At 44.1% G+C, this 230686-nt stretch carries 194 protein-coding genes, 3 tRNA genes, 1 pseudogene, 1 riboswitch and 1 other annotated feature (2 of these 200 only partly in view); of the genes and pseudogenes, 59 read left to right on the top strand and 139 right to left on the bottom strand.

Annotated features, from left to right (window positions below):
- From MKZ09_RS10975 to MKZ09_RS10940, 8 genes are all read right to left on the bottom strand, one after another.
- A protein-coding gene (locus MKZ09_RS10975) for a PAS domain S-box protein (protein ID WP_076203195.1) crosses the window boundary here: on the bottom strand, positions 1–1103 show its start. The gene continues 2002 nt to the left of window position 1, outside the view; the window shows 1103 of its 3105 coding nt (coding positions 1–1103); the start codon lies at positions 1101–1103; the stop codon falls past the left edge of the window.
- A gap of 205 nt (positions 1104–1308) precedes the next feature.
- Positions 1309–1866, bottom strand: a complete 558-nt coding sequence (locus MKZ09_RS10970; RefSeq protein WP_076203190.1) for a DUF2812 domain-containing protein — start codon at positions 1864–1866, stop codon at positions 1309–1311.
- Entirely contained in the window at positions 1863–2192 is a 330-nt protein-coding gene (locus MKZ09_RS10965; RefSeq protein ID WP_076133666.1) for a PadR family transcriptional regulator, read from the bottom strand. The genes MKZ09_RS10970 and MKZ09_RS10965 overlap by 4 nt, the downstream gene beginning before the upstream one ends.
- An 816-nt stretch (positions 2193–3008) precedes the next feature.
- Positions 3009–3422 (bottom strand): MarR family winged helix-turn-helix transcriptional regulator, encoded by a 414-nt coding sequence (locus MKZ09_RS10960; protein ID WP_248549275.1) that lies wholly within the window; start codon positions 3420–3422, stop codon positions 3009–3011.
- A 188-nt stretch (positions 3423–3610) separates the two neighbouring features.
- Positions 3611–5299 (bottom strand): dihydrolipoyl dehydrogenase, encoded by a 1689-nt coding sequence (lpdA, locus tag MKZ09_RS10955; RefSeq protein WP_076203187.1) that lies wholly within the window; start codon positions 5297–5299, stop codon positions 3611–3613.
- A 57-nt stretch (positions 5300–5356) separates the two neighbouring features.
- Entirely contained in the window at positions 5357–5797 is a 441-nt protein-coding gene (locus MKZ09_RS10950; RefSeq protein ID WP_076133669.1) for an OsmC family protein, read from the bottom strand.
- A 171-nt stretch (positions 5798–5968) separates the two neighbouring features.
- Positions 5969–6052: transfer RNA gene (locus MKZ09_RS10945), tRNA-Leu, on the bottom strand.
- Between the two features lie 123 nt (positions 6053–6175).
- Positions 6176–6991 (bottom strand): AraC family transcriptional regulator, encoded by an 816-nt coding sequence (locus MKZ09_RS10940; RefSeq protein WP_076203183.1) that lies wholly within the window; start codon positions 6989–6991, stop codon positions 6176–6178.
- A 121-nt stretch (positions 6992–7112) separates the two neighbouring features.
- On the opposite strand from MKZ09_RS10940, the gene MKZ09_RS10935 reads away from it, so the two are divergent.
- Together MKZ09_RS10935 and MKZ09_RS10930 are read left to right on the top strand one after the other, a co-directional pair.
- Entirely contained in the window at positions 7113–8327 is a 1215-nt protein-coding gene (locus MKZ09_RS10935) for an MFS transporter (protein WP_076203179.1), read from the top strand.
- A gap of 171 nt (positions 8328–8498) precedes the next feature.
- Positions 8499–9260, top strand: a complete 762-nt coding sequence (locus tag MKZ09_RS10930; RefSeq protein ID WP_076203176.1) for a methyltransferase domain-containing protein — start codon at positions 8499–8501, stop codon at positions 9258–9260.
- 91 nt (positions 9261–9351) lie between these two features.
- Here MKZ09_RS10930 and MKZ09_RS10925 read toward each other — a convergent pair whose 3' ends face one another.
- Positions 9352–10530, bottom strand: a complete 1179-nt coding sequence (locus tag MKZ09_RS10925) for a CynX/NimT family MFS transporter (RefSeq protein ID WP_232061515.1) — start codon at positions 10528–10530, stop codon at positions 9352–9354.
- Positions 10531–10816: 286 nt separating this feature from the next.
- On the opposite strand from MKZ09_RS10925, the gene MKZ09_RS10920 reads away from it, so the two are divergent.
- Positions 10817–12532: an ABC transporter ATP-binding protein gene (locus tag MKZ09_RS10920; protein ID WP_076203173.1), complete on the top strand. Its 1716-nt coding sequence runs from the start codon at positions 10817–10819 to the stop codon at positions 12530–12532.
- 342 nt (positions 12533–12874) lie between these two features.
- Here MKZ09_RS10920 and MKZ09_RS10915 read toward each other — a convergent pair whose 3' ends face one another.
- Positions 12875–15190 (bottom strand): endo-1,4-beta-xylanase, encoded by a 2316-nt coding sequence (locus MKZ09_RS10915; RefSeq protein WP_076203170.1) that lies wholly within the window; start codon positions 15188–15190, stop codon positions 12875–12877.
- Between the two features lie 333 nt (positions 15191–15523).
- Between MKZ09_RS10915 and MKZ09_RS10910 the strand changes: the two genes are divergently transcribed.
- Positions 15524–15820, top strand: a complete 297-nt coding sequence (locus tag MKZ09_RS10910) for a hypothetical protein (RefSeq protein ID WP_143767310.1) — start codon at positions 15524–15526, stop codon at positions 15818–15820.
- Positions 15821–15892: 72 nt separating this feature from the next.
- Here MKZ09_RS10910 and MKZ09_RS10905 read toward each other — a convergent pair whose 3' ends face one another.
- The 4 genes from MKZ09_RS10905 to MKZ09_RS10890 all read right to left on the bottom strand — a co-directional run bounded on the left by MKZ09_RS10905 (position 15893) and on the right by MKZ09_RS10890 (position 18968).
- On the bottom strand, positions 15893–16108 hold the full coding sequence (locus tag MKZ09_RS10905) for a hypothetical protein (protein WP_143767309.1): 216 nt from the start codon (positions 16106–16108) through the stop codon (positions 15893–15895).
- A gap of 33 nt (positions 16109–16141) precedes the next feature.
- Positions 16142–16600 (bottom strand): hypothetical protein, encoded by a 459-nt coding sequence (locus tag MKZ09_RS10900; RefSeq protein ID WP_076203164.1) that lies wholly within the window; start codon positions 16598–16600, stop codon positions 16142–16144.
- Between the two features lie 182 nt (positions 16601–16782).
- Positions 16783–18228, bottom strand: a complete 1446-nt coding sequence (locus tag MKZ09_RS10895) for a DEAD/DEAH box helicase (RefSeq protein ID WP_076203160.1) — start codon at positions 18226–18228, stop codon at positions 16783–16785.
- Positions 18229–18317: 89 nt separating this feature from the next.
- The gene (locus MKZ09_RS10890) at positions 18318–18968 is read right to left on the bottom strand and encodes an HD domain-containing protein (protein WP_076203156.1); all 651 of its coding nucleotides are present in this window, start codon (positions 18966–18968) and stop codon (positions 18318–18320) included.
- A gap of 352 nt (positions 18969–19320) precedes the next feature.
- Here MKZ09_RS10890 and MKZ09_RS10885 point away from each other — a divergent pair, with 352 nt between their 5' ends.
- Positions 19321–20601 carry a histidine--tRNA ligase gene (locus MKZ09_RS10885; RefSeq protein ID WP_305953763.1) on the top strand — a complete coding sequence of 427 codons (1281 nt, stop codon included), beginning with the start codon at positions 19321–19323 and terminating at the stop codon, positions 20599–20601.
- Positions 20602–20766: 165 nt separating this feature from the next.
- On the opposite strand, the gene MKZ09_RS10880 is transcribed toward MKZ09_RS10885, so the two are convergent.
- The 16 genes from MKZ09_RS10880 to MKZ09_RS10805 form a co-directional block, all read right to left on the bottom strand.
- On the bottom strand, positions 20767–22800 hold the full coding sequence (locus MKZ09_RS10880; protein ID WP_076134027.1) for a methyl-accepting chemotaxis protein: 2034 nt from the start codon (positions 22798–22800) through the stop codon (positions 20767–20769).
- Between the two features lie 196 nt (positions 22801–22996).
- The gene (locus MKZ09_RS10875) at positions 22997–24043 is read right to left on the bottom strand and encodes a bile acid:sodium symporter family protein (protein ID WP_232061252.1); all 1047 of its coding nucleotides are present in this window, start codon (positions 24041–24043) and stop codon (positions 22997–22999) included.
- Between the two features lie 120 nt (positions 24044–24163).
- Positions 24164–25117, bottom strand: coding sequence for a radical SAM protein (locus MKZ09_RS10870; RefSeq protein WP_076203150.1), 954 nt, complete (start codon positions 25115–25117; stop codon positions 24164–24166).
- A gap of 402 nt (positions 25118–25519) precedes the next feature.
- Positions 25520–26461 (bottom strand): AraC family transcriptional regulator, encoded by a 942-nt coding sequence (locus tag MKZ09_RS10865; protein ID WP_076134026.1) that lies wholly within the window; start codon positions 26459–26461, stop codon positions 25520–25522.
- Positions 26462–26501: 40 nt separating this feature from the next.
- Positions 26502–27308, bottom strand: coding sequence for a class I SAM-dependent methyltransferase (locus MKZ09_RS10860; protein ID WP_076134025.1), 807 nt, complete (start codon positions 27306–27308; stop codon positions 26502–26504).
- Between the two features lie 61 nt (positions 27309–27369).
- Positions 27370–27602, bottom strand: a binding site (T-box leader).
- 62 nt (positions 27603–27664) lie between these two features.
- A complete protein-coding gene (locus tag MKZ09_RS10855) occupies positions 27665–28918 on the bottom strand; it encodes a stalk domain-containing protein (RefSeq protein WP_076203147.1) in 1254 nt (417 codons plus the stop codon).
- Between the two features lie 156 nt (positions 28919–29074).
- On the bottom strand, positions 29075–30025 hold the full coding sequence (locus tag MKZ09_RS10850; RefSeq protein WP_076203145.1) for a nucleoside hydrolase: 951 nt from the start codon (positions 30023–30025) through the stop codon (positions 29075–29077).
- 62 nt (positions 30026–30087) lie between these two features.
- Entirely contained in the window at positions 30088–30378 is a 291-nt protein-coding gene (locus tag MKZ09_RS10845) for a hypothetical protein (protein WP_036679330.1), read from the bottom strand.
- Between the two features lie 117 nt (positions 30379–30495).
- Complete coding sequence (locus MKZ09_RS10840; protein WP_076203142.1) at positions 30496–31677, bottom strand: MalY/PatB family protein; 1182 nt, start codon at positions 31675–31677, stop codon at positions 30496–30498.
- Between the two features lie 221 nt (positions 31678–31898).
- Positions 31899–33056, bottom strand: coding sequence for a collagen-like protein (locus MKZ09_RS10835; RefSeq protein WP_305953764.1), 1158 nt, complete (start codon positions 33054–33056; stop codon positions 31899–31901).
- A 282-nt stretch (positions 33057–33338) separates the two neighbouring features.
- A complete protein-coding gene (locus MKZ09_RS10830) occupies positions 33339–33992 on the bottom strand; it encodes a deoxynucleoside kinase (RefSeq protein ID WP_076134022.1) in 654 nt (217 codons plus the stop codon).
- Positions 33989–34612 carry a deoxynucleoside kinase gene (locus tag MKZ09_RS10825; RefSeq protein WP_076134021.1) on the bottom strand — a complete coding sequence of 208 codons (624 nt, stop codon included), beginning with the start codon at positions 34610–34612 and terminating at the stop codon, positions 33989–33991. Before MKZ09_RS10825 ends, MKZ09_RS10830 begins: the two co-directional genes overlap by 4 nt.
- A gap of 495 nt (positions 34613–35107) precedes the next feature.
- Complete coding sequence (gene nspC, locus MKZ09_RS10820) at positions 35108–36244, bottom strand: carboxynorspermidine decarboxylase (protein ID WP_076125019.1); 1137 nt, start codon at positions 36242–36244, stop codon at positions 35108–35110.
- Positions 36245–36254: 10 nt separating this feature from the next.
- Positions 36255–37454 carry a saccharopine dehydrogenase family protein gene (locus MKZ09_RS10815; RefSeq protein WP_036679313.1) on the bottom strand — a complete coding sequence of 400 codons (1200 nt, stop codon included), beginning with the start codon at positions 37452–37454 and terminating at the stop codon, positions 36255–36257.
- Positions 37455–38074: 620 nt separating this feature from the next.
- Positions 38075–39565, bottom strand: coding sequence for a stalk domain-containing protein (locus MKZ09_RS10810; protein WP_076134020.1), 1491 nt, complete (start codon positions 39563–39565; stop codon positions 38075–38077).
- A gap of 44 nt (positions 39566–39609) precedes the next feature.
- Positions 39610–40611 (bottom strand): DUF4830 domain-containing protein, encoded by a 1002-nt coding sequence (locus MKZ09_RS10805; RefSeq protein ID WP_076203139.1) that lies wholly within the window; start codon positions 40609–40611, stop codon positions 39610–39612.
- A gap of 304 nt (positions 40612–40915) precedes the next feature.
- On the opposite strand from MKZ09_RS10805, the gene MKZ09_RS10800 reads away from it, so the two are divergent.
- Positions 40916–42793, top strand: a complete 1878-nt coding sequence (locus MKZ09_RS10800; protein ID WP_076203136.1) for an LTA synthase family protein — start codon at positions 40916–40918, stop codon at positions 42791–42793.
- Between the two features lie 69 nt (positions 42794–42862).
- Here MKZ09_RS10800 and MKZ09_RS10795 read toward each other — a convergent pair whose 3' ends face one another.
- Together MKZ09_RS10795 and MKZ09_RS10790 are read right to left on the bottom strand one after the other, a co-directional pair.
- Positions 42863–46459, bottom strand: coding sequence for an S-layer homology domain-containing protein (locus MKZ09_RS10795; protein ID WP_076134017.1), 3597 nt, complete (start codon positions 46457–46459; stop codon positions 42863–42865).
- A 240-nt stretch (positions 46460–46699) separates the two neighbouring features.
- The gene (locus MKZ09_RS10790) at positions 46700–48448 is read right to left on the bottom strand and encodes a glycoside hydrolase family 13 protein (protein WP_081394222.1); all 1749 of its coding nucleotides are present in this window, start codon (positions 48446–48448) and stop codon (positions 46700–46702) included.
- A gap of 274 nt (positions 48449–48722) precedes the next feature.
- On the opposite strand from MKZ09_RS10790, the gene MKZ09_RS10785 reads away from it, so the two are divergent.
- The gene (locus tag MKZ09_RS10785) at positions 48723–49718 is read left to right on the top strand and encodes a LacI family DNA-binding transcriptional regulator (RefSeq protein ID WP_256717039.1); all 996 of its coding nucleotides are present in this window, start codon (positions 48723–48725) and stop codon (positions 49716–49718) included.
- Positions 49719–49766: 48 nt separating this feature from the next.
- On the opposite strand, the gene MKZ09_RS10780 is transcribed toward MKZ09_RS10785, so the two are convergent.
- Positions 49767–49973 carry a hypothetical protein gene (locus tag MKZ09_RS10780; RefSeq protein WP_036679303.1) on the bottom strand — a complete coding sequence of 69 codons (207 nt, stop codon included), beginning with the start codon at positions 49971–49973 and terminating at the stop codon, positions 49767–49769.
- Positions 49974–49994: 21 nt separating this feature from the next.
- Positions 49995–50576: an ATP-dependent Clp endopeptidase proteolytic subunit ClpP gene (clpP, locus tag MKZ09_RS10775; protein WP_036679301.1), complete on the bottom strand. Its 582-nt coding sequence runs from the start codon at positions 50574–50576 to the stop codon at positions 49995–49997.
- Positions 50577–50820: 244 nt separating this feature from the next.
- On the opposite strand from clpP, the pseudogene MKZ09_RS34410 reads away from it, so the two are divergent.
- The 3 genes and pseudogenes from MKZ09_RS34410 to MKZ09_RS10765 form a co-directional block, all read left to right on the top strand.
- Positions 50821–50916: pseudogene (locus MKZ09_RS34410) on the top strand (sigma factor); the annotation flags it as partial.
- Positions 50917–50919: 3 nt separating this feature from the next.
- Positions 50920–51786, top strand: a complete 867-nt coding sequence (locus MKZ09_RS10770) for a sigma factor-like helix-turn-helix DNA-binding protein (protein ID WP_370511166.1) — start codon at positions 50920–50922, stop codon at positions 51784–51786.
- A 361-nt stretch (positions 51787–52147) separates the two neighbouring features.
- The gene (locus tag MKZ09_RS10765; protein ID WP_076203127.1) at positions 52148–53035 is read left to right on the top strand and encodes an NAD-dependent epimerase/dehydratase family protein; all 888 of its coding nucleotides are present in this window, start codon (positions 52148–52150) and stop codon (positions 53033–53035) included.
- A gap of 480 nt (positions 53036–53515) precedes the next feature.
- Here MKZ09_RS10765 and MKZ09_RS10760 read toward each other — a convergent pair whose 3' ends face one another.
- Positions 53516–55294: a methyl-accepting chemotaxis protein gene (locus MKZ09_RS10760; RefSeq protein WP_179089533.1), complete on the bottom strand. Its 1779-nt coding sequence runs from the start codon at positions 55292–55294 to the stop codon at positions 53516–53518.
- Between the two features lie 345 nt (positions 55295–55639).
- Here MKZ09_RS10760 and MKZ09_RS10755 point away from each other — a divergent pair, with 345 nt between their 5' ends.
- On the top strand, positions 55640–56581 hold the full coding sequence (locus MKZ09_RS10755; protein WP_076203119.1) for a MerR family transcriptional regulator: 942 nt from the start codon (positions 55640–55642) through the stop codon (positions 56579–56581).
- A 99-nt stretch (positions 56582–56680) separates the two neighbouring features.
- Here MKZ09_RS10755 and MKZ09_RS10750 read toward each other — a convergent pair whose 3' ends face one another.
- Positions 56681–57157 carry a DUF2798 domain-containing protein gene (locus tag MKZ09_RS10750; RefSeq protein WP_036679295.1) on the bottom strand — a complete coding sequence of 159 codons (477 nt, stop codon included), beginning with the start codon at positions 57155–57157 and terminating at the stop codon, positions 56681–56683.
- Positions 57158–57292: 135 nt separating this feature from the next.
- On the opposite strand from MKZ09_RS10750, the gene MKZ09_RS10745 reads away from it, so the two are divergent.
- Complete coding sequence (locus MKZ09_RS10745) at positions 57293–57709, top strand: MarR family winged helix-turn-helix transcriptional regulator (RefSeq protein ID WP_076203117.1); 417 nt, start codon at positions 57293–57295, stop codon at positions 57707–57709.
- 75 nt (positions 57710–57784) lie between these two features.
- Here MKZ09_RS10745 and MKZ09_RS10740 read toward each other — a convergent pair whose 3' ends face one another.
- The 5 genes from MKZ09_RS10740 to MKZ09_RS10720 all read right to left on the bottom strand — a co-directional run bounded on the left by MKZ09_RS10740 (position 57785) and on the right by MKZ09_RS10720 (position 65033).
- Positions 57785–59722, bottom strand: a complete 1938-nt coding sequence (locus MKZ09_RS10740; protein ID WP_076134008.1) for an FAD-dependent oxidoreductase — start codon at positions 59720–59722, stop codon at positions 57785–57787.
- Positions 59723–59921: 199 nt separating this feature from the next.
- Positions 59922–60731, bottom strand: a complete 810-nt coding sequence (locus tag MKZ09_RS10735; protein ID WP_076203115.1) for a MerR family transcriptional regulator — start codon at positions 60729–60731, stop codon at positions 59922–59924.
- Between the two features lie 110 nt (positions 60732–60841).
- Positions 60842–61885 carry a YeiH family protein gene (locus tag MKZ09_RS10730; RefSeq protein WP_076203113.1) on the bottom strand — a complete coding sequence of 348 codons (1044 nt, stop codon included), beginning with the start codon at positions 61883–61885 and terminating at the stop codon, positions 60842–60844.
- Between the two features lie 219 nt (positions 61886–62104).
- Complete coding sequence (locus MKZ09_RS10725; RefSeq protein WP_370511165.1) at positions 62105–64009, bottom strand: ATP-dependent DNA helicase; 1905 nt, start codon at positions 64007–64009, stop codon at positions 62105–62107.
- A 172-nt stretch (positions 64010–64181) separates the two neighbouring features.
- Positions 64182–65033 (bottom strand): SDR family NAD(P)-dependent oxidoreductase, encoded by an 852-nt coding sequence (locus MKZ09_RS10720; RefSeq protein ID WP_076203110.1) that lies wholly within the window; start codon positions 65031–65033, stop codon positions 64182–64184.
- A gap of 176 nt (positions 65034–65209) precedes the next feature.
- Here MKZ09_RS10720 and MKZ09_RS10715 point away from each other — a divergent pair, with 176 nt between their 5' ends.
- Together MKZ09_RS10715 and MKZ09_RS10710 are read left to right on the top strand one after the other, a co-directional pair.
- Positions 65210–65674 carry a MerR family transcriptional regulator gene (locus MKZ09_RS10715; protein WP_076134004.1) on the top strand — a complete coding sequence of 155 codons (465 nt, stop codon included), beginning with the start codon at positions 65210–65212 and terminating at the stop codon, positions 65672–65674.
- An 18-nt stretch (positions 65675–65692) separates the two neighbouring features.
- Positions 65693–66691 (top strand): NADP-dependent oxidoreductase, encoded by a 999-nt coding sequence (locus MKZ09_RS10710; RefSeq protein ID WP_076203107.1) that lies wholly within the window; start codon positions 65693–65695, stop codon positions 66689–66691.
- 89 nt (positions 66692–66780) lie between these two features.
- Here the strand turns inward: MKZ09_RS10710 and MKZ09_RS10705 are convergent, their stop codons facing one another.
- From MKZ09_RS10705 to MKZ09_RS10670, 8 genes are all read right to left on the bottom strand, one after another.
- The gene (locus MKZ09_RS10705) at positions 66781–67737 is read right to left on the bottom strand and encodes a pectinesterase family protein (RefSeq protein ID WP_076203103.1); all 957 of its coding nucleotides are present in this window, start codon (positions 67735–67737) and stop codon (positions 66781–66783) included.
- A 39-nt stretch (positions 67738–67776) separates the two neighbouring features.
- Positions 67777–69138 carry a glycoside hydrolase family 28 protein gene (locus MKZ09_RS10700; RefSeq protein ID WP_076134002.1) on the bottom strand — a complete coding sequence of 454 codons (1362 nt, stop codon included), beginning with the start codon at positions 69136–69138 and terminating at the stop codon, positions 67777–67779.
- Between the two features lie 22 nt (positions 69139–69160).
- Positions 69161–70282, bottom strand: a complete 1122-nt coding sequence (locus tag MKZ09_RS10695; protein WP_076098492.1) for a glycoside hydrolase family 88/105 protein — start codon at positions 70280–70282, stop codon at positions 69161–69163.
- 151 nt (positions 70283–70433) lie between these two features.
- Positions 70434–71537: a glycoside hydrolase family 88/105 protein gene (locus MKZ09_RS10690; protein ID WP_076124980.1), complete on the bottom strand. Its 1104-nt coding sequence runs from the start codon at positions 71535–71537 to the stop codon at positions 70434–70436.
- Between the two features lie 40 nt (positions 71538–71577).
- A complete protein-coding gene (locus MKZ09_RS10685) occupies positions 71578–72453 on the bottom strand; it encodes a carbohydrate ABC transporter permease (RefSeq protein ID WP_076133999.1) in 876 nt (291 codons plus the stop codon).
- Between the two features lie 21 nt (positions 72454–72474).
- Positions 72475–73434: an ABC transporter permease gene (locus tag MKZ09_RS10680; protein ID WP_076133998.1), complete on the bottom strand. Its 960-nt coding sequence runs from the start codon at positions 73432–73434 to the stop codon at positions 72475–72477.
- Positions 73435–73568: 134 nt separating this feature from the next.
- Positions 73569–75125 (bottom strand): extracellular solute-binding protein, encoded by a 1557-nt coding sequence (locus MKZ09_RS10675; protein WP_076203099.1) that lies wholly within the window; start codon positions 75123–75125, stop codon positions 73569–73571.
- 188 nt (positions 75126–75313) lie between these two features.
- Positions 75314–76831, bottom strand: coding sequence for an extracellular solute-binding protein (locus MKZ09_RS10670; RefSeq protein WP_081388889.1), 1518 nt, complete (start codon positions 76829–76831; stop codon positions 75314–75316).
- A 180-nt stretch (positions 76832–77011) separates the two neighbouring features.
- Here MKZ09_RS10670 and MKZ09_RS10665 point away from each other — a divergent pair, with 180 nt between their 5' ends.
- The 5 genes from MKZ09_RS10665 (at position 77012) to MKZ09_RS10645 (ending at position 84213) form a co-directional block, all read left to right on the top strand.
- Positions 77012–79357 carry a helix-turn-helix domain-containing protein gene (locus tag MKZ09_RS10665; protein WP_076203094.1) on the top strand — a complete coding sequence of 782 codons (2346 nt, stop codon included), beginning with the start codon at positions 77012–77014 and terminating at the stop codon, positions 79355–79357.
- A 111-nt stretch (positions 79358–79468) separates the two neighbouring features.
- Complete coding sequence (locus MKZ09_RS10660; protein WP_076203090.1) at positions 79469–80923, top strand: GDSL-type esterase/lipase family protein; 1455 nt, start codon at positions 79469–79471, stop codon at positions 80921–80923.
- Between the two features lie 13 nt (positions 80924–80936).
- On the top strand, positions 80937–82037 hold the full coding sequence (locus MKZ09_RS10655) for a mandelate racemase/muconate lactonizing enzyme family protein (protein WP_076124972.1): 1101 nt from the start codon (positions 80937–80939) through the stop codon (positions 82035–82037).
- A gap of 17 nt (positions 82038–82054) precedes the next feature.
- Positions 82055–82897 carry a sugar phosphate isomerase/epimerase family protein gene (locus MKZ09_RS10650; protein WP_076203086.1) on the top strand — a complete coding sequence of 281 codons (843 nt, stop codon included), beginning with the start codon at positions 82055–82057 and terminating at the stop codon, positions 82895–82897.
- A gap of 155 nt (positions 82898–83052) precedes the next feature.
- A complete protein-coding gene (locus tag MKZ09_RS10645) occupies positions 83053–84213 on the top strand; it encodes a glycosyltransferase family 4 protein (protein WP_076203083.1) in 1161 nt (386 codons plus the stop codon).
- Here the strand turns inward: MKZ09_RS10645 and MKZ09_RS10640 are convergent.
- The 6 genes from MKZ09_RS10640 to MKZ09_RS10615 form a co-directional block, all read right to left on the bottom strand.
- Positions 84185–84649, bottom strand: a complete 465-nt coding sequence (locus tag MKZ09_RS10640; protein WP_232061246.1) for a DUF2269 family protein — start codon at positions 84647–84649, stop codon at positions 84185–84187. The two genes, MKZ09_RS10645 and MKZ09_RS10640, sit on opposite strands and share 29 nt — an antisense overlap.
- Positions 84650–84798: 149 nt before the next feature.
- Positions 84799–90987: a rhamnogalacturonan lyase family protein gene (locus MKZ09_RS10635; RefSeq protein ID WP_269473487.1), complete on the bottom strand. Its 6189-nt coding sequence runs from the start codon at positions 90985–90987 to the stop codon at positions 84799–84801.
- A 360-nt stretch (positions 90988–91347) separates the two neighbouring features.
- Entirely contained in the window at positions 91348–91896 is a 549-nt protein-coding gene (locus MKZ09_RS10630; RefSeq protein WP_172628798.1) for a GNAT family N-acetyltransferase, read from the bottom strand.
- A gap of 148 nt (positions 91897–92044) precedes the next feature.
- Positions 92045–93880, bottom strand: a complete 1836-nt coding sequence (locus MKZ09_RS10625; protein ID WP_076203080.1) for a UbiD family decarboxylase — start codon at positions 93878–93880, stop codon at positions 92045–92047.
- Positions 93881–93995: 115 nt separating this feature from the next.
- Positions 93996–94517, bottom strand: a complete 522-nt coding sequence (locus MKZ09_RS10620; RefSeq protein WP_036679239.1) for a serine O-acetyltransferase — start codon at positions 94515–94517, stop codon at positions 93996–93998.
- 262 nt (positions 94518–94779) lie between these two features.
- Positions 94780–98538 carry an alpha-L-arabinofuranosidase C-terminal domain-containing protein gene (locus MKZ09_RS10615; protein WP_076203077.1) on the bottom strand — a complete coding sequence of 1253 codons (3759 nt, stop codon included), beginning with the start codon at positions 98536–98538 and terminating at the stop codon, positions 94780–94782.
- Positions 98539–98722: 184 nt separating this feature from the next.
- Between MKZ09_RS10615 and MKZ09_RS10610 the strand changes: the two genes are divergently transcribed.
- Complete coding sequence (locus MKZ09_RS10610) at positions 98723–99349, top strand: GNAT family N-acetyltransferase (protein ID WP_076203074.1); 627 nt, start codon at positions 98723–98725, stop codon at positions 99347–99349.
- Between the two features lie 100 nt (positions 99350–99449).
- Here MKZ09_RS10610 and MKZ09_RS10605 read toward each other — a convergent pair whose 3' ends face one another.
- A complete protein-coding gene (locus MKZ09_RS10605) occupies positions 99450–99887 on the bottom strand; it encodes a MarR family winged helix-turn-helix transcriptional regulator (RefSeq protein WP_081388887.1) in 438 nt (145 codons plus the stop codon).
- Positions 99888–100095: 208 nt separating this feature from the next.
- On the bottom strand, positions 100096–101133 hold the full coding sequence (locus tag MKZ09_RS10600; RefSeq protein ID WP_076133988.1) for an NADH:flavin oxidoreductase/NADH oxidase: 1038 nt from the start codon (positions 101131–101133) through the stop codon (positions 100096–100098).
- A 242-nt stretch (positions 101134–101375) separates the two neighbouring features.
- On the opposite strand from MKZ09_RS10600, the gene MKZ09_RS10595 reads away from it, so the two are divergent.
- Positions 101376–101756, top strand: a complete 381-nt coding sequence (locus MKZ09_RS10595) for a VOC family protein (protein WP_076203071.1) — start codon at positions 101376–101378, stop codon at positions 101754–101756.
- 31 nt (positions 101757–101787) lie between these two features.
- Here MKZ09_RS10595 and MKZ09_RS10590 read toward each other — a convergent pair whose 3' ends face one another.
- Complete coding sequence (locus MKZ09_RS10590; protein WP_076203068.1) at positions 101788–102438, bottom strand: suppressor of fused domain protein; 651 nt, start codon at positions 102436–102438, stop codon at positions 101788–101790.
- A 60-nt stretch (positions 102439–102498) separates the two neighbouring features.
- Positions 102499–103590, bottom strand: coding sequence for an alpha/beta hydrolase (locus tag MKZ09_RS10585; protein ID WP_076133987.1), 1092 nt, complete (start codon positions 103588–103590; stop codon positions 102499–102501).
- A gap of 180 nt (positions 103591–103770) precedes the next feature.
- On the opposite strand from MKZ09_RS10585, the gene coaA reads away from it, so the two are divergent.
- Positions 103771–104706 carry a type I pantothenate kinase gene (gene coaA / locus MKZ09_RS10580; RefSeq protein ID WP_076133986.1) on the top strand — a complete coding sequence of 312 codons (936 nt, stop codon included), beginning with the start codon at positions 103771–103773 and terminating at the stop codon, positions 104704–104706.
- A gap of 165 nt (positions 104707–104871) precedes the next feature.
- On the top strand, positions 104872–105825 hold the full coding sequence (locus MKZ09_RS10575) for a glycosyltransferase family 8 protein (RefSeq protein ID WP_076203065.1): 954 nt from the start codon (positions 104872–104874) through the stop codon (positions 105823–105825).
- A gap of 17 nt (positions 105826–105842) precedes the next feature.
- Here the strand turns inward: MKZ09_RS10575 and MKZ09_RS10570 are convergent, their stop codons facing one another.
- The 13 genes from MKZ09_RS10570 to MKZ09_RS10510 all read right to left on the bottom strand — a co-directional run bounded on the left by MKZ09_RS10570 (position 105843) and on the right by MKZ09_RS10510 (position 121858).
- Positions 105843–107081, bottom strand: coding sequence for an RICIN domain-containing protein (locus MKZ09_RS10570; RefSeq protein ID WP_076133984.1), 1239 nt, complete (start codon positions 107079–107081; stop codon positions 105843–105845).
- 177 nt (positions 107082–107258) lie between these two features.
- Positions 107259–108005, bottom strand: coding sequence for a WD40/YVTN/BNR-like repeat-containing protein (locus MKZ09_RS10565; RefSeq protein ID WP_076203062.1), 747 nt, complete (start codon positions 108003–108005; stop codon positions 107259–107261).
- Between the two features lie 506 nt (positions 108006–108511).
- Complete coding sequence (locus MKZ09_RS10560) at positions 108512–109156, bottom strand: hypothetical protein (RefSeq protein WP_076107537.1); 645 nt, start codon at positions 109154–109156, stop codon at positions 108512–108514.
- A gap of 121 nt (positions 109157–109277) precedes the next feature.
- Positions 109278–109799, bottom strand: a complete 522-nt coding sequence (locus MKZ09_RS10555; protein WP_076203058.1) for a flavodoxin family protein — start codon at positions 109797–109799, stop codon at positions 109278–109280.
- A 21-nt stretch (positions 109800–109820) separates the two neighbouring features.
- Positions 109821–110282: an FMN-binding protein gene (locus tag MKZ09_RS10550; protein WP_218643111.1), complete on the bottom strand. Its 462-nt coding sequence runs from the start codon at positions 110280–110282 to the stop codon at positions 109821–109823.
- 90 nt (positions 110283–110372) lie between these two features.
- Complete coding sequence (locus MKZ09_RS10545) at positions 110373–110951, bottom strand: TetR/AcrR family transcriptional regulator (RefSeq protein WP_076203055.1); 579 nt, start codon at positions 110949–110951, stop codon at positions 110373–110375.
- Between the two features lie 66 nt (positions 110952–111017).
- Positions 111018–113099 carry an alpha/beta hydrolase fold domain-containing protein gene (locus tag MKZ09_RS10540; protein ID WP_076203051.1) on the bottom strand — a complete coding sequence of 694 codons (2082 nt, stop codon included), beginning with the start codon at positions 113097–113099 and terminating at the stop codon, positions 111018–111020.
- Positions 113100–113306: 207 nt separating this feature from the next.
- Entirely contained in the window at positions 113307–114863 is a 1557-nt protein-coding gene (locus MKZ09_RS10535) for a glycoside hydrolase family 32 protein (RefSeq protein ID WP_370511163.1), read from the bottom strand.
- A gap of 89 nt (positions 114864–114952) precedes the next feature.
- Positions 114953–116437, bottom strand: coding sequence for a glycoside hydrolase family 68 protein (locus tag MKZ09_RS10530; RefSeq protein WP_076203290.1), 1485 nt, complete (start codon positions 116435–116437; stop codon positions 114953–114955).
- A gap of 138 nt (positions 116438–116575) precedes the next feature.
- Positions 116576–117853 carry an ABC transporter substrate-binding protein gene (locus MKZ09_RS10525; protein ID WP_076203048.1) on the bottom strand — a complete coding sequence of 426 codons (1278 nt, stop codon included), beginning with the start codon at positions 117851–117853 and terminating at the stop codon, positions 116576–116578.
- Positions 117854–117882: 29 nt separating this feature from the next.
- Positions 117883–119079: a response regulator transcription factor gene (locus MKZ09_RS10520; RefSeq protein WP_076133977.1), complete on the bottom strand. Its 1197-nt coding sequence runs from the start codon at positions 119077–119079 to the stop codon at positions 117883–117885.
- Between the two features lie 5 nt (positions 119080–119084).
- Positions 119085–120866: a cache domain-containing sensor histidine kinase gene (locus MKZ09_RS10515; protein ID WP_076203045.1), complete on the bottom strand. Its 1782-nt coding sequence runs from the start codon at positions 120864–120866 to the stop codon at positions 119085–119087.
- 209 nt (positions 120867–121075) lie between these two features.
- Positions 121076–121858, bottom strand: a complete 783-nt coding sequence (locus MKZ09_RS10510; RefSeq protein WP_036679206.1) for a helix-turn-helix domain-containing protein — start codon at positions 121856–121858, stop codon at positions 121076–121078.
- A gap of 209 nt (positions 121859–122067) precedes the next feature.
- Here MKZ09_RS10510 and MKZ09_RS10505 point away from each other — a divergent pair, with 209 nt between their 5' ends.
- Positions 122068–122433, top strand: a complete 366-nt coding sequence (locus MKZ09_RS10505) for a VOC family protein (RefSeq protein ID WP_081394216.1) — start codon at positions 122068–122070, stop codon at positions 122431–122433.
- A 106-nt stretch (positions 122434–122539) separates the two neighbouring features.
- On the opposite strand, the gene MKZ09_RS10500 is transcribed toward MKZ09_RS10505, so the two are convergent.
- On the bottom strand, positions 122540–123745 hold the full coding sequence (locus tag MKZ09_RS10500) for an MFS transporter (protein ID WP_076098505.1): 1206 nt from the start codon (positions 123743–123745) through the stop codon (positions 122540–122542).
- 192 nt (positions 123746–123937) lie between these two features.
- On the opposite strand from MKZ09_RS10500, the gene MKZ09_RS10495 reads away from it, so the two are divergent.
- Entirely contained in the window at positions 123938–124510 is a 573-nt protein-coding gene (locus tag MKZ09_RS10495; protein ID WP_076203042.1) for a TetR/AcrR family transcriptional regulator, read from the top strand.
- Positions 124511–124842: 332 nt separating this feature from the next.
- On the opposite strand, the gene MKZ09_RS10490 is transcribed toward MKZ09_RS10495, so the two are convergent.
- Positions 124843–125718 (bottom strand): SDR family NAD(P)-dependent oxidoreductase, encoded by an 876-nt coding sequence (locus MKZ09_RS10490; RefSeq protein ID WP_076203039.1) that lies wholly within the window; start codon positions 125716–125718, stop codon positions 124843–124845.
- 174 nt (positions 125719–125892) lie between these two features.
- Between MKZ09_RS10490 and MKZ09_RS10485 the strand changes: the two genes are divergently transcribed.
- On the top strand, positions 125893–126351 hold the full coding sequence (locus tag MKZ09_RS10485) for a MarR family winged helix-turn-helix transcriptional regulator (RefSeq protein ID WP_076203036.1): 459 nt from the start codon (positions 125893–125895) through the stop codon (positions 126349–126351).
- Positions 126352–126425: 74 nt separating this feature from the next.
- Entirely contained in the window at positions 126426–126491 is a 66-nt protein-coding gene (locus MKZ09_RS34405; protein WP_370511164.1) for a putative holin-like toxin, read from the top strand.
- Positions 126492–126641: 150 nt separating this feature from the next.
- Here the strand turns inward: MKZ09_RS34405 and MKZ09_RS10480 are convergent.
- From MKZ09_RS10480 to nrdR, 3 genes are all read right to left on the bottom strand, one after another.
- Positions 126642–126714 (bottom strand) — tRNA-Lys (locus MKZ09_RS10480).
- Between the two features lie 10 nt (positions 126715–126724).
- A tRNA-Ala gene (locus tag MKZ09_RS10475) sits at positions 126725–126800 on the bottom strand.
- Between the two features lie 251 nt (positions 126801–127051).
- Positions 127052–127528 carry a transcriptional regulator NrdR gene (nrdR, locus tag MKZ09_RS10470; protein WP_036678976.1) on the bottom strand — a complete coding sequence of 159 codons (477 nt, stop codon included), beginning with the start codon at positions 127526–127528 and terminating at the stop codon, positions 127052–127054.
- Between the two features lie 163 nt (positions 127529–127691).
- Between nrdR and MKZ09_RS10465 the strand changes: the two genes are divergently transcribed.
- Entirely contained in the window at positions 127692–127910 is a 219-nt protein-coding gene (locus MKZ09_RS10465; protein WP_036678974.1) for an alpha/beta-type small acid-soluble spore protein, read from the top strand.
- A gap of 84 nt (positions 127911–127994) precedes the next feature.
- On the opposite strand, the gene MKZ09_RS10460 is transcribed toward MKZ09_RS10465, so the two are convergent.
- The 11 genes from MKZ09_RS10460 to MKZ09_RS10410 form a co-directional block, all read right to left on the bottom strand.
- Complete coding sequence (locus tag MKZ09_RS10460; RefSeq protein ID WP_036678971.1) at positions 127995–128558, bottom strand: lytic transglycosylase domain-containing protein; 564 nt, start codon at positions 128556–128558, stop codon at positions 127995–127997.
- Positions 128555–129151, bottom strand: coding sequence for a dephospho-CoA kinase (gene coaE / locus MKZ09_RS10455; RefSeq protein WP_076133971.1), 597 nt, complete (start codon positions 129149–129151; stop codon positions 128555–128557). Before coaE ends, MKZ09_RS10460 begins: the two co-directional genes overlap by 4 nt.
- Positions 129152–129160: 9 nt before the next feature.
- Positions 129161–129907, bottom strand: coding sequence for a manganese efflux pump (locus MKZ09_RS10450; RefSeq protein WP_076133970.1), 747 nt, complete (start codon positions 129905–129907; stop codon positions 129161–129163).
- A 131-nt stretch (positions 129908–130038) separates the two neighbouring features.
- On the bottom strand, positions 130039–130875 hold the full coding sequence (gene mutM, locus MKZ09_RS10445; RefSeq protein WP_076133969.1) for a DNA-formamidopyrimidine glycosylase: 837 nt from the start codon (positions 130873–130875) through the stop codon (positions 130039–130041).
- Positions 130876–130927: 52 nt separating this feature from the next.
- Positions 130928–133597 carry a DNA polymerase I gene (polA, locus tag MKZ09_RS10440; protein WP_076133968.1) on the bottom strand — a complete coding sequence of 890 codons (2670 nt, stop codon included), beginning with the start codon at positions 133595–133597 and terminating at the stop codon, positions 130928–130930.
- 189 nt (positions 133598–133786) lie between these two features.
- Positions 133787–134446 (bottom strand): phosphate signaling complex protein PhoU, encoded by a 660-nt coding sequence (gene phoU, locus MKZ09_RS10435; protein ID WP_036678957.1) that lies wholly within the window; start codon positions 134444–134446, stop codon positions 133787–133789.
- A 73-nt stretch (positions 134447–134519) separates the two neighbouring features.
- The gene (pstB, locus tag MKZ09_RS10430; protein WP_036678954.1) at positions 134520–135275 is read right to left on the bottom strand and encodes a phosphate ABC transporter ATP-binding protein PstB; all 756 of its coding nucleotides are present in this window, start codon (positions 135273–135275) and stop codon (positions 134520–134522) included.
- Positions 135276–135473: 198 nt separating this feature from the next.
- Positions 135474–136202, bottom strand: a complete 729-nt coding sequence (locus MKZ09_RS10425; RefSeq protein ID WP_036678951.1) for a response regulator transcription factor — start codon at positions 136200–136202, stop codon at positions 135474–135476.
- 109 nt (positions 136203–136311) lie between these two features.
- A complete protein-coding gene (gene pnpS, locus MKZ09_RS10420; protein ID WP_076124920.1) occupies positions 136312–138108 on the bottom strand; it encodes a two-component system histidine kinase PnpS in 1797 nt (598 codons plus the stop codon).
- A gap of 178 nt (positions 138109–138286) precedes the next feature.
- Positions 138287–138673 (bottom strand): VOC family protein, encoded by a 387-nt coding sequence (locus MKZ09_RS10415; RefSeq protein WP_076124919.1) that lies wholly within the window; start codon positions 138671–138673, stop codon positions 138287–138289.
- 159 nt (positions 138674–138832) lie between these two features.
- Complete coding sequence (locus tag MKZ09_RS10410) at positions 138833–140392, bottom strand: fumarate hydratase (protein ID WP_076125145.1); 1560 nt, start codon at positions 140390–140392, stop codon at positions 138833–138835.
- 102 nt (positions 140393–140494) lie between these two features.
- Here MKZ09_RS10410 and yfbR point away from each other — a divergent pair, with 102 nt between their 5' ends.
- Positions 140495–141100, top strand: a complete 606-nt coding sequence (yfbR, locus tag MKZ09_RS10405) for a 5'-deoxynucleotidase (protein ID WP_111503265.1) — start codon at positions 140495–140497, stop codon at positions 141098–141100.
- 82 nt (positions 141101–141182) lie between these two features.
- On the opposite strand, the gene thiH is transcribed toward yfbR, so the two are convergent.
- The 6 genes from thiH to MKZ09_RS10375 form a co-directional block, all read right to left on the bottom strand.
- Positions 141183–142298, bottom strand: a complete 1116-nt coding sequence (gene thiH / locus MKZ09_RS10400; protein WP_076203032.1) for a 2-iminoacetate synthase ThiH — start codon at positions 142296–142298, stop codon at positions 141183–141185.
- Positions 142299–142332: 34 nt separating this feature from the next.
- A complete protein-coding gene (locus MKZ09_RS10395) occupies positions 142333–143100 on the bottom strand; it encodes a thiazole synthase (RefSeq protein WP_076203027.1) in 768 nt (255 codons plus the stop codon).
- Positions 143101–143155: 55 nt separating this feature from the next.
- Positions 143156–143359, bottom strand: coding sequence for a sulfur carrier protein ThiS (thiS, locus tag MKZ09_RS10390; protein WP_038569682.1), 204 nt, complete (start codon positions 143357–143359; stop codon positions 143156–143158).
- A 38-nt stretch (positions 143360–143397) separates the two neighbouring features.
- Entirely contained in the window at positions 143398–144000 is a 603-nt protein-coding gene (locus MKZ09_RS10385; protein ID WP_076134083.1) for a thiamine phosphate synthase, read from the bottom strand.
- 118 nt (positions 144001–144118) lie between these two features.
- A riboswitch (TPP riboswitch) is annotated at positions 144119–144220 on the bottom strand.
- An 87-nt stretch (positions 144221–144307) separates the two neighbouring features.
- Positions 144308–145180 carry an SDR family oxidoreductase gene (locus MKZ09_RS10380; RefSeq protein WP_076203022.1) on the bottom strand — a complete coding sequence of 291 codons (873 nt, stop codon included), beginning with the start codon at positions 145178–145180 and terminating at the stop codon, positions 144308–144310.
- A 236-nt stretch (positions 145181–145416) separates the two neighbouring features.
- Positions 145417–147531 carry a GDSL-type esterase/lipase family protein gene (locus MKZ09_RS10375; protein ID WP_076203017.1) on the bottom strand — a complete coding sequence of 705 codons (2115 nt, stop codon included), beginning with the start codon at positions 147529–147531 and terminating at the stop codon, positions 145417–145419.
- Positions 147532–147779: 248 nt separating this feature from the next.
- Here MKZ09_RS10375 and MKZ09_RS10370 point away from each other — a divergent pair, with 248 nt between their 5' ends.
- Positions 147780–148664 (top strand): AraC family transcriptional regulator, encoded by an 885-nt coding sequence (locus tag MKZ09_RS10370; RefSeq protein ID WP_143767307.1) that lies wholly within the window; start codon positions 147780–147782, stop codon positions 148662–148664.
- 77 nt (positions 148665–148741) lie between these two features.
- Here MKZ09_RS10370 and MKZ09_RS10365 read toward each other — a convergent pair whose 3' ends face one another.
- The 4 genes from MKZ09_RS10365 to citZ form a co-directional block, all read right to left on the bottom strand.
- Complete coding sequence (locus MKZ09_RS10365) at positions 148742–149170, bottom strand: hypothetical protein (RefSeq protein WP_076133961.1); 429 nt, start codon at positions 149168–149170, stop codon at positions 148742–148744.
- A gap of 127 nt (positions 149171–149297) precedes the next feature.
- On the bottom strand, positions 149298–150239 hold the full coding sequence (gene mdh, locus MKZ09_RS10360; protein WP_076100099.1) for a malate dehydrogenase: 942 nt from the start codon (positions 150237–150239) through the stop codon (positions 149298–149300).
- Positions 150240–150319: 80 nt separating this feature from the next.
- The gene (gene icd / locus MKZ09_RS10355; protein ID WP_036678918.1) at positions 150320–151615 is read right to left on the bottom strand and encodes an NADP-dependent isocitrate dehydrogenase; all 1296 of its coding nucleotides are present in this window, start codon (positions 151613–151615) and stop codon (positions 150320–150322) included.
- Positions 151616–151762: 147 nt separating this feature from the next.
- On the bottom strand, positions 151763–152875 hold the full coding sequence (citZ, locus tag MKZ09_RS10350) for a citrate synthase (RefSeq protein WP_036678915.1): 1113 nt from the start codon (positions 152873–152875) through the stop codon (positions 151763–151765).
- Between the two features lie 397 nt (positions 152876–153272).
- Here citZ and ytvI point away from each other — a divergent pair, with 397 nt between their 5' ends.
- Positions 153273–154388, top strand: a complete 1116-nt coding sequence (gene ytvI, locus MKZ09_RS10345) for a sporulation integral membrane protein YtvI (protein ID WP_076133960.1) — start codon at positions 153273–153275, stop codon at positions 154386–154388.
- A gap of 89 nt (positions 154389–154477) precedes the next feature.
- Here the strand turns inward: ytvI and MKZ09_RS10340 are convergent, their stop codons facing one another.
- The 3 genes from MKZ09_RS10340 to MKZ09_RS10330 are packed head-to-tail and all read right to left on the bottom strand — an operon-like array spanning position 154478 to position 156624.
- Entirely contained in the window at positions 154478–154876 is a 399-nt protein-coding gene (locus MKZ09_RS10340; RefSeq protein WP_076203011.1) for an FxsA family protein, read from the bottom strand.
- Positions 154873–155400 (bottom strand): acyl-CoA thioesterase, encoded by a 528-nt coding sequence (locus MKZ09_RS10335; protein ID WP_076203006.1) that lies wholly within the window; start codon positions 155398–155400, stop codon positions 154873–154875. The genes MKZ09_RS10340 and MKZ09_RS10335 overlap by 4 nt, the downstream gene beginning before the upstream one ends.
- Before the next feature lie 39 nt (positions 155401–155439).
- Positions 155440–156624: an MFS transporter gene (locus MKZ09_RS10330; protein ID WP_036678905.1), complete on the bottom strand. Its 1185-nt coding sequence runs from the start codon at positions 156622–156624 to the stop codon at positions 155440–155442.
- Positions 156625–156752: 128 nt separating this feature from the next.
- Here MKZ09_RS10330 and MKZ09_RS10325 point away from each other — a divergent pair, with 128 nt between their 5' ends.
- On the top strand, positions 156753–157454 hold the full coding sequence (locus tag MKZ09_RS10325) for a G1 family glutamic endopeptidase (protein WP_256719171.1): 702 nt from the start codon (positions 156753–156755) through the stop codon (positions 157452–157454).
- Positions 157455–157639: 185 nt separating this feature from the next.
- On the opposite strand, the gene pyk is transcribed toward MKZ09_RS10325, so the two are convergent.
- The 6 genes from pyk to MKZ09_RS10295 all read right to left on the bottom strand — a co-directional run bounded on the left by pyk (position 157640) and on the right by MKZ09_RS10295 (position 165909).
- A complete protein-coding gene (gene pyk, locus MKZ09_RS10320; RefSeq protein WP_038569666.1) occupies positions 157640–159058 on the bottom strand; it encodes a pyruvate kinase in 1419 nt (472 codons plus the stop codon).
- Positions 159059–159388: 330 nt separating this feature from the next.
- Positions 159389–160390, bottom strand: coding sequence for an acetyl-CoA carboxylase carboxyltransferase subunit alpha (locus MKZ09_RS10315; protein WP_036678900.1), 1002 nt, complete (start codon positions 160388–160390; stop codon positions 159389–159391).
- A 1-nt stretch (position 160391) separates the two neighbouring features.
- Positions 160392–161285 (bottom strand): acetyl-CoA carboxylase, carboxyltransferase subunit beta, encoded by an 894-nt coding sequence (accD, locus tag MKZ09_RS10310; RefSeq protein WP_076124903.1) that lies wholly within the window; start codon positions 161283–161285, stop codon positions 160392–160394.
- Between the two features lie 72 nt (positions 161286–161357).
- Positions 161358–161546 (bottom strand): hypothetical protein, encoded by a 189-nt coding sequence (locus tag MKZ09_RS10305; protein ID WP_036678895.1) that lies wholly within the window; start codon positions 161544–161546, stop codon positions 161358–161360.
- Positions 161547–161692: 146 nt separating this feature from the next.
- Entirely contained in the window at positions 161693–162193 is a 501-nt protein-coding gene (locus MKZ09_RS10300) for a phosphatidylglycerophosphatase A family protein (RefSeq protein ID WP_036678892.1), read from the bottom strand.
- Between the two features lie 74 nt (positions 162194–162267).
- A complete protein-coding gene (locus tag MKZ09_RS10295; protein ID WP_076203003.1) occupies positions 162268–165909 on the bottom strand; it encodes a DNA polymerase III subunit alpha in 3642 nt (1213 codons plus the stop codon).
- A gap of 141 nt (positions 165910–166050) precedes the next feature.
- On the opposite strand from MKZ09_RS10295, the gene MKZ09_RS10290 reads away from it, so the two are divergent.
- From MKZ09_RS10290 to MKZ09_RS10280, 3 genes are all read left to right on the top strand, one after another.
- Positions 166051–166374, top strand: a complete 324-nt coding sequence (locus tag MKZ09_RS10290; protein WP_036678886.1) for a YtrH family sporulation protein — start codon at positions 166051–166053, stop codon at positions 166372–166374.
- Between the two features lie 5 nt (positions 166375–166379).
- Positions 166380–166880: a DUF4044 domain-containing protein gene (locus MKZ09_RS10285; RefSeq protein ID WP_038569663.1), complete on the top strand. Its 501-nt coding sequence runs from the start codon at positions 166380–166382 to the stop codon at positions 166878–166880.
- Positions 166881–166963: 83 nt separating this feature from the next.
- Complete coding sequence (locus tag MKZ09_RS10280; protein ID WP_076203000.1) at positions 166964–167272, top strand: YtpI family protein; 309 nt, start codon at positions 166964–166966, stop codon at positions 167270–167272.
- Between the two features lie 134 nt (positions 167273–167406).
- Here MKZ09_RS10280 and MKZ09_RS10275 read toward each other — a convergent pair whose 3' ends face one another.
- Positions 167407–168741 carry a DRTGG domain-containing protein gene (locus tag MKZ09_RS10275; protein ID WP_076124897.1) on the bottom strand — a complete coding sequence of 445 codons (1335 nt, stop codon included), beginning with the start codon at positions 168739–168741 and terminating at the stop codon, positions 167407–167409.
- Between the two features lie 299 nt (positions 168742–169040).
- Between MKZ09_RS10275 and MKZ09_RS10270 the strand changes: the two genes are divergently transcribed.
- The 3 genes from MKZ09_RS10270 (at position 169041) to MKZ09_RS10260 (ending at position 170056) form a co-directional block, all read left to right on the top strand.
- Entirely contained in the window at positions 169041–169370 is a 330-nt protein-coding gene (locus tag MKZ09_RS10270; protein ID WP_076202997.1) for a hypothetical protein, read from the top strand.
- Complete coding sequence (locus tag MKZ09_RS10265; protein ID WP_076202993.1) at positions 169333–169752, top strand: hypothetical protein; 420 nt, start codon at positions 169333–169335, stop codon at positions 169750–169752. Before MKZ09_RS10270 ends, MKZ09_RS10265 begins: the two co-directional genes overlap by 38 nt.
- Before the next feature lie 163 nt (positions 169753–169915).
- Positions 169916–170056, top strand: coding sequence for a hypothetical protein (locus MKZ09_RS10260; RefSeq protein ID WP_179089532.1), 141 nt, complete (start codon positions 169916–169918; stop codon positions 170054–170056).
- 425 nt (positions 170057–170481) lie between these two features.
- On the opposite strand, the gene MKZ09_RS10255 is transcribed toward MKZ09_RS10260, so the two are convergent.
- Positions 170482–170763: a hypothetical protein gene (locus MKZ09_RS10255; protein ID WP_076202990.1), complete on the bottom strand. Its 282-nt coding sequence runs from the start codon at positions 170761–170763 to the stop codon at positions 170482–170484.
- 196 nt (positions 170764–170959) lie between these two features.
- On the opposite strand from MKZ09_RS10255, the gene MKZ09_RS10250 reads away from it, so the two are divergent.
- Entirely contained in the window at positions 170960–171535 is a 576-nt protein-coding gene (locus MKZ09_RS10250) for a hypothetical protein (RefSeq protein WP_197740342.1), read from the top strand.
- 113 nt (positions 171536–171648) lie between these two features.
- On the opposite strand, the gene MKZ09_RS10245 is transcribed toward MKZ09_RS10250, so the two are convergent.
- Entirely contained in the window at positions 171649–171987 is a 339-nt protein-coding gene (locus tag MKZ09_RS10245) for a YlbF family regulator (RefSeq protein WP_036683973.1), read from the bottom strand.
- A gap of 305 nt (positions 171988–172292) precedes the next feature.
- On the opposite strand from MKZ09_RS10245, the gene MKZ09_RS10240 reads away from it, so the two are divergent.
- From MKZ09_RS10240 to MKZ09_RS10215, 6 genes are read left to right on the top strand one after another with little or no spacing between them, the layout of a single operon-like run.
- Positions 172293–173660, top strand: coding sequence for a YheC/YheD family endospore coat-associated protein (locus MKZ09_RS10240; protein WP_036683975.1), 1368 nt, complete (start codon positions 172293–172295; stop codon positions 173658–173660).
- 10 nt (positions 173661–173670) lie between these two features.
- The gene (locus MKZ09_RS10235) at positions 173671–174837 is read left to right on the top strand and encodes a YheC/YheD family endospore coat-associated protein (RefSeq protein ID WP_076202987.1); all 1167 of its coding nucleotides are present in this window, start codon (positions 173671–173673) and stop codon (positions 174835–174837) included.
- Positions 174838–176211 carry a YheC/YheD family endospore coat-associated protein gene (locus MKZ09_RS10230; RefSeq protein WP_076133949.1) on the top strand — a complete coding sequence of 458 codons (1374 nt, stop codon included), beginning with the start codon at positions 174838–174840 and terminating at the stop codon, positions 176209–176211.
- Positions 176208–177320: a YheC/YheD family endospore coat-associated protein gene (locus tag MKZ09_RS10225; RefSeq protein WP_076133948.1), complete on the top strand. Its 1113-nt coding sequence runs from the start codon at positions 176208–176210 to the stop codon at positions 177318–177320. The genes MKZ09_RS10230 and MKZ09_RS10225 overlap by 4 nt, the downstream gene beginning before the upstream one ends.
- Positions 177321–177346: 26 nt before the next feature.
- Positions 177347–177865, top strand: a complete 519-nt coding sequence (locus MKZ09_RS10220; protein ID WP_076124882.1) for a GNAT family N-acetyltransferase — start codon at positions 177347–177349, stop codon at positions 177863–177865.
- Entirely contained in the window at positions 177847–178977 is a 1131-nt protein-coding gene (locus MKZ09_RS10215) for a YheC/YheD family endospore coat-associated protein (RefSeq protein WP_076133947.1), read from the top strand. Before MKZ09_RS10220 ends, MKZ09_RS10215 begins: the two co-directional genes overlap by 19 nt.
- 77 nt (positions 178978–179054) lie before the next feature.
- On the opposite strand, the gene MKZ09_RS10210 is transcribed toward MKZ09_RS10215, so the two are convergent.
- The 5 genes from MKZ09_RS10210 to MKZ09_RS10190 all read right to left on the bottom strand — a co-directional run bounded on the left by MKZ09_RS10210 (position 179055) and on the right by MKZ09_RS10190 (position 185778).
- Positions 179055–180440 (bottom strand): ABC transporter substrate-binding protein, encoded by a 1386-nt coding sequence (locus MKZ09_RS10210; protein ID WP_076133946.1) that lies wholly within the window; start codon positions 180438–180440, stop codon positions 179055–179057.
- A gap of 93 nt (positions 180441–180533) precedes the next feature.
- A complete protein-coding gene (locus MKZ09_RS10205; protein ID WP_256715070.1) occupies positions 180534–182150 on the bottom strand; it encodes a response regulator in 1617 nt (538 codons plus the stop codon).
- Positions 182151–182157: 7 nt separating this feature from the next.
- Entirely contained in the window at positions 182158–183927 is a 1770-nt protein-coding gene (locus tag MKZ09_RS10200; RefSeq protein ID WP_076202984.1) for a cache domain-containing sensor histidine kinase, read from the bottom strand.
- Positions 183928–183972: 45 nt separating this feature from the next.
- Positions 183973–184791, bottom strand: coding sequence for a carbohydrate ABC transporter permease (locus MKZ09_RS10195; RefSeq protein ID WP_036684144.1), 819 nt, complete (start codon positions 184789–184791; stop codon positions 183973–183975).
- Positions 184792–184881: 90 nt separating this feature from the next.
- Positions 184882–185778: a carbohydrate ABC transporter permease gene (locus MKZ09_RS10190; RefSeq protein WP_038569654.1), complete on the bottom strand. Its 897-nt coding sequence runs from the start codon at positions 185776–185778 to the stop codon at positions 184882–184884.
- Positions 185779–186015: 237 nt separating this feature from the next.
- Here MKZ09_RS10190 and MKZ09_RS10185 point away from each other — a divergent pair, with 237 nt between their 5' ends.
- Positions 186016–188556: a heparinase II/III domain-containing protein gene (locus tag MKZ09_RS10185; RefSeq protein WP_076202982.1), complete on the top strand. Its 2541-nt coding sequence runs from the start codon at positions 186016–186018 to the stop codon at positions 188554–188556.
- A 26-nt stretch (positions 188557–188582) separates the two neighbouring features.
- Entirely contained in the window at positions 188583–188903 is a 321-nt protein-coding gene (locus tag MKZ09_RS10180) for a cupin domain-containing protein (protein ID WP_076133942.1), read from the top strand.
- A 67-nt stretch (positions 188904–188970) separates the two neighbouring features.
- On the opposite strand, the gene MKZ09_RS10175 is transcribed toward MKZ09_RS10180, so the two are convergent.
- The 3 genes from MKZ09_RS10175 to MKZ09_RS10165 are packed head-to-tail and all read right to left on the bottom strand — an operon-like array spanning position 188971 to position 192076.
- Positions 188971–190098 (bottom strand): glycoside hydrolase family 88/105 protein, encoded by a 1128-nt coding sequence (locus MKZ09_RS10175; protein ID WP_076133941.1) that lies wholly within the window; start codon positions 190096–190098, stop codon positions 188971–188973.
- Between the two features lie 47 nt (positions 190099–190145).
- Positions 190146–191168 carry an alpha/beta hydrolase family protein gene (locus MKZ09_RS10170; RefSeq protein WP_076133940.1) on the bottom strand — a complete coding sequence of 341 codons (1023 nt, stop codon included), beginning with the start codon at positions 191166–191168 and terminating at the stop codon, positions 190146–190148.
- Between the two features lie 17 nt (positions 191169–191185).
- Positions 191186–192076 carry a pectinesterase family protein gene (locus tag MKZ09_RS10165; RefSeq protein WP_076202979.1) on the bottom strand — a complete coding sequence of 297 codons (891 nt, stop codon included), beginning with the start codon at positions 192074–192076 and terminating at the stop codon, positions 191186–191188.
- Between the two features lie 73 nt (positions 192077–192149).
- On the opposite strand from MKZ09_RS10165, the gene MKZ09_RS10160 reads away from it, so the two are divergent.
- The gene (locus MKZ09_RS10160; RefSeq protein WP_076202975.1) at positions 192150–193031 is read left to right on the top strand and encodes a helix-turn-helix transcriptional regulator; all 882 of its coding nucleotides are present in this window, start codon (positions 192150–192152) and stop codon (positions 193029–193031) included.
- Positions 193032–193038: 7 nt separating this feature from the next.
- Here the strand turns inward: MKZ09_RS10160 and MKZ09_RS10155 are convergent, their stop codons facing one another.
- Together MKZ09_RS10155 and MKZ09_RS10150 are read right to left on the bottom strand one after the other, a co-directional pair.
- Entirely contained in the window at positions 193039–194493 is a 1455-nt protein-coding gene (locus MKZ09_RS10155; RefSeq protein WP_076202972.1) for a glycoside hydrolase family 28 protein, read from the bottom strand.
- 19 nt (positions 194494–194512) lie between these two features.
- On the bottom strand, positions 194513–196078 hold the full coding sequence (locus MKZ09_RS10150) for a glycoside hydrolase family 43 protein (RefSeq protein ID WP_076133936.1): 1566 nt from the start codon (positions 196076–196078) through the stop codon (positions 194513–194515).
- A gap of 202 nt (positions 196079–196280) precedes the next feature.
- Here MKZ09_RS10150 and MKZ09_RS10145 point away from each other — a divergent pair, with 202 nt between their 5' ends.
- From MKZ09_RS10145 to MKZ09_RS10125, 5 genes are all read left to right on the top strand, one after another.
- A complete protein-coding gene (locus MKZ09_RS10145) occupies positions 196281–198524 on the top strand; it encodes an AraC family transcriptional regulator (RefSeq protein ID WP_076133935.1) in 2244 nt (747 codons plus the stop codon).
- 321 nt (positions 198525–198845) lie between these two features.
- Positions 198846–199826 (top strand): ABC transporter permease, encoded by a 981-nt coding sequence (locus MKZ09_RS10140; protein ID WP_051491306.1) that lies wholly within the window; start codon positions 198846–198848, stop codon positions 199824–199826.
- 12 nt (positions 199827–199838) lie between these two features.
- On the top strand, positions 199839–200723 hold the full coding sequence (locus MKZ09_RS10135) for a carbohydrate ABC transporter permease (RefSeq protein ID WP_076133934.1): 885 nt from the start codon (positions 199839–199841) through the stop codon (positions 200721–200723).
- A gap of 141 nt (positions 200724–200864) precedes the next feature.
- Positions 200865–202397, top strand: a complete 1533-nt coding sequence (locus tag MKZ09_RS10130) for a DUF3502 domain-containing protein (RefSeq protein ID WP_076202969.1) — start codon at positions 200865–200867, stop codon at positions 202395–202397.
- Positions 202398–202793: 396 nt separating this feature from the next.
- Positions 202794–202937 (top strand): hypothetical protein, encoded by a 144-nt coding sequence (locus MKZ09_RS10125; protein ID WP_179088868.1) that lies wholly within the window; start codon positions 202794–202796, stop codon positions 202935–202937.
- A gap of 724 nt (positions 202938–203661) precedes the next feature.
- Here the strand turns inward: MKZ09_RS10125 and MKZ09_RS10120 are convergent.
- Entirely contained in the window at positions 203662–204387 is a 726-nt protein-coding gene (locus MKZ09_RS10120; RefSeq protein WP_076133931.1) for an HAD family hydrolase, read from the bottom strand.
- 193 nt (positions 204388–204580) lie between these two features.
- Here MKZ09_RS10120 and MKZ09_RS10115 point away from each other — a divergent pair, with 193 nt between their 5' ends.
- Positions 204581–205744: a YhgE/Pip domain-containing protein gene (locus MKZ09_RS10115; protein ID WP_076202966.1), complete on the top strand. Its 1164-nt coding sequence runs from the start codon at positions 204581–204583 to the stop codon at positions 205742–205744.
- A gap of 96 nt (positions 205745–205840) precedes the next feature.
- Entirely contained in the window at positions 205841–206350 is a 510-nt protein-coding gene (locus MKZ09_RS10110; RefSeq protein ID WP_076133929.1) for a PadR family transcriptional regulator, read from the top strand.
- Positions 206351–206454: 104 nt separating this feature from the next.
- Here the strand turns inward: MKZ09_RS10110 and MKZ09_RS10105 are convergent, their stop codons facing one another.
- From MKZ09_RS10105 to MKZ09_RS10070, 8 genes are all read right to left on the bottom strand, one after another.
- Entirely contained in the window at positions 206455–206712 is a 258-nt protein-coding gene (locus MKZ09_RS10105; protein ID WP_036684015.1) for an AbrB/MazE/SpoVT family DNA-binding domain-containing protein, read from the bottom strand.
- A 600-nt stretch (positions 206713–207312) separates the two neighbouring features.
- On the bottom strand, positions 207313–208833 hold the full coding sequence (locus tag MKZ09_RS10100; RefSeq protein WP_081394215.1) for a S8 family serine peptidase: 1521 nt from the start codon (positions 208831–208833) through the stop codon (positions 207313–207315).
- A 93-nt stretch (positions 208834–208926) separates the two neighbouring features.
- Positions 208927–209562, bottom strand: a complete 636-nt coding sequence (locus MKZ09_RS10095; protein WP_076202960.1) for a DUF6033 family protein — start codon at positions 209560–209562, stop codon at positions 208927–208929.
- A gap of 1 nt (position 209563) precedes the next feature.
- On the bottom strand, positions 209564–209848 hold the full coding sequence (locus MKZ09_RS10090) for a hypothetical protein (protein WP_036684022.1): 285 nt from the start codon (positions 209846–209848) through the stop codon (positions 209564–209566).
- 16 nt (positions 209849–209864) lie between these two features.
- Entirely contained in the window at positions 209865–210974 is a 1110-nt protein-coding gene (locus MKZ09_RS10085) for a TIGR04066 family peptide maturation system protein (protein WP_076202957.1), read from the bottom strand.
- Positions 210975–210985: 11 nt separating this feature from the next.
- Entirely contained in the window at positions 210986–212389 is a 1404-nt protein-coding gene (ccpM, locus tag MKZ09_RS10080) for a Cys-rich peptide radical SAM maturase CcpM (protein ID WP_076202954.1), read from the bottom strand.
- Positions 212390–212484: 95 nt separating this feature from the next.
- Complete coding sequence (locus MKZ09_RS10075; protein ID WP_036684027.1) at positions 212485–212664, bottom strand: CLI_3235 family bacteriocin precursor; 180 nt, start codon at positions 212662–212664, stop codon at positions 212485–212487.
- A gap of 76 nt (positions 212665–212740) precedes the next feature.
- A complete protein-coding gene (locus MKZ09_RS10070) occupies positions 212741–214468 on the bottom strand; it encodes an ABC transporter ATP-binding protein (protein ID WP_076202951.1) in 1728 nt (575 codons plus the stop codon).
- Between the two features lie 182 nt (positions 214469–214650).
- Between MKZ09_RS10070 and MKZ09_RS10065 the strand changes: the two genes are divergently transcribed.
- Positions 214651–215400 (top strand): LytTR family transcriptional regulator DNA-binding domain-containing protein, encoded by a 750-nt coding sequence (locus tag MKZ09_RS10065; RefSeq protein ID WP_179089531.1) that lies wholly within the window; start codon positions 214651–214653, stop codon positions 215398–215400.
- The gene (locus MKZ09_RS10060) at positions 215397–216191 is read left to right on the top strand and encodes a sensor histidine kinase (RefSeq protein WP_081388880.1); all 795 of its coding nucleotides are present in this window, start codon (positions 215397–215399) and stop codon (positions 216189–216191) included. The genes MKZ09_RS10065 and MKZ09_RS10060 overlap by 4 nt, the downstream gene beginning before the upstream one ends.
- Before the next feature lie 78 nt (positions 216192–216269).
- Here the strand turns inward: MKZ09_RS10060 and MKZ09_RS10055 are convergent, their stop codons facing one another.
- From MKZ09_RS10055 to MKZ09_RS10040, 4 genes are all read right to left on the bottom strand, one after another.
- Entirely contained in the window at positions 216270–218363 is a 2094-nt protein-coding gene (locus tag MKZ09_RS10055) for a glycoside hydrolase family 36 protein (RefSeq protein ID WP_076202946.1), read from the bottom strand.
- Between the two features lie 119 nt (positions 218364–218482).
- A complete protein-coding gene (locus MKZ09_RS10050) occupies positions 218483–219793 on the bottom strand; it encodes an ABC transporter substrate-binding protein (protein ID WP_076179646.1) in 1311 nt (436 codons plus the stop codon).
- A gap of 124 nt (positions 219794–219917) precedes the next feature.
- Positions 219918–221561, bottom strand: a complete 1644-nt coding sequence (locus tag MKZ09_RS10045) for a response regulator (protein ID WP_076202943.1) — start codon at positions 221559–221561, stop codon at positions 219918–219920.
- Positions 221554–223416 carry a sensor histidine kinase gene (locus tag MKZ09_RS10040; RefSeq protein WP_076203277.1) on the bottom strand — a complete coding sequence of 621 codons (1863 nt, stop codon included), beginning with the start codon at positions 223414–223416 and terminating at the stop codon, positions 221554–221556. The genes MKZ09_RS10045 and MKZ09_RS10040 overlap by 8 nt, the downstream gene beginning before the upstream one ends.
- Positions 223417–223613: 197 nt before the next feature.
- Here MKZ09_RS10040 and MKZ09_RS10035 point away from each other — a divergent pair, with 197 nt between their 5' ends.
- Both MKZ09_RS10035 and MKZ09_RS10030 read left to right on the top strand, forming a co-directional pair.
- Complete coding sequence (locus MKZ09_RS10035; RefSeq protein WP_036684044.1) at positions 223614–224504, top strand: carbohydrate ABC transporter permease; 891 nt, start codon at positions 223614–223616, stop codon at positions 224502–224504.
- Positions 224504–225337, top strand: a complete 834-nt coding sequence (locus MKZ09_RS10030) for a carbohydrate ABC transporter permease (RefSeq protein ID WP_036684045.1) — start codon at positions 224504–224506, stop codon at positions 225335–225337. Before MKZ09_RS10035 ends, MKZ09_RS10030 begins: the two co-directional genes overlap by 1 nt.
- Positions 225338–225668: 331 nt before the next feature.
- Here MKZ09_RS10030 and MKZ09_RS10025 read toward each other — a convergent pair whose 3' ends face one another.
- The 6 genes from MKZ09_RS10025 to MKZ09_RS10000 all read right to left on the bottom strand — a co-directional run.
- Positions 225669–225866, bottom strand: a complete 198-nt coding sequence (locus tag MKZ09_RS10025) for a hypothetical protein (protein WP_143767304.1) — start codon at positions 225864–225866, stop codon at positions 225669–225671.
- 105 nt (positions 225867–225971) lie between these two features.
- Positions 225972–226976 (bottom strand): CapA family protein, encoded by a 1005-nt coding sequence (locus MKZ09_RS10020; protein WP_081394220.1) that lies wholly within the window; start codon positions 226974–226976, stop codon positions 225972–225974.
- 132 nt (positions 226977–227108) lie between these two features.
- Positions 227109–227768: a class I SAM-dependent methyltransferase gene (locus MKZ09_RS10015; RefSeq protein ID WP_076202940.1), complete on the bottom strand. Its 660-nt coding sequence runs from the start codon at positions 227766–227768 to the stop codon at positions 227109–227111.
- Between the two features lie 152 nt (positions 227769–227920).
- Positions 227921–228943 carry an SDR family oxidoreductase gene (locus MKZ09_RS10010; RefSeq protein WP_076202937.1) on the bottom strand — a complete coding sequence of 341 codons (1023 nt, stop codon included), beginning with the start codon at positions 228941–228943 and terminating at the stop codon, positions 227921–227923.
- Positions 228944–228978: 35 nt separating this feature from the next.
- A complete protein-coding gene (locus tag MKZ09_RS10005; RefSeq protein ID WP_076133915.1) occupies positions 228979–229827 on the bottom strand; it encodes an NAD-dependent epimerase/dehydratase family protein in 849 nt (282 codons plus the stop codon).
- Between the two features lie 31 nt (positions 229828–229858).
- Positions 229859–230686, bottom strand: partial view of an aldo/keto reductase family protein gene (locus MKZ09_RS10000; protein ID WP_076202934.1) — the 3' portion only. It continues 105 nt past the right edge of the window; the window shows 828 of its 933 coding nt (coding positions 106–933); the start codon falls outside the window, past its right edge; it ends in the stop codon at positions 229859–229861.

Genomic DNA, 230686 nt, shown 5'->3' with positions numbered 1-230686 from the left:
GTGACATCCTGGGCTATCCCGCTGATTTGCAGCAGTCTTCCTTCTTCATCCGTAATCACTTCCCAGTGCGCATCCAGAAACTTCAGCTCTCCATCCGCACTATGAATACGGACCGTTGCTTCGCCATTAGTCCCATTCTCCATGGATTGATGTACTAACCGTTCAAGTCTGATGAAATCGTCAGGATCAATGCAAGCAAAAACACGTCTGTAATCAAAATAAGAATGATTGCTCTCATCTTCCAAAAAGCCAAAAATATTACGCATCTCTCTGGAAACCGTCAGGCGTGATTTTGTCATGTCCCATTCCCAGGATCCCATCTTCGCAAGGTGTTGAGCTTTAGCCAGCATATCCTCGTATTTCTTGCGCTGAGTAATATCGCGACCAATGGTTAATATCTGTTTAACGGTCCCCTGCTCATCACGTACCACTTGGGAAGAACTCTCGATCCACAAATAATGTCCATCTTTATGACGGGCTCTACGAGTAAATACGTCCGTATCGGAATATATCTTACCTTGTTCAATCATCTCTAGAGCATCATCTACGTGATAATACTCGGGTCTTTTGGTACCTATCATTTCTTGTGCAGAATAACCTAACAGCAGCTCCACTGAGGGAGATACGTAATGCAGTGTCCCGTCAGGATCACCAAAAGAAATCATATCCGGTGTATTTTTCGTAATCAAATTATATAACTGCTCATCTTCCTGAATCTTTTGTTCAGCAAGTTTTCGGTCAGTGATATCCGTTAACTCAGAAATCAGGACACAGGGTTCACTAGAATTCTCCTGATAGATTAAAAATATATGTTGGGCTACCCAGATGATATCGCCATCCTTACGCAAGAACCGCCGTTCTTTCTCCAATGCAGTCCCAGGCTCAGCTAGCAAATCGTTCAGGATAACGGAATGATCGTTATTAGTTGTGTCTTCCGGATACACAAGATCCAGATAATTTATATTCAAAAGATCTTCTTCTGCATAACCAAACATTTGGCATAGCGCAGGATTCGATTGTAATAACGTCCCGTCCTTCGGAGAGACTACCGCAATCCCGATAGAAGACCGTAAGTATAGCTGTTTAAAAAGAAAATCAGACACCTGTAAGCCTCCTCTTTTGAAAATGGGGGACTATATTAACAAACTTGTAATAATTTCAGTATACCTTTTTTTCGGTAAATAAGCTTGATAGTTGAGTCCTAAATGATAGACTGGTAAATTTCGCAGTAAAACTCCGCAAAAATAAACAGCAAGTCTCCCTCTGAAAAGGAAACTTGCCGTGTGTGCATGTTACAACTCTAAAGTCCTATTCTATTATCAAATTTTCCAGTTGAAGCTTCTTAATTTTCTTACGGATAGGTGCACCAAGAATTAAAAAAACAAGACCTAACAAAATCAACATTCCGCCCATTATTACGTTTACCATACTGAGATTCTGTGATGAAAAAGAATAATTTATTACACCAATCATCACATTAAATAGACCTAAAATCAACTCTAGCCACATTACAGATTTCCATAACCTGTTGATTCGCTTATAGTGTTTTATTCTGGATTCCAGATCTGTGTAAATATCAAATGGACCTTCCACTGACTTCTTTCTAAGGTAAACCCAGCGCATGTAAGTACTAACACAATCTATACCGTTTTCCTCTAAAAACTTGAGATATTTGATGCTATCCGGATGATCCGGCAAGTTATCTAAAAGCTCAATTCTATACGTGTACTCATTATTGGGAGTCTCTGTAAACACATATTTGCACCAGGATAATTCTGATAGAGCCATCCCCTTCGCAGACATTTCATTAAGCCACTTTTCTTCCTTCTCATAATCCCAAATCAGCTTGCGAACCACATGTTTCATTTGGACTCACCTCCAGCTATTCTCTTACCATTGGCTATCAATTCTTCCAGACGGATAATCTCTCCCTGAATCACTGACTTTCCTAAGCCGGTAATTTCATATTCTTTTCTGCGGGAACCTTGCTCTCCTTCCACTGCTTTTATCCAGCCTTTTTCCAGTAAAGTGTTAAGTGCTCCGTATAAAGTGCCCGCGCCGAGATCAACCCGACCGTTACTTAAGTCCTTCACATTCTGCATAATTGCGTATCCGTGCATTGCTGTATATAGAGACAATAAGATATAAAATACAGCTTCAGTTAATGCGCCTCTTTCTGTGCTTTCAGGCATCCTTTCATCCCCATTCTATTACTGTTGTCGATATATCGGCTTCCGTAATACCATTATTACGGAAGCCGATATAATTGTCAATACAAAAACACCCATTTTTTTCATCGCAGCGATCATGAGCGCAACAAGAAAACGCCTAGCAATTAACTTAGGACGGATTTTGGAGCGTTGCTATTTGACGGATAGATGGTCTCCGCATGAATGCTGCTGATTAGATGGACGCTGTTTATTTGCACGAAAACTAATTTATTTGCATGTATGCTGCTCATCTGGATGTCCACCACTCAGCAGCTAGTTACTCCCACCGTGGCAACTATTCCTTCCTCATTATGATGTATCGAACTCAAATGCAGCTATTTCCGAAAAATAGCGTGTTTTAGCTTACGTTCGGACTCAGATGCAGCTATTCGTCACCAAACACTCGCTTTTCACACGATTCCTTAGCAATAAGCACTATGCAGTCCGAAACCCCTGTAAAATGTGCCAAATATCAATAATAACGGCCATACGGTCCGTTAGCAGACACTACACTTAGCAGACACTACAGTCCGTTAGCAGACACTATTCAATAAGCTTTCGTGACGGGGTAATAGTCCAATCAACGCTCTGAATATATAGGTACTCCCCCACAAGATTCGCCTTTGATACTTTGATGTTCTAAACAAATTTACCGTTTCAACCATCTGATTATGGCGGACAATGTTCGTACATATACTAAAACTACACAAGTGTATACAAAAAAATAGGCCAGATAAGATATGTAAAAAAAGAACATACCCAACCTGACCTATTCTTTATTTTGTTCTGCATAGTTTTTTATGGTCTCTCTTTTGAGGCATTTTCAACCATGACACCTAGTACATTTTTAAACGTTTGAAGATCCTGTTCGGAAATATTGGTGATCGTATCATCTTTAAACTTTTCGGCAACTGGCAGTAAATCGAGATAGATCTGTACTCCCTTATCTGACAATTCCAACTGCTTGACTCGCTTATCCGCATGGGTGCCAGAGCGATGCAAGAAACCCTCAGATTCTAGTTTTTGAAGCAGCCTGACTACGCTGGGCTCTTTTATAGACATTTTATCTGCTAGTTCTCTCTGGGTAATGGATTCACTGGTATAGATGTAATACATCGCAATCCATTGGCTCCGGGTCATATTATACGGCCGAAATTCCTTTTCCAAGGCTTCCGCGAATATTTTTGCACTACGGTTTGCAATAAAGGCCATACAGTCATCTAAATTAAACAATGTTTACACCAACCAATCCCAACTGTTTTATCTTAAAATAATCAACTCTTTTCTAATTTATTATAGCAAAATATATTAAGGAAGCTGAACATACTTTTCAAGCGATCAAATAGTTTATTTATTTAGGCTGCAGTAGGGGATCCGTCTCCCGAGATACATAGAACATCTTATCCTTGATGCAACGCCCCAATTCCTAAACCGAATGCAGCTTCATGAATTACTTCCCCAGTAGTTGGATGGGCAAAGATTGTCTGTGTAATCTGTTGTTCCGTAAGCCCATTGGCAATCGCAAGTGTGAGACTACTAATCAGAGAAGACGCATCGGGACCAATGATAGACCCTCCCACAATCTTTCCGGAGCCATTATCTTTGATTAATTTGATAAAACCTTCCGGTTCATTCATAGTCAATGCTTTTCCATTACTTGCAAAAGATGCCTTACTCACACGATAGTCCAGCCCATTCTCCTTACATTCATCTTCCAACAGCCCGACGCTGGCAATCTCAGGAGAGGTGAAAATTACATTCGGTACTGCGGAATAATGCATATCTTGGGATTCGCCGAGTAAGGTGTTTACAGCTGTAATGCCCTGATGTGAAGCAACATGAGCAAGCTGTACAATGTTGGTTACATCGCCAATCGCAAACACGTTCTCTACATTCGTACGCATTTGATTATCAACGGCAATACCTTTACCACGTACATTTAGTTGAATACCTGCTTTTTCGATATCCAGACCCTCTAGGTTAGGCTCGCGTCCAATAGCGACCAATACTTTATCACTAACAAGCAGATGCTCACCCTCACTATTCTCATAGGTTACAATCGCCTGACCATCATCCGCACGTTGGATTTTAGAAACCTTGGAGTTGGTGTGAATATGAATCCCAGCCTGCTGTGCTAAACACATAATTTCTACCGAAATATCACTGTCCAGCATTGTAAGCAGACGATCCATAAATTCTACAACATGAACTTCAACTCCTAAGTTACGGTAAATGAAGGCGAATTCCATGCCGATAACCCCGCCACCGATGATAGTTATCACCTTTGGTAACTCATCGCAGGCGAGCGCTTCAGTACTGTTCATTACAAATGGCAGATCAATTCCTGGGATATTCACCTTGGAAATCTTCGAGCCTGTTGCCACAATGATATTTTTTGCTGAAATATGGTAACTATTTTCGCCGGTTACCTTCACTTCATGCGCCGATAGGAACGAAGCGTGGCCACGAACCACCTGAACACCGTTTTTTTCCATTAAATAACCAACGCCGGAGACCAATTTCTCTTTGACTTCATTTTTACGTCGAATAACCTGCTTCATATCCACTTGAAGATCAGAGCCTGTTGTTATACCAAACAAAGAGGAATTTTTTATGTTATGACAGATTTCAGATGATTTGACTAAAGATTTTGTAGGGATACAGCCAACATTTAAGCAGGTACCTCCTAATTCTTCTTTCTCAATCATCGCTACCTGAAGTCCTTTTTTTGCTGCATAAATAGCGGCAACGTAACCTCCTGGCCCTGCTCCAATGATAAGCAAGTCAGGGTTTATAGCATGAGTTTGTTGCACGGCGACTGCAGGTTGTGGGATAGATGATTGGACCGGAGCCTCATCCTGGATCGGATTTACTTCAAATAAGACTTGATTTGAGGCAATCTCGCTACCCTCTTCAAATAATATATTGATAATAATGCTCTCTTCTGCCGCTTCAATTGATCTGTTGCCTTTTCCAGTTTCAATCTGTACCAAGGTATCTCCTGCAGATATCTTGTCACCGATATCTACATTTATCTTGCCTGCTTTCCCCTTTTTCCCACCTGGAATCATAGACATTTTTATTTCCATCGTTAAGCTCCTCATATCCTTGAGGGGTCTCATAAAGAGCCCCCTCAAGCGAATGTATTAGTGAATGACTACGCCTGCTTTTACCAGCTTCACACCGTTAGCAAGACAATCTCCAACAGGACATGTCTTCTCGATAAAGTCCGCAAAAGCATCTGCTTTTTCTTGGCTTTCGTTGGTTTTAAAATGCATAACAAAACGAATTTCTTGGAAACCATTTCTCACATCTGCAAGACCCATGAAACCATCCGGATCTAAGTCTCCTTCAAGTTCAACATAAAATTCTTCGAAGCTAAAACCGTTAGCGTCTGCAAAGGCACTAGCGACAATGGACTGACATGCACCAAAAGCACACAATAATGCCTCGACGGGATTCAAACCAACATCGGTCCCCCCCAAATCCTCTGGTTCGTCCATAATAATCTTAAAACCTCTAGAATTCGTTTCAACTTGCATTCCATTAGGCAGTTTTTTAGCTGTCGCTTTAAAAGTAGTCAACATATGTATTACCTCCTCCTTAAGATTGTGAAAATAATAACATAGTAATCGGTGAATATCAATACTTAGCTAAGTAAGTATTTTTTGAAGATGAACTCGACCATGATTCAATAAAAAAACAGGTTTCCAATCTACCTGAATAGGTAAATCAGAAACCTGTTTTTGTTGATAGGATGCGGTCAAGAGGACTCGAACCTCCACGATATTGCTACCACTGGCACCTGAAGCCAGCGCGTCTGCCAATTCCGCCATGACCGCATATTATGTAACTGGCGACCAAAACCGCCTGTACATAATACTATACTCCCTCTGCACTTAAAACGCAAGGTTTTTATATTAGTTTCATATAACACATAAACAAACTAAGGGCTTCTCACCTATTTAAATCAAATAGGCTTGTTGCTGGCGATATTGTTCAGGCGAAACGCCCATGAATTTCTGGAAGGTACGGTAAAGCTGGCTTGGACTCGCAAATCCTACATCTAAGCTGATATCCGTCACAGTCTGTCTCGTAGAGCGAAGGCGCCGTTTCGCCTCATCAACTCGGATTACCAACATGTATTGATACGGAGAATACCCTATTTGGGCTTTGAAAGTACGGATGAAATGGTACCGGCTCATACCCGCAATTCCCGCAAGCTTATCGATTGAAACGGGCTTCATATAACAATCCCGCATATACTCAAGCACCCTGACAAGATGAGGATCGTCACAGTCCAAAGGTGCCTTCTTTAATGGGGTATTCAAGTCAGTCTGGTGATTGCCCTGTAAGACTTGGGATAGATAACCCAAAACCTCAGCTTCCGTCTCTTCGATCAAGCCCGTCTCTAACCGATCCGCTGAGCAAAGGGTCAGATTCCATTTACGGTGATGCTGAAGCAGTTCGTCGACATTCAAATATTGCTTCATCACAGGCTCCCAGGGGCGTTCAAGTTCCCAAATCTCAGGAAGATTCTTCAGTTGGATGATCACTACACCATCTCCGTTTCCGATCTGAAACGAATGTCTGTCATGCGGGTACTGGATCAGGGCTTCTCCCCTTCTCAATTGATAAGAACGATTCTCCAAATCAAAAGCACAAGAACCGTAAACAGGTACGGTAATCTGATACATATTGTCGTGGCAATGTTTTTCGTTGGCGAAGCTATTCTCAATTCTCCACAATTCAATCCGTGAAGTCGTCATGTGTATTTGCATGGTCACTCACCCGAGTTCAGTATAGCAAAAAATGCTCAGAAGAACAGCACCAATCGCGACGACAGATCAATCAGACGTACGCTAAGCTACCAAATAAGACAATCGGTAAAGGATGGTTCCTATGAAAATCGCATCAAGCCCTGCCTTGGCAGCGGCCCGCTCGTACTCTGTCTATGCCTTGATTGGCGTGACCCTCGCACATCTGTTAAATGACGCGATGCAGTCTGCTGTTCCAGCAGTTTTCCCATTACTGCGGCAGACGCTTGGCCTCAGCTTTGTTCAGGTTGGCTGGATTGCCTTTATGCTCAACGTTACCGCCTGCATATTGCAGCCGTTCATCGGCAGTATAACAGACAAACGTCCCATGCCACTGCTGCTGCCGGGTGGTATGTTGTTCTCTCTAATTGGCATAATTGGTATGGCTTATTCTTCACATTTTGCCGGACTACTCATATCAGCCATGCTGCTTGGTATCGGTTCCTCCGTGCTGCACCCGGAATCATCCCGCGTAGCTCATCTGGCTGCCAGCAAAGGCAGTGGTCTGGCCCAATCTGTGTTTCAGGTCGGAGGCAATACCGGTCAAGCTCTGGCTCCGCTCGCTGTTGGTTTTCTCGTCATGCCTTTTGGCACAAAAGGGCTAATTATGTTTGCCTTTGCTGCTGTACTTGGCATCGCTTTACAGTACGCAGTCAGCCGTTGGTATAAGCAGCAGCTAGAGACACCAAAGACAGTCAAGACCACAAAAGTGGCTGTAAAGCATTCACGTGGCTTCGTCGCACTGGCGATTGGCTTATTGATCGTATTGCTGTTCTCCAAATTCGTATATATCGCCAGCATGACCGGATACTATTCCTTCTATTACATAGAACGTTTCCAGCGACCGTTCGAAGATGCACAGATCCCATTGTTTGTCTTGCAATTTGCAGGTATACTCGGCACTTTACTCGGCGGACCGCTTGCCGACCGCTTTGGGCGCAAAAAAATTATCTGGTTTTCCATAGCGGGTACAGCACCTTTTTCATTACTGTTACCTTATGCTACACCTTTCTGGTCTTTTATTCTTTGTGGCCTGATTGGCGGCATCCTCATGTCCGGCTTCTCGGTAATTATTGTATACTCCCAGGAATTATTACCTGGCAAAATTGGGACCGTATCCGGCTTGTTTTTCGGTCTGGCATTTGGCTTGGCTGGACTCGGTTCTGTTATCATGGGCTGGCTAATCGATCAAACGGATGTTTCCTTCGTCATCCATCTATGTGCTTACCTGCCACTGCTTGGGCTCCTAGCTATATTTTTGCCAGCAGATGCCAAGCTTAGGGGACATACCCTCGGATAACAGTCAGAGGTACAATTTTACTCGCCTAGCCTCATACTCATAGGCACAACCAATCAATATTATTCAGTTTATATATTTCTATTATAAGATCTCATATGGTACAACATAGATAAAGTATGGCGTTATGACGGAGATGTCTGAATAATCTATCAATAGAAAGGATGAATACTTATGAACCAGCAGTGGAATACCCAAACCTATGATACTGATATGGCCTTTGTATCTCAGTTTGGAGAATCTTTGATTGAGCTGCTTCACCCACAGCCTGGCGAACAGATTATCGATTGGGGCTGTGGAACCGGGGATTTGGCGGCAGTCATAGCTGCTAGTGGCGCCACTGTGACAGGTATTGATGCCTCTGCCGAAATGATTCAGACAGCCCGTGACAAACATTCCCATCTAAGCTTTGTCTTAGCTGATGGGCAAACTTATGTCGCGGAACAGCCAGTCGATGCTGTGTTCAGCAACGCTGCCCTTCACTGGCTAACAGACGCAAACGGAGCGGCGACGTCCATCGTTGCCAGCTTGCGGGTAGGCGGCCGTTTCGTGGCCGAGTTCGGTGGACTGGGCAATATTGCTTCCATCGTCGCTGGCCTTCCACAAGCTTTTGCAGCCATTGGCTGTAGTCATAAGCTGCATTTGCCCTGGTACTTCCCAAGCATTGGCGAGTACGCAACTCTACTAGAGAAGCACGGACTGACCGTGGACCTCGCTCTTTGTTTTGACCGGCCAACACCACTGGAAGGCTTGGAGCAAGGATTTCAGCGGTGGTTGAATACTTTTGCCGATGGAATCTTAAGTGTGCTCACACCCACTGAACGCGCAGAAGTTCTCTCTTCTATGGAACAGAAACTGAAACCCACGCTATATCAGGACGGCCGCTGGGTAATGGACTATCGCAGAATCCGGGTTGTTGCTTACAAACGAAGCTAATATAGATGAGAATTACTGCCCTTGTTCAATAACCAAAAAAAGAGTGCACAGGCGCTTAGTACGCGTTAGTACACTCTTTTTACACGAGATTCTATTTTCTATCTCCAACATATCGATCACTGCCAGCGCCAAGTCCGACAACCATCAACAGCACACTTGCACCCAGCAGTAAAATCAATGGCACTGTCCAGCTGTTCGTTACATCATGCAGCCAGCCGAATAATGCCGGTCCCATTGCTGCCAGTACATAACCCACAGATTGGGCCATTCCTGACAGCTCCGCCGCTTCTTGCGTGCTTCTTGTTCTTAGACTGAAGAACATCATCGCAAGACCGAAGGCAAATCCTCCGGCAATACCAAAGCATACCGCCCAGACAGCCATTAAAGCGCCGCTGCCTTGCCAGATGCCACCTAATGCGATGAAATAAAGAACAGCAGTGATTATAACTAGAATACGTTGGTTCTTCATCCGGCCTGCCCACAGCGGTACGAAGAAAGTAAAGGGTAGCTGTGCCAATTGCATGAGCGAGAGAAACCAACCCGCATTACTCGACGACATTCCCCGTTCACCGAGGAGAACCGAAAACCAGGCAATAAAGACGTAATAAAGGAGTGACTGTAAGCCCATAAAGATCGTGACTTTCCAAGCAAGAGATGAACGCCACATATTTTTGCTTGAGGCTGCACGCTTAGAGCCGGTTCCTTGATTAAGCTTACGCATTTGCGGAATCCAGAACACTGTTGCTAGAGCTGCGATCATAAACCAGATGGCCAAGGTCCCTCTCCAACCGAATCCAGCATTCGTTGCCAGCGGTACACTAATTCCTGAGGCAATAGCTGCGCATAAATTCATAGAAACCGTGTAGATACCTGTCATTAGCCCGATTTTGTGAGGAAACTTCCCTTTAATAAGACCTGGAAGCAGTACATTACACACGGCAATGGATAATCCAAGTATAGCAGTACCTGTGAATAACAGACCTGCTCCAGATCCCGAGCGAATTAGAATTCCCATAGCCAGCATGACCATGGCAACTAATAACACATTAGCTAAACCAAAACGGCGGGCCAGCTTTGGAGCAAACGGGGACAAGATGGCAAAAGCCAATAATGGTAAAGTAGTAATAGCTCCTGCTAGAGTATTGGATAAGCCGAGGTCATCCTGAATCAATTGTATTAATGGACCCACAGAAGTAAATGGAGCCCGCAGCGCTGCAGCGATAAAAATAATTCCCAGCACAAGCAGCCAGCGATCATATTTGCTGTCCATTAAGCTATTTTTCTGAATGTGTCCTTCGCTTTGTGAAGCTTTCATCGTGTATCCTCCTAAATTACAAACAAATAACCCCGCCAAGCACAGAGCTTGTCAAGGATTTGAAATATTTTAAACACTATGAACCATCATCTACTATTCTATTAGAAGTTACAACCCTTAAGTAATTTTATACCCGAATTATTGACAAAACCGCTGACCATCTTTAGTATCCATATCATCGGGTAGTTGAGAATCAATTTCATTTGAACTCATATTTAAACCACAGAAAAGAGTGAACAGAATGCTTCGAAGGTTTTTTTCCTACTATCGTCCGTATAGAAAACTATTTATATTGGATTTCTCCTGCGCTGTTTTTGCGGGACTGCTAGAACTGGCTTTTCCGGTAGCCGTCAATAAATTTATTGATGATTTACTTCCTGGTCAAGATTGGCCGCTTATTCTTATCGCTTGTGTTGCGCTGCTGGCGATTTACGCCTTAAATACAGTGATGCAGTATATTGTCACTTACTGGGGTCACATGCTGGGCATAAATATCGAAACTGATATGCGCAAAAAAATGTTTGACCATATTCAGAAACTCTCGTTCCGATTCTTTGATAATAATAAAACAGGCCATCTAATCGGAAGGATCACCAATGACTTAAATGATATCGGCGAAGTGGCGCATCACGGTCCTGAGGATGTATTTATTGCAATTATGACCCTTGTCGGAGCCTTTCTCCTAATGGCTGATATTAATCTGAAGCTGGCGATCATTACTTTTATTATCGTTCCAATTATGGCTTGGGTAATCATCTACTTCGGCCGCAATATGACTTCAACTTATCGCCAGCTATTTGGAAATGTAGGCAGTTTCAATGCCCGTATCGAAGACAATGTCGGTGGGATTCGGGTCGTGCAATCTTTTGCCAATGAGCAGCATGAACAAGACTTATTCGCAGTAGATAATCAAATGTTCCGCAAAACAAAACTTATGGCTTATAAAATCATGGCTAGAAGCTTGTCCGTCAGCTATATGATGACCCGCCTCATTACTATCCTGGTGATGATCTGCGGCGCATGGTTCTTCATCAATGGCGAGCTGCAAATCGGTGAATTTGTGGCGTTTATCTTGTTGTCGAATATCTTCTTCCGCCCTATCGAGAAAATCAATGCAGTGATCGAAAGTTATCCTAAAGGAATTGCCGGCTTCAGACGTTATCTGGAGATCATTGACACGGAACCTGACATCAGTGACAAACCGGATGCCGTGGAGATCAACGCTTTGCGCGGTGATATTACATTCCAGGATGTATCTTTTGGATACGAAGAGAATCGTCCGGTTCTGCAAAATATAAGCCTTAACGTAAAGGCTGGCGAAACCATTGCCTTTGTTGGGCCGTCCGGCGCAGGCAAAACAACAATCTGCAGCCTGCTTCCGCGCTTCTATGATGTCACAGCCGGGGCCATCACGATTGATGGCATCGATATCCGTGACATGAAGCTGGAATCGCTGCGCAAACAAATCGGGATCGTGCAGCAGGATGTTTTCCTGTTCTCCGGGACAATTCGCGAGAATATCGCCTATGGGAAACTGGATGCAAAGCTGCCTGAAATCTGGGAAGCTGCGCGACGTGCTCATCTGGAGGAGCTCATTCAGAATCTGCCAGATGGAATGGAGACAGTCATCGGGGAGCGCGGTGTGAAGCTGTCCGGTGGACAAAAGCAGCGCCTGGCTATCGCTCGCATGTTCCTCAAGAATCCGCCGATTCTGATTCTGGATGAAGCTACTTCCGCGCTGGACACAGAGACCGAAGCCGCGATTCAGCAATCCCTGGCTGATCTGTCCGTAGGCAGAACCACACTCGTCATCGCTCACCGTTTGACGACGATCAAAAATACCGACCGGATTATGGTCGTGAATGAAGAAGGAATCGCTGAGCAAGGCAGACATGAGGAATTAGTCCATGCTGGTGGAATTTACAGCCGTCTGCATCAGGCGCAATATAACTTTTAAAAAGTATTTGCCACAGCTGGGCAAAAATGAAGCAAGCCAGCCTAGTCACCATGTTTTTGGCGACTAGGCTGGCTTTTTCGCGTAACTCCTCTATTTGCAGCAAACGTGATGCTTGATTAAGGAATTCCTCCCTGATTTTCTTTGGTTTATTGCCCTCACACATGCAATCAGGGAAAACCTCCCGCAAATTCACCCCAATTTGCTCATAATAGTGGTATTCAGGCGATATTTAGGGAGAATTTCCCTGAAAAGCTAAGTAACCAGCATAAAACAGCTATTTTCAGGGAGGGTTTCCCTAAAAATTAAAAACGGCACAATTAAAGCTCAGTTCCCCTAGTTGCGCTATTGCGGCTCTGTTCCCCATACCAGCACTCCGTTCCGATAAAGGGTCACCTTGTTCCAATCCGCATAAGCGGTCTGAAGTGAATTAAACGAATAATCATTGGCCTCGTTAAAATTGCTCCAATCTGTCTTGTGTATCCGGGTCTGAATATCCCCGGAAGTTCCTCCAGCGGCAAGCATGCCCGCACCTGCGTTGAATTTCACTTCCAAATAGTAATCTGCTCCCGTTCGAGGCGTGTCCAGCTTTACAAAGCTGCCTGCTACCTTGCTGGTGCCGATCTGGGCATAATCGCAGAAAAAGGATTGCGGCTTGTCTCCGTCGATCGTATACCAGTAACGGATGCTCAGCTCGCTAAGATCGACTGCAGTTGTGCCGTTATTTTTAATATTAAAATAGGGCTTCATCTGGTTGTCATTTGGGTTAGTATCCGCTGCCCGATACGCCACTGCAAGCCCGGTGACCGGTTCGACAGGCCCCGAGCCTTGCGGTGTAGCCATCGCTTGTACAGAATTGCTGCTCGTACCCTCACTATTGACAGCATTCACAACATAATAATAAGTCGTTCCGTTGCTAACCGCCGCATCGCTATAGCTCGTCCCGGCAGCCGTAGTCAGAGTGGTGTAAGGGCCACCACTCGTAAGTGACCGTTTCACCGTATAGGAAGTTGCGCCCGCCGAGGTGCTCCAGCTAAGATTCACGAGCCCATTGCCTGCAGCTGCATTCAAGTTAGCAGGAGCTGCTGGAACTACGGGAGCTGCCACTGTCTCCAATACAGACCAATAAGCTGGCTTGGACTGTAGGCGCTCATCGAACAATAAAGGCCAATTGTTACGGGCTACCGGATAGGTGCGCAGCCAAGTATTACTGTCATCCTTCCCCCAGAGAGTGACATTCGTGACCGTATCCGTGTGCCGCAGGAAGATCTCAAATAATGATTTGTATAAAGCCGCTTGGCGCTGCTTCAAATGATCTGGGAAGGTCTCATAGGCTTGAGAATTATCTGAATACACACTAATATCCAGCTCAGTAATATGAGTTTCCAGCCCTAAAGCCTTGAATTTGATAATCGAATTCTCGATTTCAGAGAGCGAAGGATAATACAAGCTGATATGCGTTTGATGCCCTACTCCGTCAATAGGAACCCCTTTAGCCTGAAGTCGTACAATCAGATTGTATAGTGCTTGGCTTTTGGCTGGCTCATGCGTATTGTAGTCATTGATGAATAGTTTTGCGTTAGGATCAGCTTCATGAGCGAACTGGAACGCCTTCTCAATATACTCTTCACCCGCGATCTGGTACCACAGGCTGCGGCGCATGCCATCAGATTGCGAAGTGTCAATCACTTCGTTGACGACATCCCAAGCATAGATTTCACCTTTATAACGTTCCATAACGGTCTTAATATGACTCTTCATCCGCTCATATAACACCGTTTTGGAGACCAAATTACCACTGGCGTCACGGAATACCCAATCCGGTGTCTGCGAATGCCAGACCAGGGTATGTCCACGTACCTGCTGTCCATTTGCGGTAGCAAAAGCTACTGCCGTGTCAGCTTCAGCGAAATTAAACACACCTTCCTGCGGCTCCGTGCTGTCCCATTTCAGAACATTTCCTGGCGTCACACTATCAAAATGCTTGGCCAACAATTGCCGATCCGGAGCTGTCAGCAGCTCACTATTCGTAAACGCCGAGCCGATCAGAAATTTGTTTGCAAACACATCCTTCAGCGAAGGAATCGCATCCTCGATGACAATTGGACCGAGATCCGGTAGCTTTTCCAATCGAAAATCATCCAAATAAAAAGAAGTTGTCGCGCTACCCGGCACTTCAAAATAGATAGAAAGTTGATCTGCCGGCTCCAATAGCTTGTACTGCGCCTGAAGCTTCACCCAACCGTTCGCTGTCACTGCACCAAAGGTCAAATTATCATAATGAATGGTAGAAGGTAATGTCCGCTGCAATGACATATAGATATTCGCGTTAGATGATCCGGCAGGCAGCTTCACCCATCCAATAAACACATAAGTTTGTCCCACTTCCAGCTGGCTAGTCACATCCAGTGAAGGTCCATGCCACGTTTTTGTTCGGCCGCTTACCTCCAGGCCATATGTGCCGCTGCGTGCCGCATCTGTTTTGGCTGTAAGCACCTCAACTTCCCCACGTCCACTCCAACCCTGAACAGTGCCATCTTCAAAATCGCTTTGCTGAATAAGCGTGTTCTCCGCATGTGCGGGTGCAGCCCAATACGCAGGTACAAGCAAACATAAAACCAAAACAAAATTAAGCGCTTTCAAAAGAGTTCCTTTTTTCATCGCTTCGATTCTCCCTTCTGAATTAGGTTCGAACCTTATGGCTTCGTTTCTTCCTGTTCCCCGATACCGCTCGGGCCACACCACCTTCCTAATAAAAAAATCAGAGCCGATCCTCAGGAGGAACCAAGCTAGGCAGGTCATCCATGAAGTATGGGCTCTATATCGCCATAATATCACATTTGTTTCCATTTATGGAACTAAAATTAATTATTTTCGATCTTTTCTTACTTAAGCTGAACGGATCTGCGTTATCAGATCCGTTTAGCGCCGAAAAAACCTAAGAGACGACACCATTAAGGTGTTGTCTCTTGGGTTACATAACATGCTGGCTGAATGTACGGGATTTTTACCGTTCATTTCGCCACTTCCAGCTGGATCAGCTCATTGTACGGGAATTCTACCGTTCATTTCGGCGTTTCCAGCTGGATCAACGCATTGTACGGGATTTTCACCGTACAATTCGGCACTTCCAGCTGGATCCGCGCATTGTACGGGAATTCTACCGTTCATTTCGGCATTTCCAGCTGGATCAACGCATTGTACGGGATTTTTACCGTACAATTCGGCACTTCCAGCTGGATCAGCATAATGTACGGGAGTTATACCGTTCATTTCGCCATTTCCAGCTGAATCCGCGCATTGTACGGGAATTCTACCGTTCATTTCGGCGTTTCCAGCTGGATCAACGCATTGTAGGGGATTTTAACCGTACAATTCGGCACTTCCAGCTGGATCAGCGCATTGTACGGGAATTCTACCGTACATTTCGGCACTTCCAGCTGGATCAGCATAATGTACGGGAGTTATACCGTTCATTTCGCCATTTCCAGCTGAATCGACCAATTGTACGGGAGTTATACCGTTCATTTCGCCACTTCCAGCTGAATCGACCAATTGTACGGGAGTTCTACCGTACATTTCGGCATTCCTAGTATGTACAAGAAAATTGTGCTAGTCAGCTATTGATTTTTCTTTCGTTACTATCATGATTAATAGTAAAAAAATCAAAACTAGTTGAATACCTAAATATATTATAGGAAAAAGATAGATAAGACTTATCTGATCAAAGTCAGGCTTAATATCAAAAAAACTTAAATCAACAACCCCTGAACCTCTAGACTCTTTTCCTTGTAATTCTTTTAAATAAAATAGAATTCTCGTGCTAGGAACAATACTAATAACTAACCAAGAAATATTGTACCTAAGCTTTTCCGTCTTTAAAGCTATCTTGCAAGACACATTCAGAAGAATTATTGGTGCTGCATACATTATAAACATTTGTTTTACTACTTCTACTTCCAACTTCCCCGTTTTCATTCCCAAAAGGTAAATAATAATTAAATGCAAGAAAACAACAATGGTAACTTGTAGGAGTGCTTTCATCCTTGTGCTTCTAGACTCACCTTTCAATCTATCACCTCTCACAAGTTATATTCTAGTTTCTATAATTTTACAATGAAAAAATGGAGATACTGAGATACAAACAACAAATAAAAAAAGAGCCGTGTAGTGAACACGACTCCCTCTTCATATTAACCGCATCAGTAGCGGCATATTTGCAAGGAGCTTAGCAATAAGCTGTCATCCTTGATTTATTTTTTCGCTATATGAACCTTCAGCTGCTTGCCCTTCACGGTGGTCTCTCTCATCGCTTGCAGCACCATTGCGCCTTTACCGTTCAAAATATCCACGTAGGTCACATTGTCCTGAATCGAAATAATCCCGATATCCTCGGCGGAAATACCTTCAAGCTTTGCTATTGTGCCAACAAAATCCACGGCTCTTAGCTTCTTTTTCTTGCCGCCGTTGAAGTATAACTTCATAATCTCTTTGTTTAAGCTTTCGCTTTTGTCCTTCTTGCGGACAGGCTGCTTATTGATCTTCTGCTCGAACGCTTCCTTTGCGTAGGCAACTGCATCGTCCGAAGGAGCTTTCATATTCGGAATGCTGAAGCCAATATAGCTTTCAATTTCAGTTACCCACTTCTGCTCATTCGGAGTGACAAAAGTGATCGCTTTACCTGTCTTGCCTGCACGCGCGGTTCTGCCTGTACGATGCACGTAGCTTTCTTTTTCCAGTGGAATATCGTAATTAATCACATGGGTGATATTCTCGATATCAATCCCTCTAGCCGCTACATCGGTAGCGATTAAATAGCGGAATTGCCCTCTTTTAAAAGCATTCATGACCTCAAAGCGCTCATCCTGCTCCATGCCCCCGTGGATCTTATCACAAGGATATTCCAGATCCGCCAGTCCTCTGAATACAGTATTCACCTGCTCCTGCGTACGGCAAAAAATAATACAGCTATCCGGATTCTCCACCGTAATGATATCGCTTAGCAAAGAGAATTTGGCAGCTTGTCTCACCTCAATCAACGCATGTTCAATCGTAGCCGTCGTAATTCCACTTGCCTGAATCTCGATATCCGTTGGATCGTTCATATATTTTCGGCACAAATTCTTAATGACTTCGGGTAAGGTAGCTGAGAATAACATGGTTACTCGCTCTTTGGGCAGCTGCTTGATGATCTTCTCGATCTGCTCAATAAAGCCCATGCTCAGCATTTCATCAGCTTCATCGATGATCAAATATCTGATTCGATTTAGCGGAAGTGTGCCTCTTTCAATATGGTCAAATACGCGTCCAGGCGTACCTACGACAACATGTGTTTTTTGCGTAAGCTCTATCTTTTGGGGAGCAAAGGGCTGCTTGCCGAAAAGAGCAACTGCCTTAATCCGTTTAAAACGTCCGATGTTCGTAATATCCTCTTTCACCTGCATCGCAAGCTCCCGAGTTGGCGTAAGAATCAAAGCCTGCGGCTTATTCTCCACCCAATCCACCAGATCGCAAAGCGGAATACCATAAGCTCCCGTCTTGCCACTGCCTGTTTGCGATTTCACAATCAGATCCTTTTGCTGCAAAGCCACAGGAATTACCTTGCTCTGTACCTCCGTAGGTGTCATAAATTTCAGAACATCCAGTGCTTTAATTATCTCTTCGTCTAACTCATAATCTCTAAATTGCAATTCACTCATCGTTCAACCTCTTCTATGCCGATTGTTCTGGTTAAAGCGGAAACTCCGCGATCCTTCCATCTTGTGCATACTTATCATTATAACAGTTATTAGCGTCCTTGATTCCATTCCTTATAGAACTGGTCCAGAAAATTCAACATGAAATCATGCCGTTCTTCCGCTAACTTGCGTCCATAAGCCGTATTCATTAAGAATTTTAGTTTCAACAGCTTCTCATAAAAATGATTCACAGCCGTCCCCTTGCTATAATCCCTGTATTCCTTTTGCAGCGACTCCTCGCGTGGAGCCACTTCTGGATCATAAGCCGGACGTCCCTTTGCGCCTGAGAAAATAAAGGTTCTGGCAATGCCAATCGCGCCAAGTGCATCTAGTCGATCTGCATCCTGCACCACTTGACCTTCCAGAGTCTGCATAGGTTCTCCTCCACCACCACTAAAGGACATCGTTTCAACGATCAGCATGATATGACGAATTTGCTCCTCCTCTGTAAGGTTTGCCGTGAGCCAAGTGTGGACTTTAAGCAGACCTGCTTCTTTTGACGGATTAAGCTTCTCGTCTGCAACATCATGCAGCAAGGCTGCCATCGTACAGATAAACACATCCGCACGCTCGATCTCAGCAATTTCACATGCCGTGCTGCGGACCCGATGGGTGTGCCACCAGTCATGACCCGTAGTATCTTGTCCCAGTTGTTCTTTAACAAATTCTTCCGCCAGGGCTATTATTAAAGGTTGATTCATCGTCAACAAACTCCCTTCGCCTATGAAATATCGAAGCCCTATTATAGCTGATTGCCTGTCCATTCGCCTACTAAAAATCTTCGTGATAACAAATTCTTACTTGCACGACTCCAAATGATCCGCTATAATCGGCAGTAATCAAAATGTCGAAGGGAATTGATTCTGATGAACACCATAACAATCATGCTGAATCAACTTCATTATTATCACAAACAGCGTTAGCAACCCTGAAATTCTCAGGGAGGCTAACGCTACTCGCGTTGGCCTCCCTGCGGCATAGATCACGCGCAGGACCATGAGGTCCTGCGCGTTTTTTTATTCTCTAAACTATGCCAATTCAAAGGAGCTACTAATGATGCAAAACATTAAAGGAACTTATGATTACTTCGGAAAAGAGCAGGCGCTGAGAAAGAACATTCAAAATACGCTGGAGGATTTGTTCGAACTCTATGATTTTGAATCCATGGACACTACATTATTAAATGAATTGGAGTTATTAACCTCGAAATATGCAGGTGGGGATGAAATTCTCAAGGAGATGTACCAACTCACCGATCAAGGCAGCCGCAAGCTGGGCTTACGGTATGATCTGACCATCCCTTTTGCCAAAGTGATCGCATTAAATCCTGGAATAGAGTTTCCCTTCAAGCGTTATGAGATCGGAAAAGTATTCCGTGATGGTCCCGTGAAACGTGGGCGCCTGCGTGAATTTTTGCAATGCGATGTTGATGTTGTTGGTATTTCAGGACCTGAGGCGGAAGCTGAATTGATGCAGCTGGCCACAGAAGCTTTTCGCAAGCTGGATATCCCGATCATCCTAAAATGGAACAATAGACGTTTTCTCGGTGAGATTCTGGAATCGATTGGTGTACCTGCCGAGGACCAACTGTCCGTTATGCTAACCTTGGATAAATTAGAAAAAATCAACCTCAGCGGCGTGAAAAATGAATTGATCAGCAAGGAAATAGATCCTGTAACCATCGCTGCTATTCTAGAGCTTATTGAAATGGACAATCCAAGCTTTGAGCAGTTATGCGAAAAATATAGTCTTACCGGACAACCGGGAGCGATAGAGGTTCTTATCCTGCAAAAGCTGCTTCAAGACATTCAACTGCAGCAGACTTGCCGTTTCGATCCCTTCTTGTCCCGCGGGCTTTCTTTCTACACCGGAACCGTCTACGAGATCTTTGATGCATCCGGTTCCTTTACCTCAAGCTTGGGGGGTGGAGGCAGATATGACGCTATCATCGGACAGCTGGTAGGCAGAGAGGATATTCAATACCCTACGGTTGGCTTATCTTTTGGTATGGAGTCTATCATGGCGCTCCTTGCAGAACGTCCTATCCAAGAGCACAAGACAGCAGAGGTTATGGTCATTCCGATTGGCGAGACGCTCCCACAGGCTTTAATTGCAGCCGCCGAGCTCCGTGCCTGTTCTATCCGAACCTCTCTGGTATCCGGTAAAAGAAAACTTAAAAAGCAACTCGCCACAGCCTCATCCCAAAAAATACGTTACGTTATTCTGATCGGCGAGAGCGAATCCAGTGTGGATAAGGTGAGTCTGAAGGATATGAAGGAACAAACAGAGGTTATAGTTCCATTAGATGAAGCCATCTACCTTATTACTGGCTAAACTGCTACCTGATATTCTTCTAAAAAGATCCGTATAAAAAAAGACCCCGCCGGCGACCGGCGGGGTAAAGTCTATATATAAGGGAGGTTATACATGTACTATAACCCTGCAAGCTTAATATTTTATGAAAAAGAGATAAGGATTCCCTTAATTCATTTCAAACCCTTAGATCTTAAACTTATCTACTAACCCTTGAAGTTCTTTGGCACTTTGAGTATTTTCATCAGCCATAGTAACCTCTAGGAATGTTTTTTCCACGATATCCGCCGTTTTCACCGCGATATCCTGAATCCCTATAGCTCCTTCGTTTACTGTAGCAGCTACCTCATTAACGGCAATATTAATACTTGATATGGCCATACTCAAATGATCAGCTGCGCTCTCGAATTGTTTTAACAGCGTATTTACAGTGGCAGCATCACTGTTGTATTGCTGACTTACCTCAGTTAATCGTTCATAATCTGCTAGAACATTCTGGTCTATAAAGGAAAGTAATGCCTCAGAATTCTCCTTCATGGATTCAACAGAGGAATATACACCTGTTACCACACCTTGAATTCCAGCCGCAATCTTAGACGACTTCTCAGCCAACTTCCGAATCTCACCAGCTACAACCGCAAAACCTTTGCCTGCCTCACCCGCTCTTGCCGCTTCTATAGCTGCATTCAGGGCCAGCAGATTGGTCTGACTGGCAATGGATAGAATCGTATCCGTCAGTACATTAATCTCTGCAATTGCGCTCGACTGCTCAATTGCTTTTTCCATATCGATTCGCACGGATTCATAAATTTGTTTAGCATTCGTCGTAGATTCTGTTGCCTCATCCTGAAGAGTCAGCGCCCGCTCACTAATTTGTCTAGAAACGGCAGCGCCTTCCTTCACATTATTGGTGATCCCGGATACATTGTTATCAATTTCAGTAATTGCTGCTGTCATTTCCTCTGTGGAGGCTGCGGTCTCTTCCATACCTGCCGATAGCTGCTGCGTAGTCGCTGAATTATCGTGGGCATTTTCCCGCACATCTATAGACAGCTTCTCCAGCGTTTCTGCATTTTCAAGCACTTTGGACGAGATCGTAATTAAGCTTCCAGCCATCTCACGAAGTGTAGCCCGGGTGCGGAACATCGCTTTGGCAATCGTCCCTGTCTCATCTTTGTTTTTAGTCAAATACTCATACTCTGAGTCATGCGTCAAATTCAATTCTGCCGTTTTATTAATCATGTCCGTTAGTTTAACAATCGGAGAAGAGATTTTTTTAGCAAAATAAAAAGCAATCAGCAAGGCAATAATCAAACTTCCGACACCAAGAAATAAGTTGAAGTTTCTCATATCAGTGACAGGTTTCACGATTTCATCGAGGTCTGCGGTTAATACAAGCAACCAGTGCGTCTCAGGTAAAACTGTATAGGTTGATTTTTTTTCCACATCATTATATGTATTATTGAGCAGGCCATCCGCTACCTTCTCACCAGATTTCACACGCTCCATAACAGCTGCGATCTGCGTATTCTCAATAGGCTGACCAATTTGTGTTTTATCCGGATAATATAATTTATTGCCGTTCTCATCCAGTAAGTAAGCGTAAGAGCTCGTCGTGTTTACCACTTTGGTATCCGCCAAATACTTGATCATACTATCTGCGGAAACAGCTGAAGCAATAAATCCAATCATCTTACCATTACTCTTTACGGGCTGTACAAAAGCCACTACATAAGCTCCTGTAGATTTTGATTTCAGCGTTTCACTGATCACAGGCTCAGCTGTCTCCATTACTCTTTTCGTATAAGCTCTTTCACTAAAATCTGTCCCTATAAGCTTAGTATCACTGTCAGCCACACTAATACCTTTCATATCACTGACTAGAATGTGCTCAAGGTTCCCGGCCTCCTCCACAATGCTTTGAAGACTGGCGTTCACCTCATTCTGAAGCTTATCTCCTTTGTTAACTCCACCATTCCCAGCTTGCAGCAGTAGATCAACAATTTCCGAGCGGCTCGCAATAAGCTCTGTACTTCTCTGCTCTTTTGCTATCATGGCTGATATAGTCTGAGCTTTGTTCGTATTGACCTGCTTCATAGAATTCTCAGTAAGATTCACAATCGCCTGAGTTGATTTCAAATACGTAAATATCCCCATTACAGAAATACACAAAAGGGTCACACCTATCATAACAAGTGATAACTTTAGGCGAATCTTCATATTCTTTTCATCCTTCCGACTGCTTGTTCATTTGCGAACAATGAAATTGTAAATAATACAATTACTATCGGGTGGGCAAGTTGAATTGTGAATATAAATCGCGCAAAAATAAGAAATATATCATAAAATGTCGAAAATTTTCATGTAAATGAATAAAATATCACAGCTTTTAGGTCATATATCCTTCATAAGGTGGTTAACAAGGCCTGTCATCTGTCCTAGAAGAAACAGGTGGTTCTATCTGAGAGGCAGTATTCACTTGCATTAATGCACCCTCACTTAACAGTCGTTTAGTTCTACTACGTAAAAATAGACCAGACATCGCAGCGAGTATTTGTTGGAACAACATCCCCGAAATTACTGGAAGTGCGACAGCAGGAGGAAAATATTTCACTGCTAATACAGCTCCTGCGCTTAAATTCCGCATACCCGAATTAAACTGCACAGCCACGGAATCTTCATAACTAAAGCGGAAACGGCGTGACACCAAAGCTCCGATCACATAGCCAAGCACTACGGTTATGAAGGTCACTCCAATAATGATGGCTAATTTGCCATCCGGATGTTTTAGATAACGGGCAATGCTGGCCCCATTAATAGAAACAACTACAAATAATCCGACTTTAACAAACGGAGCAAGCGGCGGTCCACATACCGTATTTACTTTCCCTTTTGTCCATTGATTCAGCAGCATCCCAACTACAGAAGGAATGACTACCATCCATAGCAGCCCTTTCATCATATCGCCTAGCTGAATTTCCACACTCGCTCCCATCAGCAAATATAAGGTACCCGGGACAACAATTGGCGACAAGAGCGTATCAATCAGAATAAGCGCCAATGTCAGCGCAATATTCCCTCCGTACATCGACACCCATACCACACTTACAACACCTGTAGGAATCGCGAACAGCAATACATAACCAGTCACTGTATATGGATCTCCCGGAAAAAATGCCATAGCTGCAAGCCAGCCGATCAGCGGCATTACAATATGTAAAATTACCATTAGAATAATCAGCTTCTGAGGTTTCAGAAGTACCCCCAGCAGATCCTTTAGGTTGGACTTCAAGCTACCTATCAGCGTCATTACAGCGAAAATCCAGGGCACGAGACCTGTGAACGGCAGCAGTCTGCTTTCGTTAAGTACGCCGACCACGATGGCCGTGGGTGTTAATAACGGCATAATCTTTTCTAGAACAACATTAGATTTAATGAGTCCATTTCTTATATTAGCAAACACTTGGCAGTACACCTTATGTATGAGGCTCATACATCCCTTATCTGTGTTTTTTATAAGTCTACCATAAAAAAATAGGAACCAATTCTTAAATTGGTCCCTCGAAGTAATCTATATAGAGTGTTAAACTTCTATGCCTTGTGGAAACAAGGCATCCAGCGCTGGGCAGGGTTGCTTATCCAAAAACTGTGCCAATGGCGCCGGCATATTATTGTATAAATCTTTTAGTGAAGTTCCTTGATAAATGTTGCCGATAATCACCGGATGGCAAAGCTCTGAAATCAAAATGTCGCCATTTCCATGCAGATGAAGCTGCTTTTTCCCCTCGATACAGTGAGGAAAATACACACCCGGCTGCTCTTCGAACCCAAGGGCGTCCATAAAGCGGTCCATGCAGGTGAAATACAGAATCTTATCTTCTTTCTTCCGTGCGATCAGCTCACTCACTGCATTCTTTAATTGTTCCCGAGCAGCTATCGACTTCCACCCTGTATGATCCATGATAATACTGTTCTGAATTTCATGTGTGCGCACGCCCATTGCGTAGACATGATCGCTGATCTCCTTCATATTATCCTGGGTTTCACTAAACAGCAGCGTCTCCAGCACAGTATCTACACTTGTTGCGGCGAACAGGGTAATATTTTCTCTTATTTTTTCATAGATGCTTGGATGAATATTATAATATTTTGAGAAAGCTTCCGCAGTAGTAAAATTGAAGGAAATATGTATAGTCGTTAATCCTGCGGAGACCAATTGGCCAATTCGTTCAGCATTTAAAAGACTACCGTTGGAATTTAACTGTGTCTGAATCCCTCTGGATGCGCAGTAGGTTACAATTTCCACACAGTCATCGAACTTCAGCGTCACTTCTCCACCTGATAAGCGTACTCTTTTAAGGCCTGGAAGTTCGTCCAGAATGCGGATGACCTCTTTGGCTTTGATGCTTTGTCCATCATTTCTATTATATGCACAGCAATAATCACAGCGGAAATTACAGTTCGAAGTTACCCCTATTTCTAACCCTTCCAACTCATAAGTAAGCGGTTTGTCGAGCTCTAATGCTTTATATCTCATACTCTAAAGTCCTCCTGAAAAATAATGAATTTCGTTCAAAAGTTCAACCTTAGAGATTATATAGGTTTATGGCTTAGGTTAATGTGAGTTTTATAACATTCGAGTGTACGGTTTGATTAACGAATTAGTCGGAAGCGCATGCGTAATCACTTTCAGATACGCATAGTAATCTGTAACGGACTCAGCTGATCCTAAACCTAAAATTATCCTATTTTAAGAATGACAACGGACTCCAGTGCACTTATTGACCGGAAAAACGCCCAATATGAGCCTTTTGCCAATGAATAGCGTCAGCGGAGTCCGAAATCATGTTTTGATAGCTGATAACATACAAATAACGTCATCCGAGTCCGAAAGCCTCGTGGAGTGATGGATAAACAGATACGCATTCAGGCATGTATATTACAGGTTATCTTCAAACTGGTGATGTCCACCGACACTTTTTATAGGGATATAAAGATCAACTTTTGCTTTACCTGCTGGGTCTGTATATGGATCATTCATACAAAATTCGAGCGCATGCCGATCATCCGGTTCATAATCACTGTTAGGTAGCCATTGACCGTACACACTTTGATAGGCAATGGCCAATTTGTCGATCGTATCATAAAACGGATATAAGGCATAAAGACCACCAGATAAAGTTTTAAACTCTACGTTCGAATCACCCTCTTTAACAAACTCTTCTGGAATGGTTATGCAGGCATCATATCTACAAGAGTATTCGTCAGTCACGCTGGGATCATCTAAAGAAATACCAATGAAGTATTCTGTTGACGGTAAATCATTTTTCTCAACCCACTTGCTGAGTGTTTCCCATGCCTTATACGTTTCAAGATAGCTGCCAACATGCCTTACATATGCCACTTGATAACTTGGAAGTTCTTTTACCTCAATGTTCATTTCCCATACTCTCCTTAAAAAATTATTGATGTTGATACTCACATCATAATTTTTAGAAGGAGACAATTCTTCCTGATTATTGCTGGACATTAACTGATAATTGCTATGTTCTTGCATTGACCTTTTCATCTCGCTTGGGGTTGTCTTAAACAGTTTCCTAAAGGATGAATTAAAACTTGAGATGGAACTAAAACCGCATAGAATTGAGATATCCAGCATCGTTCTATTTGTTGTCTCAAGATAGGTTACCGCGTGATGTAGGCGTCTTTCCGTCAGATAGGTCATCGGTGTTTTATTTGTTATTGCAGAAAAAACTCTAGAGAAATGATACTTAGAAAAATTAGAAACTTCAGCTAACGTTTCCAGATTTATTTCTTGATCTAAGTTGTCCTCGATAAAATGAAGAACAGTCTGAATACGCACCCTGTAATCATTGTTCACTAGACCTACCTCAATCCCCTGATGATAAAATGTTTTTTTTTTATTTTCTACGCCCTATATACAACAGATGAGATGAAATCCCCAAAATGGATGGATCCTTTGCTGCATTAATGAGAAATTCTAAGAGCTCCTCATGCTCACCCCGGTCTGTCCAGTATTGTTTCTGCTCATTTGTCAGTAATGCTCCGAGGCTAGAAGAACCAATTAAATCAATGGTTTGAAATCCATTCTCCTCCATGAAAGATTTTATGTCCTCAATATTGAAGTAATAAGCTCCCGTAAACCTACCTTCATCTTTATGATTAAAAATCCCGCTATCATAAAACTCTTTAATTGAATCCATGTTGTCATTAGGCTTCCAGTGTTGTGGGAACTGTAAGGATGTAAGAGTCATTCTCATTCGACTTTGAAAGGCTACAAATACGATGCCGTTCTTCTTTGTCACACGTAACAATTCCTTAACTGCTAAAATCCGATCCTCTTCTTCTTGCAAATGATATAAAGGGCCTAACATCAGAGAAGCATCAAAGCTCTCGTCTGATATTCCCTCTAAACTAGTTGCATTCAGCACATGAAAACCCTTAAATTGCTCAGTTAATCCTAATTCATTAACCTTCTGCTTAGCTATTTCAACTAACTTAGGGGTAAGATCCGATAACGTTACGTTATAGCCCAGCTTCGCCAGCTCCATGGCATATTTACCGGGTCCAGCACCATTATCCAGTATAGATTGTGCGGTAGTTAAATACTGTTTTATATAATGCAGATTAATGATGAACTCCAGCGGCTCCCTATCCAATCTTCCCCACTCATCAAATTTGGAATAATAATCAATAATATTGCCCATAACCAAAACACCCACTTCAATTGTATTTTTTCTGTAGAGAACAGAAAAAACCTATCGCCTCCAAAGAGGCGATAGGTTTAACCTTCGCGGTACCACTCTTTTTGATCGTTGCTTATTGCTCATAGTAAACAACGAATCTTAGAACCCGATTACGGAGGGTTAGCCGTTAAGATCTACTGAGGTTCGATCTTACCGTTCATGGGTGAGTTGGGGAACCTAACTACGCTGTCTTGCACCAACCGGCAGCTCTCTGGGCAGTAGTTATTCCTTAATACTCCCAATCATTACGTTTATTCCGTATTGTATTTTGACCTAGTATATAGTTAACAAATATTCCCTGTCAATACAAATTCCACTTACAGCTCTACTGACTTCCCCATCTCGTTCCAGACAGGCTGTCCGATCAGACCTAAACGCCAGATTGCAATTCCTTTAAGACCATATCGTTTAGCAAGTCCTACCTTCGAATTCACTGAAGATTCGTTTTCGCTATACACAGAGATCCCGAGGATCAGCTTATCCTTACTAACTTGCTGAAGCGCAAGCCGGATGCCTTCATCAACTAAACTCATCGGCTCTGGAACTTTTTTCTCTTGTAAATAATCGTACGCCATAATGACCAAATCATCTGCAAGTGTTCCTAAAGTTTTGTAATCATAACCTTTATAAGAACTATTTAATGGATGAAGAATAACGGTAAGTTTAAGTCCTGCTGCATGTGCTTTTTGAGATAGGTTTTTCACAAAAGCATTGTAATCCGCTTGCACCTTCGCCTTATCACCTGTTAAACCTAGGCCCTCCAGATCCAAGGTAATGCCTTGGAATCCTTTTTGCGTTGCAAGATCTACGATTCCAGTAATCGTCTGTTCCTGAAGCTGCTTATCTTCCAGGTTCTTAGTTAACTCTGATGCAGTATCTCCAGAGAAGACCATCAGATAAGGAGCTGTTCCGCCTGCCGCTGCATTCGTGACAATCGATTCTGGTGTTACGTCACCAGCCGCTTGAGGCCATTTGAAATCAGTACCCGTAGTGGTGAATTGCCCGCTTTTATCAATCCCACTCCAACCAAAGGCCACAGCATCAAAATTAGGAAGTAAGGAAATCTCACTATAAGAACTCAGAGCATAGAAACCAAGAGTGTACAGCTCAGTCTTCGGCGAAGTAATAGATACGGTCTTCGTGGATTGATTCCAAGCTACACCCGCACCAAACTGCTGGCCGAAGAAGCTAAGGGGAATCATCGTTGTATCCCGGATCGTCTGTGGAGCAACTCCTAACTTCACAACCGCGCCGTTAACTCCTGCATCTTTGCTGCCAAGGGTCAGAGTTACCACTTTGGTCCCTGCAGTATCTGTTTTGGTAGCCGTAATTTTCTTCTGCGCTTGATTCCACTCGACATTAATTCCCAAAGCTTCAGATATAGCTCGGAATGGCACCATCGTTGTTCCGCTCATCACAACAGGTTCTACTGGAAAGGGTAGTGGATAACCATCCAACACAATACTAACTCCACCAGCTGTGGCTGCCTGTGTGGTATTTTGAAATAACGCTGTGGTGCCTCCTAGCGAAATAGCCATACATAATACTAATTTACCGATTCGCTTATTCATGAATGTTAAGTCTCCCTCTTCTATGATATGCAGTCTAATCTTGTAAACTCTTATATGTCCTCTACCATTTTACCAAAGATTATCCAATTGTAAAATTAATAGATTGTCATCTATGAGCTTCGAAATTATTTTTCATATTAGAAGAGGTCGGCAAAATTACATAAACACGCTCAAAAAGGTTCCCACTGCTCGTTCAACATCTACATCCACTGCAACTTGTATGGGTTTACCCACTTTTGGCTGAGCCCGCAAGTCCGCTACGACCATTCCCGATGTAAACTCACCTTTGTGTTCCACACGAACATTCATCTCTTTGTAGGTTACTAGATCTGGTTGCAGCGCAACCATAAGTGCGAGTGGATCATGCAGCGGTGCACTGTTGATCAAAAAGTTCGCTTCACGATAGAAATTAAAATAATGAGTAAGCGATTGTTCCATAAACGAAATGATCGCTTTATTTTCTTCACGTCCAAAACGGTTTAATAAATCGATATGCTCTTGTGTAATCCGCGTCTTAAGCGTAACGTCTAGACCCACCATCATAATAGGAAGCCCAGATGTAAATACATGATCAGCAGCTTCCGGATCCCCGGCAATATTCGCTTCCGCAACCGGTGTTCTATTGCCGGGATTGAAGATCGTACCGCCCATCACCACTACTTTTTTCAAAGTATTCTTAATACCAGGGTCCATATCAAGCGCCATAGAAAGGTTGGTTAGATGTGCCAGTGTGACTAATACAATCTCTCCGGGATTATCATTAGCCATCCGAACAATAAACTCAGATGCAGTTTCGCTAATGGGACGCTGGCTGGATGGAGCAATTTCCACATTGCCAATACCGTTCTCACCATGCACATGAGTGGCGTAGCCTGAGTGCTCACGAACAAGTGCCTTGGATGCTCCTATCGCTACAGGAATCTTATAACCGGGCTTAGCAAGCTCAATTAGCCGCAGTGAATTGTCCGCCGCCTTTTCGACATCAATATTCCCAAAAACGGTTGTAATCCCTTCTACAATTACGTTTGGAGCGCGTAAGGCATATAGAATCGCCAGTGCATCGTCAATACCTGTATCTGCATCAATAATAATTCGTGTTTTGCTCATTTATGTTCTCTCCCATTATGTTTTTTCATAAAAACTATCATATCACGGCCAACGAGGGTCGCTCAATTTTTATTCAATTCCTGTTCTTTAAAGGCTTCAATAAACCGCTCAGGATCGCACTCTATCAAATAAGCATACACGCCCTTACTCGTGTGGAGATAGAACATACCGCCCATATCCCCCATTGAGCGATAAGACATATCGAAAATATCTTTAAGCGGGAATTCCCGATGACGAGTCACAATTCTATCTTGATACAGATACATTAGCCGATTGGAAGCAACACTTCGTTGTTCTCCATCCCTGATTTCTCGTTGTATTTTATAATACGGAAGCTGAGCTACCCATTTCATTTGCAGTCCTCCTGCTTATCGTAATGGACTCCATTTTATTATTCTTTTTACCCTATTGCAAAATAAAGAAGCTTAACGATCCCATTAGCGGAATCATCAAGCTTCAGTAATCACCGTTTATTTCGTTGTATAAGCTGCTGCTGCCTTGCAAAAGCGTTCCAATGCCTCAACTAACGTGGATCTCGGACAAGCCAGATTAATCCGCAGATGGCCTTTGCCCTCTGTTCCAAAAACAGAACCTTCATTAAACGCAACTTTAGCCTCTTTGTACATCAGCTGCTTCAGACCGTCTATTTCCAAATTCAGTTCGCGGCAATCCACCCAGAGCAGGTAGGTTCCTTGCGGCTGCATCACATGAACCTGTGGTAAATGCTCCGCCAAATAGCTGACCGTATAGTCCACATTATCTGATACATATTGTAACAGCTCATCCAGCCATTCTTCTCCGTCGTTGTAAGCGGCTTGTACCGCTCCTTGCGCGAAGAAACTAGCCATATGTAAGCTCAAGGCTTTCATTTTTTGATCAAATTTGCGTTTCAATTCCGGATTCGAGGACACGATAAAAGAGGATTGAAGCCCCGGAAGATTGAAGGTTTTGGTCGCAGCAAGTGTGGTTAACGTAATATTGGCAATTTCCTCAGACAAGGATGCAAAAGGAATATGCTCATACCCTGGAAGCGCCAAATCGCAATGGATCTCATCAGAGATAACTGTCACTCCGTGACGCAAGCACAGTTCACCGAGCTTCAACAGCTCTTCTCTCTCCCATACTCTACCGCCTGGATTATGCGGACTGCATAACAGCAGCAGCTTCGCTCCACCCAACATCAGCCCTTCCAACTGCTCATAATCCATCTCAAAGCGCCCATTACGGACGATAAGCGGATTCTTGGCAACCTTCCGGTCATTCATCTGTATGACATCATAAAAGGGATAATAAACTGGCGATTGTAAAATTACCTCGTCCCCAGGCTCAGTAAACAGTTCAACAGAGAGGCTTAAGGAAGTTACAATTCCGGGAGAATCTGAAGTCCACTCCGGTTTGATCTGCCAATCATGCCGTCTTTTAAACCATGACGTGATGGCTTCTTTATAAGTATCACTAGGTACACTGTAACCGTAAACTCCTTGTTCTGCGCGGCGCAGAATGGCTTCCTTCACTGCGGGAGGACTTTCAAAATCCATGTCTGCCACCCAAAGCGGCATAATATCCTTCTCACCAAACAACTTCTCGGATTGGTCCCATTTGTAAGAGCTAGTATTACGGCGGTCAATTACGCGATCGAAATCATACTTCAACTAAAGTCACCTCATCCTTATAAACTTATCTTTTATTGTATCATGAGGAAACCGATATGGCATCTTAAGATAGAATCAAAAGAATTCACATAAATAGATGATTAATTCCAAGTCGTTAGACGATAGAAAAACAATAGAATATTAATAGTAAATACTCTGAATAAAGAGGAGGACCTTCGTTCGTCCTCCTCTTTACAATATTCTATACGAAATACACTTAGTTACGCTAATTGTGTAATAACGAGATGCGCTGAAACAGATCTTGTTCCTCCAGCGAGAGGAGTAATAGTAAGTGCAGTAGAGTTACCGGCAGGATTCCGAACGGTCAGGATGGTGTTAATGACCGTTGTTTGCACTATAGCCATTTCTACGATTTGTGATGTACCTGTTGCGCGTCCAACTACGGTATAGGCGAGATCCGCACCATTAAGAGTCAAGATTAGTTGTCCCGCTTCGGTTACACTAACCTGAAACAACACCTGATAAGTCCCTATTGCCGCTAAATTAAAAGAACTAGGACCTGTTCGTGCAATTGTCGTCCCGCTGGTAGGTCCGTTTTGAGGAAAACTTACGTCTGTGCCCGGTGCTACAGTTGCTGCATTATCAGGAGGCATTAGGGCAAAAAAATCAGCAAAACCTAATACGCCTCCTGTTGCTCCGGTCGCCCCCGTTGCTCCTGCTGCTCCCGGTGCTCCGGTTGCGCCCGCGGCTCCTGCTGCCCCCGGCGCTCCTGCTGCTCCCGGTGCTCCGGTTGCTCCCGCGGCTCCTGCTGCCCCCGGCGCTCCTGCTGCTCCCGGTGCTCCTGGTGCTCCCGGTGCTCCTGTTGCTCCGGTTGCTCCCGGTGCTCCTGGTGCTCCCGGCGCTCCCGGCGCTCCCGGCGCTCCGGTTGCTCCTACAAAACCTTGGGGTCCTATAGCTCCTGCAGGACCCGGTAAACCTTGCGATCCCTGAGGACCTACAACTCCTTGGGCACCCGGCACACCTTGTGCACCCTGAGGACCAACGGGTCCCGCTACACCCTGTGGACCAATCGCTCCCGCTGGCCCAGGTTCACCTTGAGGTCCTTGGGGTCCCGGAGGTCCGCCGGCGGGTCCTGGAGGTCCTTCAGCTCCTTGGAGTCCTCGTGCTCCTTGAGCTCCGGGAACGCCTTGCGTCCCTTGTATTCCTTGGAGTCCTTGTGCTCCTTGCGGCCCTTGTGGTCCTGTAGCACCAACGACTGTCGGAGTAGTTACATTCACTTCTGGTGGAGGACAGGTGACTTTTACAATCTTCTTAATAACTTTTCGACGATGATCTTTTCTTTTTCTTTTCGAAGGAAATACAGTGGCGACTTTTTTCTTATGACACTTTTTATCGTCTGGACAACTCAATGCGTACACCTCCCTATAAATATAGTTCAGTGTACGCATCTTACTAATTTTAGACATGGACCAATAACTAGTTTCTATTAGACTGGAACCTATTTTCATAAAAAAGGGCTAATAAAGTAGGAGGTGGCCCTTAAGTACATTACAATGTCCACACCATTTTTATTTACTTTTCGTATTTTATGATTAGGACAACTGACACTTCCCTATTAGGCCCAAATCATAGATTTGGGTCTTTTTTATGAGCACAAAAAAAACAACCCCCAAACCACGGGAGCTGCTAATCATCAACTATTATATTGTATCAACAGGCTTACAGATGGTATTGCCTACCTTCGTAAGAATATCCGCCATTGATGCCGAATCATTTACATCATAATCATCAATGTTCAGTCGGAGCACTGGGCAAGCTGTAAACTCATTGATCCATTTCGAATATCTGCCATGCATATGTTCCCAGTAGGACACGTCCGTTTGAATTTCCATTTCACGGCCACGTTCATTAATTCGCGCTAAAATAGAAGGAAGACTGCCTTCAATATAAATCAGCACATCAGGGTGCGGGAAATAAGGTGTCATAACCATAGCTTCATACAAGCTTGTATAGGTTTCATAGTCTGTCTTGGACATCGTGCCTTGATCCGCATGCATTTTAGCAAAAATACCAGTGTCTTCATAAATCGAGCGATCTTGAACAAAACCACCGCCCATTTCAAACATTTTCTTCTGTTCTTTAAAACGTTCGGCTAGGAAATAAATCTGCAGATGAAAACTCCATCTCTCAAAATCATGATAGAACTTTTCAAGATAAGGATTATGATCAACTTGCTCCAGCGAGGTTTGAAAATTCAACCTTTTAGCCAAAGCACCTGTTAAAGTGGATTTTCCCACCCCCACGGTTCCTGCCACAGTAATTATGGCGTTATCTGGGATGTTATATGGATTCATTTCATTAGCTCCTTTAGGTGAGAGGCAATTTCGACGAAGTGTTCGGAGTTCTCCACGAAATCGACTGCATTTCCATCTATGGTAATAATAACGGTAGACGGCTCTTGAATCGCTAAAGAGGCCATCGCATCATCATAATCTTCTATCAATTGCTGCAAATACGCAGTATCCATATCCCCTTCAAAAGGGCGTCCGCGTTTGGCGATTCTTTTTAACAAGGTGTCGAGATCCGCTTTTATATAGAGAATAATATTTGGCTTCGGCAGGTCATCCGTCAGCACATGATAGATTTGTCGATACTTTTCTCGTTTCGTTCCCTTCAGCGTTCGTTCCCCAAAGATAAGGTTCTTATAAATATGATAATCCGAAATCACCGGTTTACCTTTATCTATGTATTGAGTTACTGTATCTTCAAGCTGCTTGTACCGATTACAGAGAAAAAACATCTCCAGTTGAAAGCTCCAGTCATCCATGTTCTGATAAAATTTAGCCAGAAACGGATTTTCATCCACAATCTCCTTAATAATCGGTAAGTTTAATTCCTCTGCAAGCATCGAAGCTAATGTTGTTTTTCCAGCCCCGATCGGGCCTTCCACTGCAATAAACGGTGCATGTTTCATTGATGCTGACTTCCTCCTCAGATACGGACCCTTCAATAACTATTTTTAAAAACAGACTAAATTATTGTATCACATGAGACCTTACTTGTGAGCGGCTAATTATGAAGAAACTTTTCCAGTAATACAAGTATCCAACTGTAAGATAAACCCAATATCAAGAGAAGGATCCCTATGATAAAACGGTTCGATATCTATCTTCTCCCCACGAGCATGAATCGGACCGAGGAGACTCTATTTCCGAAAAATCGGCTGTTTCAGCATACAATTGGACTCAGTTGCAGCTATTCTACCAAATGCACCTTAATAATAGTCACTATCCGGCCAATAAGAGCTATACAGTCCATAACCTTAGCTAAATAAGCTAATAAACACCAATAGCTGCTATACGGTCCTTTAGCATCACTTCTCTTTTCCTAGATGTAATTGTGCATTCAAAGGACTGGAACCATAGCAAAAAAAGGTGTCCCTGAAGGGACACCTTTTTAGATCATTCTATTAAGATAAACGTCCGCTGAAATCTTCGAAAGCGAACTGTTTGATTACTTTAATTCCCTCTTCGTCATTGTAGCTGACGATAGCTGGCAGATTCACGCCGTTAAACATATGGTTCTTCACCATAGAATAATGCGCCATATCTAGGAATACGAGTCTATCGCCGTATTTCAAAGGCTCCTTGAAGGAATAATCTCCAATAACATCTCCGGCTAGGCAAGTCATTCCACCTAATCTGTAAGTATAAGGATATTCCCCAGGTTGTCCAGCATCGATAATGTTCGGACGGTATGGCATAGCCAGTACATCTGGCATGTGGCATTCAGCCGAAGTATCAAGAATCGCAATGTCCATACCGTTATGCATAACATCCAGAACGGTAGCTACCAAATATCCAGTATTAAGCGCAACGGCCTCACCTGGCTCCAGATAGATTTCCACACCGTAAGTCTCTTTCATATGCAAAATGCAGCGGACAAGGGTCTCCAGATCATAATCGGGACGTGTAATATGATGACCGCCACCAAAATTAAGCCATTTCATCCCTTTGAGATAAGGTCCGAACTTCTCTTCGACTACTTTGAGCGTACGCTCCAGTGTGTCTGAATTTTGTTCGCACATGGTATGGAAGTGTAATCCATCAATTCCCTCAAGCTCTTCAGGTCTAAAGTTAGGGAGAGTTACTCCCATTCTGGAATAATTGTAGCATGGATCATACAGCGGAACTTCGATCTCGGAATACTCCGGATTCACTCGAATACCGCAGCTGATGTGCTTCGGTGCATTTTTCACACGATCCTTGAATCGATTCCACTGGTCAAAAGAATTGAACACAATGTGATCGGAGTATTCAAGAAGCTCATCGAATTCACTGTCCACATAAGCTGGTGCGTAGACATGAACCTCTTTGCCCATTTTTTCATAGCCCAATCTGGCTTCGAATAAGGAGCTGGAAGTTACGCCATGCAAGTACTTGCCAACTAGCGGATACAAGGAGTGCATAGAGAAACCTTTTTGGGCGAGCAAAATCTTAGCTCCTGTACGTTCTTGTACAGAATTCATAATCTCAAGATTGCGGGTAAGCAATCTTTCATCTACAAGGTAACATGGTGACGGGACAACGCTGATATCAATATCCATCAATCGCGCCTTAGTCTAGCAGCGTTGGCGAGAAATCTTCTTGCCAAGGCAGACCATGTTTATTCAAAGCTTCCATGAATGGATCTGGATCGAACTCTTCTACGTTGTAAACGCCTGGTTTCTTCCAGATTCCTTTTATAATTAACATTGCTCCGATCATTGCAGGAACGCCTGTAGTATAGGAAATGGCTTGGGAGCCAACCTCTGCATAACATTCTTCATGATCGCAAACGTTGTATACATAATAAGTTTTTGGCTTACCATCTTTAGTACCTTGGATGATACATCCAATGTTAGTTTTACCTTTTGTTCTTGGTCCCAGGGAAGCTGGGTCAGGCAGCATTGCCTTCAAGAATTGCAAAGGAACGATCTCTTTACCTTCGTACATGATAGGCTCGATAGAAGTCATACCCACATTTTCAAGCACTTTCAAGTGAGTCAGATAGTTCTGCGAGAAAGTCATCCAGAAACGGATCTTCTTCACGCCCTTGATGTTAACAGCCAAGGATTCCAGCTCTTCATGGTACAAAAGATAAATATCTTTAGGTCCAATTTCCGGAAGATCGTAAACTTTCTTCTCAGAAAGTGGTGCAGTTTCAATCCACTCGCCATTCTCGAAATAACGGCCATTAGCTGTAATTTCACGAATATTGATTTCAGGATTAAAGTTTGTAGCGAATGGATATCCATGATCACCTGCGTTGGCGTCAACAATATCAATAGTATGGATCTCGTCAAAATAATGCTTTTGCGCGTAAGCCGTGAATACGCCAGTTACACCTGGATCAAATCCACTGCCGAGCAAAGCGGTAAGGCCAGCTTTCTCAAATCTTTCTTTGTAAGCCCACTGCCAGGAATATTCGAATTTCGCTGTATCTTGTGGTTCATAATTGGCAGTATCCACATAGTGCACTCCTGTTGCCAGGCACGCATCCATGATCGTCAGGTCCTGATATGGGAGAGCGACATTAATAACGACATCCGGCTCAAAGCTCTTGATCAGTTCAATGACTTCGTCCGTGTTATCTGCATCGAGCTGAGCAGTAGAAATCTTCGTGCGGCCTCCGGCTAATTTATCTTTCAGAGCGTCACATTTCGCGACAGTTCTGCTAGCAATGCAGATCTCTTCAAATACATCCGGGTTCTGGCAGCATTTATGAACAACAACACTTGCTACGCCGCCAGCGCCAATAATTAACGCTTTTCCCAAAATAAAAACCTCCTAAAATTCCATTTGCAAAATCAACAAGGCTGATTATACATAATATTTTTGAATAAATCAATAAAAACCGACAAAAAATGATGTGTTTTGTGTAAAATCTCTAAGAAATCTTGTTAATACTCTTAAATGCTCATATTTCCTCGATTATCCACGTGTATAGATCAGGTGTTTTGCTGGAACAGAGTGGATTTTCAGAAACTAGGGCAACTAGATTATTCTATCACAAGAGGGTTATACTTCATACGATTTATTTTAAAATCAATGAAAAAACTCACCACCCTTTCAACTCCGCCTAAAAACGTTCGGTTTCCACCATTCCAATTAACAGTACTGCAGCAAATACAAAAGGCCGTAATATATACTCTTACCCGTTTTTGTTCCAATAGTAATCGTTGTTGCTATGCCCAACCGTTTCGCGACCCTAATTGAACGTTCATTGGGATAATTATAAGTTGTCCCATTTTTCCAATATTCATCATCATCCGTATAAATAATCCTCGAAAAGATTCCCGCTTACATTCTTCAAAATCGCGTACTGCCTTCCACGCAAAAAAAGCTGAGCTTCCCTGAAGGAGAGTTCAGCCTAAAGCTTCTAATAAATAGTCAACTTATTTATTGGAATTTATTCGAACGGCATAAGCATCTGCATCCCATTCTACCTGCGCCCCCAACATTTCGCTTATCAATCTGAGGGGGACATAAACGCTATCATTAATGAAGACCGGTTTTTGATCTGTCTCTATTACCTTTCCATTAACAGTCGTTTGTCCAGTTACCGAATTCAAGATCAGAGTTGTAGATCCTTTCACAGCAACCACAGCTCTCGATGGAACATCCCAACGAACATTAACTCCCATCTGCTCGAAGACTCCTCTTAAAGGAACATATGTCGAATTATTAATTAGTAACGGCGGCATCGTCAGTTCCATTTCATTCCCATTCAACAATACTTGAATAGATTTCTTCACGAGCTGAGGCGTACTCACCTCGATCTCTCTGACCCCCAGACCCGTCTGTCCAAATTCATTTGCTCCCCAGGCAAGGACATGACCATCTTTTAAGAGTACATAATGATTTCTGCTCCCTTTAGAAATGGAAACTGCATTCTGAATACCCTTAGACTGTGTAACATTAATCTTGTTCTTATCGCCAACCGTCCACTGCCACACGGTCCCATCCGCCTTCACTGCGGAATCTGTTGTCAGCGAAATGACGTCTGTAAGTCCTGGAACCTGAACAGGCTTTAGAGCTTCTCCCAGATATGGATCTATGTAATTATTCCAAATCCATACTGTACCATCCCATCTCAATGCCGCCCCATAAAGTCCATAGGCTCCATCCATATCAACCGCTCTATATTCTCCGCTTCCTTTAATAAGCGTAGGCTTTAAGATTACGCCCTTCTGAGTTCCCAGCGGTTGCTGTGATCCCCACACCCATACCTCTCCGCCGTTACCAAGAGCCACTGAATTATTCGATCCCGCTGCTATAGACAGGACGGAGGGTAGTCCCTTCACCTGCACCGGGGCTAGCTTGTTTTTCCGCGAATCGTCACCGAGTTCTCCTTGTTCATTGCCTCCCCACGCCCAGACCGTTCCATCTTTAAGAAGAGCTAAGCTAAAGGTGCCCCCCGCAGAAACAGCTTTCACATCTGCTAGCCCTTGCACTTGAACAGGCTCTACAAGAATCTTAGAGGACTGTGTTCCAATGCCAAGTTGTCCATGCTCGTTCCCCCCTACCGCCCACACTGTTCCATCGTCCTTCAACATCAAGTTATGGCGATAACCACCTGAGATTTGCTTTACATGATCGATATGCATTTTGACAGGAGTATACGCTGGTGTGGTCGCCCCATTACCAATAGAGCCATACCCACCACCCCACGCCCAGGCTGTTCCATCCGCAGTGACGGCATACGCACTTCTGTCACCAGCGTCCAGTTGGGTGATGCCAGACAATAATTTCTTTTCTTCAATTGAATTCACATTATCTGCTGCTGCCACTAAAGGTGAGACCATAGTCAGGCAAAGAACAGTCCCAACAACAACTCTACAAATCCGACTTACCTGCACTTTTGACATCAAGCTTTGTTTAAACACTTGAGATCACTCCTTTTTATTAAAAAAATAGATAACGCAACAACTCACGGTCCCGTCCCAAAACCTCCAATCTTCCAGCCGTTAGCGTGTTTGGTCAACACTGCAAAGCGAGTTTCCCGACCATCTGGGGTATTAAAGACAGGATTTAGTGATTTCATATACAGATCGACCACAATATTTAACGTTGTGCGATCGCCGATGTCTTTAATTTCTGAGCCAGTATCATAATCCATCACTTTATAAGAGGTAGGCTTAGCCTCAACAATACTTTCACTGAGCGCATTTTCACCACCAAAACCCGGGTTATAGAGTTGATGCGCTTGACGGTTAACCGTCAATGCAGTGAGTAAGGCATTAGGATTCAAACATGCGCGGGCACGGGTATGTTTACCGTCCTGAATAGCCTGAAAAAAAGCATCCAGCAGCTCGAAATGGTCTAATGAGGCTAAGTCACCATTCTCACCTTCCTCAGCAAACAAACCTTCTCTCTCCGTCCACTCCTCAAATGTAAGTCCTGTAATGTCGGTCAAGCTACGCTTCTTAATAGACGGGCCGATACTTTGAATATTAAATTCCAGCCACGCACCAACGGTATTCCCTGATTGCACAAGCAAAACAAGATTCGAGGGATAAGAAAATTCTTTTTGTTCGCCAGAACCTGGTAAACCTTCGACTAAAGAATACCGCTGTACCTCTACCGTGGTCCCCTTCAGCAGTGTCAAATCCAATCCTGCATCTTTAGAGAACTCATTCGCTAATTGCCAGTAAAGTCCCACTGGATACTCCCCTAGCTTATCTTCCCAGTTCCGCGGTACCTCAACTGCAAATGCCTCCGGATGGCTCTGAACTTTATAATCCAGTGTTTGCAAAAAGTCTTCGGGAATCATAGTTACTTGAGCAGATGTTGGCGTTACCTGTGGTACAGACGTTGAAGCTATAGAGGCAGTAGGTTCCACACCTATGGAGTTCTCCCCTTGATTACAACCAGAGTTTAAGAGTACAAAAAAACAAATCGTTACCATCGTTAAAAACTGCCGCTTAGTCATCTGATTCCCGCCTCTCTAATCACTCCTCTATATTTAGACTGAGGAATATTATACAAAGTTGCGGGATACTGGAAATTATTAAAATCATTTTATACGCATAGGACCCTGTAGTTTGGGTTTGGCGTTGATTTTACCTGCTTATGCGGCATAAATCGCCTGTTGCTTCGCTCTAGGGCTCTCGTCCACCTTTTGACACTTGTTAACTTCAAGAGCATAATAAGCTTCGGCATATTGCAACGGATTTCCATGAAATACAGGTATATGCAGGACCTTGGTGTAATTGCATCAGAGAGGATGATAACGAGTGAAAAAAGATTTTGATATAAAAAACAAACCCTTCCTAGTCTTTAGCTTCGTCCTGCTGCTAAAATGCGCAGTGGCCTGGTTCGTAGTTTTTAGCGACGGTCCTAACTGGAGCATGCTGCTGACAGAGATCCCATTTTTCTTTATCGTATTTGGACTCATAGAATGGATGGCTTCCAAACGAAAATTTCTGTATTACATGATAGCCAATCTATTGATTTCAGTCATATATTTTGCCGTGCTAATGTATTACAAATATTACGGTGTAATTGCTACTTATCATGCCTTGGAACAAGCAGATAAAGTAACTAAGGTGGGAGAAAGCACATACTCATTGCTGGACCCTTACTACTTGTTCATTTTTGTGGATATTGTAGTTTTCATGTTTTTTATGTTCCGTCCGAAATATATTGCGATCTGGAAAGAAAGAGGTATGAACCGCCGCATGAACCGGACTGCTTTGTTTGGAATCATCAGTGTTTCCTTGGCGGTCTGTGTCTTTAATGTTTGGCCAAATCATGCCAGTATGAACGAGAACAAAAAAGCGGAGAGTATGGGGATTCTTAATTACGAGGTTTATACTATTTTTGCCGATACAAGGGAAACAGAAGAAATAATCGACAACAAAGAAATCACGCAACAATCCATTAACAAGACCAAAGGGATTACAGAGCCTGTCTCACCGAAGTACTGGGCGGCAGCTCAAGGTAAAAATCTAATCGTGGTACAAATGGAATCTTTTCAGAACTTTTTGCTGAACCTGAGCATTGACGGGCAGGAAGTAACACCCAATCTAAATAAGCTTTTGAAAAGCGAATATTATTTCAATAACTTCTATACTAATGCCGGGCAAGGAACAACTTCGGATGCTGAATTTGTAGTGAATACTTCGTTGTACGTTCCCCACCACGAGGTAGCCACTTCATCCAATTATATGGATAAGGCGCTTCCGAGCCTGCCTAAGTTGATGAAAGCTAATGGATATAACACAGCAACCTTTCACACCAATAGCGTAGAATTCTGGAACCGCAAAACCCTATACAAAGTACTAGACTTTGATAAGTATTATGATCAAGCGTTCTATGGGGATGACGATCATATCGCATTCGGTGCTTCAGATGAGGTACTCTATGCCAAGACTGTTCCTGAATTAGTCAAAATGGATGCTAAAGATGATCCTTTTTACGCGATGGTCATTTCTATGAGTGCTCATCACCCTTATAAAATGCCAGAGTTAAAAAATAAAATGACACTGCCTAAACGGTATGAAGGTACCCTAGTTGGCAACTATATTCTAGCTCAAAATTACGCAGATTATGCAATGGGACAATTCCTGGATCAATTAAAGTCCAGTGGTCTATGGGATGATAGCGTCATTGTCTTTTACGGTGACCATCAGGGTGTATCGCTATATTCCCTTGATGGCAACGAGAAATCGTTAATGGAAGAAATGGTCGGCCACGAATATGGTTATACCGATATGTTCAATGTTCCTTTCATCGTTCATGCCCCTGGTGTAGGTGAACCTGCCGTGTACAGCCAAACTGGTGGTCAGATCGATATTATGCCAACTGTAGCTAACCTGTTAGGGATTTCAATGAAAGACCAGCTCCACTTTGGAGAAGACCTGATGAACCAACAGACCAATATGCTGCCTGTCAGACACTTTTTGCCTACCGGCTCTTTCATTAATGACACAAGCATGTATTTAACTGGTGTCGATTACGACGATGGAGACAACTTTAATCTAATCGATGGCTCAGAAACAGAGGGCGGTTCGACAAAAGAACAATTTGACGCCGTTCAGCGGCTTCTAAATATGTCAAACAGCTACATTCAACAACTGCCGGATTTACCCTCTACGGATGATGCAAAGTAACTATAAAAGAATGCCCCTCAGCCAAATAGCTGAGGGGCATTTTTGCATTTTTTTATAAGAACCTAAACCTTAATTAAGCTTCAACATCCTATCGATAATCACTGCTGCTTGAGCACGGTTGGCAATATTTTTAGGACCGAAGGTATCCGCAGTCAGACCTTGCACAATACCTTCCTGTGTTAGTAATGCCACCGCTTCTTTACCGTAAGCAGCGATTGTTGCCTGATCTTTAAAGTTAACCAAAGCGGCATTTGTATCACTTACCGACTTGCCTTTAAATTTCTTAAGTGCGTTGGATACAATGATTGCCATTTCCTCGCGTGTAATTGCACGGTTAGGATCAAACTTTCCGTTGCCTACACCGTTAATCAATCCGTTCTTGACCCCGGATGCAATGTATCCGTAAGACCAGTCAGAAGCTTTCACGTCACTGAAGGCAGCGGATGATTTCACATCAAGCAGATTAAAAGCTCGCACGATCATGGTAATAAACTCGGCACGCGTCACCTCTTTAAGCGGAGCAAAGGTATTGTCGCTCACCCCTTGCAGAATCCCTTTTGCCGCCAGCTCTTTAATCGCCGATGCTGCCCACGCCACCTTACCTAGATCCGTGAAGTTTGAACCTATTGGGTTTGGTGTTGCAGACGGCTGCACAGTTGGAGCTGGCGTTGGTGTTGCAGACGGCTGCACGGTCGGTGCAGGTGTTGATGTTACAGATGGCTGCCACGGTGTCGAAGGTGTTGTTGGCTCTTGTTCATTCACCCCGTTATCCATACCATCCTCTTCGGTCGCCGCTGGAGCAGCAGCATAGATTGAATTGGCAAGCAATCTGAATTGATTTTGCGGATGATATTTATTCATCAGATCATTCGCAAATAACGTCACATGAATGTTGTCTGTATTGTAAGTAAGCGCCAATATTTGGTCTTGTGCAGCCTCGTTATTCGGCCACCAGCCTGCTTTGAAAAAGTCAGCTCCTGATCCGTATTTCGCCAAGATCTCTGCGCCTTCAGGCACTTTCGTAATATAAGCCGCGGAAACCGTGTAGAGGTATTCGCTATCGGCATAAGGCGCTGTAATTACATTGTCCTGAGAGACCTCAGCCTTAAACAATCCCTCATGAGCATCTTCTTTGCCATCCTTATTGACCGGAGTTGAATAGTCCAGCCCAGGGAGGACCTTAAGCCCTTTAACAGTTTTCAGCATCGTTCTTCCATAACCGATAAATGGTTTACCTGCAGCAATCAGATTCGTTCCCGAATTGATTAGAACATCTGCTGCCACTGTATCCGTAGTTACGTTAAATCCAAGATCCTTCAGCATAAATGCAGTCGCTCCTGCAATAGCTACCTTAGGAGCCTTAAGCAATTTACCCGTTCTGTTCTCTGAAGCACTAAACGGAACAATATCCAGCAGATATTTAGACGATACCGTTCTAAGGTTGGATCTGGAAACAAGGAAGCTTCCCTTCTCGTAACCCGTCCCCCCATTCTCCAGCAATGTTACTGCCTTATGATTGGCTAGCAGCTCATTCACAGCTTTTATGGCATCATTGTTGCTGTTTTTAATGACATAATTTTGCTCGAACGGAGATTGATCCAGATTCGTACTAGGGATCGTTACACTGCTAACCTGTTCTGTCTTCCCAGTGAATGCTCCTACAGAACGGCTAATATATCGGTCAAAACCACGCATAGCCGAGAAATTCTGTACCGTATCTGAATACATCTCATTAAAATCCGAGACATCTAGTCCATCATACAAGACAAGATTCGCATAACCTCTTTTGGCTTGATGCATATTCACCACATAGGTTCCAGCCGGATAGACTACGGAATCTACAGTTACACTGGTTGTTGTCCGTTCTACCTTCACATTGTTACGTAATAGGTACTGAACCATTTTGTAGGTTTCCAGATCATTTTTTTGCAAATCTTTTGCAACCGGAAGAATATAATACTCAGGGAAGAAATTCGTATTCTCCTCTACCCCTGGACGTCCAATAGACTCATTTTGTGCATTGATTAGATAATCTTTAACAGCAGCATTAGTATTCTCATTTTGGATACCCCGTTTGAAGATTTCCAATTGATTCAGGAACAGTTCCTGCTTGTTGTTGATCACATAATCGGTTGCCCCCAAAGCCGCATAATAAAAGGCATCCAGTGAATCTTCATTCAATTCAGGCACTTCAATGGTATGCCCAAGTGCTCCTTGATGCATGGCATATACAGCTGTGTAGGCTGGTGAAGCATCATCCCAACCTGTTGCATTCGTTCCTTTATAGTTCGGATCCTGTTGTGTTTTTTCGTATTCTTCATAAGGGATATGGTAGGAATCATATTTAGTATTAGCAATTCCCGCCTTACCCATGGCATTTGCTTGCTCAAGCATACTTGGCATTACAAGATCATATTCAATGTTAGGATCATGAGGTGGTGTGCAAGGCTCAATCAAGAAGCCACTTACAAATCCATGCATATCCAAAAAGGTAAGCGGCGTCCACTTAGCAATTTGTGCAGTTACCGCTTGTGTCTCAGGCTGGGTCTGGTAAGAGTTGTCCCGATTTGGATCAAGCAGTGTTGAAGTTTGACGCGTGTTTAACGCGCGACCGTCAGGATTCTCTACATAATCAAGCAGGAAAATCACATGGTCAAGCGCTTCGTCGATGTTCAGAACAACCTTTTTCGGATTTCCATTCTCATCAGTGGTATCATAGGTGACAATTTGCTGTGTCATCAGCGTATCCAAAAACTTAATGATTACATCGACACCATTGGCTTCATCGGCATGAATGTTATTCAACCAGATAGGTACCTTATAATCCTGCAGATCCCCGTCGTTAATTTTCTTTTGCAGGGCTTCAGGATCATTCATCATAAGTGGTAAGGTCTCGTTCAAATATTGATCTACTGAGGACTTATCCTTAGCAACAATAGAGAAATGAATGGCACGACCTTGAGTTGAGGTCCCAATTTGCTGATACTCTACATATCGATCATATTTATTATTGCTTTCAGCAGTAATCCTATCGATCGCGGGTTTAATCTCATCATATGTATGATAGGTTTCATATGGATTTAGTTTGACTTGCTGCTCTACCAGCACATCTCCAGCAGGTAATGTCCCGATTAGATTATAAATTCCCACTCGTTTAACGTACTCTGCACGTATACCCGTTAGTGAGAGATTCTCTCCGTACAGCAAATCAAAATGAATTAAAGCTTTTACTTTTGAACCTGAGATCGGCTCATAGGTCACTGTTACGAAAGGATTACCTGAATAATCTTTCGCATCTTTATTCCATTTCTTCCACTCTGCCAGCGGCTTCATCTCTTCCGCCGTTCTGCCAAAATTCCAGATGATATCTTGAGGCGATGCCCCATCAGGAAGATCTAAAGTCAATTCTAATGTTCTAGCTTCCGTCATAGAAGCTTTGTATACTTCTGTGGAAACTGTCGCCGCTATTTGTTCATAGACAGCAGTCGCTACCGTAGTTTGTTCTGAAGAAAGCACCGCTGGATCAGCTGTGTTCTCCGTAGAAACCGGAGCAACAACCGCCTGCGGGTTAATTTCGGTTGCAACTTCACCTGCATATGCAGCTGGAAGCAGACCCGACATCATAAGTGTAAAAGCTAGTAATAAAGATAGTATTCTCTTGGACATTTTTTACCTCCTATAATTTTGTCTACTTTCACCCCGAATTGAATGAATATACACTTATATGAATCTGTATTCATTACATAATATAGTATTCTATTAATTTTGGAAACAAAAATAATAGAAAAAATAATATTTTTATACGACTCGCCCAGGTAAGCGTATTCATTTTGTGCAAGAGTCCTACACTACCGCAACAAAAAAAAGCGCCCGGATAACCGAACGCTTTGAATTACAATAAATATATTAAACGGTTTCTGGAAAAGAAGCTTCACTTAACTCTTGTGCAGGTACAAGTTCACTGCTACCCTCTTGCTCTACAGGTGCGTTAACCAGCATATACACACGGGACTCGTAAGGCCGTAATGCGACAGTCTCAATCGGCTCCGCAGGATCAACCTCATAGTTATGCAAGAGCAATTCACTAGTATCAAACTCCAAATCAAATGGAAGGTCAAACAGTGCTTCCTCTGCTGTCAGGTTAGACATGACCAGCAGTTTTTCATTTCCAAGCGTCCGAGTATAAGCATAAATACGTTCATCTTCAGGCAAAATGAGATCATAAGTCCCGTAAACAGTAACGGGATTAGCAGCCCGAAGAGCGATAAGCTTTTTGTAATGATGATAGATGGAATAAGGGTCCTGCTTCGCCCGCTCCACATTGATTTCCGTATAATTCGGATTCACCTTCATCCATGGCTTGCCGCTGCTGAAACCAGCGTTTTCAGAGTCGCTCCATTGCATTGGTGTTCTAGAGTTGTCCCGGCCGTTCTTCCAGATTACCTCCATGACTTCCTCATGTGTTTTACCGGCTTCAGTCTCCAAACGGTACAAGTTCTTCATCGCCACATCATCGTAATCATCCATTGATTCAAATCTTACATTGGTCATCCCAATTTCTTGACCTTGATAAATAAATGGTGTTCCCTGCATCAGGAAATACATCGTAGCCAACGATTTAGCTGACTCTTTCCAATACTGGCCATCATTTCCCCAAGTAGAAACTGAACGCGGCTGGTCGTGATTTTCGATGAACAATGCGTTCCAGCCTCTGCCCTCAAGACCTTTTTGCCAACGGGAGAGAGCTGATTTTAGCTGCAAAACATCCAATCCACCTGTCACACTCTTATTCCAAAGAGCTAAATGCTCGAATTGAAAAATCATATTAAATTTGCCTTGCTCTTCACCCACCCACGACTCCGCCTGATCAACATTTACACCACTCGCTTCGCCAACCGTCATGATGTCATATCGGTCAAACGTCTCCTGCTTGAGCTCCTGCAAGAAATCGTGAATCCCTTCACGGTTCATGTGCCCATCGCCAGACGGAACATACGGAAGATTCTGTGGATTCGGCAGATCGGGATGTCCGGTGATTTTTTTAATATGTGAAATGGCATCCACCCGGAAGCCGTCGATTCCTTTGTCCAGCCACCAGTTGACCATGCTATACAATTCACGGCGCACCTCAGGATTCTCCCAGTTAAGGTCTGGCTGTCTTTTGGAAAATACATGCATAAAATATTGCTCTGTGGCAGGATCAAGCTCCCAAATCGAACCGCTGAAAATACTCTCCCAGTTATTCGGCTCCTTCCCGTCCTTAGGATCACTCCAAATATAATAATCCCGCTTCGGATTATCCATGCTTGAACGTGCTTCAACAAACCATGGATGTTCGTCCGAAGTATGATTAATCACTAGATCCAGAATCAGCTTCATGCCTCGCGCATGAACCTCATGCAGCAGCTGATCAAAGTCGGCCATGCTGCCGAACTCCGCCATAATATCCTGATAATCCGAAATATCGTAACCATTATCATCATTTGGGGATTTATAAATAGGACAGATCCAAATGACATCGATGCCAAGCTCCTGCAAATAATCAAATTTAGAAATAACTCCCTGCAGATCGCCTACACCATCACCATTGCTGTCCATAAAGCTCCGTGGGTAAATTTGATACGCCGTGGCTTCTTTCCACCATGTTCTGTTCAATGCATCCAGCTCCTTCGTATTCATATACCCTTCACAGGAAAATATTTTCCCAAAATTCATTAGAATTAATAATTCAGTTATTATTTTTAGCAAAAATTCAACTTTATCGTTCAAAACAAGCTTTTTTCAAGGAAATAATTTTCCTACAGCGATCATTATAGGACCTTTTATTTCCTAGGTCAACAACAATCTTTTGGATTCTTGAAGCTATCCGTGATATGCTTGCGAGAGTTGAAACACCAAGTGAATCATATGGAAAGTTATGGTGATCTTCTTGAAGGTAAAGATAAAAGATATAGCCCAAATGGCGAACGTTTCGATCTCTACGGTGTCCAGGGTAATCAATAACAGCAAACCAGTAAACGATGATGTCCGTAAACGCGTACTGGAAGCTATTAAACAAACCAACTACCGTCCGAATGTCATCAGCCTTGAAACGGACAAAGCTAATACACAGTTGATCGGTGTGATCATTCCGCAGAATAGCAACACTGTACTGGATGACTTCAATGTTGGTATTCGCGATCTCGCGGATTTGTATGGCTACGACATTATGGTCGGATTAACGGACGGCAGTGCAGAAAGTGAACAACATTATTTGAAGATGTTCCAGCGGATGGGGACAGAAGGAAATATATTTGTGGGTTCTATTCCAAACCATGAACATCTGGAGATCATCCGCAGCTCAAATACACCTTGCGTGCTTGTCGGGCAACAATCGCAGGTGGATACGATTCCTTCCGTTCATCTGGACAATATAACTGCCTCTTATGAAGCTGTTACTTATCTGATTCAAAAAGGTCATCGCAAAATCGCTATGATTCGCGGCTCGGGAGATAATGCGGTGGGTGGGGATCGGTATAAAGGCTATCTACAAGCCCTTATGGATGCAGGCATAACCTTAAGGAAAGAATGGGTAGTAGAAAGTGCGATGGCCGTCGAAGATGGGAGCGACGCCATGCGCCGAATTATGGATAGCGGGGAGTTACCTACTGCGGTGTTTTGCTCTACAGATTGGATGGCAGTTGGAGCCATGAATCATTTAACCGATAACGGTCTACGGGTGCCAGCTGATGTCGCCGTGTTCGGATTTGATAACAGCTTCATTGCCTCTATCGTTCGACCTAAGCTTTCCTCGGTTGAATACTCTGGAACGGAGATTGGGATGACCGCCACCCGAACCTTAATCAAGCTGATTAAAGGGGAGACCGTTGTGCCGCATCATGCAAATGTGGCTCATTATTTGGCTATTCGGGAAAGTACGGGTTAGGAGATGTGGAGCTCCTAACCCTTTTTTATACAGATGATGTTGTTGATGTTATTGTGTGAATCCTACTTTGGCTCGTTCACGCGTTTTGGTATCTAGAGAGATGGAACAGATCGAGCTGATTGGAATATAAAACTCTTCAAAATCCGTCCGATATTTGACGAAATTTTCACTTACCGTTTCCAGCACTCCTTTTGTAGCGTTGGAGCCATCCACAAAATAGATTGTTACCTCTTTTCCCTGCAAAACCTCCAGCATAGCCTTCTTCACTCCTTCGTCTTAGAGATTTGTGATGACCTTATCGATAATTCCGTATTCCACCGCCTCATCGGCTGACATGAAATAATCTCGATCCATATCTTGAAGTACCTTCTCTACCGTCTGCCCAGTTCGGTCCGCTGTAATTTGCACAAGCACTTCCCTTGCCTTCAAAATACGTTTGGCACTGATCGCAATGTCACTAGCCTGCCCCTGCGCCCCACCATGCGGCTGATGAATCATAATCTCGCTATTCGGCAGGGCATAACGTTTCCCTTTGGCCCCAGCCAATAACAACAAAGAACCAAAAGAAGCCGCCATTCCTGTACAAATGGTATTCACCGGCGGCTTAATAAGCTGCATCGTGTCATAAATACTGAAGCCTGCGGTGATAGAGCCACCTGGACAATTAATATACATGTGTATATCTTTATCCGGATCTTCTGCTGATAAAAACAATAACTGGGCAACAATACTGTTAGCCAGCTGATCCTCAATTTCCGCACCTACGAACACTATCCGGTCCTTCAACAGCCGCGAATAAATATCGTAAGATCTTTCACCTTGATTCGTTTGTTCGACTACATAAGGAACGTACGCCATCCGTATTCGACCTCCATCTATTTTTAGAGTTTTGAAATCTACCCTGTAAACGGATTAGCATGGGGATAGGATACGTTAGGCGTGAGAATTTTTATTTTTTAAAATTGCGTATCTTAATTTCCTGCTCATTCGTTTATTATTAGAAGTAATCGAAATCACCTTACTGGAAAAGGAGTTATGCAGAGTGATCATCCTTGAGAAGCTTAGCACCGGAGATGCGCCGGATGAAAGTAACACCAGGTCTTTGCAGATAGCTCTGAAGCGATATTGTCTTGCATTGACACAATCCCCGTGGGATGCCGATGATTTAGCTCAGGATACATGGGTCAAGGCCCTTGGTTATATGAAGCCTTCGGACTCAACGAGCACAAATAATGGGAACAGTCTAATGAATGAAGTTAAACAAAATAAAGAAACCATTGAAAATGATAAAGCTAATGAAAAACTTGAAACTAATCAAACTAATCAAACTAATCAAACTAGTAAAATGAACTATACGTTTTCTACGGCTGCAACGTCTGCTAATACTGCAACGTCAGCCAAGGCTGTAACGCCATCTAAGACTGCAACGTCTGCAAAATCTGCAATGCATTCTACGATTCCTACAAATTCTACTCATCATACAAGTTCTACAAATCACCCAAATCCTGAGGCATTGCTTTTTCGGATTGCCCGAAACACATGGATTGATATCATGCGGCGAAAAGCCACCTTGTCACGAGTGTTGGAGCTGGATCAGTCCCCCACTGAGGCCTCTGCGGAGTATGGTTCATTTGAGATTGAAGCTGCTTTTCAAGCACTACAGGAGCATTTATCTCCGCTGCAGCAGGCGGTGTTCCTGCTTCGAGATGTGTTGGGGCACTCTGCAATGGAAGCTGCCGAGATTCTCGATACCACAGAAGGGGCAATAAAAGCCGCTCTGCACCGAGCCCGGCAAGCCCTTCCTCTCGTAAGACAAGAGCTGCTTCAGGCCGATGGTCCTTCTTTACCACAGGACACAGCCATGCAGATCGTCTTGAGCCGCCTTGCAGCCGCGTATGAACATGGAGAAATTGCCGAGCTGATCGAGCTTGTATTTGCGGACGAAAGCCAGGAACCTGTAATGGCGGTATCGAGCCAAAGCTTGCAAGGCTTCCAGACCTCCCAAGCTGGTGGATTCAGTTCAAACAGTTGGAACTATACCACGCCAGGAATGTGTATGGTGGCGTAGTTTTTCGTTATGCTGGATTTCGGGCAGCTAAGTGTCTCGTTACATTAAAAACGAACAGATATATTTGCGATTAGTTCGCTTAATGTGTAATTAGCGGTTAGGCAGTTTGTAGTAACTAGCTGTAGACTTGCATATTGTGCAACAGAATCAGCCGTCCTGGCCGCAAAATTGAATCTGCAGCACTTTCTGCAATAGATTCTGGTGAAAAGTTAGTTCAATGCCACTTGCTCATCCATTGATTGTATAGAGTGCAATAGGATCTCGATGATCCTGCCGCTTATCTACAATGAGTCAGAAGCTTTATATAAACCAATAAACAGTCGTTTTAATAACTATTAATAGCAATCAAGGAGTGAGGTTGATGAGGAAGATTCTTATTTTAGGCGGCACACGCTTTTTTGGAAAACGTTTGGTCGAGCGTCTGCTTGAGGATTCTAAGAACGAAGTAACCATATTAACGCGCGGGGAAACAAGCGATCCTTTTGGCGGTCTCGTTCACCGGATACAGGTAGATCGGTCTCAACCGGAGGTCTTCGCTCAAGCATTAGGTGGTACGAGTTGGGATGTAGTTTACGATAATATTTGCTTTTCAGCTGATGAAGCGGATCAAGCGCGCCGTATTTTTGACGGCAAAACCACACGTTACATACTGACTTCAAGTTTATCTGTCTATGATTTCAGTGAGCAAGCGCTGACGGAAGAGATATTCGATCCTGAAACGTACCCGATTCGTTATGGAGGACGAAATGATTTCACCTATCAGGAAGGGAAAAGACTGGCGGAAGCCGTCCTTATCCAACAAGCTAACTTCCCTGTAGCCGCTGTCCGCTTTCCGATTGTCCTGGGAATGGACGATTATACACGAAGACTCCATTTTCATATTGAACATGTACGTAACGAACTGCCCATCGGGATTCCGAATCCAGATGCAAATATCTGTTTTATCCGTTCGGACGAAGCCGCTGATTTTCTATATTGGCTCGGCAACTCGACGGTGACGGGTCCTCTCAACGCTTGCTCAGACGGTACGGTTAGCATTCAAGACCTTATCTGGCTGATTGAAAAAGAGACCGGAAAACAAGCCGTCATTCAAAGCGAAACAGCGGATGCACATAATTCTCCATTCGGGATCACACAATCTTGGTTTATGGATACAGCTAAAGCTCAATCGGAGGGATACAAGTTTCTCACTCTAAGCGACTGGCTCCCAGAGTTAGTTGACACCCTAAATCAAACTTACGAGGACTAATTACTAACTATGTTACTACGATAAAAAGCTGGCTTTTCGTGGACACTCCCACGAATGAGCCAGCTTCTTTATGCAACAAATCACAATTACGCGTTGAGTTAATTGCACTCTATACAACTATTTTCAGGTATGTGTACTCACGCCTGGTTTTAGTTGTATTTCATGCAATTATATCCCCACCAAACCACCGTTATTGTCATTTCGCCTCGAAATAACTGCACTAAATACAACTAAACCCTAATCAAGCTACATACAAACTTTTTTAGTTGTATAAAATACACTTAAAATCAAAACGGCAGGTAGAACCTTACTAAGCGCTAAACTTTAGCCTCTCATGTTTAAACTCTACTCTCTAGACTCTACTCCCTACTCCCTACTCTTTACTCACTGCTCACTGCTCACTGCTCACTGCTCACTGCTCACTACTCTATTCTCTATTCTCTATTCCTCCTTACGCTAAGAATGCCAATTCCCGCTGAGCTAAGCAGAGATTGTCAGATATGATCCCTCTTTAGAAACGTCTGCATTTGGTGTACCACCATCATCTGGAGGATCGCCAACACCCAATGTATCATCTCCTAATGCATCTCCTAATGTGTCCCCAGCTTCTGGAGTGCCAGCATGCTTTGTATCCCTGTCACCTTCATCGCTGATCCCTTTGTCTCCATCCGAATCAATCTTAAAAATGTTGATTTCTTTGAATAAACTCTGCGAAATTTCATTAATCTCAATGGCTTGACGGGCTATATCACGGATAGCATGATCCTGCTGTACGCTGGAGGCGTTCACCTCTTGCACCCCTGCCGCAGTTTCCTCGGCGATGGCCGCGACGGCATGCACAGACTCTGCGAGTCTACGGTTCATAGTCTGCGTCATATCCACTTTGTCGTGAATTTGCCCAATCTGTTTACTAATCTCCACAATAGATTGATCAATCGCTTCAAAAGAGGACAACGTTTCAGCCACTTTATGATCCTGTTCCTCAAGATTTCCTTTGGTCACCAGCATATATTGCTGGAATTCATCCATCCCGGATTGCAGCTCGCTAATAATCTGACTGATATGTACGGAGGACTCTTTGGTCTGCACAGATAATTGTCTTACTTCATCAGCGATGACAGCGAACCCTTTTCCGTAGGCACCTGCCCGGGCTGCTTCAATTGCTGCGTTAAGTGAGAGAATATTGGTCTGATTAGAAATATCTGTTATGGATTTAGTAATGCGCGAGATGTCCTTTGATTGATCACTCAGTTTGGTTAAAGCCAGATATACTTTATTCACAGATTCTCGCGAATGCTCAGACACCTCCCGGAGGGCGATGACGGATTCAGATCCTTTACGAGTATTGTGATTAGCCGTTTGACTGGTAGCCAGCATAACCTCGGTATACTCCGTGATCTCATTCACTTCACGTTCCAGCTCCTGAATTAGGCCAGCGCTCTGCTCGGATTGTCCTGCCTGCTGTTCTGCCCCTACCGAGATTTCCTGTATAGTGCTTACGATATCTTGATTCGTATGCGCAGTTATAGATGAAGATTCTTGAAAAGAATGCGAATAAGTTGCCAGCGAAGAGGCTACTGACTGGGTATGCTGAAGCATTTCCCGGACCCGCTCTACCATATGATCAAAATGATGACTCAAACTGCCCAACTCATCGTTGTAAGGAGAATTAATCTGCTGACGCAAATCTCCTTCGGCAATTTTTCGCAGAGCCACTTGCAGTTTATGAATAGGATTCAGGAAGGAACGTATGAGCATAACCGCAATCACTAATGTGAAAATAAACACTAGCACAGCTGCGTAAGCAACTATAGAGGTGGTTAGATTAAGCAGATCAAAAGAATAATCCTGTGCTTTTTCTGCATTTTCTGCTGCTGCCGTATACAATTTTTCATTAGTCACTAGCATGACTTCACTCAACGCTGTAGCCTTCGTATGTAATTCATCGATTTGTTCCAGCACACTCATGGGATCAAGCTGCTCGTCTTCTATGGTCTTTACCAATTCGTCAAAATATCCCGTATATTCCCCAACCTGACTATGTAATTGTTCTAACTCTTTAAATGCCGGCGAATCTGCCGCAAAATTCACCGTCGCCAACTCTTTAGTCAGCTTTGTTTGCTTGTCCTTAAAGGGTTGGACGAACTCCAAATCACTCGAACCCGCTAACGAAGATTCTACCGCATTCATTTCCTGCAGCAGTTGCGTAATGATTGACACGGTAATTCGTTTTTCCATCTCAGCTTTTTGCGTTTCCATAGAAATCTCCACTTGGCTGATTTTATGGTTTTGATAAAACGCTACTCCCAAAAAGAAAAGAACAACGGCGGAAAAACTCAAAATCAACTTCCATTTCATAGTTAGATGCATAGACCTAGCTTTCAACAATATCATCCTCCGTATAAAGCCTCATATTGCAATAGGTACATTCTACCAATATCTTGATTGTAGAAGCTGGACGTTAAATACTGGACAATGTTTTGTATGAGAAATGTAAATTATCTCGAATACCCAATCATTAATTCTCCTTGCAATTGACGTAACGTTAAATGCTAAAATAATCCACATAAGGCGCCTTATCAAACTATGAAATGGGAGTTGTCTATGAGCGGATTTGTTACCATTGATAAGCTTTCTGCGCAATTCGGACTGACGAGTCGGACTCTGCGTCACTGGGAAGCTCAAGGATTGTTTGAAAGTAAGCGGGACAGCAGCTCTGGCTGGCGGATTTATGATGAGAAAGCAATACTCGCCATTCGGGTTACCTCATTATTAAGAAAGCTGGATATTAGCATCAAGGATATTGGAACCGTGCTTGTAAATATGTCCGTTCAGTCCATGTACGAAGCGCTCAGCCAGCAAGCGGCTTCTATTCACAATCAAAAAGCAGAACTAACGAATAGAGAAAGTGAAATCCATCTCTTTTTACAGTGGATATCCGCCCATGTCGAGGAACCCATTACAAATCAATTATTATCTGAACTAAACGAAAAGTCATGCAATCCATCGGATGGTATGACTAAAACTGAGGAGGTTATATCTATGCCAACTATTAATCACTCTACCCCTATTCATGTAAGATTCATTACTCTTCCAGCTATGAGATTTGCCTACAATGTTGCGGTTAGTACCTCTCCAGAAGATGAGGCTATGATCCCAGTTAATGAATGGCTGGAAGCTAGTCAACTATTAGGCACAGCACGGCTTTTTGGCGGCAATACGAACCCGCATCCAACTGGTGAGAATAAACCTTACGGATATGGATTCTGTGCCTCAATTCCGGAAAATGTGAAGATACCAGCTCATCTAAAGGAAATGCGGCTCGACGGCGGCCTCTATGCTCTGACAGAAAGCACTGATGATATCTACGGCTCATGGCAAGCTCTAATGGGGTATCTGGATACTCATCCTGATTATCAAGCGGATCACAATTCCAGATTATGTCTTGAGGAGCATATCCGTAACGATAGTCCCAAAGGTAGCGGAAATGAGTATGCCCTAAATCTACTCGAACCTGTAAAAAAGAGAGTTCACGCACTTGCGTAAATGAGCGAGCCATAGATAAACGTTTCTAATCTTTAAAAAAACAAAACGCTCTCATCTGCTTATTCGGGCAGACGGAGAGCGTTTTGTTGTACATTGCTTCTATTGATTTATTCCCTGCGCAGACACAGCTGGAGTAATTTTCACAAAAATAAATCGTGTAAGCGGCCCAACTAAAATGATCTGCAGTGGAAGTGCAAAAATAAAATTTTTACCTATGGCAGACAGGTAAGCTCTTGGTAGTTCAGCAGAAAATCCAACATGGAGAACTGCGCCATAGAAGGACATGAACAATACCATTCCGGTCACCATAAAAAAGGATATGAACATGATTTTTTTGATCATCGGATCATTTTCTTTAACCAGCTTATGCGCGATCCCCTTTGCAACCTTGCCTACAACAAATACATCTAGAATGAGTGCAACTATAAATGCAGGCAAGTAGCCGACAATCACATCCTTAACTAACGTGCCTGACCAACCCTCCATTAGTGCTACATTGTAAATACTCATCCCCAGCACCATTAAAAAACACATGATGAACGTAAATAAAAATGCTTCTTTTTTGTTTCTTCCCATCTTCAAGCTCCTTTTATCTCTGTATTGTCAACTTGGATTACAATAACATAGATCCTCAAATCAAGTCAACCAAGTTGACAATAATCACAAATGACTTATACTGGGATAAACGAGCCATCATTTAGGAGTGTTCTAATGAATAAGCAGCTGCAAAAAATGAACCTGATTGATTTACTCAGTGAGAAGCATCTAGCTTTACGTAAAATAGTGACAGACAAAGACCCGGATCAAATCAATAAGACCGAATCCCACATTCTTGCAGTTCTTGCGGCCCGAAAAATGTTATCGATCTCAGAAATCAGTAGAATAATTCATATTTCAAGACAGGGCACGCATAAAAGCATTCAAGGCATGTTATCCCGTGGTTATGTTGAAGCCGTTGAAGTCGAAGGAAATCAGCGTGACAAAAATATTGTCCTCACTCCAAAGGGTATAGAATGCAATAACAGAATGATGATCACCAAAATTGAATTAGAGCAGCAGATCGCTGCCAAGCTGGGAGTAACAAATGTAGAGCTTCTTAAATCTTTGCTAAAAGAAGATTGGCTCTAATCTCCAGCAAAAAAGCCGCAGAGTTGTCTACTCTGCGGCTTTAAAAAGTTTGAATTATTTTCCGGGAAATTGTCGTTAATTAGCTTTCAAAGCACTGTTTGCCGCGCTCTCTCCACCTAGACGACCTGAGGTAAAGGAATAACCAATTCCAACCCCATTGCCTACATAGGTATCGTTGAATAATACGCCTTCCGATTCAAGCCCTACAGCAAACAATCCTTTTACTGGTGTACGTTTATCATTTAGCACTTGGAACTTAGTGTTTACCAGCAAGCCACCTACAGAACCCAAGTTGTTGATTTCAGCGACGATGGCATAATACGGTCCTTCTTCGCCCATTGGCTCTAAATAATCAGCAGCTTTACCAAATTCAGTATCCACACCAGTTTTTGTAGCTTCTTTATAACTATTGTAATTTTCTACAAACACATCTACATCCATACCTGCATTTGTTGCTAATTCTTCGATTGTATTTCCTTTGAAGCCATCTCCGTTTTCTACCATAGAATCAAACACCTTTTCTGCATTTACCCATGGATTCTCTAACGTAAATTGATCTGCAAATTCGGCATAAAATTCTGGTGGCATTCCTGGCAGGCTTGGTGCGTTAACACCTTTCATCCCCTTGGACTGAAGAGCAGCCAATTGTGATTTTGATACGATAACCATATGATAAGCACCATTAAATGCACTCGTATTAGCTGCGGCGACCGATGTTAATGTCGCTGCTTCATCTCTGAAACGTGCTCCGGAAGAACCTACATTCATGAAGTTAGGCAGATACGTCAACATCAGCGGATAACTTGCTTCAAAAGGCTCATATTGTGCTTTTAGTCCTTGTGTTGCTCTGGCTAATGTTTGGTGCAGCATCTGACCACCGAAGTTATCAGGAACCTTGGCTCCTGCTTCCCAAGCCATCTTCAGACCTTCCCCAACATTCTGACCTAGTCCTCCGTTAACCCCTTCAAAACCAAAAGCTTCTTTAACCATTTCCGAATTTGCAGCATAACCACCTGTTGCCATTACGACACTTTTGGCTGTGATTTCAAGAGTAGTCCCGTCTGATTTCTCAGCCACAATACCTGTAACTTCTCCTGCTTCATTGGTAATCAGCTTTTTGGCAGTGGTTTCGGTGATCACTTGTCCACCCTTTTGTTCAACCGATTCAGCCAACATTTTCCGAAGGGTCTCTTCCCGGGTTTCATAAGCTGGCAGTACATGCAGCTGCTCTCCGAAAAAGTTTAGAAAGCTGGTTTTATAACCTTTTTCCGCTAACCAATCATAAGTTTCACCGGATTTCGTTACGTATTGTCTAATCGCTGCAGCGTCAACTCTCCAGTGATTGTTGACAATCCAATCGGTAATTTCTTTTTCCACATTTACTTTAAGATTATTGTCAGTAGCTGCGGAAGAATTATAGAACTTACCGGCCCAGGATAGATTACTTGCTCCCCCGATAACTCCTGTTTTTTCGATAATAATAACCTTGGCACCTTTATCAGCAGCGGTTACCGCTGCGGACACACCAGATGCACCGGCGCCTACTACCACTACGTCTGTTTCAAGCTTTTCCGTTTTACCTTCACCCGCTTTTTGCACGCCACCGGCTTTGAGGACTTCCAGATTTCCTCCACCTTTGGTTACGGCATCTTCAACGGCCGCGAGCATTGCTTCACTGGAAAGACTCGCACCACTAACAGCATCTACTGCCAAGGTTTGTCCTTCCAGAATTTGATCTTTTATTTTTTCAAGTGCACTATCGCCTAGACCACCTGTTTCTGACTGGCTTACGATCTTGATATCTTTAATTTTATCTGGCTCATCCATAGTGACTTCTACTTTAATCACGCCCTCTTTGCCTTCCGCTTCCCCAGCGAATGTACCGGCTTTAAAAGATGATGATGACGAATTTGCCGACTCCCCATTTCCTTTGCATCCACTCAGCATGGAAACGATCAGCACCATACAAAAAGTTAACATGAGCATTTTCTTGGTGAAATTTCTGTTGCGCATTCTCTTCTCCCCCAGTATCTAATATCTTATAGCTCGTCAAGAACGTGATATTTTTCACATTCATATCTATACATATCTACCGAACGTTGCCAAGCTATATACCGAAGTATAAACATTGGTGCAGCACCAAGGTCAATGTCCAATTCTTGTCCAAAAAGAAAAACACCCGCTCTCAGAGCAGGTGTTTATAGAAATACACTTATACAATTGGGATATTCACTTCCAAATACGAGCGGTTATTGCCTTCTATTTTTTCAGTGAGCATTAATTTACCCACCACATCACCTGCTATAGTATATCCATTTGCTTCGATGTAATCTATCATAAACTGCAAGGATTTCTTCGTGATATAATGTCCATCCGTAGATAACATGATAGCAGAGATACAGGTACTCGGGCTAATGTACTCTACATATTCATCGATATCCATAGCAAATTTCTGCACTTCCTCCTCGGGTAAGGTAAGCCCCCAGCTATAGTCAAAGTTATTATCACCGGATAACACCCCCGCGTCCTCAATCTTAAAAGAATAAAACGCATAAGGCAGCCTATCCATCCAAGTGTTGACGAGGCTTTTTACGATATCATTTTTTAATAATGCATTTTTATCCGTTTGCTTAAGCCTGTACATGCCTGGCAGTTGTTTAAGTTTACATATATATAATGAGGACTCTATTTCCTTAAGCTCTTTATGAATTTCATTCATCTTGTTTAGCAGCATCGTCTTTTGCATAATCTCTTCTTCTAAACTCTGCTGAGACTGCTGCATCATTCCCATAACTTGCTCAATAGAGGACTCCTTCATTAAAAGTGCCACTTCGGGCAATGGAATTTCCATACTGCGATACCATCTGCTCATTAACAGATCCCTCGCATCTAAATCATTAAAATATCTATAATTATTGCTGTTATCTTTTGTGGGCCTAACAATATCATGTTTCTCGTATAATCTCAGCGTATCCGCAGTTACCCCGAGAATGGAAGCAAATTCACCTATGCAATACTTCACCTGAAGTCCCTCCATTCATTTCATGCATACCCTACCACACTAAATGATAAAGAGAAGGACGCTGTTTGGATATGAAGTAACTCATTTCATACTCAGGGTGTACATGCTAACTACGCTAGTGCAAGTAAGTGAACTAACATAAATCCAACTAGAGATAACATGACCGATCCTATAAGTCCCGCTGCAAAAGACTTCATTCCAAGCCGTCTAAATGCCGCCAAATCAACGTTTAACCCAAGCCCTGCCATCGCCATAGCGATTAACATATAAGCAATCGTAACGATCCCATTGGCTACTGATGCGGAGACGATCCCTAACGAATTCACACCACTGACAACTAGAAATCCTAGAATAAACCAGGGGATTGGAATGCTTTTCCACGAAGCTTTAGCCGCTCCACCTTGCACTTTTCTTTCTTCACGATTGGACCAAATCCCAATTAAAATAGCCACCGGCACAAGTAAGGCCACCCGGGTCAATTTAACGATGACCGCCATATCAACGGCAGCATTTCCACCAGCATCCGCAGCCGCGATAACGTGAGCAATTTCATGTAAAGTCGCTCCTGAGAATACCCCATAACCTAAATCTGATAAGCCGAGAAAAGGATACAAAAATGTGTACAGCAGTGTAAATATTGTGCCTAATATAGCTACTATAGCTGCACCAATGGCCGTTTCGTCATCTTTGGCTTTTATCTGTGGAGCGATGGCAACCACCGCTGCCGCACCGCAAATCGCAGTTCCGCAGGCAGTTAAGATACTGAGGCGCTTATCTACTTTGAACAGTCGAGCCAATCCGTAGACAACGGAGATCGCAAATATAATGACGATGACTGCCAAAAGAAATACCCGAGGTCCTGCAGCAACGATATCCATTAGATTAAGCCGCATACCGAGCAGGATAATCCCAAGACGAAGCAGTTTTTTACTGGAAAAATCAGTGCCATGTGTGATGCTACCTGGCACTCCTATCGTAGCTCTCCAAATAATCCCGATTAATATGGCAATAACCAATTGCCCCATAATAGATAAGAATGGAAAACCCGCTAAAAATTTCGCCAATAATGCGATAACTAAGGTTAGCCCTATCCCTAATGCAAACCCAACCTTTTTGTTGTGTTCTGGTTGATACAAACCTTCTGATTGACCCATGTCGTATACACTCCTTGATGAATGTCTAGATGATGCTGTATAAATACTTCCCATAACTCAACAATAATACGACAGCGCTCGGAAGTTAAATACCAATATCCTATCCGTAAGATTAGGAATTCTTATGCTTAATTTTAGACAAAAAAAGCTCCTTCGAGTGAAACATAAATGCCGTAGCATCTGCCTCACCAAAGGAGCAATTATAATTGTTAGTGATATTTAAGCTTCCAGCTTCTGTAGTCGAGTCCCTTTAGGAAGTACAGAAGTTATATATTCGTGTACCGGATGTTGCCCTTCCTCTTCCGCAAGTACAGTTACAATTCCTTGATCTGTACCGGTTCGAATCAGCCGCCCCATCCCTTGTTTGAGTCTTAACAGCATGTAAGGCAAATCCACATCTTCAAAAGGAGTGGAGGTTTCCGCCCTCTTTGCCATAAACACTGGATCAAGCGGAGGATACGGCAGCGACCATATGATCACATTAGATAATGAAGGTCCAGGGATGTCCAGCCCTTCCCATAAGGTGACCGCACATAACACGCTATGCTCATCCCGTTGGAATGCTGAAATCAAATAGCTGATTTCTTGATCCCCTTCATATAAAAATGAATATGAGCTGCTTTCCGGTCGTAATGAGTTAAGCTGCTTGAATTGCAGAAGCTCTTCACGAGTACGAAACAGTAGCAGTGCTCTACCTTCAGTCTGCTGAATAAGCTTCAGGGAAATTTCCATTTTCTCAGCAAAATCCCCACTCTGAAGCTCTGGCACATAGACATTCATCTGGTGCTCATAGTCATAAGGTGAGTCTACAGAGAAGGATAAAAAATCTTGTATCCCAAGACTGTCCTTTAAGTATTGGAATGATTTATCCACAGACAATGTAGCCGATGAGAATACGATTGGCATTTTTTGCGTGAACAGGCTGTCTTGAAGTACCTCTTTGACATTTCGTGGCATGACCGACAGCGTTAGACCATCGCTTTCTTCTGTCGCCCAGCAGATTAGAGCTCCCGAATCCTCAAACAATCGCAAAGCGATCTCTATGGTCTCCAAACGTTCCTCCACAATTCGCAGTTGGTATTCATCAATCGTGTAGAGTCCGCTTTCGAATACTAATTCTTCTTCGATAGCTGCAATTACACTCCGCATCCGGTGTACCTCACGAATCAATGAAGCATTCAGCTCAATGCTTTTCCGATCTGATCCTGGTATGTTTCGGCATTGACGGCGAATCGCTTTGAACATTTGCTCACTTTGCATGATCGCTTCATCAATCAGAACGGCTAGCGTTTCACGAATCTCGTTCTGTAGCAGGCGAGAAATCAATTCTTCAAAGACGACATGCTTCATCTTATAGCCAAGCGCCTTCATGGCCGCTGATTCTAATAAATGTCCTTCATCGAATACAACCGCACAATGATCTGGAAGCAAAGGAATTTGCCCTTCCCGCTTACGCGCTTCATAGGTCCAAATATGCTCCATGTAATAATCGTGGGAACAAATGATCAGATCGCTTGATTTCCGGTAATGATCACGGGACAAGGTCTGCCCGCAGCGGTGACGCATATCGCAAGTAAAGCAGTCCTGAAACGTATCCCAGTTAATCTTGTTCCATTGTTCGTCATTCAGATCAGGATAATCTCTGCGGTCTCCATAAGCATGGAATTGCTGCATCGGTGCATGTGAATGTACAAAATCAGGTAATGTACTGTACAAGCTCTCCAGTGGTAAGCTTTCATCATCATGGTTCCGAGCCTGATCCAGCTTTTTCAGACACATATATTTATCCGGAGATTTCGCTAGTCTGGCATCAATATTCATGTTCAGATGCTTTGCAAGCTTGGCGATATCGCCTTCCGGTTTCACAAGCTGCTCAATCAAGGACTCGTCCGCACATGCAATAATCGCAGGTTTGCCCATATATCGCGCATAACAAATGCTATACAACAAATACACTAATGTCTTGCCTGTTCCGACCCCTGCCTCAGCAAAAATCGTCTTTTTCTCGGCAAAAGCTCGCTCTACCTGAAAGGCCATGTATATCTGTTCATCACGTACTTCAAATCCAGCCTCAGGAAGAATTTCATAGAATACATCACCGACCCATTCCCCTACTTGCTCCATAAAAGGTTTGGTCCGATCATATTCAAAAGGATACTGTTTCGCCAACAAGCCTACCTCCAATATTTGATCAGGCATCTCTACCATGCCATGAAAAATAGAATCAACGGAAAAACTCTATTATCTCATACGTTTGGAGGAATTACAAAAAAATAATTAGAGATCTAAAATCAGATTAACAACGAAGATACTCATTTTCGTATATATCATTAATCCTTTCCAAAACATTCCGGGCTTGATCCTTAAATTTCAAATCCGCAACCTGACCTTTCCGAAGAAATACCCCCGTCTCCTCACGGTGTTCTCCCAGAGCCCCCTCATACAATTGGCCGGCGCCGTGGGTAGGCGGAGAGAAAAACAGCTTCATCAACGGCTTAACTATAAGAGGCAGTCCAGAATTTTTTCCTTTTCGCAATGTGTTATTGCTACCCGGATCAACACTGCGAATCATGATGCCCTCGTTAGCAAGCTGCCCCGCGGCGGCCTGTGTCCATAACGATAATGCCAGCTTTGAGGTAGCGTAAGGACCAAGCAGCTTGCGGAAGGTTGTGGGATGCTCCAGGATTTCGATCGTAAACTCATTCGTAAACTTAAGCGCTGAGGAAGAAGTGTTGATCACCGTTTTTAAGCGTCCTTTTTGTAGGCTATCCTTCAATTCCATTAAAATAATATACGGCACAACGGTCATCAACTCATAGTGCTTTTCACGCCCCTGTGTCGAGTAACTTAGTTCAGGGAAGCTCCCGCCGGCATTGTTGAACAAAATATCGATCCACTGCTCCTTGCCTTTGATCTCTTCCAGCGTCCCTCTCAAGCTGGTAAAATCCGCGAGATCGGTTGTTTTATAAATACGAAGCCAGCCGTTTTTGATGGCTTTTTGGATGTTCATATCATCGGCCGGAAAACCGGAACGGTTCAAAGCAATCACCTGCCAATCCTCCGCTAGCAGTTTTCGAGTTAATTCCAATCCAATCCCAGCGTTAGCGCCTGTAATCAATGCGATATTTTCACGTTGCTGTGTGCTCATTGTAAATCTCCTCCTGAATTCGGGATATCCTCTTCTTATAACGCACATTTTATTAATTGGAGTCGACTCCAAGTCAAGGCGTAATAAAAAGATTTTGTCCCAGAGATAAGGTCTTGACTTGGAGTCAGCTCCAAGTTGTATAATGCACACACAAAGCAATCTCCAGGAGGTAGAGTATGAAGGCAGAGCAGACGTTTACGATAAAAGAAACCGCCGCGCAAACCGGAATATCAGAGGATACGATCCGCTATTACGAAAAGATCGCGCTGCTTCCCCGGGCGGACCGGAAGGACAACGGGCATCGCGTTTACCGGCAGGAAGACATAGATACAATCCTGCTGCTATCCTGCCTCAAAAAAACAGGCATGCCCTTGCAGGAAATGCAGCCATTTTTGGCGGTCTCCGCCGACGCTGATCCCGCGGATTATCCTGAACTGGTGGAGCATTTAAGAAACCATCGAGAAAACATCGTCAGCCAAATCTCGTCGCTGCAGCAGGTTGTCGATTTTATTGATATGAAGCTGGAACAAGGAAAATATCGCCGAGACTGCTCAGATAAAAGCGAGGACAAATCGAAACCAAAAAACATCTCCCCTGTTGAGATGAGTTATTTTTCTGGATCAGCAAAAATGAATATTTAATGAATTGGAGGTTTTAGGATGAAAGCAATGATCATAAAAAAATACGGGAATTCCCCTCTTCAGCTAGCCGACATCCCAACACCCGCAGTGGGTGATTATGATGTATTGGCAGAGATCCACGCAGCAAGTATTAATCCTATCGATTTCAAAGTGCGGGATGGCAAAGTCCGTACGCTGTTGAAATACGACATGCCCCTAGTTTTAGGAAATGATTTTTCAGGGATTGTCATTCAAGTAGGAAAGAATGTTAAAAAAATCAAGATAGGTGATGAGATTTACGGACGGCCCAGAAAAGATAGAATTGGAACCTTCGCAGAATATATTTCCGTACATGAAGAGGATATAGCGCTCAAACCTCACAATCTTTCCTTTGAGGAAGCTGCATCCATCCCATTAGTCGGGCTTACTTCTTATCAAGCATTGCTTGATATATTACAGCTAACGGCAGGACAAAAGGTATTGATTCAAGCGGGAGCGGGCGGGGTTGGCACTTTTGCTATCCAACTTGCCAAAGCGATGGGGATATACGTGGCTACTACTACAAGCGATGCTGGAGCAGAATTGGTCAAGTCACTTGGAGCCGATCAAATTATTAATTATAAAATAGAAGCATTTGATAAGGTTTTACAAAATTATGATGGAGTATTCGATACCATTGGCGGTGAAACATTAGAAAAAGCTTTTAAAACAGTCAAACAAGGCGGACAAATTGTATCGGTTTCAGGGTTGCCTAATGCTCGCTTCGGAAAAGAGTATGGAGCTGGGTTCATAAAAACTAATATTTTTCGCTTGATTACCCGGAATCTGAGCAAATTAGAGGCAAAATACAAGGTCAAATACAGCTTTCTGTTCATGAAACCAAGTGGCAGCCAATTAGAAATCATTTCAGAGCTTATTGAATCCGGACAAATAAAACCTGTTATTGATCAAGTGTTTCCTTTTGTAGAGGCACAGAAAGCAATGGAGTATTCTGAATCGGGCAGAGCTAAAGGAAAGATCATATTAAAAATAAAGTGATACAACACATAAATAAAACGGCAATCTAAGACTTTACGCTTCTCGTCTAGACTACCGTTTTTTATTTGTGTACTCGTTAATTAAATTATCTATCTCCAAAAATCCGTTCCAGCAAAAACAAACTCTTTATCCAGCGTCTCGTCCCCATCTTCAAAGCAATCTGCCCAAGAAACACGTTGCTTACTCAGGAGAATTACATCCTTCACGCCATATTCCTGATAACTAACGGTTTGTTCATTAGCGGTGTTGTTCCAGTTATCCCAGCCAAGTGGATCAATATGTGCACCCAACTGGCATTCCACAAATACGGTTTTAGCATACTCACGCCAAGGACGGCCCAGAAACACCGGAGCAATATCAGGGGCTGCTGTTAAAAAGCAATTTTTAAAAATATAACCATACGATTGTCCCTCAGGTGTGGAGGCTGCCGTGATATAACCTGCTTGATTCTCACTATGACGCAAGCTGCGAATTTCACATCTGTCAAAATAAGCCGTAGCCCCACCAAATATAAAGTCCACTGTTCCCTCTATATAACATTGCTGATACATCTGCCGATATTGGGCATGGTGTTCTCTCAGTGGTATACCTCCAAACGTAGATCGCTCTTTGGGTGCAGGTGGCAAAGGTCCCGTGAATAACGTGTCCTGATGCCCTTTTAAGGTACAATTTCTGAATACGGTTTGATCACAATTAGCATACACGGCTACCGCCTGCCCGATATTTTCACCCTGCCCTGCATTATTGGTAATCACCAGATTCTCCAAGACCAGATGGCTGCCGCCCAGAAATAACGTTGGTGTAGAGAATGTATTGATTTCTTCGCCCGCTTCATCACGCTCTTTCGCGTAACGATTCATAACAATCTCCACGTAGCCAATCCCTATGATCGTAAGATTAGAACGATAAATCCGCACTGCCTCTTTATAGACCCCTGACAAAATATAAAGCGTATCCGCTTGAGCGGATAGCCCCTGCTCTAGTGAATCTATCGCCTCTTGAATCGTGTGATAAGCGCAAAAGGATTCTTTTCCTACAACAAGCATAGTGGATTCTTTTCCTTTCAATAAATTGATGACTCTCGCTTATGGACAGACATTTTGTTCTTCAGGTGACACTGTAGCTTGTTCTACTAATTTTTCCGGCTTCTTTGTGTTTTTTGATCGACAATTTATGATCTCTACAGCTTCTCCATTTTCAATGTAAAAAGCAGGCCCTTCATGGTTCTCAATCGTCACCTGATGAAATTGAACATCTCTTGCATTCCCGAGGAAAAATCCGCGATTATTCATGTTTTCGATCCCTGTCATCATGTCTGGATGGCCGGGAATTGCATTCGTCGCCATGGAGATGTCCACATTAGTAAACGTAATCTCGGATACATATTGCTCCGCAAGCCCGTATAAGAAACCCGCTGCGGCATGAACATTACGTGCGGTAATATTGGCAAAATGAATGCGTCTAAAACACGGCGTTTCCTCTGTAACCGGATAAGGATTTTTATCCCACACATATTTTTCTTTCCCGCGTGGTCCACAGAAATAATATAGATTTAGAGTAAACGGACAAATAACGTCCTCCATTACAATATTGCTGATCCGAATATCTTCAATCGTTCCCCCGCGTCCCCGTCTTGATTTCATCCGGATTCCACGATCGGTTTGTTTAAACACACAATTACTAATCGTGACATTACGAATATCTCCACTCATTTCACTTCCGAGTACGACACCCCCGTGTCCATGTACCATAGTGCAGTTGGTGATCGTAATATTCTCACAAGGAACTCGTTCTTTGGTATCCTCAGTTCCTGCCTTGATCGCTATGCAGTCATCACCGACATCAATATTGCAATTGCTAATTCGTACATTGGTGCAAGACTCTGGATTAATGCCATCTGTATTTGGAGAGTCCGCCGGGTTCAGAATGGAAATATTATCAATAGTCACATTGTAACAGCCTATCGGATTAACGGTCCAGCTTGGAGAATTGACCAGCGCGATATCTTTAAGGGTTACCCGCTGACAGCTGTCCAAGCCGATTAGAGTCGGCCGGGGATACTCCAGCTCTTCCCGGCGGTTCCGAAACGTATCCCACCAGAGTTCACCATTTCCGTTAATCATTCCGCTGCCAGTGATCGATACATTAACTAACTCTCTTCCATAAATACAAGGTGAATGAACCCGCTGCTTCACTCCTTCCCATCTGCATTCCACTGCAGGGTAATCCTCCGGGTTCGTACTAAATGAAAGAATGGCACCAGGATTTAAATTCAATTCGATATTGCTTTTCATATGAATTGCACCGGTTAAGAACGTGCCAGCCGGCACATAAACGGTTCCTCCACCGGCTTTATTTGCCGCTTCAATCGCACGTATTATCGCTTCAGTCGCTAACTTTTTACTATTCTTAAGCGCTCCAAAATCCTCAATATTGTAGATCAACATTCATAAGCCCCCCTGTTCTATATCAGATCCAGCCTCTTAATTGTTCGTATTCCACACAGGCCTGAAGGAAAGCACCCACACCTTTTTGGTCGTTAGTGACAATAGGCTCGCTAATGTAATAAGCGAAAGTACCGTCACGTTGGTCCACTCCACCTAATCCTGCTACTTGGCAATTCTTATTTAAATTGACCCATTCTTCTTTGGTTTCTAGTACAAACTCCGAGATAAGTCCTTGTTGAGCCAGATCTAATGTTTCGTACCATCCAGCGTTTAACACGCCTAATCGGATGCCTTTAGCCATGGCATACACGATCATACTTGAAGCAGAGGCCTCAAGATAATTTCCTTTGCGTTCCCCTAGATTAATCACTTGATACCAGACCCCGGATTCCTTATCCTGATATTTCTTCACCGCAGTTAAGGTATCATTTAGTATTCGTACCAGCTCTGGATAATCTGAGTGCTCACTAGGCAGCAATTCCAGAACATCAACTAAAGCCATGAGATACCAGCCAAGTGAACGGGCCCAAAAGTTAGGCGAAAGTCCTGTTTCAGGGTCGCACCAAGGTTGAATACGCTGTTCATCCCATGCATGATATAGCAGACCTGTTACCGGATCTTTCGTATGCTTCTCACACAAGATAAATTGTTTGGTTACATCCTCAAGTCCCTGCCCTTCTTCAAAAGCTAGCAAGTAAGCTAAATAAAAAGGAGCGCCCATATAAAGTCCATCTAACCAAATCTGATAGGGATATATATTTTTATGCCAAAAAGCACCTTCCGAGGTTCGCGGATGGGTCTCAAGTTGCTTTCTAAGTAAAGCAGCCGCTTTTTTGTATTTTTCCTGCTTCGTTTCTTTATATAGAGTCAATAATAATTTTCCGTTGTTAATATGATCGATATTATACTCCTCTAGGTGGTAGCCCTTGACACTGCCATCTTCCTGAATAAAGTAGTCCATATTATCTTGAATGAACTGCAGATACTTAGAATCACCGGTCTGCTTCCAAAGCCATTCAAAACCGTTCAATACCACGCCATAATCGTAGGTCCAGCTTCCTTTATAGCCTTTATCTTCATAAAGCTTCGGTGTCCGTGCCATAATAGAGTCTGCCGTTTGAATTGCCCATTGTGATTTCTTCATCCCAACCCCCAAAATATTTATAAATTTAAGAGCTCAAAAACTAAAAATAGGTTCACCCGATTTAAGGATTACTTTGTACATAAAATAATACGACTTGATTCTCTGAAATCTCAGAGAATCAAGTCATTGTTTAGTAAGGATACGGAGCGATTCACTCTTGGAGCATTGACTGTATTTCAACACAAGCCATCACCAATGCGCCCACACCATGCAGATCATTTTTAACCTTAGGCCGAGTCACGTAACTCTCGTAATCGCCAGCTGAGGTACCGATACAAATGTCCGGCAGAACTAATCGGTTATGCTCATCCCACTGGATTACTTTGGTTAACCCTTCATATCCTTTTTTAGCCGCAGCTGTAGCGATAGTCACATCACTTACAACGCCATGCTTCACGGCTTTGGCAATCGTATAGACGAACAAACATGACCCTGAAGTCTCCAGCCAATTATCTGGCTCATGTCCCTTATCTACGACTTGATACCAAAGTCCACTTTTTTGATCTTGGTAACGAATAAGTGCATCCACAAAATCTCTCAGCGTAGTAGAAAGCTCTGTCCGGGCTGAATCATGGGAAGGTAACAGATCCAGAAATTGCGATAAGGCGAGACCATACCATCCTAATGATCGGCTCCAGAACTCCGGTGAACAACCCGTCTCCGGATTCGACCAAGGCATCCGCCGGCTCTCATCCCAGGCATGGTATAACAAACCCGTTGTCTCATCCTTCATATGCTTGCGCATTAACATTTCCTGATGAAGGACCGTTTCACGCAAGCTTGGTTCATCGTAGACATTAGCATATTTCAAGGAGAATACGCCTGCCATATAAAGTCCATCCAACCACATTTGGTTGGCGTACTTATCCTTGTGCCAATACCCGCCCTCAGAGGTTTTATTTAGTGTGAGCAGTAAATTCCTTAGCTTCTCTGCTGCAATACGATACTTAAGTTTGCCTGTCCGTTCATAAAGAGTGAATAGTAGCTGTCCTGCTTGAACCGCATCCAGCTCATCACGTGCAAAATAAAAGTTCCCGTATTCATCCACCAAATCATCTACATATTCCTGAATATAGTTGATATAACGGTCTTCTTGATAAGCATTCCACAAAAGCTCCATGCCACACAGAAATACACCCTGATGATAGTGCCATCGATGCGCGGGGGGAAGCTCTCCCGCCCTGTAAGTATCCATTAGTGAATCGCAAGCTTTTTTTGCCCACTCTATCGGCGTTGTAGGTATCTGTACAGTCATCTCGAAGCTCCTCCCCTAAGTATAGTCTCTCTCTTTCTTGCTAGCCCTTCATAGAACCCAACATGGCACCTTTGGCAAAATGCTTTTGCAGGAACGGATACACACATAGGATTGGCAAAGTAGCTACCACGATAACAGCCATCTTAATCGTTTGATCCGGTGGTGGAACAGTGGCATCCAGCGTAGCACTATGGTCCATTCCACTAGCCAGGACAACGATTTGTCTCAATAGGACTTGAATTGGCCACTTGCTGCTATCATCCAGATACAGAATCGCGCTCATGTACGTATTCCAATACGTTACCGAATAGAACAACCCGATGGTCGCTAAGGCCGGCAAAGATAGGGGCAGTACAATCCGGAATAAAATTCCGAAGTCATTGCATCCGTCAATTTTGGCAGATTCCTCGAGGCCCTCAGGGATGTTTTGAAAAAAGTTCTTCAAGATAATCATATTAAAAGCACTAATTGCTGAAGGCAGAATAAGTGCTGCATAGGAGTCGATAAGTCCTAATTCCTTCACAACCAGAAACGTTGGAATCATTCCACCGTGAAAAAGCATGGTGAATACCACCAGAAAGTTAACCACTTTACGTCCGTCCAAATCTTTTCTAGCCAGGGCGTACGCCATCAAAGAGGTAATAAGCATACTGAAGGCTGTTCCAATGACCGTTACACCGATGGAAACTCCCATAGCTTTAAATAGTGTGTTCGTTGAAAAAATGAACTTGTAAGCTTCCAAACTCCATACTTTTGGGATCAATACAAATTTATTAGCGGCTATCTCCGCGCTTGTTGTAAAAGAACCCGCTACAACGTGTACGAAGGGAAGCACTGTCACCAATGCAATAATTGCTAGCAGTGTAAAGTTTACAGCAGAAAAAATTCTGCCACCGATTGTTTTATCCTCTACCATTTCGATTCCTCCTACAACGTATCAATAGACGCCTTCTTCTCCCATTTTCTTGGAGATTTTATTTACTGTCATGACCATGATCAAACCAACAATGGATTTAAAGAATCCGATGGCTGTACTGTAGCTAAACTGTCCTTGTCTCAAACCTGCGGTATACACATACGTATCAATAATTTCCGCGACCTCTCGATTCATGGAGTTAAGCAGCAGATAGACATGTTCAAATCCAAGATCCAGAACGGAACCGATTTTCAAAATAAACAAGGTGATAATCACGCCTCGAATAGCTGGAAGTGTAATATGCCAGACTTGCTTAAGCCGCCCAGCCCCATCCATACGCGCTGCTTCATAGAGTCCAGGATCGATTGCAGCAATAGCAGCCAAATAAATAATGGTTCCCCAGCCCGCTTCCCTCCAAATGACCTGAATAATGTACATCGGTCTGAACCAGCTTGGATTAAGCAGGAAGTTGATTTTTTCAAAGCCGAAATAGGCAAGCAGCTCGTTGATAATCCCGCCGTCCATCGTAACCATTACAAACGAAATGGAGACGACGATAACCCATGACATGAAATGGGGTAAATAGAAGAGTGTCTGAAAGGTTCTTTTGAAAAAAGTACCTCTAAGCTCATTCAGCATCAGAGCCAATATAATCGGTATTGGAAAATAAATAAGAATATTCATCCCAAACAAGATAAGCGTATTCACTAAAATATTTAAGAAGTCAGGTTCAGTAAACAGCCTGCTAAAATGCTTCATTCCTACCCAGTCACTGCCCATGATTCCTTGATAAGGTTTGTAATCTTGAAATGCTATAATTAATCCATACATAGGAAAATATTTAAAAATAACAAAGTACAGTACGCCCGGCGTTAGCATGACATAGAGCCATTTATTTCTCCACAGCCGCTTTTTCAGTTCACTGTTGCTCTTATAAATACGTTTTGGTTGTGGAGCTGGCTGTGCGGTGAGTTCCTGCATGTTTCTCTTCCTTTCTCCTTCTTTATTCAAACTCTTTATTTCTTCATGTGACTATGAAGAGAAAAGGCTGTTGAACCTAGATCAACAACCTTTTCAGCTACATATAGTTCATTCAAGCGCTTCGAACAAAGGGACTACTTCTTGTACAAAGCGTTGTACTCTTCAATAATCTTAGCTCCGCCACGGCTCTTCCAGTTCTCAACTTCTTTTTCGAACCCTGCTTTGTCGATCTGTCCGTAGATATACTTGTACGTCGCATCAGTAATGATCTGTTGAAGCTCAACACCTTTTTCTGTATAGGTAGCTGAATCCATCGCAGCTGTTGGATCTGGAACGCCTACCTTAACATTCTCAAGAACTAATTCTTCTGCATGAATACGGCCTGGCAACACGTTATAACTTTGGTACATGCCATTTGTTTCATATTCTCCGATAACACTGTCCTTAAAGCCCTTTACTTCACGTTCGATCAGCTCTTTGTCATCTGCTGGCTTCGCTTTACCGTCTTCAACCGTATAGTGAACGCCTTCAATTCCCCAATACATCAAGTTAGCTACTTCAGGGGTCATCATTGCGTCAAAGAAAGCAAGAATTTTCTTCAGCTCTGCTTCGTCCTTGACAGCAGATTTCGGGAACAAAACGACGTTGTTATACCCTGGAATCATCCATTGAGCAAACTTTCCATCTGGACCTGCAACCATACTGTGTGTATCCAGAACGGCATCCGGGAAATTCTTGATGGTATCTTTATTTAGTGAATCAATATCTTGCATAGAGCCTCCGATATAAAGACCCCCTTTACCACTGGTAAACATATTCACAGCATCTGTTTTACTGGTAGCCGCGAAATCCTGGTTCATATAACCGCCGTCACGTGCTTTTTTGAAAAAGTCCATCGTTTCGATATATTGCGGGAATGTAAATTCAGGCGCTAACTTGCCATCAATTTCACCCCAAGTATTAGGTGTGCCAAACCATGAGGAGACCGTTTTAAAAGCTCCATAGGTCAATTCATTCCGATCAATAATACCTGTTGTATCTTTTTGTCCATTTCCATCCGGATCTTGTTCTGTGAAAGCTTTAGCCATTTCGAACAATTCATCTACATTCGCAGGTGCAGCCAGTCCTAATTTATCTGCCCAGTCTTTGCGGTAAATGATCCCTTGACGTGCAAGTGGACGCCCGATATATAAGGTATAAAGCTTGCCGTCTACTTTCGTGTTATTCAGAATTTCCGGTTTCATTTTACTCAAATTAGGGAATTCACTTAATAGTGGACCGATTTCCCAGAACTGACCGTCTTTAATCGCGTCTTTCATTTGAATAAATGTAGTTTGATTTTTCAAATAAGTTACTTGTGGCAATGAGCCTGTAGCAAAGGATGAATTCAGCTTCTCTTCATACGTATCTGCTGGATAAAATTGATAAGTTAGCTTGGTGTTCGTCAATTTCTCTACTTCTGTTTTAATTCTGTCTGGTGGTGTTTCTGTCGTATTCAATGGAAGCATGATTTTGATTTCTGTAGGTTCCTCTTTAGGTGCTTCAGTCTCTTCCACCTTCGTAGTGTTCTCTGCACTTGTAGTTGGGGCTGCTGCTTCTTCTTTGTTATTGTTGTTACCACCGCATCCAGCTAACAATGTGCTGAATGTTAACAGTGCTGTTAACAACATGGTGAAGGATTTCTTCTTCATACCATTTTGACCTCCATAATTTGTATTGGTTACGAGTTCCACGTTACATCGTCGGCAAGGTTACGAAAACAATCATTTCCCCATAACGGCGCGTTCTGAAAGGGATCTGAGCAAATGATTATCGTGATATCGCAGCACAAAAAAATCCACCGCATTATCTGCAGTGGATCAAAACCTGTTTAACCTATTTACTTTTCTGTCCCAAACTCAGCCTCAGCATATTCCTTAATAATAAGATTGCCTCCACGAGCTCTCCATTTCTCAACCTCTTGCTGAAATCCCTCGACGGTAATGTTACCTAATATATAGTTATATGTAGCATCCACAATGATTGTAGATAACTCCATATTCTTCTCATCAAAAGTAGATGAGCTCAGAGAAACTGTCGGGTCATCAACCAGAAAAGATTCATTATCTTTACTCAGCTGATCTGCTAGAGAGGTTAATTGCTCCTTCTGAGCCACTTCCATAATGTTTTTATTACTAATATCCGCGATCATTAAAGCATATAGCGGATTCACTTCCTGTACCCGCAGTTGTGAGGTTTCCTCGGGAAGGATAATCTTGCCGCCTTCAAGCTTATAATGCCGCCCCTCAAAGCCATACATCATTATATTGGCTACATCTTTATCCATGGTCCGATCAAAAAAACCAAGCACCTGCCGAAGCTCCTCCTCTGTGGCAATGGACTTTTTGGAAAAGAGATACAGTCCGTTGTAATTGGGGATAGACCATACTTTATATCCATCAGGCCCCTCGATACGATTGATCAGGGTAAGTTCAGCCTTTGGATTATATGCTTGAGCTTCAATTGACAACCGCTGCACATCAGTCATGCTGCCAATAAACACACCAGCGATACCGTTAATGAATTTATCGCGTTGAACCTCTTTACTGGTAAGAGCAAAGTCCTGATTGATGATTTTTTCATCATATAATTTCTTCATAAAATTCATTGTGTTCATATACTCCGCTGTTACGAATTCCGGAACAAATTGATGATTCTCTAGCTTCCAATTATTTGGTGTGCCAAAATAAGAGCTTAGTGTCTTAAATACTCCATAAACAAGATCATTACGATCGACTAATCCAAGGGTATCTTGTTTGCCATTCTGATCCGGATCGTTATATGTAAATTGCCTCATTACTTCATATAGGTCATCTAAGGTCTGTGGATTGCTTAAATGAAGATTGTCCAGCCAATCCTTACGTATTATGACACCCTGTCTGGAGGAAGGGCGTTCTGTATACAGGCCGTAGATCTTACCATCAACAGCGGTCTGCTTAAGAATAGCGGGGTCCAGTGCTTTAAGATTGGGGAACTCCTGAAGATATGGGCCGATCTCCCAAAATGCTTCAGATCGGATGGCGTTTTTCACCAGATTATAATCTGAGAACTTCACAAAGGTGACTTTTCCCAAGGAATTAGTGGTCAACGCCGTGTTCATTTTATCGGTATAAACCCCCTCAGGCACCCACGTGATATCAAGCTCCACACCTGTTAATCTTTCAATCTCAGCCATAATCTTTTTTGAAGGCTGCTGTGGAAAATGAAGAGGTGCCAAGATGGAGATGCTCGGGCGAGCTTCTTGCAGTACAGAACCAGCGGACTTTCCATCACTGCAAGCGCTTAACATAGGGAAAACAAGCATGAAAAATAAGCAGCAACATAACGTTGCCCTTCTACACAAAAATTGTCTAAACATTTCTACAGCCTCCTAAGGTATTGTAAGGATTTTCACCCTACAGCTTGAAGATTTTCCATTTTGTAGTCATAATTAGGGTTAATGATTATTACAGAACGAGATGATTATTGTTATTTTCCACCAGGTTTCATACACTAAGAACAAGTGTCTACTTCTACATAAGTAAAGGTGCTGAGTCCCGTGAGACCATTAAGCTTTTTAAGTAAATTAACGATTTTCGCCTTTGTAATTAGCACGTTGCCGGTGATATTCATCGGTTCTTTTTCCTATTTCACATCATCTAATGAGATCCAAAAGAACGTAAACAACAGTAAAATGGAACTTATATTACAAATCACCTCAAATGTAGAACATAAGTTAACAACTGTCAATCAAACATTAAACCAAGTGATCAACTCTAGTGTATTAAAAAAAGCACTAAATAACCCTTTAAGTGAAACCGATTTCATTTTATATAATGATTTAAGAAACGAAATCCGTAATATGCAATCCTTCGATACGAAACTTGAGGATGTCATCCTGCTCAATCAGCAGCAGAACTGGATGATTAAAAATTCAGGCGTCTATCGTCTGGATGAATACAAAAACCATGCGCAACTCTCTAATCTAATGAATATAGCTGACGATACTTCATGGATTTTGAATCCATCGTCCTTATTTTATAGCGAGGAGAGCATTAACGTCACTGGCTGCAATTACAGCATTAGTCTTATCAAAAAGCTTCCCACCAATAAGCTGCAAAAATATGGGCTTGCCCTAGCTAATATTCCGGTCTGCAGTCTTCAGGATTTCATTAATTCAGATGTGCAGCCTCTCGATGACATTATCGTTCTGGATCAAGCTGGCCGTTTCCTGCTCCATCCGGATACCAGCTTAATCGGAAAACCTAAAGAGCAAGGCGGATTTAAAGAAGTCCCCTTAATCTCTGATCCTTCTAAACAATCCGGACAGTTCAAGACTGTGATCAACAAAAAGAATTACTCCGTCACTTTCATGCGTTCTCAGTTAAATGGCTGGGTTTATCTATCGGTTACTTCCATGGAAAGCTTGACGAAGGAGTCCAATAAAATCGGTATGTTTACGATAATCGTGTGTACCTTTATGCTCTTGTTCTCCATTCTTCTGGCATGGATCGGCTCCAGGCGTATGTACACCCCTATCGAAAGACTGCTTAATCAGATGGGCCAACGCAAACCGGATATTAAATCAAGACATCGCAATGAATTTCAGATTATAGGTGAACAAGTTCATTCTTTGTTTCAATCCAAATCACAGCTGGAAAAAGAAGTCCGGCAACACTTTCAGCAGGTTCGTACGTTTTTTCTGATCAATGCCTTCCACGGCAATGTTAAGAAACGTGATTTGCTCGAAGAACTAGGGCAATTCGGCTACCAAACCCAGCTTGTAGAATGGAAAACCATGGCAGTAATTACGTTGTCTATTGATTATGCCGAGGATTCCAGCTATGAGAAAAAAGATCTCAGCCTCTTATTGTTCGCTGCCCACAATATGATCGAAGAGTTAATCTGTCCTGAACAACGGCTGGCTCCTGTAATCATGGACCATGCGGTAGTCGTATTATTGGGCAGTCCAGACTGCGATACCCAGTCTTTTCATAAGACACTGTACTCGTTAACGGAGAAGCTGCAGCAAGAAATAAATAATTATCTAAAGGTGCAGGTGAGTATTGGGCTGAGCCTTCCCTTCAACGCGTTCGATAAACTAGCCATTGCCTACAGAGAAGGTCTTGAAGCACTGAAACATCGCATTAAGCTTGGCAAAGGCGTTATTATTCAATATGAGAACATTAACTCCGGCAAACATTATCTGAACTTGAACTACCCTACGCATAAAGAAAACGATCTAATGGATGCTATCAAGCTGGCTGAAACGGATAAAGCCAAGGAACTGATTCATTTGCTTTTTAAATCTATCTTTTCCCTAGAGCTATCACCACAGGAATATCAAATCCCGTTGACCCGCTTACTCAATAACTTGCTCATTATGATGCAGGAATCGGGCATTAGCTTAAATCAGATCTATCATGCTAATGGCTCAATTTTTGAGGAATTACATGACCTTCATACTGTGGCTGAGATTGAGGATTGGTTCTGGAGCATGGTCATTTACCCGATGATCAAAATTTTTATCAGCAGGCAAAATGCCCAATACCAAAACATCTCTGAGAAAATCATTGATCTGATCCAACATGAATATGATACAGATCTAACCTTGGAAGAATGCGCTTCTCGGCTGCATTACAACGCCAACTATATCAGCAGTGTCTTCCGTAAGGAGACCCAATACTATTTCAGCGAATATTTAACGATGTACCGATTTAAAATGGCGAAAAAATGGCTGCAGGAAACCGATATGCCGATCAAAGATATTGCTGCCAAATTAAGATACAACAATTCTCAGAATTTCATTCGATCTTTCCGTAAACAGGAAGGGATGACCCCTGGACAGTACCGGGATAACAATACAGGCACTAAATCCAAACCAACATTTGACGAATCTATGTAAAAATCACAAAATAATCGTTCAAGGTCGAAGCTAAAAAAAAAAGAGTCTCTCTTTTTTTCGGAAAATATGTTAACGTGTGCATATAACCATTTAGGGAGGAATTTGAACGCAATGTTGAACTTTCGTCTAAATACTAACCGTGTAGAACAAGAGGCGATTTCTCAGGAAACCTCACTGCTCACCCTCTATCCGCTCGAGACGGATCACCCCCGTCCTTTTATATTGGTATTGCCTGGTGGAGGTTATCAGCACTTAGCCAAACATGAAGGAGAACCTGTGGCTCAATGGCTAAACAGTCTAGGTATTCATGCAGGTGTACTAGATTATCAGGTCGGAGATTTCAACGCCTCTTCTTTGTTAAATGATGTTGAGGATGCTCTCAAATGGATTAGGGAAGCACCCAAAGTTTGGAATGTGATCTCAGACAAAGTAGGGATGATTGGATTCTCGGCAGGAGGACACTTAGCTTCCATCTTTTCTACCACTAGAGCAGAGAAACCAAACCTTCTTCTGTTAGGTTACCCTGTAATCACTTTCCAAGAGTCCCATTCGCATAAGGGAAGCCGGCTACATTTTCTTGGAGACGACCCATCACAAGCAGAGCTTGACTCCTTTTCCTCAGAAGCCCAGGTGGATTCCCACACACCTCCAACCTTTATCTGGACAACAGCGAATGATGCCAGCGTTCCCGTGGAAAATAGTCTGTTGTTCGCCTCTGCCCTGTCTAATCAGGGAATTCCTTTTGAATTACATATCTTTGAAGAAGGGCGGCATGGTTTAGGGCTTGCTAAAGAACACCCTCATTGCCAGCAATGGCTTTCCCTTGCTGAGAATTGGTTAAGGGAACGCCAATACGTTAAAGGAGAAGAAGACCTTATGAGACAACAGCTATTTATTGCAGGCGATTCCACTGCGGCTATTAAAGGCGCTGGAGAAAAACCTATGACCGGCTGGGGAGAATACCTGCAAAGTTATTTTGGGACTTCTATTCAAATCCAGAATCGTGCAATTAATGGTCGAAGCACCAAATCGTTCATAACAGACGGCCGCCTGGATGCCATCAAAAAAGACTTTCAACCCGGCGACTACCTGTTTATTCAATTTGGACATAACGATGAGAAAAAAGATGATCCATTACGTTACACCGATCCTGAAACCGAATATCGCCACAATCTAATTCAATATATAGATGCTGCTAGGCAGCTAGGGGGGACTCCGGTTCTGTTAACCTCTGTAAGTCGCCGCCGCTTTAACGCCGATGGAGAGCTTGACCCGTTGGCTGTAGGTGCTTATCCCGAGGTAATGAGACAAGTGGCTGAAGAAACGCACACTCCGCTACTTGATATTTTCGCAGCCTCGCAAGCGCTCTATCGTTCATTAGGCGAAGAGGAATCCAAGAAGTTATTCATGCATTTGCCAGCGAAAACACATCCCAATTACCTAAATGGGGTTACGGATGATACTCATTTCTCAGATGAAGGTGCCCGGCAAATTGCTAAACTTGTAGTTCAAGCTCTTAAACAAAATACAGCCTCATCTCTATCAAACCTACAACAACTTTTATAAGGAGTGATCAAAGATGTCTCTAATTAAAGAAGTTATTACGGAGTACTATCGTATCCCTTTGCCAGAAATCATGGAGGATGCTAAACACGGCTTGCATACTCATTTTGAAGTACCCATTGTCAAAATTAGAACGGATGACGGTCGTGAAGGTGTAGGTTATACCTATACTGGCGGATTTGGCGGCAAAGCGATCTGTTCACTAATTGCTAATGAATTAACACATATTTTAGTTGGCAAAGACGCCAGCTGTGTGGAAAGTATCTGGGAGCAGATGAACTGGGGAATACATTATGTTGCTCGCGGGGGTCTGGCTAGCTTCGCCATTGCGGCATGTGACATTGCGTTATGGGATTTACGTGCGAAGAAAGCAGATGAACCTCTCTACAAACTTCTGGGTGGCGCAAGCAATGAGGTCAAATGTTATGGTGGAGCGATTGATTTGAATTTCCCATTAGAAAAGCTCCTGCGCAACAATCAAAAATACTTAGATATGGGCCTCCAGGCTGTCAAAATTAAACTAGGCCAAAAAACATTAGCTGAAGATGTGGAACGAGTGGCTGCGGTACGCCAATTGGTCGGCCCGGATGTAGCCTTTATGGTCGATGCCAATATGAGCTGGAGTGTGGAAAAAGCGATAAAAGCCGCACGTGAATTTTTGAAATATGACATTCTTTTCTTAGAAGAACCAACGATTCCGGAGGATTATGCCGGCTATGCACGGATTGCTGAAGAAACAGGAATGGCCGTTGCAGGCGGGGAGAACTTGCGCACATTAACCGAATTCCATCACATGCTGCAATATGGTCATGTTGATTTCCCTCAACCTGATGCTTCCAATATAGGCGGAATTACGGGCTGGTTAAAGGTAGCTCACTTAACACAAGCCTATAACCTTTCCGTTTCCACACATGGGATGCAGGAATTACACGTTAGTTTGTTAGCAGCTATGCCAAATGCAGGTTATCTCGAAATGCATAGCTTCCCTATCGATCAATACACTACACGTCCGCTAGTGATTAACAAAGACAATGGGATGGCAGTAGCGCCTGAAGTAACGGGCACTGGCGTTACCTTTGACTGGGACAAATTAGCACCTCACAAACAACAATACTAATAGGAGCGATCGATCATATGAACATTCCCCTTCATCTAGGTGTTCGAGCACATGATTTCACACAAGTTCCATTGCAAGAGTTAATTGAGAAGATTAAGTCCTATCATTTCACTCATATCCAGTTTGCACTTAAGAAATCTTTTCCTGATAGTGCCCCTAGTCTGACGGCTATAAGCCCTGGAACAGCCAGCTATTATGGCAATGCCTTTAGGCAGGCAGGTATTCAGATTGCGGTTCTGGGCTGCTATGTAAACATTGTAGACACCGATCCTCACAAACGGGCACAAGCGTTAGCCGCGTTTAATACCCACCTGCGCTTGGCCAGAGATTTTGGCGCTAGTCTGGTAGGTACGGAAACCGGAAGTGTGGGACTTGGGTATACCACAGATAATTTTACAGAAGAAGCCTTCCAAGAGGTGGTGACATCAGTTAAGGCCATGGTGGCGGAGGCCGAACGTTTTGGTGTGACGGTAGGAATCGAAGCAGGACTTCATCATCCGCTGTACACCGCGCCCTTAACCCGCCGACTTCTGGATGAAGTCCCTTCTAACAATCTTCAGGTCATATTGGATTGCGCAAATCTAATGTCACCTACAAATTACTTGCATCAAGAAGCTATTATTATGGAGGCTTTGAAGCTTTTAGGAAATCGAATTGCTATCATTCATTTAAAAGACTTTATCGTCAAAGATGGAGCCATAAAAATAGTCCCTGTAGGTCAAGGGTGGCTAGAGTTTGAGCCGATTCTTCGTTATATGAAATATGAACGTCCTCATATTCAAGGAATCCTGGAAAGCACTCCTGAGTCACATTTAGGAGAAAGCATTACCTTTTTGCAACAGATATACGAATCCTTGTAGGGCTTCCTCCCATTAAAATGAATAAATCCACTGCACACCACCTCTTTATCTTACCTGGTGCAGTGGATTTTTATATTCTGTTTAACATCCGTTTGACCTTCATCAAATAATCGCCTGTTATGATCAGGGCATCAAGAGTACCTGGGAGGGGTTCCATGCGTCTTGCTTTATTCACGGACACATTTCTTCCGCAAACCAACGGAGTTTCACGTACACTTCAACGATTAACCACCCATTTGAAAGAGCGCGGTATTGAACATCTGCTTTTCTCACCAAAATCTGCTCCTGAAGACAGTTATGCCGATCCCATACGTCCCATTACCAGCATCCCCTTTTTCTTATACCCTGAATGTAGACTCGCACTGCCCAATATGTCCTCTATCCAATCAGAGCTGAAAGCTTTTCGTCCCGATCTGCTTCATATGGCAACTCCGTTCAATATCGGTCTCTGCGGCCTTCGTTATGCGCGAAAACATGATCTGCCCCATGTCGCCTCCTATCATACCCATTTTGACCGCTATCTTGAATATTACCGGATGAAAAAAATCGCTCCGCTCTATTGGAAATACATGAAGTGGTTTCACCGCTCCTGTGATGCCACCTTTGCACCATCCTACGAAACCCTCGATTCCCTCCAAGCTCAAGGCTTTCATCGCCTGAAGCTATGGTCCAGAGGCATCGACTGCCAGCAGTATACCCCCAAAAAACGCAGCCATGAGGTCCGTGAGTGCTACGGAATTACCGCACCGTTACTGCTTCTATATGTGGGAAGAATCGCCCCTGAAAAAGATATACAGACTCTTGCTCTCGCCATGCAGCAATTGCCCGAATCTACGCAATCTCAGGTTCATTGGCTAATCGTTGGAGACGGTCCCCTTCTGCCGGAAATGCGGGCACAGGCGCCGCATAATGTCACGTTTACAGGCTATAAACATGGTGACGAGCTTGCCCAATTATATGCCTCAGCAGATCTGTTCATCTTCCCTTCCAGTACAGAAACCTTCGGTAATGTTGTCTTAGAGGCTATGGCCTCAGGACTGCCTGTCCTCGCAGTAAATGAAGGTGGGGTGAAGGATCTGGTCACACCCGGCCGCACAGGAATGATTGTCAAGCCCCGCTGCCCGGATGCTTTTATTCGTGAGATTTGTGCATATGTAGAGCACCCTCAAAAGCTAGCTGCTATGGGGCATGAAGGTCGACAGCTCGCACTCGGCCGCTCTTGGGAGAATATTTTTGATGGACTCATCCGCGATTATGAAGAGATCATTGAGAATAGACGTTATGATCTTATACCGGCTTTACTACCATTAATATAATAATGACGATAGTCAGTACATGAACCGCCGCTTCTAGCGGAGCGATCTTGTTCATAGCGGTAGTGTAACCATCCGGAATTTCCTCCCCTTCGCTGGTCATTACGAGCTGGGTTAGCTTTTTCAATCGGGGCTCAACCATTCCAATAATAATCACTTCGATCACGATAAAAAATAATAACGACAGATTTAACCACAACACCGACAAGCCCATTTTATCTATGATCATTAACAAAATACCTGTAACGATCAGGGTGATCCCACCTGTCTTAGGGAATCTGTTTATTTTCTTCATAAGACCAAATACAAAACGAAGCTGACTGCCTGTCTTGGCTGAGCTTGTCAGTATTGGCAGCACAAAAGCCGGTCCAATTCCCACTATGGATGCTATAACATGTATAACTACCACAAGCTTTGAGATCATATGCGTCAAATCCATATTTACAATCCCCCCTATCATTCGTTGTTTAGATTCATATGAGGCTGATAGGAGAATTAGTCTTGCAGAATCCTTTAAATCTTAGATAATTTTAAAAGAGCGCCTAGCCGGATATTACCGACTTAGGCGCTTTTTTAACAAATATTCAGTTATTTTACCGTAACTTTCATGATCGTACTCTCATTTACCCCTTGATCATTCAACAGCTCAGCCCGGTATTCATAGACGCCTGGAGAACGGTTAGTAATAGAAGTAGAAGCCGTTTGTGCGTTTGGGGTGCCCGCTGTTAAAATCTGAGTATCGATCAGTATTCCATTCTCATACAAGCGATACTCTTTGCCGTTCATCCCCCACCATAAATTCATAGTCACTTTATACTCTCCATCGCCATCCCAGTTGTCATTGGACAACACCGGCTTAGCTGGTGCAGCATCCTTCACGATAACCACATGAGCAGCAGACACCGTTGTGCCAAAAGAATTGGTTAGCTCAGCCGTATAGGTGTAGGTTCCGTTTTCTTTTCCGGTAATATTAGTCACTGCAGTCTGTGCAGCTGGGGAATTATCACGTAAGGTTTGCGTGTCGATTAAGACACCATTCTCATATAGCTTGTAGACCGTACCATTATTGCCCCACCACATATTCATTGTGATTTGGTAATCCCCGTCCAAAAGTCCTGTATCCTGCCCATTATTATTGGATAGAACCCATTGCCCCGGAACACCTGTAGCCTTCTGAGGTCCACTTACGACCACAATCACTTGTTCTGTCGTCGAAAGTCCAGCGTTATTAATGGCTGTTGCGATGAACGTATGCGCTCCCGCAAGCCCTGTGAGTGGAATCTCATCTCCATAAACGACAGGTTTACCATCAAAGGTAATATCCAGACTGCGAATACCAGACTCTGGATCTTCCGCTACGACCTGCACCTTCAATACATCCGTTTCACTCATTTGAGCAGAAGGTAAACCAGAAATCGTAGGTGGTGTAGTATCTTCAGTTTCTCCCGGTGAGCCTACATATTGAATTTTTGGAGCCGCTGGTTGTTCCATCCCTTCACCAAGAAAGAATCCAGGGTGCGGAGGTTGATTATAGCCTACATTTTGCCAAGCTACTGCCAGGCGGTAGATCGGATCATGCATCAATGTGCGAATACGATAATCTGTCATATCCGTTGTTGTGTAGATCCGTAGTTCAGAACTGTCCGTTGCCCGCCAAATCACTTCTTCACGCCAATCCCCGAACAGATCTGCCTGCAAGCTTGGATTCGCCTTGGTGCCATTATTTGAAGAAGCGCCTACAGCCGTCAATAAGTTGACCGTTGTCTGATTGGTATAGTCCCACTTATCCACTCGATTCGCATCCAGTAATTCACGTAAAAGATCACCATCCCACCAAATGCCAAAATTCGTGGAGGAAGGCAGTTTTTTAGTGATTAGTTCACCTTGCGCACTGTATAGGCCCGTAACAGGTATATGCTCCTCATTGGTGATCGTTGCAGCCCATACCTCTTCGCCAGCATATCGCGGATCAATATCTGCTGACATTCCCCGTCCAGTATCAATCCCCGTGAACACCCCCCATAATATTTCTCCTGTAGCTGCATCACGCATTTCAATCCCATACTTCGAATCGGTATGCTCATGAACATCAAAGACTTCCAGCCCGGGTCTGGTAGGATCAAGGTCTCCGAAATGAATTGCATCACCATGGCCAAGCTTTGTATTATACAGCGGCAATCCGTCATCGTCGATTGCCATCGCGCCGAAGGTTATTTCGTCCTTGCCGTCGCCGTCCACATCTCCTACAGAAAGATTGTGGTTTCCTTGACCAGCGTAGTCTCCATATCCTTCATCATTAGAATCGAAACGCCATACTTTCTCGAGCTTGCCCTCACGATAATTGTAAGCTGCAAGTACGGTTCTAGTATAATAACCGCGGCTAAAAATCACGCTTGGCTGCTCGCCGTCTAAATAAGCTACAGCTGCCAAAAAGCGGTCTACACGGTTACCATAGGTATCCCCCCAAGCGCCAACATCTCCACGTGGCGGATCATAATCAACGGTATCCAATGCCCGGCCTGTTGCCCCTTCGAACACCGTTAAATATTCATTGCCCAGCAGCACATAACCCGAACTGTTACGATAGTCTGCACTGGCATTGCCAATGACTTTTCCTTGACCGTCCACTGTGCCATCTGCCGTCTTGATCATAATTTCGGCACGTCCATCACTATCCAGATCATATACCAGGAATGGAGAATAGTGTGCACCGGCACGAATATTAGGCCCTAAATTAATCCGCCATAAGCGAGTTCCATCTAATTTATAAGCGTCCATATAGACAAGTCCAGTATACCCAGCTTGAGAGTTATCCTTGCTGTTCGAAGGTGACCACAACATGATGATTTCATATACACCATCACCGTCCAAATCACCTACACTTGCATCTCCCGCACTATACGTATAAGGTTGACCATCCTTGGTGTAATCATCTGCTGGCTTTTGCAAAGGGATCGATAGATATTGCTTCTGCCATACGCTGAATGGTTCCGAAGCAGATTTCTCGACTCCATTGATTACTGATGTGATTCTATATTTGGCATCCTCCCTGCCTGTAATATCGAGATAGTTCGTGTTTTGAGTAATCAACGAATCATTTAGTTTCTTATCACCACGATACAGATTGAATCCTATCGTTTCCGGATCCAGACCTAACATCCGCCAGCTGATATACACACCTTCATCTGTCTTAACCGCTACAGGCGCACGGTCCAGCGCCTCCATCTTCCGGTATAAAGCTGTCACCGCTGAGGTTTCCAACGTAGCGGATAGATCAGAGATGCCGCCTGCATTTACCGAGGCTACTTTGTAATAGTAAGGAATGGTAGTCAGAACGGTCATGTCTGTGTACGAAGCTTCGAATGATTTGCCGATCAGGATGAACTCACCGTCTGCGGATTTCGCACGATAAATGTTGAACATCCGTGCATCCGGTACCTCATTCCAAGTAAAGGCCACATCATTTTTGTTCGTAGATTGTACAGCTAGACCACTAGGTACGGGTGCTTTTGCTACGGAAGGATCAATCATAGACACTTTTAGCGCATTAGAACCTACGGATTCCAGTCCCGTGCTGTCGACCGAAGTTACCGTATAGATATATTCCATACCAATATCCGCAGTGGTATCTGTATAGAGCGGCTCTATTGTCTCGCCCAGCAGCTCTGCACTATTCGCAACCGTAGCCTGACGATATACACGGTATTTCAGCGCACCCTCCATACTGTCCCAAGAAAGATTAGCTGTGATAGGCTCACTGTTTAAATCCAGGCTACCCAGGTTCAGATTCGTTGGGGCTAATAATAACGGTGTGATCTCCAGCCCATTGAGATGAGCGGTTGTGCCACTAAAGACAAGATTCATCTGCCCGTCTTTGACAGCAATCTGGTTATACAGCTTCTCAGCAATATTTTCCTTACCTGAGGAGACTGTTCCGTAATCTTTGCCTTCAATGGCTACATTCGTCTTGGCAGATCCAATCCAATCTCCTGTATAGGTCTTAACAGAATAATAACCATTGGGTAAATCAACTTTGAATTCATACGATCCTCCAAAATAAATCACAAAATCTCTGCGCAGATCGTCCGTCGCATTTCCCCGATCCCGATCAATCATCCCTGCACTCGAGGTCAAACCATATCCACGTTCTGGGGTATATAGGACATTCACATTCACTTCCGTATAACCCGCAGCAACGGGTGAACCAACAGGTCCGAAATCATAACGATACTGAGCGGATTTCGTAGTCAGCTTCACTTCATCTGAAGGCTCAGACTCTCCTAGCCCGTTCACTGCAGTCACTCTTACCGAGTAGCTTTGACCTTCAACCAACCCGCTTAATGTCAATGAAGGGACAGTTGAAGTTCCCGCTAATGTATAAGCAGATTCGGTTTCTGCCGCTAGCTTACGATAAATTTTATAGATATCTGCACCTTCTACTTTATTCCATTTCAGTACTGCACCTGCATTACTGATACTCCCAGCTACAAGACCTTCAGGCTTCGCAGGCACCGTTTCTGGCTGTTTGATGTCCTGCACAAAGCTGGAGAGTGGAATATTTAATTCCCCTATTCCTTTGGCCAGCAAACGGGCCATTTGAATGGCTCCGTACTCTTGAAAGTGAGTATCGTCTGTCGAGCCATTTGGGAAAGCACCATATATCCCTGCATCGAGGTGAAGGAATACAGAGCGTGTAGCTGCAAAACCGATAGAATTGTAATAAGCTACACTGAGTGCGCTAAGATCGACCAAGTCAACATCCAACTCACTTGCTACTTCTTTCATAGCCTGCACATATTCTGGAAAGCTCACATTGAATTTTTCGCTCACAGCATTATAATCTCTGCGCCCCATGGGGGTCACCAGAATCGGAGTTGCTCCTCTTTGCCTAGCTCCATTGATATAGGTTTTTAAATAAACTTTGTAATCGGCTGGAGAAGCATATCGGTCAGGAACGCTAATCGTTGCATCATTATGACCAAACTGGATAAGGAAATAGTCACCCGGTTGGATCTTACGCAGTACTTCATCCAACCTTCCCTCGACCATAAATGACTTAGAGCTGCGGCCTCCGATAGCGTGATTCTTAAACGTTACTTCCTCACTAAAGAAGTCAGGAATCATTTGTCCCCAGCCTGCTTGTGGTATCCAATAAGGATCATAAGTCTGCACCGTTGAATCACCCGCAATATAAACCGTTGGCAATTCATTAGCAGGACGGTCTGGCTGCTTAGTAATCACCAGTGCATTGATATTAGGCTTAGTACCAGAGAACAACAAGTTCATTTGTCCGTCCACCAAAGCGATGTCAAAGCTCATTTCCAAATACTGGCCTGCTGTTTTGCTCGTCTGTTGAACTTTTTGAATGGATTCGACTTTGATGCCAATCTCTGTATCTCCGGCGCTGTCACCAGCGGTAAGTGACACTGTATAGTCGCCATTCGGTAAATCCACATTAAAAGTTGCATCCTTAGGGACCACAAAATCTGATCGCAAAGGATCTGAGGTTCCTCGGTCTACCCCAGTTACTTTCGATATATCTGTAAATCCATATTTGACCTCAGAGGAATAAGATACTCCTGCATCTACCTTAAGATAACCTGCAGCCACAGCACCCGGGCCAAAATCAAAGGAATAAACATCCCCTTCTGGCAAAGTTCCGGGAGGCATATACACAGCGCTTTCCACCTTGTCAGATAGCTCTGATTGTCCTTGGTCATTGGCTGCCTTCACCCCATAATATTGCCGTTTTGAGGTATCCGCTGAGGTATCCGTAAATGTCGTCTTCTCTGACTGGCCAATCTCATGGAATGTTCCATCTGCTGAATCAGACCTTAAGATCGTATAGCGCTTTGCTCCAGCCACACTGTTCCAACTCAGTTGAACAGAACTTACACCTACAGTGACAATTGAAACACCGGTTGGTGCTGCGGGAACCTCTACCCCCGGAATTTTGTCTACTGTCACAGATGCGCTCAAAGCAGACTCCTCACCCTTTCCATTTACAGCTGACACATTGTAAATGTAGCCACTGCCTTCATTTACATCTGAATCCATGTAGCTGTTAGCAGCAGCTTGCCCTATGGCTTGAAGAGTTCCACTAGGAAGAACCGTTCGATAAATATTGTAATAGACTGCTTCTGTCACGCTGCTCCACCCTAGAGATACCTCAGTGGGAGTGATATTATGAGTCACTAATCCCTCAGGGGCTTTCAATGGACCTGGTACAATCTGCTGAATAATTAGTCCATTTAAATATCCGCCAACTCCTGTACCCGTAATGCCGACGGTCAGTTGTCCATCTTGAACAGTCGTCCGATAGGTAGCTTGATTTACAGCTTGCTTACTGCTTATCGACCCAGCCGTGCTACCTTCCAAAGTAATCGTAGTTTTGGTTGTACTTGTACCCGCTAGTAAATCTCCTGAGTATACAGTCACATCGTAATCCCCATTAGGAAGATCCACCAAAAAAGAATAGGACAGTCCCAATACAAAATCGTTAGTCATATCGTCTCCACCCGAACGATTCCTCGAAGCAACCGCCTGATCTAAGCCATACCCTAGCTCATTCGTATATAACTTAGATTCATGCACGCCTGTATAACCACTCATAACAGGACTTGTTGCTGTTCCAAAATCATATTGCAAGGTTATTGGGCCTGAAGCTGCACTGACCTGTTGCCCCCCAAATGTTGTAGATGGAAGTATTGATGAACAAATGAAGATCCACGACAATAACACCATAAATATTTTATTTCCAAGTTTATTCCTCTTCATCTTCCGTGCTTCACCCGCTTTCTTATGATTGAAAGAACTTAGTACGCATCTAGCCCCGTTGTAGTAAACGCTTACAATAAGCTTCGTTGTCATTCGTTCTTCAAATATAAGTTCACTTCGTGCGTGTATCCCCTCCTCTTTGCTCAGGCAGCTGGATGGTAGATGATTCCAGTTTCACTCATATCCAACACGATACTACCACCTAAGTGTCACTCTGAACATTTAAAAAACAGATTTTATCATACACTAAACCGTTCAATTTCTTCGCCTATAGTTATAAAAACCTACGATTTGGGAAGAAGTTAGGACAGAAGAATCAGTGAGGGGACACCCGCTTTTGAGATCACGACAACAGTTTTGCTATTCCTTCATCCTCAACCATTCGCTTCTGAGCAATCCATAGGAATAAGCATCATGCCAGATTGGCTCTCCATTACTATCGTATTTAAAATAACCCGTCTGCAAAAAATGTCCTTCTCGACGAAGCTTCAATCGTTCGAGCAGTTTCCATGAGCGTGTATTTTCGGGATCACAGTTCGCAATCACACGTCTCATTTTCAGATTATCAAAGCCATAGTTTAACAATAGATTACAAGCCTCTGTAGCATACCCGCTTCCTTGAAAATCAGGGTTAAAAACATATCCAAATTCCCAAACGTCAAAAACCTTTGGTTCGCTCGCTTGAAAATATAAGTTGCCGATCATTTTTGTCGTAGATTTAAGACAGACTGCCCAAAAAGCACGGTCCGATGACCGTCTGAGGGCCTCAGTGCGAGATTCATCTGCATTAAATACGGAATAGGGCTCATATTTCACAACACTTTCTTGCGACAAATATTCATGAAGGTCTTTCCAATCCTCTGCTGAGAACCTTCTAATCCATAAACGTTCCGTTTCCATAATTTCCATTAGAACAACACTTCCCCAATATTAATAGTAAAAATATACCATACACCCCATAATACCCCTATTCCTTTTTTGTTTCATATGAGCAAAATCATTTCACAAACAGCAAAGAGGCCTCCTTGGGTTCCCAAGGAGACCGATGAATGTTTCTCTATATCTTGACTCCGCTTAAACTGCCACCTGACGCAAATAATCGTTCGATATGCTTCTGAACGGTTGGGTCTGGGATCAGTGGCGGGGCTTGATGGGGTTTTATCCGAGCATCAATAATCACGTTATCACAGGACCAATGTTTATACTCAGTAGAACTGTTCACTCCATAGATATCATGAGATGGATTACTGCGGGTGAATGTCGCCCATAGGAAATTGTCGATCTTTTCACTCAAAAACTCGCTATCATCACACAAAATAATCATTGGGCAAGAAGGAAGTGACCCTTGCTCCTGAATAGCTTCACTAAGCTTGTTCATTTCCAGTGTTGCTTCAGCATAGCTTGTGAATTTAGCGCCTTGAAGGGCAACAAGACCAGGCATCACCATTCGTGCATGCTCAAATCCCTGTAATTCTTTCAGCAGGCCTGGTACCTCTGTACATAGCTCTCTTTTCTTATCCCCTACTGCTGCAAAGATCACTTTACTTCCGCTGTTTAATCCTGTGCCGGAATAATCAAGTGTATCAATCGTGGTATTGGTATAGAAATGAATATCTCTATGAAGATTAATCCGCTCTAAGATATACGTCAAGAAACCCTCGATATTATGTGTGCTGATAGGCTGATTTTGTTCTGCTGTAATAAACAAAAACTTAGCTAAACTAAGCTGACCCGTCCCTAAAATCCGGTTAGCAATGGTCAGAATTTCCGCTGGCTGCTTTACTTGCTGATAAGGCGTATAACGTTCACTGCCAATGGCGAACAGCAGGGGATGAACACCCGCAGCATCGACTGCATGAACTTCTTTGACGCCCGGAATTTCTTGGCGGATAGCCCCACCTGTCAGCTCGTGAATTAACTCACCAAACGCGGTATCCTCCTGTGGCGGCCGGCCGACAACCGTAAATGGAAAGATTGCATTTTTTCTGGCGTACACTTTATGTACTCTCATTACTGGGAAAGGGTGAACCAAGCTATAATAGCCTAAATGGTCGCCAAAGGGCCCCTCCGGCTTCGTCTCACCAGGGTGAATTTCACCTGTTATCACAAAGTCCGCATCATTGCTGATACAGTAACCATCCACATAGCTATAGCTGAAATGGCGTCCTGATAATAAACCTGCAACGATCATCTCACTCATTCCCTCAGGCAAAGGCATAACCGCCGATAAGGAGTGAGCGGGTGGCCCACCGATAAAACAACTCACTTTAAGCGGTTGTCCTTGGCGGTTCGCTTTTTCCTGATGTACGCCAATGCCGCGATGAATTTGATAATGAATGCCCACTTCTTTATTTAATTCATACTCATTTCCAGTCAGCTGCACACGGTACATTCCCAGATTGGAATTCATAATGCCCGGCTTGTCCGGATCTTCTGAATACACCTGCGGCAAGGTTACAAAAGCACCACCATCTCCCGGCCAATGTGTGATTAGCGGAAGATCAGAGATATTAATTTCCTGGAAACCGCTTGGCAGACCTCCTGGCTTTTTAATCGGCAATGCTTTTCTCGCGGATAATCCGGTTCCAACATATTTAAATGGATTTTTGAGTGCTTTTACGGGATCGTTGCGAAGGGCAATTACGTTATGTGTGGAGTCCCAAGTACGCCGAAAGATAAACTTACTGCGCTCTAACGTTCCAAAAAGGTTAGATACGGCCCGAAACTTCGAGCCTTTTACATTTTCAAATAATAATGCGGGTCCACCAGCCTCATAAACCTTTAGGTGAATCGCCGCCATCTCTAGATAAGGGTCCACTTCTTCACGAATACGAACTAAATGTCCGTGTTTCTCTAAATCATTAACACACTCTTCTAAATTGCTATATTTCATTTCATTACTCCGATCTCTAGAAGGTTATTACAAGATTACTTGGATGCTTTAATTATACCCTGTAAGATATTAAAATAAAGCGCACGCGTACCCTATGTACTAGAACCTGACGTCTTTATCTTGTATTCTCTGGTTTCGGTTCACTCCGCAATATATTTTTAGCAGGAATACCTACTGCCGAAGCGTTATCCGGCACATCCTTTACCACTACAGACATGGCCCCGATATTAACATCGTTACCAATGACAACCGGTCCAAGAATCTTGGAGCCTACTCCAATAAAAGCTCTGTCTCCAATCACTGGCTCTCCTAAGTTATTTCTCCCGCCAATCGTCACTTGATGAAAAATAGTAGCATGGCTTCCAAGCACCGCTTTAGGACTAATGATAATCCCATTTAAACCATGCGGTAAATGAAGCGCGTCACCAATTTGAGCTTGAGCGTGAAGCTCGCCATTCGCAAGAATACGGACAAAAAGCACATCCATTATCCGATACAAAAGCCACAAAGGTTTTCGCACGATGCCATTCTTCACTCGATAATACACCCAATTTCCATAACGATAAGTAAACAAGGCCATAATCGTTTGGGGATTTTTCAGATTTGCTTTCCAGTCCGTTTTGAATGATTTCATCATTTTATCGTTCTCCTTTTTAGGGGCTAGGGGGTATGCACTGTATTCTGGAGTAATGAAGGCAGCTGTGGATAAAACATCTGGGAGGATCGCGGGCTGGAGGGTCAGTCGGTGATTATACTTTCACCAGTGTAAGATAGATTCTGAGATTCATCAAGCAAGTGGACAGTTCTCTCTATATAATCATCAACCGATTTAGAGGCTTGTTAAACAACAACACGCGCCGAACAAAAAGATCGGCGCGTGTTGAACAGCATATTCTCTATTAAATTAGATCCAGAACAATCACATTCACGGAATTGGCAGCTAGCTTCACAACTGCCGTGTCTTTATCAATTACGATTTCCGTTTCGACCGGTGTAACCTTCTCATCATTTTTTCTGTTCACATTAGGTGTATGAACCAGTGAAGCGTCTCCGGTTAAAGTAATCCGTTTACCCGTAGCAGCTACTTTTAAGCCTTTTAGATCAAGCTTCGTTGCTTTTTCTACACCATCCGCATTTACAAGCTTCACATAAATATGCTTATCATCTTTAGTTACGGAATTATATACCTCTCTGTTATAAGCCTCAAGCTTATAATCCAGTACTTTGCTTGTTACCTTGCCATCTGTATAAGAGCAAATCAAATGTTTGCCATCTGCTCCACCATAATTAACGGTGATGGTATATTCCGTATGATCCTCAAGCTCTTCATAGCAACTGGCTCTAAGGTTACCAGCAGCGGTACTAGAGGAATAATCGCCGAGAGTATAAGCCTCAATCCCTTGCTTGTACACCTTGACTCCTGTGGCATCGCCATTGTAGCCAATCGCATATTCGATAACATCTTTATTTTCCGGTGAGATTTCTGTCAGACCTGCGCCTACATAGAAGCCATCTTCGCCAGAAGCTTTTTCAGCTACAACCTCTACTTTATAATTAGTCCACGCGTCATTAAGGATATACAATCCATTCAATCCGCCATTCTGCGCTTTCAACACCAGACCTTTGGAAGGATCAATCGTATATCCGGCAGAGCCAGGAATCACTTTCCAAGCTTCATCCAGCGGCTGCGTGAAATCTTGATCCAACCATACACTGCCATCTACATTCGAAGTCACTTTCACCCGTTTCACGATCACAGCTGATTTCCCGGCAGCCACTTCAATTCCTCCATGAGGAATGAGTTCTACCTTCTCCCCGTTGCGATAAGTCGAAAATGAGGTGCCAACCACTTTGGTTCCCAGGTATTTAGCATACAGCTGCTGAACATAATAGTTCGGTGTGTACCATACGGTTTCATCATCGAACCAGATACAATCCGGTGTCCATCTATAGGTGCCATCTGTCAAAACCTTGTTGAACAATGGTGCCGTTGCCGCCAATCTAATCACATCAGAGTTATTCTCGAAGCTGGACATAATCGCCGCCTCAGCAACAGCTCCTGCCAATGTGTTTTTATCTGTGGAAGCATATTCACCCACAAAAACCTTTGAAGTTTCTGCCTCATCCAAGCTGCCGTCTTCCTTATACGCTCTGTAATAGTAGTTGTAACGATCAGCATTCTCTAACAAATACTCATTGGAACGGTAGTAATGCTCATCCGCAATAGTATCCATGTAGTTCTTTTGTTTTTCGTACCAGGTAACAGTCTCTTCGATGCTCGATGTGCCATCCGTAAAGCTGATTTTTTCCGAGCCCTGTAAATTTCCGCTTAGGAATTTCCAACCTTGCTGGTAAGCATCATCATCTGCCTGTGCACCTACAGTAGAGAGAATAGTCAATTCATGATCAGGATAGTTCTTCGCCATATACTCATCAATCACTGTTTTAAAATATTCGAAGTTAGCAAAAAACTCTGTACCCCAGTTTTCATTCCCCACACCCAAATAACGCAGGTCAAACGCTGCTTCATGGCCCATCTTTTTACGCAATGCAGCCCACTCATTATTGTCAAAATCCATGTTAATCGCAAAATCAATCAGATCCGTAAAGTTCTTCACATAATAATCTCTTAACGCACCGCCAGCTGGATTCGCATAATCCGAACGAGCTTGACAGAGTACGCCGCAGGCCATAACCGGAAGTGGTGTTGCGTTCAAATCCTCGGCTAATTGGAAATACTCCATATATCCAAGACCCATGGTCATCATGTAGCCCCATACGTTATAGTTTTCTTTGCGCAATTCGATATCGTTGACGGACTCTTTCCAATCGTACACGTTCTCCCAAATGTGAGAACCTTCAGAAATACAACCCCCAGGGAAACGCAGGAAGGTAGGATGAAGATCAACGAGTGCATTCACTAAGTCTTTTCGCAATCTATAGTTTGAATTTCCTTTATAGTTAGCATGAGCTGTAGCAGAACGTTCCTCTTCACCAGAGCCCCAAACGTCATCAGGAATTAAGGAAACCATATCAATGGAGATCTCACCGTTAAAGGTTAAAGCCAACTGACCAAGTACAGTTTCTGACCCTGTTAATACATGCTTTGAATCGACACCATACTTCTTCCAGCTGCCGTCACCGTTTACTTCAACAACTGCAGTATCGCTGATGGCTTTACCGTCTTTGTCGAGCAATTGCAAGGTAATTGTGCCCGCTGCTTCTGCCTTCGCCCAAATCGTGAAGTTGTACTTGGCATCTTCCTGAATAAACATCGAGCAGTGCTGATTGGAATCGGCGAAACCTCTATTATTAATAGTCGCGCCATCCGCTACCGTCACATAATGCGCATTCATATCTTTATCATCGATGCCGAAGAAATCGTTTAATCCGCCTGTATTATGGACAGTCATTTGGTCTGTATCCCCAGACCATGCGTGAAGAGGTGTATAATTTCTTCCGGTGGAAGCACCATGTACACCACATACATGCGAATAGCTGTCAAAAGCAAAAGATTCGAAGGAGCGATTCTGCACTAGCTCTGCATAGATCCCACCATCTGCTGCATTGTTAATGTCCTCATAGAATAAACCATATAGAATTTGGCTAACATCCAAAATCTCCTGATTGCCGTCAATTGTTAAGGTGTAAGGTGGCAAATCTTCCGGAAGCACAGACACAGTGAAGCTCTTTTCTACTATACTAGCTCCCTTTTTCAAATGTGCTGTAAGTGTTACGCCTTGAGCAGATTGAACTCCTTTATTCACAACGCCTTCATTAGAAATGACTTTGGTATCACTGGAAACCCAAGATACTTCAACTTTCCCGCCCATCAGCGAAGCTGGCAATTCGATATCTTTGGTAATAATCGAGCTTGGGAAGGTTAAGTATTTATCTTTTGCAAGCTTAACGATATCTTCATCCGTCAAAGATTCGCACATGATTTCAATCACTTCATCTTGAGTTAAGCCTGCTTTATATACACGGAAGTCCGAAATATAGCCGCCAAAATCAACATCTGCCGCGTACTGGGATTTCCCGATTGTATTATTGCTATAATTCAGTTGATCTTCAAAAGTAGCAAACCATGTGCGCAGTTTAGCATATGTGCCACTAGAGGTTTGGCTGATCATGCCATCCGCAACTACTTCACCATTTACATACATCACAGGACCTGCACTGCTTAGTGTTCCACCTTTTGTACCAGTAACTGCAAAGGAAACGTGTACCCATTCATCAGTCGCAAAGGATTTCCCTGGATCTGCAATTAAGTCTTCCCCTGCAAAACAAGTTCCCCGCAAATTGCGAGTTACAAAAAGATAAGGTCCTGTTTCACCTTTACCAAAATCAAAAATTCTTTCCCATAAGCTTGAAGCTTTGCTTACATACATCCAGGTCGAAATCGTAATTCCTGTATGGTCACTGACCTCTTTAAGCAGATCGTTAGGTAATGAAATATAGGATGTGCCATGTTCTCCCCCAGCAAGCGAAACAGCTTGTCTACCTGCTACGGATTTAATAACCGGCAGCTTCGTACCTGAAGCGGTTCCATCATTGCCGTTCCCCGAGAAATCTTGACCTACATCCTCTGGATTATCAAACTTATAATGCGCAATTAGACTACCATTAATAAATTTGTTACCGTTGTCATTTTTCATAGAAGATCACCTGTTATCTTTATAGTAGAAATCTTAAAAACCTAACCATATTAGTTCATTGCCGTTTATACGAAACATAATAACATATTTTATAGTCAATTAATATATTAACCAATTAATATTTATGTGAAATAAAAGAAAACATTTTTTATAATCAAATATTACCAAATCAATCATTTGTTTCATGGTAAAATATCTGATAGTTAATAAAGGAGTGGTAAAAGTTGAGCGAGGTTGTGGAAAAAAGGCCAATTCCAGTGATTTATTTACGATTGATTGTAAAGATATTTTTTTGCGGGAATATAGCGTGGAGGATTTAGAAGAGTTTTATGCGCTTACTCTACAGCCTGAAATTATTGAATTCTTGCCAGATTGGAATGTTCCTAAAGAACAACGGTTGGACTGGTTAATAAACTATGAAATAAAAGAGAACCAGCAGTTTCTTCAAGCGATCTCAGCGGGCGGAGATATCGGAGAGCTTCGTCTTCGTTTAGGCATAATTTTAAAAGAGTCCGGTGAGTTTATTGGTTGGTGTTGTACAGGAATTAAGGATGAATTGCCCGTTCCTAACAGAGAGATTATGTATGCCATATCCAAAGATCATCGCGGTAAAGGCTACACTACTCAAGCTGCCAAGGGATTAATTAAGTATTTGTTTGATAATAGCTCTACCGATGTATTAAGTGCCATTGCTCTGAAGCACAATATCCCGTCTAATAGAGTCATTCAAAAATGTGGTTTCGAGCTTCTTGACGAGATTACGATTGAACATGAAGACTATAATTATTACCGGCTATCCCAGCAACAGTAGTATGAACCGGTAGGATGTAAATAGCGCCTTACACTAAAAAACCTCTGTATGGGAAATGGAGATTCGGTCCATTTACCAAAACAGAGGTTTTATTGTGAATTCATGATTGTTGCTTCATGCGAAGCATTTGATCCAAAAGCTCTTTCACATCTTTTTCTGGAAAAGCTGCAAGCAGGGTCTCTTGAAAGGTATCTTGTGCACGAAGGAGCTTGTCTTCGCCAATGGCAGTCAAGGCAGTATAGATACTTCTGCGATCAGCATCACACGCTTTTCTTTCTAAAGCGCCACAGCCTTTGGCCTCAAACCGACTAACCAGTCGGGAAACTGCACTCTGGCTTAAACCCACCATAGCTTCGAGTTTCTGCAATTTCAGTTTCTTCTCCGGCGCTTCAGACAAAAATAACAGCAAATAAAATTCTTTTAAGGATAAGCCATGTTTGGCTTGTAGATTAGCTTCCAATTCATTCGTCACATTCATTTGTATATGCGTTAACGTCAACCAACTCGTTATAAGGTCATTGTTAAGAATGTCGCCCATTTTATTATTCATCTCCCGGGTGTATGGCTTTTCATGATCTTTTCCTTCTATATAATAGTACTATAATCCACAACCATACATAAAGTATAGGTTCGATACTTATACTTTATTTTATTTTAAAAACGAGGAGAGACCGTTTCTCCAAGAAGCCGGCCCCTCCACACTTTACAATTATTTTGTTTAGACTTCACACTATTTAAATTAGTCTTTACCCATTAATTCTTGGAAACCCAAAAGAATATTGTCTGGGAATACCGGCATCTTTCTGAAGCTCAACCCCTGCTTCCAGCGTCCAGTATGGATTTCTCAACATGCCCCGGCCCACGGCAACAAGATCAGCTTCCTCATTCCCAATCACGGCATTAGCAAGTACAGGCTCATCCAATCTGCCAACCGCAATAACTGGAACATTCAAGCCATACTTGATTTCTCTAGCCAAAGGAACCTGATAAGCTGCATGCGTCCCTGGTTTCCCGGCCGCTGCGATAGGACCTTCACCACCTGCACTGATATGGAAAATATCTGCGCCCGCTTCTTTGTAAGCTTTACTAAATTCCAAGCTTTCTTTGATACCGTACCCGCCCTCAACATATTCTTGGGCGGAGATACGCATAATCAATGGCATTCCTTCCGGCATTTCACTTTTTGCTGCGCGAATGACTTCTGTACCAAACAGTGTTAAATCCTTGCCGTATTCATCTGTTCTTTGATTGGTTAGAGGGGAATGGAACTGATGAATAAGATAACCATGCGCTCCATGAAGCTCGACAACATCAAATCCCGCTTGTATCGCCCGCTTCACGCCCAACCGGAATTTCTCAACCATAGCTTTCACTTCTTCAGTTGTTAATGCACGTGGTGTTTTGGAGTCAGCGTCAAAAGGAACGTTAGATGAGGATACAGGAACTGCTGCATCTTCTGCTTTACGTCCGGCGTGTGCAATTTGAATACCTACTTTAGCGCCATAAGAATGACAAGCTTCAACGATTCTGGCCAGTGCAGGAATTTGCTCATCAGACCAAATGCCAAGATCAAAATCAGTAATCCGTCCATCAGGCTCCACGTCCGTCATTTCAATAATAATTAATCCGGTTCCGCCAACGGCGCGACTTACGTAATGATTATAATGCCAATCCGTAGCAATTCCGTCTTTGTTAGACACTGAATATTGACACATCGGAGGCATAACCACGCGGTTCTTCAGCTTCAAATCCTTCAATTCATACGGGGTGAACAAGTCCTTCATGATATCTCTCCTCTTTATAAAAAACTAAGTATAGTATGATCAATGCTACCAGTGAACATGAGTTTCTAAGTTCATCTTATATATTGTATAAATGCATGCTCATGCATGTATATTATTATAGAACAGCGATGGTGTCAACCGTGAATAATCTTCTGCTTAATGGAAAATCCATGTATTGTTGAAACTTCTACCTTGAGGTAATATATGGATATCTATTTTTCTTTGAAAGGATGACCTCACTCGTGGACAAAAAGCTCTTACAATCGCATAGTATTTTCCCTACCTTGAATATTGAGCAAACTGCTGCCTTCTACAGCCAGTACTTAGGTTTTAAAGCTGTGCCCTATTTAGATACACAAGAACCACATCTTTGTTTGTATCGCGACGATACAGAGATTATCCTTACGCAATCCCATGGACAAAAGGTCATTCCCAATCGAGAGTTGTACGGTTATGGATACGATGCCTATTTTATTACGAAACAGCAAGAAGAGTTGGAGAAGGAGTTCGAAGCCGGCGGTGTTCATATTGTTCGTTCTTTATCAAACACCGATTATAATAACAAAGAATTTGTGATCGAAGATGTAGATGGTCGCTGGATTGCTTTTGGAATCAAAAAATAAAAAAACGGCTCTCAGCCGTTTTTTCTTGTGTTTAAAAAAGTCCCCATAACTTCTTACAACTATTTTTACGGGAAGGATCCAAGACATCCGTAACCCCAATCTTATTTAACTTATGTAGTAACTCTTCCTCGCTATGCTTGATTTTATAATCTAACTCCTCCCCATAGAGCGGAATTAACGTATAAAAGTGCACCACTTTCTCATGGCTCATTTCTAAATTAAAAAAGCCAGCTTTATCTTTTACATCTGGAACCCAAACGAGCATCCCTTGAAATCCTGTATCTTCACTATAAGGCTGCGCGGGATTACCGTTCACAAGCGTATGCCCCATATAAAGCCATGTATTATATTCATGCGGAAACCTAGCCATTGTTTTCAGGGCTCGAATCGGCCAATAATTCCGTTCATCCTTAAAAGCCTCATCCGACAGCTTCCAGGTAGGAGGGAGACAAATCATTAGTTCAGCATATTGATATTCTTCTGCACCTTCTGGCACCGTCATCGGTAATTCGCTCATTCCAGAAGTAATTAAAGTATAGAAGTTCCGCTCAGGCGTCGGATCAAGAATTAGAATATCTATCGACAGAACACCTGAAATAATTTCTTTAAAAACATTATCAATAACACCTATGTATTTTTCAATATGATTACATATTTTCTCATTAGACTGAGCAGAATGCATTCATAATTCCCTCCCTTATATATGTTTATCGGTATAAACAAAGGAGAGTTTATTGCTAATTTACAGAATTTCTTCTCCACTACCATGGATCTCACAAAAATCTTTATGATCTCCACTAATTAATGCCACATAACCTTGCCCCTGATCTAAAAGATGCTCCAAAAGGAACTTACTTATAAGCTCATTTAAGCAAGTATGAATTTCACAGGTTCTTTGTTTTAAAGTCTCTCCTTCCTCATAAAGGGGCAGATCGCTAAATGACATATGTGTAGCATTTCGTATTTTCAGAAAAGATTTATATCCCTTCCAATTCTGAAAAAGCGCCTCTTGTCCTTTGATGAAATCATTTGCCAGTTCCTCCTGTAATATATTACTTAAGGATTCTAAGGTGGAGGCCTTTTGCCTTAATACAAGAAGCGGCACAGTATTGTTCTTCTCTTCACTCTCAATATATAAGTGCATGCTTGCATCTAATAAAATAGCAGCTTTAATTCTATCGTCTTCCATAGTTAAATCTAATGCAGCAGCACCGCCGATGGAATGGCCGATAATCCCAATCTTATTCATATCAAATAAGCCCATCACCTCTTGTTCCATAGAATTAAGCGTGGACAGGTGATCCAGAACGTATTGGATATCTTTTTTTCGAATGGAAATTAAGTTATGTAAATCGGTATAATCCGCAGCTTTTATTTGCCTCATGGCTTCGGATTGATTAATAAATTCTCCACTAGGGCAAACAGTAAACATAGCTTCGTACGCAGCACTGACCGTTACCACTATGAAACCTTGCTTGGCCAGCGCTTCTATATTATAAATATACATATCTCTATCTAAACCTAATGCAGGTGAGTAGATGATGACTGGATAGGAGCGTTTAGATTTGCTTTGAAAGGTCCGATCGCTGATTGAGGTAGATAATGTATTTATGATTTCCATGTTCATACCAATATCTTGTAGAAGCTCTCTCGCCTGTTGTTCACAGGGCCGGAAAAGCTCCATATATTTCATTTCAGATGCGTTTTTAATTAATACACCCTCTGTATCCGGATAATAAATACTTATAACTATTTTCCTTCCCTCTGACTCTTCTTGGAACATTTCCGTGCGTGTGTAATCCTGCAATAATTCAACTTTTCGAAAAACTCCCATTGCCCCACCCCATTTTTCCTAATATTCTATATTTTAATTGATTTTCCCATTTACTGAAATGCAATCTCCTTAATGTCCATAATAATGTCGATTACAATGAATGGAATGAAGCTGTATGAACGGTTATAATACCTAAGTGCATAAGAAATCTCTAAAAACTTCAGGGATGTGGAAAATTTAATGGTGAATAATTCAGCATATACACTTTATTTACGTGAGGATTGGAAAAAACTAAGCGATTTCACCGCTATCCAATTATCAGAAGAAGAACTTATGGAAGTCCAAAGTATTAATGAAAAGATCTCCAGCGAGGATGTTAACGAGGTCTACCTTCCTCTGTCCAATTTGCTAAATCTGCAACTTCTATCTGCTCATAAATTTAATGAATCTATAAATCACTTTCTGAACAATGATCTAAAAAAAGGTCCATTTATTATAGGTATCGCGGGAAGTGTCGCTGTTGGGAAAAGCACTACGGCCAGACTCCTACAAAAACTCCTCTCACAATTACCTTCCCATCCAAAAGTGGATTTAGTTACGACTGATGGGTTTCTACATCCCAACGCAGAGCTGGAAAAGCGCGGTATAATGACGAAAAAGGGCTTTCCTGAAAGCTACGACACGCGTACTTTAATTTCTTTTTTAACGAATGTGAAGTCTGGGGTGCCGCGGGTCCAAAGCCCTGTATACTCTCACTTAACTTATGATATTGTGCCAGATGAATATATTACGATTGAGAATCCGGATATTCTAATTGTTGAGGGCTTAAATGTTCTTCAGACTGCGATTACAAATAATCATAATATGCCTAACTATTTTGTATCTGATTTCTTTGATTTTTCTATTTATGTGGATGCTGATGTAAACGATATCGAGACATGGTACATTGATCGGTTTATTAAACTCAGAGATACTGCCTTCCAAGATGAACAATCTTATTTCAAAAAATATGCACAGCTGTCTCTAGAGGAATCTATTGAAATCTCAAAGCGGATCTGGAAAGAAATAAACTACGTTAATTTGCAGCAAAATATTCTGCCCACCCGAAATCGTGCAGATCTTATAATGCATAAGGACAACAATCATCACGTAGATCAAATTAAGCTGCGAAAATAAAGATTGAGGTCCTTAGCCGACCAAGTTGCTGAGATTCAGCACTTGGTTTTTTGGTGTTCACATCAAATTGGGTGAATATTCTGGGTTTAATGTCTCTGTCCTCTGATCAAGGCGAACGTATACTGTGGTACATTCGTACACAAACGTGAAGAGAGGATAAATCAAATGATCGATATCGCCTTGGCTTTTCAAGATAAGGATGGGAAATATGCTGAACATGCCGGAGTCGTTCTAGCGTCAATTTTTCATCATACGAGTTCCCCAATTCATATTCATATTTTACATGATGTTTCTTTAAGTGAAACTAATAAGCGCAGGCTTAGCGCATTAACCACAAAACATAACCATTCCATTAGCTTTTATTCAATCACTATGCCCGATGATCTAACTCAGGTGTTAGCCAATGTTAACTCCATTAATGTATGGACGCAGGCATGTATGTATCGATTGCTTCTTCCTGCACTAATACCCGTGGACAAAATCATCTATCTGGACTGCGATGTATTAGTGAATATGGACATAGCTGAATTATGGCAGGTTGAACTGGATGACAAGTATTTGGCCGCAATTTGGGACCAGGGAATTAGAGAGGTTGCTCATATTGTGAGCGCTAAAGGATTAAATCCTGATCTTTATTTTAATTCCGGAGTGATTTTATTTTCTTTGCATAATATCCGCCAGAATACCAACTGGTACGAAGAAATGCTAAACTTCCTACGTACCTTTCCTGATGTCACCATGCCAGATCAGGATGTTCTGAATGCGGTTTTTGGTGGGAATTACCTCCCCCTCGATATCCGTTTTAATTCGTTCAACACAAACATTCCGGACCATGATTTCACTAACAAAATCATCCATTTTGCGGGAGATGATAAATGCTGGAATAAAGATTCCGCGGGTTCATCCCTATATCAGCAATTTCTAAAGCTAACCCCTTGGAGAATCACCAGAGCCAAAATCAGACGAAGAAAACGGAAAAGCAGCCCTTTAAAACCACACCTCACCCGAAAAAGACACAAGCAGAAAATAAAAATTGTTCAGTTGAACTTAACCCCTATTCTTTTATCCGATTTAAAACAAATTAGACCGATCAGACCGATTAGAAAAAGCCCCATTTGATATGGGGCGGCATTTCTTTAGTTCACTTTCGTAAAAAACCATTTCTGAGCATCACTCCCGTTATCCGTCCACTGCTGGACAGCTGCGCCATCGGCTGTTGATGCTCCGGATACATCCATGGCTAATCCGCTCACTTTTGAAATAAGCTTATAATAGCCCCCTCCAACATCAATAATGCTCCATCGCTGAGCGTTGGTACCATTGTCATCCCACTGCTGCAGCTGTACACCGCTCGCGGTCGATGAGTTCGGCACATCCAACACTTTTCCACTATGCACTGCCGTAAGCTTGTAATAACCGTCGCCTGTACTCTCCACTTTAAATTTCTGATTATTGGCAGTGTAATTGGTCCATTGCTGCATTTTCGCCCCGCTTGCTGTGGATACATCCACTACGTCCAGAACCTTACCACTAGCCTTGTCAGCTAAAGTGTAAATTCCACCACTAACAATGCTTGAGGTAGGCGCAGCCTGATACACACGTACGTAATCAACCAGCATTTGAGCTGGGAAAGCAGTTGAAGCATTTGGACTTCCCGGCCAATTTCCACCCACGGCAAGGTTTAGCAGGATGAAGAAAGGTTTCTGGAACTCCTCCGTATTTCCGGTTCCGTTCTCAATATAAAAAGCATTAAACGGGTTGCCGTCTACAAACCATCTTATATAATTCGCATCCCATTCCACGCTGTACACATGGTACTGTGAGAAATCAAGGTTACCAGATACCTGACCGTACTCGGCATGCCCATTGGCATCCCAATGTACCGTCCCGTTAACAAAAGCATTATTGTTCACACGCTCCATAATGTCCGTTTCCCCAGATTTCGGCCAACCCACTGAATCAATATTCGCCCCAAGCATCCAAAATGCTGGCCAGAGTCCCTGTCCTGAAGGTAATTTGATTCTAGCTTCGATTTTTCCGTAGGTGAAGCTTTTGAGTCCCTGTGTTTTGATCCGTGCAGAGGTATAATTCATCCCCCCATACGACTCCTTTTGTGCAGTAATCACTAAATTCCCACCCGTTACCTGCAGGTTCTGCTGACGACTGGTATAATACTGAAGCTCATTGTTTCCCCAACCCCCGCTACCCGTACCTATTTCCGCCGACCAATTATTAGTGTTCAGAGAATTCCCATCAAATTCATCACTCCATGCCAGATTCCAGCTTGATGCCGCGCTTGAACTCCCTGTAGGTACCCAAGCAATTAAGAGGGTGAACAGCAGAAATAGACTTAACATTTTTCCTTTTCGTAACATCGTCTTTTCCTCCTACTGATTTCATTGCGCGGCGCGCTCGCACATTTGAAACCGGTTTCGAATAATGGATAAAACAAAACGTTATCCCATAAACAGCTATAACAGCCAGAGTCAGGTTAACGCCTCGCTTCATTTGATGTGTACGTCTTTTCTAAACGCAATATGCCAACATTTCGATTAAAGGGACCATTTTCCATAGTTCTGCATGCTTAATGTCCAGGTTTTCTCTGCGTATTTTACCGTCGCCATACTCTCTGAGAGCGTCCATGCGATACCAACATACTGGTCCTTTTGATCGTCAAGGAATGATTTCCAATGTTGTCCCCCGTCTATCGTTATATATAACAATGTATGTTCATTTTCAGCGGGCCGAGTAATTAAGATTCCTTGATCCTTCGTAAGAATGAGGGGAGGATAAGCATAGATTTGCGAGTTTACTAACTCATCCGGCACTGTGACTGTCTGTTCACTCCAGGTAACTCCACCATCCATTGTTTTATATAAACCAACTTTTCCCTGCCAAGGCGCATTCGTTGTAATCCAGCCTTCTTTTTCGTTAACAAAAGTAAGTCCCGATTTCACCCCGCTAGGAAGAGTACTTCCTACTTGTAAGCTATCCCCTATCTCCTTCCAAGACTCTCCCCCATCACTAGTTGTATAAAGCTCCATATCTTCGCGTGACATTCCTTGAAAATGATAGACTGCTTTCCAACCTATATTTTTGTTGAGGAACACAGTATCTTCTCTGCGGTTATCTGAAGAATCAGTATCAGAATTCAAATTTGTATTTGGATTAGGATTAGGAGAAGGAGAAGGAGAAGGAGAAGTTTCCTGATTAGATGTTGGATGAGGGATTGGAGTGGAATTAGAACAACCAGATGCTATCACTGCAGCAATTAGTAGAATTGAAACTAGATATTTCATCGTGTACCACGCCTTCGTATATTTTTCTAAAAAAGTATAGTGGTGCTGTACATATAGCTTGGTCCGCAAACGTATTCAGTAAATGAAATTTTATCCTAAAAAATCTGAAAAGTATTTACAGTTTCTTTATATAATCCAGCAACACCAAGGCCTATCGGACCGAGGAGACGTTATTGGTTCATTTTCAAGAGAATTCTTCTGTTAACGGACTGAGATGCAAATATTTGGCTAATCCTCCTACTTTTATAAGCAATAAACAGACAATAAGTGCTATACGGTCCGCGAGTTCGGTAAATGGAGCTAAAAAGCAAAGATAAGCGCTATACAGTCCGAAGATGATGTGAACGAAACCTTCAAGCAGCAGGTTATCAGCTTAAAGCTATCAGCTCAAAGTAGATATGAATGAATTCATCAAGCAAGGATCTACTCTTTGAATGTCAAAAGAAAAAGAAACGGCATTTCTGCCGTTTCTTTGGGTTATGGATGGTCAGGGCTCAGAGCCTGTTTTACTCCAATCCATGTTCTTTGCGGATGTTATACATGCCTTGAACAAGCAGTTCGGATGGATCCCGGTTCAATTGCAAATGAGTCAGCAACAGATGAAGCGGGAATGCGCATACGTTATTCCCATCGGTGATCGCTGGAAATCCAGCCTCGAAGACTGGTCCCAATTTCTCGTTCCAAGCTAGCCCGACATGCACTTTTTCAGGAGCAAATTCTTGGGTAATTTCCTCAATACAAAGCGGAACTAACACATTGTCAATGATCCCTTTTGCTTCTTCTTCACTTGCTGGTGGTTTTGGAAGTGTTTTGCCTCCCTCAATCTTCATCAGCTCAACGAAGAATGAGGCCATCCATGCTGCCGGATCCTTACCCGACTGGAATCTTGCAATTAACTCGCGCAGAAAAAATCCGCAGGAATACACCTGATCTAATTCAGTTTTCACGTGAAAAACAAACACAGGGCCGTAGGCTTCCATGTTCAATACTTGTCCTTCAACATCTTTAAAGTGTACTCTCAAGGCTACAAGGCCGTTATGGTGAACAGCCTTTAGCAGCTGTGCCATATCCTCTTCAGACATTTCTGTATTATCATTTACTTCCTCATTCTCATTTGTTATTTCATTTTCATTAGTCGTCTCATTGTTCATTTTATAATTCCCTCCCATACCTATCATACCATCTAGCGAATTGAAGGAACACTTTATAATAGAACAATTTCTACCAGATTGCAGAGAAAACAAAAAAACGGCAGCTTTGCCGTTTCAAAAGCTAGATCATATCCCTTACTTTCTTCACTATTTTTCCAGTTAATTGATTAATATCGCCCTCATTTAACTTATAAGCTGAGGTATCTTTACGTGCAGGTTTGTGATCTGCCGATATCAGATCTGCGATATGCTGCTCGATGAATACAACAGGGTCTGTTCCAGTTCTTTTTCTGAGCTCCCCTGGCACCTTCGGATTTGGACCGTCAGCTCCACCATTGATTGAAAGGTAACCATACTTTTGCGGATTTTTCTTCAAGTGCTTTAAATAGGCACGGAGCGGTGTGGCCACTTTCCCCATCCAAACCGGTCCAAAAAATAGGATAATATCATATTTTCCTATTTGCTCAGGCTTCGGTTGAACCAACGGTATCCTGTCAAAAATCATATCAAAGGTAATCCTACCGAGTGTTCGGGGTTTAGCTTCCGAGATTCGGATATATTCAGCCGACAACACTTTCGCCACACTCCTTGCTAATGCTTCATTATTACCTGTGAATGAATACGAAATGACTGCAATGTTCATATAAATTCTCCTTAAAATGAATTATTTCGTCTCCGCCTGCACTAGGGCATTTTCGAGTGCCTTAAGATGCGTTTTAGAGGTAAGCGTTGCACCGCTGATAACGTCCACTTGAAGAGACTGCGATTCAATCACATGACCAAACAAATCACCAATGCTTAGCCCACCCTTCAGTTCAGCAGGGTTCCCTGTTTTGTCCAAGGCACCTTTGAGTATTTTGATATCTGACAGCCGTCCAGCAGATATTGTGACCTTCACCTTGGTATCTCTGGAATGATCTTTGATGCCAATGTATTCCCCCACATAGCTGCCCTCCCGCAGTTTCTGTATATCTATGGCGTTGATAGTAAGCTGCTGAACTTCATGCCTTCCCGGAGCAGATAAGAGAATACCACCTATCCAACCTATGACTGTAATCCCGCATAGAATGCTGAGAACCATAATCCATTTATTGAATTTTCGCTTTTTTCCTCTTCTCTTACTCACCTGCTTGCCTCCTTCCTTTTGATTTAAAATTTGAATGAATATTTAAGTATTCATTCATTTTATAAGAAAAAAAACTGCACCATAAGTGTATTAGGGGCAGTCTGTCAAACCCTTCATGATTAGTTCCAGCATATTATCCAGAAGTTGTGGAAAATACTCCAGCCCGATTTCTTCCTTGTGGGTTTCCACATTAATCATTGCACCGAAAATCATCATAATCATTTTACTATCCATATCGCTGCGCATTTTACCATCGGCTTGCCACTGCTTAATGATTTCATGGAAGCTATCATACAAAAAGTCGTTTACTTGAATGTTGGTTTCTTCCCGGTACAACTGTTCGATTTTTGCGAAAACACTTTTGTTATACCATTCCTTAAGAATGGGGTTGGCTATCATACCTTCCAAATTAAGCGCCATCATCTGCCGTATTAGCGCTAATGGGCTTTGGCTCATATCCAGCGATTGCATACAGCTTTTTTTGAGCTTTTCGTTTTCCTCTAAAAAAATATCCATAAAAAGCTTTTCCTTAGAGGGATAATAGTTGTAAAAACTTCCTACAGCTATTCCAGCCATTGTGGTAATACCAGAAACATTCGTGTCTTTAAATCCTTTATTGCTAAATAGCTCTTTCGCGCATTCGTATATCTTTGTTTTTTTGTCTTCCACTTTTCGCCTCTCCGTGAATGAATAATTATTTTTTCATTCATATCATAGTGTTAACAGCATAATATGTCAATGCAAAAATAAATCGCCAAAAGCATCAACATCCTTAGCCGAACCAATGCCGCTGTTATATTCCACCCAACCCTTACGCCCCTCACCATCATTGTCATTGACCAATAACGAAAATTTCAGCTTCATTCCTGGCTTCACCTGCACATCGTTGGATTTTAGTTCACGCCAGGGAATGGCTAATTCATAGCTGGTTTTTGAATCTTTACGTTCCACGGCATACTGTAATTCTATAGCATCACCCAAATTAAGCCCCTTTGATGCCAACCAGCACCATTTGAGTAATCCACCCGTATCTCCGCGAGCCACACCGAGTTCATGGTACTCAGAAGGCACCGTTCCATCCGCGTTGGCAATACCAATTCCAATCTGGATGCTGTCCCCACTCCAGATGGCATCTCCTGATGCTAGCTGTGCATGATGATCATCGATAACTTCTACCCCAAGGTAAAGATTGTCGGCATCCCACGCTAAGGAGCCCTTGGCGCTGAGATCCTGCTCTCCTTGCCAGCCCATGATTTTGACATCCTTCACATCAAAGGGAGCTTGATTACCCCAGTCCGACAAGTTGCCATCGATTTGGACAGGCGGACTGAGTTTCGGCAATAGAAGCACGTTAAAAGAATCAACTGCCGATTGCAATAAGGTACCTATATCATTAAAAACTTTAAGCGACCGCTGGCCTCTTGCCAGCTCAGGAATCTCAAGACGAACGCTCTTACCCGGCTCCAGATTTTCCACAGTCGAAGTATAAGTACCTCGGGTAGATCGTCCCGTCTCATAATCAGCTTCCACTGAACCGCTGAAATTGCTTGTAGACTGATTAGTAACATCCATGTAGGTTTTTATCTCCTTATTAGACTCCTCATAAAAAGTCTCGTAATACACTGCCAGCGGATCGATTACGTTGATATTCATAGTGAAGCTTGATGCCACTGTAGGATCTGCACCCCGAGAGACGAACAGCGAATCGTTTCCGCGCACCAAGCTTTCCGGAACCTGTATCCGCAGCGAACCTTCGTCTTCTCCACTAAGCAGCCATCCCTCTGGCAAATCGATATTAAGCGGCTCCTTCGATGCGCTGCGATACGCTTCAGGCAGCTTAATATCAAAAGCAGAACCAGAAGCAACCGTGATCCCCGAATTTTCCGGAAGACTCGCAAGGTCCGAACTGTTCATGACATTCCACAGAAAATGTGCTGTCGTCTCCATAATTTCATCGATGTATTTTTCATTTTTATAATCATGTCCGACTCCCTCCATCCTGAGCAGATTATGATAAATACCTTTCTCTTTCAATTGAGCGGCTAGGTCAACACTTTGCTGGTACGGCACCATTTTATCTATCGTTCCATGAATAATTAGGACAGGCGGCAGCTTGCTGTCAGCACTTCTTGTCAGTTCACCACCATAAATATCTATAATGGAAAATACAGATTTAACCAGGGAGGGATCTTTTGCTAAGGATAGATTCACAAAGTTCATGGCCAGATGACCTCCTGCTGAATCTCCGCCAATAACTATACGTTCCTTGTTCAATCCATAAGTCTCCGCATGCTCATTAATCCATTTGATCACATCGTTTATATCCTCATTAGCATCGTTAAGTGTCCGAGTGAAATTGAAAAACGGATCTTTTTTTAGCCTATAATCAATAGCAAGAACAGCATACCCCCGTTTCGCCAGGCCTTCGGAAAAATCTGCTGCATCAGACTTATCCCCTCCGGTATAACCTCCGCCATGAATAAAAATAAATACTGGCCTCTGCTTGGTATCGTCTCCAATGGGCTGGTACAAATCGAGCTTCAGCGGTTCTTCAGCATCCGTCTCGTTTTTCTTACTTGCATACAAAATATCGTGTTTCACTGTAACTTTATATACGGGATCCAAGTACTGCACCGGAATTTCTCTGTTATTTACAGTAACGTTAGCCATTGTTGTGTTAGTATCAAAAGAACTCGTAGGCAGCACTTCCTGCACTTGCTTCTCAGAGGCGCTTTTATTTTCCCGGTGATTTAGCAGCAACCATGAACCTAATACAATAAACAGGATAAGAACAACATAAATAGGCCTTCGCTTCATTAGGACAACCTCCCAGAATGATTTTGAAACCAAAAAAGTAACGTGATGCCAATAACATCATTCTAGAATTCAAGATAGAGTTTAACAATTATGTAATCCTTCGTGAATTAGGTTTAATATTACGTACTTATAATAAAAAAAGAGGACATCCCTAGGTTGGAGTGCCCTCTTATTACGCAAGAATTAGAAAAATTCTGTTTGATCATTCTAATCTTTGCCAAAATGCTTAATTACAACATTATTAAAAATCGCGGTGCCACCCTCAGAAAACAAGGTAATGCCTTGATCATTTATTTCCGGGAAGATTTCATTAGAAAATACAATTTCACCATCATCTATAAAAACTTCAATACTTGTTCTATCCACAAGGATCTTCAGATGCACTTTTTTCTTGTTCACATCAAAGGGGGCCTTGCTTTCAAGATATCTGTCACTCTCATCAGGTTGTCCAATGAAGGCTCTGTTAACATAAGAATATTGTCCTTCAACAAACACTCCTACGTCCACGTGGCGCGTCTTATCTGCGGATTCACGAAGTCTTAAACCTACATTGGTAATCTCTGACCAAGATAGATCTGCATCGAGCTGGTAATTTTCTCCTGTGATATCAAGTGTTGACGAACCGTTCACTTTTATTTGTTGCAAGGAATCCGTTGAAGTTACCATTTCATCTAATACTTCGATGGGCTGTGATACTAACTGATACGACTGCTCTTCATCTCGTGTTAATTTTATTCGACGCACGATTGAATCCATTCCGTTAAAACCTTCGTTAAGATTGGGGGTAACATGAGGGTAATCCCAATTATTCATCCAGGCCAAAGCATATCGATGATTGTATTGATCCTTGTCCTTTCCCTCTTCAAACGTTACAGCACCATACCAATCAAATCCATAATCTAGCCACTGTGGTTCATGATAATCCGTGATAAATTCATTCCCATTAAAATCTCCAGTCCAGTAGGCATACGTGTTGGGTTTACCTATCGACTTACCATTTGCACTGACCCCAAGAACCCATTTATAAGTGCCATCATTCGCCCGCATCATATAGAAGTCAGGACACTCCACAATTCCGATATTTTCTGTTTCGAAGCCGCTTGTGTAGTGCCAATTCTTTAAATTGTCAGACTCGTAAAAGCCCACTTTCGTACCTTCGGCTAGCGTCATCACCCATTTATGAGAATGTTGATCCCATATTACCTTCGGGTCTCTGAAATCTTCTGTGCCCGGATTTGGCAAAATAGGATCATCACTATAAGATTTAAACGTCAGCCCACGATCCGTACTGAACCATAAATATTGTTCTTGCTTCCCCCCCTCTGCAGAAGGCTGTGTTAAAATCGCCACAATAGCCTCTTCGCCAAAACCTGCTGTATTGCTATCGTCAACAACAACAGATCCTGACCAGGGATCACCATTGGGTGTTGTATATTTTGGAATCGCAACGCCTTCATCTGCCCAGCTCACCAAATCCATTGATGTGGCTTGTCTCCATTCTGTACCATTTCCATCCGGGTAATCAGCATTATAGAGATAATAGTAATGATATTTACCATCAAAATAAATGGGTTTCTGCGGATCGTTTTTCCAATGCTCAGGTACAGTGAAATGATAGCTAGCCCGAGTGGTAGGTTTATGTTCACGATCATCGGTCCCCGGCTTCTTCTTCTCTCCAGCTTCATAAGTTACTAATACTATCGTCACAATACAAATTAAACAAAGGATGAATATAGTGATTCCTATCATTTTTTTCTTATTCAAAATATACCTCGCTTTTTTCACATTGCTAATCTTAGCTTATAAAAAGAAAAGTAAACGCCAACTACATTGGCATTTACTTTGTAAATGATTTAATACGGTTTGTTACCTTTAAGCGTCAATTGCCCTTGTTCCAAAATGCTGTTCGGTACAACTGAAGTCTTGGAGCCTTTAATATTCAGCACAAAGCTTGGGGCAAAAGTGGAATGATGATCCCCAAAGTAACCTCTGTTTGTCATGTAACTTGTGATGACTACATTATTCCCTTTCACTTGCGGAATCGCAAAGTGAGCATAAGTCCAGGTAATATCATAAGGATTAAGATCTTGATGGAGGACAAGTCCTGTACCATTTAATGGTTTATAAGGTCCGGTTAAAGAATTAGATACGTACCCGAGCATGTAGATGTCTTCATCATCAATGCCATCAATAAACATTTTAGAACCTCTTGAGCTTGTGAACAGATACCACTTGCCATTCAATTTAAATATGTTCGCACGTTCAATTTCATCTGTCACGGTGTTGGAGGCAAGTAGCGGCTTCATTTCTTTTTTGAATGTATAATCATTATTTAATTCAATGATACCGAGCGCACCATTCGCGGTTTCCGCAGATGTTTTGTCAGCACTGCTTAGTAATTTCTTTTTCTCAGCTTGGAAGAAGGCATTGCTATTACCATAATAAGCTTTGTTAAAGAGAGATTCTTCACCCTGGTAACCCGTAGTTGTCCCTGTATTTGCTTCAAACACAAGATACTTGTGGCCTTTATCCTCCACATAGTGAGGATCTCTTAAGGTATGATTATCGTCGTAATCGCCTTTGCTGAAACCGGTGATATCAACACTTTGATAAATTTCACCTTGATTACCGTCATAGATGGATTTCATATCTTCTACGCCATCAATCTTAAGGGTATCCTTATCCGGGGCAGAAACATTAATTTGAGCTGTAGTTAAAGTTTGTTTCCCGTAAAATCCGCGATCTGGATCCCAAGGATGACGATTGGTGTAAAACAAGCGAACATTGCCATCAGATGTCATGGTTGCTGAACCGGACCATTCTTCGGCTTGATTGTTTAAAACATAATCATCAGGAACAAGTTTGTCACTATCCTTAAACACTCTGCCGGCATTCTTCCAGCTGCTGATAGAGTTGTCTCCTTCTTTCTTATAGAACAAATAAATAAATGTGTCTGATCCATTATTAGGGTCGCCCGCCAGACCAAAAACAATTTGATACCCCTTATAACTTGCTACAGTTCCATCTGCATTTTGCAGCGGCCAAGTATCCCAAACATCCATTTCAATTTTGTTTCCATTCTCATCGAACTTAACGGCGGCAGGAATGTTCTCAATCGTTGAAGCATCGAATTTGGGGACTTGGAATTGTTTGCTATTTTGTTGTTTGGGTAATTTCAACATGTCAGCGCGAGTGATATGAGAGAAACCATAGTCATTGTACTCCGGCTTGTTCGGCTTGTTATTTCCCTTCGCAAAGGTTTGAGTAGCTCCACCTAACATTAAAGCAGCTGTAAAGGTTAGGATTGTTGTTTGTTTAATCATTTTCTTGAAATTCATCATCTAACTCCTCTTATACTTTAAATTTGGGTTTCGATCTTCCTTTGTGCTGTTCCCCTTTTAAATTCTAATGAAGAGTAGACGTTATGAATATGTCGTGAATTGATGCATTTACAGGGTTATATTGATTTGGTTTTATTACTTCACATGGGTATCCCACGATTTTTGAAGCTCTTGAAGCAATTGATCCCGATTGATTTGCTCTCCTACATAAGCTTGCATAAGATAGCCAAACTCCTCTCTTGCTCTGGGAGGGAATTTGAACCAATTCCAAGATAAAGTTTTCTGTTCATCGACGTATCGCATAAGATCTTTTACAAGCGCTCCCGAACGGTCCGTCTCTATATTTTTAAAAGCTGAAATAAAATGAAAGTGATCCTTCATGAACTTTTTCCCTGTTTCCGACGAAACCATCCAGTTCAAAAACTTTTTGGCTTCCTTCTTCTTTTCTGGCGAAGATTCTTTATTAACAGCCCAATTATTAGATACCCCTACTGGCAACGCATTGTTTTTGGCACCATCATTAATAGGCATGGGTAAAAAACCGATATTCATATTCGGCGATATTTGATCAATTTTAGACTGAACCCAATTCCCTTGTTTTAGAATCGCCGTTCTCCCGGTTGCAAATAACTCAACTTCCGAATTATAATCTGTTGTCAAAAAATTTTCGTTACCATATTGTACGGTCAAATCCAGCATCCGAATGACATCTTTAACTTCCTTATTCTCTCGAAGCGATTGTGTTCCGTTGTTTAACCCTTGAATAAAAGCATCCGGGTCCTCCTGTTGTGCAATAGCAATATTCAACAGGAGTACAAAAAACCAATGATCGGAATACCCAACAGAAAAAGGAGTCACACCTATAGCCTTAAGCTTTTTCGCCGCCTCTTTTAATTCAGTAAACGTTGTCGGGAGAGGAGTAACCCCAGCCTTTGCGAATAAATCCTTATTATAAATAAAACCGTAGCCTTCAAAATTGATCGGCATCCCGTATATTTTCCCGTCCATCTTCATCGGTTCTAGCGCCTCGTCATAAACCTGTTCGACCCAAGGTTGATCCGATAAATCTTCTAGATATCTACTCCATGCCTTCGCTTCTTCATAACCGCCATTTGGAAAAATATCCGGACCAACATTGGCCGCTAACCTCGCCTTTAGCTCATCAAGGTAGTTAGCTCCTCCGCCAAAGGTTAGAATTTCCACGTTAATATTCGGGTTTTCCTTTTCATATTCCTTAACCATCTGCTCGAATTCTATAGAGATTTCCACTTTAGGATTCAGTACCTCCAAAGTGACTGTCTTATCCGCTACCTTCAAATCCGCTTCCTTCAGTGGACGTGTATGCGCACCACATGAAGAAAGCGTTAGCGTAATCAACCCCACGATAATCCATTTAACCCTTTTTATTTTCATAATTCCCCCAGATGCATTCAACAATGAACTTATGTATTGGCTATCCTGACTTCCGCGTCTATTTCTCTTGCTCCCTGTGAATTACGATATTCAGCAGGCGTCATACCGACGTTTTTTTTGAACAGCTTAGAGAAATAAATCTCATCTTGATACCCTAGCTTTAAGGCAATCGAGTACATCTTTTCATCCGATTCTAGTAACCACTGTTTCGCTTGATTTATTCGTAAATGAATGACGTAGTTAGTAAGAGTCATCCCTACTTCTTGCTTAAATCTCCGCGAGATATGTTCTCGGCTCAGAAAAAAACGGGTGGATAATTTGTCCAAACTTAACTCTTCCATATAATGCTCATCAACAAATGCGACAATATCATTCATACGCCTAACATCATCTAAATCCGCCAAACGATGGATTGCTCTAAAATTTTGTTCAGCCATAGACCTTTGCGCAGATTGAAAAGATAACGATATCTCTGCGAGCGATTGGATGGAAGGGCCGCTAACCAAACGAACAGGTATATCAAAATGCTGGGTAATCCATTCCTCTATCGGGAAAAACTGTCCATGAAGGGACAGAATCACACAGACATTAGGATCATTTTGAAGCGTAAATGCATTTCCCCACTCCCGTGTAGCCAGTTCTTCGGTCAAAAGCTGAATGTATGGCTCCGAATAATGAGATTGGTAAAAATACATCATGGTGAAGTCGTATACGTCTGCCTGTGGGAGAGCCGAGGCAATTTCGCCTGCATCAAAAGCTTCACCGTTACAAGCAGCAGTAATCTCCCTGTTTAAGCGAAACATTTTTACCTCTTCATAAAATCCGGACTCCATATTGCGACGGTCTCCCTCTTCTTGTTCCCAGGCTCTCAACGCCCCTTCTAAAGTTTCATTCAGCATTTTCTCTTCAATTGGCTTCATCAAATAATCAAAGCAGCCCAGCTTAAACGCTTTACGCATGAAACAATAATCGTCAAACCCTGAAATCATAATCACTTTTCCCGGATAGTCTTTAACAGCCAACCACTCGATTAACTCCATCCCGCTATTTTTGGGCATTTTGACATCTGTCATTATGATCTCAGGAGATTTCTGCTCAATCAACGCCTTAGCCTCTAGACCATTTCTGGCTTCCAGCACTTCGGTAATCCCGTATTGTTCCCACCGTCCCAAAAAACGGATGATTTTTCTAACATTAGACTCATCATCTACAATAAGAGCTTTCATAAACGTTACTTCTCCTTTAGGTAGAGTGGAATTACTAGCCGTACAGTGAACCCTTGTCCCTGCATCGAATCCAGTTTGATTCCCGCTGTCTGATCGAAATGAAGAACCAAGCGATCATGAATGTTTTTTAACCCGATATGCGCAAAAGAAGGATTGCCTTCGTTAACCGGTGTGTAGAGATTATTTTTTAATGCCTCAAGTTCATCATCCGTCACGCTGTTTCCGTTATTTTCTACGACTAGATTCAAATATCCACCTTGTATTTCACCATAAATATGGATGTAAGCTTGTTCATAGCCCTCGTCATAACAGTGCTTAAAAAAGTTCTCAACGAGCGGCTGCAGGATCATACTAGGAACCGGAATATCAAGAATATCTTTAGGTATATCAATGGAATAGCTAAAATCAGTCTGAAAACGTTCCGCTTGAAGATTCAAATAAGCCTGTACATAATCCACTTCGCTTTGAACCGTCGCCTTCTGATCCACACGAATCGAATACCGCATCATTTTGGATAACGAGGTAATCAGTTGATATACTTTTGGAGATTCAGAGAGTAGGGCAACAGCAGCAATGGATTGTAAAGAATTAAATAAAAAGTGCGGATTGATCTGCGACTTTAGCGCCCTATGCTGATTTTTCCTGTTCTCTATCTCAAGCTTATACTCCCGGTCAATGTGACGGTTGATCCGATTCATCATCTCCTTGATATGCCTTTCTAGAATACCGATTTCGTCCTCCCGCATATCGTCGAATGGGGCATTCATATTCCTCCCCTCGATACGCTGGACTTTTTGACTAAGCAGTTTTATCGGCCGTGTAAATCCATATGAAATGATTGTTATCATTATCAAGCCCAGTCCACCTACAACCACACCTACAATAATGTTTGTATAGGCGGTTTTCCTTACATCTTCAAATAAAAAAGAGCTCGGGGTTACCTTAGCAAAATGCCACTCTTTTATCGGTTCCTGCAATGTTCTAGTAAACACAATATCTCCTTCTGGAGATTTAGCAGCTGCCTGTGCTGGACTTATTTTCCTTTGCAGTTCATCTGGAACGGTTTTGCCTATCCATGTCTCCTCACTTGCGTAAATGACATGATTCTCCGCATCGGAAAGCCATACGCTCTCTTTATTTTTCTGTAGAAAATGATTAGCGATATGAGCAATCTTGTCCAAATCAATATCTATAGTGATGACGCCCAGAAATTCCTGCGTTAGGACATCCACGATTTTGTGATGAACCGTCAAAACCAACGTTTTATCCGAAGGAGGCATAATGGAGGTATCGTTATAGTTCTCAATCGGATGCGGAGCTTCAATAAGATAATTGCTATTAGAGCTCTTCAGCTTCTGAATGGAAGCTTGCTGTAATAAATCCGGATTCCTTTTACGGGAACTTAACATGGCATTATAAACTGTAAATGAGCTTTTCCCTTCGTTTATGAATAAACGGATCTGACGAATTTCACTCCTCATGAGATAGAAGTTAGTCATACCCTTATTAATTTCAAGCTGCTTAAAATAAAAATCTTCTTCTAACCCTTCTTCAAACACCCTGAATAAGTCTGGATTTCGGTATAAAATATATGGAATATTAATGATTTCATCAAAATATTGCTCTAGATCGGCTGACGCCTGCTGAATTTGCTCTTGGCTGTTCTCAAGTTCATGTCGTTCCACATTCTCTTTCGTCTGCCGATAGATCAACAACACGGATAAAAAATACGGTAGAATTATAAACACAAGCAGCAAGAATAATAAGCGCTTATGAATGCTTTTCAAATAAATACTCCTCTGTAAAAATTTCGGTTTTCAGCAAAAAATCTAATATCAGGTTTTATATTTTCACAAATATCCAACACAAAATCAAAATACTTGTTGCTGAGCAACAAGTATTTTTGCCGGATCCATATATGACAAACGCCAATCGTTTATTACCCAAATTATATCCTTATGAAACAACCGTTAAGAAATTTCCGCAAATTAATCAGCTATTTGAAGATTGAAATAATTCCCTGCACAATGGGCTTCCAAAGATGTGGATATTCTTGCTGAATTAACTTTCTTACCTCCTCCCCCTTGATGTCGTTGAAATTATTATCTTGAGTAATAAAGGTATAAGCACCTTTTACGGTATCCCCTATAGCTATATGCCCGCTTGCATATCCACCCATTGCAATATGGGAAGCGATAGAGAGACCACCCAAGGAGAACATACCTACAGCTAAACCTCCAACAGCAAATATCCCCAATGCTATTCCACCAACGGCCATTGTACCCGCCGCAATGCCCCCAACGGCTAACAAAAGCCCTAGAGCCAGACCTGCAAAACTGATGAGTCCTAAAGCAAGCGCACCTAAACATAATCCGCCCAAAGCAACAATACCAATGGATACAGCACCAATCGCAACATTACCTATGGCAATAACCCCTTTGGCAACGTATAGCCCCCGTCCGATATGGATATGAACCAGAGGAATTCCAAAGCATGTTCTCTTACTTTTGTACTCATAATGAAACAAGGAATTCAGATCTACATATACGGGGCTTGCGACATGCTCTGCTTTGGTATCGCTTGAAGCATCCTTCACCAGATGATCCAAACTTACGTGAAATAATTCACTTAAACTAATCATCTTATCCATTTCGGGATAGGATTGACCTGATTCCCACTTAGACACGGCTTGCCGCGAAACACCAATCACCTCGGCCAAGTTCTCCTGGGACATTCCTCTCTGTTTCCTATAGCTTTGCAATTTATTTGCAAAGTCCATTCGCCATCACCTCATGCTCATCATATTATAACGTTCTGTAATTGACTACCTATCTCCCCTTACATCCTGTCAACCACTGGTTGCACAGCTGATTTTGCGGGCTTTTATCCTCATTAAACGTTCTTGATTCCCCGTTCTCCCTGTTTCCGGGCAAGATGATAGCGTATAATATCCGATATAGAATATTCATCAGAGGAGACTATAAAACCATGAAATTGAATATGAATTGGATTACGCTTCGGGTCCGCGATCTGGAGGCTTCCCTTCATTTTTATAACCGGATACTGGGGCTACCCATTGAGCGTAGATTTGAGAGCAGTGGAAAACAGATCGTCATGTTAGGTCTGGAGGGGCAACCCAAGATCGAGCTTATTCAGGGAAGTGACCCGGCTTTGAAGCCGGAATGTGGCGTTTCTGTGGGTTTCGAAGTGGAGTCACTTGATGAAGCGATGGAGAGTTTAAAAAGCCAAGGTATCCCAGTAGCGCGCGGACCAATCGCCCCCAATCCCCACCTGCGGTTCTTTTATATCCTGGACCCGGACGGGTTTGAGGTGCAGTTAGCGGAGCATAACTAACGTTTATCAAGCGCGTTATTACCTCAAAAAGAAATAGACCGCCCTAACCAAAGGTAGCGGTCTATTCTGCCGTGTAAAACCTAACCCCCACTCTTAAAGCAAGGCTTTATTCAACAGCTTTAGTTGATCTTTTTTCAGTGAAAAAGTAAACCAAAGCCAATAGCGGCAGGATCACTCCGATGAGTGAGGCGAAGGTCCATCCCCCATAGGCATAAGCCCAACCACCCAAAGATGATCCAACGGCTCCACCCACGAAGAAAATCGCCATAAAGATCCCATTAAGACGTCCCCTCGCTTCACTTCCCAATGAATAAATCACACGCTGTCCGAGTACAAGATTTCCGGATACGGCCATATCCAATGTAATCGCGGAAATAAAGAGCAGGATGAGAGCAAAAGTTGAGTGGCTATGGAAAAGATGAATTAGTAAAAAAGACAAGGTGGCAATGATCATGGCCAGCCCGGTTAACCATTTGCTCCAACCTTTATCTGCCAGTCTTCCAGCAATCGGCGCGGCTACAGCCCCACCAACACCTACTAAAGCAAACCATGCGATACCTTGCTGCGACATTCCAAAATCATCCGCCAACCGCAACGGAACCACCGTCCAAAAGAGACTAAAAGCTCCAAATAAACAAGCTTGATATAAGGCACGTCGGCGCAATATAGGCGTTTGTTTTAAAAGGGTGCCTAAAGAGACAATTAATTTACCATAGCTTACCGAAGGTGCAGGTTTACGTTCAGGAAGAAATCGCGACAGAAGAATGGCTAACAACGTGATGACGACCGCTGAAAAAATAAAAACGGCTTGCCATCCCCAGATGCTGGTGATAAAGCTTGCCACGGGCCGGGCAAACATAATACCTAGTAAGAGTCCACTCATAACATTACCAACCACACGCCCACGCTGCTCTTCAGACGCTAAATAGGTGGCATAAGGCACCAGGATTTGGGCTACCACAGAACCGGTTCCTATAAACAAAGATGCTGTCAGGAATAAAGGCGCATTAGCTGCGAAGGCTGCAACCAGCAATGCACCCACTGCAACCATTAACGTGATTATCGTGAGACGCCGATTCTCAACAATGTCACTCAACGGCACGATAAATAACAAACCTACAACATAACCGATTTGAGTTAAAGTGACTATCAAGCCTGCGGCTGTAGAAGAAAGTCCTGTCGAGACACTGATAGGTCCAACAAGGGTTTGAGCATAATAAAGATTGGCCACGATAAGCCCACATGCGGCTGCTAACATAAACATCATCCAACTTGAAATGTGGTTCTCTTTCACCGCTTGTTCTTTTTGCATGTGAATCCTCCTCAGATGGTCTTAATAATTTAAATACTGTACGTTTAGATCACTAATTCATATTTAAATAATATACTGAACGTATCGTTTTGTAAATAGGTGATAGTCATTTATTTTTTTAGGTTTTTTTAGTATACTGAACGTATAGTTTATATTTTGATTGGAAACAGATTAATGAAAGGGTGATTTCAGATGGAGAGTAAACGAGGGCGTCCGCGTAATGTTGAGACGGAGAAGTCTATTCTTACCGCATCCTATGATTTGTTATTGGAAAATGGTTTTGGAGCAGTTACGGTGGAAAAAATAGCGGATCGTGCCAAGGTCAGCAAAGCTACGATATATAAATGGTGGCCTAACAAGGCTGCCGTGGTGATGGATGGATTCCTATCCTCCGCTGCGGACAGACTGCCCGTACCTGACACAGGTTCAGTATTCGATGATATTCTCATGCATGCAACGAACTTATCCCGGTTCCTGATTAGTCGAGAGGGTAAAATCATTACGGAGATCATTGGCGAAGGACAGATGGATTCAGGCTTGGCGGAAGCTTATCGGACCCGATATTTCCAGCCTCGTCGGCTTGAGGCACGGCTGCTTATGGAACGGGGTGTTCAGCGCGGGGAATTGAAGGATAATCTCGATATTGAAGTAGTTACCGATCTTATTTACGGGCCGATATTCTACCGCTTGCTGGTGACCGGCCAACCCATAGACGATGCTTATGTGCAGCAGTTGGTGAGGTACGCTTTTGAAGGAATACGGTAACTAACGGTAACGGTAAAATAGACCGCTCTCTCACTAGAGATGCGGTCTATTTCTGCTCGTAGTACTATAAAATGCCGCTCTGGCGGAAGGTTGAGATACAACGGACCGAGGTGCTCTTATTTTCTGATTATGGGGCGTTTTCCCAAGCTATCGGACTCCTACGCACTTATTTAGTCTTTTCAAAGCAAAATACTGCTACTGGAGAGGAAATAAGTGCGCTACGGTCCGATCACCCGACTAATTGCACCGAATATAGAAAACAAGAGCTATACAGTCCGCAGGATCATAAGTGGGTGATTCGAACGGACAGGAGCTCATTTTCACTAATTAAATCAATTTCCAATGAAACCTTTCTGCTGCAAAATGTCTCCCGTATCGTTCCATAATTTATTTTCCATTACCCTTTCTCCTCCCGGTTGTACGGGTACAATGGGATTGCCTGTCCCAACGTTAAAATATCCCCCACTGCTCTCTTGATATTTAGGATCGGTCATTAAACGAATAATGATCTCAGCTCCTTTACGAGGATCGCCAATACGAAAGAAATTCAATAAGTGCTTAAGTATCGAAGAAAACCAAAGTTCACGCCCGAGACCTGTAACGTTAAAACCCGGATTCAATGCATGAACGCTAATTCCCGTTTCCGCCCATCGACGTGCAAGCTCACTGGTAAACATGATATTTAACAGTTTGGTTTTCCCATAAATCTCAGATGATCCTCTGGAAGTAAAAGAAGCTGTATTGAGCAAATCTTCTGGCAACTTTAGCACTCCATGCCGGCGTGAAGCTTCCGAAGCAACATTTATAATTTTTGCATTTCCTGCTTCTCTCAAAGAACCTTCTAAAGTATGCGTCAATAACCAAGGTGCAAAATAGTTCACAGCCATCATTTCTGAGAATCCATCTGCAGTTATCCGCTGTTCAAACCCATGAAGCCCTGCATTATTTATTAACACATCTATCTTCGTAAAAACACTAGATATTTCTTGTCCTAACCTAGTGACATCCCTCATTGAGGATAAGTCTCCGTAGAAAAAACTAATTTCGGCTGCTGGTACGCTCTCCTTTATCATTTTTTCAGTTACTTCCGAACGGGTTTTACTCCTTGCAGTCAGAACAAGATGGGCACCTCGCTTAGCCATTTCAAGTGCAACGAGTTGTCCCAAACCGCTAGTAGCTCCAGTAATTACAATAATCGGCTTTGTCATCCTCTACATTCTCCTTTATATCAGGAATTCATCAGGAAGGAGCAATTTCATTTTGACAGCGTATACTCCAAAATATATAATTGATATATATCAACTATATGATGATGATTGACATATGTCAACTATATAGATGTGTAACGACTTTTAAAAATTCAAGGTTAGGTGGTTAAAACAATGAATCCCGAACGTAAAGACACGTTAAGAGGACAATTAGAACTGAAGCTAGGTGGACAAATTAGTGCCCTCATTAGCGCTTCACATGCCTTAAATGTCAGAACTGCTGCTGCATTCGATTCATCTATACAGCCTGCTGCTTTCCATATAGTCCGTTGGCTGTACTCTTATGGACCAACAAGCGCTTCTGTGTTGGCAGAATCAACGGCTATGGATCGTAGTTCAGTCAGCCGTCTCATCAAGCAACTCGAGAATTTGGGTTATATCAAAAGGGAAGACTCCCCTAACGATCGTCGAGCCATCCTTCTTACTCTCACTGATCTTGGACGACAAAAAACCTTTGACGCGTTACAGGATAAGGAGTTCATATTTTATGAGCGCATAGCCCAATGGGATAATCAACAGCTTGAAACCTTTATCCAAATGCTTAAGGAGTTTAATGGATTTAATGATAATTAATAAATGGGAACAAAAAAAGAAACAGCATCTTGCTGTTTCTTTAGATATGGATTGTCTGTAATTGGAGTCAGCAATTGTCACTGATGTTCATGTTCGGCATGTTCATTATTACATTGCTCAACTACCTCAAAAAGAAATAGAACGTCCTCTCGCAAAGGAATGCGGTCGATTTCCTGACTAAACTTCCGAAGCCGCTTTTATCTACCCAAACTATACCACGATCAAACCAAATAAAAAGTCACTCTTCCCCAAACAGCAAAAAAAACGGCATTTCTGCCGTTTCTTTAGGATGGACTCTCAGGGGCTCGAACCCTGGACAAATAGATTAAGAGTCTACTGCTCTACCAACTGAGCTAAGAGTCCATATGATGTTTGGTGGAGCCAAGGGGGATCGAACCCCTGACCTCATCGCTGCCAGCGATGCGCTCTCCCAGCTGAGCTATGGCCCCAAACTGAAATCTCAGATGTATGTAATCACACATTTTATAATTTTAGTTTGGTCGTAATTGAGTTGTTCCGATAAACTCAAGCGTCGTAGGCGACTTCTATATAATATAAAAAATCGCCCTCTATGTCAACACTTTTTTTAAAATTCATTTTTTCACTCTAATTTCCCACGCAAAACCCAGAGGAAACAAACCAGTAGAAGCACTCCTAGCACACCCTAGGATTGGCTGTAACGCCCTAACTGGACAAAACCCTATAATCCCTCTAATTCTCCCGTACTCTTGGACAGCAGCCCCTTGAGTTCCTTCATGAACATATTAATATCCTTGAACTGGCGATATACGGACGCAAAACGAACGTAAGCCACTTCATCTACTGGGTAGAGCTGCTCCATCACGAATTCACCAATCTGTTGGCTTTCCACTTCCGCAACGGCGATGCCGCGCAAAGATTTCTCAACCTCGGACACGATCTTTTCTAGACGTTCCACAGAAACCGGCCGTTTCTCACAAGCACGGATGAGACCGCGGAGTATTTTATCACGACTGAATTCCTCACGGCTGCCGTCTTTTTTAATTACAATCAGTGGCGTCTCTTCAATCATTTCAAAAGTAGTGAAACGTTTGCTGCAACGCTCACATTCACGCCTACGACGGATTGACTTATTTTCATTCGCTGGTCGCGAGTCCAGCACTTTAGTATTTGTGTGATCACAGTAAGGGCATTTCATAAGCTTCATCACTTCCTAATACATAATGGTTTGGTCCCGGAACGTTATAAATCCGGCTTTTGAACGGCTTTTTTATTATTTCCAGAAATCACCGTTTTTTTCTTGTAATGATAATGGCAAGTCCGGCACATAATACAGTTACCAACAGAGGAGGTGAACAGCAATGAGCCAAAGCAACAACTCCAATAACCTTGTAGCTCCAAATTCCCGCGGTGCCTTGGAACAACTTAAATACGAAGTTGCCCAAGAACTAGGAATCACGCTTTCCCCAGATGGTTACCAAGGCAATAAAACTTCTTATGAAAATGGTTCGATCGGTGGTTACATCACTAAACGTCTTGTAACCCTGGCAGAACAACAACTGGCAGGTCAATACAAATAACCTGACCAACATAAGCTTTTTGAAGAAGTATTAAACGACCTACAGGTCGTTTAATACTTCTTTTTATACATAACACGGTAGAAATTAAAATTCTTTGTAAATGTCCGTGTACTGATCATAGTAATAATTAACGCGCTGTACATAATGCCTGGTTTCACCAATGGGAATATCTTTAATGGTTGCATCTGTCCCATCCCAGATCCCTTCGTCCAACCAGCGTTGAACTTTTCCGGGCCCAGCATTATAGGCTGCGATAATTGCTGTACGTTTACCTTCGAATTGACGGGATAAAGTTGAAAGATACCATGTACCCAGTTCAATATTAGCCGAAGGCTCATGCTTGAGTTCTTCCATAGATACGTTTGGAAGCTTGGCCTTTTCCAGCGCCCACTTCGCGGTATCCGGCATAAGCTGCATCAGCCCTAGTGCGCCTTTTTTGGATTCTCGTCCAGTTTTAAAGTTCGTTTCTACCCGAATAATCGCGGTTACAAGAAACGGGTCTATCTCATAAGTGATGCTGTGCTTGCGAATCTCATCTTTAAAATGGATGGGATAAAACCACGACATCCAGTTAGTACTCAGAAACAATATTGCCGTAAAACCCACAAATAGCAGAAGCAGTACTCTTTTTTTACGTAGCCATTTCATGATAAACCCAGCCTGTCCCAAAAAACAGCAACCTGTTGCTCAGTGTACGCAAGATCGCCACTGTTGTCGATGATGTAGTCCGCTTTATTACGTTTCTGTTCAATATCCATCTGTGCATTCAATCGCGCTTCTGCTTCTTCTAATGAGAGCCTATTACGTTCCATTAATCGAGCAACTTGCATTTCACGGGGAACGTAGACTACTACAATCTCATGGAACAGGGTCTCAAGCCCTGATTCAAAAAGAAGCGGAATATCCACAATAATAAGCCGCTTCGGCTCTTCCTGCTCCATGCTGTACATACGGTCTTTGATTTCCTGCCGGATGGCAGGATGCGTCAAATTGTTCAAGGTTTGCAGGGCCACCGGATCTTGAAAGACGATTTCACCTAATTTGGCCCTATTCAGTGTTCCATCCGGAAAAAGGATCTCTTTTCCGAATTGCTTAGCAGCAGCAGCCAACACTTCATGCCCGGGAAGCATAACTTCTCTGGCGATCACATCGGCATCAACCAGCCTCGCTCCCTTGTTCACAAGCAGTGCAGACACTGTGCTTTTTCCGGATGCGATTCCTCCGGTTAAGCCTATAATCATGTACTCACCTCATAATAGCTTCAGTATTCCCATTGCAATCAATAATAACGCTGGTAACGCGGCAGCATGCTTCATCCAGTAGTTCCCGGCAAATCTAAGTCCTGTCTTCATACCCAGCAATAGAAATGTACCACTAAACAAAGCTATTGTAAGTGATGTCCATATCGGATTGAAGCCAAGCAGCGCTGCGCCAAGTCCAGCCCCAAAAGCATCCAGAGAGAGCGCAATCCCAAGTATCATCGCTTCCATCGAAGAGATGCTTCCTGAGGCATCCATATCCGCAGAAGACGGGGTACGCAAGATCTGCACTACAATCCCCAAACGGCGAAGCTCAAGCGAAAAAACAGCTGATTTCAACGGTTCATCATTCATAACAGGTTCTGTACCCGCTTCAGAATCAGCCGCTACCTCTGCCCAAGCCTGCTCGGAAAATGAGCCCTCGTCTACCGTTTCAGCTTTACGTCCGCCATCTGCCTCTTTCTCTTTTTGCATCAGCATCTGAACAAGCGACCAGCATCCCATTAGCACAAGTATAACCGCACCAACCATAGAAGCTGCATTCGGAGACACTACCTTGGCAAGCAAAACCCCAACCTGCATCGATACACAGATAACTACCCCCGAACAGAGCGAGATAATCAGAACGGAGAGCAGTGGTATTTTCATTTTACGCAGCCCATATGTAATTCCTACACCAAAACCATCCAAACTCAAGGCAAACGCTAGCAATAGCAGTGAAAATAATGGGCTGAGCACCCGCAATCCCTCCTGTGAAGAACCGGAAAACTGAAATTTTATCGTTTCAGCTTCCGTTCTCTATTAAGCATTCTTCACACAGTATATGGGCGGGACATGTAGTGGGTGCCAACCTTATTATTTCAACAAATTCAGTTAACCGTCGGACGCTGGCAATTTGGACAATAATGCGTGCCACGACCGCCAACAACCGTCTTCTCAATCATCGTTCCGCAGTTACTGCACGGCTGATCCTTACGACCGTAAATCAATAGCTGCTGCTGATACGTACCGCTCTCACCTTGGCCATTAACATAGGACTTAACAGATGAACCTCCGGCGTTAACGGCTTCGGCCAGCGTGCTTACAATGGCATGATGCAGCTTGTCCAATTGATTGTCCGTGAGCGCTTTGGCGCTGTCTTCAGGATGGATACCCGCACGGTGCAACGACTCATCTACATAAATATTGCCGATGCCGACGATATATTCCTGATTAAGCAGCAGCGATTTAATTTTGGTGCTTTTACCTGACACGATCTGCTTAAACCTCTCCGGTGTAAAAGAAGGCTCCAGCGGCTCCTGCCCCAGCTTATTTAAAGGCGGCAGCTGAAGATCTTCTCCCATCTGAAATAGATGCATCGTCCCGAACTGGCGAACATCCGTGTAACGTAGCTCAGTTCCATCCGTAAAATGAAAAATCACATGTGTATGCTTGTCCAGTGGGTCATCATTTGAAAAAAGTCCGTAACGGCCTTCCATCCGTAAATGTGACACAAGCACCAGACCATCCAGCACAATACGCAAAAACTTTCCTCTTCGTTCAACTTTTACAATGCTATGACCTGCCAGCAGGTGGGCAAAAGCCTGAATATCATCCGGGCGCTGAATAATCCGCGCCAACCGGACGGTTACATTCTCTATCTGCTTTCCATTAACTAACTCATTAAGTGTTCTCTTGACTGTCTCTACTTCCGGTAATTCCGGCATGATGTCTTCACCTCAACTACATTATAGCTGATATGCACACCTTAAAGGGAGTCTATTTCGCCTCGTACCAGTTACTTCCAAAGCTGACCTCTGCCTTAAGCGGCACAGATAACTTCAGGGCTCCACCCATTACTTCCGGCAAAAGCGTCTTCATAAGCTCCATTTCATCCTCTGGCACCTCGAATACAAGCTCATCGTGTACTTGAAGCAGCATACGGCTCTTAAGCCCACGATCAAATAACGCCTTGTCCATATGCACCATCGCCAGCTTGATAATATCCGCTGCTGTTCCCTGTATAGGTGTATTCATTGCTGTCCGCTCCGCAAAAGAGCGCAGATTAAAGTTTTTCGCATTAATCTCCGGCAGATAACGGCGACGTTCGAGCAACGTGGTCACATAACCATACTTCCGTGCCTCCACTACGATATCGTCCATATAGCGGCGCACACCTTGATAAACCTCAAAATACTGCTCAATAAATTGCGCGGCTTCCTTACGCGGAATATTCAGATTCTGCGAGAGACCGTAATCACTGATCCCGTAAACGATCCCGAAGTTAACGGCTTTTGCGGCACGGCGCATATTGCTGTCCACCTGTTCCGCGGTCACACCGAACACATCCATCGCTGTCTTCGTGTGAATATCCATATCATGCAGAAAAGCTTCCTTCATCCGCTCATCGCCGGAAATATGTGCCAGCACACGCAGCTCGATCTGCGAATAGTCGGCTGCTAAGATGGACCAGCCCGGTTCGGACGGAACGAATACCTTGCGGATTTTGCGTCCTTCCTCTAGACGAATCGGGATATTCTGCAGGTTCGGGAATTGGCTGCTAAGCCGTCCTGTAGCGGCAATTGTCTGCCGGTAGAATGTATGCACTTTCCCTGTGTTCGGGGAAATTTCTTTAAGCAGCCCCTCTACGTAGGTAGATTGCAGCTTTGCAATTGTGCGATATTGCAGAATCAAACGTACCACATCGTGGTATGGCGCCAGTTTCTCAAGCACTTCGGCATCCGTGGAATAACCCGTCTTCGTCTTCTTGACGACAGGCAGACCTAGCTTTACAAACAAGATTTCACCCAGCTGCTTTGGTGAGTTCAAATTAAACTCAGTGCCACAAATCTCGTATATTTCACTGACCAATTTGGAAATTTGCGCCTCGAATTCTTTTCCAAGCTCTTTAAGATCACCCGCATTGACGGCAATCCCCTGTTTCTCCATATCCGCCAAAATCCGTGACAAAGGCATTTCCAGATCCTCGAATAGCCCTGTCATCGCGGTCTCCACCAGCTCCTGCTGTTGCTTTTGTGCGATTCCAAGAACCGTTGCACTCTTTCGTGCAACGTGATTTCCTAAGACTTCCAGCTCAGGAATTTTGTATTTGGCACCTTTACCAAATACCTCTTCATCAGGAGAGAGCCGCGGCAAGCCGTATTTAGCAGTGAGATCATTTAGATTCTGATTAGCCTCCGTAGGATCAAGCAAATACGCCGCCAGCTGCACATCATGGGCTGCACCTGCAAAAGCAATTCCCTGCCAGTGTAGAGCCAAATCAGCGCGGTGAAGATCATATCCACTTTTCGGAGCCTTTTCATCTCCTAGCCAATCACGCAGCTTCGCAGCAGCCGGTTTTTGCAGTAGTTCAAACGGCACATAGTAATGCCGCTCCAGAGAGGACAATCCTATTCCGATTACCTCGGCACGATGCGGATTATCTCCATACGATTCCACATGCAGTGCCGAAATGCCAGCCAGGGCTTCACTTAGTCCCTTAAGTTCTTCTTCACTTACGATCGTAATATCAAGTGCCGCAGCTTCTACTTCAGCTGCACTCTCCTCACCCTCGGCAACAGGAGCATAGGCACTAAGTGACAAACGTTCCAACAATGATTTAAATTCCAGCTTGGCAAGCGCCGGTCCCGCGGTATCCGCTGAAATTCCATTAAAGACCATGTCTTCCCACGAATGCTCAAGCGGCACTTCGCGATAGATGGTCGCTAATTTTTTACTCATCACCGCATCTTCTGCATGGGTTTCCAGTTTCTCTTTCATTTTACCCTTTAACTCACCGGTTCCAGCTAAGACACCTTCCACCGATCCAAATTGATGCAGCAGCTTCAAAGCTGTCTTCTCACCTACGCCGGGTACTCCCGGGATGTTATCACTTGCATCGCCCATCAGTCCTTTAAGATCAATGATCTGCTCAGGGGTTAGGTCATATTTCTCCCGGATTTGTTCCGGCCCATAAAGCTCAACTTCGGTGACCCCTTTGCGGATTAAGGCAACGGTCGTATGCTCAGAGGCCAGCTGCAACATATCCTTGTCTCCCGACACGATCATAACCTGCCGTCCCGCTTCATCCGCCTGGCGCGAAATGGTGCCAATAATATCATCAGCCTCATAATTGCCAATTTCAAATTGCGGTACACCTAAATTAGTCAGCAATTCCTTCAACAAAGGGAACTGCTCGGAGAGCTCCGGCGGTGTTTTTTGCCGGCCACCCTTATAATCTTGATAACCTTCATGCCGAAAAGTAACTTTCCCTGCATCGAAGGCGACAATCATATGTGTCGGTTTATGTTCTTCGATTAAACGAAGCAGCATCGTTGTAAATCCGTACACCGCATTTGTCTGTTGCCCTGCTGTATTCGTCAGCGGGGGCATCGCAAAAAAAGCACGGTAAATAATATTGTTTCCATCTATAAGTATCAACTTGTCCATAGTGCACCTCGCCTTTTTCATGCGTACTCCTTACATCTTACCATATGCCCTGTACAAGTAGAAACGGCTTTACCAACCTAAACAGTGGGATAAGCTGATATGTTAAGGATATACAACAAGTAGCCGCCCTTTTAAAAGGGCGGCTACTTAGTTTAACTAAAGATATAACAAAAGCTGTGGAAGTGCAAATTACTGATTCAAGTCCGGACGGCTGCCTGTGACCAGATAAACAACACTCTCACCAATGTTAGTCGCATGATCGGCAATCCGTTCAATATAACGGCCTACCAGCGTTAATAACATAGCTTGAGATACAGAATCCGGTTTTGCCACCATATAACTATATAGCTCATTGATCATCGAACCATATAATTGATCGACCTGATCATCATCTTGTGCCATTCTATAAGCCAGATCCGTGTTCTCATCCAGATAAGACTGGATAGCCTCATCAATCATGGTCGTCACAATTTCCGCCATACGTGGAATGTCTACAAGCGGCTTGATCAGCTGCTGTCCATGGATGCGCATAGTTGCTTTCGCAACATCAATAGCCAAGTCACCCATACGTTCCAAATCGCTGGATATTTTGAAAGCAACGATAATGCGGCGCAAATCTTTTGCTACAGGCTGCTGTGTAATAATTAGCCGTGAGCCAATTTCCATGATTTTATCTTCCATGGCATTCAGCTGCAAATCTGCTTTAATGATTTCCTGAGCGCGCACAGTATCAAGATTCTGTAAAGCAACAATTGCTCCACCAAGAGCATCTATTACATGTTCACCCATCTGCTGCAGCAGACTGCGCAGCTCTTCCAAATCTTTATCAAATTCTTTTCTGCGAATCATAGTAAGAGCGATCCTCCTCATTAATGTATGGTCAGCTTGCCATTTCCAAGGACGAGCGCCCTTGTAGCCCGTATCAGCCGAAACGTCCAGAAATATAATCTTCGGTGCGGGAATCCTTAGGAGTCGAGAACAACACTTCTGTATCCGCCGCCTCTACAATTACACCATTCAAGAAAAACACGGTTCGACCTGATACACGTGCCGCCTGATGCATGTTATGAGTAACCATAACGATTGTATACTTACTTCTTAATTCCTGTACAAGCTCCTCTATCTTGAGCGTAGACACAGGATCAAGTGCAGACGTTGCCTCATCCATGAGCAGAATATCCGGCTGTACTGCCAAAGCTCGGGCAATACACAGCCGTTGCTGCTGTCCGCCGGACAAGCTAAGGGCAGATTTTTTCAGAAAATCTTTAACTTCCTCCCACAGCGCGGAATGACGCAGACTTTGCTCTACAATCTCATCCAGTTCGCTCTTTGAACGAATGCCGTGCAGGCGAGGGCCATAAGCTACATTGTCGTAAATCGACTTTGGAAAAGGATTTGGCTGTTGGAATACCATGCCCACCTGCTTACGCAGGCTTTCTACCTCTACCTCGTCACTATAAATATTTTTGCCGCCGATGTTTACAGTTCCTTCAATACGTGTACCAGGAATCATATCATTCATACGATTCAGCGTGCGCAACAGAGTGGATTTTCCGCAACCGGACGGTCCAATAAAAGCAGTAACCTGTTTCTCCGGAATTTGCAGATTCACATTCTTCAGTGCGTGAAATGACTCATAGTAGAGATCAAGTTTCTCTATGTCAATGATGGATTTCATTAGTATTTACGTCTCCTTCTCATCATCTTCGTTCTCCATAATAAGCTTTTAATGTAAATACAGTTGGAGAGAAATGTTAACGCAATGTAAAATTGGTGAAGATGAATTAGTCCACGTGATAGTATTCCCTACAATTCGGCGTGTAATCTCACCTGAATCTTGTTTATGAACGGGATAAAGAAGAAAACTCCAGTCATGCTAAATGACCGGAGCTCTCTTTTTGTTAACAACTAATTTATAACCTACACCTCGAATGGAATCGATATGAACGGATTCTGGATCTAGCTCAAGCTTTTTACGAAGTGAACTTACATGCACATCAACGGTGCGCTGTCCACCAATATAATCAAAGCCCCATACAGCATTCATAAGATCATCTCTTGTCAGCACTACCCCTGGTTTACGAGCCAAATATAACAATACCTCGAACTCTTTAGGTCGCAGGTTAATGCTATGTCCACCTAAGGAAACTTCATACCGCTCAGGATAGATTTCTAGTTGTCCCAGAATGATCGTAGAAGCAGATATAGGTGTCTCTTGTGGAGCCTCTTCAGCAAGACCAGAGATCCGCCGCAATACAGCGCTCACTCTTGCAAGCAATTCGGATACTCCAAAAGGTTTGGTTATATAATCATCAGCACCGGATTTCAGCCCTCTAACCACATCTTCTTCAGCATTTTTAGCAGTCAATACGATAATAGGTGTGCGGATACCTTGTCCACGCAATTTATCAAGGATGTCAATGCCATTCATTCCTGGCAGCATCAGATCCAATACGATCAAGTCAAAAGGTTCCCTCGTCGCACGATCATATCCTGCCGTTCCATGATCCTCTACCGTCACCTCGTAACCTTCCTGCGTTAAGTTATAGGACAGCAGCCGGGCTAGTGTCGGTTCGTCTTCAATGACAAGCAATCGTTGAGCCATAGGTTCCCCCGTCTTCCATATAGTTTGATTTTTACAAAACAGCAACAAAACCATCATATCACCGTAATGTTAACTTAGTGTAAAATTGAAAAAGTGAATTTACAAAAATCTAATCGGTCTTTTCTTCCTGCAGCAAAGGCAATTCAATCACAAAGGAACTGCCGATTCCCAAATCACTTTCAACTGAAATCACTCCATGGTGCATATCTACCAAATGCTTCACAATAGACAGCCCCAATCCCGTTCCACCGGAGCTTCTGGATCTTGCTTTATCTACCCGGTAAAAACGTTCAAAAATACGCGGCAGATCTTTTTTAGGAATCCCCATACCCGTATCGCTAACAGTAAATTGAACATTTTCGGAGCCGTCTGGTTTCAGTAGACTCTTAACGTAGACCTTTACGTTTCCGCCTTCATGTGTGTAATTAATCGCATTAGAGAAAAGATTCATAAAGATTTGACGCAGCTTATCCTCATCCGCCTCAATAAATAGCTCCTCAGGAACCTCTACATTAAGACTAATGTTTTTCTTCTCAGCGACTTTACTGATGGTACCCAGCACGGAATCAAAGAATTCAATGATATGAACCGGTGAGCAATCGAGCTGCACCCGTTTAGATTCGATTTTAGATAATTCCAGAATATCTCCAATCAAGCGATTTAAACGCTCGTTCTCATCATAAATAATTTGCAGGAAGGATCTCGCCGTCTTCTCATCTTTAACTCCGCCACCCAGCAAGGTCTCGGCAAACCCTTTGACCGCTGCAACCGGAGTCTTGAGTTCATGCGATACATTAGCTACAAATTCACTACGCATCCGCTCCAAACGGCGAATTTCCGTAACCTCTTGCAATAGGAAAAGCATACCTCTGTACGTACCATCCTGGATCATCGGAACCGCGTCCATCCGTACAATTCGCTCTCTTGGGTTATAAATACTTCGTTCTTCATGAATCGGTTCCCGGCTTAACACCCCTTCTTCAAGCAGACGGGTTAGCTCATAATGACGTTTTAACTCTTTGTATGAATGACCCGCCATTTCACCGTTACTGACATCAAGCATTCGCTCTGAAGCCCGGTTAAGCAGCGCAATCTCTTCTTCCGCATTGATCATTATGATGCCGCCAGTCATATTATCCAGTACGCTTTGCAGCAGATCCTCATTATCACGAATCGTCTTAAGCTGGTCTTGAAGACTGTCTGCCATCGCATTAATTGCGGTAGCCAGCTGCCCAACTTCATCTTTACGCTTCAAATGAACTCTGGCATCATAATCCAGATCGGTAATCCGCCGGGCGACTCTTGTGATTTGCTCCAGTGGGGAAGTCATGCTTGAAGCTACTTTATAGCTCACAATCGTTGCTGACAAGAACAAGATAATTAGACCTGCAGCCATAATCATCCATGCATGCTTAAGACCTTGCGTTACAGCATCAAGTCCCATTGAGACCCGAATATAGCCGTCAAATCCCTGATCAGAAGTTACCTTTCCAGCCACATATAACATCTCATGCTTTAGAGTTTCGCTGTAACGGATTGCCCGTCCAGTTCCCTCTTTCGCAGCCCCTATCTCTTCTTCACGATTGGAGTGGTTGTCCATTTCCAAGGGGTTTTTCTCAGAATCGCCAATTACTTTACCCGACTTTGTAATAAACGTTATCCGAGAATCTAAAAGTTTAGAAATATGCTCTGCCTGTTCAGTGTAATACGGGATCGCATTCGAAGAATTCATATCTACAAATTCCAGTGTGCCTGAGAGCAAGCTTATTTCCCGGGACATATTCTCTTCCAGAGCAGTTATATGGGAGCTCTTAAACAGATGAGCCATCGTAAATCCAGTACCAATCATGGAAATACCGATTAAGGCCATAAGTATAAACGTAAGACGAGCGCGAAACGGTTTCATCTGAAATGTGCCTCTCCCTTTATCATTGTATCTTTTATCCTAACTTCATTTTCTCCAAAATACCAGTACGACTATGACCGTGACATAAGCCCCCCAGAGTAGATTATATAAAAATAACAGCCCGAGTTGATTAACTCTGGACTGTTACTTTGTATTACTTTTGTAAAAACACATGAGTTTATTCTGTACGGGTGGCAAGAAACCACTGATTACCCTGACGGTCTCTAACCCCTGCTCCTCTTTCTCCATAGGACTTATCCAGTGGTTCTTCAATAATAGAGGCCCCGGCATCCAGGCACTTGCGGTAGGTCTCATCAACATTTCTTACATAAAGATGAATGGCAAGCTGTACCGGTGAATACTTTTCATTCGCTTCAGAAATCTCAATGATGGAATCACCGATTCTGACCTCGGCATGCCTAATCCTTCCCTCATCGTTTCGCAGCATATCAATAATTTTGGCATCAAAGCAGTGCACAACAAAATCTATCAATTGGTCTGCATCTTCCGCAATAAAATACGGCGTAACGTTAAGAAAACCATTTCTAATATAATGTGGTGCCATTCGTTGTCCTCCTTTAGACAGGCAAAAACGCCTTCGGCGTTCCTTAAGGATAATTTATAGTCTGGAACATATAAATCCTTATAATATGATTAAAACCCATGGAAAAGCCATTCAGAGAATCTGCCCTCCTCATGACTTATCCACCGGTTGTAACCCCATTTATTTAAACACTGGCTCCTTGAATTGAGTCAATTTAGCTGCTGAATCTTTTTCCACATCCGCATGCAGACTGTTGCCGTGAGCATCCATCGTCACAATCGCTGCAAAACCCTCCACATCGAGATGCCACATTGCCTCAGGAATACCAAATTCCATAAAATCAACAGCGTTGACTTTCTTAATGCACTCTGCATAATACTGGGCGGCTCCACCAATCGCATTGAGGTATACCCCGCCGTGCTCTTGTAACGCTTTTAACGTTTTTGGACCCATACCCCCTTTTCCGATGACTGCACGGATTCCAAATTTTTTGATGATATCGCCTTGATAAGGCTCTTCACGAATGCTCGTAGTTGGGCCCGCAGCTTTTACATGCCAGCCTTCCTCATCTTTCATCATCACAGGACCGCAATGATAAATCACAGCCCCTTCCAGATCTACCGGAGACTCATGATCCATTAAATATTTGTGCAAAGCATCACGGCCTGTATGCATTTCACCGGATAAAATAACCACGTCTCCAACACGCAGACTACGGATATCCTCTTCACTTATCGGCGTTGTAAGACGTACTTCCCGCGACTCAGAGGCTGGGCTGTTAGCTCCCTCAGCAATTACCGCTTCAGATTCATGTGCCCCTTCATCATCTACAGATATCCCTGTGCCACTCTCATACAACCAATCCTCTATATTGCCTGTTGATGGATCAACCAGCACCCCTTGGCGGCGGAAGGCCCAACAGTTATAAGCAACGGATACGAAAAAGCTAGCTGGCAGACGATTCATAACGCCAACCTTACAGCCCAGCAGAGATACTTCACCACCAAAGCCCATCGTGCCAATTCCAAGCTTGTTAGCATTCTCCATAATATAGTCTTCCAGCTTGCTAAGGTCTTCTATCGGATTAACATCCTCCACTTTGCGGAACAACTGCTTCTTAGCCAGCTCGTAGCCAGTCGTACGGTCACCGCCGATACCCACGCCAATAAAACCGGCACTACAGCCTTGTCCCTGCGCCTGATATACCGCGTGTAAAATACATTTACGGATTCCGTCCAGATCCCGACCCGCTTTGCCGAGTCCTTCTAGTTCTGCCGGGAGACTGTATTGAATATTTTTATTCTCGCAGCCTCCACCCTTCAGAATAAGTCTAACGTCTATTTTATCCTCTTCCCATTGTTCGAAATGAATGACTGGTGTGCCTGCACCCAAGTTATCTCCGCTATTCTCACCTGTTAATGAATCTACAGAATTGGGACGAAGTTTACCATTCTTTGTCGCTCGTACAATGGCATTATGAATATCTTTTTTCATCTCAATCTGATTGATTCCCACAGGGGTGTGAATGATAAATGTAGGCATTCCCGTATCCTGACAGATCGGAGACACTTGCTGCTCAGCCATTCCGATATTTTGCGCAATCGTGGTTAAAGCAAGACCGGACCGGGTAGCCCTGTCTTCCAGCGCGCGACCTTTAGCAACTGCCCGGCGTACATCTCCCGGCAAATTCGTGGAAGTTTCTACGATAAGGTTATAAATACTGTCTTCAAAATGCTGCATCTTCATTCAAGCTCCTCTCGGCAGTTCCAGGTTATCTAAAGTTTGATACAATTAGTATAATAATATCATACCTAGCACCGCATGAAAGGGGTTACTTTAAAATTGAGCTACCATTTTTCTGCCTATCTATATCGTCTTCAGTATATTCAGCGCTGGAGCTTGATGCGCAGCACCGCACCGGAGAACGTCGCTGAGCATTCTTTTCATGTTGCATTGCTCACACATATGCTCTGTTCCATCGGTAATGTTCATTTTAGACGTTCACTAAACGCGGAACGAGCAGCAACCATAGCTCTGTTCCATGATGCCAGCGAAGTGTTCACAGGCGACATCGCCACGCCAGTAAAATACAACAATCCTCGCTTGCTCACCAGCTTCCGCGAAATGGAGAAAGTTGCGGCTGATCGCTTAACTGGAATGATTCCATCAGAGCTGAAAAGCATCTACACTCAGCTTATACGACCGGAAGACAGCCCTCCCGATTCGGAGGACATTCTGCTGCACAGCTATGTGAAAGCCGCTGATCGGCTGGATGCTTATTTGAAATGCGTATGGGAGGTTGCTGCAGGCAACCGAGAATTTGCCGCCGCGAAGGAGCAGACAGCAGCAAAACTTCGTGGGCTTGGCCTGCAGGAAGTGGATTATTTCCTGACTCATATGGCACCGAGTTTCGAAATGTCTCTCGATGAGCTCTCTGCCGGAAACTAAACACCCTCTAGACAATAAAAATGGACCTCCGCATGAATCTCGCAGGGGTCCATTTAGTGATTAATAATTGATAATACAAGCGTTACGTTGCTGGTTCGGTCAGGATATCCCAGTCTTTAAAAATGGGCTGCAAACCCTTCGTATATAGCATTTCCGTAATCTCCTGCACACTGCGGCTATCGGATATTTCGAATTGCGGAGTTCCCCCTGCATTAGTGTGACCGCCCACCTCAGTAGTGACCCCGGCTGACATCTTAGTTATTCCCAGATGAACTAAATGATCGCGTAGAGAGGCAGGCTCTCTTGTAGATAAGGTAATGCCCGAACGGGGTAAAAATAACCGGTATGCCAAAATAATCTGCACTAGCGATCGGTCGGTAACATCGCACTCTGGGTTAAATTCCCCTAAATAAGGCCGAAAACGTGGAGGTGACAGGCTGATCTCGCAATCTGGATACCGATCCTGCAAATAGCGGGCATGCATGGCACTTTGGAATGCCTCTTGCCGCCAATCATACATCCCGAGCAACGTACCAATATTCACAGAACGAAAACCTGCCTGACAGCCGCGTTCAGGTGCATCCAGGCGATTCCGGTAGTTTCTTTTTGGCCCTTTAACATGCAGCTTTCTGTAAGTCTCCTGGTGGTAAACCTCTTGGTATAGTGTTAGTCCATCCACCCCTGCTTGAAGAAGTTCTTTATATTCTGCAGTTGATAGAGGATTTATCTCAATACTGACGGAGGAAAAAAATCCCCTGAGTACATCTACACAATCCTTAATATATGAGACAGGATTCTCCCAGCGCGATTCACCAGTCAAAATGAGGATATGCCGCAGACCTGTAGCTGCAATTTTCTCTGCCTCCCTGCGGACCTCCTCCAAGGACAGCTTTTTGCGCGGAAAATCATAAATGGAGCTGAAGCTGCAGTAGGTACAATGATTCACACAAAAATCCGCAAGATACATCGGTGTGAACAGCTGCATCGAATAACCAAAATGGGCACGGGTCAGTCGCTGTGCTGCCGACGCCATCTCCTCTAGCAGCGGCGTTGCTGCCGGAGAGAGCAATGCCAGCAAATCATTTTCGTTCAGCTTGTCTTTTCCAAGCGCCCGCTTAACGTCATCCTCCCGGAACTCCTTCCACAGCTGCTCATAAGGATACTGCTCCAAGCGGGCCAGTGTGTCAAAAAAGCTCATGCTAATCCTCCCTCCTTTGGTGAACCTATCCAATTCAGTTCAAAAATCCAGTCAACGGTGACGAAGCAAAAGCAACTTCTTCTACAGGACCCAGTCCTGCCAAATAAGCTTTACGGCCAGCGGATATCGCCTCACGGAACGCTTCCGCCATGACGAGCGGATTACGTGCCGTTGCAATAGCCGTATTAAGCAGAACAGCAGCGGCCCCCATCTCCATTGCTTCCGCCGCTTCCGACGGCTTGCCAATCCCGGCATCTACAATAATTGGCAAATTCACTTCTTCAATAAGAATACGCACAAGCTCCTTGGTGCGCAGGCCGCGATTCGTCCCGATCGGCGCACCAAGCGGCATCACAGCAGCAGCACCGGCATCTCTCAGACGTAAAGCAGCTGAAAGGTCCGGACTCATATAAGGCAATACTACAAAACCCTCCGCTGCTAAAATCTCTGTAGCTCGTATGGTCTCCAGATTATCTGGAAGCAGGTATTTCTGATCATTGATCACTTCGATCTTGACCCAGTTCCCCAGTCCCGCAGCTCTTGCTAATCTCGCAATACGGACTGCCTCTTCCGCTGTGCGCGCTCCTGAGGTATTAGGCAGAAGAGTCATATGGCCGGGAATGTGGTTCATGATATTTTCTGCGCCAGCTTCTGGGTCCACTCGGCGAAGCGCTACAGTGATCACCTGAGAACCAGAGCTAGCAATCACTTCGGGGATCAGCGTATTCCGGCTATATTTTCCGGTTCCGATAAATAATCTACTGGTTAATTCGATGCCGCCAATATGTAACGGGTCATGCATGAAATTACCTCCCTTTGGTTCTTATAAATTTCTCAAAATTCTATACCGCTCCATCTCAACCCCCACCAACAAAGTGCACCAGTTCCAAACGATCATCCTCGCTCAGAGCAGTACTTTCATAATTCTCCTTACTGACAATTTCTCCATTCAGCTCAATGATCATCAGACGACCCGACCACTCAGGAAGACTGATCAAATCAGCTATAGTTTGAATACCACCAGAACACTCTGCGGATTTCCCGTTAATCAACAGCTTCATTCTGAATCACCCCCTTCGGCCCTGCTGTTACCTCCAGGCTATGAATGAACCGCCTTATGAATAGCTTTGGCGGCCTCATAAGGATCATCCGCTCCGCAAATACCGGACATCACAGCAACTCCTGCCGCACCTTTCCTGATGATCTGCGCCGCATTAGCGGGGCTAATTCCGCCAATCGCAATGACAGGAATAGAGCTGGTCTTCACCGTTTCTGCAAGCAGCTCTAGCCCACGTGCGGGCAGCCCTAACTTGCTATCCGAGGGAAATACATGACCAAACAAGCAATAATCAGCTCCCTGCTCTGAAGCATTCGCCGCTTCTTCCGGAGAATGAACCGATCTCCCCAGCCGAAGCTGAGGTGCAATTCGCCGGGCTGTATCCGGGCTCAGACTGTGACAAGCCAACTGAATTCCTGCGGCACCAGCTGCCAAGGCTACATCGATCCGGTCGTTGATTATCAGTTTGGTAGCGGGCATACCGGCAGCCAACAGCTCCTGTGCCGCAGCGAGTAGTTCGCGTGCAGGACATTGCTTATCTCTTAAGTGAATATAATCGACCCATGTCTGCACCGTGACAGCTAGTTCAACAAAATGTCTTTGCTGCAGCTTGCCGTCTGATATTAGATGGATCTCAGCTTGCACCACTCGCGATCTCCTCTCTCTCACTTCCCTATAGGTCAGTAAAAACAAAAAAACTGCCTCCCGTAAGGAAGGCAGTCAGAATCTGTATATAGACGGCACTACAAATAGACCGACAACAGAAATTCGTCCTCCACTTCCCTACGCTGGTCTTAACCAGATCAGGTTCAAAGGGTCCGGAAATCCATTCCGTCTCAGCCAATCGGCACCCCTAGTGACATAAATATACAATTTTAAAATACTAACGTGGTTTATAGTAACATATTTTTTTATTGAAATACACCCATTTATTCACATTAGCTGTACTGATCTAACCGTTTACTACCTCGCCACCATTTACATGAATAACCTGTCCAGTCACATAACTGGAATCGTCAGAGGCCAGATATACATAGGCTGGTGCCAGCTCCTCTGGTTGTCCAGGCCGTTTCATAGGCTGTGTACCTCCGAACTCGCTAACCTGTTTTGCATCAAAGGTAGAGGGAATCAGCGGTGTCCAGATTGGACCTGGTGCTACACCATTTACCCGTATGCCCTTCTCTGCCAGATTCGTGGACAAGGATCGTGTGAAGCTAAGAATAGCTCCTTTAGTTGATGAATAGTCCAGCAGCTGCGGGCTTCCGCGATAAGCGGTAATTGAAGTTGTATTTATAATTGTAGATCCTGCTTTTAAATGAGGCATAGCTGCTTTTGTTAAATAGAACATCGCAAATATATTCGTACGGAAAGTACGCTCTAGCTGCTCGGAAGTAATATCCTCGATCTTAGCTTGCGGATGTTGCTCTGCCGCGTTATTGATGAGAATATCAAGCTTTCCTAAGCTCTCCACCGTCTGTTTAATAAGATCTTTACAGAATTTCTCGTCACCGATATCACCTGGAATGAGGATACATTTGCGGCCTTCCTGCTCGACCTGACGTTTAGTTTCCTCTGCATCTGAGTGTTCATTAAGATATGAAATGACCACATCAGCGCCTTCTTTAGCAAAAAGCACAGCAACTGCACGCCCAATTCCGCTGTCTCCACCGGTAATCAACGCCGCCTTGTCTTGCAGTTTACCTGCTGCTTTATAATTTGCCGGCTCGTATTTGGGCAGCGGCGTCATTTCACTCTCAATCCCTGGCTGATGATGCTGCTCCTGTGGGGGTAAGGTTTTTGTAGCTTGTTTATTGTTGCCTGACATCTTCCCTATCTCCTCTCGTTAAGCAAATTGATAGTTAACTGATCGTCTTAGGATGGCACAACTATGCACGTTTATACGCTGGGTTTGTCATTTTCTTAAATCGCTTTACGAATCTTACTTACCACAATGCAAGTGGAAATAAACAACTGTGAGAGGTAAACTGCTGTAAGTGGAGAGGACTTCACCGCATACAAAAAGGCACAGCATCGATGCTGTGCCTTGAATTGTTCACCTAACTATTTCAGAGAAGAAACATGATTTTCTGCATTCACTTCATGTTCCAGCACCCACATGAAATAAAGAGCTTTAGCCGCTTTCTCCCGGGTCACTATAGCTTTAGGTTCTAGTTCTGTCCCATTGACCATTTTGCCTCTGGCAATCCCCACTTCAGATCTAATGAGTCCTAATTCATATGCACTTTTCACTTTTGAAATTAAATAAGGAGAAATGTCCGCTGTATCAACAAGCTGCGTCCAGGATACAAGAGGATAGTACATCGCACCTCTAGCTCCTGGATCCAGATTCGAATCATAGCCAGGATCTCCTGGCACTACTGCTGTGCCGTTATAATCAGTCATGTACTTAGGTTTATTAGCAAACTTTATTTGGTAAACATCATAGAGAATAGCACCCATCGTTTCACGTGACAGCTTACCTTTCGGATAATAGGCAAGATCTGATCTTTCCACTTTCATTAACTTAGAAATACTACGTGTGAATTCAGCAACTGTCATCTCCGTATCCGGATTAAAATTCCCATGACGGTCTTTGCCCATTACTCCCAGCTGGATTAATTTTTCAATTTGATTACGGTAATAAGCAGCTTCCCCAGTCGTCGTATCATTCGTTATTTCCGGAAAAATCTTACCCCAGTTCCCTGTTAGTGCCGCATGCTTAACGTTCCCTTTAAGGTAAGGAGTAATGGAGGCAGCAGTAGAATCGCCAGTAGCACCTTTCTCTACAAGCTCCGTGACAATCATCCGTGAAAATTGTTTGGCGAGCGCTTCTTTAAAATGAGTCCCATCGACTTTCTTTGAAGGATGCCCGTTAGCGTAACTTCCGTCATTTGTTTTGCCTGGCGTTTCTCCGGCTTCAATTGACATGAAGAGGGATGTTATTGCTTCTACACCGATCTCGTTATAATATTTCAGACTTTCCGAGTTAAGGTCAATAAGTGTAACTCCAGATTCATCTGCGACCCGTTTAAGAATATCTACAAACTTTCTTGATTTAAAAGAATTTTCATAGATATATCCCGGACTTGTTGCATTCCCTTTGATTCTGGACATTGGGGTTACCAGTACTGGTATCATGCCTCGGGCTTGAATCGCAGGGAGATAAACTTCTTTAAGGTAGTTTTCATACATTGCTTCGGTCGAACCTCTGCCGTAACGTCTGAACTCATCTGCACTCTCATCATTGTGTCCGAATTGAATAAACACATAATCCCCAATGCTGCCATTCAGTAAAATGTCGTTAAGGCGACCTTCTGTATAGGCATTTTTAAACGAGCGTCCTCCCATGGAATAGTTAGTTACACTCACTTTATGTTGATTAAACATACTGCCAATAATCTGACCCCAACCACTCATTGGTGCTTCGTCGAAGGTGTAGGACTTGACCGTGGAATCTCCAAGTATAAATAAATTCGGAAGAGCTCCAGCTGCTCTATGCTGTGGCAAAATCAGTTCCAGTATGATCTCCTCAATCCCCACGGCTGTGTTCACTTTGCTCGGTTCGATCTCAATATCTATATGGTCACGGCCGTTTACATACGTATAAGTCCACTCTTTCCCTTTGGCTACAGCCGTATGATTGACGGGTACAAGCTTTGCCGCGTCCCAATGTCCACTTTTCAACAAGCGGCTGGTCTGCATTCCTGATACTGACACGATCCCATCCTCTGCGTCAGAAGACGTTTTTACATATACGTTGTAGGTGCCAGGGGGCGCATCCATTCGAAACGCCATACCATAGTTGTTATAATTATCTTTCTCAGATTTAGGTTCAGCAAAAAAATAAGGTTCTGTGATGAAAAAACCTGTTCCATCGGATGTAATTGAGTCGGTGTGCACTTCTCTGGCGGGTAAAGCGTTGGTCTCTTGAACAAAACCATAACCTAAAGATGAGTCATACAATTGTGCACCGCGATTAGAATCATACCTAATGGATTGATACCCTGTTTTAACTTGGTTTGTAAAATTGAACTTGTATACGTTTGCAATTTGGATTGGAGGTTGCCTCTCTGCCCCATCTTTTATAAAGGCTGCCTCTGTTGTACCGTGAGTAAGAGTCAATGAAGCCATTAGTAAAGAAGATAAGATTAGTATATTCCTACACAGCTTTCTCACTTCATTACACTTCCTTCCGTTTCTCGAAGTACTTTCCTAGGTTCCTCCATTATCCCTGTTCTCTAAACTGATTCAAATGATGATTTCATTCTTTTTTTTGACCTTTTGTAACGTAAACCATGGAATGATCAACGGCTCACACTGCAACACGGTCATATGTATAGGTATCCTTGATATAATTAAGAACATCCCTATTGATCCTAAGGAGGAGAACTCCTATCGCTTACAAAGTCAGCTTTCCGAACATTATGAGTACACTGCAGCTGATCGGTGTTCATTATCGTGTAGCAGAACCTGGATGGGCATACCCTGATCATCATCACAAAATCTTCGAACTATTGTATTGCTACGACGGCAACTCCCATCAATATGTAGAAGGAAGCTCCATTGCCTTTGGTAAAGGAGATTGGTTAATTATTCCGCCTGGTTTACGTCATTATGTAATTAATTCTGGCCTGAGCAACTATATCTACCTCTCCTTTCATTTCGATATTGACGATTTAAAGTTTCGTGAATGGTTTCAGTCTCAGGCTGTACAGAAATGGAATAACCACCAAATGCAGCGTTCGGGATTAAATCAGCAGCTGGAACATTTGGATGAATTTATTAAGAATAATATTCTTGCCACGACGGCATCCACTGGATTTCCCGAGGATATTGAAGAAATGATCCTTGTAAAAGAAAGGCTTCGTTTGCAAGCGATCATCCTGATGATTTTGACTGAACTCATTGATGTACAGCTCTCGAATTCGGATAATTCCAACACAGCGCGACAAGCAAACTCTTTGTACGAGGTGGAAACTGCTCATCAGATCGAAAAATATATTGCAGCCAATATTCATTTGCCGGAGCTCACGGTTAATTTGATTGCTGAGCAGCTTTGCTTAAGTCGGGTACAGTGCCATAAGTTGTTTACAAAGGTATATAAGATATCTCCTAGGCAGTACATAACTGATCTAAGATTAAAGAAGTCAAAACATTTGCTGCTTCATACCGATTTAAAAATACAGATGATTTCTGAACAACTCGGGTTTGCTTCCCAGAGCCACTTCAGCCGACAATTCAAACGATGGACGGGTGTTTCTCCGTTAAATTACCGGCCAAAATCTTATACGGATCCTATCAGGGATTAACGTTTTATGAAGATAAATTACCGGAACATACGAAAAACCCGCTCTCCATTACGGAGGCGGGTATAGTTCGATGTAGATTAAATTATGTCGTTAAACACCATGAAGAATACCATCAATAGCAATGACACTGTAAGCAGTGCACTAAGTGTGCGCAATTTGCCAGTCTCTGCGCTAACATCGCGGTTCTCACGAATTCCAGCTGCTGCAAGACGCAAAGGCTTGCTCATAATACCGCCAAGCGCAAACATCGCTAGCAGTAACACTACAACAATAATCATCCACGCTACTGAATAATCACCTTTGGTCATCATGTAACCACCTGTAAGGAGTTGGATCACCAATCCATACTGCGCAAAACGATTAAATCCGGTTACGGCACTTAACGTTCCTTCTTTAGCCCCAGACGACAGTTTCTCTGCACGCCCTAGGATGAAGGGTAGCACAAGGTAGAAGCCAAGTGCCAAGGTTCCGATCATATGTAAGAAAAACAAAACGTTCCAATCCATAACATATCTCCTCCGTTTTAACTGTGATAATAGTTACATTTAATTATACCCATTTTTGCTTGAGAAGAAAAGGAAACCCCCATTTTAAGTAAACAAAATGGGGGTTTCTTCATACCTCTGTCACAATCTATACAGTTAGCACAGCTGTTACGCTACGAACGGATTCAGCAGACTTATCTAAAGCCGCTTTTTCCTCAGCTGTAAGCTCCAGTTCAAAAATCTTCTCGATACCGTTGGCACCAAGTAACGCCGGAACACCCATGAACAGGTTATCGTAGCCATATTCTCCTTCGAGCAAAGCGATAACCGGAATGATCCGTTTTTTGTCCTTCAAGATAGCTTCTGCCATCTGAACTAAAGAAGCCGCTGGTGCATAATAAGCACTACCATTTCCTAAGAGGTTAACAATCTCTCCGCCACCCACACGTGTACGTTGCACAATCTCATCAATACGCTCCGCAGATATCAATGTATCAATTGGAATACCACCAACACTGGAATACCTTACGAGCGGTACCATATCATCGCCGTGTCCGCCTAATACGAAACCACGTACATCTTCAACAGATACCTTCAGCTCTTGTGCAATAAACGTGTTATAACGGGCTGTATCCAGCACTCCGGATTGTCCAATTACGCGACTCTTCGGAAAACCCAGCGCATTAAATGCCGCGTAGGTCATAGCGTCAACCGGATTACTCAGAATGATTACAATGGAATCTGGTGCTACACGTTTTATGTTCTCGCATACCGACTTCACAATACCTGCATTGGTGTTCACGAGATCATCGCGACTCATTCCAGGTTTACGGGCAATCCCCGCAGTGATGATTACAATATCTGAATCCGCAGCATCTTCATAGCTTGAGGTTCCTGTAATTTGACTATCAAATTTCTGTACAGGACCTGCTTCCAGCATATCAAGTGCCTTTCCCTTGGTTGTGTTCTCCATTTGTGGGATGTCAAGCAGCACAACGTCACCAAGCTCCTTTTGAGCAAGCATAAGAGCTGTAGTGGCACCAGTAAAACCGGCACCTACAACTGTAATTTTATAACGTTTGATTGCCAAGGATTCTCCTCCTAGAACGGTGTCGGTATAGCTTGTATTAGCTAAACTTCAATATATTCAGTTGGTTGAGCCAGCCTATCTTAGAGGTGATTAATAATCTCGTCGGCAAATGCAGAGCATTTCAGTTCAGTTGCGCCCTCCATCAGACGGGCAAAGTCATAAGTCACGGTCTTGTTATTAATAGCTGTTTCCATACCTTTATAAATCAGATCTGCTGCTTCCTGCCAGCCCAGATGCTCCAGCAACATTACGCCGGACAGAATCACGGAACCAGGGTTCACAACATCTTTGTCTGCATATTTAGGTGCGGTGCCATGAGTGGCTTCAAAAATCGCATGTCCAGAAATATAGTTAATGTTCGCTCCAGGAGCGATACCGATACCGCCGATTTGCGCAGCAAGCGCGTCAGACAGGTAATCCCCGTTCAGGTTCAAGGTAGCAATAACATCAAAATCAGTCGGACGAGTCAGAACTTGTTGCAATGCGATATCCGCAATGGCATCCTTGATGATGATTTTGCCCGCAGCTTCAGCATCCTTCTGAGCAGCATTGGCAGCAGCTTCACCTTCACGTTCTTTAATCACATCGTATTGATTCCAAGTGAAGACCTTATCTCCGAACTCTTGCTCAGCAACTTCATAACCCCAGTTTTTGAAGGCACCTTCAGTGAACTTCATGATGTTTCCTTTGTGCACAAGCGTTACGCTCTTGCGTCCGTGTTTGATCGCATATTCAATAGCAGCGCGCACTAGACGTTTCGAACCTTCGGAGGATACTGGTTTGATACCAATACCAGAAGTTTCAGGGAAACGGATTTTGTTAACTCCCATCTCTTTTTGCAGAAATTCGATGACTTTCTTCACTTCAGCAGAACCTTCTTGATATTCAATCCCTGCATAAATATCCTCCGTATTCTCACGGAAAATAACCATATCCACCAGCTCAGGACGTTTAACAGGAGAAGGAACCCCTTCGAAATAACGAACTGGACGCAGACATACGTACAAATCCAACTCTTGACGCAAAGCTACGTTCAATGAACGAATACCGCCTCCGATTGGAGTCGTAAGCGGGCCTTTAATAGCTACAAAGTATTCACGGATTGCCTCCAAAGTATCATTTGGCAGCCATTCGCCATATGTATTGAAGGCTTTTTCGCCAGCAAAAACTTCGTACCAAGCGATTTGCTTTGTGCCGCCATAAGCTTTAGTTACTGCTGCATCAAGTACGCGTTTGGAAGCCTTCCAAATATCACGGCCAGTGCCGTCACCCTCGATAAAAGGAATGATTGGATGATTAGGAACCTGCAGTTTACCATCTTTAATTGTGATTTGTTCGCCTTCTGTTGGCAGATCGAATTTTTCTAGTTTCAACATTTGAGTGTATTCCTCCTAAAGTTTTGTGGGATTTAATTTCTCATGGACAAGTCTCGAACAAAACTCTCTACGCATGAATATGCATTATTGCATATATTCTAGGGTTCATTCTACTAAACTTTAGGAGCAGCCTGCAAGGCTGCCCTTCTATCTTTCGTCTACTGGAACGTATTTCTGTTCAATCATACCTGTGTATTCTGCACGTGGCCGGATAATACGGTTATCTGTATATTGCTCCAGAATATGTGCAGTCCAGCCTGAAGTCCGGCTAATTGCAAAGATAGGAGTGAACAGCTCACGTTCAATACCCAGTTGTGTATAAACTGATGCCGAATAGAAATCAACATTCGGTTTAAGTCCCTTTTGTCCGGTAATCAATTCCTCGATATTTACGGACATATCATACAGCGTAGTATCATTCTTCATTGTGCCAAGTTCAAGTGACATTTTCATCAGGTGTTTAGCACGCGGATCACCATTTTTGTATACTCTATGGCCGAAGCCCATGATCTTCTCACGGTTATCCAGCTTCTTACGAATATAAGGTTCAACCGCTTCCAAACTTCCGATCTCTTCAAGCATCTTCATAACGGCTTCATTCGCCCCACCGTGAAGTGGACCCTTGAGTGCGCCGATAGCGGAGGTCACGCCGGAATAAATATCAGACAAGGTTGCAACCGTAACCCGGCCTGCAAAAGTCGAAGCATTCAGCTCATGGTCCGCATGAAGCACAAGTGCGGTATCAAGCGCTTTAACAGATACACTGTCAGGCTCTTTTCCCCATAGCATATACAGGAAGTTCTCGGCAATCGAGACGCCTTCTTTAGGAGCCACAGGTTCCAGACCTTTGCGAATACGCGATAGGGCTGCCACAACCGTCGGGAGCTGTGCCTGTAGTTTTACTGCTTTAATCTCGTTAGCTTCTCTACTCATATCGTCAGCCGCTTCATCATAGAGAGCAAGGCTTGATACAGCAGTCCGCAATGCTGCCATGGTGTTGGTGTCTTTCGGGTAGAGCTTCATTTGCTCGATAACTGGCTCAGGAATCCGTGCGAAAGCACTGAAATCCCGTTTGAGCGCTTCCAGCTCTGGTGTTGTTGGTAGACTGCCAAACCACAATAAATAAGCAGTTTCTTCGAAGGTAGCATTTTCTGCTAGATCATCAATATCATAACCACGGTAAGTGAGTACCCCATCCACAATAGAGCTAATGGATGAAGTTGTTGCAACGATACCTTCCAAGCCTTTGGTAGCTGTCATAGCATATCTCTCCTTTGCCAACAAGGTATAAAAAGCATTCTCGGTTTCATGAAAACATTTCCAATTTAAAGCATTGAAAAATCTAATGAGTGCAGTTCAAGGACATATCCGGCGAGGATGTTGTCTGACTTTCGTAATCGAATCTTTATTCATCATACTGGATTTTGTCGGTTATGTGAACAATGTGGAAGCTTTGCAGCGCATCAAATGATTTTATCACAGAGATAGAAAAAAACTTCTAAACCCTTGATTCACAGTTGAGATTTTAGTTTATAGCATCCGGTTCAGCCCAATATTTATCCCGTTTCCTAGTCTTTAAATAGGTTCTATGAATATATATGAAGACGAGCTTTTATTCCCCTGCATCCGCAGGAATGAAGGAGGTGTAGATCTTCGTATGGACCGATTAGCATTAAAAAGACTGCTGCGCGGCCTGTGGGTCGTTCTGGCTACCTCTATCCTCCTGCTGGCAATCTATGTATTGCTTCCGCTGTTATACCCCCTTCTGCTCGCTTGGCTGCTCGCATATATCATGCATCCGCTAGTGTTGATTCTTAAAGGCCTTAAGCTCCCAGCGTGGCTGGCGGTGTCGCTATCGCTGCTATTTTACATAGGCGGAACTGCACTAGTACTGACCGCGATGATTACAAGGCTAGTGAAAGAATTGATCGTGCTGCTGCAGACCTTTAATCTTCATACGGACCAATGGAGAGAGCTTTTGCTGTCCTTGAGCCAGAATGCAAGCATACAGAATATCATCAACCAGATAAATCAGTTCTACCGCGACAATCCTGACTATCACGCCACCATTGACAGCAATATCAGCAGAACAACGGAAACAGTTGGTTACGCAGTTACGCAAGTAGTGACCGGATTTTTTAATGTGATCTTGAAGCTGATCTCCGCTCTACCCAGTATGGGTACAATTCTTATCGTGGTCGTTCTCGCTGCCTTTTTTATTAGTACTAGCTGGGAAAGACATAATGCCAAACTCACAAGCTGGCTGCCAGCCCCATTCTTAAAGCCTGTATCGGGTATCTGGCGGGATCTGCGAAAAGCTCTCTTCGGTTATCTCCGGGCTCAGCTAATCCTGATCTCCATTACAGCGGTCATTGTCGTGATCGGGTTGCTGCTGCTGGGTGTAAAATCTGCTTTCGCTATTGGCTTAATGATTGGTTTTGTAGATTTGCTGCCTTATTTAGGGGTTGGAATCGTAATGATTCCTTGGGCGTTATACTCTTACATGACAGACAATCTGGCACTGGGGATCGGACTTACTATCCTATATGCCGTTATCCTTGTAACCCGCCAAGTGCTTGAGCCGAAAGTGCTCGCCAGCAGCATTGGGCTTGATCCCCTTGCTATGCTGGTCGGTATGTTTGCAGGTTTGCAGCTGTTCGGCATGCTTGGGCTGATCATCGGTCCCGTTATTCTAGTTATCCTTGTAGCCTTTAACCGAGCAGGTGTATTTCACGCGTTACACAGCTATATTGTCAGCGGAAGACTAAGATAATAAACAATACCCTACAATTCTTGGAATAGCAAAACAGAGCAGACTCCTATCAATGACAGGGGCCCGCTCTGTTTTAGTTTTGATTATGACTAGCGGCGGTAAAAGGTGAAGGTACCGTTTTTCATCTTTTTCTCAATCCACTTCAGCAAAAATATACGATACAAAGGCCGAGTCAACGGAAACACCAAGGAGAAACCTACAATATCCGTTACGAAACCAGGTAAGATCAGCAGTAAGCCACCGAAAAAAATGCATAGGCCATCCAGCATCGTCCGGCCTGGAACGCGTCCCTCCTGCATATGTGTTCTGCTGTCTTGCAGCACTTTATTCCCTTCGAAACGCATCATCAATAAACCGATAACCGAGGTCGTCAACATAAGCAGCAGCGTTTTGAATGCTCCAAGTTGATTTGCTACGAAGATAAAGCCGAATAATTCCACGGCAGGAATGATAAATAATGCAGCCCACAACCATTTGCTTCTAATCATACAGAACCCCTTTCTTCCCGCAGCGCTCCTTTAATCGCGTGAAACAGCTCCGGAAGGGCTCTATCCAGCCTGGCAGGCTTCCATTCTCGATTCACCCAAACATGATTTGTCGAGCCGGTAACCAGCAGTTCCCCGGGGAGGTCCATCGACCGCAATTGTCCCAAAGTAGCCGCTGAACCCTCAAAATTCCTACCTTCTGCTTCCGAGAGCCTCCGCACCTGATACTCAAATGCGACTCTTAACGCCGAAAAGGTAGTCATTCGCGCATACACGGAGATAAGATCATCATATCGCGCCGGACTTTTAAATTGCAAATCGGCTGAGGTAACAGGAAGCAGCACTCCCTGATTCTCAAGCTCACGATAAGTAAAGCCAAGCTGACGTAACAACTCCGTACGGCCAGACTCAAACCAGTTCAAATAATTCGCATGATACACAACGCCCATCTGATCACTTTCCTGGTATCGAACACGCAGGGTAGACTCATACCACCGGCTTCGCAAGCCTTCTTGCTGTAATTCCATTTATAAATACTCCTTTCGGCATAGGCAGCAGGGAGAGCTTTAGGCCCGGGCCCCGTCTGAAGATAGCTTTGTCGTCGATAGTTTGCTTCGGGAGCTTCTGGCGACATAAAATAGCAGCATCGCTCCTGCAATTGAACTCAACATACAAGACAGGTTCATCACTTCTACGCCACCTTGATTGAGCAAGAATCCATTTAATAAATTGCCCACAACACCGGCAAAACCCGAGAACACCATATTAAAAACACTTTGCCCGGTCGCCTGCATCTCATTAGAGGTGATCTGAGATACATATTCAACGGCAGCAATATAAAAGAACCCGAATGACAGACCATGCAGTACCTGCACTCCAATCATTACGGATGGATAAGGGAATGCCACCTGAATGCCCCACCGCAAAACATAAATAAGTGCGCCAAGGAGCAGCGTCCGCTCGCGCCCCAGCTTTTTGATTACCTTGGAAGCAAACAGCATGGAGGGCACGTTCGTTACAGATGCGAGAAAAAGCGCAATTCCTGCATAACGAGTTGAACCTCCAACCGACTGAAACGCGATGACGAAGTAGGTTCCAAAAGCAGTCATCGTCTGGTTCACAAGAAAACTGCCACCCAAAAACGCTAGGAACACCCGATTCCCCAGCAGCTTTTTAACTCCCTGAGAAAACGATTGCCGCATCATATGATTCTCTTCTGCCTGCTTCGGCAGCGTCAATGCAATTAGAACCGCGATCAGATTAAACATAAGAAAGGGCAGCCATATCGTGGATACAGAGAAGGACGATACATACAATCCGCCTAAATAAGCTCCCACAGCCGCTCCAATGCTCATCATAAGCCTTATGCTGCCATAAGTAGCCCCAGCCCTCTTCGCCGCTGAAATCGCGTAAGAATCGGCTATAGGCGCCTGTGTTGAGGAAAAGATTGTTGAGAGGGTATACACCAGCAGTAACACAATAAAATATTCCGAACGGTAAAAGACCGCTAATAAAGCCGGTATCGCCACACTTAGGATTAGTACCAAACGCGTCTGATTATACCGATCCGAAACAATTCCCCATATTGGCTGAATCGTGATCGCAATTAGCGTGCCTGTTGCCATTAGTATACCTATCTGCCCGCTATCAAGTCCATTGTGGACAAGCAGCAGCGTTAGATATGAGCCAAATGAACCACCGGCCAATCCTAAAAACAGATAAAAGCCGCGCAGCTTCGATAATTTTTCCATGTTAAGCTACAAATCCTCTCCAGCTTCTTAAATCAAGCATTGCACTCTCTTATATTTTAGCAGAACACCCGTACTTCCTATGTAATCACCGCATTTAATATAGCAGTACTATAAAGGCGGTGGACAAGTTGAATGATAAACAAAATTCTATTCGGGTCAATCATCCATGTCTAAAGGACAAATCTAATACGAACAAATTTCAAAGCTCCGGCTTCGGCTGGTCCTCAACAAACTGGAGCGGATATACCATCACTGGAAAAAAGGGGGCCTTTAACCGCATTGCCGGCGAATGGATCGTTCCATATGTAAAACCAAACTCTAAACCTTCCTATTCCTCTGCTTGGATTGGTATTGACGGCTTCAAGAATAGCAGCCTGATCCAAACAGGAACAGGTCATGAATTCGTAAATGGCCGTGCCCGGTATTACGCTTGGTGGGAAATCCTACCTGATGTCGAAACGGTAATTCCCCTTCCAGTGAGCCCTGGAGACCATATAAAAGCGAACATCACGAAGGTAGGCCGCAACAAATGGACGATTACACTCCGCAATTTAAGCCGAAATTGGATTTTTCGAACATTACAACGTTACACCGGACCTCAAACCTCTGGTGAATGGATTATGGAGGCTCCCGAGGTAGACGGTTCGATCGCAAAGCTAGCGCGCGTCTCCCCTACTTGCTTCTATTGCTGTCGAATTAATGGCAAAAGTCCGAGACTTACTCTCAATATGGGAGGAATCATGGTGCAAAATAACGCTACTATCGCCGTTCCTTCTTGTCCAAACCATCGCGGGGATTCTTTTACTGTCAAACGAACATACCCCAAATAAAAATACTCGAACCTATCATTCGAGATTTGTTATTAACAGCATAAATGGATTTAACATAATCTTCAATCGAATATGTTGATAAAAACGAAAAAAGGGCTGCCTCGCTTGTAGATTTTCACTACAGTTGAGACAACCCTTTAATTAAGCTTTATGAAATCTGCTAAACAGGTGAAGCCAATCGAGAACTACTCGATTGTGCTTACTTTTACCAAGTTAGTGGAACCAGAACGTCCAAGTGGAATTCCTGCAGTAATCACAACTAGGTCACCAGTTTGAACCAGACCGGAATCCTTACCACCTTTGATTGCTGTTTCCAGCAGCTCATCTGTGGAAGATGCAACTTGTCCGAACACTGGCGTTACGCCCCAAACGAGGGACAATTGACGCATAGTTCTTTCTTGTGTTGTAACAGCAATGATTGGTGCTTTAGGACGGTATTTAGAAACAACGCGTGCAGTATGACCTGTTACAGTCGAAGAAATGATAGCCTTAGCGTTCAGATCCAAAGCAGAAATTGCAACGGATTGGCTGATTGCTTCTGTAACTGTAGTTTCTTGTGCAGTTTGTTGTTTCATGAAGATTTCATGGTGGTTCAGAGCGGATTCCGCTTTCTCAGCAATGCGGGACATTGTAAGTACGGATTCTACTGGATATTTACCAGCAGCAGTTTCTCCGGAAAGCATGATTGCATCTGTACCATCTAAAATAGCGTTTGCTACGTCACTTGCTTCAGCGCGAGTAGGACGTGGGTTGCGTTGCATGGAATCCAACATTTGTGTAGCTGTGATAACTGGTTTACCAGCAACGTTACATTTTTGAATCATCAATTTTTGAGCCAAAGGTACATCTTCAGCTGGGATTTCAACACCAAGGTCACCACGAGCAACCATCAGGCCGTCAGAAGCTTCTAAAATTTCATCAAGGTTGTCAACACCTTGTTGGTTTTCGATTTTGGAAATGATTTGGATGTGAGAAGCGTTGTTTTTCTCAAGCAGCTCACGAATTTCCTGAACGTCGCTAGCTTTGCGAACGAAGGAAGCGGCGATAAAATCGATGTCCTGTTCGATACCAAAAAGAATATCGTTGGTGTCTTTTTCCGTAATACCCGGCAAGGAGATGTTTACCCCTGGTACGTTAACGCCTTTTTTGCTCTTAATCGTACCACCGTTTACAATACGGGTCTTGATTTCTGTACCTTGAATGTCGACAACTGTCAAACCAATCAGACCGTCATCAATAAGGATTGTGGATCCTACTTGAACATCGTTAGGAAGTTCGCTGTACGTGATGGAAATACGATCTTGATTACCAAGGATCTCTTCCGTAGTCAGTGTCAGGTACTCGTCCTGAACAAGTTCAATCGGTTCTACTTCCAGCTTGCCTGTGCGAATCTCCGGTCCTTTAGTATCGAGCAGGATAGCAACTGTTTTGTTCAGTTCCTTAGATGCTTGACGGATCGTATTGATCCGAGCACCGTGCTCTTCGAAATCGCCGTGGGAGAAATTCAGACGGGCCACATTCATACCAGCCAAAATCAATTTTTTGATATTCTCCAACGATTCACTCGCAGGTCCGATCGTACATACAATTTTACTTTTCCGCATTAGGTTTTCCTCCGTTTTTTCGTTCTCTCTGTCTCACTTTTTCCAACTACAAAATCTACTACAAGGCTAACTAATAAAATAGGAACTTTGTCACATGTGCCTTTAAGTACGCCCTTATGAATATTACTGCAAACCGGACACAAAATCAATGTTGTAGGCACTTTTAGGTGTAACTTTAAGTCGAATTTTCTGTAAACATAAAAAAAATTAAAATAATCCCGTTAGTGGATCGAGATTATTTTAATTCCAATAAATTGTATATTTTACACTATATCCAAAAGACCCACTAAGTATAGCTATATGTCTTAAAGTGCAAATGATTTTGCACTTTTACACTTCTGACTTCACTTCTTCTTCAATAAAAATTTGTTCCTGCTGAGCCTCTGCAAACTCACCAATTTTACGGAATTTACGGTATCGATCATCCTTCAATTCCACTGAGTTCATCTGGGTTAGCTCCTGCAGATGCCGCCATAATGCATCCTTAATCGCCGCTGCCGTTGCTTCGTAATCCCGATGAGCGCCGCCTTTAGGCTCTGGTACGATCTCTTCTATAACTTCCATCTCGAGCAGATCAGCAGCCGTTATCTTCATGGCTTCTGCCGCTTGATCAGCCTTCGAAGCATCCTTCCACAGAATAGAGGCCGCTCCGTTAGGAGATATCGCCGAATAAATGGCATGTTCCAGCATGAGCACTCTATTGCCAACCGCCAATGCCAAGGCGCCACCGCTTCCGCCTTCACCGATGACCACACAGATTACAGGGACACCAAACTGAGACATCTCGCGTAAATTACGGGCAATCGCTTCGGATTGACCTCTTTCCTCGGCTGTATTGCCTGGGTATGCACCTTTCGTATCCACGAAGGTAATAATGGGACGTTTGAACTTGTCCGCTTGCTGCATCAGACGCAGCGCTTTACGGAAGCCCTCAGGGTGTGCACTGCCGAAGAATCGTAAAATATTCTCTTTGGTGTCTTTACCGCGCTGCTGGCCAATAACTGTAACCGGCAACCCATTTAGTTTACCTATGCCGCCTACAATAGCAAGATCATCCCCAAACATCCGATCACCGTGGAGTTCAATAAAATCTGTGAAGATCTGCCCCATAAGATCAAGGGAAGTCGGACGTCCTTGATGTCTAGCCAAATGCATTTTTTGCGAAGGAGAAATATTAGAATATATCTCTTCCTCCAGCACACGGTATCGTTCTTCCAGCCTAGCTACCTCGTCCGTAAAATCAATACCCTTCTCTTCGCCAAACTGCTTCAGTTCAGCAATCTTCTTGCGCATTTCTACCAGAGGCATTTCAAAAGGCAACTCTCCTGCCAACCTAAAATCCCCCTTTCACGTCATGCAGCTCCAAAATTTTAGTCAATGTAGCGCGCATTTCTTTGCGGTGCACGACCATATCAAGCAACCCATGCTGAAGATTAAATTCAGCGGTCTGGAAATCATCCGGAAGCTTCTGGCGAATGGTCTGCTCAATGACTATACGTCCTGCAAAACCAAATACCGCTCCAGGCTCTGCAATAATTATATCACCAAGGCTGGCAAAACTCGCAGATACTCCACCGGTAGTAGGATCCGTAATTATCGAGATATAAAGACCACCAACCTCGTTAAAACGAGCCAGCGCAGCGCTGGTCTTCGCCATTTGCATTAGACTAAGAATACTCTCCTGCATTCTCGCTCCACCTGAAGTAGAGAAAATAAGGAGTGGAAGCTGTTGCTCTGTGGCCTCTTCTATCGCACGGGTGATCTTCTCCCCTACTACAGAGCCCATACTGCCTGAGAAAAATTCAAAATTCATCACAGCTACGATGACTGGATGGCCACCAATGGAACCCTGACCCGTAATTACGGCTTCAGTTTGTCCAGATTTCAGCTGCTGTTGCTCCACTTTGGAAGCGTAACCCGGAAATTTCAGCGGGTCGATAGAATACATTTCACTGTCAAACTCAATAAAGCCCTCAGGGTCTAATGTCATTGCAATGCGCTCCACAGCATTTAGGCGCAAGTGGTGACCACAATTAGGACATACCTTTAGGTTCTTCTCTAATTCCTTACTATACTGGATCGTTCCGCATTTATTACATTTGCTCATTAATCCTTCAGGGATTTCACGTTTGGGGCGTTCGCCTTCCGCAGGCCCGCCGCTCCGCTCCAGACGTTCTGAAGGAATAGTCGCGTACTTCCGTTTCTTCTGAAATAAATCTTTGAACACACCCGCACCTCTTCAGCCGTTTATTTGCGTTATGCAGCTTGCCGCTGTCATGACTTTTGTCTTGTAAGAAACTCAGGGATGCAGAATAAGATTAAGGACTTCCTGTACTTCCTCCAGTTCACCTGAAGGAACCAATATCTCAAACTGCTGCTTGGACATATTGATTGGACGGCATTCTACCAAAAAACCTTCTTCTGTCAGCTTACTCTTAATCATATCCGCCACTCTGGCGGTCGGCGCGATATATATTACCGTCCACATGCCCTGCAAGGCCTCCCCAATCTTAATTCCCAGCCGTATCCCGTATAATGGAATTATGATAACACAGTTTTCTTTTTTCCCGCAACAGGAGTAGGGCATAGGAAGCAAGACTGAGGAACTTGTTCAAACGAAATAAAGGGGCTCAATTATTCCTTGTCCGTGCCTAAAGGATATACTTTTGCCCCTTCATGCCGATGAGCAATTCTGGCGGAAGCGGCGGCAGCAATGCCGGCAACAAGGTCATCCAAGAACACATGAATCCTACCTTTATCATCGTTCAGTTCACCAATGATTCCAAGCTTTATTTTGTCCAAATACCCAAAACCTGTCAGTCCGATCATCCCATATACCCCTGTAATACCAAGTGCCAGAGTCTCGTCCGCTCCGTAGAGGGATTCATCAGCCTCCATTACCGCCTGCAGCGGCTGTGGAAGCAGTTTTTTCTCGGCTAATTCATCAAGAGCAACACCTGTCATTAAAGTATACTGCACTTCTCTTTTGCCCAAAACAGACTTGACGCTGGACAGACATTCATCCTTAGTTAAACCAGGATAATAAACCGATTGTAAAATATATACGATTTCAGCAATGGAGGAAAGTGATACACCTCTGCGTTCCAACAGATCTACTGCCATTTGATAGGACATGCTGCGACTCCCCTTTCCGTACAGGGATGTGCCCTGTGGTTTCCTAATGTATGCGGAAAAGGGGAGAATTGTTCTTATTTTATTCTTACCGTACCTGCACCCAGCATAACCTCGATCGCCGCGAAAAGTTCCTCGGACGGCTTAATTCGATAATTGTCGCTAAGAGCTAGGAGCTTCTGATTCTGTTCATAGAACAAAAGCGTCGCAGCTGGACCGGGATGATTCTGCAGCAGCTCTTTCAGGCGCGACAGCAACGCTGCATTCTCTGAGGCCGGCGTGATCTTGATAAAGACACGCTGGCCTGAGGTCGCCGCTGTTGTTGGCGCGGCCTGTGCAGGTGTTGCAGGCGGCGTTGTGCCGCCTGCTGGCCTGGCAGCCGGACCAGCGGCGGCACCGCTGGTCCGGGAAGCAGGAGCTGCGCCGCGTGGCGGCGCTCCTGCCGAGGCCGAGCGTCCCGCGCTGTACGAGCGGGACGCGGCGGCACTACGGCGCTGCAACAGCCCGCGGAGAGCCTCCGCAGACAGCAGCGCCACTTCCTCGGCCAGCAGCTTGAAGCCTTCGTCTTCCTGCTGCACCTTAGCGCGCAAGGCCAGCAGCGCGCCCTTGGCAATCAAGCTGCGGCTTCGCTTCCACACCTCAGGGAAGAGCACGACCTCGCAGCGCTCGATCTGATCTTCCCATTCGACGAAGGCCATCGATTTTCCTTGCTTCGTCGTAATTTCCTTAACGGATACTACCATTCCGGCCGTAACCGTCTGGCTCTCATCCGCGGCTTCACCAAGATCCATCAGCCGCTGCATGCCGGGCTCCTCAAGCAGTTCCGCGCTATCATCAAGCGGATGGCCCGAAAGATATAACCCCAGCAGCTCACGTTCCATCTCCAGCTGCTGGCCAATGGTGAACTTAGGGATATCCGGATAGCGGATTTCCCAGTTCGGTGTCTCCACCAAATCGTCGAACAGCTGGATTTGCAGTTCATCCCGCTCCTTGCGCCATTTCAGCGCAGCGTCAACCGTCTCGTCCAGCATAGCCAGCAGCTGGGCGCGATGACCCGGCAGACAGTCAAAAGCTCCCGCCTGCAGCAAAGATTCCACTACCCGCTTATTGCAGACCCGCAGGTCCACACGTCGACAGAAATCTAGCAGACTGTCGAACGGCCGCTCCTTGCGTACTGCCATAATGTTCTCCACTGCCAGCGTGCCGACGTTCTTAATGGCTGCGAGTCCAAAGCGGATATGCCCCGTTCCGGTTCCTTCGCCTGGAACCGGAGTAAACAATACGCCGCTCTCGTTCACATCCGGCGGCAACACGCCGATGCCCGTGCGGCGGCAGTCCAGCACATACTCCGCTACCTTGCGGTGAGTGCCCATTACAGCGGTCAACATAGACGCCATAAACTGCACCGGATAATGTGCCTTGAGATAGGCTGTCTGGAAAGCCAACACTCCATAAGCCGCGGCATGAGCACGCGGGAAGCCGTAATCGGCAAAGCGCACGATCATATCATAAACAGCATTCGCATCGGTTTCATTATACCCTTGCTGCAAGCTGCCTTGAACAAAATGGCTCCGTTCCTTATCCAGAGTCTCACGTTTTTTCTTAGAGACCGCTCGACGGAGCAGATCCGCTTCTCCTAACGAGAAGCCCGCCATCAGAGAAGCAATCTGCATGATCTGTTCCTGATACACAATGATCCCATAGGTGTCCGCTAAAATAGCCTTCAAATCAGAATGTGGATACTCTACTTCAATCTCACCGTGTTTGCCTGCTATATATTTCGGGATAAATTCCATCGGACCCGGACGATACAGCGCTAGAACCGATACAATATCTTCAAAGCCGTTAGGCTTCAGATCTTTAAGTACTCGTCTAACGCCCGCCGACTCCAGCTGGAAGACCCCTGTTGTCTCACCAGCCCCAAGCATTTCATACGTAGCTGGATCATGATATGGGATGATACGGAAATCCGGAACACTTCCGCTCATTTCTCTAATCGAATTCATGCAGCGTTCGATAATCGACAACGTGCGCAAACCCAGAAAATCCATCTTCAACAGCCCAACGCTCTCCAAATGCTCCATTGAGTATTGGGTTAACGCCGTACTTTCGTTACCTTCCTGAAGTGGGACTGCATCGGTCAACGGCCCCTTCGAGATAACAACCCCAGCGGCATGTGTCGAAGCATGGCGGGGCATGCCCTCCACCTTCATTGCCATATCCAGCAACCCTTTAATCTTTGGATTGGTGTCATAAAGTGCTTTAAGATCTGGTGTACTCTCCAGCGCCCTGGCAAGGCTGATCCCTAGTTGACCAGGTATAAGCTTGGCAGCTTTGTCTACCTCGTTATAAGGCAGGTTCAGCACCCTGCCTACATCACGAACGGCAGCCCGTGCAGCCATAGTTCCGAAAGTAATAATTTGCGCCACATGTTCTTTGCCATATTTATCCACTACATAACCAATAACCTCATCACGCCGTTCATCGCTAAAATCGATATCAATATCCGGCATGGTGATCCGTTCTGGATTTAGAAAACGTTCAAAGAGCAAGTTATATTTCAACGGGTCCACATCGGTGATTCGCAAAGAGTATGCGGTGAGACTACCCGCTGAAGATCCCCGTCCGGGTCCCGTAGCAATTCCCTGACGATGACAATAAGCAATAAAATCCCACACAATTAGAAAATAATCGCTGAAGCCCATACTCTCGATAACGCCCAGCTCATAGGTCAGACGCTTCTCAGCCGTCTCTCTTTGCTCAGGTGTAGCCCATTGCGGTGTATCTATATAACGTTCCTCCATCCCCTTCCAGCACAGCTCACGCAAATAAGCAGCGGAATCCATGCCTTCAGGGAGCGGAGAATAAGCAGGCAGAATATGATTGCCGAAGGTAAGCTCCAAATTACATTTTTCGGCGATCAATAAGGTATTGGCGATAGCCTGCGGCACATGCGGAAATAATGCCGCCATTTGCTCGCTGCTTTTTAGAAACAGCTGATCTGTTCCGATCTTGAGACGTTCCTCATCATCCACCGTTTTGCCTGTTCCGATGCAGATCAGCACATCCTGAACTTCAGCATCTTCCTTTGCTAAATAATGGACATCATTCGTCACCACAAGTGGAATTTCACATTCCCCGGCAAGGGCGATCAGCTTGGGATTCACTCTCTTTTGCTCGGAGATCCCGTGGTCTTGCAGCTCCAGATAGAAATCTTCGCCAAAAATCGCCTTATATCGCAGCGCAGCCATGCGCGCCTCCTCATCACGTCCATGCAGCAGATGCTGCGGCACTTCTCCGCCCAGACAAGCACTAAGGCAGATAATCCCCTCTGAATGAGCTGCCAGCACTTCCATATCAATCCGGGGTTTATAATGATGGCCTTCCAGATGGCCGATAGAGATCAGCTTCATCAGGTTCTTGTAGCCGGTTTCATTCTTGACGAGCAGAATCAAGTGGTAGATCGGTTGATCTTTTCGACTGCCCCGCTCACGGCGTGAACCCGCGGTTAAATAAGCTTCACAGCCAATAATCGGTTTGATTCCATTCTCTTTACACGCTTTATAAAAGGGGATGGCCCCGTACATCACTCCATGATCCGTAAGCGCCAGCGACTTCATGCCGTATTCGCCGGCCCGGCGCACGAGATCGGTAATGCGCGCCGCCCCGTCCAGTAAACTGTATTCGCTGTGCACATGCAAATGCACGAAAGGGCTCATAACCCCACTTCCTCTCTACTGCAAAAATCAAACATAAGATGAAACTATTTTATCATATTAAAGGGGGACCCGCCCATAGAATGGATTAAGAGCATAAGGACAGGCAAAGCTTGTAAATGCCTCGTCCGGGAAGGGGCCTGTATGAGCATTTTTATGAGCAAAGCTATCCTCGACTTCTTTATCGCCTTCGGCATCGTACTTGGCGGAGCTATGCTCGGCGGAATCGGCGCCGTTGTATCCCTGCAACCGCCGACGCAAACGATGCTGGATGTGGCAGATCGGATTAAAATATGGGCACTAGCAGCCGCTGTAGGAGGTACTATGGACCCCTTACGGGTCATTGAAAGCAACATGATTGGAGGCAACCTCTCCCCCGCCATCAAACAAATCATGTATCTTGCCTTCGCTTTTCTAGGAGCCCATATGGGCAGTGAGCTAGTAAAATGGGTGTGCGGCAGGGGGTAACGCCAGTGAGAGTTCCACCATTCAGTCGTTTTCGCAGATTCACCCAGATCTCCGCTATATTCATGCTAGGGATCGTCGTAGGAGCTGTCATATACAATGCTATTTACCATGTAGGATATAACGTATTATGGCTTCATAATCAAGATCTGCGTGTACAGATCGAGCAATATCAAAAAGATATTCAGACACTCAAAAAATACAATAATACCTCAACCGTGATCAGAGAAATCAAAATTCGATCGGAGGAAAGCAAATCCAAAGAAGATACCCCACTTGACCCCGTAACTGTAAAATTAATCATAAGCCAAATGGGCTCAGATCTGGAACCGATGCGCGGCCGCAGCATGTTCGATATTGATACTGACAGCAAACTGGTTAGACTGCTGTTAGATGGCAAGCTATACATTGTGCGTGACAAGGAATACTCTGTCAAAATCCGAACCATGCTCGTCATGGAAGGCGTCCTGCAAATCTGGGTAGAAATCAGTCCTTTTAAGCGCAGCTGACAGCCATCGTGTGATACAATAATGGACAGACGTGGAAATTACTTCTTGGCTACTGCAAGACACGATAAAGGAGCTGGCTGTCCATGGTTTTATTTATCAAGTATTTATTGTTTATCCTGCTGGTGATCTTTGTAATCGGTGCCGCTGTGTTCAGCATATCCTCCCGCTGTGCCTTAAATCCCCAAGATAAAGGGCTGAAACGCTCCGTCATGAATGTGATGCTAGGTGCTATGCTCGTTACGCTGTCCTTGATATCCATGTTTTTGTTTCGCGGCTCTACCGTTAATATCATTGTTGAAGCTGCCTTTCTGCTGATTGGTGCGTTCAACATCTTCTCGGGGCTACGCAGCTATAGTTTTTACAGCCGTAGTCGCAGCCAGGAACAACACTAGTCGAAAGTTTAGCTGCTGTTCTGACGGAATAGAAAGAATAAAATAGACTACCCTCTCTATCAATGATGAGGGCAGTCTATTTAGCATGTATACGATCCTATTTACCGGATGCTATCCAGCTAGCAAACCATTTTTTAGCCATGATCAATGGATTGCAGCATCAGAACAGCTTTGGCTACCAGAGTATCCGAGTGGCTGATCTCAATTTCAAGCTTACAGGTACGACGGCTGATTTCGAGCAGTCTCGGCATTACAATGATCGCATGTTCGATCTGTACCGGTCGGATAAAATAAGTGGACATATTATCTAGTACATAATCATTTCCTGTGATGTCCTTAGCTGCTTTAAATGCCGAAAGCGTCATAAGCGTAGACAATATCCCTTCAGAAATCGTCCCAAGATCCGTGGCCATCTGCGGTGTAATAAAGCCATGGAAGAACAATCGCCCCTCTTCGTCCCGCTCATCCGCAAAACCATTCCAAATGAGATGATCAAAAGTCTCTCCCAGCTGAGGTTGATTCCGGACATCGCGTAAGCTTTGCAGCACTTCTTTACGGGTTAGGGAGCCTACCAGTTTACGGTTACGGTCCACTATGGGCAGAAAATCCACGCCTTCCCACATCATGATCTGGGCCGCGGAGGCTAGTGAGGTTTGCAGTGCAGCTGTAACCGGACTGCGAATCATCGCTTTTTCAATGATCTGGCCTTCCGTCAATTCCTCTACATCGCGGCGACCAATAATGCCGATGACTCGGTTCCATTCATCCGTAACGGGAAAGCGCTGTTCTCCAGTTTCCTCAGAAACCTGTCGTAGCTCGCCGACGGTACTAGAGATTTTTAACGTATTCAGGCGCGGTTTGCTGTCGATAATATCCTCTACCAGCATAATTTTTTTCTTAATCAATCTATCAAAAATGGCACGGTTAATCATTGAAGCGACGGTAAACGTGTCATGTCTCGAAGAAATAATGGGAAGATCCAGCTCGTCTGCCAATGCCTTCACTTCACGGCTAGTCCCGAAGCCCCCTGTCACCAGAACCCCCGCACCCTGCTCCAGCGCTAGAGAGTGAACATCATCGCGGTTACCTACGATCAACAGACTGTCAGCATCTATATAACGGATCATTGCATCGACCTTCATCGCCCCGATCACGTATTTATGCAGATGTTTATTTAGTCCACTTGCCCCGCCGAGCACATGCCCTTCAACAATATCAACTACATCGCCAAACGTCAGCTGCTCTGAAATGTTCCGAGGTTTCTTTTCTACACGAACTGTACCAATCCGTTCCTTCGTGATGACTATCCCGAGATTCTCAGCTTCCTTCACTGCACGGTAAGCAGTCCCTTCGCTGACTAGCATTTCTTTGGCGAGCTTGCGAACTGATATTTTGGTGCCTACCTTAAGACCTTCAATATGCTGCAGCAGTTGCTCGTGTTTAGTAATCGCATCGCCTTGACCTTCCAACTGTTACACCCCCATGCTCCGATCTGTACTATACTGTACCTATTATACAACGATAGAATGGCTCAGTACAACCGATTCATAAGCTTCGAATTCGAATTTCACTCTCCTTACACAATCTACGATTTAGGTAGGTATTGCCACATAGTAAGTTTAAAAACCACCTTAAAATCGAATTTTTGAAACTGAATATCTCTGATGCGTTTTAAGCTGACCTTAAACATTCGCTGCCTTTATTTAGCAAACTTTTCCTCTTTTTTATAGTCTGAGAATTAAAGAAGGTATAAAGGAGCATTGAAGAGATGAACAAGACCGCTTTATTACTACTTACTATTACTTTGCTTTTTATAGGACTGGTCGGCTGTGGAAATACGGAAAACGAAGTAAAACAAGCAGGCCAAATTGAGCTGGATGCAAATAATATAGTTTCTATCAACTTAATTGAAAAAAAACAGCCAATGGCCACTATTTCGGCTCCATCCTCCTTTGAACGTTTCGTTCAAGCCATAACTACTGCTGAATATGATAGAGGACAACTAGATATTGCTCCCAGCGATTACAGCACCACTGTGAACATGAAGGATGGTATAAGTTATGAGTTCTCCTTTTGGATCGTCGGAAGTAACAGCTAACCCACAGCCCCCAAGCGTTCAAGTTACTGTTGGCGGTGAGCAATTCGAGGCTATTCAAGGCGCTTATTGCTGGAACGACAATGGCAAAGGCGTATGTGTGGATATGGCTTCTTACGATGAATTGGTTTCCAAACAAAAGGTACATCCTAAAGCCATCAGCGGTGATCGGGTAGAACTCGAATTCTCATATGCACCCAAGGAGATAGAGGTTATGGCTTCATTTCCTGGTGAGGAACGACCGGACGAAGCCCTTTCCGTGGACAAAAATAGTTTTCAACTCGCAGCAGGTAGCGGCAGACACCTATATATCATCCATGCAAGATGGCCTCAGGGAAGCGCCAGTTATGTATTTGAAGTTGAATGCTCGGTCAGTAAAAAGTAATCGGATGGTTTTTGCTCAACAAGTGGGGGATGATCGGATGATCGGATGATGGGATGATGGGATGATGGGATGATGGGATGATGGGATGATGGTAGGATTATGTCCATCCTCTCTACGATCTGGAAAAAAAGTTTATAACATCGACGTGAAAGGAGCTGAGCTTATGCAATTTCTTTTTATACTCGCGGTCCTCGTTCCTGCGGTGTGGTATTACGCGGCTCTTGGTAAACGGATATCTGCCGAAGAAAAGAAGGCTGAAAGAGATCTCACCAATGAGATCAATCCTTTTACGGGTGGCAAATAACATTTAGCCCCCTGCAAGCAATGCAGGGGGCATATTAAAGCCCACTGGCTTAGGCTAGTGGGCTTTTTCGTATGAGTGTGTCTTTTTTGTATGCCTCTTTGTGTGACTTTTGCGATTAGCTTGGCATTCTAAGGCATTTTTGCCTCTCTTTTCGCTACTTTGGTGTTTTGCGCGGCATTCTACGGTATTTATACCTTTCCCTTGGCTACTTTGGTGTTTTGCGCGGCATTCTACGGTATTTATACCTTTCTTTTGGCTAGTTGTGCGTTTTGCGCGGCATTCTACGGTATTTATACCTTTCTTTTGGCTACTTTGGTGTTTTGCTCGACATTCTACGGTATTTATACTTCTCTTTGCACGACTGCCGCGCTTTTTCAAGAGACCTGAAGCTAATCTAGCTTTTTTAGTAATCGACCCCAACTCTATTATCTTTGCGAAACTCTAGTTTCTTCATTCCACTTTGTCTGCCATTGCTCCAGCTTTGCTTTTCGCACAGCTTCCAAACGTTTGGTCTTTTCCTCATCAACCCCGATAATAAAATGCAAATGTGCCGCAATGACCATAAACGCAAAAAGTGACCAGACGACTCCAAAACCAAACACCCAGCTCGGTCCATTCGCAAGCGAAAGCTTCGGCAGTGCATACAAAAGCATGGCCAACGCCAGCAACAAATAGATACCATGTTTGAACTTGTTTCTTTTTCTCATTAATAACAGCTCCTTCGTAGACAGGATATTCGATTGAATCTATATCTCTACTCTATGAACATGAGGCCCGTAATATGAGACAAGTCCATTAAAAAATATATGCTTTTTCAAAATTATGTATAAAAGGTTAGCATTTATATAGCAGAAGATGCTTATATATGAGATGATGATTTCATTTAGGGGAGGCGTTTTTGAATTGAATGCAGCTTATAATCATACCGAATACATAATTCGCAAAAAAGTATTTTCGATCATGGGTGCGAAACTTCATATTTTTGATAGCTCTGAGCAGCTTGTGCTCTATTCGCAAATGAAAGCGTTCAAGCTTAAAGAAGACATTGCACTTTATACGGATGAATCCATGCAGAAGGAGCTTCTGCGCATAAAAGCCCGCAATGTGGTCGATTTTAGCGCCACTTATGATGTACACGATACAGAGTCTGGTGAGCATATTGGTGCTTTTCGCCGTAAGGGACTCAAATCTATTTTGAAGGATGAATGGATTATTCTTGACCGTCATGATCAGGAAATTGGAAAAATCAAGGAAGACAGCACCGCAATGGCTCTACTGCGCCGCTTCATCGCTATTATTCCGCAGAAATATAATATCGAGATGGATGATGCAACGATCCCTGCCTTCAAGCAAAATTTCAATCCATTTGTCACCAAAATTATGGCTGACTTCTCGGAGGATCGAAAAGGCAAGCTTGATCGCCGCTTAGGTTTGGCAGCTGGTATTCTTCTCTGCGCAGTCGAAGGTAAACAAGATTAGGTTGAGGTTGAGGTTGAGCTTAGGCTAGCCATATAGCCACAGCCATAAGAAAGAGGGTGTTTCCAGAGCCACCGGCTTCGGGAACACCCTCTTTTGATTTTCATTGTTGAAATTTATTCGCCGTACAATTGAGACAAACTCTCGGTGATAATTTTATTTACATCCTCGATTACAACGCTCAGACGGCGTTCCGCATCGAACAGACGACGAATGCCAAGATTCAAGTTAAGCACCTCGAACAGCTTCTCCATCTTCTCCATTTCTTCCTGTGGAGGCATTTCTCCGCTCATCATCCGTTGTTGCAGCTCCATCTGACCTTGGCGGAAATTGTCCAGCATCGCTTTCGCTTCAGGATCCGTTTCTACGACCTTCATGGCATTTCTGATATCCGATACCTCGCTGCTCTCTTTAATGGCTTTCGCCAGTTCATGTGCTTTGTCGTGAATGCTCATTATGATTCCTCCTAAAAGTTTTGTTAGCGTACACTCCTCAGATCGTCTTCGTACAAAACTCACTCCGAAAACATACGCTTAAGTTTTGTTAGCAGCTGCTTCCTGAATCCACGCTGCTTTAGTTTCCAATATTCGCTCATTCCATACTTGTTTCGCTTCTTGGGCCGAGCTTATGAAATGACTGGGCAAGGTTTTTAGCGGTTAGGTCAATCACCAAGGGTCATCTGTCTCCATATGATGAATGATATGTAACCCTTAGCTACCAAATTGCCGGCATCATGCTGCCTACCGGAAGGAGATCCACGATGTCCCAATTCAAGATCCCGGTCCATACGGTCAACTCGGGCATCCTGCAGGAAAACGCTATAATGCTTGGCGAAAAATCCATGAAAAGACTCAAAATCCCATCTCACGGAACACTCCAGCTGGCATTCGGCTCTTTCCGGCAGGAGGTTACCATTATCTCGGCTCCCAAATCCGACATCCTGCGTGTAAGCGAAGGACTGGCGCGGCGGACCGGATGGAAACACCGACAAACCCTCAACGTTTCTTACAGCTCTGTAAGCCGCACCTTGCGGCTAGGACCGTTGATCGGCGTGCTCGTCAGTCGTGACCATCCAGATAATCTCGACAGGTTGTTTGGACCCATTACCATGTTCTGTCGGGAATTGACAAATGCCTGCCACACACAAGGCGCCTATGTATATTTCTTTACCCCGGAAGCGCTGGAAACACGCAGTTCTTCCATTCAGGGCTGGGTATACAACGAGGGTTGGAGAAAAATGAGTCTGCCCATTGCCGATGTAATCAACAATCGGTTAACGACGCGAAAGGTGGAGAATAAACCTAGCGTACAGCATTTTTTGGCGGATGTAAAATCACGATATGGAACGCATTTCTTCAACGAAAAATTTCTTGACAAGACAGAGGTATTTGAAGCTTTAGCGCAAGACCCTTCCCTGCAGCGGTATTTACCTGAGTCGCATGCGTTGAACGGCTTTGCCGTAATGAAGAAGATGTGCAGCCATTACCCAAGTGTATTTTTGAAACCTGTACGAGGCAGTCTCGGCAAAGGCATACTTCGTATCTCTAAAGAAGAAGGCGGAGGTTACCGTCTGTTGTCTACTACCTCCATAGGTACACGCAAGCAAAGCTATACCACTCTCGCTAAATTGTACCAGTCCATCGCTCCCAAAATGAAGACTACTCGATACCAGATTCAGCAGGGATTGCCTTTAATGGAGCTAGGAAGGCGACCTGTAGATTTCCGGGCACTTGTTCAGAAGAATGGCAGCGGAAAATGGGGGGTTACCTCCATTGTCGCCCGCACCGCCGGCAGCAATCACTTCGTGTCTAATTTAGCTAGAGGTGGCAGTCTCAGCACTGTAAAAGAAGCAGTTAGCAAGAGCAGTCTTCCTCCGGGCGCAAAAGAAAACGTTCAGCTTCAGCTGCCCAGAGCAGCACTTGCCATTGCAAGAGGGGTCGAAACCTTTATCCCCGCTCATTTCGGAGAGCTCGGAATCGATCTGGCACTGGATCAATCAGGACGAATATGGCTCTTAGAGGTTAACTCCAAGCCCTCCAAGAACGATAATACACCGTTAAACGATCAAAAAATAAGACCGTCCGTCAAGCAAATGATTTTATATTGCCGCTACTTGGCCGGTTTATAAGGAGGACACGATGACTGAAACAGAAGTGGGGTTCCTCGGCATTATGACAGGCCGCCGCAACGGGAATCCACCGATCGCCGAGCCAGAGTTTTGCAGTCATTTATGCCGGGCAGCTCCTCTATACAGCCTAAAAGTCCTCGTATTTCATCCAGACGGAGTAGCGGCAGACGGGTCCTCCATTACCGGTTATACCTGGAAAGATGGAAGCTGGCAGAATACCACTTCTTCACCGCCAGATATTATCTATAATCGCTGCTTTTACGAAGGTCCGAAAGAAAGAAAAGAAGCTTCCGCTGCTCTCTCTACTCTTCATCGTTCCCTGCCTTGGTCTCGAGGTTTGCCAGATAAATGGGGTGTACATGAGATATTGAAGCGCGACCGGAGAGCAGCGGCAATACTGCCGGAAACTGTACTCTATACCGGTAACCGCAGGTTAAGTACAATGCTTGCTGAAAGAGAATATGGAGTCTTTCTAAAGCCCAAGGCCGGCACCCATGGCAAACGTACATTACATGCCATACTGCAAAACAGAGGCATGAGAGTACGAGGGCGTGACGGTACAAATACACCTTTTCAATATGTTTTCGACTCACAAGCTGAAGGACTGAACTGGATTCATGAATTTATCGGCTCACGCCGCTATATTATACAGCCTTTCCTGCACCTAACGAATAGTAAGGGGCAACCGTTCGATGTGCGTGTATTGATGCAAAAGAATGGCCTTGGCCGCTGGACTCTTACCGGCATGGCCGTACGGCTGGGTAACCAAGGTTCGCTGACTTCGAACCTGCATGGCGGCGGAACAGCTGTTTCTCCCCTGCCTTTTTTGCTTGCTGAATATGGTCAGGGTGGAAAAGACATCATGCGTGAGCTTGCTGCAGAAGCTGCATACCTGCCTCCCCTACTAGAGGCTGCATGCGGCAGACTTGGAGAACTCGGCCTTGATTTCGGTATTGATTCGAGCGGTCGGATTCATTTACTAGAAGCAAATTCCAAGCCAGGGCGCACGGTATTCCGGCTGACGGGCGACCGCCGGGCTGCTAAGCTCGCCGCCGAGAATCCACTGTCTTATGCGCGCCATCTACTGCTCACACAACGACGGATACCATCCCTATCTACGGACAGCTCCGTTACAAACGGGAGAATGATAACAATGGTTCCTAAGGAGGATTCATAAATGAGTCTCACTTTTTGCAATGTGCATTTCACTAAGCAGCCCCAAAGAGTTGTATATGTATCAGGTGCACTGATGAAAAGCTTGAAGTTAACCGGAAAAAAAAATATACGCTTAAGGCTCGGAAAAGATGCCACCCCGACCATGATTAAGCCCATCAAGCGCGCCGGAAATCACCTATATCTCGCCTCAGGCGTAAAAAGCGCTATCAAGGTTCCGAAATCAGGTGGTATCTATTTACGCAATCTACAAAATGACGAGGTGCAGCTGGGACCTTTAGTTGGCATATTGTCCGATGGTCCTGCTTCCTCGTCTCAGCCCTTCGGTTCTCGCACAGGGTTCATCAAGCAATTGCTGCGGGAAGGCAGTAACAAATGTTATATATTTGCCTTTATGCCGCGTGACATCAACTGGCAACAGGAACAGGTCTATGGATATTTTTTGACTTCAAGCGGTAAGTTTGAACGAAAAATGGTCCCTCTACCTGATGTTGTCTATAATCGATTGCCCAGTCGGAGAGCTGAGACCTCACCCTATATCAACCAACTTCGCGAACGATTTATGCGGAAAAAAATTCCATATTTTAACTGGAGTTTTTTCAATAAATCCGATATCTACAAGCTTTTGGAAAATGATGGGGCAGCAAATCGTTATGTACCTGAAACACACAGCAATCCGTCCACGGAAAAAATGAGAGAAATGCTGGATCACCATCATTTTGTATACTATAAACCTTCTGCGGGAAGTCTCGGTCACGGCATTTATCGGCTTACCTATCTCCCGAAAAAGGGGTATTTTGCCCGCTACCGCCGCGGAGGAAAAAACGTACTTCTACGCTTTACTACCTTTGAGAGCCTTATGCGTATGCTTCGTTCGCGTCACGGTCAAAATCTGCAAAATTATATAGTTCAGCAGGGAATACGCCTCATTGAAATAGATGGCTGCCCGATTGATTTCCGGTTCCATATGCATAAAAACGGCAGTAATCAGTGGATTGTAGTCGGCATAGGCGCTAAAAAAGCCGGCCGTGGCAGTGTCACCACTCACCTTAAAAATGGAGGAGCATTGCTCACACCTCAGCAAGCACTCGGACGTGTATTCGGCGCAAGAGCTGATGAAGTACTGCAGCGTGCAAAGACTACAGCCATCAAGCTGGCAGAATCACTAGAAGTCCAGCATCGTCATTTGCTCGGTGAAATTGGCTTTGATCTCGGAATTGATCAGGATGAAGACATCTGGATGTTCGAGGCCAACGCCAAACCAGGTCGTTCCATCTTCCGTCATCCTTCCCTGCGCGCTGAGGGCAAAGCTTCCATCGAGCACATTCTGGAGCATTGTCTATACCTCAGCAAATTCCGCAGGAGGGATGAGATGTGAGCACCCATAATCCGGAAGATACAAAACCTGTTATTGCCATACTGACAACCAGCGATAAAGTAAGGCAATTTAATGGCAACCGCAGCAACTTCCGGGACATTATTCGCACAGGCAAAGAAATGGGATTTCTTGTCTACGTCGTCACTGTCCGTGACCTCAAGCTTGAGGAACGGATGGTGAACGGATATGTCCCATCGTCAAGCGGTAAAATCTGGTACAGCATTCCTGTACCTCTTCCACAAATCATTTATAACCGGATTCCTACCCGTGAGGATGAGGAAAAGCCTGCTGTGGTACGTAAAATAGCTCAATGCCTGGAACACCCAGGCATTAAGCTATATAATCCATATTTTTTCAATAAATGGAGTCTCTTCGAATGGTTAAGGGGTTCGCACTCCACCTCAAAGCATGTTCCAAAAACGAGACGATTACGCAGTGCAAACACCCTTACTGCCATGCTGAACCAGCATACCAGCCTCTACCTTAAACCAGAGAATGGCAAAGCAGGAAAAGGAATTATGCGCCTAAAATATCGTGCAGATACCGCTTTGCCTTACCGGCTCCAAATTCAAAGCGGCAAAAAAAATGTGACGTACAAAGCAGCTTCCATGGACCGGCTCTGGGCAAGAATCGGAAAAGAAAAAGGAATCTCTCGTTATATTGTGCAGCAGGCTATTGAACTGGCGACTCATCGGGGGAGACCGTTTGATCTGCGGGTGCTTCTGCAAAAAAACAGCAGAGGCGGCTGGGGAGTGACCGGCATAGGCGCACGCCTCGCCGGTGCCCGAAGTATAACGACACATGTACCACGCGGCGGTACTATTGAAGAGCCTGCCAGCATGCTGGAAAGTACATTTGGAACCGAAAAAGCAGCCATGATCCTGAAGAGCGTGCCTACAACCGCCCTTCTTATCGCTAGACAAATTGAAAGAGCTTCTGATTCTATGCTCGGAGAGATGTCGATGGATCTGGGTGTAGATGAGAACGGGGGACTCTGGTTCTTTGAGGCCAACTCCCGGCCGATGAAATTTGATGAACCCGCGATCCGCAAGCTGTCCCTAGAGCGAATCTTTCACTACGGCCAGCACTTAGCGCGCCAGTTTAAATAGAAATCATTAAAAGGATGTGACACAGCATGCAGATATCCTCCATCTATGACACAAATGCCAAACAGTGGAAATCACGGCTGGCTGGGCTGCTTGAGTTTATAAGAGCACATGGGGAGAAGCGAATCACAAACCAAGCTTGCAAAGTACTGGCCCGACTAACTCCGGATCAGTTGTCAGAGCCGGGTATCTCGCTGCTTGTCGCTACCGTACGCGGTCAGAATGGGCGCCAGCTCGCAGGAGTCAGCTTCGTATCCGGTTTCGGTGCAGAAGCCTGTCTTGTCGCTGTGCATCCCTTCTACCGGAATAGACATACCGGCACTGCCTTAATGGCTGCCCAGCTGAAACGCCTCGGGCATCTGCAATGCAGTGTTGCCTGCGACAATACAGCTAGCCTAAAGATGTGCTTCAATATCGGCCTTGCTGCCGACACACTTACCACTGGTCCTACCGGCAAGCCAACATTACTGCTCCGGTCACCCCATCATACCGGCAGCACTACTATTTCTCCACAAGAAGGTGAACTCCTGTGCCAGAGCCCGTCTTAGGCATTCTTACTTTATATATTAACGAAGCCAAGCAGCTTGAAGAAAAGGCCGTGTACCGGAGAATGATCGTCGAGGGCAAACGAATTGGCTTGGATGTCTTTGTATTCACCCCCATGGATGTTCATCCCAGCAAAGAGCAGATCCATGCCCTTGTCTTTGATCCCAAGAGCGGAAAATGGTCACGCAAATGGCGTTCTTTTCCGAACATGATTTATGACCGTTGCCGTATTCAGCGCAGCTCACGCTTTCAGCAACTGCTTCGTTTCCGAGAACGCTACAATCATCTGTTATTTCTGAATCGTCCACTGCGCAACAAATGGACCATTCACCAAACCTTCTCACAAAAAAGCCGTTTCCGGCAGCATATGCCAGAAACTTTACTCTATCAGTCCTCTGCCGACCTGCGCCGGATGCTGAAAAGCAATTCAGTAGTCTATATCAAGCCGGCAAACGGCACAGGCGGACGTGGCATCCTCAGAATTGAGAGAATGAAGGATGGGCGAGGGGTATATGATATTCAGGGCCGTCGCCAGGATCGCCGAATCATTCCCACACGTAAAGTCTCTTCTACTCGGCTGGATTCCATCGTACGGCAATGGTGCATCGGCGGACGTTTCCTTATCCAACAGGGGATTCCATTACGTCTGCCGGGCGGACGTTTCCATGATTACCGGATGCTCGTTCAAAAGAATGGGCAAGGTGTCTGGGAACTGACAGGTATGGCAGCACGGGTCGGTGCAGCGCGAAGTGTAACCTCCAATCTTCATGGCGGTGGTCATGCCGTTCGAGCGGAAACGCTGCTGAAGGAATGGCTGGGTAGTCAGGATAAAACCGATAAGGTCATGAAGACTGCCGAGAAGTTAGGTCTTGATGCCGCAGCCTTCTTGGAAGAAAGTTACGGAGCCTTATGTGAGCTTGCATTGGACCTCGCCATTGATCGCGAAGGGAAAATTTACGTGCTGGAGGTTAATCCAAAGCCCGCCCGTGAAGTGTTCGCAAGATCTGGTGACGGAACCACTTACCGCAAAGCCCTGATTCGCCCTCTGGAATACGCGCTGTGGCTCTACAATAACAAAGGAACCCCGAGCACAGCTAAAACGACTGAGGAATAAAAATTATCTTAGTAGTCATCAAAAAAAGACGTCCCTAGCTCGTATTAATACGAAGCCGAAGGGGCGTCTTTTTCGATTTATTTGGCCAATGATCCCTGCAGGGAACCTGCATCGAAGTCCGGCTGTGCTTCGATATCGGTGTCACCTGCGGCTTTGGCTTTTTCAAGTGCCGCATTATAGCGAGTGTTCAAGTCCTGAAGCTCTTTATCTAAATCTCCACCACCAAAAATGTATCTATTGAAGACATCAACCTTCTTTAGTCCTTCCAGACGTCCCTCACTGATGACCATCGGAGTCGCTGGATAAATCCCGTCTAACTTTGTAGGCAGAAAATCTTCAATTCCTGCAATGTCTGGTGCCTTGGCAACAGTAGCAACCGATGGAATAACCGAAACCCCATACCCTGCTTCCTGGTAAGCAATCTGCACATCATCACTGTACATCCATTCAATAAACTTCCAAGCTTCTTCCTTATGCTTCGAATCCTTGCTCATAGCCAAATAACTTCCTGCAATAACTTGGCTGACACCCTTCTGCTCCCCGTCAATGGTTGGAGGAATCGCAGCTGCCCAGCGAATTTCAGTTGGGAATTGGGTTTTATAGACCGTCGGCTCAACGGAATGGTTGAAATACATGCCGATCTTGCCTTGAGCAAATTGCGCACGCAGCGGGTCGATATCAAGCGATTCCGATCCTGGCATCATACTTCCATCCACCTTAATCTGCCGCAGCGCCTCAGCAACCTCTTTATAGACGCTAAAATCAAATTGCCCGGTCTGGAAGTCGAAGCCCTCTGTGCCCTTAGTCTTGCTAAGTGTTGTTATTGGATAAGCGATACGCTCAAATCCGCTGGTACTCTTGAAATTACCCGCGAAGCCGTAAGCGCCTATATCTTTTCCCGCTGCCGTAATTTTCTTGGCATCCTCGACCATCTCTGCTAGTGTGGTAGGCGGCTCTGTAATGCCAGCCTTCTCGAACAAATCTACGTTATAGATGAGGCGCCAGAACTGACCGATATTGGGAAGGCTATATATTTTGCCGTCAACGGTATTTTTCTCGTTAATAAGTACGTTCTCGAACCGGCTCTTCATCTCAGGTGAAATGTAGCTATCAAAAGATTCCAGATACCCTCTTTTGACCCAGGTTGGCACGTTATAAGTGTCCACCCGTAGAATATCAGGCGCCTGCATGCTGGAGAAGGCAATATCCACCGACTGCGTATAGTTCTCTGCCATAACCTTCATTTCAATCTCGATATTGGGATTAAGACCTTCATACTCGCTGATCTTTTGCTCAATAAAATCAGAATCATGACGATCAATGGTCCAGTAGACCAATTTTGTTTTTTCGGAGTTTGTATTGCTGCTGCTTACCTCCGTATTAGATTCGGATGATGAACAGGCGCCCAACGAGCCAGCCAGCATCAGCGAAACTCCAGCTAATATCCATTTGTTTCTTTTCATCTAAAATGCCTCCCTTTTCTTTTGAAATCGCATTCATTTCTTAAGAAAATTATAATTCCACTGCCCTTTTATCAGTGAAGGAGAAAACAACTGTCAATGGGAGACGAAATCACTGTTTCCCTCTACTTTGGGCAAGGTATATTTTGCACGAAAGTCCGTCGGCGTCATTCCGGTGTATTTTTTGAACTGCTCTGTAAAATAGGGACGATCCTCATAGCCCAAAGAGATGGCAATATCCTGAACCTGTATGCCTTCCAGCACTAGCTCCTTGGCTTTGTCCATTCGTCTCCCGATAATATATTGGGCCAGTGTCATCCCCGTCTCCTTTTTAAAAAGATTGGAGAAGTAGCTAGGACTGAGATGCACCTCCCGTGCACAGTCGGCGACGGATAGATTTCGCTGCAGATTTCCATTGATATGAGTGATGGCCCGATCCACAAGCATACGCGCGTCACTGCATTGGCGTTGTTGCAAATACGTACAGCCCAAACGGCAAAATTCCCGAATCTGTCGGCTAAGATCTTCAAAAGAGACTGCACTGCTCATGTCCGCAAGCTTATTTTCCAGAGTTTTAACTTCCGAATCCGTTGCTTTTTCCGAGAAAATCCGATGGATAGAATGAGCCAGTTCAAGACATAGCGTCTTAACGATGGACGGATTAGGTGTTGCCGGTGCAGTAATCCAATCATGCCAAATATGATCCAGCTGCTCCTCTGCTTTGGGCAAATTCGCCGAACGCAGACAATAAAGCAATTCCTTCTCCTTGTCATATGAGTATCTCGGTAGCGCGGCATTCACGACTGCATCTTCAACATAGGTGTACACACTGTTCCCACCGTTCAGAAAGGTGTTCGCAAGTGCAGACAGCGCCTGCGCATAGGAAGCAGAAAGCTGCCCTACCTCCTCCACCTCTCTCCCCAGTCCAATGGACACCGTCTGGTACGTATACCGATGGACATTTTCCCGGCATTTCTCTGCAAGTTGCTCCATATTCGGCTCCGCCAGAGGGTTCATCACAATAACGAACTGATTCACATTTTCCCGGAACACAATGCCCCGAGTGTATTCAGAGATTGTATTTTCCAAAATATTCTGTACGGCAAAGCGGATTAATTCCACCTCGGAAACTGTAAGTTCTGATGTACGTTCCACAAAAAAATCCACTTCCGCTACCATCACGCAAAAGTTATGGTTATTCATCTCGATATTGTAAAAATCCCACTGCTGGCTCAAGTGCTGCTGCCTAGTTCCGTAACGGATGAGCAGACGCATATATTCCTGACGCAAATAGGGTAAGCTCTCACGCAGCTTTTGTTCCATGCCCATCATCTGCTCAGCTTGACTGCGTTCCCGTTCCAACACTTCTTTGGCCTTCAACACGGATTCAAGCACTTGAACCTTGGTATACGGTTTTACAATCAGATCAAAGGCACCCAGCTTAACAGCTTCCTGGGCATAAGTGAAATCAGAATAACCCGTCAAAAAAATCAGTTTGATGCCTGGCTGCTCCGCTTGAAGGCTCCGCATCATCTCTAAACCATCCTTAAAAGGCATTCGGATATCCGTCAATACGATGTCAGGACGATGCTTGCGGATCTGCTCCAGACCTTCTTCCCCATCTGCCGCGGTGGCCGCGATCACAATCCCATGTTCCTCCCAAGGAATCCGCTGCGACAATCCGCGGACCACTGCAGGAATATCATCAACAATACATATTTTAATTGAATGGGCGCTCAGGATTTATTCCCCCTTCCACAGGAATGGATAGAACAGCTTCGGTTTCAACACGCGGACTGCTTCTAAAGACCAATCCGGCTTCTTTTCCGTAGTACAGCTGCAGTCGGCTACATATATTAGACAGAGCGTACCCTCCACTGCCGTTCGGCTCCTTCAGCCAGGCATTGAGTTTCTCCGCATTCATGCCGGTTCCGTTATCGGTAACCCGGATGAGCAGTGTGTTATTGGCTACTTCTACGGAGATCCGGATCACTCCCCCGCCCCTTAATTCCTTAAGACCGTGCAGGATAGAGTTCTCCACTAAGGGCTGAATAATAATTTTCAACACAGGAAGCTCCAGCAGTTCCACTCCGGCATCAATAGTGTAGTCAAACAACCCTTCGTAACATTGCTGCTGAAGGTTTAGATACTGACGGACATGTTCCAGTTCCTTGCCTAAGGTCGTAATTTCCTGCCCATTATTCAGTCCCAGCTGAAACAGTGCAGACAGCGAAATGACCATTTGTTTCACGTCTTCATACTCATCCATCTCACATTTCCAGAAAATCGTGTTTAATGTGTTATATAAAAAATGAGGTTCGATCTGCGCCTGAAGCGCCTTGATCTCCGCTTTTCTCTTTTCTTTTTCTGTATCCTTGACTTCAACAATCAACTCGCCAATCCGGTCTAACATCTGGTTAAATTTGCGTCCCGCCTCCCCAATCTCATCCTGGAAAGGACTCTGGAAGCGTGCACTGAGATCCTCTTGCTCAACACGAGACATCGTCCGTTGCAGTTTCAGCAGCGGTCCCAGTAGCAAAGCAGACAGATACCTTGCAAGAAAAAGCGCGATGACAATACATGCCGCCATGATCATCAACACCAGCCATTGAATACTCCGAACAGGTTGCAGCAGTTCCTTTTTGGACAGGTAGCTGACCAGCACCCAGTCTTTTGCATACCCTGAGCTGGCATAGCTGAGCAGCATTGGCCCATCCCCAGCAGAATATTCAAAATTACCCCGGTCCGCCTCCTTCAGTTTGTCCAAAAACACAGAGTCCCGAGACCATCCTGGACGTTCCCCGTCTCCGAAGACGCTTGTTCCCTCTTTATTGATCAGTAAAAAACGCGCGGAGCCAAGGCTCCCGCCTCCACTTACAGTATCTTCTAGAATGTCCTCTTTTACATTCACGATCAAAAATAGATCAGGGACATAATTGTCTGTAAGCGGCTGCAAGACTAGGGAAATAACATGATGCTTCCCGGCAAATAGCTCGTCCCGATGACTCTCCACCCAATTGGATTCAGGTTTCTCCTTAATCCGTTGGTACAGCGAAGATTCTAGAAATGGGGTCAAGGTTCTGCGCTGATTGCTGGTAGAGTAGAAATCCCCGTCCGGCGTACTGATCAAGATAGATTCAATGGAGTTTTCCGTCAACTCTACCTGCGTGAAGGGCGCTTGCAGCATAGAAAAATTGGCGAAAAAACGTTCCATATTATGAGCTTTAATATCCCGGATGGTCTGCTGATAAGCTTCGCTCAACATCATCGTGGAGGAAGCCACAATGATTTGCTTTAACTTCTGGTCCAGGACATTGATTGACTGATTCAGCACATTTTGATTTAACTCGACAGAGTTACGCTCCATCGCCCGAGAAGCGATGGAGTAAGCCAATAAACCAGTGACAGAAATACAGAATACCGTCAGTGCGGTAAAAGATAGCCATATTCTTTTCTTCAAAGAGGTACGATAAACCCAGGCCTTCAGCATGTATTCACATCCTTCTTGAATAGCTGTCCGAAGCCCACCCTGAATTTAGCCCTTTACAGAGCCAGCTGTCATCTGCATGAACGATTTATTAGCGAAAATATAGACAACAATCATTGGCAGCATGGACAGACATGCACCCGCGAGCATCAATTGAGGTTGCGCCGCATCGCCGATACCATATTTTAGCCCCGCTAATCCTACGGTGAGTGTCTGTAATTTGGGCTGTGTCATAGTAAAAACCAGCGGCAGAATATATTCGTTCCATGCTCCGCGGAAGGTCCAGAGCGCCGTGACTCCAAGGGCGGGCGTCAGAAGCGGTAAGATAACTCGAAAGTATACGCTATAGAAATTACAGCCGTCAATAAAAGCAGCCTCATCCAGATCCTTCGGAATCGCTCGTACAAAACCAATCAACATAAAAAATGCCGTGGCATGCGCACTAATCAGAATAATAATGACACCCCATAACGATTTCTGTAAATTAAGCGCTACCATAAGGTCAAATTGCGGCCGAAGCACCACAGCACCGATCGAGATGAACAGCGTGCAGGACTGAATTACAACATAAATGCGTTTCCCGTAAAAATCGACTCTCGCTACCGCATATGCGGCCATCGTTCCAATTAATAGAGTGCCTAGGGTGGTAAAGATACTGATAAACACACTGTTCCATGTAAAGCGGGCAAAGTTAGCCGAATTCCAAGCCTGCGCGTAGTTTCCAATCTGCCAAGATTTAGGCAGCAAGGTAGTTCCTGTCGTCAACTCCAGATTGGTCTTAAGGGATCCGAAAAAAGCCAGAATAATCGGAAACAACGCAAAAGCCGCCACTATAAGTAGAAAAATCCACAGCAAGGTCCGGGACAGCACCGCTCGGGTCTTGAAGGATCGGACAGGCTGGACCGAAGTGTTCTTCGTCTCCGCATGTAATGTACTCACTGTTCATTCTCCTCTCTTTTAATAGATATCATTTAGCTTTTTAGATACATAAAAGTAGACTAAGGTAATCAGACCTACAATAACTGCCGTGGCAAAACCAACCGCACTACCGTAGCCAAATTGCTGAATGCTTGTACCTCCACTGGATACAGGGAAGAACAGCTTATACAGGTACAGGTACATAACTTCCGTCTTACCATAAGGACCGCCTTCGGTAAGCACCATAATACTCTCGTAGCCTTTTAGGGAGGCGGTAATAGCGAGCATAATGATCATTTGCAATACAGGTCCGAGCATGGGAACGGTGATGTTCCACATTTTTCTGAAGGGTCCAGCTCCATCTATAGATGCCGCCTCATAGAGATCCTCAGGAATGTTCTGTAAACCAGCGATAAAGAGCAGCATATAGTTACCGATAGCCCCCCATATCGCAATCATAATAGCTGTTAGTAAGGCATATTTCGGCCCAAGCCAATCTATCGGAGCGGAAATAATCCCAGAGCCGACCAATAGCTGGTTAACCATCCCGTTGTACGAATTAAAGATAACGTAAAATACGATGGCCATAACCGAAGCACTGATTACGGTCGGCATAAAGTAAATCGCTCTTAGCAGCTGCCGCCCTTTTAGTGCACGGTTAAGGACAACCGCCAGTAAAAATGATAATGGCAAGGTGATGAGCAGCTTGCCTCCAGCGTAGATAAAGGTGTTGACCACTGACTTCCAGAATTCCTGATCCCTTAATAAGCGCTCGAAATTCTCCAGTCCGATAAACAGGGGTTCGCCGAAGCCCTGGTAATCATAGAACATGTACTTCAGAGCCCAAAAGATCGGATATACTCCAAAAACCAGCGTCAGAATCAAACTGGGAGCAACGAAGGTCCAGGCGTTAATTTGACGTTTTGATAAATTCATTTATTGTTCCTCCTGTCCATTGGACTAAGCTTATGTCCTTAATGATAATTCTATCCGTTCGTAACGGTTAGGGAGAAAGCGACTGCGCTTGGGGGAGAATTTCACTTTTTCAGTTGCTTTGTCCCCTTTCCTTCATTTGTTTATCTATCCCGTCCTTCGTAAAGCCACGTTTATACTAAATTAAGAGAAAGCTCACAAACGAACCATGACTACTTTACAAGGAGGTTAGAACTACCGATGATTTCAGCATATGGTGGCGGTACACGCCCCTTCGGATGTTATACCGAAGGAGAGCTGGAGGGCATACGCCTGAGAATCGAACAGCTTCCCAAGGTCCGGCAAGAGTATGAAAGACAACGACAGCTATCTGAACAATTTGCCAGCCGAGAAGCTGCTGCGCCACTCCATAAACTCGGCGTGTTCCGGGTAGAACCCTTTGTTTTTAAACCCCCTCCCAGTACGGCCTTCCTGAAGCTTTCTGTACAGATTCGGGGAAAGGGCACGGCACGCATCGGGGGCTTGCGTCTGACTCATTCCCAGCTTGGCTTGCCGGTTGAACTAGCAAATGGCGCTCTAGAATCTGGGATGCTGGGGTGGAGTCAAGACCGAGAAAACGGAAGCAAAGTATATCTAGGGAAATTGGCCAGCTGGCAGCAGGGTCTTCAGCCATCTGGTGTGACTCCATCTGGCGCTAGTCTGGCAGACGATTTGCAATGTATCTGCATCAGTAATGAGGAAGTGAAGGGATTGACAATCCTTCATTATGGAGAGACCATACCTGTATTCGAAGGTGATCATTACAGCGTGCAGACAGCACTCAGTCTGGAAGCTCCTCTAGGCGAAGGAATCTGCATCGGGGTCCATTTTCTAAACGCTGCGGGGCAGCCGCTAAGAACTGAGCTGCTCTCCCCGCTTTTTAATCGGCCGACGCTTACCAATTGGGCCTACCTGCTGGAGGCTACGGGAGCGGACGCCAATATGTATATGATCACGGGTGAAAGTGTATTTGCGGTTCGAGCCAAGCAAAAGCTCCAGTACATGCTTGCTGATATGCGGGTAGGCATGGATATTTTCCGTAGAGACGGCTGGCATGACGATGATACTTACGGCGCGGTGCATATCGGGAGGGGGCTCGCTGCTGCTTCTGTAATCTACGATCAGATTGCTGGCAGCAGTGTATTCCTCACTGGAGAAGAAACCAAACTTCTCGCTCATTTCCGGTATATCGCAGACATGATGATGGATACCCACTACTACCGGTTTGATCTGGAGACCTTCCCAGATGAAAAGGGAGGAAAACGCAGTAATTGGAATGCCGACCGGGCAACCGGACTGGGTGTATATGCCCTCCTCTTTCCCAATGAAAAACAAAGTGAGGCATATCTTGATCATGCCCTCTCTGTCATCAACTGGCAGCTGGCAGAAGTGGTGGATTCAGACGGCGCATGGCCAGAAAATATTCGCTACCATGGCGCAGTATTGCATCGCTATTTTCTATTTTTCGTCCTATTAAAGCGTTTGAAGGGCATTGATTATTTCAAGCGAGAAAAGGTAAAGGGCATGTACCGTTTCCTTATCGGCACAGTGACTGCACCCGATATTATTCAAGGAGGCTCTTCTGGCTCCCCCATCCTGCTTACACCAGCGGTCGGCGATGCCAATGTGCAGGAACAATGGTTTCGCCTGCTTGGATACGCTGCCCCATTCTATATGGACGAAGACCCCCAGCTTGCCGGGGAAATGCTCTGGACGTGGAAGCACGGCGGAGAACCGATTGAGGATAGTGGCGCTTTTCCTCTGCCTCTGGTCGCGCTGTTATATCCACAGCCCGATTTAGCAGAACAAAGGCCTGCACTCGACTCCGTACATTATCCCGATATCGGTTATGTCATCTTCCGCAACGGAGAACAGAACCTTCAGCATTATGCAATCTACGAGGCTTCTCCGCTGACTTATCACGCTCATCATGATGAAGGGCACTTCTCCATCTGGGCAGATGGTGTCCCAGTAACCCTTGATTCTGGAACGGGAGGTTATTATAACGGGGATCGGCATTGGTATGTGTCCAGCGCAGCTCATAATGTTGTTCAATTTACCGATCCATTCGGAAATTTTGCCAATGGGCCACTGCAGAGCACATGCAAGGAAGTGCGCTTTTCAGAAGAGTTAGATCATGCCAGCAGTCTTATTCCAGATGCTAACGCCAGGGAATATGAGCGGAATTTCTTGTTCATTAAAGCAGGCTTTAACGTCTACTTGATATGGGATCGAATCGAGGGAGCATCGAACAGCGTTTGGAATCTGCATACACTCAGTACTGATGCAAGTATCATGGAGCAATCCATTGATGCAGCTTGCCTAAACGGCAAGCACCTAAGCGCTTATATCGCCGAACCAGAGCTTCCAGTGATTACAATGGGAGAAGGCGCTGTAGCCGGAAATTATCCGCTGGCAGAGCAGCAACATTTCCGTGTTCATGGTGGTACAAGCGATTACGTCATTCTGCTTCATCCCCGGACAGAAGATGCTCCTTCATTACAGCTTGAACAGCTTGATTTTGAAGAGGCTATCGAAGGAGTACGCTTGTACAGGATATCCCGTACGGATGGGAAATGGTTTATCGCCGCCATCAACGGCACCAAGGAGGAACACCTTGTTACTGTTCCGGGTCTCGGACCGCTTAGGCTGCTCGGAGAACCTGAGTCAACGTCCGGGCAACCTGAACCAACCCAATTAAGAATTGAGGCAGGCAAAATTCACATCGCCATGCCCCGATAACTATATAGAAGGAGGAAGATTAGAACATGAGCAATCTTGGAGTATGGGAACCAGCAGAACCGGGAGTTAAACGCTGTATCTTGAATGCTGCAGCCAGTCTGATGATGATGGAGGTTCATTTCGAAAAGGGAGCCGAGGGCTATGAGCATAGCCATCCTCACGAGCAGATGAGCTACTGTCTGCGTGGAAGCTTTGAATTTCGTATTGACGGCGAGAAGCATAAGGTAACCGCGGGGCAAAGTATTGCCATACCGCCAGAGGCAAGGCACGGTGTTACCGCATTGGAAGCAGATTCTGCGCTGCTCGATGTCTTCACACCAATCCGCGAGGATCTGCTGAAACGCTAATAAATATATATCTGGCAGCAAAAAAAGGCCCAATCATTCCATTTCTTAGGGAATGATTGGGCTTCTGTTATTTTTCAGCTTGGTACCGTTCCACTTCAAGGGATGCTAATAACAATGGAGCGACGCCCATAGGCACATCCGACAGTACGTCCTCAGAGATATAGTAATCGTATGAGCCATTACGGTCTTTGCTCAGACCCGCTCCATGACAAATCCGGTGCAAGTGAACACCTTGTTCATCCTCTTCAGTCAAATGCGTCAGAATGCCTTCATACCCTTGCAACATCGCCTCTATAAAAGAGGGTTCCAGATAACCTAATCTTAGTCCCTTAGCCATCGCATAAACAAACATGCACGAGCCGGAAGCTTCAAGATAATTGCCTTTTCTCCCCGCTTGATCTAACACCTGGTACCAGAGGCCAGTCTCCTTGTCTTGAACCTCCAGAAGCGCGCCGCACATCCGCTGGAAAATGCCAATGATCGTCCCCCGCTGCGGATGAGTGAGCGGAAAATGCTCCAGACAATCAACCACAGCCATCGCATACCAACCCATCGCCCGGCTCCAGAAATGAGAGGACAATCCGGTAGACGAGTCAGCCCATTCCTGCTCTTTGGACTCATCCCAGCCATGATAGAGCAGGCCGGTCCGTGGATCACGGGTCCGTCGCTCAACCAGCAGCAGCTGATGCGCCGCTTCGTCAATCAGTTCAGGTCGTTGAAAGACCTTGCCGTATTCCGCTAGGAATGGCGATGCCATGTACAGCCCGTCTAGCCACATCTGGAAAGGATATACCTTCTTATGCCAGAATCCCCCTTCGGAGGTGCGGGGATGTCCAATAAGCTGTGCGGCCAGCAAATGGGCTGCTTCTGCATACCGTTTTTCTCCGGTTTTCTGGTATAGCAGGAACAGGTTTTTCCCCTCGTTAATCTGATCCAGATTATATTCTTCCAGCCTGTAGGTACGGATGGAACCATCATCTCCAATAAATGTGTCCATATGCCGCTCCATAAAGGAGACATACTCAGGCTGGTCGAGCTGAACACCCGCCCGGGCCATTGCCATCAGCAACATGCCCGGAACATACGCCCATCTTTCCAGCACATATTCATGCTCTCCCTGCTTGTTGCACCCTCCAAGAATCGTATTCGCAATTTTACTGGACAAGCGAACGGTTGTTGCTTCAGTTATAGACATCCTTATTCCTCCTTCGTTTGTCATCCATATGAAGTCTAATCTTATGCTCAGGTGAGCTGCTTGCGCAGCCAGGCAAAGGCTGGTTCACCATGAATCTCATGACCTCCGGTGAAGAAGTCCGCCTCTACCTGTCCGATATGATTCGCCGACCTGTAAATCGTCTGCAACTGGGTTAAAGCAGATTTTGTTCCGCGCGGGCCAAACAGATGATCGGCATCTCCCGATTCGAGGAACAGGCCACGCGGGGCAATGAGGCCCAGTAGGTCAGGCATCTCCGCTTCCAGCAAAATCCCTGGAATATAATTATCAAGGCAATGATTACGTGTCAGAATACTGTCTGCGAAAGTATTGGCATACCCGCTTACGACCGCACAAGCGATTCGTTCGTCAAGTGCAGCTGTGAAGCCAGCTACCAGTCCCCCGCCGGAAATACCCATAATTCCAATCCGTTCATCCTTAACTTCTTTTCTTGTCTGCAGATAATCCAGTGCCCGCATGGTTTCGTAGATACGGTAGCCGGCCATCGTCTTCCCAACCATCAACAATGCGGATGACAGGCGGAAGCAGGAATTACGTCCAGGCTCCCCGCTTGTTAGGTCTTCTTCCAGTCGTCTGTCGCCAAAGCCGAGCAGCTCCGGGGCTGCCACTACAAAGCCCTGTTTCACCAGTGAAACGGCGAAGTCCTTGTGCAGCCCGGGATCTCCCTGCCGATCCGATCCGTCCGGATTCAAGCCTACGATCTCCCGGCTTCCATAGCCATGTCCATGAATGGCAAGAACGGCAGGGGCAGGGGTAGAAAACGGCTGATCCGGGATCAAAAGATACAGCGGCATGCGCAACCCTTCATAGGTAGTTATCTCTATACGTTCACGGGTATACCCGGAGCAGACGGTACGTTCCAGCAGAACCGGTTGCAGCTCCTCAGCTATTTCTGGAAAGCCACCTAATCGCTCCGTAAATGCTGCCGTAAGCTCATCGCGCCATTGCTGAAAGGGCATGTCTTTGCTGAAAGCCGAGTTGCGTTGAGCTGAACCAGCTAGTTTTTTCATGTATTGTTCCAGAGGCTCCATCCGAGGTACTCCTTCCCTTAATATCCTTCAGGATGCCAGCCATCAAGCACGGACAACACCCTATACTCCGCAGCTTCCTGTGGAATCAGCTGCCGCGACCATGCAGCTCTGGCTTCGGGATTAGCTCCCGGTCCACTGCTGCCATATTCTTCATAGCGGCTAGTTTCCTCCCTGTCCGGCTGCCCCCAATTATGCCAGCCTTCGCCGATAATCGAACTGTCCATGACCGTTCGGATAAAAGCCACATGTGCATAAGGACGCCAAGGCCGGCCAAGATACACTTCACTTACACCTTGACCGCCAGTAATTTCACAATCGAGGAATACATAACCAAATGGTGCGCCTTCAGGCGTTGATGCGGCGGTAATATATCCTCTGGAACGCTTGTTATGCAGCCGGCAACGTTCAAACAACGCCGTAGCCGCGCCAAAAATATAATCCACATCGCCTTCAATGTAGCATTCGTTATAATATTGCTTCCCTTGCCCTGTATACAAAGTATCCTGATCACCCAGCAGGCGTACACGCCGGAATACAGCATGACCAGCATCAACAAAAGCAGCCACCGCCTGGCCAGTTCCAGGACCTGATGCATTTCGAATGGTCAGATTTTCAGCGGTGAAATGCTCAGCGAATACATTCAGGGTGCCGGATTTGAACGTGCCAAGTGGCTCTCCGTCCGGACCTAAAGTATGGGCGTTGTCTGACCAGGTAATGATGGTGGAATTCGTGTCTTCCCCCAGTAGCAGAACCGGAGGGGTTCCCTGTTTCACAGTGATTTTTTCCTCGTAAATGCCGGGTTTGATACGAATCGTCACTTCTTCCTTGTGTTCCTGTGGAATTGAATCCAACGCTTCCTGTAGACTACTGAATCCTTCATCGACACTCTTAGAGACTGTAATTAACATCTGCGGCTCCTTTCCTATCAACCTGAGTTTATTCTATAATAACCGTAACGCTTCGTAAGAGAAGAGGAGAATTATGACTAGCCTGACTAGCCCCAATCACAAATATCATATTGAAGAAGACCGCTACAGCATCCAGCATATGAAACGTAAAGGCATCACTGCTATGCCACGTCCCCACAGCCATGACTTAGCCGAGCTGTACTATCTGATACAAGGGGAGCGGGTATACTTTGTGGACGACCGAGTCATTACGGTTCATAAGGGTGAGCTTATTCTTATCTCCGGCCGGGAGCTTCATTCCACAGCAAGCTCGGAAGTAGCCGAATTCGAGCGGATTCTGATCAACTATGATCCTGCTCTTCTACCGCCATCCCTGCAGAATGAAGCCATCTGGTTTCATGACCGCGGGTACCGCTTGTTCAAGCTGACCCTGCGCGAGCAGGACGAAGCGGAAATCCTAATGAACCGGATGCTGGAAGAATGCCGGTTGCAGCGGCCGTATTACGAAACCAGCGTAATCGCTTTATTCTCCGAGCTGATGATTCTCCTTCAGCGTTCAGAGAGTATCTCACAAGCTGGAGGGACGAAACATCCGCTCCATCATCTAGTAACGGATGTAGCCACCTATATCCGCGATCACTACCGTGAGACCCTTACTCTGGAAGAGACTGCAAGTAATTTTTACATTAGTCCTTCATACTTGAGCCGGGTATTTCACCGATTGACGGGTTTTCACTTTCGGGAATACATCGTTCATGTCCGCGTAAGGGAAGCCGAACGCCTGCTTGTCGGATCTACAGGCAAAATCCAGGAGATCGCCTCCGCTGTAGGATTTGAACATCTTTCCCATTTCAATAAAACATTCAAAAAATCAACCGGTCTGACCCCGCTCCAATACCGAAAAGAAGCAAGGTCACACCCACGGAAGTTCAAGACGGATTTCCATCATCCATAGAATTTTTTTATCTCTCTGTGATCGTCAAATCTTCGGAATGAGTGAGCGTGACGTGACTGCATCTATATGCTGTTATCTTCGGCATTTCCGAAGTCTGCAACCGAATACGATCCAGCTTGAGCCCCGTAGCATGCCGCAGCACAATTCCCCGGTCACTCACTGCGTGGAATTTTTCAATGGTTAGATCAGCAAGCGGCATCTCCGGCAGCCCGTTAACCAGTAGAGCGGTTGCCGCACCATGGCACACAATGTTCTTCAGGGTAATCTTCCGAAATTGCGGAGTTTCCTCTGTAACCGAAAATAACTGCTCGTCATACCCTTCCGATCCTTCAACTCCTGCATAGAACATATGAAAGGATACAGCCTCGTGGATGATGCCGGTCATATTGATATTCTCCATTACAATATCCTCCACCACACCGCCTCTTCCCCGGGTGCTTTTGAACCGCAGGCCAATATCCGTGCCGATGAATAGGCAGTCGCTAACTCGAACTGCATGTACACCTCCGGACATCTCGCTGCCGATCACAACGCCTCCATGTCCGTGATATACCGTGCAATTCCGGATGGTAATATACTGGCAGGGCATTCCCAACCTACGGCCTTCCTCATCCTTGCCTGACTTGAGACAGATGGCGTCATCACCCACATCAAAGCTGCTGTGCTCAACTAGAGCATGCGTGCAGGATTCCAAATCAAGACCATCGCCGTTTTGCGAATACCAAGGATTACGTACCTGAACATTTCGCACGGTAATCTGTTCGCAACCAATGGGATGAAGACACCAAGCAGGTGAATTCTGGAAGGTCGGTCCTTCCAGCAGCACCCGCCGGCAATTGCGCAGGCTTAGCAACGTCGGACGCAGATACGTACGAGCAGGCAGATAAGCCTCCATACTAGCTTCTCCCTTGTCCCACAGCTTCCGGCAGAAGTCCTCACCTTCCATAGCTTCCCGTGAAGGCCACCATACTTCGCCTTGTGGATCAAGCACTCCTCCAGATTCGATCAAACGCTCCCATTGCTTCTCGGTCATCTTAAACCGCTTCACTGGGCGCCAGCCTTCGCCACTGCCGTCGAATATCCCCTCACCGGTTATTGCCACATCGCTTAAACCTTCTCCATCGAGCGGAGCCTGACAGCGCCAGCCGGCATTCCCCTCATAATGGGAAGAAAGTAACGGATACAAGGTATGATCAGGGTCAAACTGCACCAATGCTCCCTTTTCTACATACAGATTAATTCGACTATGCAAAGTAAGGGGTCCCGTGCGCCAGATGCCAGCTGGAATAACAACCTTTCCGCCTCCCGCCGCAGCGCAGGCATCCAGTGCAGCCTGAATAGCAAAGGTACATAGGGTTAATCCCCCCTCTTCTGCCCCATAATCCGTGATTGCAAAAGTCCGTTCGGGAATCTGGGGAAGCTCGGGGATCGGATACGTGTTAGTTACAAGATTGCTGCTCATTGAATTTCACCTCCTCCTATTACTCAAGTCCTTCATAGCTAAACCAGTCGAAATCAGCATAGCTTTCGCTCTTTGCGCCTTGAGAGCTTGTGTACATCCCGAGGTATGCTCCTGTGAATCCTCCGGCCAGATCGGTGCTGAGCACTCTGCCATCCGTCCGTTCGCAGAAGGCTGTCCACTTGGCGGCTTCAGAAGGTCTGTAATAGAAGCTATACTCTTGTCCTCTGGCTTCCACCTTAAGCTGTATCTGATCCTGTGGATATGGCACTGACGCCAGCAGCTGCTCGCTGCCACCCATCCGATGAATCAGCTGTAATACACGTTCGCCTGCCTCCAGCCCCAGTTCATAACGGAAGTGGTGATCCGCATTTTGGAGGAGAACAAGACCAGCCACTTCCCCTTCTGCAGCAGGACTAAACGTCATGTCCGTCGCCGCTCTGAAGCTCAAATGCTGCTGACGTCTACCGATATAAGATGGATTGGTGATCTCCGAGAGCCGTTCTGGCTTCAGGCGAAGCCGCAGAACTCCAGGCTTGTCGGTGAGACTCCAGAATTCACCCCGCGGAGTCCGCAGGAAATTCCAGATCGGTGCCAGCTCATTGGCCATAAACTCATCGCGTGCAGGCAATTCCGGCCACTTTGTCTCCGGCAAATCCGGAGCCTCCGTCTCAAATTCCAGCACTCCTTTGCCGGGATTGACCACAGGCCATTCATTCTCCCAGATTACCGGTGTCAGGAAGGTTTCACGTCCCAGATTGCGGTAATAACCACCGCTGGTTCGTGAAGCCAAGCAGAACATCCACCAGTCACCATGCTGAGTCTCCACTAGCTCTCCATGACCCACATTAACAATAGGATACGCTCTGCCAAGATGGCGATGCGTCAGAATCGGATTGGCTTTATGGCCCTCATAAGGACCGGTCACACTCTTGCTTCTGGCAATCGTAATCGCATGAGTATGCCCGGTGCCGCCCTCGGCAATCAGCACGTAATACCAAGCGCCGATCTTATAAATATGCGGTCCCTCTTGCGCATGAGCTACCTTGAGTGCGCCTTGCCAAATACTATGCTTCGGACCGATTAGCTTCCCTTGGCTGAGATCAATCTCCTGCAGCCAGATATCCATATGCTTCGGATAATCCTGCCCTTCCGGCGGAACACGATTGCCGGTATAATACACCTTGCCGTCTTCATCGAAGAACAAAGAGGAGTCAATACCGGGTGCATCCTCCAGCCATACAGGGTCAGACCAGTCTCCGGCCGGATCGGTTGTTGTTACATAGAAATTATGCTGGTTCTTGTCATTGTCAATAAAAGTAGTAATCATATAGAAAACTCCCTCATGATAGCGAAGCGTCGGTGCCCAAATGCCCATGGAGGGAATCGAGTGATCCAGATTGAGCTGGGACGGGCGGTCCAGTACATGGCCAAGCTGGCGCCAATTGACCAGATCCTTACTGTGGAAGATAGGAACGCCTGGGAAAAATTCAAAGCTTGAAGTCACAAGATAATAATCTTCACCAACACGGATAGCGGAAGGGTCAGGATAAAATCCCGGCAGCACTGGATTGCGGAATGTTCTCATTAAAAGTAATCCTCCTCAAAACAATTCAAATGTAAGCACCACCAATTATAGTTCGTATAAGTTTAACTTTCTTGTATTTTCTATGTTCTATTTCTTCATTTTTATACTTTCATGCTATATTGCCCATATTTCACTCCTTGTCAGCGAATAGCCTTTCCCTCTAGAATGGGTGTAATAGGATTTACCTGAAGGGGTGAGCAGCTTGGGAAAAAGAAAGAAATTGTACTCCCGCTTTTTTATGAGCCTAACCGCGATTTCAGTTTGCTGTATTCTAGTACTCGCTGTAGTGATCTTTTATTGGTACCGGAATATTACGATAGATAATGTCAACAAGGCGAACCAAAATGTACTGGTGAATACTGAAACCGTTTTCACAAACTATGAAGAGATCGTCCAGAACTACGCTATGGACTTCTATAGGAATCCAAACATCAACGCGCTCATGATGAATGGCGATACCAGCTGGAGCGACCAGTTGTACAGTGCCTTAAGCCAAATCCGCGGAGCATTGGTTGTGAACCAATATATGGAGAATGCCTACATCATGGGAGTGGATGAGCCTGTTGCCATGTTCGAAAACCTTCCGCTAAGCCCTGAATCCAAGCTGGAGCTGTTCTCGAGAATGCGGGATAACATTATTGTTGAATCACCGTTTCTGTGGGAAGCAACCTTGAATAACGGTGCCCCCATTACCCTGCTTACCGTGTTCTATAATGACCGGGCATTTGCGGATAGCGAATATAATGGTGCGGTAGCGCTGACCGTCAATTTGGGAAAGCTGCAGAATAATCTGTTTACGCAAAAAGAAGGCGAAGCCACCCGTTACGCTGTACTTGACGGAAAGGCATCGGTGCTCATGCACAGTGCATTATCTGACATCCCTCTGGAAGAGGGCATGTTAAAGCAGGTGGTGTCCTCCACCTCTGAGAGAGGCTCTTTTGTCTATAGGGGAGGTGAAGAGCCGCAGCTGATTACTTATGTATATTCTGCAGCGGACAAGCTGTGGTTTGTGTCGGAGACTTCCTACAAGGATAGCATCCGTGATATCTCCAATGCCCGCAATCTGATGACTGGCCTATGCTTGGCCTTGATTGCCGCCGCATCTATAACCGCCAACCTGATCTCGCGGCGGATGTATAAGCCAATCGGCCGGCTGTTCGGCAATATCGCTCATCTATCTGGCAATGAAGAAGCGCTGAAAACCGGTGGCGATTTCGATACCGTAAGCCAGGAGCTCGAACAGATTGGCGTTAAGCTGGAGCAGCTAAAAAAAGAAAGCGATGATAGCGCCTTGATGCGGTGGCTGCTTTCCCCGCAGAGAACACCGGAGAACAGCAGGACACCCCTGATGAGCATAGCCGCTGCTGGGGGAGCATATTGTGTATGCGTGCTGACCGCTCTGGAGCCCGAACAACCTGAAGACTCCGACTTCCGGCATACCTTTGAGGACAACATACAGCAGATTGAACATGCCTTCTGTGAACTTGCAGCCATTCAATCCTTCCGCCCGCATCAGGGCACTGCTGTGCTGATTCTGAGCGAGCTTCACAGCGGCAGCTTCGGCGATTACGCTTTGTACCGCGGCAAATGGGAAGAAGTCGCCGCTCAGCTGCAGCTTTCCGGAGCCTGCTGCGCCTTCGGAATCAGCGGGCTGACGGATGATTTAAACCTACTGAGGGCTAAATACAATGAAGCTGCGGACAGTCTGCAATATAATAAATTTCATGTGCAGCAGAACATCATCTTTGCCGATGATACGATCCATCTGAACAGCAGCCCAATGCCCGACAGTGCCCTTGAACCGGTACTGCAAGCCGTTAAGCAGACGGAACTCTCTAACCATATTCCGCAGGCAGTGGAGAGATTGCTGGCAGTAGCCTGCAGTTACCGCGTCGAGCCTGCCACCATCGCTTTATCGAGACTGGTCTTTGAGCTCAGTCGCACGGCTGAGCTTAATGCAGACGTCCAGCATTCCGGCTTTTTAGATAATTACCAGCATATCTGGCAGATCCAAAGCTATGACAAGCTATTGAATTGGATTGTAGACAGCTGTTATACCGCCCACGAGCGCATTGCCAGCATGAGCGCTGTACAGACCAAGAGCATTGCTGGTGAAGCCATTTGTTATATCAGAGATCATTATGATGACTCCAGGCTCTCCCTTAATGCCCTTGCCGACAAGCTATCGCTAAGTCCCGCTTATCTCAGTAGACTTATTGCCGACGAAGTAAACTGCAGCTTTCCCGATTTCGTTAACCTGCTGCGTCTGGAGCAGGCGCAGATGTTATTAGTCACTGAGCTTGGCTTGGATATCCGGGAAATTGCCGAGAAAGTGGGCTACAACAGCAGCACCTATTTTACAACCCAGTTCAAAAAGCGTTATGGGGTTACACCTTCCAAATGGAGAATGAATCATATTCTGCAAAAACAGAATTTTCCTGATTGACCCGCCAAAAGTAAGGAACAAAGGGGATGTCCCGGCAGCATTTTCATAGCCGGAGACATCCCCTTTTTGGCTTTCAATGAATAACCCTCGCGCCGGCCTATACTATGAAATCCCCCTTTAAATCAGGCTTTTGAGCACCCTAAAAACAAAAAAGTTCTGTCTTTTTCGTTTTTTTAAGCCGCCTTTTTCCGCTTTTTTTAACTTTTTTCCGTTTATTATGATAGCGTTTACATTCCGTGTGGATTTATGATTTTCATGTAAAGCGTTCTCCTAAAACAAGAGACGGAAATGACAACGCTAGTATAAAGGAGTGGACTGTTAATGATGCAAGAGGCTACATCGGAGACACAAGGAATGCCAAGTCCGGGAATTAGGACGGCCAAAGCCAAGAGCTTCCGTAAATCCCTAAGGAAGGACAGCTCGCTTTATTTGCTCGCTCTTCCGGGAATCGTCATTCTAATTCTTTTTGCTTATCTGCCGATGAGTGGTCTGATTCTCGTCTTTAAAAATTACAACTTCAACGACGGAATCTTCGGCAGCCCGTGGGCCGGCTTCTCTAATTTCGAGTTTTTCTTCTCTAGTATGGAAGATTCTCTTAGGGCTACACGCAACACGGTGATGTTAAATGCGCTGTATATGCTAACCGGCACGTTTTTCTCAGTGGCCATCGCCATTATTTTAAATGAGCTGCGCAGCAAATGGTTTATCAAAATCACGCAGAGCGTCATGTTTTTCCCGTATTTTATTTCCTGGATTATTATCGGAGCTATTCTGTTCTCCCTGCTGGATTACGACAAAGGCATTATGAACCAATTGCTCCAGACATTCGGCTTCTCTCAGGTTGACTGGTATTCCAGCCCTTGGCTGTTCGTAATCATTCTCGTGCTAGCGAATATCTGGAAAAGCGCTGGTTACGGCGCCATCATCTATTATGCGGTGCTGCAAGGCATCGACACTTCCTATTATGAAGCTGCAAGAATCGATGGTGCCTCCAGATGGCAGATTATCACCAAAATTACGGTGCCCATGCTGATTCCGTCGATCATTCTGATGACGCTGCTGGGCATCGGGGGCATGCTGAAAGGCGACCTCAGTATGATTATGGGGGTAACGTTCCTGAACCCGTTGCTTTTGCCGACTACCGACATTATCGACGTGTATGTATACCGCACAGCCATCCGTTCCGGAGAATTCGGCTTTGCTTCAGCCATCACGCTCTATCAATCCGTCTTTGGTTTCATTCTGGTGCTGGTGGCCAACAAATTAGCCGGCTGGTATGACAAAGACAGCAAACTATTTTAGGAGACTGATAAGATGCAAACTACCGAAAACAAAGGCCTGCTCATTTTCTTTTACATCTGTATCGCCATATTTTCAGTAATCTGTCTAGCGCCGTTTATTCTGGCAGTATCCGGCTCATTATCTACCGAATCCAGAATCGCCGCGGAAGGCTATTCGTTCTGGCCCAGAGGCTTTACCTTTGAAACCTATGAATTCCTGTTCGGCTCGAAGGCACAGCAGATTCTGCGGGCGTATTCCATGTCGGTGATCGTTACGGTGCTGGGTACCGTGTCGGCCGTATTGGTGACCACCGCTTACGCTTATGTCATTTCCGTTAAAAGCTTCCGGCTCAAAAATTTCTTCGCCTTCTTCGCCTATTTTACAATGCTGTTCAGCGGAGGAACGCTGCCATGGTATCTGCTCAGCACCAAATATTATCATTTGGGCGATACGCTCATCGGCCTGTTCATCCCTTATGTGCTTAGCGTCTTTCTGATGTTTCTCATGGCTAACTATTTCCGCAGCATCCCGCATGAAATTGTGGAATCTGCGCAAATCGATGGTGCCGGACATCTGCGCATCTTCTTCAGCATTATGATTCCGCTGGGCCGCGTCGGACTGGTCACCATCTCACTCTTTTACGCACTGCAATTCTGGAATGACTTCTATTTGCCACTAATGCTGGTATCCGATCAGGATCTCTATACGATCCAATATTTGATGTACAACATGATGGCGAACATTCAGTTCCTGGCTTCCGGCAACGCTGCTCAAGTTGGTGGAGCTATCATCGCACCGCCACTGGAGACAGCCAAAATGGCAATGACCTGTCTGACCGTTTTGCCAATCGCCATTTTATATCCTTTTCTCCAGCGCTTTTTTGTCAAAGGCATTATCGTAGGTTCAGTCAAAGGCTAATTTTCAGTAAAGATACCAAATTATGTTCGGTTGCACCGGGTTTATGCTCCCCTACTTCTTGATGTACAATGGGACTTAAGGGAGCTCGACCTTTGCAATAGATGCCTCAAACATTATGATTCTATTTCAGGAGGGTTCATCATGAAAAAGAAAAAAGGTTGGTTAAGTTTGCTCCTAGCTGCGGTGTTCTTGGTAAGTGGCTGTGCTCAGGGCAACAATGAAAGCGCTCCCCCTAGTTCTGGGACTGGAAATGAAGGTACCTCTTCCTCTACGGATAGCGGTAGTAAAGACGGCAGCGCCTTGGCTCCTGCCAAATTGAAAATTGTGCTGTACGGGGATGAGTCCAACCGGATGAAGGAACTAGCGAAGACATCGTTCTACGACACTATTAAGAAAGAAATCAATGCTGAGGTTGAATTTCAGTTTCTTCCTTGGACCGAATATGGCGGCGGCAAAACTGACTTAATGCTGTCTACGGGAGAAGACTTCGCAACCTATACAGATGCCAATTACATGGTAAAATCTGTGGCAAAGGGGCTTTATGCCGACCTCACTCCATATGCCGATGCAGCAGCTGATTTGAGTAAAAATGTGGACGAGGCTTCCTTCAAAGCCTTTCAGCTGGAAGGCAAGCAATATGCGATTCCCGTCGGCAACAAACCGAATTCTGCGGAATTCTACAGTGCGCTAGTTAGACAGGATTTACTTGAAGAAGCCGGCATGACACAAGTCACTTCACTGGGGGAACTAGAGCAGTTCTATGATAAGGTCCATGCCATTCATCCCGAACTGATCGGGTACGCCAACACCGATGCACGCAGACTCCTACAATATGATTACACGGACAAAAACCTCTATTGGCAAAATGATTTTATTGCCCTGGATGAGTCTGTGAAGGATGATAAAATTATTAGCTGGTTTGAAACCGAAGAGTTCAAGAGTTATGCGAACCTTATGCACGGCTGGTATGAAAAAGGAATCATTCCGAAATATGCCGCCACCAATGTTCCACAGCTGCAGTCTGACTGGAACTCCGGTAAAGCGATGTTCTGGGCCGGCACAGCGGCACGTCCGTTCGAAGGTGCAGCAACCATCTCACAAGCAGTGCCTGATGCCAAACTGGTCAACTATTTCCTCGGCAGCGGCCGTCCAAAAATCAGCCGCGGCACTTACAGCACCGCCTTTTTTGTCTCCACCGCAGCTAAAGACCCTGAACGTTACGTCAAGTTCTTCAATCTGCTGCAAAAAAACCAGGACCTGTACGACTTGTTCGCCTACGGGATAGAAGGAACTGACTATACGCTGGATGAAAACGGGCGTTTGACCAAAATAACCACTGATTCGCTGATCCCTGACTGGCTGCTGATGAACAAAAACTTCATGCGTTTCGACAACACGGTACCGGACGAGTTTATTGCAGAATATAAAGCTTGGGACGATGGAGCCATCATTTCCAAAGGTGCCGGCTTCAACTTTGACAATACACCCGTCAAGAATGAAGAAACGAAGCTGAACGGCGTATTCACTGAATACCTCGCTCCGATCGGCAGCGGCTTCAGTGATTATGACACCGCCTTCCCCAAAGCACTGGACAGACTAAAAGCAGCAGGAATAGACAAATATATCGCTGAATACCAGAAACAATTTTCCGAATGGTACGCTAAGCAGCAGTAAGCACCGCCGCGGCAATTATCATACAGCTCAAGAAGCGTGTCTCCATTAAGGAGCACGCTTCTTTTGGTCTTCGAACGCCGTGGTGAAAGCGGTATAATGGCCAACCTTGAATCATACGACGGCGAGCAGGATAATTCAATTGGTCACCGAATACTTAAATCAGGTTTTTGGTCATAAAAGGATAAGGGTGAGTTATGTGCCAAATGATTACGTTTGGGGAATTTTCGTTGCTGATACTCTTACAATAATTTTCAAAGTAATTCAAGCGCCATTTTATACTGGAGATACACTCGTTATAGGTTAATACTATAAATATTATTCCTATTATATATTAGACCAATAAATGCCTACAACGCTATTATGTTATTTATAATAATAACGTGGAGGGATGGTCTGATGTCTATTTATGATTTTCAAGCAAAGTCAATTCATGGTGAGCCTGTTGAATTCGATAGAAACGGTCATGTATACGGTAGATACGAAACAACGACTGAACCCTTTGACATAGAGCCATTTATTGAATCACTTCTTTTAAAGTAAATGCATCCAATTGGTAATTTAACCCACAGAGAACGATAGTTTAACATAAAGGGTTTACATATTAGGCATGCAAAACATATAGAACCCTTTATGTTATTTAAATCTCTTTTCTTACTTTGATTAAATAATATAAAGTCAGAATAAATTGTATTAATAAGATAAGATATAAGCCAATAACGAGTAATACATAAAGAATTGCCTGTCCTCCCCCCCATATGATTAGTTAAGCCAACCTGTAAGGAAAAAAAAGAGCATTGTGGTACCCACACAGATAAGGAGTAATAGTTCCAACTTTTTTTCAAATAGATGTTTTATAAACCATAGATAACTTACAATGCACAACAAAAGAACAGCACTATAAAAAAACAAGGAATCATAATGAGTTACAAATAGGCTCCCTCCACCAATAGAAAAGACTATACCTATAACTAAAAACCACATCCCCACTCCAATCGCAGCACTTAAAGCAATAAAAAAGAAACTCATTATCATATTTATGCTCCCTTGGCCCACTTCTCAGTTGCCATATTTTACCTCTCCATGATTTATCGGATTACTTCCTTTATTTATGTATATATCTTTGCTGCAAGACGACGATACTGATTTCTTTCAACTGAACCACCATCTTTTTTGACTAATAAAAAGACAACCTTCTTGAAGAAGGTTGTCTTTTATGTGATCAAGCGCATGCTTGTAAGCTAAGCAAACTCCCCATCGTAAGTTCTTATTCACTAATCGCTGCGTTGTCGTATAAGTCAACCAATTCGTCGAAGGAGGTAATAATGACATCAGAGCCCTTCAGCTCATCCTGACGTCCGAAGCCTGCATAGGCGCAGCCGATTACGGTCTGGCCATTTCCTTTACCTGCCTGAACATCAGAAGAACGATCCCCAACCATCCAGGCACTGCTGATACCATGATTATCCAATAGAATGCGCAGCAGCTCGGTCTTAGTCGCAGTGCCTTGACCTCCCGCACTATACAAGCCTTCGAACAACTCCTTAAGCTCATGCACCACAACGATGCTGTGAATGTAATCCTCCAGCCCGTTGCTAGCCACAAACAGCTTCACTCCGCGCTCTTTAAGCGCTGTCAGTGTCTCAACCACCTGTGGATACAGTAGTGTGCCTCCGGCTTCAAGCCCTTCAATCTCCAGCTGCAGGAGCAATTCATCCGCCCGGCGGTGTACGGCTTCATCTGCTTCAGGCATAACATTCTTCCAAATGTCTGCCAGCAACATCCCTAAGCAGCCTAGAATACGTTCTTCTGGTGGTGTAGGTCCTACGTATAGTCCCTCTTCCCGCAAAATATCGAACATTTTATGATATGCAGGTAATAAAAGACTTTCAGTCTGGAACAATGTTCCATCCATATCAAATACAATCGCTTCTGGCTTGTTCAGTTTCGCATGAACCACGTTTTGTTCCGTTCCATGTACTTCGTTACTCATCTGTTGTTCCTCCCCATTCTGTTCTGCTTCAGGTAAGACATTCATCTGTGCGATATTTCCAGTACAAGCCCTATGATATATGAAATCACTTTGTAATGTCCATGCTCTTAACTTTTTCTGTTGCAGTTTATATTTCGTTATGCTATATTTCAATCTGTAATATTACAACTTGAAATATAAAGGAGAAATAACCATGTCAAATCCATTAATCATGCGCTTCCTCAAGCAGCCTGCTACCATCATTGGAATTATAACTGCACTGTTGTTCCAAGTTTTTTTCAGCTTAATTTGGATTACAGGGTACGATCATGTAACGGATCGGGTAGATCAGTTGCCCATTGCTATTGTTAATGAGGATGGTACAAATGCCCAGCCTATAGTCGATGGAATTGCAGGATCACTTCAGTTCGTAACCAGACAGGATCTCCAACTAGAAAATGCAAAAGAAGCACTTGAGCATAGGGAAATCCGCATGATTATCAATATTCCCCAAGGGTTCACTGGACAGATCAGCAATCCATCTGCAAAGACTGAACTCCACTACTTCTTAAATGAATCTAATCCGCAGATGGTCAGCAATGTCATGCAGACGGTAACACTTAAAGTCACGGCTGCAATGAACACTCAAAGCAGTAGTTCAGCACTAAGCCACACCTTGGATGCTATGAATCTGCCGCAGGCACAAGCGGAGATCATCAAAAGTGCTGCAAGCAGCCGCATTTCCGCCAACGTCGAAATCATTAACCCTACAACTAATTTTGCACAAACTATGGTTCCCTTAATGATCGTTACCGCCTCATTTACCGGTGCTATGTTACTCGCGATGAATCTCCATAAAGCTTCCTCCAACTTGTCTGGACAATTTAGTAAATGGAATCGCTTTACAGCCCGATTTGTCATTATGGGTGGAACGGCTGTGCTTATCTCACTAGTGGGAACTATCATGGTTAACTCACTCGGTATCCACTCTAATCGTGGCTTTCTGCTTATGTGGCTGTTCGAGTTCACGGTAATTCTCTCCTGCATGATCCTTGCTCAGTTTAGTCTGCTGCTCCTCGGGGATGCTGGCGGCTGGCTAAATATTGCCCTTCTCTCCATGCAAATGCTAGCGTCCGGAGCAACTATTCCACGCGATGTGCTTTCACCTTTTTATAACTGGATCGGTCCCTTTTCGCCCGCTTACTATGCAGTTAATGGTATGCTCGACCTGGTTATCGGGGGTAACGGGGTATGGAAGGATATCTTCTATTTACTCTGTATTGGGGCAACAATTGCTGTATTAAGCGTACTTGTCACTTCCCTACGTAAAGAAACTCGGATCTCACGAGAACAAGAGCCCGTGCCAGCAAATGCGTAATTATACAGTTTGCCACTCCGGCTATGCCATTTCAAATTGAGAGCGATATGCAGTTGTGATATGGTAGGAAGTGAAAGAAAGGAGCGGCAATGATTTATGAACATACAAGATGTTATTCTGGGGATTTTAAGCGAAAAACCTCATTCTGGTTACGAGATAAAACGACATTTCGAGGAATACTTCTCATTTTTCTTCGATGCCAGCTATGGCACGATCTATCCTACCCTAAGCAAGATGGAAAAGCTGAATCTGATCACTAAAGAATCTGTGCGACAGGAAGGCAAACCCGACAAAAATGTATTCACCATTACCTCTGCCGGCTTGGATCAGTTCCACGCTTATCTACAATCACCAGCCGAAAAAGAGGTTCTGCGTTCTGACTTTTTTATGCACCTGTATTTTGGGGAAAAGACGGACAAAGAGAACATAGATAATCTGCTTCGGCAAGCATTGATAGAAAAGCAGGCAATGTACGACGATCTGGAACAGAAATTGAACCAGCTAGATCATAAGTTATCCTCCTACCAGAAGTTGTGCATGGAGCTAGGCCTCGTACAATATGATGCCTTTATCAAAAAAATCCAAAGTGTGCTAGAGTCTAAATAAAACCCGCTTTCGAAAGTACACCCTAAAAAAAGAACCAGTATTACATGCACATCTTGTGCTTGTAATACTGGTTCTTTTTTTTAAAATCATATGTGGTATATGGATTATGCTCTATCAAAGCTTGCAATAAGTTCATCAAGAACATCTTTGCTTACCATTTTACCTTTGAAATTAATCAGGTTTTCTGAGCTTCCGGAGAAGATACAAGTTGGCTCATATTTTCTAAGGATAATCTTTTCAGCGTCTACAAAAATTTCGAGCGGGTCTTTTATGTCGATTCCCATTGTTCTACGCAGTTCAATAGGAATTACGATACGTCCCAATTCATCCACTTTTCTTACTATGCCTGTTGCTTTCATCATCGTACATCCTCCCTTGAAGTCACATTTATAATCATTCTTGCTAAAAGCTATGTACGCTTCTATATGATAGTAATGATTACGCTACTACCTAATTCTAAAGTTCTATTCATTTCCTGTCAATTATTTTTCTACATTATGTGATATTATTCGACAAAATTTCGACAATGTATGATATCTGTTGAGCACCAAGATTTGAAGCCGTGTCAGAACACAAAAAAATAGGGGCTTCTCGGGAATGTCGAAATCCGCCCAGAATGTAACCCTACTAGATGACAATTCTACCCTAAAAAACCTTCGTTAATCTATTTGTAAATCTTGTCACTCCGCTTATCCGCAATCACAGTAAGAGGAAATTGTCGAAAACTAGCAAGAACGCTACTCCGTCATTTACCCAGATGTTTAGTAAGTCAAACTTAAATAGGATCTATCATTGGAATAATAATTTCGCTATGAGTAGTGTGTGTATCGAATCCTCATGTAAATACAAGGCTGATGATATCACTGTAGTGTAAATACGATGAATCCGGAAGTCGACTAACGAGGGGCTAGCAAAGAAGTTAATGGAGGGTATTCTAAGTGTTTGATGATTTTTGTCCCCCATTAAGAGAGTAAATAAACTATAGAATTATATAGTTCTCCGATAAAGGTTTCATCAATCTGTTTAATATTGATAATACGTTCCTTGCATAAGCCATTTACAGCAAAAGTTGCTTGAAAGTAACCGTTTAATGGTTCAATGTCTATTTCAATATCCGTTTCTATTTTATCCGAAATATCATAGCCATATAAGACATATATCGCGATATCGTAAGATTTCTTATTCAGAATTAAGGAAAAATAGGAAGATGTCTGCGCTGAGTTTGTCTCAGGAACATAGTCTATTCCGTATAAAACTCCGATAGGGTGATTCGATGCAAAATAACTGTTATAGTTATTATTTTTAAATTGCCCTTTTAACCAGAGAATAACTTCAAAGTCAGTGTCAGCAGGGATGTAAATAGAAACCATTGGCTCTTCGATCAGCAATGGGGTGCTGTTAAGTGTGTAAATGTTGTGTATTTTGAATAAGCTATGCCATAACTTAATGTTAGTACACTGATTGTTAACTATCTCGTTCATATCTTTTCCTTGGTAATTGTCAATAAACACTACATTTTTATTGTATTTCGAAGCAATCCACTGTAATTCAACATAAGCATCAGGGTAAAGATCTCTGCTGATCACAACGAGAGTCTCAATATTTTCTTTGTAAGCCAATAGGGCTGCATCAACAGCATCATAAGCCGACTCAGCGGGAACGACAATTTCACCGTGTATGTTAACGCAAAGATTCCGATTGTCCAATTTGCATTTTCCGTTCACATAGCATACTAATATATCACTTATCCAATCAGGGTCAGCATAGTAAATAGACAAGTGTTTATCGTCCCTATAGTTATTTGCCATTTTCGACAACATGAGTTTTATTTGCTGCAAGTTAGTTAGGTGAGATTTACCAATGAGTTCACATACTTTGGCTGTAATCATGGGCGCGGCAAAGCTGTTCGAGTTGCTGCACTCTTTACCATTCAAATGATGTCTAGCAAAAGCCGTAAATTCTATACCGTCGATGATATCATCATTGAGATAAAACTCCCCTTCGTGCAGTGTGTTGCTTACCTCTCTCTTAACGCCTATAACGTTTGAAAAAGAAGCTGGATATGTAATATAATCATGATTACTTGCGGCACTTACAATAACTAAGCCTTGACCAGCAACCTTGTTTATAACTCTCTGCGTTTCTAATAAATCCGCTGAGCAATGGCTTCCCAAGCTGATATTTACAACTTGGATATCATTTTGAATGCACCATTCTAGTGCACTATACAACTTCTGGATATTTCCCCTTAAGGTATCAGACAATATCTTCAAGCTATACATATAGATTTCCGGATAATAGTGCTTAATTATGCCTGCGCAGATGGTGCCGTGAGTTATTCTTTCGGGACTGTCTATTGTATAAGCGTCTATTGTGAAATCTTCATTGAAGATCAACTGTTGAACAACCGGTTCACCTAGCAAATATTCGTTGATACCATCATCAATCACGGCAATTTTCACTTTAGCTTCGATGTTCATCATCTCCTTTTACAGTTCAACAAAAATAAAACCGCCTCATTGGTCACAAATCCATTGACCCAGGCGGTAGTCATGATTAAAAAAGTGATTAATCATTTAATTAAACAGGTTCTTTTTCCGCAGCATCGAATCCAGACTAACTTGTAGCACACTATTTAAATACATGCTATCTGCTTCGCCATTATTGGAATTCTCAATAAATAACCCGGATTGTGATAGGCTAGTGCTACTACTTAATTTACTCAACGCGTCCAACTGCTCCGCCTTTTTCTTTTTATCTGCCTCTACTTCTTTATTAATCTTCTCCCGCTCGGCAGGTGTTAAATAATCACCAATCACCCAAAAAGTAGCTGTTCCATCCGGATGTATAATGACGCCACTGGCATCACCGGGTTTATCATTAGCGCTGGAAGCAAAATGATCCTGAATAATTGCTTCTACCCTTTTTTGCATTTGTGGATCTGTTGCCGACTGATTCAGTATATTTGGAGCAATGGTTACATTCCCTTTGCCAACGCTACCAGAGTATACACTTTTCACTGCTTCATTGCTCTTTGGTATGGCTTGAACGTTGATTTTAATGTCGAATTTTTTTTCCAATTCCGTCAAAACCGCTTCTGAACTCGATGTCGATAACGCGTCTTGAAATGAAATCTCTGAACTCTTATTTTTCTGGATTACCATTGCAGCCCCCGCACGATTCAGGCTACTGAGTGAAGCTACATTCAACAACTTAAACCAACTCCCTTATTCTTTTTTCCTGTAGAATGCGGCAAACTGTATTATTAATTCGATCTAGGCTGTTGAAGCATCCATTTAATATATCGGTTTCCGGAATTTGTATTTTTAGTTTTTCCTCAATATGTACAAATAGAACCAACAAATCTCGTGGTGAGAACTGCATCGCCTCGCCCAATAAATCTTCATAGAAGTAGTTTTCATTAAGCTTGATCTTGTCCATTCCCATTACGTCGAATAATATTTCGTTTATCTGTTCACGCACTTGATCCAGATCCATAAATATCACCCTTCTTTTATACGATTTGCATATTTTCCTTTAACAATAGAGCTTCACAGCATTCTGCTAATTTCAAAGTGTCTGTCCCATTTAACGAATTAAAAAGAGGAACCTTTGACTCTAGCGATATTTGTGCAATTTTTTCATCAACCAACTTAGAATCAACCGTAAAAAACTTCAATTCTTTATCCTGTTTGCTTCTGCCCGTATCAAATTTATGATTTGACATATTAAAACAATCAATATCAAAACCTAATTTATGCTTTGTTGACACACATATCTTATCGAGAAACTCTCCATTAAAATCATCATAGGTCAAGTTCATAATACCGACATCCGGATGGATTGCACTAGCCGCCTCGAATGCAGTAATACCAAATCTATTGGTAAACAGATTATTATATACCATTGTCCCGCCTGGAATTCCGATAATCATTACATCAGGTCGTTCGTTCAATTCAATATATTTACAGAAGTGATTAAAAAGAAATATTTTATCTATCTCCGCTTCTTTATGATTAAACATAAAATCAGGAAAAGAATGAAATCCCATAATCTCACAATAAGATTTTGTTCCAATTTGACTTACTTTGTACCCTTCTTTCAAGAAATAATCCCTTAGGCTAAGCTGAACATCAAATTTATTGGATTTTTCCATAAGACTCGCCACGCAGATTATCGGAACATTAATATCCAGCAGTATTTTCTCAACGAGTTCTACTTTCGTTCTGTCAATGTCAATTCCAAAAAAACTTGTGAGTTCCACATTATTTTTCAGGCATACCTTCTTTACCATTTCAACTTCATGATCAGCACATCTGTTAAGCAGGACAATATCTTTCCCCATCTCTGCGGCTTTGATAATTGTCGGGAACACCACTTTTTCAAAACTGCATTCAAATTCACAAATCATTAACACATCAAATTCATCATCTGAAAAAGAATCTTTAACTTTTATACCCACATCCTCACCATAATAGCTGTACGCTGCATCTTTTTCATTCAGTCCAAAACCTAAAGGTGCCATTAATGAAACAAGCTCATAGTTGCCCAGTAAATTGGAGAATCTGACGACCGGACCGAAATCTGCATGATATGGATAAACAATTGCTCTTTTTTTCACCATTGTCTCCCCCATTACACTTTTTCTTTATCAAAGTCGTAGCCTAACTCTCTTAGTACGCAATAATCTTTAAACAAACTCTCAGTGTTTTCTTTAACTTTATTGCAGATACTTAATTTTTTGGCAGCAGAAAACTCATTGATATCATCAGCGGCCATTGCACAAGAAGTGCAATATCTAAAGGCCCAGCACTCTTTGCATTCTTTCTCCGTTATTGTTCCAATGTTTAGTATGTTCCGGATATTATCCAATTCAAAGCCTGTATCTATATGCCCAATCCTCATTACACTAGATGCTTCACTAACTCTTTCACAGGGATACAGAGCACCGTCAGCATTCACAAACAATCGTTGTACTCCTGGAACACACGGTCCGGAATGATGGTCTTTTTTTACATCATAGAAAGAGATTCTAAGCCTGTTATGGACATTCTCCTGGATTTGATCAAAGCTTTCCATCACCAGCTTGGATACATCACTTTTCTTAAGCCTACCAAATTTATAAAGAAATAATTTAAAAACTTCGTAATTATACATCTTGATAAAACTGTCATTGATTAAGGACTCACTTTTTTTGTAGCTACTTGCTATATCACTTGCCATAACAGCAAAGTCTTTTACGGTCTCATAGTTTGAAAAAAAGTTTGTGGAACAGCTAAAATCCGAATTTGGATCAATTACTGCATTGAACATCACTTTATTAACATAGTCTGGTGTTTTGTTTTTGATATTTTCAATATTATCCATAATAGTCTGAAAACTACCTTTATTATTTACCGCAAAAACTCGGTTTCTATCATGCGCGACTTCATCGCCATCCAGGCTGATCGTTAAATTAAAATCATTAGAAGATAAGAACTCTAAGGTTTCGTCGGTAATTAAAGTTGCATTTGTAGTAAGGTTAAACGTTAGTTCTTTGCCCGCACTTTGTTCTCTGGCATAAGCAACACAAGCTTTTATTAAGTCCATTTCCAGTAAGGGCTCTCCTCCATAAAATCCAATATTAATAATTGGAGAATCTACGGAGTGCTCAATCAAAAACTTAATTGCTTTCAAAGCAACCTCTTTTTTCATTCTCTTATTGGTATGTACTCTGTGTAAGTAGCTCCCTGAATATGCGCAATAGCTGCACCTTAAATTACAGTTTTGCGTGACCTGCAAAGTTATCGAGCCAACACTTCTGCTTAAATTGTGCTGCAAAGAGTCGCTCATGGGATGAATCATCTCAAAATCCTGTTTCTCCGCCAAAAAACCGGAATCAAATAAGTTTTGAATCTCCGGTTCCACTTGTTCAAAGTTTGAATTTCTATAGTTCAACAAAGCCTGATAGGATCTTTCATTTAATTTAAGAAATGTATTTGCATTCGCATCGAACATATATTTTCCCGTTACCGTTTCAAATAAATGAAATACTGGCACCTGAACTCCCCCCCACTCTAAAAGTGAAGCAGGACAGCTTTTTTAATAAAGCCATTTAGCCATCCTGCTCTTAGCTATACTTAAGATTGCACTTACTACCCGATTCCAATAGCCGTCATCTTCATGGAGTTACCAGTATAGGTTACTTGTTTCATGGCTGCTTTGTTTGATCCGCTGGCATTGCAGGTACATGCATAACAAGGACATGCACTGCAAGCTGCATATGCCTCTAACGTTTCATAATTTGCATTTGTTCTTTTTACAAGTTGTTTCATATGCCTATTCCTCCTTTCAAATCGTATTTATCTAAATATCAATATTTGATATTTAAATCACTCGAAGGGTAAACCATTAAACGAATTGATGCTGTTGTGTGATGAGCCGATACCTTTCATTTGTATAAGACAACTTCTCATGAAGTCCAATAGCGGATACCTGACCTTTTTCTAAAAAGATTACTCTATCCACATGCTTCAGAATTTCCGGCCTATGACTGACTATAATCACTGTATTGTTACTGAGTGCTGTATCTAATAGATGGTTGATGGCTTGTTCAGAGTGAAGATCAAGGTTGGAGGTCGCTTCATCAAAAATCACCATAGGCCTGCTTTTTACTAATGCTCTGGCTATCGCGATTTTTTGTTTTTGTCCACCGGACAACTTGTTCCCATTAGAACCTACGACATAATCCTCAAACCGGATTGTATCCTTCTCTAATAATTGGGTAGCCTCAATAGCCTGTCTATACTGCTCCTCATGGTTTTCACTGTAAAGTTTTATGTTATTTTCGATGGTTGTGTCAAAAAGATATATCTCTTGACTAACAGTCGAAATTAATTCCCGATATTCATTCAAATTAATAGCCTTAATATCCACTCCATCAAATAAAATTTGTCCTGTAAGTGGTTCGTAAAACCTCTGGATTAAATTTAGGATTGTAGACTTCCCCGAACCATTCATTCCTACAATGGCCACTTTCTCATGGCTGCCAATCGTGAAATTCACATTTGACAAGATCAGTTCAGTATCATAAGCAAAGCTTACATTCTCAAACTGAATGCTCCCAAAAGGGTTGAGTAGCTTCACATCATAGTTGGCGGATTCTACATCACAAGCTTCGATTTCTTCCTCGAGCAATGAATAATACCTTCGGGCAGAAGGCATTATCCCCGACAATAAGTATCCAATATTCAACATCGATGAGATAGGAGTGGTCACATAAGTGCTATAAGTAATAAATGCAAATATACTTCCTACCGAAAGCTTTGAATCTAATATCATCGTCGATCCAGAAGCATATATAAGAAGAACTAGTCCTCCAATTAGAAATCTCTCCACAGTAATCCGCCAATTATCCAATAAACTGATTCCCATATGGGAGGTTATTACTTGATTCTGCTTGTCTGCAAATTCTTTTTCTTTGAAAATGAATAAATTAAAAAGCCTTGTTTCCTTCACACCGTTCAAACTATCCTCAAACCAATGCGAATATTCTCCATCCTTCGTGATGTATTTTTCCGCAAGAGACTTTCTTTTTTTAGCAAACGATTTCAAAATTAAATATTCTATAGGGATTAAAATAAGCACAATGAGTGTAAGTTCCCAACTTATGATAAAAAGTCCAATAACTCCTCCTACCAAACTAAAACACTGACTAACAATAAAAAGCATACTACCATCCGTTATTTGCGAAATATTTGATATATCGGTGCTAACGCGATTTAAAATTTCACTGGAGTTTTTATCAGTGAAATATTTCACTTTCACTTTCATAAGTCGATTAAATGCAGCTTTATGCAACGAGTAGATAATATTTGAAGCTATTTTTATTCTTCGTTTTTCTTTGAGCAAATCTAAAAAGCTACTGAACATTGACAAAAGAAAGATGTAAATTGCCGTTAAAATAATGGTTCTAACATCTGATTTCATAAATCCTTCATCAATAATAATTTTGTTGAACATCGGCAAAATGGAACTAATCAAAGTAGAAAATATTAAGAGCAGAAAAATAAAACATAAATTCTTTTTATGCGGTTTGAATAATCCGATAAGTTTTTTAAGGGTATTCTTATCATTCATAGAATATTTCCTCTTCTAGTTTCAAACTTCGGTTTGACATTGATAACGCTATCAATATATCATATAAAAGAATATTTGGGGTAATTTGGTAGCTAATGGTTGAAATAGGAGGCTGAATGACGGTTTGTGTCAGGTTTTGGTATCTCTGAAGATTAACAAATTTAATTATGGGGGGAATGACTTTGTTACACATAGCCGTATGCGATGACGAGGAAAAGGAACACGAGTTGCTAAAGGAATATCTCCCAAGACTTATGCAAAGCACGGCTTACCCTTTCGAGACCCAATATTTTACTTGTGGTGAGGAATTGCTTCACTATTATAATCAACAGAGTAGTTATCCTTTTCATATACTTCTAATGGATATTGAACTGAGAGGATTAAATGGAATCGAGGTTGCAAAAAAAATCCGTGCACTTCCGGATCGGGAGGTTCAAATTATTTTTTTGACTAACTATCCGCAGTACGTAATGAACAGCTTTGATGTGCAACCCTTCCATTATTTGATTAAACCGGTAGATTATGAGTGTTTTGAGGCAAAGATAATAAAGCTATGTAACTATATCATTTCTTCTGTAAATAGGTTTCTAATGATTAAAACTGAAGATGGACATATGGTGATCAGAACTTCTGACATTATTGCGATTGTTAAAATCAAACATTCCTTGGCTAAAAACCGGCTAAAGATCATTACCTCAATGCAGCATTACATAATTTCAGGTACAATTTCAGAATATATAAGTAAACTAAACCGTCCGTTTATGCTTATTCATCGTTCCGTTATTGTTAATCTTGAACATGTCCATAAGTTTACAGCTACTTCCGTAGTCATGACCAATCAAGAGCAGTTTCCTATTGGCCGTACTCAGGCAAAAGAGGTTAAAGAAGCCTACGCCTATTATATGATTGCACAATTCAAAGAACGAGGATGACGACTCTTTATCTATCAATGGTCATCATGATGTTGCTTATTCTGCTAATCAGAGAAACCATCCTTTTATTCGGTAAAATTAATGAAAATACCAAACTAACTAAAGAAAATCTGCAATTACATAAACAGATGGATTATCAACACAACAGCTATGAAAAAACCGCACATTCCCTTACAAGCATCAAACAAGTTATCCATGATACGAACAAGCAATTGGTATATGTCCGGACTTGTATTCAGAACAATGAGATTCAGGAATCTATCCATCATATTAATTCAATGCTCGGTCAAATTCATCAGCCTTCTCTAAAACTATCAACAGGTAATTTGGTAATTGATTCTTTAATTGGTAACGCGCTAAATATTGCTTGTGAACATAAAATTGCTATGAATTATGATATTCATATACATGCCGAAGCTATTGATATTGACCGGTTTGACTTATGTACCGTGATCGGGAACGTGCTGGATAATGCGCTAAACGCCGCTGCAAGAGTTCCAAAAAAAGAAGATAGATTTATTCAGCTGCTAATTTTCACTACCGATACTTCATTGTTTATCCAAGTCACCAACTCACGGAACAATTCTAGCAGTATAGTGCAGCATAATTTTAAAGAGAATCCCGCTTTTCACGGATTCGGCTTAACAAATATTCAAAGTGTCACCGAAAAATACGGAGGTCATCTGGTTACTAACGCTCAAAATAATGAATTCGAAACGATCATTGTACTGCCTTTTTTAAACATACTTTCAGCAGATACGCCAATCCTGACCGAATTAGAAAGGCAGTGAATAAACTATTTCCCTAGCAAGCTACAGCGACCGCTCCCCCAAACATCAGATTGAAGGGGAGCAGGCCCGCCGCAATCTTTACGAAGTAATCTCAAACAATCTCGCTGTTTTTCCTGGTGGGAGCGCCACCGTCAAAACTCCTGCTGATTTATCCCAAATCCAGGTTGAGCTATGCTGCTGAGGATAGGCACAGGCGATCGCTGGTTCAAGTCCCTTCAGCTCTTCTATCGGCAATTGGACATTTGCAGCTTCTCCGTCAATCCGCCATACCGCGACATACCGTCGTTCGCCGCGCCGCAGGCCAAGGCTGACCCATTCGCCCTCACTGTCCGGCAGGCCGAGCGGCCAGAAAGGTGTGGCGTGTGGGATATCACTGCGAATGGTTTTGTAATAATCCAGCGCTTCTTTAACTAGACTTCTGCGGTGAGGTTCAAGCTCCGCCAAATGACCGCTCTGGTGTACACGAAGCAACAACGCATTAACCATATTGAAGATGACTTCCTCATCGTCCCCCTCGCGCAGCGGATAAGACCAAACTGCGGACTGCTCCGGTGTCAGTGCTGCCGGAGAACCTGCGGCAATCGCCGCATACTGTACATAATCCTCCTGGTCGCTGGTAGACTGGATGCTGTGTCGGCTAAGCATCGCATAATCCATGCGCATTCCCCCGCTGGAACAGTTCTCGATAACAAGCTTCGGATAACGAACAAAGATGCTGTCCAACCAAGCCAGATAAGCGCGGTTATGCTGTAGCAGCCCATCTCCGAAGCTGTCCGCATCCGTTTCTGTCCCAATGCCTGCATTGATGTTGTAATCCATTTTAATGTATCCTACACCGTACTGCTCAACCAGACGCGCAATAACACCGTTTGCATGATCAATGACTTTCGGGTTGCGGTAATCTAGCTGATAGCGGCTACGGTCCTTAACCCTTTTACCATGCCGCATGAAAAACCAGCTGTCATCAGTCTCCGCAAGCTTCGGGCTGTTGATGCCCATAACCTCCAGCTCAAGCCATAGTCCGGGAATCATCCCTTTGCTGCGGATATAGTCGAGCACATATTTAATCCCTTCCGGAAACCGATCGCTGGAAGGCTCCCACTGGCCTACGCCATCCCACCACTCTCCGGGTGCATACCAGCCAGCATCAATACAGAAATATTCACAACCTACTTCTGCGGCAGCATCAATTAAAGGCAGTAGTTTCTCAGTCGTTGGGCTTCCCCATAGGCAATTCATATAGTCATTAAAAATAATCCGCAGCAGCTCATTATCCTCATTAGGTCTGCGGATCATCCGGCGATATACCGTAAGCTGTTCTGCCGCGCCCTGAAATCCTCCCTGCACAGCACCTACAGCTGCTGGCACCGAAGTAAACTCTTCACCGGGAGCTAGCTTCAGCCACCAATGGTTGTCATGTTCTGTAGGTCCGCTGACCAGCAGTGTAAGCTGATCGTATTGATCCGTCAGCTCCCAATGCCAAGAGCCGTTATGCTCAATCTGCCAGAACAAGCTTGTCCCGCTCTCCTTATTATGCAAAACCGCCATCGGCAGAAGTTCCGCTGCTGACCAAGAGCCTGTATTGCTTGCGGCAATTCGTTTGGAGCCACGGTCTGCCAAATGATACATCCCAAGCTCAGGCAGGCGGTAAGTCCGCCACTGAAGTTCACTCTGCCATCCGCTGTGGGCAAGGGTTACTTCAATCTTATCATTGCGCTCCCCGCCCCCCTCTTTGTCTACACCTGTAAGAGCAAAGGAGGAGATGTATTCCACTGCCACCTCAGCTTCTCCAGCATTCTTTAGCACTGTCCAGCTTCGAACGATTTGCACGCCCTTGTAGAACTGAAAATGCTGCACTGCCTGGATTCTTGTAATCGGATCAGCCAAGCTAAGCTCCAATTTACGCCCGAGTGCATTCACTGTATCGCTGTGTCCCGCATATACCATCCGAAGACCCGGATAGGATGCTCGGTGTGTGCGCCCGTGATATTCGGCGCGGTCTTCGCCCGATAATTGCAGCTCCAGCAGCCGGAAGCCTTGCTTGTTCTTATCCGCTATGGCTGCTTCCAAAGGTGCCGCGCCAAAATGCAATAGCCGAACATCCTGATCTTCGGTAACTTCAATCGTAAGATATAGTCCATTCTCAATGATTTCAATCATTTTGCTATTCATAATAATGTACCTCCTGACTTTATCTCAGTATCTTCTTATGATTATATAACATATAAAAAAGGGACGGTTCTCCAGTAAGTGAATCTTACCTTGGAGCCCGCCCCCTGATCTGAACCTAGTTATTCTGCCGATCCGAATTGAATCCAAGCTTTTTGAATTTCATCGATGGCTTGATCCTTAGTTTTGCTGCCGCCGATGTAAGCCTGCATGAGCTCACCAAATTTTTGGTGGAAGGTATCCAGAGAGTAGTTCACGGACAGGTCACCGGATTTCTCTGTCTTGAGGATCTCTTCCATTTCTTTTGGCATTTGCAGGTCAGGCATTGGAGCATCCTTAATTGGAGGAATAACCTTAGCTACTGTTGAGAACCAGTTCTTACCGTATTCAGAAGTATACAGCCAGTTGAAGAACTCAATAGTCTCACCAGCTACAGCAGAATCCTTATTGATACGCAGGGCCTGATCCGCACCCGTAATGATCTGGGACTGTTCAGCCTTGTCGCTGACTGGGTAACCCATAATGCCCAGGTCGAAGTCAGGTGTGATTTTCTTAATGGCTTCTTCATCCCATGCGCCTTTACCCGTCATGAACGCTGTTTTGCCGGATGCAAAGTCGCTGACTTCAGCATTGCTGTCCCGTTCAAGCGGTTTGTCTGTGCCATGTTTAACAGTAGTATCAACGAAGCTGAAGAAGTTATTGTACAGCACCGGGTGATCCTTGATAGTGGTTTTTCCAGCGATAAAGTCATTTACAAGTGTCTTAGCATCCGTACCCGCATCTTGGGCTGCCGCATCTACGAAGTGTTGGAAGATATGTTTCCATACCCACCACTCTTTATAGGCGTTGGCAAAAGGAGTAATGCCCTTAGCTTCAAGCTTAGTAATCGCATCGTCCATTTGGGCTGTTGTCTTAGGAACTTCTGTAATCCCCGCATCAGCCAACAGTTTCTTATTGTACATCAGGACAAATAGATTTCCTTTTACCGGAAGACCGAGTACTTTACCGTCCGAAGAACTCATGTTAGAACGCACTGCATCGGTCATCGCTGCAGCCAGTGGCTCATTAGTTAAGTCAGCACTATACTCCGCAAAAGTATCAATATCTCCGCCCGCTGTAGTCTGGAATACGTCAGGTGTACTTCCCGCAGCAATCTTCGATTTGAGCACCGTATTGTAGTCAGCCTGCATAATCTCCAGATTAATCGTCACATTCGGTTTAACTTTCTTGTACTCGGCAATATAAGCGTTAAAAGCATCAGTGTACTCGGGTGATGCGGTGAACATATTAATCGTGACCGGCTTGCCAGAATCTGTGGCAGGAGTATTCCCTGTTCCGCTATTGTTAGCGGCATTGTTGTTTCCGCCGCAACCCGCCAGTAATCCGCCGACGAGCAGCAGACTCGCAGATAAAGCCATAAATCTTTTTAACATGATGTTGCCCCCTTTTCTCATGCATCTAGTGGTCTTGAGACAATTCTAAAGAAAAAGAAAAAGGATAAGAATGCACATAAGTGAACTTATTAGGGTAAAAAAGTGTGCTCATGTAACCGCTTCACTACTCCCCGTTCAATAGCAGAACCCGATATTCAGAAGGTGAACAGTCATAATAATTCCGGAACGCCTTGCTGAAATAATTTTTGTCCTTGTACCCCAACATCTCGGAAATGTCTTGGATTTTCAAATCGGGGGTGGATAGCAGCTCCTTTGCCTTATCCATTCTTACCTTTTGTACATACTCATGTATGCCATAACCATATTGCCCTTTAAAAAGTTTCATCAAGTATTCTCTGCTCAGGAAATATTTATCCGTGAACATCGATATTTTAATATTCTCAAAATAGTGATTATCAATGTATGCTTTAATATTTTCCAGTACGCTGGGGCGATTGCCAGCAAGGCTTTTGCTGATTTCATTGCCATAGCAATCTAGAATTCCGCTCAGCACCCGCTCAAATTCGCCAAAGGAAGCAAAATCGCTCACGATGCCTAGCCCACGCAATCCTTTATCTTTACCGCCGCGAATACGTTCGGGGACCGCATCCAGCTCCGTCGCAATATCGTTCAGTAAAATAATAAATTCCTCTATCTGCCGGTCAGCCTCGCCCAGATTAAAACGTCCGGAAGCCTCCCATTTCTTTGTGAATTCGCTTAAAATACTTTTGGCATGATTGATGTTCCCGCTCTCCAGTGCGTTGCGAATCAAGGGCATACGTCCCGTCAAGGAGGGATTATCTTTCCCCTGGGAAGTATCGTTGCTGCTATTTGTGACAATCGCTCCCTTCAGCGTCAGGAGGTCAATCCCGTCGAGAGAGGCTTTGGCAGTCTCATAGGATTGAGCAAGCGCCATGATATCACCATAGGGCTGTCCAATTCCTCCGGCAACAACAATTCCGAATAGCTCCTTCAGCGTCGAGACTAACTTCTTCATATGATGTAAAGAGCGGAAAGTTGCGTCCTCCTCATAGCCGCCTTTCATCGTGAAGATGGCGATAAACTCGCGTTCTCCCTTATGGCTGGCGAAGCTGAAGGCCTGAAAATGCTCATCGCTATTCTCATTAATCACATTTGTGACGGCAAAATGCAGCAAATCCCGGTCCTCATGGAAGCGATTACGACGCACTTGTTCCAAATTGAGCACCCGCAGTACACCCGCAGCAAAATAGTTTCCGGCCGTATCGGCGCCGATCAACGGCAGAAAAGCCTCGTTGGACTGATTTTTGAAGCTGCGCTCAATGATCGACAGATAGATTTTCTCCTTTAGCTTCGGCAGAGACATGTTGAGCGTAATGTTCCTGTTGATGAACTCGCTTTCTTTCTTGCGTTTAGCCTCCAGCACATCGATAGCTTTACGCAGGGCCGCATTCAAATCCCCCCGGTTGACCGGCTTCAGCAAATAATCAACTACCTTAGAACGGATAGCCTGGCGGGTATATTCAAAATCATTGTAGCCGCTGATTACAATCGTCAGCAGTTCCGGGAACTCCTTCTCCACGATCTGCAACAGCTCACTTCCGTTCAGCTCCGGCATCTTCATGTCGACCAATACGAGGTCGATCTTTTGCTCACGCAGCATGGCTAGGCCCATATTTCCATCCGTAGCCTCCAGTACCTGATCGACACCTAGTCCTTTCCAGTCTCCCAGGATGTTGATCGCCTCACGCAACGGTTCCTCATCATCTATAATCAGTACTTTATACATGGTTAATCCCTCCCCGCGGTAACCGCATGTCCATCTTTGTTCCGCCAGCATCACTGGTAATGGCCAAACCCGCAGCCTCACCATACAGAAGCTTCAGCCGCGTGTTCAAATTTTTCAGTCCAATGCTTTCCGTGTCACTTTCGGCAGCGTTTTCTCCGCCCTGATCCTCCCACTGGATTTGAAGAGAATTTCTCACTTGCTCCAACCGCTCCCCGCTAAAACCCGGCCCATCATCCGTCACTGAAATAACAGTATGGCTGGGCGTCACATGCGCTTCAATAGTAATTGTGATCGTTGTGGATACTTTTTCCAGCGCATGCTTGATGCAATTTTCTACCAAGGTCTGAATGGACAGCTTCGGAATCTCCAGCTCCAGTAAATCGTCTTCCCACTGGTAGGCCACCTGCATCCTGTTTCCAAAACGAGCCTTCTGCAACGCTAAATAACGCTCAATATGCTTTAATTCCTCTCTGGCATGGACCACATCTTTACCGCTAATGCAGTATCTCAGCGTCATAGCAAGATTATCGACCATATCGACAATATCATCATTGTTGTTTTTCAGCGCCTTGGTGGAAATGGCTTGCAGAGCATTATATAAGAAATGCGGATTGATCTCAGCTTCCAGTGCTTTGAGTACAGCATTTTTCTCGACAATTTTCATTTTATACCGTTCATTGATCAGCTCATTCGTCTTTTCCACCATCTTATTGAAGTGGCGAGACAGATAGGCAATTTCATCCTTTCCTTCAACCTGTGCTTCAGCGTCAAAGCTGCCTGTACTGAACCGCTTCATCTGCAGCGACAGATTCTTTAGCGGGTTCGTTATTTTGTTCGAAATAAAGCTGACCAAGATGACCGAAACGATTAAAAATAACAGTCCTATGAAATAGTTCAATTTGCGTGTTGTCGTGGCCGCTTCATAAATTTCTTTGTAGGGAATCGGCTTAATCAGCTTCCAGCCTTCTTTTTTGCTGATGTCATAAATCACTAGATACTTCTCTTCTTTATCCGACCACGTCACGCGTCCTCCTGAGGCTGGTGTCAGCTCCTTAAGCAGTCCCTCTTGTTCGCTCTGTTGATAAAACCCGGAGTCATCCACCACAAAAGGTTCATTATCGGGACTGACGTACATTAGGTGCTGCCCTTTACTGAAGGGAATATCCTTCATAATCTCGTCCGTAACCGAGGAGTTGAAATAAAGGGAGAGCACCGCCTGTGGTTCCCTGGAAACTATAGAGCGCAGCAATCGATGGTAGCCCATGAAGCTTTTATCCTTATTTATAGGGTAGTCGGAGCTATTGATCATCGAGGATTGGTTTTTTACAAAAGACTGGTAAGAACGGTTAAACGGGCTGGCCAGCGCTTTTTTATACCAGGAAAGATTCTCAATCGACGGATGCTCGGCGACCCGCACGGTAATATTGTAGTTCTCTTTGGTGACATAATAATACTTGTGCTCCTTGATCACATACAGGTAGATTGCTTCCAGATCATTGCGGGAGAAGTACAGGTTCTTCAAGTAGTCCTCCACATACATCTTCGAGGCATAATCCTCTGATTCATGCAAAATCGCATAGGTGATCTCGTCATACGATATTTGCGGCAGGGATAATTGCTCGATGCCGTCCAAATAACTCTCCAGATTCCGGCCGACAAGCAACAGATTGTTGCTCGTACTGGCGATGCTGTTATCCACCGATTCTTTTCGCAGCATGCCGTATGAAATGAACGTCAGTGAGGTCACCACCAAAACAATGATGATTGTAAACAGCAAAATAAGCTTGTTCGCCAACCTGCGTGAGACAAGCTCCAGCACGGGTTCAAACCGCTTTATGATCCATTTTTTAATAATGACCGGCAACCTCCCCCACGATTTACAAGCTTAATTATAAATATTTCAGTTCACCTTTTTACCCCTAACTGTACTCTTAAATCCATTTTTGAGTATAGGGTACTGCTCTATAATACACAATATAGACTAACCGGAATGGTTATGTGTGGCAAGCCTAGTCGATATTACCACCCAACAAATCAAGAAGAGGTGCATCCATGTTAAAATCACTCGGCAAAAGATGGCGCGAGAAAACAGAATTCGGATTATTCACTCTCCCAGTCCTAATCTGTATCGCTGTAGCATTCTACATTCCGTTTGCCATGACTATCCGCTATTCGATGACCAAATGGAACGGAATTTCGAAACACCCTAAGTTTGTCGGACTTGATAATTTCAAACAAATCTTTATGGGCGACACCAACTTCGCCAATTCAGCCTGGTTCACCATAAAGTATGCGATTCTGTACATTGTTCTCGTTAACGTGCTGGCCATCTTGCTCGCATTAGTTCTGGACATGAAGCTGAAGAGCACCCCTTGGCTGAGAGCCGCTTTCTTTATTCCTTATATCCTCAGTCTTGTCATTGTCGGTTTTATCTGGAAATTTATCTTTATGCAAGGTTTCAACTCACTCGGAGAAAGTACAGGCTGGTCCATATTTGGTCTAAGCTGGCTAGGGACGCCGGGACTTGCTTTCGTCTCTATACTGGCCGTCTCCATCTGGCAGTCGATTGGTTTTTATCTGGTCATTTATATTGCCGGTCTGCAATCTGTACCTGAGGATCTCAAAGAAGCAGCCACAGTTGATGGCGCTGGTCCCATGAGAAAATTCTTCAGTATTACGCTGCCGCTGCTCGCTCCATCCATTACGATTTCTGTGTTCATGGCACTGACCAATTCGATCAAGGTGTTCGATGTCATCCTGTCCTTAACCGGGGGCGGACCTGGCGGAACTACCTACAGTATCGCTTACGATATCTACCGGGATACCTTCCAGAACAATCTCTATGGATACGGTACAGCGAAAGCGCTTATCTTGTTCCTGGCCGTCTTGGTGGTAACCATTCTCCAGTTAGCATTCTTCAAACGAAGAGAGGTTGAGGCATAATGAATACAAACCGCAAAGCAGGCCGAATCATTTTAGAGGTTGTTATGGTCATCCTCTCTCTTCTGTTTCTATATCCGCTATTTCTGACGATTATCAACTCGTTAAAAAGCTTTAGCGAAGTCATGACGGATGTCATCGCCCTGCCGAAACATCTGGTATTCGGTAACTATTCCTACGTATGGAAGTTTATCAACTATCCGAAACTGTTTCTGAACAACTTTGTCATTACCGGTGTAGGTCTTCTGGGTATTGTGTTCATTTCATCCATAGCAGCCTACAAGCTGGCACGGACGAAATCCAGACTGAGCGGGGTGATTTATTTCCTCTGCATTATGCCGATGCTGATCCCGTTCCAATCGATCATGCTGACCGTTCTGCAAACCGCTAAGACGTTAAATCTCTCTGAGAGTACTTGGGGACTTGGGTTGTTATATTGGGGTTTCGGTGCTCCACTCGCCGTGTTTATCTACCATGGATTCGTCAAAGGGATTCCGGTTGAAATTGATGAGAGTGCCACGATTGATGGAGCTTCCGGCTTCCGCCTGTTCTTCAGTGTCATCTTCCCACTGCTGAAATCGGTCACAACAACCATTGTCATTATCGACGTAATGTGGATCTGGAATGACTTCCTGCTCCCGCTGCTCATGGTCAACGGCTCCCCAGATACCAAAACGCTGACACTGGCTGCCTACACCTTCGTGGGCCAATATACCTCAGATTGGCAATATGCGATGACAGCTATGGTCATGGCGGTGTTGCCATCGATCGTAGTATTCATCTTCTTGCAAAAGTACATCGTTAAGGGTGTTGTTGCGGGGGCGGTGAAGGGCTGATTATCTAATTCCAAACTTAGCTTCAGCATAAAAAGGGGGGGATCCATATGGATCTCCCCCTTTATGCAGACGTTCCAATACTCTGCATACTGTTGCGGTCTGCTCTTGATACAGACGTTCCAATACTAACTAGTAGTTTAACTGTATTTTGTACAACTATAACTCTGTAACTCGCTCGGCCGATGGATATAGCTGTATTTCGTACAACTATTCTATTGATTTATTGCCCTCTAGGGCGATTCTCTAGTTTTTAGTTGCATAAAATACACTTAAAAGCAGAATGGTCCGTTTTACATATAAAATAGGTGTATAGAATGCAGTTATTTCACAATTACAGCGATGATACTTCATGGGTACTCCATAGATATTCCATGCGCCACATCATACGTACTTCTTGCCACCCCATATGGACTACATAGGCACTCCATAGGCACTCCATAGGTAATATATACACCACATCATACATACTCCATACATACTCATACGTATACACCATACATACTCCATACGTACCCCATACGTACTTCATGCCACCCCATATGGACTCCACAGTTACTCCATAAGTACTCCACACATTTCGCATTCCAACGGGATCGGGCGTGATCCGTGAATAGTTAATCAGAGTTTGTATTTATTAAAGCTGCTTTTCCGTGACCCTGCCGTTAGCGTCTATGTTGGCATTAAAAGATAGGGTGTTCAACAGCTTAATCGTTTTCCTATTGTAGGAATCATCCATAAAATTAGGCTGTCCGCCAATGATTTTGACAGGTGTAATCTTGCTGGTGATCTTGGAGTCCTTAATCTCAACATTCAACAGCATAGAATTAAGTGTTTTTTCCCCACCACGTGTGGAGCGATTAAACACAAAATTCCCAAGTGAATAATAAATGGGCTTGTGCTTATAGTATTCGATGCCCATAAGGCAGTGACTGTGTGCGCCAAGAATTAAATCCGCCCCGCTATCAATCATCTGTTTAGCTAGTGTGCGTGCGTACTTTTCAGGAAAATCCTTAAACTCTTCATTCCAGTGAATATATACGATCGTATAATCATTCTCCTTGGACATCTTCTGAATGGCGCTAAGCATAGGCTGCGAGGTGTAAGCTGAAGCGGCTCCCGGTTTGTTTTTGCCGGCATACCACGATGGATTTGAAAGCACACGGCTAACGCCAAGGATGGCGATCTTTTTCCCTTTTACCGTCTTAGTATAAGGCTTAAACGCTTCGTCTTCATCCTTGCCAGCGCCTGTATGGCCAATCTTGTTTCGATCCAAATGGATCAGCGTGTCGAGCATAGCGTCTTTTCCATAATCCAAAATATGATTATTCGCCAAGGACACTCCATCAATCCCTGCATAGGTTAAGCCGCCTAACGTTGCTGGTTTGGATCTGAAGGCAAAGGTTTTCTCTGCCGCTTTCCCTCGGATAGACACAGGCGTCTCCAGATTGGCGAAGGCGATGTCAGCCTTTTGCAGCGTAGGTGCGACCTTTACAAACGGAAAGTTCACCCCATATTTAGCAATCTGATCGCCAACAAAACCGTCCAAAAGGATATCCCCCGCAAAAGCAAGCTTTATAGGATCTGAAGATAGTGAAGCTGCACTGGAAGCAGATGTCACCGGAACTATTAGTGTTAACATAAGTGTAATGAGTGCTATTCTACGCAAAACCTTCGATCCTAATCTCAAAAAATACAGCCTCCTCTCATCTTTTGTTAGCTATGATCCTAGCATACTGGAAAGAGGTTACTAAATTAAGAGTAGAAAGACCTGTTATTCCTTTGCTTTTTTCAGAACGGCTCTAAAACAATTTAATCCACCCCACGCATCCGTATGCACAGCATCCGCAGGCAACTCAAAATCTGTCTCCCCCCAATACTGAAATCCAGTTTGCAGCAGCAGGTCATTCATAAGACTCAGATTTACCGTCGGATAATCAAATGTCAATACCAATAATCCTTCTTCGTTCAACGTCCGGTGAAATTCCCGTAAAGTACCCACCGTATCCTCAAAGCTCAAATGCTCCAATACCGATATGCAAAAAACAGTGTCAAAGCTCTCATCCTCATATGGCAGATCCGTCAGATTGGCTTGAGCCAAATGCAGGTTGTTTGTTCTTCTAGCGATAACCTGCTTTGCCGCTTTTTCCCCAATCTCATTTTCAATACATTCTTGGATAGCTTTTGGGTAAATAACCCTACTGTCCATATCGCAGGCATAGACCTCTGCACAAACCCCTGCCAAATAAAACTTCAAGGGATGAGGAATCCCACAGGCTGCATCCAGTACAACACCATGCGGAGAAATAAAGTTAATACACCACTCATATTCAAAGGGACGGCTCCACCATGATTCCGGCAGATCATAAATTAACTTCTCACGACGTGCATCTGAATTTACGAAAAAACGCGAGACAAAGGGATGGGTTGGCATGGCCAGGACTCCTTTTTCAACGGAATTTTAGGTAGTGAGAGTATATTCATGATTTGCTGATTCATTCCATAACCTTACATTGAACGAGACAAACCCAAAAAAACGGCTGCTCCCTTAGGAACAGACCGTCTTTAAATATAACTGTATAAACCTTATGCGTAGAAAGAAAGAGGTTTGGCCTCAATTCCATGTCTCTCGATCAACTTATCAAGTAACGCAGACCATTCTGCATCGACCGTACATTGCTCAGGGTGGGCCTCGAACCAAGCAACCGACTGCTTAATCCCTTCGGAGAAAGGCACAGTAGCCTGGAAGTCAGGTACGAAACGTTTGATTTTGCTATTATCAAAAACACTGCTTACCGCTTGATCACCGATCAAGCCATCCGCTGTCCCTGGAGGGGAAAAGGCTGTGATAAAGTCTGTGGAGATATGCACCACTTTAGGTTCCACACCTACCGCTTGTCCGATGGCCGCATAGATCTGATTCCAATTTAATACCTCGTCGGAAGTTATATGAATGGCCTCACCTATCGCTTCCGGATGTCCAAGCAATCCAACGAAACCTTTGGCAAAATCCGAATTATGCGTCAGTGTCCACAAAGAGGTTCCATCTCCATGTATGACTAAAGGTAAGCCGCGGCGGATACGATCGATCAGTGACCAAGGATGCTGGCCACTCGTGAGTGCCGCAGGGATGGCTGTATTTCCATAGGTATGGGAAGGACGAACAATCGTAACCGGGAATCCGTTCGCCTTGTAAGCTTCCATCAACAGCTGCTCACACGCAATTTTATTCCTCGAATACTCCCAATAAGGGTTCTCCAGCGGTGTCTCTTCTGTAATTACATAATTACGCTGCGGCTTCTGATAAGCAGAGGCTGAGCTGATGAAAATGTACTGCTTCGTTTTACCTGTGAACAGGTCAATGTCTGCCTGCACATGTTCCGGTGTAAAAGCAATCCAGTCTACCACTACGTCAAATTCGTAATCTCGTAATACTAATGCGGCTTCTGCCGGATTACGAATGTCTCCTTTAATTACTTTTGCACCTTCTGGAACGAATTCATCCCGCTGTCCTCTGTTGAACAAATGCAGCTCGATTCCTTGAGCTACAGCCAACGGGGATACAGACTGACTAATTAATCCCGTACCTCCAATAAATAAGACCTTCATTTTGCACGCTCCTTATAGTGAATCCGGCTCGTTATTTACTGGTTAACATAATCTCGCCATACGTGCTTCGGCTGCCAATTCAGCAGCTTTTTGGCCTTCTCATTACTGAGTAGCGACTCGTGACCCTCCAGCGGCTGGCGGAAATCCGTCACCTCTGGATAACGTGCGGCCATTAGCTCTCTGCTAGGAACAGCCATGCTGGTCTCATCTGCACATATATTAAGAGCAACCGCGCCCAATCCATCCGTTTCGATTGCCAATTGGCAAGCTGTTGCTACATCCCGTGTATCAATATAACTCCATAGAATCCGATCGCGCTGCGCTGGATCATGAATGAAGGAAGGGAAACGTTCATATGCCGATGGATCAATAACATTTCCGATTCTTAGGGAAACGACCTGTATACCCTTTCTGCGATAGAACATCTCAGCGGTTTGCTCATTCACAACCTTAGACAGACCGTAGCTGTCTTCAGGCAACTGTGGATGCTCCTCATCCATAGGCACATACTTCGGCCCCAAAGGATTAACCGCAAAACAGATTCCGTAAGAGGATTCACTGGAAGCAATCACTGCTTTTCGAATCCCGAGACCCGCCGCAGCCTCCAAAATGTTATAGGTAGATACTACATTATTTTGAAAGGTGACCTCACTCGTCTTTATATTTGCAGCTGGAATCGCAGCCAAATGTACAACTGCATCAGCGCCTGCAAGCACACCATACACTTCACCCAAATTATTCAAATCAGCAATCATCGTTGGGCACAAAGAATCTGCGGATTTTTGCGTATCTACATTCACAACCTCATACCCTTGCTCTACAAAATGCCGGACCACCCATCTGCCCAACATCCCACTGCCGCCTGTAATAACTACTTTCGTCATGAGTGTGTCTCCTTTTTTATGAAACTAACATCTACTCCAGAATCTCCTCAATCTTCTTCAAAATCTCTTCCGAAAGCTCAATACCTGAAGCCTTAACATTCTCTTCGACCTGCTCTGGACGGCTGGCACCCACCAGCGCACTAGCTACATTAGGTTGACGCAAAATCCAAGCCAAAGCCAAATTCCCAACAGAGATATTCAGTTCCGTGGCGATCCCACTCAATTGGCGGACTTTTTCAATCTTTTCTTCTGTAATCGAATCTTTTAATCGTTCCAGCTTAGCAGCACGGCTATCCTCAGGGATGTCCGTGTTATACTTTCCAGTTAACAGCCCTTGAGCCAGCGGAGAAAATACCACCTGTCCAATCCCACGGCGCTCGCCAAGCGGAATAATCTCTTTCTCAATATAACGGTTAAGCATATTATAAATCGGCTGATTAACAACAATATGATCTAGCAAATAGCGGTCTGCTACAGCTAACGCATCGGTCATTTGCGCCGCTGTCCACTCACTAACACCGACATAATATACCTTGCCTTGCCGAACCAGATCATCCAGCGCACGTAAGGTTTCTTCAATTGGAGTTTCCGGATCAAAACGGTGGCAATACATAATATCCACGTATTCTACTCCGAGACGTTTCAAGCTAGCATGACACTGTTCCGTAATATGTTTGCGGGATAGTCCACGGTCGTTAGGTCCCGAGCCCATTTCCCCGTATACTTTAGTAGCTAATACATAGGACTCACGAGAGTAGTTACGTAAAGTCTCACCTAGTACTTTCTCGGCAGCACCTTTTTCATAAACATTTGCAGTATCAAAAAAATTCACGCCTAAGTCGTAAGCGGTTTCAATGGC

It is taken from the genome of Paenibacillus sp. FSL R5-0908, from assembly GCF_038006245.1.
Taxonomy (GTDB): domain Bacteria; phylum Bacillota; class Bacilli; order Paenibacillales; family Paenibacillaceae; genus Paenibacillus_AQ; species Paenibacillus_AQ odorifer.
This window is presented reverse-complemented; position numbering and strand designations above follow the sequence as displayed.

What these genes read in the sequence shown, in the direction of transcription:
- MKZ09_RS10970 (WP_076203190.1), bottom strand. Translation starts at nt 1,866, where the DNA reads ATGAAACATGTGGTTCGCAAGCTGATTTGGGATTATGAGAAGGAAGAA.
- MKZ09_RS10965 (WP_076133666.1), bottom strand. Translation starts at nt 2,192, where the DNA reads ATGCCTGAAAGCACAGAAAGAGGCGCATTAACTGAAGCTGTATTTTAT.
- MKZ09_RS10960 (WP_248549275.1), bottom strand. Translation starts at nt 3,422, where the DNA reads ATGGCCTTTATTGCAAACCGTAGTGCAAAAATATTCGCGGAAGCCTTG.
- lpdA (WP_076203187.1), bottom strand. Translation starts at nt 5,299, where the DNA reads ATGGAAATAAAAATGTCTATGATTCCAGGTGGGAAAAAGGGGAAAGCA.
- MKZ09_RS10950 (WP_076133669.1), bottom strand. Translation starts at nt 5,797, where the DNA reads ATGTTGACTACTTTTAAAGCGACAGCTAAAAAACTGCCTAATGGAATG.
- MKZ09_RS10940 (WP_076203183.1), bottom strand. Translation starts at nt 6,991, where the DNA reads ATGCAAATACACATGACGACTTCACGGATTGAATTGTGGAGAATTGAG.
- MKZ09_RS10935 (WP_076203179.1), top strand. Translation starts at nt 7,113, where the DNA reads ATGAAAATCGCATCAAGCCCTGCCTTGGCAGCGGCCCGCTCGTACTCT.
- MKZ09_RS10930 (WP_076203176.1), top strand. Translation starts at nt 8,499, where the DNA reads ATGAACCAGCAGTGGAATACCCAAACCTATGATACTGATATGGCCTTT.
- MKZ09_RS10925 (WP_232061515.1), bottom strand. Translation starts at nt 10,530, where the DNA reads ATGGACAGCAAATATGATCGCTGGCTGCTTGTGCTGGGAATTATTTTT.
- MKZ09_RS10920 (WP_076203173.1), top strand. Translation starts at nt 10,817, where the DNA reads ATGCTTCGAAGGTTTTTTTCCTACTATCGTCCGTATAGAAAACTATTT.
- MKZ09_RS10915 (WP_076203170.1), bottom strand. Translation starts at nt 15,190, where the DNA reads ATGAAAAAAGGAACTCTTTTGAAAGCGCTTAATTTTGTTTTGGTTTTA.
- MKZ09_RS10910 (WP_143767310.1), top strand. Translation starts at nt 15,524, where the DNA reads ATGTACGGGATTTTTACCGTTCATTTCGCCACTTCCAGCTGGATCAGC.
- MKZ09_RS10905 (WP_143767309.1), bottom strand. Translation starts at nt 16,108, where the DNA reads ATGTACGGTAGAACTCCCGTACAATTGGTCGATTCAGCTGGAAGTGGC.
- MKZ09_RS10895 (WP_076203160.1), bottom strand. Translation starts at nt 18,228, where the DNA reads ATGAGTGAATTGCAATTTAGAGATTATGAGTTAGACGAAGAGATAATT.
- MKZ09_RS10890 (WP_076203156.1), bottom strand. Translation starts at nt 18,968, where the DNA reads ATGAATCAACCTTTAATAATAGCCCTGGCGGAAGAATTTGTTAAAGAA.
- MKZ09_RS10885 (WP_305953763.1), top strand. Translation starts at nt 19,321, where the DNA reads ATGATGCAAAACATTAAAGGAACTTATGATTACTTCGGAAAAGAGCAG.
- MKZ09_RS10880 (WP_076134027.1), bottom strand. Translation starts at nt 22,800, where the DNA reads ATGAAGATTCGCCTAAAGTTATCACTTGTTATGATAGGTGTGACCCTT.
- MKZ09_RS10870 (WP_076203150.1), bottom strand. Translation starts at nt 25,117, where the DNA reads ATGAGATATAAAGCATTAGAGCTCGACAAACCGCTTACTTATGAGTTG.
- MKZ09_RS10860 (WP_076134025.1), bottom strand. Translation starts at nt 27,308, where the DNA reads ATGGGCAATATTATTGATTATTATTCCAAATTTGATGAGTGGGGAAGA.
- MKZ09_RS10855 (WP_076203147.1), bottom strand. Translation starts at nt 28,918, where the DNA reads ATGAATAAGCGAATCGGTAAATTAGTATTATGTATGGCTATTTCGCTA.
- MKZ09_RS10850 (WP_076203145.1), bottom strand. Translation starts at nt 30,025, where the DNA reads ATGAGCAAAACACGAATTATTATTGATGCAGATACAGGTATTGACGAT.
- MKZ09_RS10845 (WP_036679330.1), bottom strand. Translation starts at nt 30,378, where the DNA reads ATGAAATGGGTAGCTCAGCTTCCGTATTATAAAATACAACGAGAAATC.
- MKZ09_RS10830 (WP_076134022.1), bottom strand. Translation starts at nt 33,992, where the DNA reads ATGAATCCATATAACATCCCAGATAACGCCATAATTACTGTGGCAGGA.
- MKZ09_RS10825 (WP_076134021.1), bottom strand. Translation starts at nt 34,612, where the DNA reads ATGAAACATGCACCGTTTATTGCAGTGGAAGGCCCGATCGGGGCTGGA.
- nspC (WP_076125019.1), bottom strand. Translation starts at nt 36,244, where the DNA reads ATGGATATTGATATCAGCGTTGTCCCGTCACCATGTTACCTTGTAGAT.
- MKZ09_RS10805 (WP_076203139.1), bottom strand. Translation starts at nt 40,611, where the DNA reads ATGACTAAGCGGCAGTTTTTAACGATGGTAACGATTTGTTTTTTTGTA.
- MKZ09_RS10795 (WP_076134017.1), bottom strand. Translation starts at nt 46,459, where the DNA reads ATGTCCAAGAGAATACTATCTTTATTACTAGCTTTTACACTTATGATG.
- MKZ09_RS10780 (WP_036679303.1), bottom strand. Translation starts at nt 49,973, where the DNA reads ATGCTGGAGGTTTTGCAGGGAAAAGAGGTAACAATCTATTTTGTGGAT.
- clpP (WP_036679301.1), bottom strand. Translation starts at nt 50,576, where the DNA reads ATGGCGTACGTTCCTTATGTAGTCGAACAAACGAATCAAGGTGAAAGA.
- MKZ09_RS10770 (WP_370511166.1), top strand. Translation starts at nt 50,920, where the DNA reads ATGAAGCCTTCGGACTCAACGAGCACAAATAATGGGAACAGTCTAATG.
- MKZ09_RS10765 (WP_076203127.1), top strand. Translation starts at nt 52,148, where the DNA reads ATGAGGAAGATTCTTATTTTAGGCGGCACACGCTTTTTTGGAAAACGT.
- MKZ09_RS10760 (WP_179089533.1), bottom strand. Translation starts at nt 55,294, where the DNA reads ATGGAAACGCAAAAAGCTGAGATGGAAAAACGAATTACCGTGTCAATC.
- MKZ09_RS10755 (WP_076203119.1), top strand. Translation starts at nt 55,640, where the DNA reads ATGAGCGGATTTGTTACCATTGATAAGCTTTCTGCGCAATTCGGACTG.
- MKZ09_RS10750 (WP_036679295.1), bottom strand. Translation starts at nt 57,157, where the DNA reads ATGGGAAGAAACAAAAAAGAAGCATTTTTATTTACGTTCATCATGTGT.
- MKZ09_RS10745 (WP_076203117.1), top strand. Translation starts at nt 57,293, where the DNA reads ATGAATAAGCAGCTGCAAAAAATGAACCTGATTGATTTACTCAGTGAG.
- MKZ09_RS10740 (WP_076134008.1), bottom strand. Translation starts at nt 59,722, where the DNA reads ATGCGCAACAGAAATTTCACCAAGAAAATGCTCATGTTAACTTTTTGT.
- MKZ09_RS10730 (WP_076203113.1), bottom strand. Translation starts at nt 61,885, where the DNA reads ATGGGTCAATCAGAAGGTTTGTATCAACCAGAACACAACAAAAAGGTT.
- MKZ09_RS10725 (WP_370511165.1), bottom strand. Translation starts at nt 64,009, where the DNA reads ATGGAGCAAGTAGGGGAATGGGTCGGTGATGTATTCTATGAAATTCTT.
- MKZ09_RS10720 (WP_076203110.1), bottom strand. Translation starts at nt 65,033, where the DNA reads ATGAGCACACAGCAACGTGAAAATATCGCATTGATTACAGGCGCTAAC.
- MKZ09_RS10715 (WP_076134004.1), top strand. Translation starts at nt 65,210, where the DNA reads ATGAAGGCAGAGCAGACGTTTACGATAAAAGAAACCGCCGCGCAAACC.
- MKZ09_RS10710 (WP_076203107.1), top strand. Translation starts at nt 65,693, where the DNA reads ATGAAAGCAATGATCATAAAAAAATACGGGAATTCCCCTCTTCAGCTA.
- MKZ09_RS10705 (WP_076203103.1), bottom strand. Translation starts at nt 67,737, where the DNA reads ATGCTTGTTGTAGGAAAAGAATCCTTTTGCGCTTATCACACGATTCAA.
- MKZ09_RS10700 (WP_076134002.1), bottom strand. Translation starts at nt 69,138, where the DNA reads ATGTTGATCTACAATATTGAGGATTTTGGAGCGCTTAAGAATAGTAAA.
- MKZ09_RS10695 (WP_076098492.1), bottom strand. Translation starts at nt 70,282, where the DNA reads ATGAAGAAATCACAATGGGCAATTCAAACGGCAGACTCTATTATGGCA.
- MKZ09_RS10690 (WP_076124980.1), bottom strand. Translation starts at nt 71,537, where the DNA reads ATGACTGTACAGATACCTACAACGCCGATAGAGTGGGCAAAAAAAGCT.
- MKZ09_RS10685 (WP_076133999.1), bottom strand. Translation starts at nt 72,453, where the DNA reads ATGGTAGAGGATAAAACAATCGGTGGCAGAATTTTTTCTGCTGTAAAC.
- MKZ09_RS10680 (WP_076133998.1), bottom strand. Translation starts at nt 73,434, where the DNA reads ATGCAGGAACTCACCGCACAGCCAGCTCCACAACCAAAACGTATTTAT.
- MKZ09_RS10675 (WP_076203099.1), bottom strand. Translation starts at nt 75,125, where the DNA reads ATGAAGAAGAAATCCTTCACCATGTTGTTAACAGCACTGTTAACATTC.
- MKZ09_RS10670 (WP_081388889.1), bottom strand. Translation starts at nt 76,831, where the DNA reads ATGTTTAGACAATTTTTGTGTAGAAGGGCAACGTTATGTTGCTGCTTA.
- MKZ09_RS10660 (WP_076203090.1), top strand. Translation starts at nt 79,469, where the DNA reads ATGTTGAACTTTCGTCTAAATACTAACCGTGTAGAACAAGAGGCGATT.
- MKZ09_RS10655 (WP_076124972.1), top strand. Translation starts at nt 80,937, where the DNA reads ATGTCTCTAATTAAAGAAGTTATTACGGAGTACTATCGTATCCCTTTG.
- MKZ09_RS10650 (WP_076203086.1), top strand. Translation starts at nt 82,055, where the DNA reads ATGAACATTCCCCTTCATCTAGGTGTTCGAGCACATGATTTCACACAA.
- MKZ09_RS10645 (WP_076203083.1), top strand. Translation starts at nt 83,053, where the DNA reads ATGCGTCTTGCTTTATTCACGGACACATTTCTTCCGCAAACCAACGGA.
- MKZ09_RS10640 (WP_232061246.1), bottom strand. Translation starts at nt 84,649, where the DNA reads ATGGATTTGACGCATATGATCTCAAAGCTTGTGGTAGTTATACATGTT.
- MKZ09_RS10635 (WP_269473487.1), bottom strand. Translation starts at nt 90,987, where the DNA reads ATGAAGAGGAATAAACTTGGAAATAAAATATTTATGGTGTTATTGTCG.
- MKZ09_RS10630 (WP_172628798.1), bottom strand. Translation starts at nt 91,896, where the DNA reads ATGGAAATTATGGAAACGGAACGTTTATGGATTAGAAGGTTCTCAGCA.
- MKZ09_RS10625 (WP_076203080.1), bottom strand. Translation starts at nt 93,880, where the DNA reads ATGAAATATAGCAATTTAGAAGAGTGTGTTAATGATTTAGAGAAACAC.
- MKZ09_RS10620 (WP_036679239.1), bottom strand. Translation starts at nt 94,517, where the DNA reads ATGATGAAATCATTCAAAACGGACTGGAAAGCAAATCTGAAAAATCCC.
- MKZ09_RS10615 (WP_076203077.1), bottom strand. Translation starts at nt 98,538, where the DNA reads ATGAAAAATGACAACGGTAACAAATTTATTAATGGTAGTCTAATTGCG.
- MKZ09_RS10610 (WP_076203074.1), top strand. Translation starts at nt 98,723, where the DNA reads ATGGTAAAATATCTGATAGTTAATAAAGGAGTGGTAAAAGTTGAGCGA.
- MKZ09_RS10605 (WP_081388887.1), bottom strand. Translation starts at nt 99,887, where the DNA reads ATGGGCGACATTCTTAACAATGACCTTATAACGAGTTGGTTGACGTTA.
- MKZ09_RS10600 (WP_076133988.1), bottom strand. Translation starts at nt 101,133, where the DNA reads ATGAAGGACTTGTTCACCCCGTATGAATTGAAGGATTTGAAGCTGAAG.
- MKZ09_RS10590 (WP_076203068.1), bottom strand. Translation starts at nt 102,438, where the DNA reads ATGCATTCTGCTCAGTCTAATGAGAAAATATGTAATCATATTGAAAAA.
- MKZ09_RS10585 (WP_076133987.1), bottom strand. Translation starts at nt 103,590, where the DNA reads ATGGGAGTTTTTCGAAAAGTTGAATTATTGCAGGATTACACACGCACG.
- coaA (WP_076133986.1), top strand. Translation starts at nt 103,771, where the DNA reads ATGGTGAATAATTCAGCATATACACTTTATTTACGTGAGGATTGGAAA.
- MKZ09_RS10575 (WP_076203065.1), top strand. Translation starts at nt 104,872, where the DNA reads ATGATCGATATCGCCTTGGCTTTTCAAGATAAGGATGGGAAATATGCT.
- MKZ09_RS10570 (WP_076133984.1), bottom strand. Translation starts at nt 107,081, where the DNA reads ATGTTACGAAAAGGAAAAATGTTAAGTCTATTTCTGCTGTTCACCCTC.
- MKZ09_RS10565 (WP_076203062.1), bottom strand. Translation starts at nt 108,005, where the DNA reads ATGAAATATCTAGTTTCAATTCTACTAATTGCTGCAGTGATAGCATCT.
- MKZ09_RS10560 (WP_076107537.1), bottom strand. Translation starts at nt 109,156, where the DNA reads ATGAACAATGAGACGACTAATGAAAATGAAATAACAAATGAGAATGAG.
- MKZ09_RS10555 (WP_076203058.1), bottom strand. Translation starts at nt 109,799, where the DNA reads ATGAACATTGCAGTCATTTCGTATTCATTCACAGGTAATAATGAAGCA.
- MKZ09_RS10540 (WP_076203051.1), bottom strand. Translation starts at nt 113,099, where the DNA reads ATGAAGCGAAGGCCTATTTATGTTGTTCTTATCCTGTTTATTGTATTA.
- MKZ09_RS10530 (WP_076203290.1), bottom strand. Translation starts at nt 116,437, where the DNA reads ATGAATTTCAAGAAAATGATTAAACAAACAACAATCCTAACCTTTACA.
- MKZ09_RS10525 (WP_076203048.1), bottom strand. Translation starts at nt 117,853, where the DNA reads ATGAAAATAAAAAGGGTTAAATGGATTATCGTGGGGTTGATTACGCTA.
- MKZ09_RS10520 (WP_076133977.1), bottom strand. Translation starts at nt 119,079, where the DNA reads ATGAAAGCTCTTATTGTAGATGATGAGTCTAATGTTAGAAAAATCATC.
- MKZ09_RS10510 (WP_036679206.1), bottom strand. Translation starts at nt 121,858, where the DNA reads ATGGACTTTGCAAATAAATTGCAAAGCTATAGGAAACAGAGAGGAATG.
- MKZ09_RS10505 (WP_081394216.1), top strand. Translation starts at nt 122,068, where the DNA reads ATGAAATTGAATATGAATTGGATTACGCTTCGGGTCCGCGATCTGGAG.
- MKZ09_RS10500 (WP_076098505.1), bottom strand. Translation starts at nt 123,745, where the DNA reads ATGCAAAAAGAACAAGCGGTGAAAGAGAACCACATTTCAAGTTGGATG.
- MKZ09_RS10495 (WP_076203042.1), top strand. Translation starts at nt 123,938, where the DNA reads ATGGAGAGTAAACGAGGGCGTCCGCGTAATGTTGAGACGGAGAAGTCT.
- MKZ09_RS10490 (WP_076203039.1), bottom strand. Translation starts at nt 125,718, where the DNA reads ATGACAAAGCCGATTATTGTAATTACTGGAGCTACTAGCGGTTTGGGA.
- MKZ09_RS10485 (WP_076203036.1), top strand. Translation starts at nt 125,893, where the DNA reads ATGAATCCCGAACGTAAAGACACGTTAAGAGGACAATTAGAACTGAAG.
- nrdR (WP_036678976.1), bottom strand. Translation starts at nt 127,528, where the DNA reads ATGAAATGCCCTTACTGTGATCACACAAATACTAAAGTGCTGGACTCG.
- MKZ09_RS10465 (WP_036678974.1), top strand. Translation starts at nt 127,692, where the DNA reads ATGAGCCAAAGCAACAACTCCAATAACCTTGTAGCTCCAAATTCCCGC.
- MKZ09_RS10460 (WP_036678971.1), bottom strand. Translation starts at nt 128,558, where the DNA reads ATGAAATGGCTACGTAAAAAAAGAGTACTGCTTCTGCTATTTGTGGGT.
- coaE (WP_076133971.1), bottom strand. Translation starts at nt 129,151, where the DNA reads ATGATTATAGGCTTAACCGGAGGAATCGCATCCGGAAAAAGCACAGTG.
- mutM (WP_076133969.1), bottom strand. Translation starts at nt 130,875, where the DNA reads ATGCCGGAATTACCGGAAGTAGAGACAGTCAAGAGAACACTTAATGAG.
- polA (WP_076133968.1), bottom strand. Translation starts at nt 133,597, where the DNA reads ATGGACAAGTTGATACTTATAGATGGAAACAATATTATTTACCGTGCT.
- phoU (WP_036678957.1), bottom strand. Translation starts at nt 134,446, where the DNA reads ATGATTCGCAGAAAAGAATTTGATAAAGATTTGGAAGAGCTGCGCAGT.
- pstB (WP_036678954.1), bottom strand. Translation starts at nt 135,275, where the DNA reads ATGAAATCCATCATTGACATAGAGAAACTTGATCTCTACTATGAGTCA.
- MKZ09_RS10425 (WP_036678951.1), bottom strand. Translation starts at nt 136,202, where the DNA reads ATGGCTCAACGATTGCTTGTCATTGAAGACGAACCGACACTAGCCCGG.
- pnpS (WP_076124920.1), bottom strand. Translation starts at nt 138,108, where the DNA reads ATGAAACCGTTTCGCGCTCGTCTTACGTTTATACTTATGGCCTTAATC.
- MKZ09_RS10415 (WP_076124919.1), bottom strand. Translation starts at nt 138,673, where the DNA reads ATGGCACCACATTATATTAGAAATGGTTTTCTTAACGTTACGCCGTAT.
- MKZ09_RS10410 (WP_076125145.1), bottom strand. Translation starts at nt 140,392, where the DNA reads ATGCAGCATTTTGAAGACAGTATTTATAACCTTATCGTAGAAACTTCC.
- thiH (WP_076203032.1), bottom strand. Translation starts at nt 142,298, where the DNA reads ATGAGCTTTTTTGACACACTGGCCCGCTTGGAGCAGTATCCTTATGAG.
- MKZ09_RS10395 (WP_076203027.1), bottom strand. Translation starts at nt 143,100, where the DNA reads ATGCATGACCCGTTACATATTGGCGGCATCGAATTAACCAGTAGATTA.
- thiS (WP_038569682.1), bottom strand. Translation starts at nt 143,359, where the DNA reads ATGAAGCTGTTGATTAACGGGAAATCCGCAGAGTGTTCTGGTGGTATT.
- MKZ09_RS10380 (WP_076203022.1), bottom strand. Translation starts at nt 145,180, where the DNA reads ATGTCAGGCAACAATAAACAAGCTACAAAAACCTTACCCCCACAGGAG.
- MKZ09_RS10370 (WP_143767307.1), top strand. Translation starts at nt 147,780, where the DNA reads ATGAGTACACTGCAGCTGATCGGTGTTCATTATCGTGTAGCAGAACCT.
- MKZ09_RS10365 (WP_076133961.1), bottom strand. Translation starts at nt 149,170, where the DNA reads ATGGATTGGAACGTTTTGTTTTTCTTACATATGATCGGAACCTTGGCA.
- icd (WP_036678918.1), bottom strand. Translation starts at nt 151,615, where the DNA reads ATGTTGAAACTAGAAAAATTCGATCTGCCAACAGAAGGCGAACAAATC.
- citZ (WP_036678915.1), bottom strand. Translation starts at nt 152,875, where the DNA reads ATGACAGCTACCAAAGGCTTGGAAGGTATCGTTGCAACAACTTCATCC.
- ytvI (WP_076133960.1), top strand. Translation starts at nt 153,273, where the DNA reads ATGGACCGATTAGCATTAAAAAGACTGCTGCGCGGCCTGTGGGTCGTT.
- MKZ09_RS10340 (WP_076203011.1), bottom strand. Translation starts at nt 154,876, where the DNA reads ATGATTAGAAGCAAATGGTTGTGGGCTGCATTATTTATCATTCCTGCC.
- MKZ09_RS10335 (WP_076203006.1), bottom strand. Translation starts at nt 155,400, where the DNA reads ATGGAATTACAGCAAGAAGGCTTGCGAAGCCGGTGGTATGAGTCTACC.
- MKZ09_RS10330 (WP_036678905.1), bottom strand. Translation starts at nt 156,624, where the DNA reads ATGGAAAAATTATCGAAGCTGCGCGGCTTTTATCTGTTTTTAGGATTG.
- pyk (WP_038569666.1), bottom strand. Translation starts at nt 159,058, where the DNA reads ATGCGGAAAAGTAAAATTGTATGTACGATCGGACCTGCGAGTGAATCG.
- MKZ09_RS10305 (WP_036678895.1), bottom strand. Translation starts at nt 161,546, where the DNA reads ATGTGGACGGTAATATATATCGCGCCGACCGCCAGAGTGGCGGATATG.
- MKZ09_RS10300 (WP_036678892.1), bottom strand. Translation starts at nt 162,193, where the DNA reads ATGTCCTATCAAATGGCAGTAGATCTGTTGGAACGCAGAGGTGTATCA.
- MKZ09_RS10295 (WP_076203003.1), bottom strand. Translation starts at nt 165,909, where the DNA reads ATGAGCCCTTTCGTGCATTTGCATGTGCACAGCGAATACAGTTTACTG.
- MKZ09_RS10290 (WP_036678886.1), top strand. Translation starts at nt 166,051, where the DNA reads ATGAGCATTTTTATGAGCAAAGCTATCCTCGACTTCTTTATCGCCTTC.
- MKZ09_RS10280 (WP_076203000.1), top strand. Translation starts at nt 166,964, where the DNA reads ATGGTTTTATTTATCAAGTATTTATTGTTTATCCTGCTGGTGATCTTT.
- MKZ09_RS10270 (WP_076202997.1), top strand. Translation starts at nt 169,041, where the DNA reads ATGAACAAGACCGCTTTATTACTACTTACTATTACTTTGCTTTTTATA.
- MKZ09_RS10265 (WP_076202993.1), top strand. Translation starts at nt 169,333, where the DNA reads ATGAGTTCTCCTTTTGGATCGTCGGAAGTAACAGCTAACCCACAGCCC.
- MKZ09_RS10260 (WP_179089532.1), top strand. Translation starts at nt 169,916, where the DNA reads ATGCAATTTCTTTTTATACTCGCGGTCCTCGTTCCTGCGGTGTGGTAT.
- MKZ09_RS10255 (WP_076202990.1), bottom strand. Translation starts at nt 170,763, where the DNA reads ATGAGAAAAAGAAACAAGTTCAAACATGGTATCTATTTGTTGCTGGCG.
- MKZ09_RS10245 (WP_036683973.1), bottom strand. Translation starts at nt 171,987, where the DNA reads ATGAGCATTCACGACAAAGCACATGAACTGGCGAAAGCCATTAAAGAG.
- MKZ09_RS10240 (WP_036683975.1), top strand. Translation starts at nt 172,293, where the DNA reads ATGTCCCAATTCAAGATCCCGGTCCATACGGTCAACTCGGGCATCCTG.
- MKZ09_RS10235 (WP_076202987.1), top strand. Translation starts at nt 173,671, where the DNA reads ATGACTGAAACAGAAGTGGGGTTCCTCGGCATTATGACAGGCCGCCGC.
- MKZ09_RS10230 (WP_076133949.1), top strand. Translation starts at nt 174,838, where the DNA reads ATGAGTCTCACTTTTTGCAATGTGCATTTCACTAAGCAGCCCCAAAGA.
- MKZ09_RS10220 (WP_076124882.1), top strand. Translation starts at nt 177,347, where the DNA reads ATGCAGATATCCTCCATCTATGACACAAATGCCAAACAGTGGAAATCA.
- MKZ09_RS10210 (WP_076133946.1), bottom strand. Translation starts at nt 180,440, where the DNA reads ATGAAAAGAAACAAATGGATATTAGCTGGAGTTTCGCTGATGCTGGCT.
- MKZ09_RS10200 (WP_076202984.1), bottom strand. Translation starts at nt 183,927, where the DNA reads ATGCTGAAGGCCTGGGTTTATCGTACCTCTTTGAAGAAAAGAATATGG.
- MKZ09_RS10190 (WP_038569654.1), bottom strand. Translation starts at nt 185,778, where the DNA reads ATGAATTTATCAAAACGTCAAATTAACGCCTGGACCTTCGTTGCTCCC.
- MKZ09_RS10185 (WP_076202982.1), top strand. Translation starts at nt 186,016, where the DNA reads ATGATTTCAGCATATGGTGGCGGTACACGCCCCTTCGGATGTTATACC.
- MKZ09_RS10180 (WP_076133942.1), top strand. Translation starts at nt 188,583, where the DNA reads ATGAGCAATCTTGGAGTATGGGAACCAGCAGAACCGGGAGTTAAACGC.
- MKZ09_RS10175 (WP_076133941.1), bottom strand. Translation starts at nt 190,098, where the DNA reads ATGTCTATAACTGAAGCAACAACCGTTCGCTTGTCCAGTAAAATTGCG.
- MKZ09_RS10170 (WP_076133940.1), bottom strand. Translation starts at nt 191,168, where the DNA reads ATGGAGCCTCTGGAACAATACATGAAAAAACTAGCTGGTTCAGCTCAA.
- MKZ09_RS10165 (WP_076202979.1), bottom strand. Translation starts at nt 192,076, where the DNA reads ATGTTAATTACAGTCTCTAAGAGTGTCGATGAAGGATTCAGTAGTCTA.
- MKZ09_RS10160 (WP_076202975.1), top strand. Translation starts at nt 192,150, where the DNA reads ATGACTAGCCTGACTAGCCCCAATCACAAATATCATATTGAAGAAGAC.
- MKZ09_RS10155 (WP_076202972.1), bottom strand. Translation starts at nt 194,493, where the DNA reads ATGAGCAGCAATCTTGTAACTAACACGTATCCGATCCCCGAGCTTCCC.
- MKZ09_RS10150 (WP_076133936.1), bottom strand. Translation starts at nt 196,078, where the DNA reads ATGAGAACATTCCGCAATCCAGTGCTGCCGGGATTTTATCCTGACCCT.
- MKZ09_RS10140 (WP_051491306.1), top strand. Translation starts at nt 198,846, where the DNA reads ATGATGCAAGAGGCTACATCGGAGACACAAGGAATGCCAAGTCCGGGA.
- MKZ09_RS10135 (WP_076133934.1), top strand. Translation starts at nt 199,839, where the DNA reads ATGCAAACTACCGAAAACAAAGGCCTGCTCATTTTCTTTTACATCTGT.
- MKZ09_RS10130 (WP_076202969.1), top strand. Translation starts at nt 200,865, where the DNA reads ATGAAAAAGAAAAAAGGTTGGTTAAGTTTGCTCCTAGCTGCGGTGTTC.
- MKZ09_RS10125 (WP_179088868.1), top strand. Translation starts at nt 202,794, where the DNA reads ATGTCTATTTATGATTTTCAAGCAAAGTCAATTCATGGTGAGCCTGTT.
- MKZ09_RS10120 (WP_076133931.1), bottom strand. Translation starts at nt 204,387, where the DNA reads ATGAGTAACGAAGTACATGGAACGGAACAAAACGTGGTTCATGCGAAA.
- MKZ09_RS10115 (WP_076202966.1), top strand. Translation starts at nt 204,581, where the DNA reads ATGTCAAATCCATTAATCATGCGCTTCCTCAAGCAGCCTGCTACCATC.
- MKZ09_RS10110 (WP_076133929.1), top strand. Translation starts at nt 205,841, where the DNA reads ATGAACATACAAGATGTTATTCTGGGGATTTTAAGCGAAAAACCTCAT.
- MKZ09_RS10105 (WP_036684015.1), bottom strand. Translation starts at nt 206,712, where the DNA reads ATGATGAAAGCAACAGGCATAGTAAGAAAAGTGGATGAATTGGGACGT.
- MKZ09_RS10100 (WP_081394215.1), bottom strand. Translation starts at nt 208,833, where the DNA reads ATGATGAACATCGAAGCTAAAGTGAAAATTGCCGTGATTGATGATGGT.
- MKZ09_RS10090 (WP_036684022.1), bottom strand. Translation starts at nt 209,848, where the DNA reads ATGGATCTGGATCAAGTGCGTGAACAGATAAACGAAATATTATTCGAC.
- MKZ09_RS10085 (WP_076202957.1), bottom strand. Translation starts at nt 210,974, where the DNA reads ATGGTGAAAAAAAGAGCAATTGTTTATCCATATCATGCAGATTTCGGT.
- MKZ09_RS10075 (WP_036684027.1), bottom strand. Translation starts at nt 212,664, where the DNA reads ATGAAACAACTTGTAAAAAGAACAAATGCAAATTATGAAACGTTAGAG.
- MKZ09_RS10070 (WP_076202951.1), bottom strand. Translation starts at nt 214,468, where the DNA reads ATGAATGATAAGAATACCCTTAAAAAACTTATCGGATTATTCAAACCG.
- MKZ09_RS10060 (WP_081388880.1), top strand. Translation starts at nt 215,397, where the DNA reads ATGACGACTCTTTATCTATCAATGGTCATCATGATGTTGCTTATTCTG.
- MKZ09_RS10055 (WP_076202946.1), bottom strand. Translation starts at nt 218,363, where the DNA reads ATGAATAGCAAAATGATTGAAATCATTGAGAATGGACTATATCTTACG.
- MKZ09_RS10050 (WP_076179646.1), bottom strand. Translation starts at nt 219,793, where the DNA reads ATGTTAAAAAGATTTATGGCTTTATCTGCGAGTCTGCTGCTCGTCGGC.
- MKZ09_RS10045 (WP_076202943.1), bottom strand. Translation starts at nt 221,561, where the DNA reads ATGTATAAAGTACTGATTATAGATGATGAGGAACCGTTGCGTGAGGCG.
- MKZ09_RS10035 (WP_036684044.1), top strand. Translation starts at nt 223,614, where the DNA reads ATGTTAAAATCACTCGGCAAAAGATGGCGCGAGAAAACAGAATTCGGA.
- MKZ09_RS10030 (WP_036684045.1), top strand. Translation starts at nt 224,504, where the DNA reads ATGAATACAAACCGCAAAGCAGGCCGAATCATTTTAGAGGTTGTTATG.
- MKZ09_RS10025 (WP_143767304.1), bottom strand. Translation starts at nt 225,866, where the DNA reads ATGAAGTACGTATGGGGTACGTATGGAGTATGTATGGTGTATACGTAT.
- MKZ09_RS10020 (WP_081394220.1), bottom strand. Translation starts at nt 226,976, where the DNA reads ATGTTAACACTAATAGTTCCGGTGACATCTGCTTCCAGTGCAGCTTCA.
- MKZ09_RS10015 (WP_076202940.1), bottom strand. Translation starts at nt 227,768, where the DNA reads ATGCCAACCCATCCCTTTGTCTCGCGTTTTTTCGTAAATTCAGATGCA.
- MKZ09_RS10010 (WP_076202937.1), bottom strand. Translation starts at nt 228,943, where the DNA reads ATGAAGGTCTTATTTATTGGAGGTACGGGATTAATTAGTCAGTCTGTA.
- MKZ09_RS10005 (WP_076133915.1), bottom strand. Translation starts at nt 229,827, where the DNA reads ATGACGAAAGTAGTTATTACAGGCGGCAGTGGGATGTTGGGCAGATGG.